Below are 230,686 nucleotides of genomic sequence, written 5' to 3'. Positions count from 1 at the left end.
GGCGGGACTCACGCCCGAGGCGCCGGTCCTTCGGCCCTTTCTACGTTGAGGACAACGGCTCTGGACGACATCCGGCGCCGATCCGAGGCGAGAAGGAGTGGACGCCATGCCGGTAGCGATCATCACGGGGGCTTCCAAGGGACTGGGCCGCGCGCTCGGCGGTGCGCTCGCACGGGACGGGTGGGACCTGGTGCTCGACGCCAGGACGGCGGGAACGCTCGCGGAGGCCGCGGACGAGATCCGGGCGCACGGGACACGGGTGACGGCGATCTCGGGGGACGTGACCGATCCCGTACACCGGGGGGAGCTGGTCGCGGCGGCGGCCGGGCTCGGCGGGCTCGATCTGCTGGTGAGCAACGCGAGCGCGCTGGGCGCCGAACCGCTCGTACGGCTGGACGCGCTGGCGCTGGACGGGCTGCGTGCCGCGCTGGAGACGAATGTGGTGGCGGCGCTCGGGCTGGTGCAGGAGGCGCTGCCGCTGCTGCGGGCGGGCGGCGCGGGCACGGTGATCGCCGTCAGTTCGGACGCGGCGGCGGAGGCGTACGAGACCTGGGGCGGGTACGGGGCGTCCAAGGCCGCGCTGGACCATCTGGCCGCCGTGCTCGCCGTGGAGGAGCCGGAGCTGCGGGTGTGGACCGTCGACCCGGGCGACATGCGGACGGATCTGTACGCGGCGGCCGTGCCGGACGACGGTGACGCGCGGCCGGATCCCCGGTCCGTGGTGCCGGGCTTCCTGCGGCTGCTGCGGGAGCGGCCGACGAGCGGCCGTTACTCGGCCACCTCGTTGCTGGGGGTGGCGTCATGACCGGGGCGGCTGTGGAGCGGCCGGGGCTGGAGGGGCTGCGGGTGCCCGACGGGCTCTCCGCGCGGGTGCCTGCCGAGCAGCGGGGCTCGGGGCGGGACGACGTACGGCTCCTGGTGACGCGGGGCACGGCGGTGTCGCACCACGTGTTCGGGGAGCTGGCGGGGCGGCTGCGGGCCGGGGACGTGCTCGTGGTGAACACCTCGCGGACGCTGCCGGCGGCGATCGACGGGCGGCTCGGCGCGGAGCGGCTGGTCGTCCACTTCTCCACGCGGGGGGACGACGGCCGGTGGGCGGTGGAGCTGCGGACACCGGGCGGGGGCGGGGGCGGGAGCGGGCGCAAGGGGGCGACGCTGGCGCGGCCCGGGGGTCCGGCCGGTGCGGTCGTACGGCTGCCGGGCGGCGGGCACCTCGTACTGGAGGAGCCGCTGGACCCGGCGGGCACCCGGCTGTGGTGGGCGCGGTTCGCCGGCGGGGACGTACCGGGGCTGCTGAGCCGCCACGGCCGTCCCATCCGCTACGGGTACACGGAGCGGGACCAGCCGCTCTCGGCGTACCAGACGGTCTTCGCGCTCCCCTCCCCCGACGGCTCGGGCTCGGCGGAGATGCCGAGCGCGGGCCGGCCGTTCACCGCGCGGCTGGTGGCGGAGCTGGTGAGCCGGGGGGTGCAGTTCGCGCCGATCAGGCTGGACACCGGGGTGGCGTCGGCGGAGGCGCACGAGCCGCCGTATCCGGAGCGCTTCGAGGTGCCGGAGACCACGGCGCGGCTGGTGAACGCGGCGCGGGCGGGTGGTGGGCGGATCATCGCCGTCGGGACGACGGCCGTACGCGCGCTGGAGTCGGCGGCCGACCCGGGCGGGGTCGTACGGGCGGCGTCGGGCTGGACGGATCTGGTGGTCACACCGCGGCGCGGGGTGCGCGTCGTGGACGGGCTGCTGACCGGGCTGCACGAGCCGGCGGCCTCGCATCTGCTGATGCTGGAGGCGATCGCCGGGCGGGCGGCGCTGGAGCGCGGTTATACGGCGGCGGTACGCCATCTCTACCTCTGGCATGAGTTCGGCGACGTCCACCTCGTCCTCCCGGATGAGACCGCTCACTCTCCGAGTTGCGCCAGCAACCTCCGGTAAGAACGGCACCTGCCCAATGTGACGCCGCACATAGGACCCAGATCACTTACGAAGGTATGTAGTGGACATAACGACTGGCATAAACGTGGCGTGAGTCGGTCCCGAGGTGTCTTATTTGCACCTCTTTCAACTACCACGGGTCGTACATCCCACCTTTGCCACATGTTTTTGCTGCCGCTAAGAATTGCAGCCGTCGCCGCCGAGAAAGGCATCTGGCCGACCGGCCTCCGCGACTCCCGCTATTCGAAGAGGTATGTCGTATGACCGCGTCCAGCACCCCTGGCAACCGTCTGAACAAGAGCCACAAGCTCTCGATCGCCGGCGTGACAGTCGTCGCCGCCGCGGCCGTTTCACTCTCCTTGATCCCGGGCAACGCATCCGCGGAGGCCGAGAGCAAGACCGCGGCCGGCTCAGTGTCCACCGCTCCGGTGGCCTGGAACACCACGGCCAACAACGGCCCCGCCGCCTTGCAGGAGAGCCTGACCAAGCAGAGCACCATCGCCGACCGCGCCGCCGAGATTCACGCGGCGCAGCAGTCGGCGAAGACCAAGGCCGACGCCAAGGAGAAGGCAGCGGCCAAGGAGAAGGCGGCCGCCGCGGCCAAGAAGCGCGCGGCCGAGAAGGCGAAGGCCAGCCGCGCCGCCGAGCGCAAGCCCACCTACGCCAACAACCTGAACGGATGGATCAAGGAAGCCCTGTCCATCATGAAGAAGGAGAAGATCCCCGGCACGTACGACGGGCTGCACCGCAACATCATCCGTGAGTCCAGCGGTGACCCGCGTGCGATCAACAACTGGGACATCAACGCCAAGAACGGCGTCCCGTCGATCGGCCTGCTCCAGGTGATCAAGCCGACCTTCGACACGTACCACGTCAAGGGCACGCCCAAGAGCCAGTACGACCCGGTCGCCAACATCGTGGCCGCGGCCAACTACGCCGCCGACCGCTACGGCACGATCGACAACGTCGACAGCGCCTACTGAGCCGCTGTACGACCCCGCGCAGCACGCACAGCACGCGCGACACGCACAGACGCCGGTGGGCGGCACCCCTTCGCGGGGTGCCGCCCACCGGCGGCTGCGTGTCGCGTACTCCCCGTTACTTCCGCATGACCTCCGGCTCATGGCGGCGCAGCAACCGCGCCACCACGAACCCGCACACGACGCCGATGAACAGCAGGACCCCGAGGTTGAAGCCCCACTGCGACACCGAGTGGTCCCAGAGCGGGTCCAGGTCGTTGGGGCTCTTGGGCTCCCACGGCGGCATCAGATGCGCCAGGTCGAGGGTCGATCCGGTGCCGGCGATCGCCCAGCGCGAGGGCATCAGCCAGGCGAACTGCTCCAGGCCGGGCGAACCGTAGACCTGGAAGAGCGTGCCCGTGAACACGACCTGGACGATCGCGAACATCACCAGCAGCGGCATGGTCTTCTCGGCGGTCTTGACCAGCGAGGAGATCACCAGACCGAACATCATCGACGTGAAGCCGAGCGCGATGATGACGATGCACATCTCGACGGCCGGCGGCATGAGCAGGCCCTCGTCGGGCAGCGCGCGGGGCGCGAAGCCGATGCCGCAGATGATGACGCCCTGGAAGGCCGTGATCACACCGAGCACGATGACCTTGGACATCAGATACGCGGAGCGGGAGAGCCCGGTGGCCCGTTCCCGTTCGTAGATCACCCGTTCCTTGATCAGTTCGCGTACGGAGTTGGCCGCGCCCGAGAAGCACATACCGACCGCGAGGATCAGCAGGATCGTCCCGGCCTTGCCGTTGAACTGGGACGGCGGCTCGGGCGGTCCCAGACCGAAATCGGCCGGGATCACGACGCTCACCACGCCGAGGACGGCGGGCAGTATCACCATCAGGCCGAGGAAGCCCCGGTCGGAGGCGATCACCGAGGAGTAGCGCCGGATCAGCGTCCAGAGCTGGGAGCCCCAGCTCTGCGGCTTCGGCGGGCGCATCTGCTGCGGCGTCGGCATATGGACGGGCTGCGCCGCGACGGCGTCGATGTCGGCCGCGTACATCTGGTAATGCTGCGAACCGCGCCAGCGGCCCGCCCAGTCGTAGTCGCGGTAGTTCTCGAACGCCGAGAAGACATCGGCCCAGGTGGTGTAGCCGAAGAAGTTGAGCGCTTCCTCCGGCGGTCCGAAGTACGCGACCGAGCCGCCGGGCGCCATGACCAGCAGTTTGTCGCAGATCGCCAGCTCGGCCACGGAGTGGGTGACGACCAGGACCGTACGGCCGTCGTCGGCGAGGCCGCGCAGGAGCTGCATGACGTCACGGTCCATCCCCGGGTCGAGACCCGAGGTCGGCTCGTCCAGGAAGATCAGCGACGGCTTGGTCAGCAGTTCGAGGGCGACCGACACGCGCTTGCGCTGGCCTCCGGAGAGCGAGGTGACCCGCTTCTCCTTGTGGATGTCGAGCTTGAGCTCGCGCAGCACCTCGTCTATCCGGGCCTCGCGCTCGGACTCGGCGGTGTCACCGGGGAAGCGGAGCTTGGCGGCGTACTTGAGCGCCTTCCGTACGGTCAGCTCCTTGTGCAGGATGTCGTCCTGCGGGACCAGACCGATGCGCTGGCGCAGCTCGGCGAACTGCTTGTACAGATTCCTGTTGTCGTAAAGGACATCGCCCTCGTTGGCGGGCCGGTAGCCGGTGAGCGCCTTGAGGAGCGTGGACTTGCCGGAGCCCGAGGGGCCGATGACCGCGATGAGCGACTTCTCGGGGACGCCGAAGGAGACGTCCTTGAGGATCTGCTTGCCGCCGTCGACCGTCACCGTGAGATGGCGGGCCGAGAAGGAGACCTCACCGGTGTCGACGAACTCTTCGAGCCGGTCGCCGACGAGGCGGAAGGTCGAGTGGCCGACGCCGACGATGTCGTTCGGGCCGATGAGCGCCGTACCGGACTTGGGGATCGGCTGACCGTTGACGTACGTGCCGTTGTGGGATCCGAGGTCGCGGATCTGGAACCGGCCGTCGGGCGTCGAGGTGAACTCGGCGTGCAGACGCGAGACCTGGAGGTCGGAGACGACCAGTTCGTTCTCCAGGGCACGGCCGATGCGCATCACCCGGCCGAGAGCCACCTGGTGGAAGGTGGTCGGGCTGCGGTCTCCGTACACCGATGGGGCCCCCGCCGCGCCACCGGTGCCGAGCCCGCCATGACCACCGGGACCGCCAGGACCGCCAGGACCGCCAGGACCGCCGGCGCTGCCCGGCCCTGCGTGCTGCGGCGGTACGTAGCCATGCTGAGGCGGCTGTTGCTGTTGTTGGTGCTGGGGTGGCTTCTGCTGCGGTGGCGGCCAGCCCTGCTGCTGAGGTGGCTGCTGCTGGGGCGCCCAGTTGGGAGCGCCCTGCGGCTGGGGCTGCACGGGCGCCTGCTGCGGCGGAGCGTGCTGCACCTGCGGTGCCTGAGCCTGCGGCGCCGCCTGGGCCTGTGGCGCCTGGGCCTGGGGCGTCGCGCTCTGCGGTGTGTACGCGCCCGCCGCCGCGCCGTTGAGATTCAGCCGCGGTCCGTCGGTCGCGTTACCGAGATGTACAGCGGTACCGGCACCGATTTCCATCTGGTGGATCCGCTGACCCCCCACATAGGTGCCGTTCGTGCTGCCGTGGTCCTCGATCACCCAACTACGGCCCCCCCAACTGATGGTGGCGTGGCGCCACGAGACCCGAGCGTCATCGATCACCAGGTCGCCCTGTGGATCACGTCCCAGGGTGTACGACCTGGACCGGTCGAGCGTCCAGGTCCTTCCGTTCAATTCAAGTACGAGTTCCGGCACTCCATGCCCCACTGGTTGTCCCCCGGGTTACTCCCCATCACGGGAAGTCTAGGGATGGCGAACATCGGGGGGAACTATTTCAGGCTCGCCCCCTTATCCGAAAGTCGGGCCTCGGGAAAGACCACAAAATCCCCATCGGGGCTCGGCGAAATGTCGGTGAACAGCCGCAAACCCCGCAAGAGGGACCCACGGCCCGCGGACCTGTCCGGTATATGCCGCAGGATGTCCCGCAAGCGTGTCCGGTTGGCGGGACCGTGTCCGATACGCGGGACGCCAGGTCGCCTCACGCGTCACTCCCGATACGGTGGAATCACCATGAGCGCATCGCAGCCCCGTCAGACCACTGACGCCGCCCCCACGCTTCTCGTCAAGATCTTCGGGAAAGACCGCCCGGGGATCACCGCCGGCCTCTTCGACACCCTCGCCGCCTATTCGCTCGACGTCATAGACATCGAGCAGGTCGTCACCCGTGGCCGTATCGTCCTGTGCGCGCTTGTCACCTCGCCCGCCGCCGACGGCGGCACCGAGGGCGAGCTGCGCGCGACCGTCCACAGTTGGGCGGAGTCCCTGAAGCTCCAGGCCGAGATCATCTCCGGGACCGGCGACAACCGCCCACGCGGCAGCGGCCGTTCCCATGTCACGGTGCTCGGACATCCGCTGTCCGCCGAGTCGACGGCGGCCATCGCCGCCCGCATCACCTCGACCGGCGGCAACATCGACCGTATCTTCCGGCTGGCGAAGTACCCGGTCACCGCCGTGGAGTTCGCGGTGTCGGGTACGGAGACCGAACCCCTGCGTACGGCGCTGGCGACCGAGGCCGCCGAGATCGGCGTGGACGTCGCCGTCGTCTCGGCCGGGCTGCACCACCGGGCGCAGCGGCTGGTCGTCATGGATGTCGACTCGACCCTCATCCAGGACGAGGTCATCGAGCTGTTCGCCGCGCACGCGGGCTGCGAGGAGCAGGTCGCCGAGGTGACGGCCAGGGCCATGGCCGGTGAGCTGGACTTCGAGCAGTCGCTGCACGCGCGCGTGGCGCTGCTCGCCGGACTCGACGCGTCGGTGGTGGAGAAGGTACGCACGGAGGTACGGCTCACGCCCGGCGCCCGCACCCTGATCCGTACGCTCAAGCGGCTCGGCTACCAAGTGGGCGTCGTGTCAGGCGGGTTCACGCAGGTGACGGACGCGCTGAAGGACCAGCTCGGGCTGGACTTCGCCGCGGCCAACACGCTGGAGATAGTGGACGGGAAGCTCACCGGTCGCGTCGTGGGCGAGATCGTCGACCGGGCGGGCAAGGCCAGGCTCCTGCGCAGGTTCGCCGCCGAGGCGGGGGTGCCGCTGTCGCAGACCGTGGCGATCGGCGACGGCGCGAACGATCTCGACATGCTGAACGCGGCGGGGCTGGGGGTCGCGTTCAACGCCAAGCCGGTGGTGCGCAGGGCCGCGCACACGGCGGTGAACGTGCCGTTCCTGGACACGGTTCTCTATCTGCTGGGGATCACACGCGAAGAGGTCGAAGAAGTGGAGGCGGCGGAGGCGGATCCGCCCGCCTGAGTCCGTCCGAACGAACCCGCCCGACACGAAGCCCCGGCACGCACACCGTGCCGGGGCTTCGTCGTCAAGGGAATTGAGGCGGTCGGGGAGAGCGAGCGCGCTGTCAGTCGTGCGGGGCCCAGTATTCGAGGAGCGTCCCCACATCGGGCTCCACGGTCTTCCACGAGCCGGTGAAGCCGATGACGGCGAACGCGGAGGTCGGGAACGCGCTCACGGACAGCCGCCCCAGGGCGTCACCCTCGGCGCGGGCCGAGAGCGCGTCGGCAAGGGCGTGCATACCGGGGTTGTGGCCGATCAGAAGGAGGTCGTTCACGTCGTCCGACGTCTCGGTGAGCAGCGCCAGGAGATCGCCGAGCGTGGCATCGTACAACCGGTCCTCGTAGACGGTCCTGGGGCGCTGCGGCAGCTCGTGCACCGCCAGTTTCCAGGTCTCGCGCGTACGGGCCGCGGTCGAACAGAGAGCCAGGTCGAAGGCGATACCGGTCTCCGCGAGCCGGCGGCCGGCCACCGGGGCGTCCGCGCGGCCTCGCTCGGCGAGCGGCCGCTCGTGGTCGGCCACCTCGGGCCAGTCGGCCTTCGCGTGCCGGAGTAGGACAATCCTGCGGGGTGTTTCGACGCTCATGCATCCCAGCTTCGCACGAAATGCGCCGTCAGGCGCGGGGTGTTGGAGCCCTCACCCACCATGGGCTACCGGGCGAGGGTCTGCTGTATCTGCTGCACCACCCGGCCGACGCCCGGGTCGCCCGCGGCGGCGTTGGCCTGCCCGGAACCGGTCATCAGCAGCAGCAGCGCGGCGAACGCGATCGCGGGCAGAGCGACAGCCCACCAGGGGAGACGGATCTCGACGGTGTCGGGGGACGGACGGTGGGACCGGGTGTGCGTAGGGGCCGACATGGCCGCCTCCGTAGGTCTGCGGTTGAGGTACCTCAAAGCTACGGATCAGCGGACCCCGCTCCCATCCGGAGACCCACCCACTTGACCCTGACCCTGGCCCCCTAAGGGAGGGTGGTGCCAGCACCACCCTCCCCATTCTTTTTTTCAGGGCTCGGTTCGCCTCCGGGGCGCTTTGAGTCGCTGTCGACGGTCGACCGTGCTCGGCCCCTCGTTCCTCGGGGCCTGCGCGCGCTCTCCCTTTCGACACCGACGCGCCCCTTCGGCTCACTCGCCGAGGTACTGAGGTATTGAGGTACTACGGGGAGGCGATCGAGGCGATGACGGCGATCACGACCATGATGCCGATGATCGTGCCGAACATCAGCAGCAGCTTCTTCTGGCCGTTCTGGGGACTCGGATCAAGGACTGGCATGCGCCCAGTTTCTCATCTCAGCACTCGTCCTCGATCGTCCGGTCCCGGCCCGCGATGACCCCCAGCACGATCTGCGGCACCATCAGCCCGCCCACGAACATGATCGGCAGCTCCCAGCCGCCGCTGTGCTGGTACAGCACGCCCACCAGCAGCGGCCCCGGAATGGAGAGCAGATAGCCCGTGCTCTGCGCGAAGGCGGACAGCCGTACGACTCCGGGCCCGGTCCTCGCGCGCATGCCGATCATCGTGAGCGCCAGCGGGAAGGCGCAGTTGGAGATGCCCAGCAGCACCGCCCACACCCAGGCCCCGGCGGCGGGCGCGAGGAAGAGGCCCGCGTATCCGATCAGACCGCAGGCCCCCAGGGCGATGACGATCGGGCCCTGGTTCTTCATCCGGGTGGCCAGTCGCGGGATCACGAAGGCGAGTGGGACGCCCATCACCATCGTGACGGCGAGCAGCAGGCCCGCCCGGCCGGCCGACACCCCCGCGTCGCGGAAGATCTGCGGCATCCAGCCCATGGTGATGTACGCGCCCGTGGCCTGGAGGCCGAAGAAACAGCCGAGCGCCCAGGCGGTGCGGCTGCGGGCGATACTCGGCGCCGGTGCCTGCGACGACTCCCGCGCCCGCGCCCGCCGCTCCGTATCGCCACCAGCCGCGCCGGCCGCCCTCGCCGCGCCGGCCGCGCTCTTGCGGTCGCTGACCAGGAGCGCGGCCCAGGGCAGTACGGCGACGGCGGCGACCACGGCCCACAGACCGAGGCCGAGGCGCCAACTGCCGCCCAGCGCACCGGTCATGGGGACGGTCGCGGCGGCGGCCACCGCCGTGCCGGCGGACAGCGACATCGAGTAGAGGCCGGTCATGGTGCCGACCCGGTCCGGGAAGTACCGCTTCACGATCACCGGCATCAGCACATTGCTGAGGGCTATGCCCATCAGCGCGAGCGCGCTCGCCGCGAGGAAAGCGGCCGTGCTGTTGGTGAAGGGGCGTATCAGCAGGCCGGCCGTGATGGCCACCATCCCGGCGCAGACGACCGCGCCGGGTCCGAAGCGGCGGGCCAGACGCGGGGCGGTGATACCGAAGACGGCGAAACACAGCGCCGGTACGGAGGTGAGGACCCCGGCGACGCTGCCGCTCATATGGAGTCCGACGCGGACGTCTTCGAGCAGCGCCCCGAGGCTGGTGATGGCGGGACGGAGGTTGACGGCGGCGAGGACGAGGCCCACGACGAGCAGCCGGGTCAGCCACACGGTCGTCCGGGGGGACGGGGACGGTGCGGGAGAATCGGCGGGCGCGGGCGCGATGTCCTCCCGGAGTGGGGTCGGGGTCGTGGTCTCGTCAAGCATGGAGCCATCATAGAATCATAGGATGATTGGTTGTCCAGTCGAGTCCAGACGAGTTTGGAGCATCATGGCCCTGACCTCCCCCCGGCGATCCGCGCTCTCCGATCAGGTGATCACCGAGCTGCGGAACCAGATCACGTCGGGCGAATGGCCGGTGGGCTCACGCATCCCCACCGAGCCCGAGCTGGTCGAGCAGTTGGGGGTGGCCCGTAACACCGTCCGCGAGGCGGTCCGCGCGCTGGCGCACAACGGGCTCCTGGACATCCGGCAGGGCTCGGGCACCTATGTCGTGGCCACCAGCGAGCTGGCCGGTGTGATGTACCGCCGGTTCGCCGACGCGGACGCCCGGCACATCGCGGAGGTGCGCTCCACCCTCGAAGCCTCGGCGGCGCGGCTGGCGGCGGAGCGGCGTACGGAGCGGGACATGCGGCAGTTGGAGACGCTGCTGGCGCGCCGCGAGGAGGCGTGGGCCGGTGGGGACGCCGATCTGTTCGTGGCCGCCGACGCGACCTTGCATCTGGCGGTGGTCGCGGCCTCCCACAACGAGGTGCTGACCGCGCTCTACGCGGACATGAGCCATCTGATGCGCGACGGGCTGCGCGCCGATGTGGGACCTGAGCTGCGGCCGGCGTTCCATCTGGACCACGCGAAGCTGGTGGCGGCGATCAGGGCCCAGGACGCGTCCACGGCGGGGGCGGAGGCGGCGAGCCACGCGTTCAGTTGTCTGCGGAAGACCGTCTGACCGGGAGAAAAGGCGACAGGCGGCAGAGGACCGGTCAGGGCGCGACGCGTGCGTGGCTGACCCAGGCCGATTCGACTTCCTTCCAGCAGCGTCCGGCGAGCCTGACATAGCCGGCGGGCCCGGCATCGGCGGGAGCGCTGTCCGAGTCGACGTCCCACCAGCGCGCGCACTCTATGTGCAGCCGTACGCGATCGGTGCCGGGGTACGGGTTGTGGCAGAACGCGGTCACGGACGAGCCCTCGATCGCCGTACGGCAGGAGGCCCCGAACGGGTCGCGCTCCCCCTCGTCGCGGTCACCACCGTCGTCACCGTCGTCCACCGCCACCGTCCCGGCACCGGTCATGTCCGCCACCGACGTCCTGACCGGCGGGAGCGGCGGATCGTCCCGTACGACGGCGGTGACGGCGAGGCCCGCGACGATCAGCACCGCCACGGTCAGCGAGGCAGCCACCTTGCGCGCTCTGCGGTACACAGCGACACCTCCTCCCCGATCAGTGTGCGGCCGGTCGTCGCTCTCAACGACTCGGACGACCACGGACGGTGAGCGGTGACGCTCCGCGACGCGAGGAAGCCGCGTGCCGCCCTCAGGCGGTCACGCGGCTTCCCGGACGTCGATCCGTAAGGTCAGGCACCCATCATGTGGACGCCGCCGTCGACGTGCAGGATCTCGCCCGTCGTCTTCGGGAAGAAGTCCGACAGCAGTCCGACGACACCGCGCCCCGCCGGGTCCGGGTCGGCCAGGTCCCAGCCGATCGGCGCGCGGTGGTTCCACACGTCGGCCAGCTCCTCGAAGCCCGGAATGGACTTGGCGGCCATCGACTTGACGGGGCCGGCCGACACGAGGTTGCAGCGGATGTTCCTGGGGCCCAGGTCACGCGCCAGATAGCGGTTCGTGGACTCGAGCGCCGCCTTGGCGACGCCCATCCAGTCGTACTTGGGCCAGGCGAACTGCGCGTCGAAGGTCATCCCGACGACCGAGCCGCCGCGCTCCATCAGCGGCAGACAGGCCATGGTCAGCGACTTGAGCGAGTACGCCGAGACGTGCAACGCCGTGCCGACGTCCTCCCACTCGGCCTCCAGGAAGTTGAAGACTCCCTGCGGGCCGAAGGCGATCGAGTGCACGACGCCGTCGAGGCTCGCGCCCTCCCCCTGGTGCTCACGGATGCGGTCGGCGAGGCCGTCCAGGTGCTCCTGGTTGGCGACGTCCACCTCGATGACGGGGGCGGGCTTGGGCAGCCGCTTGGCGATGCGCTCCACGAGCGACAGACGCCCGTAGCCGGTGAGGATGACGTCCGCGCCCTCCTCCTGCGCGATCTTGGCGGCGTGGAAGGCGATGGAGGACTCGGTGAGGACACCTGTGACGAGAATGCGCTTGCCGGCGAGGATTCCACTCATGTGATCAGTGACCCATGCCCAATCCGCCGTCAACGGGAATGACGGCTCCAGTGATGTACGCGGCGTCGTCCGAGGCGAGGAAGCGGACCGTGGCCGCGATCTCCTCGGGCTGTGCGTAACGGCCGAGGGGGACTTGGGCGACGATGTTCGCGCGCTGCTCGTCGGTGAGCACCTTGGTCATGTCGGTGTCCACGAAGCCGGGCGCGACGACGTTGAACGTGATGTTGCGCGAGCCGAGTTCACGGGCGAGCGAGCGGGCGAAGCCGACAAGCCCGGCCTTGGAGGCCGCGTAGTTCGCCTGGCCGGCCGAGCCCAGCAGGCCGACCACCGACGAGATGAGGACGACGCGTCCGCGCTTGGCGCGCAGCATGGCCCGGTTGGCGCGCTTGACGACGCGGAAGGTGCCGGTGAGGTTGGTGTCGAGGACGGACGTGAAGTCCTCCTCCGACATCCGCATCAGCAACTGGTCCTTTGTCACACCGGCGTTGGCGACCAGCACCTCCACCGGGCCGTGCGTCTCCTCGATCTCCTTGTATGCCTGCTCCACCTGCTCGGCGTCGGTGATGTCACACCGGACGGCCAGGACACCCGACTCGGTCAGGTCCTTGGGCGGTTCGCCCGTGCGGTAGGTGATGGCGACCTTGTCGCCGTTGCCGACGAAAGCCAGGGCAATGGCAAGGCCGATGCCCCGGTTTCCTCCGGTGACGAGAACCGAGCGGCTCAACGGAGCACCTTTCGTAGCTGTCTAGCTGTTGGTACCTGGAAAACCTATCGGTCGATCAGCCGCTCCGTGGACTCGGGCATTGACAGCGCCTCGGGACGGTCACTGTGGGGTCCCTACATAAACGCGGCGAAACTCCCTCTCGTACCGCATGATTCACTGCGGACACCTTTACCGAGGCGTGTGAAAGGGAGGCCGACGTGCCCCATGAGGTAGATCAGTCGTTTCTGGCACTGCCGCTGAGGGCGCTCGCCGACGCGGCGCTCGCCAGGGCGCGTGCCCTCGGTGCCGATCATGCCGACTTCCGGTTCGAGCGGGTACGCAGCGCGGCCTGGCGGCTGCGGGACGCCAGGCCCGCCGGGTCGTCGGACTCGACCGATGTCGGTTACGCGGTCCGTGTCGTGCACGGTGGCGCCTGGGGGTTCGCCTCCGGGGTCGATCTGACGATGGACGCGGCGGCCAGGGTCGCCGGACAGGCCGTGGCGATGGCCAAGTTGTCGGCGAAGGTGATCGCGGCGGCGGGTTCGGACGAGCGCGTGGAGCTGGCGGATGAGCCGGTGCACGCGGAGAAGACCTGGGTGTCGGCGTACGACATCGACCCGTTCGAGGTACCCGACGAGGACAAGAGTGGACTTCTCGCGGAGTGGAGCGCGCGACTGCTGCGCGGGGAGGGCGTCGCGCATGTGGACGCCTCGCTGCTGACCGTCCACGAGAACAAGTTCTACGCGGACACGGCGGGCACCGTCACCACGCAGCAGCGCGTGCGGCTGCACCCGCAGCTCTCGGCGGTCGCCGTGGACGGCGAGAGCGGCGAGTTCGACTCGATGCGCACGATCGCGCCGCCGGCCGGCCGGGGCTGGGAGTATCTGACGGGCACCGGCTGGGACTGGGACTCCGAGCTGGAGCGGATTCCGGCGCTGCTCGCCGAGAAGATGCGCGCGCCGAGCGTCGAGGCGGGGACGTACGACCTGGTGGTCGACCCGTCGAACCTCTGGCTGACGATCCACGAGTCGATCGGGCACGCGACGGAGCTGGACCGGGCGCTGGGGTACGAGGCGGCGTACGCGGGGACGTCCTTCGCGACCTTCGACCAGTTGGGGAAGCTGGCGTACGGCTCGTCGATCATGAATGTGACGGGTGACCGGACGGCGGAGCACGGTCTTGCGACGATCGGGTACGACGACGAGGGCGTCGAGGCCCAGTCGTGGGACCTCGTCAAGGACGGCACGCTCGTCGGCTACCAGTTGGACCGGCGGATCGCGAAGCTCACGGGCTTCGACCGCTCCAACGGCTGCGCGTACGGCGACTCGCCGGGCCATGTGCCGGTGCAGCGCATGGCGAACGTGTCGCTGAAGCCGGATCCGGGCGGGCTCGGCACCCAGGATCTGATCGGCGGTGTGGAGCGCGGGATCTATGTGGTCGGCGACCGTTCGTGGTCGATCGACATGCAGCGCTACAACTTCCAGTTCACCGGGCAGCGGTTCTTCCGGATCGAGAACGGCCAACTGGCCGGGCAGTTGCGCGATGTCGCCTATCAGGCGACGACGACGGACTTCTGGGGCTCGATGGAGGCGGTCGGCGGCCCGCAGACGTATGTACTCGGCGGCGCGTTCAACTGCGGCAAGGCCCAGCCGGGCCAGGTGGCGTCGGTCTCCCACGGCTGCCCGTCGGCCCTGTTCCGAGGTGTGAACATTCTCAACACGACGCAGGAGGCCGGACGATGACGGCGACCACGGGAATCGGCCGGGGGTCCGGGGGTTGCCCCCCGGGACAGCACAGCCTCAACACGACGCAGGAGGCCGGAAGTTGAGCACGAGCAGCAAGCCGCACGAGATCGTCGAGCGGGCCCTCGAACTGTCCACCGCCGACGGCTGCGTGGTCATCGCCGAGGAGAGTTCGACCGCCAATCTGCGCTGGGCGGGCAACGCGCTGACGACGAACGGGCTGACCCGGGGCCGTACGCTCACCGTCATCGCGACCGTCGACGGCAAGGAGGGCACCGCCTCCGGCGTGGTGTCGCGATCCGCCGTCACCGCCCACGAGTTGGAGCCGCTGGTCCGTGCCGCCGAGGCCGCCGCCCGGGGTGCGGGTCCGGCGGAGGACGCCCGGCCGCTCGTGGAGGCCGGTCCGGTGTCCGAGGACTTCACCGACGCGCCCGCCGAGACGACGTCCGCCGTCTTCGCCGACTTCGCGCCCGCGCTCGGCGAGTCCTTCGCGCGCGCCAGAGCCGGCGGCCGTGAGCTGTACGGCTTCGCGAACCATGAGCTGACGTCGACGTATCTGGGTACGTCCACGGGCGTACGGCTCCGTCATGACCAGCCCAACGGCACCCTGGAGCTGAACGCCAAGTCCCCCGACCGGTCGCGGTCGGCCTGGGCGGGGCGGGCGACGCGTGACTTCAAGGATGTCGATCCGGCGGCGCTCGACGCGGAGCTGGCGAAGCGGCTGGCCTGGGCGGAGCGCCGGATCGATCTGCCGGCGGGCCGGTACGAGACGCTGCTGCCGCCCACGGCGGTGGCCGATCTGCTGATCTACCAGTTGTGGTCGTCGTCCGCGCGGGACGCCGCCGAGGGCCGTACGGTCTTCTCCAAGCCCGGCGGTGGCACCCGCGTCGGCGACACCCTCGCCGAGCTGCCGCTGTCGCTGCGCAGCGACCCGGCCGAACCGGGCCTGGAATCCGCCCCGTTCGTGATCGCGCACGCGTCGGGCGACGACTCGTCGGTGTTCGACAACGGACTGCCGCTGACGGCGACCGACTGGATCCGGGACGGGAAGCTGGACCGGCTGGTCACCACCCGGCACAGCGCGGAGCTGACCGGGCTGCCGCTCGCGCCGGCCGTCGACAACCTGATCCTGGACGGCGGCGGTGAGCGTTCGCTTCAGGAGATGGTCGCCGATACCTCGCGCGGGCTGCTGCTGACCTGTCTGTGGTACATCCGCGAGGTCGATCCGGCGACGCTGCTGCTGACGGGGCTGACCCGCGACGGTGTCTACCTGGTCGAGGACGGCGAGGTCGTCGGCGAGGTGAACAACTTCCGCTTCAACGAGTCGCCGGTCGGTCTGCTCTCGCGGGCGTCGGAGGCGGGACGGACGCAGAAGACGCTGCCGCGTGAGTGGGGCGACTACTTCACTCGGGCGGCGATGCCCGCGCTGCGGGTGCCGGATTTCAATATGAGTTCGGTCAGCCAGGGCGTATAACCTCTTCAGGCGTTCGGCTGTCATGGACGCCGGACGGACCTGACTCATCGAAGGAGACACGAGAAACGTGACGGATATCGTCGAGGAGCTGCGGTGGCGCGGGCTGATCGCCCTGTCCACCGACGAGGACGCGTTGCGCAAGGCGTTCGCGGACGGCCCCGTCACGTTCTATTGCGGCTTCGACCCGACCGCACCCAGCCTGCATCTGGGGAATCTGGTCCAGATCCTCACCATGCGCCGGCTCCAGCAGGCGGGGAACCGCCCGCTGGGGCTGGTCGGCGGGGCGACGGGGCTGATCGGCGACCCCAAGCCGAACTCGGAGCGCACGCTGAACGCGCCCGAGGTCGTCGGCGAGTGGGTGGAACGGCTGCGCGGGCAGATCGAGCGGTACCTGGACTTCGACGGTCCGTACGCGGCGACCATGGTCAACAACCTGGACTGGACGTCGGGCATGTCGGCGATCAGCTTCCTGCGCGACGTCGGGAAGTACTTCCGGGTCAACAAGATGATCGCGAAGGAGGCGGTCGCACGGCGGCTGAACTCCGACGCGGGCATCAGCTACACCGAGTTCAGCTACCAGATCCTCCAGGGCATGGACTTCCTGGAGCTGTACCGGCGCTACAGCTGCACGCTCCAGACCGGCGGCAGTGACCAGTGGGGCAACCTCACGGCGGGTACGGACCTGATCCACCGGGTCGAGCCCGAGGCGTCGGTGCACGCCCTGGCGACCACGCTGATCACGAAGGCCGACGGTACGAAGTTCGGCAAGACGGAGTCCGGCACGGTCTGGCTGGACCCCGAGCGGACGACACCGTACGCGTTCTACCAGTTCTGGCTGAACGCGGACGACCGGGACGTCTCGAAGTTCCTGCGGATCTTCAGCTTCAAGTCCCGCGCGGAGATCGAGGAGCTGGAGAAGCTGACCGAGGAGCGCCCGCAGGCCCGCGCGGCGCAGCGCGCGCTGGCCGAGGAGCTGACGACGCTGGTCCACGGCGCCGATCAGTGCGCGGGTGTGGTCGCGGCGTCGAAGGCGTTGTTCGGGCAGGGTGAGCTGACGGGTCTCGACGCGGCGACGCTGGCGGCGGCGCTGTCGGAGGTGCCGCACGCGCGGGTGGCCGAGCTGGTGCCGATGGTGGATCTGCTGACGGAGGTCGGGCTGGCGCCGAGCAAGTCGGCGGCCCGGCGCACGGTGAAGGAGGGCGGGGCGTACGTGAACAACGTCAAGGTCACGGACGCCGAAGCCGTACCGGACGCCGGGGAGCTGCTGCACGGGCGCTGGCTGGTGCTGCGGCGCGGCAAGAAGAACCTCGCCGCGGTCGAGGTGACGGCGGACGCGGCCTCCTGACGGGAGGGCCGCCGGCGCGGTCGGCGGACGGCGTTGGTCGGTCGGCGGGCGTCGTAGGACAGTGTCACGGCCCGGTACGCCGCAACGCGTACCGGGCCGTCACACTGTCCGCCGCCGGGCCCGCTCGGGGCCGGTCGTCATCTGGGCGCTTTCGTCCGTCTCCTGGAGCCCCGGACCGACGCCCAGAGCATGTCGCCCACCCCCACGACGAGGATGGCGCCGACCAACTGGAGCACATGCCGTGTCCAGTCGATGCCCTTGGTGTCCTCGACTCCCAGCCAGCCCGCCGCCGCGTTTCCGAGGATGCTGCCCAGGATTCCGAACACGGTAGTCAGCCACAGTGGGATCCGCTGCTTGCCGGGGATGATCGCCTTGGCGATCAGACCCAGCACCAGACCCACGATGATTGCCCACAACCAACTCATGGTCGCCTCCTCGTGCGGCGCGCTCTGCGCGTGTGCGACCAAGTCTGGGTGTGTCCTTCGTACGTCGCATGCCGAACAGGGCCGTACGTGGCCGGGCGTGGGCGTGATGCGCCCGCGTCGAGCGGTCCCCCCTCTCGTAGGCGGCGCACTGCGGGCGTACCGTTGGGCGGGTCCGGCACGGGGAACGGCCGGCGAGGGAATCGGGTGGTGGGTCGTGATGCGGAAGCAGCGCAGCGCCGAGGTCTTTCAGATCACGGGTGCGAGGCGGGGGCTCGACGAGGACGTGCGCGGCAGACAGCGGCGCTATGTCATCTCCATGCTGGTGCGCACGCTGGGGATCATCCTGGCGGTGGTGCTGTGGAACGTGGAGCGTCATGTGGCGATCGCCGGGCTCGTGCTGGGCATTTTACTGCCCTACGCGGCCGTCGTGATCGCCAACGGGGGCCGGGAGAGGGCCCGTTCGCTGCCGTCCGGTCATATCGGCCCGCAGGCCCGGCCGATGATCGCTCCCGCCCCCGCGGCGGGCGGAGCGGAATCCGGTGCGCGGTCCGCGGAGTACGGACACCCCGCTCCCCCGCACGAGCGGGCATGAGCCTGCGGCTTGGGCCGGACTAATTCGAAGCTCAAGAAAAGCTCAGATCAATCATGAAGTTCCGGTGCACCTGACCCCAATAGCCGTGACATACTTTGTAGGCGCTCCGCATCCCCCGTCGGAGCGACGGACCGACGCCGGGCAGCTCCCCCCGTGGCTGCTCGGCGTCGCCTTTTTCGACAGCGTTTCCTCCCGTGATCGGGGCGTATGCCCCTGGGCCACCGGTTGAGGGACACCCCCTCGTCACCCCCTAGGCTTGAGGCCGTGGACCTCTTCGATTCTCCCGGCGCCGCTTCCGGTCCCGACGGACCTGTCTGTTCGGCCAAGGGCTGCCGCGCCGCCGCCGTGTGGGTGCTGGCGTGGAACAACCCCAAGCTGCATACGCCCGAGCGCCGTAAGACCTGGCTGGCCTGCGAGGAGCACCGCGAACACCTGTCGTCGTTCCTCGGTGTCCGCGGCTTCCTCAAGGACGTGGTCACTCTCGCCGAGTGGGAGCGGGAGCGCTCAGCCGCCGATGGCTGACATGGGCCGGTCGGGCTGGAGGAACGCCGGGTCGTCCAGGCCGGAGCCCGCCTTCTTGCCCCACATCGCCAGCTTCCAGAGCCTCGCGATGTCCTCGTCGGTGGCGTCCGAGCGCAGGGCCGCGCGCAGGTCGGTCTCCTCACGGGCGAACAGACAGTTGCGCACCTGACCGTCCGCGGTGAGTCTCGTACGGTCGCAGGCCGAGCAGAACGGGCGGGTGACGGAGGCGATGACGCCGACCCGGTGCGGTCCGCCGTCCACGATCCAGCGCTCGGCCGGGGCGGATCCGCGCTCCTCGCCGCCCTCCTCGGTGAGGGTGAAGCGGCTGCTCAGCGACTGGAGGATGTCGCCCGCGGTGATCATTCCGTCGCGCTTCCAGCCGTGCTGGGCGTCGAGGGGCATCTGTTCGATGAACCGCAGCTCGTAGCCGTGTCCGACGGCCCAGGCGAGCAGATCGGGGGCCTCGTCGCCGTTGAGCCCCGGCATCAGCACGGTGTTGACCTTGACGGGGGTCAGCCCCACCTCGCGCGCGGCGGCCAGACCGTCGAGCACGTCCTGATGGCGGTCGCGCCGGGTGAGGGTCTTGAAGACGTCGCGGCGCAGGGTGTCGAGCGAGACGTTGACGCGGTTGAGTCCGGCGGCCTTGAGCGCGGCGGCCGTACGCCCCAGCCCGATGCCGTTGGTCGTCAGCGACATCTTGGGGCGCGGGGCGAGGGCCGCGCACCGCTCGACTATCCCGACGAGACCGGGCCGCAGCAGCGGCTCGCCGCCGGTGAAGCGGACGTCGCGGATCCCCAGTCGGGTCACGGCCACGCGGACGAGTCTGACGATCTCGTCGTCGGTCAGCAGATCGGGCTTCGCGAGCCACTGAAGGCCCTCTTCCGGCATGCAGTACGTACACCGGAGATTGCACTTGTCGGTGAGCGAGACCCGCAGGTCGGTCGCGACGCGGCCGTAAGTGTCGATGAGCACGGTGAGCCCCCTTCCCTCGTGGTGCCGTGATGCCGTGGTGCCTCTTGTATACGTCCGGGGCGCCGGCTTCCCGGGTCCTCGGCGTGCCTGATCTTCCGAGCCTACGGCAGACCTGTGACAACGACAGGGGGCCGTTTGCCACGAGGAGCGGCGTGGCCGCGTCGTAGGACTGTACGACGCGGCCACGCCAAAAGCTCTCGTTCCGGTGAAGACGATCAGTGCGCTCCGGTGCCGGTGAGCGACTTGACCTCCAGTTCCGCGTACTTCTTGACGTCCGGCTCCTCCTTGGAGAGGACCGATCCCAGCCAGCCGAGCAGGAAGCCCAGCGGGATCGAGATCAGGCCCGGGTTCTCCAGCGGGAAGAAGGCGAAGTCCACGTCCGGGAACATCGAGCTGGGCTTGCTGGAGACGACCGGCGAGAACAGCACCAGCAGGACGGACGAGGCCAGACCGCCGTAGATCGACCAGAGCGCGCCCACCGTCGTGAACCTCTTCCAGAAGAGGCTGTAGAGGAGGGTCGGCAGGTTGGCGGAGGCGGCGACCGCGAAGGCGAGGGCCACCAGACCGGCGACGTTCAGATCGCGGGCGAGGGCGCCGAGCGCGATGGAGACGATGCCGATGGCGACGGTCGCGTAGCGCGCCGCGCGCACCTCCTCCTTCTCGGTGGCCTTGCCGCGGCGGATGACGTTGGCGTAGATGTCGTGCGCGAAGGACGACGAGGACGCCAGTGTCAGACCGGCCACGACCGCGAGGATGGTCGCGAAGGCGACCGCGGAGATGATGGCGAGCAGGATGGCGCCGCCGGTGGAGTCCCCGCCGCCGCCGATCTCCATGGCGAGCAGTGGCGCGGCCGTGTTGCCCGCCGGGTTGGAGTCGGTGATCTCCTTGGGAGTGAGCAGCGCCGCGGCGCCGAAGCCCAGGGCGATGGTCATCAGGTAGAAGCCGCCGATGATGCCGATGGCCCAGTTGACGGACTTACGGGCCGCCTTGGCCGTGGGCACGGTGTAGAAGCGGATCAGGATGTGCGGCAGTCCGGCGGTGCCCAGGACGAGCGCGATGCCCAGCGAGATGAAGTCGAGCTTCGAGGTCTCCGTGAGGCCGTACTTGAGTCCCGGCTCCAGGAAGGCCGAGCCCTTGCCGCTGTTGGAGGCGGCGGTGCCGAGCAGGTCGGAGACGTTGAAGTTGAACTTCAGCAGCACCAGGAAGGTGATGAGCAGGGTGCCCGCGATGAGCAGGACGGCCTTGACCATCTGGACCCAGGTGGTGCCCTTCATGCCGCCGATGGTGACGTACACGATCATCAGGATGCCGACGAGGGCGACGATGAGGATCTTGCCCGCGTCGCTGGTGATGCCGAGCAGCAGCGAGACGAGCACGCCCGCGCCGGCCATCTGGGCGAGCAGGTAGAAGATCGACACGACGATGGTGGAGGCGCCCGCCGCCGTACGGACGGGGCGCTGGCGCATCCGGTAGGCGAGGACGTCGCCCATCGTGTACCGGCCGGAGTTGCGCAGTGGTTCGGCGACGAGCAGCAGCGCGACGAGCCAGGCGACCAGGAAGCCGATGGAGTACAGGAACCCGTCGTATCCGAACAGGGCGATGGCGCCGGCGATACCGAGGAACGAGGCGGCGGACATGTAGTCGCCGGAGACCGCGAGTCCGTTCTGGAAGGCGGTGAACTGCCGTCCGCCCGCGTAGAAGTCGGCGGCGCTCTTGGTCTGCCGGCCGGCCCACACGGTGATGATCAGGGTCGCGACGACGAACAGGGCGAACAGCGTGATGATGAGCGGCCGGTGCTCACTGGCGTCGGTGTCGGCGGCCAGTTGGATTCCCACGGCGTCACTGAGATGGATGGTCGGGCTCACAGGTCGGCCTCCATACGGGACTTGATCGCCGCGCCCTTGGGGTCGAGCTTCCGCGATGCGAACTTCGAGTAGAACCAGGCGATGAGGAAGGTGGTGAGGAACTGACCGAGGCCGAAGACGAAGGCGACGTTGATGTTGCCGAACAGCTTGGTGCCCATGAACCCGCCGGCGTAGTTGGACAGCAGGACGTACAGGAGGTACCAGGCGATGAAGGCGACGGTCAGGGGGAAGGCGAAGGAGCGGTACGTACGGCGCAGTTCGCCGAACTCGGGGCTCTCCTGGACCTTGACGAACTGTGCTGTCGTGGGCTGGGCGGGCATGCTGGTGTCCGATTCGCCCTGGGGCGGCGGCGGTCCATCGGTAGCCACGGAATCTCCTCGTGACGCGGGTGCGGTAGGGGTGGGCTGTGGGGGCGCTGACTGCGGGGGAGGTTGGTTCACCCCCTGACAACGGCACGGAGAGCGGGCCGAAGCGGTTCAACACCCGCGTTTTTCTTCCCGAAGTCATTGATGAGCAGGGATGATCAGCGATAGCTTCACTCGTCATGTACCCGCCCATGCGCAGCGTGCGCAGGGGCGGCCTCACGGATGATGTGGAGAACCCATGGCTCATCTGAGATCCAGACGGCGGCGCGCACTGGCTCTGCCCGTCGGTCTGGCGCTCATCGCCTCGCTCGGCTTCCTGCCGGCCGGGTCGGCGTCGGCGGCGCCCGTCGACAACACCCCGGCCGCTGTCTCGGCGGACGGCCCGAAGCTGTCGTACGTCGTGAACACCAACGGCGGGCACTCCACCGTCAAATCGGTGAAGAAGGCCATCGCCAAGGCCGGCGGGACAGTGGTGATCGCCTATGACCAGATAGGTGTCATCGTCGTCCACTCGCAGAACCCGGAGTTCGGTAAGACGATCCGCGCGGTGCGGGGAGTCTCTTCGGCGGGCGCCACCCGTACGAAGCCGCTGGCGGCCCAGACCACCACGGACATCGAGGCCGAGCAGCCGCTGTCGGCCAAGGAGGCGAAGGCCGCCGAGGCGCAGGCGACCGGCGACCAGGACGCGCTGGAGCCCCTTCAGTGGGACCTGCCGGCCATCAAGGCCGACAAGGCGCACGAGAAGTCGCTCGGCAGCAGCAAGGTCACGGTCGCTGTGATCGACACGGGTGTCGACGACACCCACCCCGACCTCGCGCCGAACTTCGACCGGGCCGCCTCGGTCAACTGTGTGGGCGGTACGCCCAACACGGCGGACGGCGCCTGGCGTCCCGGCCCCGGGGAGAGTGACCACGGCACGCACGTCGCGGGCACGATCGCCGCGGCCAAGAACGGCACGGGTGTCACCGGTGTCGCTCCGGGCGTGAAGGTCTCCGGCATCAAGGTGTCGCAGCCCGACGGCTTCTTCTACACGGAGGCGGTCGTCTGCGGCTTCGTGTGGGCCGCCGAGCACGGCGTCGATGTGACGAACAACAGCTACTACACCGACCCGTGGCTGTTCAACTGCGAGGACGACCCGGACCAGAAGGCTCTGGCCGACGCCGTCACGCGGGCCACCCGGTACGCCGAGGGCAAGGGCGTCGTGAACGTCGCCGCCGCCGGCAACTCCGACATGGATCTGGCCGCCGACGAACTGACGGACGACTCCAGCCCGAACGACACCACTCCCGGCGAGCGCGTGATCGACCCCTCCGAGTGCCTGGACATCCCGTCCCAGGTGTCGGGTGTCGTCACGGTCTCGGCGACCGGTGCGAAGAACCTGAAGGCGTCGTACTCCAACTACGGCCTCGGCGTGATCGACGTCGCCGCTCCCGGCGGCGACCGGACGGCGTACCAGACGCCTCAGGCGCCCGCCGTCAACGGTCTGATCCTGAGCACGCTGCCCGGTGGTGGCTTCGGCTACAAGGGCGGTACATCGATGGCTTCCCCGCACGCGGCGGGTGTCGCGGCGCTGATCAAGTCGACCCACCCGTACGCCTCGCCGTGGCTGGTCAAGGCGTTGCTGACGGCCCAGGCCGACGCGACGGCGTGCACCAACCCGTACGACATCGACGGTGACGGCACCGTCGACGCGGTGTGCGAGGGCGGCAAGAACAAGAACGGCTTCTACGGAGCCGGCGTGATCGACGCGCTGGACGCCGTCCGCCGGTAACGCGATCGCTCGACCGGGTGAGCGGGCCGTCCGATGGGGCGGCCCGCTCACTCATGTCCGGCGCCGTTCCTCGTCGGCCGGGCGGGGCCCGAGCCCGTCGCCCAACGCCCTTGCGCGGGGCGCGAGTCGGGGGCCGGGCGGAGGCGCGTCACGGAGTGTCAGTCGCGGCCCGTATTCTCTGTGACCATGCTCGACGACCCTGCGACTTCAGCGATGTGGCCGGCCGCGTACCCCCGGGGATACGCGGTCGTCGACGTGGAGACCACCGGACTCGCCCGTGACGACCGGATAGTGTCCGCGGCGGTGTACCGACTGGACGCGCTGGGCAACGTCGAGGACCACTGGTACACGCTGGTCAACCCCGAGCGCGATCCGGGGCCCGTCTGGATCCATGGGCTGACGACCGATGTGCTGGCGGGCGCACCGCTGTTCAGGGACGTCGAGCGGGAGTTCTCACGGCGGCTGGCGGACCGGGTGCTCGTCGCGCACAACGCGTTCTTCGACTGGTCGATGATCTCGCGGGAGTACGCCCGCGCGAAGGCGGTCGCGCCCACGCGCCAGCGGCTGTGCACGATCGCGCTCGCCAAGGAGCTGCGACTGCCGCTGCCCAACCACAAGTTGGCCACGCTCGCCGAGCACTTCGGCGTCGCGCAGCAGCGCGCGCACCACGCGCTGGACGACGCGCGCGTGCTCGCGGAGGCGTTCCGGCCGAGTCTGCACGCGGCGGCGCGGGGCGGGGTGCGGCTGCCGCTGCTCGAGTGCCGGCCGCTCACGGAGTGGTCGGACAGCCCGGCGGCGCCGCTGATCGGCCATCAGCCGACGCACCGTCCGACGACCTGGCGGCCCTCGCGCCGGCTCCCGGCCTGCCCGTATCCGAACCCCGGGCGGTACGAGAGCGACAAGCCGCTCGCGCAGGGGATGCGGGTGGCCTTCTCGGGTGACACGTCGGTCGACCGTGAGCTGCTGGAGGACCGGACCATCGAGGCGGGGCTGCATGTGGCGACCAGCGTCTCGCGCAAGACGAGTGTGCTCGTGACGAACGACCCCGGGTCGGCGACGTCGAAGACGGTGAAGGCGGCGGAGTACGGCACGCCGGTCATCGACGAGGCGGCGTTCACGCACCTGCTGCGCGACGTGGCGCCCGCGCCGGGCGGCGTGGCCGACCGCGTACCGGCTCCCGCCCCTGTACCGGCCCCCGCCCCGGCAGACGGGTGATTGGCCACGACTCGCCTGCCCTCCGCTCGCACACCGCGCCACCGCGTCCCACCCTGTGGCGCATGGCACGTTGCGAAGTCTGCGGAAATGAGTACGGCATGTCGTTCGAGGTGCACGCGCAGGGCGCCGTGCATGTCTTCGACTGCTTCTCCTGCGCCATCCACCGCATGGCGCCCGTCTGTGAACACTGCCGGGTCCAGATCATCGGCCAGGGCGTCGAGGTCGACGGCCAGTGGTTCTGCGGCGCGCACTGCGCCCGCGCCGAGGGGAAGGTGGGCATCGTCGACCGGGTGTGAGGCCGGGCCTGCGACGAACCGGGGCGGCGGCCCGGTGGGCGGACCGGTGGGCGGACCCGCCGCCGGGGCCGCGGGCGGCGCCGGGTACCGTCAAAGGCGTGTACCGCTTCCTCTTGTCGCGGCAGTGGGTGATCCTCACCCTGCTCGCCCTCGTCCTCATCCCCGTGATGATCGAGCTGGGTTTCTGGCAGTTGCACCGCCACGAACGCCGGGTTGCGCAGAACACCCTGATCGCGGACAACCTCAAGGCGAAGCCGGTCCCGGTCACCGACCTCACCTCCCCCGGCCACACCGTCCCCCGCGCCGACTTCTGGCGCCGGGTCGAGGCCACCGGCAGATACGACACGGAGCACGAGGTCGTCGTACGCCGCCGGACCAACGCCGACGAAACGGTCGGCTTCCATGTCCTGACCCCGCTCGTCCTGGACGACGGCCGCGCCGTTCTCATCAACCGCGGCTGGATCCCCTTCGCCGACGACCAGCGTTCGTTCCCCGACATCCCGGCGGCGCCGAAGGGCGAGGTCACGGTCACCGGCCGGCTCAAGGCCGACGAGACGACCGGCACCAGCGGCATCAAGGAACTCAGCGACCTGCCGGACCGTCAGGTCATGCTGATCAACAGCGAGCAGCAGGCGGCTTCCCTCGGCCGGACCGTCCTCGGCGGCTACATCGAACAGACCGCCCCCGCCGCGCCGGGCAACAGCCCGCGGCAGATCCCGGAGCCCGACTCCAGCTCGATCGGCGCGCACATGGCGTACGCCGTGCAGTGGTGGCTGTTCACCGCCGGTGTGCCTGTCGGGTGGGTCATTCTCGTACGGCGCGAGAAGCGCGACCGCGCGACGGCCGCCGCCCGGGGCACTGTCGAGCGCGAGACGGCCGCCGCGTAACCGGCCGGGCAACTGGGCGACTTGCCGTGGCGGAGGAGGCAGGATAGGGCCATGGATCTTGGACTGAAGGACCGTGTCTACGTCGTCACCGGCGCGTCCCGGGGACTGGGACGCGCGTCCGCCGAGGCGCTGGCGGCGGACGGCGCGAAAGTGGTCGTCACCGGGCGCGACGAGAAGTCCGTCACCGAGGCCGCGGCCTCGATCGGCCCGAACGCGTACGGCGTCGCGGCCGACAACGCCGATCCCGCTGTCGCGCGACGCCTGATCGCCGTGGCGCGGGAGCGGTTCGGCGGCTTCGACGGGATCCTGATCAGCGTCGGCGGCCCGCCGCCGGGGCTCGCCCTGGACACCACGGACGAGCAGTGGCGCTCCGCGTTCGACTCGGTCTTCCTGGGCGCGGTACGGCTGGCGCGCACGGCGGCGGCGGAGCTGGGCGACGGCGGGGTGATCGGCCTCGTGCTGTCCGGCTCGGTCTACGAACCGATCCGCGGACTCACGATCTCCAACGGCCTGCGGCCGGGCCTCGCGGGCTTCGCGAAGTCACTGGCCGACGAGGTGGGCCCGCGCGGCATCCGCGTGATCGGCCTGCTGCCGGCCCGGATCGACACGGATCGCGTCCGCGAGCTGGACTCCCTGTCGGACGACCCGGCGGCGGCACGGGCGAGCCACGAGTCCCGCATCCCCCTGCGCCGCTACGGCACCCCGCAGGAGTTCGGCCGCACGGCGGCGTTCATGCTCTCCCCGGCGGCGTCCTACCTGACGGGCCTGATGCTCCCCATCGACGGCGGCACCCGCCACGGCTACTGACCCGCATTCCAGCCCCACCGGCACCACCAGCCCCGCCGTCGTTTGAGGCGCGGGGTCGGGCATCTTCAGCCTCGCCGGCGTTTGAGGCGCGGGGCCCGGGGCGGAGCCCCGAAACCCAGCCCGCCCGGCGTTTGAGGGCACGGCCGAAGGCCGTACGGGGCCCGGGGCGCAGCCCCGAAACCCAGCCCGCCCGGCGTTTGAGGGCACGACCGAAGGCCGTACGGGGCCCGGGGCGCAGCCCCGAAACCCAGCCCGCCCGGCGTTTGAGGGCACGACCGAAGGCCGTACGGGGTCCGGGGCGGAGCCCCGAAACCCAGCCCGCCCGGCGTTTGAGGGCACGACCGAAGGCCGTACGGGGTCCGGGGCGCAGCCCCGGTTGTGGGAAGGGGCGGGTAGGGGAACAGCCCCGCGCAGCGGCCCGGCACCCGCACCCGCACCCGCAAGGTCACGTCACCCGTCGCGCCCGATGCTTGGCGGCACGCAACCTCGCCTCCGTCGGCAACGCGTCCAGCCCCGCCGAATCCCGCGCATGCGCCACCGCCTCGCCCGTCAGCCCCTCCAGCGCCTCCCCCGGCGCCACGTGCGGCTCCAGCAGCAGCTTCACCCGCGCCTCCGGCGCGCTCCGCCGCCCCGTCAGCCGCACCCGCGCCCGGGACACGCCCTCCAGCGACTGCGCCTCGCTCTGAAGGACGTTCTCCAGCGCCCGCCCCCGCAGCAGCGCACCCTCGCCGTCGCCGCTCTCGACCAGCACCTCCGCCAGCCGTGCGCGCCGCAGTTGGGACAGCAGCCACCACAGCGTCAGCAGCACCAGGACCGCGAGCACCGCGATGACGACCGGCCACCACCAGCCCTGGTCGCTCCAGCGGTCGCGGTCGGCCTCGCTCAGCAGCACGTCCTTCTTGCCGGTGTACGGCCACCAGGACGGCACGGACACGCCCAGGCCCGTCGCGAGCACCCCGCCGCCCACGCACAGCAGCGCCAGCCCGACGAGGCCCAGCAGGACACGGTTGACGACCCGGAGCATCCCGTCATCCCTTCTTCGTCGGCCGACGGACATGCACGGAGAGCGCGGGCGGCTTGGCCAGGCCCAGCTCGCCGATGCCGGAGGCCAGCGCGGTGTCCAAATCGGCGCGTACGTCGTCGAGTTCGCGGAAGTGGGACACGGCCCGTACGCGGACTTTGGCGCGGCGGGCCCGGACCCGTACGGACCGTACGCCGGAGACCTCGAGCGCCCGGTCGCGCAGCATCAGCGCCGCCGCTTCCCGGTCGAGCCCGGCCCGTACCCGCTCCGGACCGCGCCGCATCGGCAGCACCTGGCGCAGTCCCGGAGTCAGGGCGAGAACGATCAGCCAGAGGCCGACGACCGCCGCGACACCCGAGCCGACCAGGACCCAGGTGTTGTCCAGCGGCTCGGTGGCGAACCGGCGGGCGAGCCACCGGCGCCAGTACATGGCCGGATGGTCGGCCCGTACGGCCGCGACGTCGTACAGCAGCAGCGCCGCCGCGCCGAGCAGGACGGCCGCGACCAGCGCGGCCGGGATCCGGCGCCAGGACCAGAAGCGGCCGGTCCTGCCGTCCCTGTCCCCGTCGCCCTCCCGCAGCGTTGGCCTCGGTTCGTACCGGGCGGCGGACGCGGACTGGTCCAGTTCGAGCACGTCCGCGCGGACGGCGCCCGGCACCGCCGGCGCGCCTGGCGCCCCCGGCGCGTGCTCGGTCCCGTCACCCACCGGTTCGCTCATTGGATCCTCCCCTGCGCCGCGCGCGACTGGGCGGAGTGGAGCCGTTCGACCCTGACGATCACTTCCGGCACCTCCATCCCCGCCAGAGCACTTACCCGCCGGACGACTTGGCGACGCACCGCGCCGCACTGGGCGCCGATGTCGGAGGGATAGTCCAGCTCGACACCGATCCGTACCCGCGCCACGTCGTGGTGGACCAGGACTCCCGCGTGCGGCGCCTCGCCCCCCTCCGGCACGCCGCCCAGCGCCTCCCGCGCCGCCTGCGCGGCGATCTTCGAGACGACACGGTCGGCGATCGTGGTCGCCCCGCGGTCCGCGGCCACCACCCGCTCACCGGCCATGGAGGGTCACCGCCGGCGTTCGTCGCGTTCGCGGCCTCGGAAGAGGTCGCCCGCTTCCAGATCGCCGTCGAGGAATCGGCCGGCCACGAACCCGACCGCGCCCAACGCGGCCACCAGCAGAAAGGCTCCGAAACCGCCGAAGTATCCGGCGAATGCCAGGGCCATACCGGCCAACAGGCCGACCACCGCCATGCTCATCGAGTGACTCCTCTTCGGTCTTGCGGAACTGGCCGTTACTGGAGCCGTGTCTCGGGCTCCTCGTCCTCCTCGTCGGGCAGCTTCACATCGCTGACGGCGATGTTGACCTCGACGACCTCCAGGCCCGTCATCCGTTCGACGGCGGAGATCACGTTCTCCCGTACGTCGCGGGCCACATCGCCGATCGACACGCCGTAGTCCACGACGATCTCCAGATCGAGCGCGGTCTGTACCTCCCCCACCTCGGCCTTCACACCGCGCGCGACGGACTTGGTGCCGCCGGGCACCCGGTCGCGTACGGCCCCGAAGGTGCGCGACATGCCGCTGCCCATCGCGTGGACACCGAGCACGTCGCGCGCGGCGAGGCCGGCGATCTTCTCGACCACTCCGTCGGCGATGGTGGTCCGCCCACGGACGGACGGGTCGCCGCTGCCCCTCTTGCCGGTGGAGGGCTTCCGCTGGTCGTCGTGGGAGGGCGCCTTGACGGACGGCTCGGACTGATTGCGCTGCGTGGTGTCGGACATGGGTACTCGCCCCTTCCCGGGCGCAGATGGACTCTTTGTCCACATTAAGGCGACTTGCCCGGTGTCGCGCCGGGAATGCGGCAGTCTGGGCCCATGACGACTGGTCATGGCGCGAATAGCGCGAACGGCGCGAACGGCGGGAACGGTGCGGCCGGCACGGACCGCGCGGACGGCTGGAGTACGGCGGTACGGGAACGGCTCGGCCTCGGCCGGCTGCTCCCGCTGGGCGACCCGGCGGACGGGGTATGGCTGGCCGAACGGGCGGCGACGACCGCGCTGCGACGTACGGCGGCGGAGGTGCCCGGCGCCACGCTGGGCCGGCTGAGGCTCTGTCTGGCCGACCCCGGATCGGCGGAGGTGCCCGCGGTGAAGCCGCCGCCCGGCGCGCTGCCGCCGGGGGTGCTGCGTATCGACGGGGACTTCGCGGCGCTCGCGGGCGAGCCGCTGCCCGACGTGGCCGAACGGCTGCGCACGGCGCTGTACACGCACGCGGTGGACGGGCTGGGGCTGCGGGTCACGGAGGTGGACCTGCGGGTGACGGCGCTGCTGGAGGAGCCGCCCGAGGAGCCGGATACAGACTCCTCGGGGGCGACTGCGCCAGTCGGGGCAGTCGCGGTCGCACCGAAGGGCACGGCGGCGGTCATCGCGGCGAAGGTCCCCGGCGTCGCCCATCTGTCCGGGTCGCTCGGCACGGCGGTGCTCGTCACCCGCGGCCATGTCCGCGTCGAGCTGGCGACGGCGGCGGGCCACCGTCCGTGGGAGGTGGCCCGCGGGGTGAGCCGCGCGGTCTCGGCGTCACTGCCGAGCCATCCGACGGTGGCGGTCCTGATCACATCGGTGGACGTCCGGTAAAAAAGCGTCTAGGTCCTGTCCGGCGGATCTTCGGGGATCAGGCCGGGGCGGCTGGTGCGGTGCATCGCAAGGCGGAGGATCATCCTCGTACTGGACGTACTTGGATGACTCCGACAACGCAGGGAGGTGCCGTGCCAGGCGTCCCGGACCCCCGAAGATCCGCCGGACAGGACCTAGTCGCCCAGGCCCGCCAGGTCCCGCAGTCTGCGCGCCTGGGCCGCGCGCTCCGCGGCGCGCTGCTCGTCGTACGTACGCGACGAGGCGCCTTGCAGCAGGGCCTTCGTCTCGACCGTCGCGTCGCGCGGCGCGGCCAGGATCGCGGCGGTGAGGTCCTGTACCGCCGCGTCGAGTTCGCCCGGCGGCACCACGAGATTGGCCAGGCCGGTGCGCTCGGCCTCGTCGGCCTGTACGAACCGGCCCGTCGCGCAGATCTCCAGCGCGCGGGCGTAGCCGACGAGCCCGACGAGGGCGTGCGTACCGCCCAGGTCGGGGACCAGCCCGAGGCTGGTCTCGCGCATGGCGAACTGCACGTCCGACGCGACGACGCGCAGGTCGCAGCCCAGCGCGAGCTGGAATCCGGCGCCGATGGCGTGTCCCTGGACGGCGGCGAGCGACACGATGTCGCTGCGGCGCCACCAGGTGAAGGCGGACTGGTACGCGGCGATGGCCGCGTCCAGTTCCGTGTCCGAACGGCGTGCGAGCTCGGGAAAGGACGGCTCACCGTCGAAGCCCTCGGGGCTGAACGCCTGCCGGTCGAGGCCCGCGGAGAAGGACTTGCCTTCGCCCCGCAGCACGACGACCCGCACACTGCCCGGCAGTGACTGCCCGGCTTCCGTCAACGCCCGCCACAGAGCGGGAGACTGAGCGTTGCGCTTGGCCGGGTTGGTCAAAGTCACCGTGGCAACCGCGTCCTCGACGGTGAGCCGTACGCCGTCCTTGTCGAGCACATGATCGAGCGAAGTCATGGGGCGCCTCCGGTTCGGTGCAGTCAGCACAGCTAGCTAAGTGACTGCACAGTAACCACCCGGTCGACCGCGACGACCGGCCGGGTGGTCACCGGCGGAACCGGTGGCCGGAGAAGCTGTACGCGGTCGTCAGGCCGTGGCCTTCTTGCCGCGTGTCGCTCCACCGCGTCCCCGGAGTGTGACTCCGGACTCGCTGAGCATCCGGTGGACGAATCCGTAGGACCGGCCCGTTTCCTCGGCCAGCGCACGGATACTCGCACCGGAGTCGTACTTCTTCTTCAGGTCTGCCGCGAGCTTGTCGCGCGCGGGGCCGGTTACCCGGCTGCCCTTCTTCAGAGTCTCGGCCACCCGTGCCTCCTCATGGAAGTGCGCTCTGGACTTCTCATGATCACCCCTCGGGGCGCTCCTGGCCACCCATTCAGCAAGGTTCGCCGGACAAGCTTCGGCGTAGCTCCGCGTTCGAACACGAACGGAATGGCACATTCCAGACCGGCTCGCGCACACAGATCGTCAGTCACGCGGAAGAAAGAGCAGGTCAGACAGTGTGCGCCGGAGCGCTGATCGAACTGGTACCGGAACGGCTTGATCGTCAGCACGCCACGCCAAAGTACGAGACACACTCACTCAGATGATGGATCACCACTGAGCCGAATGATCCAGACGCAGTGGATCACGCCCGCGTCGTCAGGCCAGCGCCACCAGATCCGCGTAGTCCGAGCCCCAGAGGTCCTCGACTCCGTCGGGCAGCAGGATGATCCGCTCCGGTTCGAGCGCCTGGACGGCGCCCTCGTCGTGCGTGACGAGGATGACCGCGCCCTTGTACGTGCGCAGCGCGCCCAGGATCTCCTCGCGGCTGGCCGGGTCGAGGTTGTTCGTGGGCTCGTCGAGGAGCAGCACGTTGGCCGACGACACCACCAGGGTCGCGAGGGCGAGCCGGGTCTTCTCGCCGCCGGACAGCACGCGGGCGGGCTTCTCGACGTCGTCTCCTGAGAAGAGGAAGGAGCCGAGGGTCTTGCGGACCTCGACCAGGTCGAGGTCCGGGGCCGACGAGCGCATGTTCTCCAGGACGGAGCGGTCGGGGTCGAGCGTTTCGTGCTCCTGCGCGTAGTAGCCGAGCTTGAGGCCGTGGCCCGGTGTCACCTCGCCGGTGTCGGGCTTCTCCACCCCGGCGAGCAGACGCAGCAGTGTGGTCTTGCCCGCGCCGTTGAGGCCGAGGATGACGACGCGGGAGCCCTTGTCGATGGCCAGGTCGACGTCCGTGAAGATCTCCAGGGAGCCGTACGACTTCGACAGGCCCTCGGCGGTCAGCGGCGTCTTGCCGCACGGCGCGGGGTCGGGGAAGCGCAGCTTGGCGACCTTGTCGGACTGGCGTACCGCCTCCAGACCCGACAGCAGGCGCTCGGCGCGGCGTGCCATGTTCTGCGCGGCGACGGTCTTGGTGGCCTTGGCGCGCATCTTGTCGGCCTGCGAGTTGAGCGTGGCGGCCTTCTTCTCCGCGTTGGCCCGCTCACGCTTGCGCCGCTTCTCGTCGGACTCGCGCTGCTGCTGGTAGAGCTTCCAGCCCATGTTGTAGACGTCGATCTGGGAGCGGTTGGCGTCCAGGTAGAAGACCTTGTTGACGACCGTCTCCACGAGGTCGACGTCGTGGGAGATGACGATGAAGCCGCCGCGGTAGGTCTTGAGGTAGTCCCTCAGCCAGACGATCGAGTCGGCGTCCAGGTGGTTCGTCGGCTCGTCCAGGAGCAGGGTGTCGGCGTCCGAGAACAGGATGCGGGCGAGTTCGACGCGGCGGCGCTGGCCGCCGGAGAGCGTATGCAGGGCCTGGCCGAGCACCCGGTCGGGCAGGCCGAGCGCGGCGGCGATGGTGGCGGCCTCGGACTCGGCGGCGTAACCGCCCTTGGTCAGGAACTCGGTCTCCAGGCGCTCGTACTTCTTCATCGCCTTCTCGCGGGTGGCGCCCTTGCCGTTCGCCATCCGCTCCTCGTTCTCGCGCATCTTCTTCAGGACGGAGTCGAGGTCGCGGGCCGAGAGGATGCGGTCGCGGGCGAGGGTGTCGAGGTCGCCGGTGCGCGGGTCCTGGGGCAGATAGCCGACGTCGCCGGAGCGGGTGATCGTGCCGGCGGCGGGGACGCCTTCACCCGCGAGGCACTTGGTGAGGGTGGTCTTGCCGGCTCCGTTGCGGCCGACGAGGCCGATGCGGTCGCCCTTGGCGATACGGAAGGAAGCGGACTCGATGAGGACGCGAGCGCCGGCGCGCAACTCGACGCCGGTGGCGGTGATCACGGAAAAACTCCAAGGCGGTATGGACGGCGGAAGGGCAGGCGGAGGGGGTTTCTTCGACGCCGGCTAATGCACAAGGAGAAATGCCATGACGCCGAGTCTACCGGGGCCGCACAACTGCTTTTCGCCCGGCGGGGTCCCGCCCGGGGGGCCTGCGGGGCGGCGTTGTCGGTGACCGGTGCCAGACTGGGAGAACTGAGACGCAAGTCACAACGGAACACGGAGATGGGTGATCAGCATGGCCGGTGTGCCGACTGTCTGTCCGACGCTCGTGTACGAGGACGCGAAGGCGGCCATCAGGACGCTGAAGGACGCCTTCGGCTTCACGGAGGTGAGTGTGTACGAGGGCGAGGACGGCAGCGTGCTCCATGCCGAACTGGCCCATGGGAGCGGCATGGTGATGCTGGGGTCCAGGAAGGGCGAGGGCGTCTTCGCCAGGGCGATGGCGGGTGGCGGGCCCGCCGGGATCTATGTGGTGGTCGAGGACGTCGACGCGCACCACGCGCGCGCCGTGGAGCGGGGCGTGGAGATCCTGATGCCGCCCACGGACCAGGACTACGGCTCACGGGACTACATGGCGCGCGACGCGGAGGGGAATGTGTGGAGCTTCGGGACGTACGCACCGGGGGCGGGCGGCTGAGCCTCCGGGCCGGGGGCGCGCTCCGGTGCGGGAGGCGGGTCCGGGGGGCGGCTTACGCGGGCGGTCCGGCCGGTGTGGACGGGTGCCGCCTGCGCGGGCCGGCCGGTCAGGCTCCCCCGGTGTGGACCTGGAACGCGGCCCGGCGTACGGCCTTCGCCAGGGCCGGGTCCGGGTGCGCGGCGGCCAGCGCGACCAGCACCTGCACGGTGCGGGGGTGGCCGACGGCCCTGATCTCGTCGAGCAGGGCGGGGACGGTGCCCTGGACTGCCGAGTCGAGGTGGCGGACCAGCAGCGCGGTCTCGCCGTGGTCGGCGACGGCCGCCGCGGTGTCGACCCAGAGCCAGGTGGACTCGTCACGGGTGAGGACGTCGGGGGCGTCCTCGGGGTCCGTGCCGTCGTACTCGGCGAGCCAGAGCAGGGCGTAGGGGCGCAGGGAGGGTTCGGCGGAGGCGGCGCGCACCTCGGGCTCGGCGGGGGCGCCGACGACGCGCAGCGCCTCGAAGGCCAGTCCGCGCAGGAGCGCGTCCTCGCCACGGGCCACGGCGAGGAGTTCGGTGACCGCGCTGCCGACGGTGCGGGCGGCGAGCCACGCGCGGTACTCGGCGCGGGCCGGTCCCGGGGTCAGCCGGGCGCAGCCGCGCAGCATGTTGTCGGCGGACTGCTCGATGTTGCCCGCCGGGCTCTGCGCGGCGACGCAGATCTGCTCCAGCTTGACCCACACCGCCCAGTTGCCGAGCGGGGTGAGGGTCGCCTGGCCCTCGCCGAGGGTCAGCGCGCCGACCGCGGCCAGGCCCTCCAGGGCCCAGTCCAGGAGCGGCGGCAGCGGGACGGCGGCCGTGGCCAGGGCGGTCTCCGGCTCCGGCTCCGGTGCGGACGCGGTCGGGGCCGCTGCGGGGCCGGACGCGGTCCGGGGGTCGTACGGGACCTCGCAGCGCTCGTCGCGCAGTTCCGCCACGCGCTGCTGGAGCAGGTCGAGAAGGGCCGGTACGAGCACGGGCCCGGCCGAGAGCTGGAGGAGGGAGAGCACCTGGGGGACGGCTTCGACGACCTCGGCGACCGTCGCGGGGGCGACGTCGTCGGGGGCGGAGTGGACGAGCGACCAGGCGTCGAAGAGGGCGACCCAGCCGCGCAGCACGGCGGAGTCGTCACGGTCCCAGGCGCGCAGGCGCCAGCCGGGGCGCGCTGTGCCGCCGTGCAGTTCGACAAGCCCGGCGAGCCTGGCGCGGTCCCAGCCGGCGCTCACCTGGTCCGGGGTCAATTCCAGTGCGGCGGCGGCCCGTTCGCGGGCCTTCGGGGCGAGCGGGCCCGCGCCGGGGTCCCGGTCGGCCGCGGCCCAGCGGGCGATCCGTACGGCGTCGGCGAGGACTGCCCGCGCCTGACGGGCCAGCTCCGCGGGCGGTGGTGTGCCCTGCGGCGGACGGGGCGCCGGACGTGTTCGTCCGGTGGTCACGGCCTGTCGGGCCGTGGTCAAAGCTCGCGGGCGGACGAGTCGGAGTCTGGAGTTGCGCGCCAATTGCTCATCAGGCTTTCGGGACGTCACGGGAGCAGTCTTCCCGCTGATTGCCCGAAAGCCCAAACGGAACCTCCGGCCCGGGTCTCCACCGGCCGGTCACACGCCGGGGAAGACACCGGAGCGGAGGGCGGCCGGGGGCGCCGGTGCCGCCTCCGTACGGATGTCGCGGCGTGCTGGGAGGCAGGGGCCGCGAGCCCGGCAAGATCCGAAAGACACGCCCTACATGAGGGGCGTGAGGAAGCGGCGGAGCGTTTCCTCGTAGCCGAGGGGGTCGGCGTTCCACATCGCGCCGTGCGGGGCGTCCGAGACCGTGTGCAGCTCGACCAGCTCGGGGCGCCGGGCGGCGAGTTCGCGGGAGGGGTACCAGGGCGAGAGGACGTCGTCGGGGCCGTGGAAGATCAGCGTCGGAACGTTGAGCCTCCCCGGATCGGCGACCACCGGGAGCCTGCCGCCGCGCAGTCCGGTCCGCCCCTGCGCCGCGCGGACGGCGAGCGGCAGAAGCGGGCCCGGGGTGCGGCGCGCGGTGGCCAGGGCGCGCAGGGTGGCCTCCCAGTCGAGCACCGGGCTGTCCAGGACGAGTCCGCTGATCCGGTCGCGCTGTCCGGATTTCTCGGCGGCGTGCAGGGCCATCGTGGCCCCGATGGACCAGCCGTACAGGACGACGTGTTCGGCGCCGCCCCGGACGGCGAAGCGGATCGCCGCGTCGAGGTCGCGCCATTCGGAGTCGCCGAGGTGTCCGAGGCCGTCCGGGGAGCGCGGGGCGCCCCGGTCGCCCCGGTAGGCCAGGTTCAGGACCGGGAACTGCTGGTCCACCAGGAACCCCATGACGTTCATGGGGTGCTCCGGGGTGGTGCCGAGGCCGTGCACCGTGATGACCCAGGTGTCCCGGCTGCCGGGTACGAACCAGCCGGGCAGCGGGCCGAGTTCGCCGGGGATCTCCACCTGGTCGTACTCGATGCCGAGCGCGGTGGCGGGGTCGCCTCGGTGCAGCAGCGGGGTGAGCCGGACACGGCTGCCCGCGCCGAGGGTGCCCAGGCCGACGCGTTCCAGTTGGCGGACGATCGTGTCCGCGCGGTGCGGTACGTCGTCGACGACCGGGCCGACGACCGCCTGGACGTTCGCGGACTCCAGGCCGTAGACGCCGGGGCGCAGGGAGGCCAGGCAGCGGGTGAGGGTGACGCGGCCGGCGGCCGTGGCGTGCACGGTGAGCCGTGGGTCGCCCGGCAGTGGCCGTCCGGGGGGCGCCTTGAGCGCGGCGTCGCTGGCGTACCGGCCGGCCGCCACAGCGGCCGTTCCGACACCGATCACTGTGGTGACGGCTGCTGCCGTCGCTCTGGCCGGGCGCATTTCCCCAGTGTCGGTACGGACGCCCGGTACGGCCAGTGGAGCGGGCGTCCGGGGTGATGGCGCCCGGACGTTCCGGTGGACGCTCCTGGGCGCTCCTGGACGTTCCGGTTCGCGTTCCGGGGGGGGGAGGACGCGGGTGCCGGGTCAGTCCCGCTGGCCGTAGCCCTTGAGCTGTTCCTCGACGTCCCGGACCTGCTGCCGTGAGAGCAGGGTCGGTGAGTGGCCGGGCACGGACGTGGCGGTGAGCCACAGGCGGCACATCCACTCCAGTTGGGCCGTGCGGTCGTACGCCTTGTCCAGGGTGTCCGCGTACGTGACGGTGCCGTGGTTCTGGAGCAGACAGCCCGTGCGCCCGCGCAGCGCGCGCACCATGTTCGTGGCCAGGGCGTCCGTGCCGTACATCGCGTACGGGGCGACGCGGACCGGCCCGCCGAAGTCCGCCGCCATGTAGTGGATCAGCGGGAGTTCGGGCACGAGGGTGGAGACGGCGGTGGCGTGGACGGCGTGGGTGTGGACCACGGCGCCGGCGGCGGAGTTGCGGTAGACCTCCAGATGCATCGGCAGCTCGCTGGTGGGCCTGAGACGGCCGGCGACCTGGCGGCCGTCCAGATCGACGGCGACGGTGTCCCCGGGCGTCAGACGGTCGTACGGCACCCCGCTCGGCGTGACCAGGACGAGGTCCCCGACGCGTACGGACACGTTGCCCGAGGTGCCGACGACCAGTCCGTCGGCCGCGCTCCGGCGGGCGGTGGCGACGAGGTCCCGCCAGGCTTGTTCGATCTCCGGCCCGTTCGGCCGCTCGTGCAGGTGTCCGGTTTCCGTCATGCGGCGATCCTGCCAGGCGTTCCAAGGGAGTTCGCGCGGTCCGTGAGTCCTGCGGTGGGTCCCTCGGTGAGGTGAATATCTCCTTGGCGCCGGGCCTCGCCGACGGACCGTGACGGGCGCCCGGAGGGGGACCGAAACAGGCCCGGGGCGGGGCGGAGGCGGGGCGCCGCACGGGTCGGGCCGACCACGGCGGCACCCCTGGCGCCGGGAGGCGACCTACCTCTTCACAAGCGGAGCGCCCATACTCTGTTCGGAGTCACCGCAACGCCTGCCTCAGTTCATCTTCCGTTCACTCAGCATCCCTACGTTCCTGAACGGCCACTGACGTCAAACGATTGCCTGGGTAAATGGAACACATCACGCTGCTGCTCGCGATCGTGATCGTGACGGCTCTCGTGTTCGATTTCACGAACGGTTTCCACGACACCGCCAACGCGATGGCGACGACCATCTCGACCGGCGCGCTGAAACCCAAGACGGCGGTGGCGATGTCCGCCGTGCTCAACCTCGTCGGCGCTTTCCTGTCCGTCGAGGTCGCCAAGACCATCTCCGGCGGGCTCATCAACGAACAGGGCATCCAGACCGAAGTGATCTTCGCGGCGCTCGTCGGCGCCATCCTGTGGAACCTGTTCACCTGGCTGCTCGGCCTTCCGTCGAGCTCGTCCCACGCGCTGTTCGGCGGTCTCATCGGCGCCACGCTGATGTCCGTCGGCACCTCGGGGGTCAACGGCGGAGTCGTCGTCACCAAGGTCCTGCTCCCGGCGCTCGCCGCGCCGCTGGTGGCCGGTCTCGCCGCGATGCTGGCCACCCGGCTGACGTACCGCATCGGCCGTAACACGGACGAGAAGGCCACCGCGAAGGGCTACCGCGCGGGACAGATCGCGTCGGCCGGCCTCGTGTCCCTCGCCCACGGCACCAACGACGCGCAGAAGACCATGGGTGTCATCACCCTCGCCCTGGTCACCGGCGGCGTCCTGGCCCCCGGCTCCAATCCCCCGCTGTGGGTGATCGTTTCCGCCGGTGTCGCGATCGCGCTCGGTACCTACCTCGGCGGCTGGCGCATCATCCGCACCATGGGCAAGGGCCTCACCGACCTCCGCCCGCAGCAGGGCTTCGCCGCGCAGACCAGCGCGGCCACCGTCATCCTCGCCTCGTCGCACCTTGGCTTCTCGCTCTCCACCACGCAGTCCTGCTCCGGTGCCGTGATGGGCGCCGGTCTCGGCCGCAAGGGCGGAGTCGTCCGCTGGTCGACCGCCACGCGGATGTTCATCGCCTGGGGGCTCACCCTGCCGGCCGCCGGTCTGGTCGCGGCGGGCGCCGAGTTCCTGACCGGTCAGGGTCCCTGGGGTGTCGCGGTCACGGCCGCGCTGCTCGTCGCGCTCTCGGCGGTCATCTGGATCGCCTCGCGCCGCCAGCCGGTCGACCACACCAACGTCAACGAGGCGGATGTCGACGAGGCGGACGAGCCCGAGGGTGTCGTCACCGCCGCCATCGCCGCTGTCACCCCGCCCCCCGTGGGCGGCCCGGCGTCGGAGATCGCCGCCACCATCCCGGCCCCGGATCCCGGGACCGGGCCCGGGGAACCCACCGCCGAACCCGCCCGGACCGCGACGGTCTGACCGGTCCGACCGGTCCGAAGAAGCGAAGGACACTTTCAGCATGAACATCGACTGGGCGGCGCTCGGCTCCGTCTTCGGCGTCAGTCTCGTGGCCACCGTGGCTCTGGTGGGCCTGTTCACCCTGGGCATCGTGGGGCTGTCGAAGGGCGCGGCACCGGCGGAGGGCTCGACGGCCACCGGCTCGACAGCGACCGGCTCCGTGGCGCTGGCCCGCACCGGCGCGTACGTCTGCTTCGCGCTGTGCCTGGCGGCCGTGTCGTACGGGATCTACATGATCGTCGCCTGACCCGATCAGGAGCGGTGGAGGGGGTGGCCCGTACGTACGGGCCACCCCCTCCGCCTTGTTCCGGTTCAGCTTCCACTTCCGCTTCCGCTTCCGCTTCCGCCTCAGCCGAGTTCGCGCACCGCGCGGTACGCCTCGTCGATCGCCGCGTGCGTGTAGGCGAACGCCTGCGCGTCGGAGTTGGCGATCGCGATCCGGCCGTGCGACCGCCTCGCGAGTACGTACGGCCGCTTCTCCTCCGGCTCGAACAGCGAAGGATCGTCGAGGGAGTTGTACTCGTACGCGTAACCGTGCGCCCACCGGTTGACGGTGATCGCGCTGATGTCGCGTCCGGGATCGAAGCCGTGGTCGCCCAGCGCCCGCGCCATGCTGTCCCTGATCTCCCGCTCGAACGTGGCGAATTGGGTCTTGACCAGTTCCACCCGGCCGGCCTTGTGCTGCTCTCTGGCCGACAGCCCCGCCCTCGGCTTGTTCGGTGTCTTGGACAGGCTCAGGACGGTCGGCAACGAGGGCTCGTGCGGCATCTCGAAGCGGCCGAGCCGGGTGGCCTGGGGCAGTCCGAAGCTGTTGAAGTACGACGTGGGGGTCGACACGCGGGAGACACCCGCGTCGGCCAGCGCCCGCCAGTCGCGCAGGGCGACCCGCGCGTAGAGCAGCGGGATCTTCACGCCGTAGCGCATCGCCTCGGCCTGCTCGGGCGGCAGTCCGCGCACGACATAGCTCGTGACGGAGTTCCAGCAGGCCATGACGACGTTCGCGGCGTGCACCCGGTAGCTGTTGCCGCCGCGTGAGTAGCTGACCTTGACGCCCCGGCCCGGACGCGACTCGCTGACGTGCCGGACGTCGTACGCCGTCGAGCCGAGCCGGACGCGCACGGGCGAGCGCTCCTCGTCGAGCCGGTCGTAGCGGGCCTTGGCCGTGACGATCCCGCTCATCGACTGCGCGCCGCCGAACACCCCGGGCACCAGATGGCTGACGAGCAGCCGGGCGACGGACGCGTTTCCGTCCGGGAAGTAGTAGTAGCCGTCGCCGTCGTCGGCGTCGAGATGCATCTGCGCGGTGCCGCTGATGCCGGGCCAGGTGGAGTGCTCCAGCGCGAGTCCGGCGAAGCCGGGCTGGCCGAGCGAGGCGGCGTCGGCGGCGGGCACGCCGTCCGCGTTGAGTCCGTAGAGCCCGTTGGTGGCGCGGGCGATGTGCGCGATGGCCTCGTCGCCGATGCCGACCTTTTCCCGCAGATAGGTCTCGTAGGAGATGCGCGCGAGGATTTCCTTCTTCCGCGCGTCGGAGAGACCGGGGTAGTAGTCGACGGTGGTGGTCTGGAGGGTGACCAGATCGGCCCGGCCCTTTTCGGACATGGGCATGCGCGCGGCGTAGGACTGCCAGCTCTCGCCCTTGCCCCGGACGACGAGCCGGTCGGTGCCCCAGGTCTCGGCGTCGAAGAAGGTGCCGGACGTCAGCGCGTACTTGTCGTAGGCGGTGTCGTCGACGCTGTCGCCGAGCCGCTTGAGGTCGATGCCGAGATCGCGGGTGATCAGTGAGTGGGCCTGCTTGGTCCAGGTGCTGGGGGTGTCGAGGTTGACCGTGCCTCCGTTGGAGAGCAGCGTGCGTCCGCGTACCTCGAACTCGTTGCGGCGCGCGTGGCCGCCGAAGTCGTCCAGCGCCTCCAGGATCAGGATGCGGGCGCGGCGTCCGTGCTGTTGACGGTAGTAGTAGGCGGCGGCGAGACCGCTGATGCCGCCGCCGACGACCACCAGGTCGTAGCGCTCGCCGCTGTCGCGGACCCGGCCCGGGTCGAAGTCGCCGTCGCGGACGGCGTGGCCGACGTCGTACGAGCCGGCGGGCTGGCCCTGGAGGCCGGTGTTGGTCGGCGGGTAGACGGGCGGACGGCCGTGGCCGCCGTGGCCGCCGTGGGCGGGGTGGGCGCCGTGCTTCGGGTCGCCGGAAGCCGCCGCCGCCGTTCCGCCGAGGCCGGGGAGCGCCGTGGCCGCCGCCGCGCCCGCCACCGCCACCGCCGCGCCGTCGAGGAAGTCCCGGCGGGTGATCTTGCTGCGCATTCCGAGTTCGTCGTCGCTGTATCTGGCCACGGACTACCTCCACTTGCTGGGCGGCCCGACCGGCCGTCGGGTTCGATAGCTGCGGATTCTTGGTTGGCGTCGAGGTTTCAGCAAGGGATTCGACAGAGAATCGGCCATGAACAACGCAATCAGTTGCATTTTGTAGATCGAACTGCGATATCCGCAGCACTCCGAGGCTGCCCGGGAGCGCGTTCCGTGTGGGTCTCAGCACACTGCCCCGCCGCAGGTCAAAGCCTGGTTGACGGGGATTCGCGGGCGTGGTGGACTGCCGAGGCCATTACGGCGACAGCGAGAGGAAGCCGGTGCGAATCCGGCGCGGTCCCGCCACTGTGACGGGAGACGGCCAAGTCTCCCGGAGCCAGGAACTCTTGTCGCCGCATCACGTCGAACCAGGGCGCGGACCCTGAGTGAGGACATATCGCCATGCCCGGCTGCGGTTCAGCTTGCGCGTCAAGTGCTGTGAGTACGAGACCCCCGAGAGCTTTCCGAGGTGTATCGGCGGGCTGAGCGATGCGTGCCGAGTATCCGGCGGGCCGCGAAGTACCGGCCCAGGGAAGCGTTTTCGCGTACGGTGCCGCCGCCGGTCTGCTCGCCGACCGGCTGTTCGGCGACCCTCGGCGCGGCCATCCCGTCGCCGGCTTCGGGCGGGCGGCGGGCGCCGTCGAGCGCCTGTTGTGGCATGACCACCGGGGCTGGGGCGCGCTGCACGCGGCTCTGTGCGCAGGGGGTACGGCGGGGGTGGCCGCACTCGTCGCGCGCGGTCTGCGCCGCCGTACCGCCGCGTCTGTCGTTCTGACTGCCGCCGTCACGTGGACAGTTGTGGGCGGTACGTCGCTGGGGCGCGAGGCGCGCGCTGTCGGCGGGGCGCTGGCGGCCGGGGACGTCGAGGCCGCGCGGGAGCGGCTGCCGCATCTGTGCGGGCGGGACCCGCAGGGCCTGGACGAGCGGCAGATCGCCCGCGCCGTCGTGGAGTCCGTCGCCGAGAACACCTCGGACGCCGTCGTGGGAGCCCTGGTCTGGGGCGCGTTCGGCGGGGTGCCGGGGCTGGTCGCGTTCCGCGCCGTCAACACGCTGGACGCGATGGTCGGACACCGTTCGCCGCGCCATCTGCGCTTCGGCTGGGCGTCGGCGAGGCTGGACGACGTCGCGGGCTGGCCGGGAGCCAGGCTGACGGCCGCGCTGGCGGCGGTGGGTGGCGGCGCGCCCGCGCGGGCCCTGCGCGCGGTACGGCGCGACGCGGGCCGCCACCCGAGCCCCAACGCGGGCCCCGTGGAAGCGGCGTTCGCGGGCGCGCTGGGCGTACGGCTCGGCGGCACCCTCGCCTACGGCGGACGGGTCGAGCACCGGCCGGTGCTGAACGGCGGCGGCCGGCCGGTCGAGGTGGCCGACATCGAGCGGGCGGTGCGGCTGTCGCGCCGCGTGGGCGCGCTCGCGCTCGGAGTGTGCGTGGCGGGGCGGCTGCTGGCCGACAACCTCCTTCTCAGTCTTAGGAGGACGGGCCGATGAGTGACGGACAACGGTTCGGGGGCGGGCGTCTCGGGGGCGGTCTGCTCGTCGCCGGCACCACCTCCGACGCCGGCAAGAGCGTCGTCACGGCGGGCATCTGCCGCTGGCTCGTACGCCGGGGCGTGAAGGTGGCGCCCTTCAAGGGGCAGAACATGTCGCTGAACTCGTTCGTGACGCGCGAGGGCGCCGAGATCGGCCGGGCGCAGGCGATGCAGGCACAGGCGGCGCGCGTCGAGCCGACGGCGCTGATGAATCCCGTCCTGCTCAAGCCGGGCGGCGACCGCAGCAGCCAAGTGGTGCTGATGGGGCGGCCGGTGGGGGAACTGAGCGCCCGTGGCTACCACGGGGACGGAACGGGACCCGGTCGCCAGGAGACCCTGCTGAGCACCGTCGTGGACTGTCTGGAGCAACTGCGGAGCACGTACGACGCGGTGATCTGCGAGGGCGCGGGCAGTCCGGCCGAGATCAATCTGCGGCGCAGCGACATCGTCAACATGGGCATCGCGCGGGCGGCCCGGCTGCCGGTCGTCGTGGTCGGTGACATCGACCGGGGCGGCGTCTTCGCGTCGTTCTTCGGTACGACGGCGCTGCTGAGCCCCGAGGACCAGGCCCTGATCGCCGGCTATCTCGTCAACAAGTTCCGCGGCGACGTGTCGTTGCTGGAGCCGGGTCTGGAGATGCTGCGCGGGTTGACCGGCCGTGCCACGTACGGCGTGCTGCCCTTCCGGCACGGACTGGGCATCGACGAGGAGGACGGTCTGCGGGTCTCGCTGCGCGGCGCCGTACGCGAGTCGGTGGTGGCGCCTCCGTACGGAGAAGAGGTCCTGCGGGTCGCCGTCTGCGCGGTCCCGCTGATGTCCAACTTCACCGACGTGGACGCGCTGGCGGCCGAACCGGGCGTCGTGGTGCGGTTCGTGGACCGCCCCGACGAGATCGCCGACGCGGATCTCGTCGTCGTCCCCGGTACGCGCGGCACGGTGCGGGCGCTGGCCTGGCTGCGCGAGCGCGGGCTGGCGGACGCGCTGCTGCGGCGCGCCGCCGAGGGCCGCCCCGTCCTCGGTATCTGCGGCGGCTACCAACTCCTCGGCGAGCACATCGAGGACGACGTCGAGTACCGCGCGGGCGCCGGTGGTGTCTGTGTGGACGGCCTCGGACTGCTGCCCGTACGCGTCGAGTTCGCCCGCGAGAAGACCCTGGCGCGGCCCGTCGGCGAGGCGCTGGGCGAGCGCGTCGAGGGGTACGAGATCCACCACGGCGTCGCCTCGGTAGAAGGCGGCGATCCGTTCCTCGTCGACAGCGGCGGCCGGCGCCTGGACGGATGCCGGTCGGGCCAGGTGTGGGGCACGCACTGGCACGGCTCACTGGAGAGCGACGGCTTCCGGCGCGCCTTCCTGCGCACCGTGGCCACGGCGGCGGGGCGCCGTTTCGTACCCGCCCCCGACACCTCGTTCGCCTCTCTGCGCGAGGAGCAGCTCGATCTCCTCGGCGATCTGATCGAAGAACACGCGGACACGGACGCGCTGCTGCGGCTGATCGAGTCGGGCGCCCCGTCAGGACTTCCCTTCATCGCACCTGGAGCGCCATGACCACGGCAAGCACGGTACTGCTGCTGTCCACCGCCGATACGGATCTGCTGGCCGCCCGCGCCTCCGGGGCGCCGTATCTGATCGGCAACCCGACCCGTACCGACGCCGCCGACGACCTGCCCGCGCTCATCGCGGGGGCACGGATCGCCGTCGTACGCCTGCTCGGCGGCAAGCGCGCCTGGGAGGACGGTCTCGCGGCCCTCGCCGCGTCCGGCATACCCACCGTGCTGCTGGGCGGGGAGTCCGTACCGGACGCGGAGCTGATGGCCGACTCGTCGGCGCCCGCCGGTGTGGTGGCCGAGGCGCTGCGCTATCTGGTCGAGGGCGGGCCGGAGAATCTGGCGGAGCTGGCGCGGTTCCTGTCCGACACGGTGCTGCTCACCGGCGAGGGGTTCGAGGCGCCGCGCGCGATGCCCGAGTGGGGCGTGCACGGCGAGCGCGCCTTCGTAGAAGGACGGCCGACGGTGGGGGTCCTCTTCTACCGCGCGCACCATCTCTCGGGGAACACCTCCTTCGTGGACGTGCTGTGCGACCGCGTCGAGGAGCGGGGCGCCAACGCCCTGCCCGTCTACTGCGGTTCACTGCGCGGCGCCGACCCCGCCCTGTACGAACGGCTCGGCTCGGCGGACGCGCTGATCGCGACCGTGCTCGCCGCCGGCGGCACGGTCGCGTCGGACGCGTCGGCGGGCGGCGACGACGAGGCGTGGGACATCGGGGCGCTGGCCGATCTCGACGTGCCCGTCCTGCAAGGGCTGTGTCTGACGTCGTCGCGGGCCGCGTGGGACGCGTCGGACGCCGCGCTGTCCCCCATGGACGCGGCGATGCAGGTGGCGATCCCGGAGTTCGACGGACGGCTGATCACGGTCCCGTTCTCCTTCAAGGAGGAGGGGCCCGACGGAGTGCCCGTGTACGTCGCCGACCCCGAGCGGGCCGGCCGGGTCGCCGGGATCGCGGTGCGGCACGCCCGGTTGGCGCACAAGCCGAACGCCGAGAAGAAGCTGGCCGTGGTCTTCACCGCGTACCCGACGAAGCACTCGCGGGTCGGCAACGCGGTCGGCCTCGACACGCCCGCGTCGGCGGTACGGGTGCTGGACGCCCTGCGCGACGCCGGTTACCTGGTGGGGGACGGCGCGGACGCGCACCCCGACAACGGTGACGAACTGATCCACCGGCTCATCAACGCCGGTGGCCACGACGTGGAGTGGCTGACGGAGGAGCAGTTGGCCGTCGCGCCCGCGCGGGTGCCGCTGGCCGACTACCGCGCCTGGTTCGACACGCTGGAGCCGGGGCTGCGCGCGAGCATGCTGGAGCACTGGGGCGAGCCCCCGGGCTCGCTGTACGTCGACGGTGACGACATCGTGCTGGCGTCGCTGCGGTTCGGCAACGTCGTGGTGATGATCCAGCCGCCGCGCGGCTTCGGCGAGAACCCGATCGCGATCTACCACGACCCGGACATGCCGCCGTCGCACCACTACATGGCGGCGTACCGGTGGCTGGAGACGGCGGCGGACGGGAACGGGTTCGGCGCGGAGGGTGGCTTCGGCGCGGAAGGTGGCTTCGGCGCGGAGGGTGGCTTCGGCGCGGACGCGATCATCCACATGGGCAAGCACGGCACGATGGAGTGGCTGCCCGGCAAGGGCCTCGGCCTGTCGGCGAACTGCGGCCCGGACGCGGTGCTCGGCGAACTGCCGCTGATCTACCCGTTCATCGTCAACGACCCCGGCGAGGGCACCCAGGCCAAGCGGCGCGGCCACGCCACCGTCGTGGACCATCTGGTGCCGCCGATGGCGCGCGCCGACACCTACGGCGACCTGGCCAAGCTGGAGCAACTGCTCGACGAGTACGCGCTCGTCAGCGATCTCGACCCGACGAAGGCGCCGACGGTGCGCGCCCAGATCTGGACGCTCGTCAAGGCCGCCGAGCTGCACCACGACCTGCATGTGGACGAGCAGCCGGACGACGACGACTTCGACTCGTTCGTCATGCATGTCGACGGCTACCTCTGCGAGATCAAGGACGTGCAGATCAGGGACGGTCTGCATATCCTCGGCGGCGGCCCCGAGGGCGAGGCCCGCGTCAACCTGGTGCTCGCCGTGCTGCGTGCCTCTCAGGTGTGGGGCGGCAAGGCGAACGCGCTGCCGGGTCTGCGGGCGGCGCTCGCCGAGCACTTCGGACTGGTCGAGAAGGACCTGCTGGGCGAGCCGGGTGCACCCGTGAAGGTGCCGGTGGAGCTGACGGACCTGGTCGCCGGTCCGGCGCGGTCGGCGGCGGACGCGATCGATCTGCTGGAGCAGTTGTGCCGGCGGCTCGCGGAGGGCATGGAGGAGCGGCAGTGGGAGCTGTCGGCGGCGGCGCCGCTGGTCAGTGAGGTGCTGGGGCACGAACTGCCGTCGGCGGTGGCCGTGTTGGGCTTCGCCTCTACTGAGGTCGTGCCGAGGCTGGCCCGTACGACGGACGAGATCGACAACATCCTGCGCGCGCTGGACGGCGGCTTCGTGCCGGCGGGCCCGTCCGGGTCGCCGACGCGCGGGCTGGTGAACGTCCTGCCGACGGGCCGCAACTTCTACTCCGTCGACCCCAAGGCCATTCCGTCGCGCCTTTCTTGGGAGGTCGGCCAGTCGCTCGCGGACTCGCTGGTCGCCCGGTATCTGGCCGACACGGGCGCCTATCCGGCGTCGGTGGGGCTCACCGTCTGGGGCACGTCCGCGATGCGCACCCAGGGCGACGACATCGCCGAGATCCTGGCGCTGCTGGGCTGCCGGCCGGTGTGGGACGACGCGTCGCGGCGGGTCAGCGGCTTCGAGATCGTGCCGGCGGCGGAGCTGGGCCGGCCCCGGATCGATGTGACGGTGCGGATCTCGGGCTTCTTCCGGGACGCCTTCCCGCATGTGGTGGGGCTGATCGACGACGCGGTGCGGGCGGTGGCCGAGCTGGACGAGCCGGCCGAGGCCAACTACGTACGGGCGCACGCGGATCAGGACACGGCGGAGCACGGTGACCGGCGCAGGGCGACGGCGCGGATCTTCGGGTCGAAGCCGGGTGCGTACGGGGCGGGTCTGCTGCCGCTGATCGACGCGCGGAACTGGCAGTCCGACGCCGACCTCGCCGAGGTGTACGCGGTGTGGGGCGGTTACGCGTACGGGCGCGGGCTCGACGGGCGGGCGGCGCGAGGCGACATGGAGACGGCGTTCCGGCGGATCAAGGTGGCGGCGAAGAATGTCGACACGAGGGAGCACGATCTGGTCGACGCGGACGACTACTTCCAGTACCACGGCGGCATGGTCGCGATGGTGCGGCATCTGACGGGTGAGTCGCCCGAGGCGTATGTGGGTGACAGCGCGACGCCGGACCAGGTGAAGACCAGGACGCTGGGCGAGGAGACGCACCGGGTGTTCCGGGCGCGGGTGGTCAATCCGCGCTGGATGGCGGCGATGCGGAGGCACGGCTACAAGGGCGCTTTCGAGATGGCGGCGACCGTCGACTACCTCTTCGGGTACGACGCGACGGCCGGGGTCGTGGACGACTGGATGTACGAGAAGTTGTCGGCGGAGTACGTCTTCGCGCCGGAGAACCGGGAGTTCATGCGGAAGTCCAACCCGTGGGCGCTGCGGGGCATCACGGAGCGGCTGCTGGAGGCGGCGGAGCGGGGGCTGTGGGCGGAGCCGGACGAGGAGACGCTGGAGCGGCTGCGGGCGACGTATCTGGAGCTCGAGGGCGATCTGGAGGGGGGCGGCGAGTGAGGGCTCGAACGCCGGATGTGCCGAACACGCCGACCCTGACCCATGCCATGGAGGCACTGTGAGTACGCCGTACCCCTTCACCGCGATCGTCGGGCAGGACGATCTGCGGCTCGCGCTGCTGCTCAACGCCGTCTCCCCCGCCGTAGGCGGTGTGCTGGTACGCGGCGAGAAGGGCACCGCGAAGAGCACGGCGGTGCGTGCCCTGTCCGTGCTGATACCGGAGGTGTCCGTCGTCGTCGGATGCCGGTTCTCGTGTGATCCGGGGGCTCCTGACCCGGCGTGTCCGGACGGGCCGCACGAGGCGGGCTCCGGCGTGTCGCGGCCCGCGCGGATGGTCGAACTGCCCGTCGGTGCCTCCGAGGACCGGCTGGTCGGCGCGCTCGACATCGAACGGGCGCTGGCCGAGGGCGTGAAAGCCTTCGAACCGGGGCTCCTCGCCGACGCTCACCGGGGATTGCTCTATGTCGATGAAGTCAACTTGCTCCACGACCACTTGGTGGACCTTCTGTTGGACGCCGCCGCGATGGGCGCCTCCTACGTAGAGCGTGAGGGCGTCTCCGTACGGCACGCCTCCCGCTTCCTGCTCGTCGGGACGATGAACCCCGAAGAGGGCGAGCTGCGGCCGCAGTTGCTCGACCGGTTCGGGCTGACCGTCGAGGTCGCCGCCTCGCGCGAGCCGGATCTGCGGGTGGAGGTCGTACGGCGGCGGCTCGCGTACGACGACGACCCCGCCGCCTTCGCCGCGCGGTGGGCCGACGAGGAGAACGCGCTGCGGGCGCGCATCGTGGCCGCGCGGGCGCTGCTGCCCGAGGTACGGCTCGGGGACGCCGCGCTGCGGCAGATCGCGGCGACGTGCGCCGCGTTCGAGGTCGACGGCATGCGCGCCGACATCGTGATGGCGCGGACGGCGACGACGCTCGCCGCGTGGGCCGGGCGCACGGTCGTGCTGGCCGAGGACGTACGGCAGGCGGCGCTGCTGGCGCTCCCCCACCGTCGCAGGCGCAATCCTTTCGACGCGCCGGGGCTGGACGAGGAGAAGCTGGACGACACGCTGGAGGAGTTCGGCGGCGGGGACGACGGCGACGGCGACGGCGACCGGGACGATTCTCCGGACGACGATCCCGACCCGGACGGGCCCGGGGGCGGCGGGCAGTCGCCTCAGGACGGGTCTCCTCAGGCCCCGCAGGACTCCCCCGCGCAGCCCGAGGAACCCGAGGGACCCGAGGAGGGGCGGGGCGGGCAGCCCGCCGGGGGCGGTGAGCAGTCCCCCGTACGGGCCGCCGAGCCCTTCCGTACGAAGGTGCTGAGCGTGCCGGGGATCGGGGAGGGTGCCGCCGGGCGGCGCTCCCGGGCGCGGACGGACCACGGGCGGACGACCGGATCGCGGCGGCCCCAAGGGGCGCTCACCAAGCTGCACTTGGCGGCCACCGTCCAGGCCGCCGCCCCGCACCAGCGGGCGCGCGGGCGTTCGGGGCGTGGGCTGGTGGTACGGCGCGACGATCTGCGGCAGGCGACCCGCGAGGGGCGTGAGGGCAATCTGGTGCTGTTCGTGGTGGACGCCTCCGGGTCGATGGCCGCGCGGCAGCGCATGTCGGCGGTGAAGGGCGCGGTGCTGTCGCTGCTCCTGGACGCGTACCAGCGGCGCGACAAGGTCGGTCTGATCACCTTCCGTGGGAAGGACGCCACGGTGGCGCTGCCGCCGACCTCGTCGGTCGACGCGGCGGCCGTACGGCTGGAGACGCTGCCCACGGGCGGGCGCACGCCGCTGTCCGCCGGGCTGTTGAAGGCGCACGACGTCCTGCGGGTGGAGCGGATGCGCGATCCCGCGCGGCGCCCGCTGCTCGTCGTGGTCACGGACGGGCGGGCGACGGGCGGGCGAGCGACAGGGGGGCCCGATCCGGTGGCGCTCGGCACGCGCGCGGCGCGACTGCACGCCGCCGAGGGCACGGCGTCGGTGGTCGTGGACTGTGAGTCGGGGCCGGTACGGCTCGGTCTGGCGGTCGCGCTCGCGGGCGAGTTGGGCGGCACGGCCGTCACGCTCGACGAGTTGCGCGCCGACAGCATCGCGGGACTGGTCAGGGACGTCCAGGGCGTACGCGGGAGGGCCGCCTGATGCCGCAGGGACAGCCGGCCGTCGTGCCGGACGACGGGCTCACCACCCGACAGCGCCGCAACCGCCCCCTGGTCGTGGTCCACACGGGCATCGGCAAGGGCAAGTCGACGGCGGCGTTCGGGCTCGCGCTGCGCGGCTGGACGCAGGGGTGGCCGATCGGGGTGTTCCAGTTCGTCAAGTCGGCGAAGTGGAAGGTCGGCGAGGAGCACGCGCTGAAGGTGCTGGGGGCGAGCGGCGAGGGCGGTTCGGTCGACTGGCACAAGATGGGCGAGGGCTGGTCCTGGGTCCAGCGCGACAGACAGCTTTCCAATGAGGACGCGGCGCGTGAGGGCTGGGAGCAGGTCAAGCGGGACCTGGCGGCGGAGACGTACCGGCTGTATGTGCTGGACGAGTTCGCGTATCCGATGCACTGGGGCTGGGTGGACACCGACGAGGTCGTGCGGGTGCTGCGGGAGCGGCCGGGCACCCAGCATGTCGTGATCACCGGGCGGAACGCGCCCGAGGCACTGGTCGAACTCGCCGATCTGGTCACCGACATGACGAAGGTCAAGCACCCGATGGACGCGGGGCAGAAGGGGCAGAAGGGCATCGAGTGGTGAACGCCGCCTCAAGGACAGATGTGGTGTCGGTACCACGCCTCGTCATCGCCGCGCCGGCCTCCGGCAGTGGCAAGACCACCGTCGCCACCGGGCTGATGGCACTGTTCGCCGCGCGCGGTCTCGCCGTGTCCCCGCACAAGGTCGGGCCCGACTACATCGACGCGGGCTATCACGCGCTGGCGACGGGGCGGCCCGGCCGCAACCTCGACGCGTACCTGTGCGGTACGGAGCTGATCGGCCCGCTGTTCGCGCACGGCGCGGCGGGCTGCGACGTCGCCGTGGTCGAGGGCGTGATGGGGCTGTACGACGGCGCCGCCGGGCAGGGCGAACTCGCGTCCACCGCCCAGGTGGCGAAGCTGCTGCGGGCGCCCGTGGTGCTCGTCGTGGACGCGTCGTCGCAGTCCCGGTCGGTGGCGGCCCTGGTGCACGGCTTCGCGTCGTGGGACCCGGAGGTGCGGATCGGCGGGGTGATCCTCAACAAGGTCGGGTCCGACCGGCACGAGGAGTTGCTGCGGGAGGCGCTGGACGAGTCGGGGGTGCCGGTGCTGGGTGCGCTGCGGCGTTCTACGGAGATCGAGACGCCGTCGCGGCATCTGGGGTTGGTGCCGGTGGCGGAGCGGCGGGGGGACGCGGTGGGGGTGGTGCGGGGGTTGGCGGAGCGGGTGCGGGTGGGGTGTGACGTGGAGGGGGTGCTCCGGCTGGCGCGCAGTGCGCCTTCTTTGGAGGTGGGGGTGTGGGATCCGGCGCGAGTGGTGCGGGAGGTGGGGGGCGCCTGCGGCGGGCCTGTTCCCCTACCCGCCCCTTCCCGAAACCGGGGCTGCGCCCCGGACCCCGTACGGCCTTCGGCCGTGCCCTCAAACGCCGGGCGGGCTGGGTTTCGGGGCTCCGCCCCGGACCCCGCGCCTCAAACGCCGGCGAGGCTGACGGTCGCCGTTGCCGGGGGCTCCGCCTTCACCTTCTCCTACACCGAGCACTCCGAGCTGCTGCGGGCCGCCGGCGCCGACGTCGTCGTCTTCGATCCTCTCCGGGACGAGCAACTGCCGCCCGGTACGGCGGGGTTGGTCATCGGGGGCGGCTTCCCCGAGGTGTACGCCGCCGAGTTGGGCGCCAACGAACCCCTCCGTAAGGCCGTCGCCGAACTCGCGCACTCCGGCGCCCCCGTGGCCGCCGAGTGCGCCGGGCTGCTCTATCTGGCGCGGTCGCTCGACGGGGCGCCGATGTGTGGCGTGCTCGACGCCGACGCGCGGATGTCGGAGCGGCTGACGCTCGGCTACCGGGAGGCAGTCGCTGTCGGGGACAGCGTCCTGGCGGCGGCCGGGACGCGGCTGCGCGGGCACGAGTTCCACCGGACGGTGCTCGAACCGGGCGCCGGTCCTGAGCCCGCGTGGGGGCTGGTGCGGCCCGAGCGCCGGGTGGAGGGCTTCGTACAGCGAGGCGTGCACGCCAGCTATCTGCATACGCACTGGGCGGCGGCGCCCGGTGTGGCACGGAGATTCGTCGAAAGGTGCATGGCATGAGCGGCAGACTCGTCGGGGTCGGCGTGGGACCCGGTGACCCCGAGCTGGTGACGGTGAAGGGCGTGCGGTGTCTGCGGGAGGCCGACGTCGTCGTCGTACCCGTCATGGCGGCGCCCGACGGCACGGACGGCGGGGAGCCCGGCCGCGCGGAGGCGACCGTGCTGCACTACGTCGGCGCCGAGCGCGTCGTACGGATCGTCTTCGCCCTCAACGAACGCGCGGACCGCGCCCGTCGCGAGGCCGCCTGGGACGCGGCGGGCGGGCGTGTCGCCGAGCTGCTGCGCGCGTATCCGTACGGAAGCGTGGCCTTCGCGACGATCGGCGACCCGAACGTCTACTCGACCTTCACCTATCTCGCGCAGACCATCGGAGAGTTGGTGCCGGGGACGGTCGTGGAGACCGTTCCGGGGATCACCGCCATGCAGGACCTCGCCGCGCGCGGAGAGGTCGTACTGGCCGAGGGGACCGAGCCGTTGACGCTGGTGCCGGTCACGGCGGGCGCCTCCGTACTGAAGGACGCGCTGGACGGGCCCGGCACGGTCGTGGCGTACAAGTTCGGGCGGCTGGCGGGCGAGGTCGCCACGGCGCTGCGGGAGACCGGCCGTACGCGGGGCGCGGTGTGGGGGTCGGCGCTCGGGCTGCCGGAGGAGTCGATCCGCCCCGCGTCCGAGCTGGAGCAGGGGCCGTTGCCGTATCTCTCGACGCTCATCGCGCCCGCGCGGCGCGACGGCGGGCGCGGGGGCAAGCTGTGAGCGCGTCGCCCACGGCTCGGTGCGCGTCAGCCGGCCAGCGCCACCACCAGCCAGATGAAGCCGACGCCGCCGACGGTGCACAGCAGCGTCGACAGCGCGGGGTGTTCGTGGTGCGCCTCGGGAAGGATCTCGGCGGCTGCCAGATACAGCAGCGCGCCGCCGAAGAAGCCGAGATAGCTGCCGAGAAGTTCCTCCGGAAGGGTGAACAGCAGGGTGGAGGCCGCGCCGACGACGGGCGCGAGCGCGTCCGCGAAGAGCATCGCGAAGGCTCTGCGGCGGTCGTTCCCGTAGAGGCTGGTGAGCGTGTAGGTGTTGAATCCGTCGGCGAAGTCGTGGGTGATCACGGCGAGCGCGACGGTCGCGCCCATGCCGCCGCCGACCTGGAACGCGGCGCCGAGCGCGACGCCGTCCATGAGGCTGTGCAGGACCATCGCCGACGCCGCCGTCAGGCCCACCTCGGGCGCGCGCTCCGGCCGTCCGGCGTCCCGGCCGTGGTGGTGCGGGTCGTCGGCGTCGGCGGCGCCGTGTGCGGCCCGGCGTACGGCCAGCAGGCGCTCCACGACGTGCGCGAAGAGGAATCCGCCGACGAACAGCAGGAGCGCCTGGTGTACGCCGAGGAAGTCCTCGCCGGCCGCCTTCATGGCCTCCGGCAGCAGTTCGAGGCCGACCACGCCGAGCATGAGCCCGCCGGCCAGGCCGAGTACGAGATGGCGGCGGTCGGTGACGCGCTGCGCCGTCCAGCCGCCGATGAGCGTCATGAGGAACGCGCCGAGCGCGACGAACACCGCCATGCGCCCTTGCTAGCCGATGGGACCCCCGGTCCGCACGTTCATGTTCACCCCTTCCGCTCCCCCACCCCGTTGACCCGCGAGGACCGCCGCTCATGACCGATACGACTACTGGAACCACGGTCGGCAAGGTGACCTTTGTCGGCGCGGGGCCCGGCGCCGCCGACCTGCTGACCTTCCGTGCCGCGCGCGCCATCGCCGCCGCCGACGTCGTCATCTGGGCGGCGAGCCTGGTGCAGGCCGATGTCCTTGACCACGCGCGCGAGGGCGCCGAGATCCTGGACTCGGCGGCGCTTTCTTTGGAGGACGTCGTCGCCGTGTACGAACGGGCGGTGCGCGACGGTCTGAAGGTCGCCCGGATCCATTCCGGCGACCCCGCCCTGTGGGGCGGTACGCAGGAACAGGTCGACCGCTGCGACGCGCTCGGTCTGGAGGTGGAGATCGTGCCGGGCGTCTCGTCGTTCTCGGCCGTCGCCGCCGTCGCGGGGCGGGAGTTGACGATTCCGGAGGTCGCGCAGTCGGTGATCCTGACCCGGCTGGGCGGCGGCAAGACGCCGATGCCGCCGGGTGAGGAGGTACGGGAGTTCGCCAGGCACGGCACGACGATGGCGGTGTTCCTGTCGGCCGCGCGGTCGGGACAGCTCACACAGGAGCTGCTGGAGGGCGGCTATCCGACGTCCACGCCGGTCGTCGTCGCCCATCAGGTGACCTGGCCCGAGGAGTTGGTCGTGAGCTGCACGCTCGGCACGCTGGAGGAGACCGTCAAGGAACACAAGCTCTGGAAGCACACGCTGTTCCTGGTGGGGCCCGCGCTGTCCGCGTCGGGGACCCGCTCGCACCTCTACCATCCCGGCCATTTCCACGGCTTCCGGCGGGCCGACCCGGCCGCCCGCAAGGCTCTGCGTGAGGAGCGTACGCGGGGCGCCGCGCGATGATCACCGTCATCGGTACGGGGACGGGGACACCGCTGTCCGCCGACTCCGTACGAGCCGTGGCCGAAGCGACGTTGGTCGTCGGCGGGCGCCGGCATCTTCAGGAGGCCGCGTCGGAGGCCGGACTGCCCGAGCGGGTCTCGCGGGTGGTGCTCGGGCCGCTGGCACCGGCGCTGGACGTGATCGCGCGGCACCGCGCCGACGACAGCGCCTGCCGCGTGGTCGTGCTGGCCTCCGGAGATCCGGGGCTGTTCGGGATCGTACGGGCGCTGGCGGGGCGCTTCGGGCCCGCAGCCCTGGACGTACGGCCCGCCGCCCCGTCCGTCGCGGTGGCGTTCGCCCGGATCGGGCTGCCGTGGGACGACGCGGTCGTCGTCAGCGCGCACGGCCGCGACCTCCGTACGGCGGTCAACGTCTGCCGCGCGCACCCCAAGGTGGCCGTACTCACCGGTCCGGGCGCGGGGCCGGCCGAGCTGGGCGCCGCGCTCGCGGGCACCGGGCTCCCGCGCACGCTCGTCGTCGCGTCGGCTCTGGGCGACCCGGACGGCGAGCGGGTCGAGCAGATGTCCCCCGCCGACGCGGCGGACCGCGACTGGCCGCAGCCACTGAGCGTGGTGCTGTGCCTGGACGACGTACGGGCGCGGGCGCACGCCCCGGTGCCGCGCACGCTGGCCGGTCGCGGGCCGGGGCCGGCGCGCTGGGCGCTGGGCGAGGAGGAGTTCGCGCACCGCGACTCGATGATCACCAAGTTCGAGGTACGCGCGCTGGCGCTGGCCAGGCTCGGGCCGAGGACGGGCGATCTGGTGTGGGACGTCGGCGCGGGCTCGGGGTCGGTGGCCGTGGAGTGCGCGCGGTTCGGTGCGGCGGCGATCGCGGTGGAGAAGTCGTCCGACGGCGTCGGGCGGGTCCGCGCCAACGCCCTCGCGCACGGCGTGGACGTCCAGACCGTGCACGGGTCCGCGCCGGCGGCGCTGGATCGACTGCCCGATCCGGACGCCGTGTTCGTCGGCGGCGGTGGCCGCGAACTGCCCGCCGTCGTGACGGCGTGCGCGCGGCGCGCGCGCCGGACGGTCGTGGTGTCGGTGGCGGCGCTGGACCGGGTACCGGCGGTGCGGGAAGCGCTGTCGGCGGCCGGGTTCGCCACCGGCGGCGTACTGCTGCACTCCTCGCGGCTCGCGCCGCTGCCGGGCGACGTGACCCGGCTCGCGGGCACGAATCCCGTCTTCCTGCTGTGGGGCGACCGCCCCGCTGATCTCCACCCTCTGCGAGGAGCGACCCTGTGATCGGCCTGATCTCCGCGACGGCGGCGGGCGCCTCGGCCCGCGACCGACTGGCCACGGCCTGGCCCGGCCGCACCCGCGTCTACGACGGCGCGGTGCGCGGGGCGGTGGAGCGCGCGTTCGCCGAGTGCGAGCAGTTGGTGTGCTTCCTGGCCACCGGGGCGGTGGTACGGCTGCTGGCCCCGCTGCTGGCCGACAAGACGTCGGACCCGGGCGTCGTGTGCGTGGACGAGGCGGGGCGGTACGCGGTGTCGCTGCTCGGCGGCCACGGCGGCGGCGCCAACTCCCTGGCTGTGGAGGTCGGTTCCGTCCTGGCCGCGACCCCGGTGATCACGACGGCGACGGACGCCACCGGCATCCCCGGCCTCGACACGCTGGGCCTCCCGACCGAGGGCGCGCTGCCGGCGGTGACGCGCGCGCTGCTCGACGGCGCCCCGGTGACGCTGCACGCGGACGCGGTATGGCCACTGCCCCCGCTGCCGCCGAACGTGCGGGCGGGGGCGGGGGCGGGGGCGCCGCCGCCGGGCGGGAGTGTGGTGGGCGCCGGGCCGCTGGGCGGATCCGACGGGTCCCTGCCCGCGGGACAGCCGGTGCACGGCCTGGGCGCGACCGCCGGGGCATCGGAGTCCGAAGCCCCGCGGGCCGCGACCTCGGAGGCGCCCGAAGGGCCTGTCCCTGCGCGGCAGGCGGTGGCCGGCCCGGTCACGGGCGCAGCGCAAACGGACCGCGCCCCGCACGACCCCACACACCGGCCGGCCGAAGCGACGATCGACCCGCCGGGCGGGGTCGGGGTCGGCAACACCCTCCCTACGGGACAGCCGGTGCACGGCCCGAGCGCGACCACAGCCTCCGCCAACGCCAACGCCACACCGGATGGCATCGTGCCGCGGCCGACTCCGACCGCCGGGACGCCCGAAGCCGGAACACCACAGGCCGCAGCCCCCGCGCACCGGCCGGGCGAAGGGACGGACGGCCCGCCGGGCGAGCCCGGAAGGACCCTCCCTACGGAGCAGGCGGTGCGCGGCCCGGTCACGGCCACAGTGCAGACGGACGGCGACCCGCATGACTCCCCACGCGCAGCCGCGCACCGACAGGCCGAAGCGCCGCAGGCCGCCGCGCCTGGCGGGCCCGTCCCTGCGGGACCGCCGGTGGCCGCCGGGACCGGGGACGTCGCGGCGTCCCTGCGGCCGGACACGGCCCCGCACACGCGGCAACCCATCTCTGAGGCGTCGGCGGACGACCCATCGCTCACGCCCGGTGGCACCGAACCGAGCCGCGCCGCACGGCTGTTCGTCACCGATCGGATCGTCGCCCTCGGGCCGGCGGACGTCGTCCTTCGGCCGCCGTCGCTCGTCGTCGGTGTCGGTGCCAGCCGGGGCGTAAGCGTCGAGGAGGTGTACGGGCTCGTGCAGGACGTCCTGCGGGGCGCCGGGCTCTCGGCGCTCAGCGTCGTGGAGTTGGCGACCGTCGACGCCAAGGCGGACGAGCCCGGCATCGTCGGGGCGGCCGGCCGGCTCGGGGTGCCCGTGCGGACGTATCCGGCCGGCGCGCTGGCCGCGATCGCCGTGCCCAATCCGTCGCACGCGCCGCTCGCGGCCGTCGGTACCCCGTCCGTCGCCGAGGCCGCCGCGCTCGCCGCCGGGCACGGCGGTCAACTCCTCGTACCGAAGCGGAAGTCCAGCCCCGAGGGCCGGCCCGCGATGGCCACCTGCGCCGTCGTGCGGCGCGCGCCGCGCGGGCGGCTCGCCGTCGTCGGGCTCGGCCCCGGCGCCCGGGATCTGCTGACGCCGCGCGCGACGGCGGAGCTGCGGCGCGCCTCCGTGGTCGTCGGCCTCGACCAGTACGTCGACCAGATCAGGGACCTGCTGCGGCCCGGTACGCGGGTGATCGAGTCGGGGCTCGGGCGCGAGGAGGAGCGGGCCCGTACGGCGGTGACCGAGGCCCAGGCGGGGCATGCCGTGGCGCTCATCGGCAGCGGCGACGCGGGCGTGTACGCCATGGCGTCGCCCGCGCTCGCCGAGGCGGCCGACGACATCGACGTGGTCGGCGTGCCGGGGGTGACGGCGGCGCTGGCCGCCGCCGCCATCCTCGGCGCCCCGCTCGGGCACGACCACGTCTCGATCAGCCTCAGCGATCTGCACACTCCGTGGGAGGTCATCGAACGCCGCGTCCGCGCGGCGGCCGAGGCGGACATCGTGGTGACCTTCTACAACCCCCGCAGCCGGGGCCGGGACTGGCAACTGCCCAAGGCGCTCGCCCTGCTGGCGGAGCACCGTACGGCGACGACCCCCGTCGGAGTCGTACGCAACGCCTCGCGCCCCGACGGCACCAGCCGCCTCACCACGCTCGCCCGGCTCGATCCGGCGACGGTGGACATGATGACGGTCGTGACGGTGGGCAACACGGCCACGCGTGAGATCGCGGGCCGCATGGTGACGCCACGGGGTTACCGGTGGCAGTCGGAGGGAGCCCGATGAACCGGCAGGACCGCCTCCGGGACCGCGTCGTCCATCCCATCGAGGAGGAGTCCTTCCGCAGGCTGCGCGCACGCGTCGACACCTCGCACTTCGCGCCGCTGACCCGCGCGGTCGTGGAGCGCGTCATCCACTCGGCGGCCGATCCGGCGTATGTGACCGATCTCGTCTGCGACGAGCCCACGTTGACCGCCGCGCACGGCGCGCTGCACGCGGGCGCGCCCGTCGTCGCCGACGTGGAGATGGTCGCCGCCGGGATCACCCGCCGCGCCGCGGTGTGCCGTCTTAAGGAGGCCGTGTCGGGGCCGGGGCTCACCCGCTCCGCGCACGCGGTACGGCTCGCGTACGAGCAGGTGGGCCCCGGCGCGATCTGGGTGATCGGCTGCGCCCCCACCGCACTTGAGGAACTGCTGCGCCTGGACGCCGCGCCCGCGCTCGTGATCGGGCTGCCGGTCGGTTTCGTCGGCGCCGTCGAGTCGAAGGCGGCGCTGCGCGAGAGCGGGCTGCCGGCCGTGTCCAACATCTCCGAGAAGGGCGGCTCCGCCGTGGCCGCCGCCGCACTGAACGCCCTGCTCTACCACCAGCTCGCCAAGGAGAACGCGTGACCACCCCCGGACCCACCGGACCCACCCGACCCGCACTTCTCATCGCCGGCCACGGCACCAGGGACGCGGGAGGTGCCGATGCCTTCCGCGAGTTCGTACGGGAGCTGGGCAGGCGCCACCCCGAACTGCCCGTCGCGGGCGGCTTCATCGAGCTGTCGGCGCCGCCCATCGGCGAGGCCGTGACCGAACTCGTCGAGCGGGGCGTCACGCGGTTCGCGGCGGTCCCGCTGATGCTGGTGTCCGCCGGGCACGCCAAGGGCGACATACCGGCCGCGCTGAAGCGCGAGAAGGAGCGCCACCCGGGCATCTCGTACACCTACGGCCGTCCGCTGGGTCCGCACCCGGCTCTGCTCACGGTCCTCGAACGGCGCCTGGACGAGGCGATGGCGAAACTGACGGGTTACGACGGCGACCGGTCGGACGTGACCGTCCTGCTCGTGGGGCGCGGCTCGACCGACCCCGACGCGAACGCGGAGGTGCTGAAGGGGGCGCGTCTTCTTTGGGAGGGGCGCGGTTACGCGGGCGTGGAGACGGCCTTCGTGTCGCTGGCCGCGCCGGACGTGCCGAGCGGGCTGGACCGCTGCGTACGGCTCGGGGCGCGCCGGATCGTGGTCCTGCCGTACTTCCTGTTCACCGGGATCCTGCCGGAGCGTGTGGGGCGGCAGACACGGGAGTGGGCGGCGGCGCATCCGGAGACCGACGTGGCGTCGGCCGATGTGGTGGGGCCCACCGAGGAGTTGCTGGATCTGGTCATGGAGCGCTACCGCGAGGCGGTCCGGGGCGATCTGCGGATGAACTGCGACTCCTGTGTGTACCGCGTCGCGCTGCCCGGTTTCGAGGACAAGGTGGGGGCGCCGCAGCAGCCGCACTTCCACCCGGACGACGACGGTCACGACCATGGCGGGCACGGGCATCACCATGGGCACAGCCATGGCAGTCATGCGCACGCGCACTGACGCCCACCGCGCGGCCCCGCACGACCTGCGTCACCACGGCGACGCCGAAGTGCGGGACGACGGCGCGGAGTTGACCGACCTCGCGGTCAACGTCCGTACAGGCACTCCCCCGCACTGGCTGCGCGAGCGGATCGCCGCGTCGCTCACCGGACTCGCGGCGTATCCGGACGGGCGTGCCGCGCGGGCCGCCGTCGCCGCGCGGCACGGACTGCCGGTGGAGCGCGTGCTGTTGACGGCGGGCGCCGCGGAGGCGTTCGTACTGCTCGCCCGCGCCCTGCCGGCGCGCCGCCCCGTCGTGGTGCATCCGCAGTTCACGGAGCCGGAAGCGGCACTGCTCGGCGCCGGGCACCGGGTGCGGCGGGTGCTGCTCGACGCGGGTGACGGCTTCCGGCTGGATCCGGCCGCCGTGCCCGAGGACGCGGATCTGGTGGTGGTCGGCAATCCGACGAACCCGACGTCCGTACTGCACCCGGCCGGCGCCCTCCTACAACTGGCGCGTCCGGGACGGACGCTGGTCGTGGACGAGGCGTTCATGGACGCGGTGCCCGGGGAGCCGGAGGCGCTGGCCGGACGGCGCGACGCGCCGGGCCTCGTGGTGCTGCGCAGCCTCACCAAGACGTGGGGGCTCGCGGGTCTGCGGATCGGCTACGTACTGGCGGATCCGGCGACGGTCGCGGCGCTCGCGGCGGCCCAGCCGCTCTGGCCGGTGTCCACGCCCGCGCTGGCCGCCGCCGAGGCGTGTATGACGCCCGCCGCGCTCGCGGAGGCCGCGGCGGCGGCGCGGCGTACGGCGGCGGAGCGGGCCCATCTGCTGGCCGGACTGGCCGAGTTCGACGGTGTGCGCGCCGTGGAGCCGGCCGCGGGGCCCTTCGTCCTCGTACGGATGGAGTCGGCCGCCGCCGTACGGGAGCGGCTGCGCGCGCTGGGCTTCGCGGCACGGCGCGGCGACACGTTCCCGGGGCTGGGGCCTCGGTGGCTGCGGCTCGCGGTGCGGGACCGGGCGACGACGGACCGGTTCCTGCGGGCGCTCGGCCAGGCGTTGTCGGCGGTCCGCCCCTGAAGGGACGGTTCACTCGCGAGCGCCGGACGGGCTCGGCGAGCCCGTCCGGCGCTCAAGGACACGCGCGACGCGTCAGCTCCTGCCGCGCGCCCGCACCAGCACCATCGCGCCGCCGCCCACGGCGAGCAGCAGCACGGCTCCCCCGGCCAGATACGGCGTCGTGGAACTGCCGCCCGTCTCGGCCAGGTTCTCGGCGGCCGGCTCGCCTGCGGTCTGCGGCACGACGCCCTCCTTCTCCGGCTCGGGCTGCTCGGGCTGCTCCTGCTTCGCCGGTGCGGCGGGCGCCTCGCAGGTCGCCCGGGCGAGGGTGACGGTGCCCTGGACGTCGGCGACGTTCAGCTTGAGCGGGTTCACCGCGACCCGCAGTTCGAGCGCGGTGGCGGCGGCCGTACGGGACGTGGTCCGCGTCTGTGACAGGTCGAGCGTCACCTCACCGACGCCCGGCACCTCGACCCGGGTCGGCCCGCCCGCGGAGAGCGTGACCTTCTTACCGAGGACGGTGACGGTGCCGAGCAGGTTGGACTCGGCGACCGGCTTCTCGCCCGATCGGCAGACCGCCTTGGAGGTGACTTCCTGCACCTCGATGAGCGAGAGCAGCGGCAGCCCCGGCACATGCACCTTGGCGTGGGCGATGTTGGCGTACCCCTCGGCCTTGTGCTCGTCGACGGTGGCCCGCGCGGTGGCGACGTCGGCGCGCAGCACGGTGAACGGCTTGCCCTGGTCGACCCCGTCCAACTCGACGGTCAGCGCGGTCTTGTCGGCGTCGGCCGGGGCCTGCACCTCGTTGAGGGCCGCCCGCAGCGGCACCTGGATCGACTTGTTGAGCAGGGACACGTCGAGGCCGGTCCGCAGAACGACCGCGCTCGCCTTGCCCTTTCCGGTGGCTCCGGTTCCTCCGGTGGCCTGCGCCGGGGCGGCGAGCACGACGGGCCCCGCGACCAGGGCGACGGCGGCTGCCAGTGCGGCGGAACGGCGCGCGGGCATGCGGAAGACATTGCTGTTCAAGATGGTGGAACCCCCACAGAGATATGACGTCGCCGACCCGCCGGCATGGGGACACATGGGCGGCTGTGGCGACCGAGACACCGGAATCTTTACGCACCGAGAGTGAATACGCGGACACCTGGGGTGAGTTCACTCCAAAGTGGGGTTTCCGTGTCCGCGTTCGAATTCTGCGGGTACGGGCGTTCTTTCCGGCCACCCGCACGGGGGGCGTGGGGGCGCGTACTGGCCGGTTTTGGCAGGCGTACGACAGACGCAGGGCCACGTACGACACGTACCGCGCCGTCAACGCGGCGCCCCGCCGCACCCCGCCGCGCCCCGAGAACCGCACCGCCGAAACCGCACCGCCCAACCGCCGGCCGCCCAACCTCAGCCCACGACCCGCCCGTTCAGCACGATCCGCCGCGGCGCCGCCAGCACCCGCACATCCACCCTCGGGTCCTCGTCGTACACCACCAGATCGGCCGGAGCGCCCTCCTCAAGGCCCGGACGGCCCAGCCAGGCCCTCGCCTTCCACACGGTCGCCGACAGGGCCTCCAGCGGCGGAATACCGGCTTTCACCAACTCCGCGACCTCGTCGGCCACCAGACCGTGCGCCAGGGAGCCGCCCGCGTCCGTGCCGACGAAGACCGGGATGCCCGCGTCGTACGCGTCGCGGACCGTGTCGTAACGGCGCTCGTGCAGCCGTCGCATATGGGCCGACCAGCGCGGGAACTTGCTCTCGCCGCCGGCCGCCAGCTCCGGGAAGGTCGCGATGTTGACCAGCGTCGGGACGATCGCGACGCCGCGCTCGGCGAAAAGCGGGATCAAGTCGTCGGTGAGGCCCGTCGCGTGCTCGATGCAGTCGATGCCGGCCTCGACCAGATCACGCAGCGCGACGTCGGCGAAGCAGTGCGCGGTGACGCGCGCCCCGAGCCGGTGCGCCTCGGCGATCGCCGCCTCGACCTCGCCGCGCGGCCAGCACGCGGTCAGATCCCCCGCCTCGCGGTCGATCCAGTCGCCGACGAGCTTGACCCAGCCGTCGCCGCGCCGGGCCTCCCGGGCGACGAAGGCGACGAGGTCGCCCGGCTCGATCTCGTGGGCGAAGTTACGGATGTAGCGGCGGGTGCGCGCGATGTGCCGGCCGGCCCTGATGATCTTCGGCAGATCGTCGCGGCCGTCGATCCAGCGGGTGTCGGACGGCGATCCGGCGTCGCGCAGGAGCAGCGTGCCCGCCTCCCGGTCGGCGACGGCCTGCTTCTCGCTCGTCGCCTCGTCCACCGGGCCGTGGGTGTCCAGACCGACATGGCAGTGGGCGTCGACCAGGCCGGGTACGGCCCAGCCGTGCACCGTACGGACGTCACGCGCGCCGGTGGGACGTTCATGGCTCGTTCGGCCGTCCACGATCCACAGCTCGTCCCTGACGTCGTCGGGGCCGACGAGCACCCGCCCCTTCACATGCAGCACCGCGCGATCACTCATGGGACTCATGGGCCGAACTTTACGAGGCGCTGAGTACCCTCGACGAGGGAGTGTCCGAACACCGTTCGAGCGGTGTCACCACCCCACCGACCACCCGCTACGACCGGCCCGCAGACCCACCAGCAGACCCACCAGCCACGACCGGCCCGCCGACCGACCGACCCGAAGAGAGCACTGCGCCGTGACCCACCCGCTGCTTGACCTCGCCCCCCTCACCCCCGCCCACTTCGCGGCCGTCGAGCGACGGGTCGCCGCGCTGCTCGACACCGAGCAGGACGTGGTGATCACACAGGGTGAGGCGCTGCTTCCGCTGGAGGGCTGCGTCCGCGGCGGTGCCCGCGCCGGTTCGACCGCGCTGAACGTCGTCACCGGTCCGTACGGCCAGACCTTCGGCGGCTGGCTCCGCGACTGCGGCGCCACCGTCGTGGACCTGGAGGTGCCCTTCCACGCCGCGGCGAGCGCCGAGCAGGTCGAGCGGGCCCTGGGCGCGCACCCGGAGATCGACTTCGTGTCGCTGGTCCACGCGGAGGCGGCCACGGGCAACACCAATCCCGTGGCCGAGATCGGCGAGGCCGTGCGCGCCCACGGGGCGCTGTTCATGCTGGACGCCGTCGCGTCCGTGGCGGCCGAGCCGCTGCTCCCCGACGCCTGGGGCGTCGACCTGTGCGTGATCGGCGCGCAGAAGGCCATGGGCGGCCCCGCCGGAGTCTCCGCCGTGTCGGTGAGCGCCCGCGCGTGGGAGCGGCTGGCCGCGAACCCGGGGGCGCCGCGCCGCTCGTACCTCTCGCTCCTGGACTGGAAGGAGCGCTGGATCGACGCCGGACGCACCGCCCTGCCGCACGCCCCCGCCCAGTTGGAGATGCTGGCCCTGGAAGCGTGTCTGGAGCGCATCGAGGCGCAGGGGCTTGTCACCCGGATGGCGGCCCACGCGTCGGCAGCCGCGGCGACCCGCGCGGGCGCGCTCGCACTCGGCGGCGGACTTGAGCCATTCGTGTACTCCGCGCGGGACGCGGCGCCGGTGGCCACCACACTGCGCACGCCCGGCGGGGTGGACGCCTCGGGGCTGGTCGCCAAGGCCCTGGCGGCCGATCCCTCGCTGCCGCTGATCGCCGGGGGCGGGGCGCTGTCCAAGGAGATGATCCGCGTCAACCACTACGGCTCCGACGCCACCCGCGACGCGGTGCGCTCCTCGCTCGCGGCCCTGGGTGCCGTGCTCGCCGGGGCGGGCGTGCCGGTGGATCTCGCGGCTGCCGGGCGGGCAGTGTCCGACAGTTGGCCCGCCGACGCATCCTGAAATCAAAGGCAGCATTAATTCGAGAATACGGGAATGCATTCCGCTGCGAACAGCTTCCCGTATTCGTCTGCCCGCTTTTTCTGATCCTAAACACTAAGATTTCAACAACGCCAACGGCGTGCCGGCGACACGCCCACGGCGTAATTCCAGCACGGGTCGAGAGCGTTACGCATATGTGACCGAGTACACAAGCGCGCCCGTCTTGCCCTGAATTTTCCGGCCAAACCCTCCCAGGTCGCCCTCGCGTCGCGATGGCGCACACGCCCGCGTGATAACACAGTCCGGGTCGTTGCCCAACCCCTGCCGACGATGCGATTTCAGAATTAGCTCGGTAAATTCAATAGACATGACTGCCGCCCAAGCAGACCTAGCAGGTGTCCGAAGCGAATTCACGCGATCCTTCCGGATCGACGCCCCACGAGTGGAGGACGGAGCCGCGATCTGGCGCATCGCCCGCGACTCCCAAGTACTCGACCTGAACTCCTCGTACAGCTACCTGCTGTGGTGTCGTGACTTCGCCGCGACCTCGGTCGTGGCCCGCGACACCACCTCGGGCCATCACGACGCCGCCCGCTCCGCCGCCGACGGGGCCCCCATCGCCTTCGTCACGGGCTACATCAGGCCCGAGCGCCCCGAGGCCCTGGTCGTCTGGCAGGTGGCCGTCGACCGCGCCCACCGCGGCAAGGGTCTCGCGGGCACCCTGCTCGACGCACTCACCCGGCGGGTCACCGAGGAGCAGGGGATCACCTCTGTCGAGACGACCGTCACGCCCGACAACGTCGCGTCGGACCGTATGTTCCAGGCCTACTCCGAGCGTCATGGCGCGACCCTCGAGCGCGAGGTCCTCTTCGACGGCGGGCTCTTTCCCGACACGGGACACCAGCCCGAGGTGCTGTACCGGATCGGCCCGCTCACACCCTGAGCGCCCCGCCCCACCCCGCCCCTCCTCCTCTCTCCCACACCCCTTCGGCAGGAGACCGCTGTGACCATCACCCCGCCCGCACTGAGCGTTTTCGAAACCCTCGAATCCGAAGTACGCAGCTACTGCCGCGGCTGGCCCGCCGTGTTCGACCGCGCGCAGGGCAGCCGGCTCACCGACGAGGACGGCCACAGCTACCTCGACTTCTTCGCCGGTGCCGGTTCACTGAACTACGGGCACAACAACCCCGTACTGAAACGCGCCCTGATCGACTACATCGAGCGCGACGGCATCACCCACGGCCTGGACATGGCCACCACCGCGAAACGCGCCTTCCTGGAGTCGTTCCAGAATGTGGTGCTGCGCCCGCGTGACCTGCCGTACAAGGTGATGTTCCCCGGCCCCACGGGCACCAACGCCGTCGAGTCGGCGCTCAAGCTGGCCCGCAAGGTGAAGAACCGCGAGGCGATCGTCTCCTTCACGAACGCCTTCCACGGCATGTCGCTGGGCTCGCTCGCCGTCACCGGCAACGCGTTCAAGCGGGCCGGAGCCGGTATCCCGCTGGTCCACGGCACCCCGATGCCGTTCGACAACTACTTCGACGGCCAGGTCCCGGACTTCCTGTGGTTCGAGCGGCTGCTCGGCGACCAGGGCTCCGGGCTCAACAAGCCCGCCGCCGTCATCGTCGAGACGGTGCAGGGCGAGGGCGGCATCAACGTCGCCCGCGCCGAGTGGCTGCGCGCGCTGGCCTCGCTGTGCGAGCGCCAGGACATGCTGCTGATCGTCGACGACATCCAGATGGGCTGCGGGCGCACCGGCGGGTTCTTCTCCTTCGAGGAGGCCGGCATCACCCCCGACATCGTCACGCTGTCGAAGTCCATCAGCGGTTACGGCCTGCCGATGGCGCTGACGCTGTTCAAGCCGGAGCTGGACATCTGGGAGCCCGGCGAGCACAACGGCACGTTCCGCGGCAACAACCCGGCGTTCGTGACGGCCGCCGCCGCGCTGAACACGTACTGGGCCGACGGCCAGATGGAGAAGCAGACGCTGGCGCGCGGTGAGCAGGTCGAGCGCGCGCTGCTGGCCATCATCGACGAGTGTGAGCCCGACAGTGTGAGCTTCCGGGGGCGCGGCCTGGTCTGGGGTATGGAGTTCAAGGACAAGCCGCGCGCGACCGCGATCTGCCGCCGCGCCTTCGAACTGGGTCTCCTGCTGGAGACCTCCGGCCCGGAGAGCGAGGTCGTGAAGCTGCTGCCCGCGCTGACCGTCACGCCCGAGGAGCTGGACGAGGGCCTGCGCACCCTGGCCCGCGCCGTACGCGAGACCGCCTGACCGTGGCGGTGCCCCCGGGGCACGGGTCCGCACCCGTGCCCCGGGGGCACCCCTGGGAAGGACAACACCGCACCACAGAAGGGTCCTACTCAAAGTGATCGTCCGATCGTTCAAGGACATCGAGAACACCGACCGCCACGTGAAATCCGCGTCGGGCACCTGGGAGAGCAAGCGCATCGTGCTCGCCAAGGAGCGGGTCGGGTTCTCCTTGCACGAGACCGTGCTCTACGCGGGTACGGAGACGTCGATGTGGTACGCGAACCACATCGAGGCCGTCCTGTGTGTGGAGGGCGAGGCCGAACTCACCAACGACGACACCGGCGAGACCCACTGGATCGAGCCGGGAACGATGTATCTGCTCAACGGCCACGAGAAGCACACGCTCAGGCCGAAGACCGACTTCCGCTGTGTATGCGTCTTCAACCCGCCGGTGACCGGGCGGGAGGACCATGACGAGAACGGCGTCTACCCGCTGCTGACCGAGGAGGGCTGAACCACCATGACCACTACCGCCCCTGCACGCACCGACCTGTACCCGACCCGTGGCGCGGGTGAGGTGACCACCCCGCGTCAGGACCCCGTCGTCTGGTCACCACCCGGCACCCCGGGTCCGGTCTCCCCGGCCGATCTCGAGGGCCTGGAGCGGGACGGTTTCCTCACCGTCGACCAGTTGATCGGTCCGGACGAGGTGACGCTCTACCGCGCCGAACTCGACCGGCTGATCAGCGACCCGGCGGTACGGGCCGACGAGCGCTCGATCATCGAGCCCAAGTCCCAGGACGTACGCTCGGTGTTCGAGGTCCACCGGCTCAGCGAGGTCTTCGCCGCCCTGGTGCGTGACGAGCGGGTGGTGGGGCGGGCCCGGCAGATCCTCGGCTCGGACGTGTACGTCCACCAGTCCCGTATCAACGTGAAGCCGGGCTTCGGCGCCTCGGGCTTCTACTGGCACTCGGACTTCGAGACCTGGCACGCGGAGGACGGCCTGCCGAACATGCGGGCCGTGTCCGTGTCGATCGCGCTGACCGAGAACTACGACACCAACGGCGGCCTGATGATCATGCCCGGGTCGCACAAGACCTTCCTGGGCTGCGCGGGCGAGACGCCGAAGGACAACTACAAGCAGTCGCTGAAGATGCAGGACGCGGGGACGCCGTCGGACGAGGCGCTCACCGGTTTCGCCGAGCAGCACGGCATCAAGCTGTTCACGGGCAAGGCCGGCGCGGCGACCTGGTTCGACTGCAACTGCATGCACGGCTCGGGTGACAACATCACCCCGTTCCCGCGCAGCAACGTCTTCATCGTGTTCAACAGCGTGGAGAACGCGGCGGTCGAGCCGTTCGCGGCGCCCGCCCCGCGGCCCTCGTTCATCGGCTCCAGGGACTTCACACCGGTCCGCTGAGAGCGCCGTACGGGACTTCCGTACCGTCCGTACCGTCCGTACGTTCCGTACGAGAACTCCGCAGGTGACGCCTTACGTAAGGAGGCGGGGCCGGTCTTCGGGACCGGCCCCGCCTCCTTACGTAGCTCTGTGCGCGGCGAGCGGCCCGGCGGCCGGGGGTCAGAGCTGACCGGGGGCCGCGTAGCGGTAGAAGAAGGGGCCGATCTGGCCGGCCAGAGCCCTGGTCAGGCCGGAGCTGTCCTCCAGCAGCCTGGCTCCGGGGGTCAGGTCGCCGATGAACAGCGGGGCGTAGCCCGCGTCACGGATGAGCTGTTCGGTGCCGGCCTTGGCGCCGGGTTCGGCGGCGTAGAGGTTGCTCGGGGTGACGCGCTGCTCGGCGATCCGGTCGTAGGCGGACGCGAAGACGGTGGAGAAGGACTTCGCGGTGGGTCCGCCGATGATCGACTTCACCTGGTGGGCCAGGGAGGGGAAGGCGTCGTCGCGGGCGGTGTACAGGTTGGTCGCGTCGATGGTCACCTGCCCGTCGAGTCCGGTGACCTTCGACAGCGCCTCGGCGATGGAGTGGCCGGGCACGGCGACCACCACGACGTCGGCGTTCGAGGCGTCGCCGCCGTCGCGGCCCAGGCCGGTGACCTGGTGGTCGGCTCCGGCCCACAGGCGGGCCAGACCGCCGCCGACGTTCCCTCGCCCGATCACGGTGATGTTCATACGAACCCCTCGACTCGAAGTCGTCGGCATGCGGGAATCCGGCGCGGAACGGCCGTACCCGCCGCCAATTGATTGACGCATCAATAAAACTAATGCAACGATGTTGTCACGTCAACAAATCGGGGAGCAATCGTCCGGTGCCCTCGAATCCCCTCAGGGAAGGACAACACCCCGCCATGACTCTGTGGAGTGCGGAGATCGATCGCCTTCGTCCCGTCATACGTGCCGAGGGACGCGCGATGGCACAGGCCATGTCCCCCGCGTTCAGCGCCCTGTTCCCCGGCGGCACGGCCCAGGCGTACGACGCCGAGGCCCTGGACGATCTGCGCCGGCAACTGTCCGCCTCCGGCGAGAATCAGGCCGTCGACCGGTACGTCGAGGGGCCGCACGGCCCGGTCAGGCTGCGCACCTTCACACCGGCCCGGCCCGCCCGCGCGGTGCTGCTGAACGTCCACGGTGGCGGCTTCATCATGGGCTCTCCCGAGATGAACGACGGTCTCAACGCCTTCCTCTGCCGGACACTGGACCTCGCGGTCGTCTCGGTCGACTACCGCCTCGCCCCCGAGCACCGTTATCCGGCGGCCCATGACGACTGCGAGACGGCCGCGTCCTGGCTGATCGAGCACGCCGGCCCGGAGTTCGGCGCGACACGGCTCCTGATCAGCGGGGACTCGGCGGGAGCCAACCTCGCGGCGGCCACCCTGCTGCGGCTACGGCGCCGGGGAACCGTGGGCCGATTCGCCGCCGCCGTCCTGGAGTTCGGTATCTACGACCTGTCGGGCACCCCCAGCACCCAGGAGGAGACGGACCACGACGTACTGAGCGCGGCGGTGCTGCGCGGCATGATGGACCTGGCCCACCCGGAACGGCCGCCCGTCCGGCGCCGCGACCAGGACCTGTCACCGCTCTACGCGGACCTGACGGGGCTGCCGCCCGTCCTGTTCGGGGTGGGCAGCGCGGACCACCTCGTGGACGACACCCTTTTCCTGGAACGGCGCTGGGACCTGGCCAACCGCAATACGACACTCCTGGTCTACCCCCACGCCCCGCACGGCGGCACCGGACTGCCGTCCGTACTGCCGCACTGGCAGTCCGCGCTGTTGGCGTTCCTGGACTCGCACCTGACCGACGGCGAGACGGCGGGTGACCGGAAAACGCGTACCTGACGCCCCCGGTGATGGGCCACGCCTGTCAGGCGCGGCCCTCCACCGCCGCCACGATCCGGGTCAGGAACTCTCCGAGCGTTTCCATCTCGTCCGCGTCCAGCGGGTCGAAGAACATCTGTCGCACGATCTCCACATGCCCGGGTGCGGCCGCTTCGATGGTCCGCCTGCCCTGTTCGGTCAGCCGCACCATCGAGCCACGGGCGTCGTCCTCGCACGCTTCCCGTACGACCAGTCCGCGTTTCTCCATCCGGCTGATCTGGTGGGACAGCCGACTGCGCTCCCAGCCGACCTCCGCGCCGAGTTCCCGGGCCCGCAGAACTCCGTCCGGCGTCTCCGACAGGGGAGCGAGAAGGGCGTAGTCGGCGGCCGAGATACTCGAATCCCGCTGCAACTGCTGGTCCTGGACACGCTGGAGTTCACGGCCCAGCTTGCGGTACGTAGCCCAGATCTCGGCCTCGCGCGGGGTGAGCCATCGCGGTTCAGACATACATCGACAGTAGCAGATTGTTGACGCGTCATGAAAAAGCGTCGCGGCGAGGAGGTGGGCTGCTACGTAATGGTTGCCGATGTCACGGCGGGGATCCAACTGGAAGGGTCGCCGGTGGCGGTCGCAGTCAAGGCCGCCGCCGCTACGACCACGGAGACGACATGGCAGCCAACGGCATCACCTACACCGGCCTCGGCGCACTTCTGGAGCCCTCGAAGTCGGTGCTGCTGCTGATCGACCACCAAGGCGCCCAGTTCGCGGGTATGCGCAGCATGGACGCCACCCTGGTGGTCAACAACGTCACCGCCCTGGCCAAGGGCGCCAAGCTGTTCGACGTACCCACCATCCTGACCACGGTGGTCGAGGAGCGCGGCGGTCACCTCATCCGCCAGCTCCAGGACGTCTTCCCCGAGCAGGCCCCCATAGACCGCACCACGATCAACACCTGGGAGGACCAGCGGGTCGTGGACGCGGTCGCCGCGACCGGCCGCAAGGACCTGATCATGGCCGGTCTGTGGACCGACATCTGCCTCGCCTGGCCCGCGATCCACGCCCTCGCCGACGGCTACCGGGTCTTCGCCGTCACGGACGCCTCCGGCTCCACGTCCGACGAGGCCCACGAACGGGGTGTCGAGCGCATGATCCAGGCCGGTGTCATCCCGACCTGCTCCGGCACCGTCGTCGCCGAGTGGCAGCGGGACTGGGCACGCGAGGAGACCGTGCCCGGCGTGACCGAGATCGTGCTCGAGCACGGCGGCGTCTTCGGCACCAGCCTGGCCTGGGAGCTTCAACTCCTCGGCCAGAACAAGGACTGAGGCGCCGGCCGGTCCGGTCCGGTCCGGTCCGGTCACCGAGGGTAGAGCCACCGGTGCAGCGTCCGGGTCAGTGCCGGCATCACCGCATACGACATCAGGCCGCTGAAGAAGAGGGCGATCAGGGCCGTGCGTATCAGCAACGGGACAGGTGACAGGGCCGGTTGGAGGACGGCGCCACTGAGCAGGGACACGGGGAAGATGCCGAGGGCCGCCGTCAGCGTCATCTTCCATCTGGCGGGCATCGCGGATGCGACCGCTCCCTCGGGCTCGGGCGAGTCCGTACCCGGCTCCGCGCCGGCCGGACCCTCGCCTCCCGGACCCGCGGTCCGGTCGCGCGGGGGGAACCAGCCCTCCAGGCCCGTGAGATGACGGCGCTCGATCTCCCGGTGGCCGGAGCCCGCGCGGCTGAACCAGTCCGCGCGCTCCGGGGAGTTCTGCCAGTCGGCGCACGCCTCGGCGTCCCGGAAACGGTGCACCAGGAACCACGGGCCGCCGGGGCGGGCCGGGCGGAACAGGCCGTAGCCGAGATGGCCCGGGAACGAGGTCGCGGTGTCGAGCACGCCGTGCGCCCACCGCTCGAACTCCTTCTCGTGGCCCGGGTCGACCTGGCGGGCGATGAGTACCCCGACCTCGCCGGTCGGCAGAGGGTCCGAGGTGGGTTCGCGCGGGAGTGCTGTCGTCAACTCGGCTCCAGGGGGTACGGAACGGGATGTCGTCACGAGGGCCACGCGCCGGTGCTGGGCAGCGGCGGGCGACAGCGCCGGTGCCGGCTCGGTGCTGGCTCAGTGCGCCGCTCAGTGCGCCGTCTGGCCGCCGTCCACGACGAAGACGCCGCCGGTGGTGAAGGAAGCGGCCGGAGAGGCGAGATGGAGCACCATGCCGACGATTTCCTCAGGATCGGCCGCCCGCCCCATCTGCGGTCCGGCCATGACGATGTCCCGCTTGACCGGGTCGTCCAGCCAGGGCTGGGTCATCGCGGTCCTGGTGAGGCCGGGAGCGAGCGCGTTGACGCGGATGCCGGACTTGGCGTAGTCGACGGCGGCGGCCCTGGTCAGTCCGATCACGCCGTGCTTGGCCGCGACGTACGGCGCCATGTCCGGGTCGCCGACAAGACCGGCGATCGAGGCGGTATTGACGATGGCGCCACCGCCCGCTGTGACCATGTGCGCGATCTCGTACTTGAGGGAGAGGAAGACACCCTTGAGGTCGACCGCGATCGCCTTGTCCCAGTCCTCCTCGGACTGCTCGGCCAGCGGCGCGGGGGGGCACGAAGACGCCCGCGTTGTTGAAGGCGATGTGCAGAGCGCCGTACGTGGCCACGGTCGTGGACACCAAGTGCTCCACATCGCTCGCGCGTGTGATGTCGGTCGGGACGAACAGCCCCGTGCCGCCCTCCTTCTCGATGAGGGCGACGGTCTCGCCGCTGCGCTCGTCGATGTCACCGATGACGACGGTGGCGCCCTGCCGGGCGAATCCGAGGGCGGCGGCGCGTCCGATGCCGCCGGCTCCCCCGGTGATGAGGACGATCCTGCCGGTGAAGTCGAGATACGGGTCCGTCACGGTGTTCAGCTCCTGAGAGAAAGGGCGCGGGAAAGGGCGCGGGAGAGGGCCGGGGTTGCCCGCGCGGGGCGGCCGGTGCGCCGGAAGGTCACGGCGTCAGAAAGTGACGGTGATCTTGCCCTTCACATGGCGGCCGGCGAAGTCGAGCAGGGCCTGACGGGCCTCGACGAAGGGGTAGTCGGCGTCGATCGGAATGCGCAGTTCACCCTTGACGGCCCTGTCGGCGAGCGACGCCAGCCGCCCTTCGGTCGCGCGCGTACCGCCGTACAGCGCGGTGACGTCGCGGTCGAAGACGGGCGGACCGCCGAGCGGGGAGACCAGACGGCCGCCGGGCCTCGCCGCCGCGGCGGTCGCGGTGAGGGCAGGACCCGCGTGGACCATGTCGAACACGACGTCGACCCCGCCGGGCACCAGGCGAGGGGTCTCCTCGGCGATGTCCACGGCCCGGTAGTCGATGACGTAATCGGCGCCGAGGCCGCGCAGGAACGCCTCGTCGCCGGCGCGGCCGGTGGCCAGCACGGTCAGCCCCGCCCGCCGGGCGAGTTGCACGGTGTACGAGCCGACGCCGCCCGTCGCACCGACGATCAGGGCGGTGGAGCCGCGCGGTGTGTCCGCGAGGTCGAGCAGCGCGGCGGCGGTGAGGGCGCCGGTGGGCAGGGCGGCTCCCTGCGCGGGCGTGAGTTCGGCAGGGCGTCGGGCGGCGGAGGGGGCGTCGGCGATCAGCACGCGCTCGGCGAGGGCGCCGGAGGCGACGCTGTTCCAGGCGATGACCGGGTCGCCGGGGGCGAACCGGGTGACGCCCTCCCCCACGGCTTCCACCGTGCCGCTCACGTCGACTCCGGGGACGAACGGGTGGGTCACCGCGATGGCGTCCCGCATGGCGCCGGTGACCAGCGTCTTGTCCACGGCGTTGAGGGCCGCGGCCTCCATACGGACAAGGAGTTGTCCGGGGCCGGGGACCGGTGTGGGCAGCTCCGCGATCTCAAGGTCTTCCAGTGGCCCGTAGGCCCGCGCGACCAGCGCCTTCATGCTCGCTCTCCTTCGCCGATCATTTGTTGATACATCAACAGTAGCCCATGTCATTGACGTGTCAACATCCGTGCGCCACCCCTGTTGTGACGTTTTCCGCGCAGCTAGAAGGAGGTACGGCCGGCGGCGTTGACGGCCGGTAGACGCTCCGTCTACGCGGCGTAGGCGTCGCCGGGCGACGATCGCCGACAGGAGCGTCGTGGGCGACCGGCCCGCCGCTCCGTGGAGCGGACCACCGTCGAGCTGGAGGATGCATGCAGGGAGCCGCGTCGGCACGTTCGGCACGCAGGGGGGAAGCGGAGGCGGCGGTCGCCAGGGTCGGGCTGTACGGCAGGGACGCTCAGATCGCCACGCTCGAGAAGCTGGTACGGAACACCCTGAGGGGCCACGGCGGATCGATCGTCCTGACCGGGGAGCACGGTGTCGGCAAGAGCGCCCTGCTGGAGCACATCGGCACCACGTCGCCCGGCCTGCGCATCGTGCGGGTTGCGGGCACCGGCGCCGAACGGCACCTTCCGTACGCGGCCCTCCAGCGCGTGTTCACCGCCTTGCGTGACCAGGTGCCCCAACTGCCGCCCCGGCAGCGGGAGACCGTGGAGGCGTTGACGGCGGCGGGGGCCACCGGGGCCGTGGTGCCCTGTCCGCGCCCGCGCGCCGGCCACCCCGACGCCCTGGAAGTCGGCCTGGCGCTCCTCCAGTTGCTGTCCACGGCCGCCGCCGAACAACCGCTGCTGTGCCTCCATGACGACGCCCACCTGTTGGACCGGCCGTCGCGGGAGGCCCTGGCCATCGTCGCGCGCCGGTGCGGCGACGCGCGGGTGGCCTGCCTCTTCACGCTCCCGCTGCCGGCGCCGTACTCCGACGACTGCCCCGAGCTGGGCTCGTTGCCCCGTATGCGCGTGTCCGGACTGACGGACCGGGACGCACTCGCGTTGCTGCGCGCCCACCTGCCCGTACCGCTCGATCCGTCCGTCTGCGAGCGGGTCGTCGCCGACGCCCACGGCAACCCGCGGGCGCTGCTGGCCGTACCGCACGCGCTCTCCCCGACGGAGATGGCATCCGTACGGCCGCCGGCGCGCGAGCCGGACGAGCGGCTGCTGCCGGACCGGATGCGCGAGACGCTGAACGGCCTGCCGGACTCGGCCCATCAGGTGCTGCTGGTGGCCGCGGCGGAACCGCTGGGGGACCCGGTGACCGTACTGCGGGCGACCGAGGCGCTCGGGCTCGGCGGTGCAGAGGTGAGCGAGGCGGAGTCGTCCGGGCTGATCGCGTTCGGGCCGGGCGTACGGTTCGCCCATCCCCTGCTGCGGACGTACGTCTACGCGCGCGCGTCCGTCACGCGGCGCCGGCGGGTCCATGGCGCGCTGGCGGAATCCTGTGACGTCCCGCGCCTTCCCGAACAGCACGCCTGGCACCTCGGACAGGCCGCCACCTCGTTCGACGAGCGCGTCGCGGCGCGGTTGCAGGCGGCGGCCGAACAGCGGCTGACCCGCCACGGGACGAGGACGGCCGCGGCCCTGCTGGAACTGGCGGCGCTGCTGACGGCCGATCGCAGGCGGCGGGCGTCGCGGCTGCTGGCCGCCGCCTCCGCCTGGCGGCGCTGCGGCGGACTGCGGCACGCGCTGGATCTGCTGGGTCACCTCCAACTCGCCGCGCTGCCGCGCGCGGAGCGGGCCGAGGCGACGTCCCTGCACGCGCGGACGCGGTACAGCGTGGACCGGGACGGGCCGGCCGCGCGGGCACTGCGCGGGGCGGCGGAGCACGCCCGCGCCCACGACGTACGGCAGGAGGGCATCGCCCTGCTGGAGGCGCTGTCGGCGGGCGTCCTCGCCGGTCGGACACTTCCGGCGCCGGTGCCGCGCGCAACTGCCGCGCGGGCGTGCGAGTTCTCCGCGAGTCGTACGGACCCGGAGACCTCCCTGGGCAGGGCCGGGGAGACCTCGCGGGAAACGGCCGCACGCCCCCACGAGGCGCTGCTGTCGGCCGTCGCCACCCGCGCCTCGCGGGGCTACGGTCCCGCCGTCGCGCCGATGCGCCGGGCGGTGGACGCCTATCTTCACGCTCCGGCGCACACCGACCTCGACGTCGTCGGCGGCTGGCTGGCCTGCCATGCCGCCGTCGACGTCTGGGACGGCGCCGCCTGGCGGGCGCTGGCCGACCGGCGGACCTCGGCGGCGCGCCGGCACGCCGCGGTGACGGCGCTCCCCTGGGGTCTGACGCACCAGGCGCTGGCGGACATCCATCACGGCGATCTGGCACAGGCGCGCGTCCGCGTCGCCGAGGCGTACCGGATCAGCGACGCCATCGGAGCCGTACCGCTGGACTACGCCGCGCTGGCACTGGCCGCCTGGAGCGGACGGCAAGACACCGTCGAGGCGTTGGCCGAGAGCGGCGCCAAGGACGCCGCGGTACGCGAGGAAGGGCGGCTGCTGACGGCGGCCGAGTGCGCGCGGGCCGTGCTGTACAACGCGCACGGGCGCTACGGCGAGGCGTTCGAGGTCTGCGTCGAGGCGGTGTCGCTGGACGAGTTGGCGTACCGGAACTGGCTGCTTCCCGAACTGGTCGAGGCGGCGGTACGCACCCGGCACCGGCCCAACGCACTGGCCGCCGCCGCCCAACTGGCCCAGTGCGCGCGGCTGACCGGGAGCGACTGGGCGCGGGGGCTTCATCTGCGGGCCCGCGCGCTGCTGTCGGACGGCGACGAGGCCGACGGGTTCTTCCGTGAGTCCGTCTACGCACTGAACGCCGCCGGGGCGGTCCTCCAGGCGGGCCGGAGCCATCTGCTGTGGGGCGAGTGGCTGCGCAGACGGGCGCGCGTGTCGGCCGCCCGGATTCCGCTGCGTACGGCGTACGGCATCTTCAGCCGCGCCGGCGCCCGGTCCTTCCGGGAGCGCTGCGCGGGCGAGCTGGCGGCGGCCGGTGCGCGGGCACCGCGTCCGGAGGGCGGTGAGCCGACCGTACTGACGGCTCAGGAGCAGCGCGTGGCGCGGCGTGTGGCGCGGGGCGACACGTCGAAGGAGGTCGCCGCGGAGCTGTATCTGTCCCGGCGGACCGTGGACACACATCTGCGCAGCATCTTCCGCAAGTTGGGAATCTCCTCGCGCCGGCAACTGCGTGATCACGCGGCCCCGGTCTCGTCGGACAGGCGTGCCCGGGAGGAGTTCTTCGTCCCGCCGGCGGAGATTCCGTAGCCGCGACGGCCTTGAGGGCGACTCCTCGCGATGCATTTAGTTGATGTGACAACATAAAGCGAATACGATGCCGCTGCCGGTTCCCTCACGGCGACGGTCGGCGGGGTGCGGGGTGACAGGGACAGCGAGGTATGACGATGACGGAGCAGACACAGCCGGAACTCACCTTCTTCCTTCTGGGGCGGATACGGGCCGAAAGACAGGGCATGGAGATCGTTCTGGGCTCGCCCCAGCAGCGAGCGGTACTCACCGCACTCGCGGTCAACCGCCGCCGGTCCGTGTCGATGAGCGATCTCGTGGACGCCCTGTGGGAACGCCCGCCCAGCTCACCCGCCGCGGTCATGCGCACGTACATCTGGCGTCTGCGGCAGGCCCTGGAAACCGCTCATGACCGGTCCCGGTCCTGGCGGGTGCTGCGGTCGGCCGACGGCGGCGGCTATCTGCTCGATGTCGACGACGACCACGTGGACTGGCCGGTGTTCGGACGGCGGGTCGGCCGGGCCAGAGCGCTGCGGGCCGCCGGAGACCCCGCGTCGGCCCTCCCCGTCTTCGACAGCGCGCTGGCGATGTGGCGCGACCAGCCGCTGACGGGCGTACCCGGTCCGCTGGCGGACCGGGAGAGAGACCTCATGCGGGCGCGCCACCTGGACGCCCTCGAAGCGCGCCTCCACACGCTCACCGAGGCGGGACGCTTCTCCGAGGCCGCCGCCGAGGCCACCGTCCTGGCCGGCGAACACCCCTTACGCGAAGACCTCCATGAGATTCTGGTGCGCTCCCTGCACCGCACGGGGCGCCGCGCCGACGCCCTCGCCGCCTACCGCAGGGCGGACCGGCTGCTCGGCGAGGAGCTGGGGGTCCGCCCGGGTCCGGCACTGCGCTCCCTGCGTGAACGCGTCCTGCACGGTGCCCCCGGTGACGCCGCCGCGCTCCCGGCCTCCGGTTCCCTCGCGGTCCGGGCCCACGACCTGGCCGACGACCTGCCCGACGCCACGGGCGCCAGGGCTTCGGCGGTGATCGGCGCCTCGCGCCGACGGCGCCCCGTACCCCGTCAAATCCCCCACGCGATCGCCGACTTCACCGGCCGGGCCGCCGAGACGCGACGTATCCGCGACACCCTCCTCGGCCACCACGTCGAAGCCATGCCCATCGTGCTCGTCACCGGCATGGGCGGCACCGGCAAGACCGCCCTGGTGATGCACAGCGTGCGTCCCTTGCTGGCCGCGTATCCCGACGGGCAGTTGTACGCCGATCTCCAGGCCGCGGACGGCACGCCCGCCGCCCCGGCCGCCGTCCTGTCCGCCTTCCTGCGCGCGCTGGGCGAGCCGGACGACTCCATCCCGCGCGACCTCACCGAACGCGCCGCGCTCTTTCGGACCGTCCTCGCCCAGCGCCGCGTGCTGCTCGTCCTCGACAACGCCGCCGGTCTCGAGCAGATCACCCCGCTGCTGCCCGGCTCCCCCACCTGCGCGACCGTCGTCACCAGCCGCGACAGCCTGGCGGCCCTGCCGGTCAGCCTGCGTGTCGTGCTGGACGTCCTGCCTCCGCGCGAGGCGCTTCACCTGTTCACCCGGCTCGTCGGCAGCCCCCGGGTCAGCGCCGAGCCCGAGTCCGCGCGCCGGGTCGTCGCCGCCTGCGGCGGGCTGCCGCTGGAACTGCGCATCATCGGCGCCCGGCTCACCAGCCGCCCCCGCTGGAAGATCGCCGACCTCTCCCGACGCCTCACGGACGAAGATCTGTGCCTCACCGAGCCGCGTGGCAACGCCGGCGGTGTCTAGGCTCCGCCCTAGCCCGCGAGGACGTCCAGCGCGCGGTCCACGTCCGCCGTCGAGTTGTACAGGTGGAAGGCGGCGCGCAGATTGCCCGCGCGGACCGCCACGGCCACCCCCGCCCGCGCGAGCGCGTCCTGCCGGTCGCCGAGCCCGGCGACGGCGACGATCGCCGATCCGTCCGCGTGCCCGGTGCCGGCCGGCTCGTGCCCGATCTCGCGCAGCCCCGCCCGGAAGCGCGCGGCGAGCGCGGTGTTGTGGGCGTGGATCGTGTCGATGCCGATCTCCTCCAGGAGCGGGAGGGAGCGCTCGGCACCGTGGTAGGAGAGGAAGGGCACCGGCTGGTCGAACCGCCGTGCGGACAGGGCCAGTTCCTCGACCGGGCCGTATGTACTGGCCCACATGTCCTCGCCCGCGACCCAGCCCGCGAGGATCGGCACCAGGCTCTCCTGCGCCTGTTCGCCCACGGTGAGGAACGAGGTCCCGCGCGGGGCGAGGAGGAACTTGTAGCCGCCGGTGACCGTGTAGTCGTACGCCCCCGCGTCGACCGGGAGCCAGCCCGCCGCCTGCGTGGCGTCGAGCAGCGTACGGGCGCCGTGCGCCGCCGCCGCTGCCCGTACCCCCGCGAGGTCGGCCGTGCGGCCGTCGTTCGACCGCACCGCGGAGAACGCCACCAGCGCGGTCCCGGGCCGTACTTCGGCGGCCAGCGACTCGAGGGGCACATACCGCGGCTCGAGATCCCCGCGCACCGTGAAGGGGGTGACGACCGAGCTGAACTCCCCCTCGGGCAGCAGGACTTCACTGCCCGGCGGCAAGGAGGCCGCGATCAGTCCGACGTGGACCGCCACGGCCGTACCGAGGGCGACCCGCTCGGCCGGGACCTGGACGAGGCGGGCGAACGAGGCGCGGACGGTCTCGAGTACGTCGAAATCGCCCGCCCCGTTCGGCTGCCCCGTCGCGCTGCTCACGGCCAGCGCCCGCACCGCTTCGACGGTGCGGCGCGGCAGCAGACCGCAGGTCGCGGTGTTCAGATACGTCGTCTCCGGCATGAATTCGGCGCCGCCCAAAGGGTCCATGCCCTCACCTTGGGACCCGCGCCCCTCATAGTCAATTGCGCATATTTTACTGATAAACCCAAGCGATCCTTATGAATGACCGCCGGCCTGCGGAATCTCGCAGGAGCCTTCGGTGTCGCAGGCGGCACCCCGTCCGTCCGCCGCGCCGCCCGCGTCCCCTCCGAGCGGCGTGATCGCGCGGCCCTGCCACGCCTGCTCCAGGGCCTGGGTGAAGACCTCGGCCGGCTGACCGCCCGAGACGCCGTAACGGCGGTCGAGTACGAAGAAGGGCACCCCGGTCGCGCCGAGTTCCGCCGCCTCCCGCTCGTCGGCCCGTACCTCCTCGGCATACGCCTGCGCGTCCGCGAGGACCGCACGCGACTCGGCCTCGTCCAGGCCCGCCTCCACCGCCAGCTCGACCAGCGTCCCGGTGTCGTAGACCGAGCGCTCCTCGGCGAAGTTCGCCCGGTAGGCGAGGCTCAGCAACTCGTCCTGCCGGCCGTGCTTCCCGGCCAGATGCAGCAGCCGGTGGATGTCGAAGGTACTGCCGTGATCCCGGTCGCCGACGCGGTAGCCGAGCCCTTCGGAACGCGCGTGCGAGGCGACCTGCTCCTCCATGGCGAGGGCTTCCTCCCGCGACCGCCCGAGCTTGGCGGCGAGCATGTCGACCACGGGTGCGACGTCGCCCTTGGCCCGCCCGGGGTCGAGCTCGAAGGACCGGTGCACCACCTCGACATCGTCCCGGTGCGCGAAGGACTCCAGCCCCTTCTCGAACCGGGCCTTGCCGATGTAGCACCAGGGGCAGGCGATGTCGCTCCAGATCTCCACGCGCATGTGACTGCTTCTCTCCAGGCAGGTCGGTCGCGGAGCCTTCCTCCGCTCCTGTCCGCAACCCTCGGGCGGAGCGTGCCATTCCCACCGGCCTTCCACCGGCCTCCCACACACCGGCCTCCCACCGGCCGCGAATCGCGGGCGCGGGCGGACCGACACGTTCCGGACTCCCTCCGGCGCCCCGCACGTTCTCTTCTCGCCACCGGGTGCGGACACGCTCCCTCAGTGCGGACCCCTGGCGACGAATCACACATACGCAAATACCGGCTGTTGGGGCTCACCGGTTCCGCGGCCGTGGCCCTCGGCGGCGCGAGTGCCGGTGCCCTGCCGGTCGGCGCGGCGCTCGCGCCGTCGTCGGAAGCGGCGGCGGTGGGCCTCTTCGGCGCCTACTTCGGGCTCGTGCTGCTCGTCGCGGCCTGGGCCCTGCTGGGCCGCGCCGTACACGGCCCACGGCCTCCCTCCACACGCGCCATGGTGATCACGCTCGTGATGTGGGCCGCACCGCTGGTGTTCGGCCCGCCGCTGTTCAGCCGCGACGTGTACAGCTATCTGGCACAGGGCGCGATGGTGGACGCGCGGATCGACGTGTACACCCACGGCCCCGACCGGCTCGGCGGTCCGCTCGCCGCGCAGGTCCCGCCCATCTGGCAGGACACCCCGACCCCGTACGGCCCGCTGTTCCTGTCCTTCGCCTCGCTCATCGCGCGCGTCTCGCGGGCGGAGCTGTCGGCCGGTGTGCTCGGCATGCGGCTGGTGGCGCTGCTCGGCGTGGGCCTGATGGTGCTGTCGCTGATACGGCTCGCCCGCCGCGGTGGCACCGCCCCCGCCGCCGCGCTGTGGCTGGGGGCGCTCAATCCGCTGCTTCTGCTGCATCTGGTGGCCGGCGCGCACAACGACGCCGTGATGCTGGGGCTGCTCGGCATGGCGCTGGTGGCCGCGAAGGGCCGCTTCCCGCTGCTGGGCGCGGTCCTGATGACTCTCGCCGCGCTGGTCAAGGCGCCCGCCGCGCTGGGCCTGCTGGCCGTCGCCGCGTTCTGGGCCGGTGGACTCACCGGCCGGTACCGTTGGCTCAGGGCGGCGTGCGCCGTCACCGGTGTCGCCCTGGCGACGACCGCCGCGGTGACAGCGGTCACCGGCACCGGCTACGGCTGGATCGGCGCCCTCAACACCCCGGTGTCGCGCCAGAATTGGGCCCTCACCTCGCTGCTGGGCCGGCTGACCGCCTCGGCGCTGCGCGGCGCGGGCAGCGACCTGGCGCCGTTCGCGCTGGATGCCTGGCGCGCCGTGGGCCTGGCGGCGACGGCTGTCGCCGTGCTGGTGGTGTGGCTGCGCCGCCCCCGGCACAGCCCGTTGTACGCGCTGGGCCTGAGCCTGATCGCGGTCGCCGTCCTGGGGCCGGCGATCCGCCCCTGGTACGTGCTGTGGGGCCTGTTCCCGCTGGCGGCGGCACCGCCGGGAGCGGCGCGCCGGGTGGTGGCCGTCGCCAGCGGGGTGCTCGCGCTGGCCCAACTGCCCAGCGGACTGGCCGCGGACGGCCTCCAGTTGGCGCTCGCGACATGCGGCGGACTGTTCGCGCTGGTCGCCCTGTGGTGGGCGCGCGAGATGTCGGGCGACGAAATGCCGGCGTCCGCGCGGGAACAGGGGAGGGCGGCATGACGGGGTGGAGCGTGCCGGCGCGGTGGCCCGCGTCGCGACGCCGCCGGGATCTGCTGCTGGGCGTGCTGTGCGCGGGCGTGACGGCTTTCGTCGCGACCGTGCCGTACCACCGCGACTGGTTCGACCTGTGGGTCTACTACGACGCGGTGAGCCACTGGACCGCCGCCCCGGGCGGGCTCAGCGGCGCCGGGCTCTACGACTACCGGGTGCCCGGCCAGGTGTACGGATTCACCTACCCGCCCTTCGCCGCCCTGTGCCTACTGCCGCTGTCGCTGCTGAGCCGGCCCGTCGCGCTCACCGTGGGCATCGCGGCGAACCTCGGCGCCCTGGCCCTGATCCTGCGCGGGCTCGCCGAACCGCTGATCCGCCGTCACGGCCTGCCCCGGTGGAGCTCGTACGCCCTGATCCTGTGTCTGCTCGCCCTGCTGGAACCGGTCTACGACAGCGTCAGCTTCGGCCAGGTCAACCTCCTCCTGCTGGCCCTCGTCCTCTCCGACGCCCGTCTGCTGTCCGGCGGCGGCCGGTGGGCGGGCGTCGGTATCGGACTCGCCGCGGCGGTCAAGCTCACCCCCGCGATCTTCATCGGCTACCTCGTCGTCACCCGGCGGTGGCGTGCCGCCGGCACGGCGGCGGCCGTCGCGGTGGGCGCGACCCTGTTCGCCGTGTGGCTCGCGCCGGGTGCCTCGCACGCGTACTGGACATCCGCCCTGTGGGACACGAGCCGTATCGGCGACCTGAGTTACGTCTCCAACCAGTCCTGGCAGGGCGTCCTCGCCCGGCTCCGGGCACCCGCCGAACCCGACCGGCTGTGGTGGGCCTGCGGCGCCGTCGCGATCGCCGGCGTCTGGGCGTACCGGGTCGACAAGGCCCGAGCGGTGGGCGACGTACGCGGCGGCATCGCGCTGACCGGCGCCGCCGCGTGTCTCGTCAGCCCGGTCACCTGGGTGCACCATTTGGTCTGGCTGCTCCCGGCGCTCGCCGTGCTCGCCGACCGGGCCCTCGAACCGCCGCGCCGTGGCCGCCCGTTGACCGCGGCGGTCGCGGTGTACGTGATCCTGTGCAGCTACGTCATATGGCTGTGGCGGTACGACGCGAGCGGCGTCGACGGCCTCATCGGCTCCAACACGTTCGTCTGGACGGCGCTCGCACTGCTTCTGTGGCTCCCCGTCCGGCCACCGCACCCGGCGCTCAGAGCACCTTCCGGCGGACCAGAACGGCCAGCACCAGAGCGCCGGGGAGCAGCGGCAGCCACACCGTGACGATACGGAATCCGAGGACCGCGGCGGTCGCCACGGAGACCGGGGAGCCCGCGCCGACGAGCGCGATGAGCAGCGCCGCTTCGACCGAGCCGATCCCGCCCGGGGTCGGCACGATTCCGGCGACGATGCTGGCGGCCAGGTAGGCGATCACGATGTCGACGGTGGGCACCGGCATGTGCAGCGCGCGGGCCACCGTGACCATGACGCCGGCCTGGCACGCGGGGAAGGCGAGTGCGCCCGTCCACAGGGCGATCACCCGGGCGGGCCTGGTGTGCAGGGCGCGCGCGTCGGTGAGCGCGGTCCGCAGAAAGTCACGGACGAAGCCGCGCAACGGCCGCACCGACCACAGCACCAGCGCCACCAGCGTGAGCCCGCCGACCAGCACGAGCAGTGCCGCCATGCCGTACTCCGCCGACAGCGGTCCGCCCAGCGGGATGGCGTGCGGGTAGACGGCCATGAGCGTGAGCAGCAGGGTGTACCGGCCGATCGGCTGGGCCAGCGAGTACAGGGCGAGCGCGGCGAAGGCCCGCGCGGTGGGTATCCCGCAGCCCTGGAGGAACCGCAGCGTCACCGCGTGCGCGCCGAGCCCGGCGGGCAGCAGATGGTTCGCCGATCCGGCCGCGACCTGGGCGGCGAACAGCCGCCCGGCGGGCAGCCGTTCCATGACGGTGCCCTGGCGCATCAGGCAGACCGGTACCCAGCAGGCCCCGGTCACGGCGACGGCGGCCAGCAGCCAGTCCCGGTCCGCACCGCGCAACTCGTCGACGCCCGCGAGGATCACCGACCAGTTCCCGGCCACCCAGACGGTCACGAGGACGAGCGGAACGAGACAGACCAACTGCCGCAGCGGCAGCCGCCGCAGAGCGGCGGGCAGGGTCATCGACACGGCGCAGCCGTCCTTCCATGACGCGCCTGGGCGCGGGCACGCGGGTGGAGGTTTCCCACGGGGGATCCCCGCTCCGCGCGACCTTCCGGTGTCGTGCGCCCGTCGACTTGCGGAACGGTCCGGTCCGTAGGCCCCCGTGAGCCGACTCCTACCGGGCCGCCGGGTCCGTGTCGTAGGCGTGGCGGGCCTGTTCGACCTTGTCCAGGTTGTCGGCCGCCCATTCGGCGAGGTGCGCGAACAGCGGGGCGAGGCCGCGGCCGAGGTCGCTGATCTCGTACTCGACCCGAGGGGGGACCTCCGGGTGGTACGTGCGTACGACCATGCCGTCGCGCTCCAGTTGCCTGAGCCGCTGGGTCAGCACCTTCGGCGTGATCTTGCCGATCCGCCGTTCCAGCTCGACGAACCGCTGCCGGCCGTGCGCGTGGAGGGCCCACAGGATCGGTGTGGTCCACCGGCTGAACACGATGTCCACCACCGGGCCGATGGGACAGGCGAGTTCGGGGTCGGTGTCGGTGCCGGCGGGTGGCGCCCACGTGCCGATGCTGGCCATGCGCATCCCCTCGGGATAGTCACTTTCCTTTAGGTACCTACTATATCGACGCTGTTAGCGTCCCCGTGTCGCTCGGAGAACAGCTCTCCGAGCGGCGGTCCCGCCCGCTCGGACGGTGACAACCACACTGAATCGACACGGGAGTTGTTCATGATCGCAGTGACGGGTGCGACCGGAAACGTCGGCCGATCGGTCGTACGGGCCCTGGCGGCGGCCGGTGAGCAGGTGACCGCGACGGCCCGGGGAATCTCGGACGCCGACGTGCCGGAGGGCGTCCGGCAGCGGCGGGCGGACCTGATCGATCCCGAGAGCCTTCGGCCCGTTCTCGACGGCGCCGGCGCGCTGTTCCTCCAGAGCGGTGGCGCCGGCGCGCATCTGCTGAGCCCGCGGGACATCCTCGACGTCGCCAAGGCAGGCGGCGTCGCACGGGTCGTCCTGCTGTCCTCCCAAGGAGTCGCGACCCGGCCGCGGTCCGCCTCCCACGGCGTCACCGGACGCGCCATCGAGGACGCCGTCCGGGAGTCCGGCATGGACTGGACGATCCTGCGGCCCGGTGGCTTCGACTCCAACGCCTTCGCCTGGGCCGAGTCGGTCCGCGCCCGGCGCGAGGTCACCGCGCCGTTCGCCGACATCGGCCTGCCGGCCGTCGACCCGGACGACATCGCGGAGGTCGCCGCCACGGCCCTGCGGGAGGACGGCCACGCCGGACAGATCTACGAGCTGACCGGACCCGCCCTCAGCACCCCCCGCGAGCGGGCCGGGTCGATCGCCGACGCGCTCGGCGAACCCGTCCGGTTCATCGAGCAGACACGGGACGAGGCCGCCGCGCAGATGCTGGCGTTCATGCCCGAGCCGGTGGTCGAGACCACGCTGGCCATCGTCGGCGAGCCCACCCCCGCCGAGCGGCGCGTCAGCCCCGACGTCGAGCGGGTCCTCGGCCGCGCGCCGCGCACCTTCGCCGAGTGGGCTCGGCGCAACGTCGCCGCCTTCCGATAGGGCGGCGGCCCCTCACCGCGCCGCCCCCGCCGCCCCCGCCGAGACCCGCCGCACCACGCTGAGCAGGTACTCCTTGCGGTTGAGCGGGTCGTGGTCGGTGCGCGAGCGGGTCGGGGGCGGGTCCTGGACCGGGCGGTGGTGGGCGAACGCCGACTCCAGGACGCCCTCGCCGCTGGTGAGCGTCGGCAGGAGCTGTTCGAGCGCGTGCGTCTCGGCCGCCGGGATCTCGCCCTCCACGACGTACGACGCCCCGCGCGCGGACGGCGTGTGCGGCACCGCGCGCAGCCGGGCCAGGGCCGGCAGGACGGCGCCGAAGGTGTCGGACGGTACGTCGAGCCGGAAGTGGTTCATCGGCTCGCACACGATCGTGCCCGCCCGCTTCAGCGCCTCCATCAGCACCAGCGGGGTCAGCAGCCGGAAGTCGGCGCCCGTGCTCGACATGCTCTTGTCGAACGTGGCGTGGGCATGGCTCTGCCGGGGCGCGTAACCGCTGTGCGTCAGGACGACGACGCAGTCCGGGATCGCCCATCCGTACAGCCCTTCGTGCAGGGTGGCCCGCACCGTGTCCTCGATGGCCTTCATGAACGCGTAGGGCATGGAGCCCAGTTCGACCTCCAGCCGGAAGTCCACGCCGCTGCCCGGCGGGGCCGGTTCGACCCGCAGGCCGACGGTCGCCAGGAACGGATTGGGCTCCTTGCCCATGATCTCGGCGGCACCGCCCGTACCGGCGACCCGTTCGACACAGATCGTCGTCGTCTCGCGGAAGGTGACGTCGACGCCGTACTCGTCGGCGAGTGTCGCCTGGATGACCTCCTTCTGCACCTCTCCGTAGAGCGACACGGAGATCTCCCGCCGGATCTCGTCCTGCCGCAGATTGATCAGCGGGTCCTGCTCGGCGAGTTGGGTGAGCGCGGCGTGCAGGGCGCCCTTTTCGGCGGCGTCACGGGGGACGACGACCGTGGCCAGGGTCGGCGGGGAGAAGTGGTGGCGGGCGGCGGCGCCGGCCGCGTCCGGGTCGCCGATCACGTCCCCGATCCGGACGCCGCCGAGCCCCCAGAGCTTGCCGATCCGGCCCGCGCCGACGCACGCGCGGCGCACGGCCGAACCGTCCTCGAAGACGCTGATCGCGGTGACCTTGCCCTCGGCGTCGGCACCGACCGGCAGCCGGTCGCGCACCCGCAGCGCCCCGGAGAACATCCGCACGTACGCGATCTTCTCGCCGGCCGTGCCGCGCTCGACCTTGAACACGGTGCCCGAGACCGGGCCCCGCTCGTCACCGGCCGTCGCGGGCAGCAGGTCCCTGATGCCGCTGATCAGTTCGGTCACACCGGCGCCGGACATGGCCGAGCCGAAGAAGACCGGGTGGGTGAGCGCCCGGCCGGTCTGCGCGGCCAGTTCCCGGCGGAGCCGGTCGTACGAGACGGGGGCCGCCGCCTCGCCGACGTACGCGGCCAGCAGCGCGTCGTCGTGCTCGGCCAGCCGCTCGGCGAGCGGGCCGGTGGCGGAGAAGGCCGGGTCGGTGGCGCCGTACGGGGTGAACTCGGCGCCGCGCGTGCCCAGTTCGCGTACGGATCCCATCGGGACGGTCGCGGCTGTCAGCTTCTCGGCCAGGTCGCGCAGCAACTCGTCGTGGCGGGCGCCGACCCGGTCGATCTTGTTGACGAAGACGAGCGTGGGGATGCGCAGCCTGCGCAGCGTCCGCATCAGGACGCGCGTCTGCGCCTGGACTCCCTCGACGGCGGAGACGACGAGTACGGCGCCGTCGAGGACGCTCAGCACTCGCTCCACCTCGGCGATGAAGTCCGGGTGTCCGGGGGTGTCGATGAGGTTGACGGTGATGTCGTCGATGGCGAACGACACCACGGCGGACTTGATGGTGATGCCGCGTTGGCGTTCGAGCGCCAGGGAGTCGGTCTGGGTGTTGCCGTCGTCGACGCGGCCGATCTCTTCGATGACTCCGGCGGCGTGCAGCAGCCGCTCGGTCAGGCTGGTCTTACCGGCGTCGACGTGCGCCAGAATGCCGAGGTTGAGCGTGGTCACTAAGCGTCAGGTCCCTTGAGTAGGAGGAGATTCCCTTCTTCTGGATGGACTCTGACGCTCGGCGCATGACGGCTCCTTTAATGCTTGGCTGTTCAGCCGCTCGGCTGACGTCGGGGAGTACAGCAAATCCCGACGCGCCGGGCAACCGATTTACCGGCTCAGCCGGTCCTCGCGCAGGGCGTCCACGAACGCCGCGAAGGCCGCGGGAGCGACGGCAAGGGCCGGGCCGGTGGGGTACTTGCTGTCGCGGACGGGGACGACGCCGCAGGTGGTGACGTGCGCAGGCGCCCACTCGACGCATGAGCCGCCGTCCCCGTTGCTGTAGCTGGACTTGACCCACCGCCGGTCCTCGCGCAGGGCGTCCACGAACGCCGCGAAGGCCGCGGGAGCGACGGCAAGGGTGGGGCCGGCGGGGTACTTGCTGTCGCGGACGGGTACAACGCCGGAGGTGATGACGTGGGCCGGCGCCCACTCGACGCAGTCGCCGCCGTCCCCGTTGCTGGACGTGGACTTGACCCACCGCACGTCGGATACATCCGGGGTAGTTGTCATGTGGGAAGCGCCTCCAAGGCTGTTCTGACTACCGGCTCAGCCGGTCCTCACGCAGAGCGTCCACGAACGCCGCGAAAGCCGCGGGAGCGACGGCAAGGGCAGGACCCGCAGGATTCTTGCTGTCACGGACCGGGACAACGCCGGAGGTGACGACGTGCGCAGGCGCCCACTCGACGCATGCGCCACCGTCCCCATTGCTGTACGTCGACTTGACCCACCGCGCGTCGGACAGATCCAGGGTGGTCGTCATGTGGGAAGCGCCTCCAAGGCTGTTCTGATGAGTGCCGCCGTGTCGCGCGGCGACAGGGCGTAGGCCCTCATCAGATCGTAATCCCGGCGCCTGGCCCTGACCATCTCATGGTCCTCCACCAAGGTGCCGGACGTCAGGCCCTCTTCGTAGAAGACGGCCGACTTGTCGTCCATCGTCATCAGCGTCAACATGCCGCCGTTCAGCAGGGCGTGCTCGCCGTGCGCGAACGGCAGGACCTGGATGGTCGTCGTGGGGGTGTCCACCAGATCGTGCAGACGGCCGAGTTGGGTGCGCATGACGGCCGGGCCGCCGATGGGACGCCGTATGACCGCCTCGTCCAGGATCACCGACAGGTCGGGCCCCGGCTCGGCGGCCAGCAGAGACTGACGGCTCAGCCGGGCCGCCACCTTCTCCTCGATCTCCTCCTTCGTCGCGCGGGGGTTGGTGACGCGAAAGAGCGCACGGGCGTACTCCTCCGTCTGGATCAGCCCTGGCACGACCTGACCCGCGTAGTCGTCGATGATCCTGGCGCGCGCCTCCAGCTCCATCCGGCGCCGGTACCGGTCCGGGTGGATCTCCTTGCGCGCCAGCGCGTACAGCTTCCGGAAGATCCCGCCCGTCCCGAACGCCGCGTCCAGCCGGTCCGGCAGATCGGGCGGCACCATCGTCTCGGCCGTTTCGAAGCGGGCCAGCGCACTCTTCGAGTATCTGACCACCGCCGCCAGGCTTTCCAGACTCATGCCCGCCGACTCGCGGTAGCGCCGCATCTCCGAGCCGAACAGATCACGGGCGGAACGGTCCGGCGACAGTTCGCGCGGTCGTGGTGCCATGGCGCAACCCCATATCCCCGAGGGCTTGTTGGGAAACGAAACGGCTGCCGATCCTATGCGGGATCGGCAGCCGTCGTGACACATACGGTGATATCAGGGTTACGGAAGGTCAGCTCTCCGCGCGGCCGTTCACCCGGCGCGGCAGCCCCGCCGGGTTGTCGTCGCGCAGCTCGGGCGGGAGCAGCGTCGCAGGGGTGGACTGGTAGGTGACGGGGCGCAGCCAGCGCTCGATCGCCGTGGCGCCGACCGACGTCGACGTGGAGGTTGACGCCGGGTAGGGGCCGCCGTGCTGCTGCGCGGGGGCGACGGCGACGCCGGTGGGCCAGCCGTTGACGAGGACGCGGCCCGCGAGCGGTGTCAGTTCGGCGAGCAGTCGCGCGGCGCCGGAGTCGGCGTCCTCGGCCTCGCCTTCGGCGAGGTGCAGCGTGGCGGTGAGATTGCCGGGCAGCCGGGCCAGGACGGCGCCGACCTCGGCGTCGGAGCCGTAGCGGGCGACGACCGTGACGGGTCCGAAGCACTCCTCCAGAAGAAGGTCGTGCGGTCCCTCGGCGGCGAGCCGCCGCGCGGGGACCGTCAGATAGCCCGCGCTGACGGTGTGGTCCCCGCCGGGACCGGGGGTGATCGGGGCTGCCACGTCGGGCAGTTCGGCCCGTTCCCGTACGCCCGCCACGAAAGCGTCGCGCATCCGGTGGTCGAGCATCACACCGGGCTCGGTCTGACTGACGGCCGTCGTCAGCGCCTCGAGCAGGCTGTCGCCCGCCTCGCCGGCCGGGACGAGTACGAAGCCGGGCTTGGTGCAGAACTGGCCCTCACCGAGGGTCATCGAGCCGGCCAGTCCGGCGCCAAGACCCTCGGGGCGTTCCGCCGCCGCGGCCTCGGTGATCACGACGGGGTTGAGCGAGCCGAGTTCGCCGTGGAAGGGGATCGGTGCGGGCCGGGCCGCCGCCGCGTCGAACAGGGCGCGTCCGCCCCGTACGGAACCGGTGAACCCGGCCCCGGCGACCAGTGGATGCTTCACCAGCTCCACACCGGCCTCGAAGCCGTGCACCAGGACGACCACGTCCTCGGGCAGACCGACCCGCTCCGCCGCCCTGCGCAGCGCGGAGGCGCAGATCTCGGAGGTGGCGGGGTGGTCGGGGTGCACCTTGACGACGACGGGGCAGCCCGCGGCGAGCGCGCTGGCCGTGTCACCGCCGGGGACGGAGAAGGCGAAGGGGAAGTTGCTCGCCGAGTAGACGGCGACGACGCCGAGCGGCACCTTCCAGCGCCGCAGGTCGGGCCAGGGCGGGGTGCGGCCGGCGTCGGCGTGGTCGATGCGTACGTCGAGGAAGGCGCCCTCGTCCACGACCTCGGCGAAAGCCCTCAACTGGGCGGTCGTGCGCGCGAGTTCGCCGGTGAGCCGGACCGGTCCCAGCGCGGTCTCGGCGTCCGCCGCCTCAATGACGTACGCGCCGGATTCATCGAGGAGGTCCGCCGCCGTGCGCAGAAGCGCCGCACGCGCGGTACGGTCGGCGAGCGCGGGCCGGGTGGCGTACGCGCGACGTACGTCGCGGTCGACCTCCTCGGCCGTGGCTTCGACCGCGACCTGCTCGCGCGGCTTCCCGGTTCGGGGGTCGACACTCCAGACTGGTGCTGCTGCCACCGCGGCTTCCTTCCGATTCCTGTGCCGTCCGCTGTCATCACCAAGGCGCTGTTCGGTATTCTGAACAAAGTTCCTGATGCTGAATCCAAGGGGACTCTATTTCCGTGCGTTCTGTGTGGTCAAGAGTGGTCAAGATAGGGGCGAGGGACAATGTCGGCTGCGGAAACGGGTGGGGCACAAGTCAAGTCCGCTGTGCGGACGGTGGAATTGCTGGAGTACTTCGCCGGACGTCCGGGCATGCACTCGCTCGCCGCGGTGCAGGAGGCGGTGGGCTACCCCAAGTCCAGTCTGTACATGCTGCTGCGGACCCTGGTCGAGCTGGGCTGGGTGGAGACCGACGCGACGGGCACGCGCTACGGCATCGGCGTACGGGCGCTGCTGGTCGGCACGTCGTACATCGACGGTGACGAGGTGGTGGCCGCCGCCCGCCCCACGCTGGACCGGCTCTCCGACGACACGACGGAGACGATCCACCTGGCGCGGCTCGACGGGACGAACGTCGTCTATCTCGCCACCCGTCAGTCGCAGCACTATCTGCGCCCCTTCACCCGCGTCGGCCGCCGGCTGCCCGCGCACTCCACCTCGCTCGGCAAGGCGCTGCTCGCGACGCACAGCGACGAGCAGGTACGCAAGATGCTCCCCGAGACGATGGCGCCGCTGACCGAGCACACGATCACCGACCGGGAACGGCTCATCGAGGAGCTGAACACGATCCGCGAGCAGGGGTACGCCGTGGACCGTGAGGAGAACACGCTGGGGCTGCGCTGCTTCGGCATCGCGATCCCGTACCGGACTCCGGCGCGCGACGCGATCAGTTGCTCGGTGCCGGTGGCGCGGCTCACCCCCGCGCACGAACAGATGATCAAGGACGCGCTGTTCGACGCCCGCGACCGCCTGACGCTGGCGACGCGCAGGCTCTGACCGCGTAGTCCGGCCGCCGATCCCCCTCCCCCGCGCGGCGGAGGGGGATCGTCATGGCGCAGGAGGTGCGGCGGGCCGCCGGCCGGGAGCGTGGGCGGCATGACGCAGACATCCGCCGCTTCCGCTCCTCCCTCCGCGCCAACTCCCACGCCGCCGCCCGCCGCGCCGCCACCCGGCCGTGGCTCACGAGCGCTGCGCGCCGTCGCGATCGTCTCGTGCCTCCCGTACATCACTCTCAAGATCCTCTGGATCGCCGGCAGCCGGGTCGGCATCCCGGACGGCAGCGCGCTGCTGGACAACCGGGTCGCGACGGCCGTCGCCAACAGCCTGTCCGTCGCCCTCGACGGCGCCGTGGTGGTCCTCGCGCTGCTGCTGACGCAGCCATGGGGGCGACGGGTCCCCGCCTGGCTGCTCGCCCTGCCGATGTGGGCCGCCACGGGGCTGCTCGCGCCGATCATGGCCGGCTATCCGCTCCAACTGGCGGTCACCACCCTCACCGGCTCCGGCACCCGGCCGCCTGCGGCCGACGAACCGTTCCTCCACGAGTGGGTCTTCGGCGTCGTCTATGGCGGATTCATCGTCCAGGGCCTCGCCCTGGGCGCGCTGTTCGTGCGGTACGCGCACCGGCGATGGGGGCATCTGTGGCAGGGCCCGCTCGGCGGGGACACCGCGACGGCCGGGACAGCCGGTTCGAGGCCCGCGTACGCCGGGCGCGTGGGGTCGGCACGGGCGACGGCCGTGGCCGGTTCGCTCCTCGCCGTCTTCCCCGCTGTGATGCATCTTCTCTGGGCCTGCGGATCGACCACCGGCCTCAGCGCGGACCGGCTCGCCGACCGTACGAGGGACTTCTACGTCCTGGAGGGCGTCAGCACCGGCTTCGCGGTCGTCGCCGTGGCGGCCACGCTGATGCTCGCGTTCCGCCGGGGCGGCAGGCTGCCCGTGAAGGTCGCCACGGCCGGCGCCTGGGTCGGGTCGGGTGCGGTCGGCTGCTGGGGCGGTTGGCTGCTGCTGGCGTCGCTCATGCCGGACGACGGGACGCGGCCGCATACGTCCACGATGGTGCTGACCTACGCTGTGTCGATGGTCGCCGGGTTGCTGCTGCTCAGTGCTGTCGTGTCCGTCCTGCGGCGCCGCGCCGCATGACAGTCGCGCTCCGGCGGTCGGCCGCCGCTGTTCTGCGCCCGCTCGTCGGCGGACGGGCGCGGCTGCGCTGGGCCCATCTGATCCTCGGCGGCGCGCTGTTGATGCCGTACTGGCTGCTGGGCACCGTGGTCGTGGGCCCGCTCGTCGACACCGAGACCATGTTCTCCGGCTCCCTCGCGCTCCAGTTCGGCGCGTACGCCGTCGCCCTGCCGATCGCCGCCGTGAGCGCGCTGTTCCCCGTCGTACGACCGCTGTCGGTGGCAGCGGCGCGCGCACTGTGCGGGATTCGGGCGGGCGCCCTGGCGGACGGTCCGGCCCGCTCGCACGCGGCCAGGGTGCGTACGGCGGGGTGGTTCACGCTGCATGTCGGTCTCGGCGGAATCATCAGCGGCATGTCGCTGGCGCTGCCGCCCTTCGCGGTGGCGCTGATGACACTGCCGCTGTGGTCGGCGCCGCGGGATTCGCGGCTCGGGCCGCTGGGATTCCTGGACCATGACTGGGCATTGGCTCTCGCGCCGCTCGCCGGGATCCTGTCGCTCGTGGCGCTCGCCGCCTGTGCGGCGGTCGCGAGCGCGCTGCTGGCCCGTCTGGCGCCCGTGCTGCTCGGTCCCACGCCGGCGGACAAGCTGGCCGCCGCCGAACGCCGCGCGGCGGATCTCGCCGTACGCAACAGGCTCGCCCGCGAGTTGCACGACTCGGTCGGCCACGCGCTGAGCGCGGTGACCCTCCAGGCGGGCGCGGCGCGGCGGGTCCTGGACAGCGACGCGCCGAAGGACATGGAGTTCGTACGGGAGGCGCTGGCCGCGATCGAGGAGACGACCCGGCGCACGGTGGGCGAACTGGACTCCGTGCTGGGCCTGTTGCGCCAGGGCGACGAGCGGGACGCGGACGGCGGGGGCGGGGGTGCCCCCTGCGGGCCGACGCTCGACGCGCTGGACGGGCTGCTGGCCCGCTGCGGCGTGCGCGTCGCGCCGACCGTCGATGGGGAGGTGGCGACGGTTCCGGAGCCGGTGTCGCGCGAGGCGTACCGCATCGTCCAGGAAGGTCTGAGCAACGCCCTGCGGCACGGCGGGGCGGCGCCCGTCGCCCTCCATGTCGCCCTGAGAGACGAGATGTTGGAGATCACGATGGAGAATCCGCTGCCAGGCGCCGGACCCGGCACGGCGCCGGCCGCCGATCCGGTCGTACGGCCCGGAGGCGGGCGCGGGCTGCGCGGCGTCGCCGAGCGGGCCACGCTGCTCGGCGGGCACGCCGAGGCGGGACCGGCCGGGCCGCTGTGGCGGCTGACCGTCAGCCTCCCGCTGCCCTCCCAAAGAGGAGGCGCCCGATGGACCCGGCGATGAACGCCGTCACCGTGGTGAACGACATCACCGTGGTGATCGCCGACGACGAGCGGATGGTCCGTACGGCGCTGCGCGTCATCCTGGAGGCCGAGCCGGACATGACGGTCGTCGGCGAGGCGTCGACCGGCGCGGAGGCGGTGTCCGTGGTGCGCGCGCGGCGCCCCGACATCGTGCTGATGGATGTGCGGATGCCGGAGATCGACGGCATCCGCGCGACCGAACAGATCCTCGGCTCCCCGGGCCCGGGGCCCGTCCCGCGCGTCGTCGTGGTGACGACCTTCGAGAACGACAGCTACGTGTACGACGCGCTGCGCGCCGGCGCCTCCGGGTTCCTGCTGAAGCGGGTGGCGGCGGAGGACCTGGTCCGGGCGGTGCGGCTGGTGGCGCGGAGCGATTCGCTGCTGTACCCGGCCGCGGTGCGGGGTCTCGCGGCGGAGTACACCCGCCGACATCCCCCGGCGCCGCGCTGGGCGAGCCGGCTCACCGAGCGCGAGGCGGACGTCCTGCGGCTGATGGCGACGGGTCTGACGAACGCGGAGATCGCGGGACGGCTCGGCGTCGGTCCCGCGACGGCGAAGTCGCATGTGGCGGCGGTGCTCGCGAAGACCGGTGCCAGGGACCGTACACAGGCGGTGATCGCGGCGTACGAGTCGGGGTTCATCAGCCCGCGATGACACCCGCCGTATCCAGGCCGTGTCCGGTATGAAGAGTTTCTGAGAAGAGGGGCGCGGCGGAACACCCGGTCCGGCCCCGTTCGTCCCCTGTGTGGGATGAACAAGACAATCAGGCGCACCGCCGTCGTCTGTCTGCTCATGGTGCTCGCCCTGCTGGTGCGGGTCACCTGGGTGCAGGCGTACCAGGGCAAGGCCCTCGCGGACAACGAACGCAACCGACGCACGCTCATCGACCAGTACGCCAACCCGATGGGCGACATCGTCGTGGCCGGTTCCCCCGTCACGGGCTCCGCCAGGACGCCCGCCAGCGACGACCTGAAGTACAAGCGGACGTATACGGAAGGCGAGCTGTACGCGGCGGTCACGGGCTACAGCTCGCAGGCGTACCGCTCCACGCAGCTCGAGGGCATCTACGCGGACGTCCTCGACGGCACGGACCCCCGGCTGAAGAACCCGCTGGACGCGCTCACCGGCGAGCACGCCGCGCCGGGCAGTGTCCTGACGACGATCGATCCGGCGGTGCAGAAGGCCGGCTTCGACGCGCTGGGCGACAAGAAGGGCGCGGCCGTCGCGATCGACCCGGCGACGGGCCAGATCCTCGGGATGGTCAGCACCCCGTCGTACGACCCGGCGACGATCAGCGGGACGACGGACGGCGACGCCTGGACCCGGCTGAACGACGACGCGGACAAACCGATGGTCAACCGGGCGCTGCGGCAACCCCTGCCGCCCGGTTCGACGTTCAAGCTGGTGGTGGCCGCGGCGGCGCTGGAGGACGGGCTGTACGGCTCGGTGGACACCCGGACCCAGAGCCCGGACCCGTTCACGCTGCCCAACACGAGCACCGTCCTTCAGAACGAGAACGCGTCGGCGCCCTGCGAGGACGCGACGATCCGCACGGCGCTCCAGTACTCGTGCAACAACGTGTTCGCCAAGATGGCCGCCGACCTCGGCCAGGACAAGGTGAGCGCGATGGCGTCGAAGCTCGGCTTCAACGACAGCGAGCAGGACGTGCCGGTGCGGGCGGCCGAGAGTGTCTATCCCTCCGGGATGGACGACGCGCAGACGGCGCTGACGGGCATCGGCCAGTTCGAGGTCACCGCCACGCCGCTCCAGATGGCGATGGTGTCGTCGGCGCTCGCCAACGACGGCGTCCTCGAATCGCCGCACATGGTGTCCAAGGTCGTGGACGCGAACGGCGACACGCTCACCTCTTACGAGGACGAGTCGTCGCGCCGGATCGTCTCGTCGTCCACGGCGGAGCAGTTGCGCAGCGCGATGGTGACGGTGGTCGACAAGGGCACTGGCTCGAACGCCCGCATCGACGGTGCCGAGGTCGGCGGCAAGACGGGCACGGCGCAGCACGGCGTGGACAACAGCCAGACGCCGTACGCCTGGTTCACCTCGTACGCGAAGGACTCGTCCACGGGCAAGGAGGTGGCGGTGGCCGTCCTGGTGGAGGACTCGGGCGCCGCGCGCTCGGAGGTCAGCGGCAACGGCCTGGCGGCGCCGATCGCCAAGAAGATGATGGAGGCGGCGCTGGCCTGACCCGGTCCGCGGCGAGGGCAGACACCCCTGTGGCCCCTGGGGCGCACATGCCAGGATGTGCGGATGGGGATGGGGAAGAACTGGGCGATAGGCACCGTCCTTCGGGACCGGAACGCCGGGCTGTATCTCTCCGGTGTGGTCGTGTCCGGTTTCGGCACCTCGGCCATGTGGCTCGTCGGCGGGATCTGGGTCAAGTCGCTCACCGGGTCGGACAGTCTGGCGGCTCTGACGGTCTTCGCCATGTGGGCGCCGACGCTGGTGGGGCCGGTGCTGGGGGCGATAGCCGACCGGTGGCGGCGCAGGCCGCTGCTGGTGTTCTGCAATCTGGTCATGGCCGCGCTGCTGCCGCTGCTGCTCGTGGTCGACTCGGCGAACCGGATCTGGATCCTGTTCGCCGTGCTGTTCGTGTACGGCATCAGCGGTGTCGTACAGGACGCCGCCGAGGCCGCCCTGGTCGCCACGGCGATCGACAAACGGCTGCTCGGTGACTTCAACGGGCTGCGGATGACGGCCAACGAGGGCATGAAGCTCCTGGCGCCGCTCGCGGGCGCCGGGCTGTACGCGGCGTACGGCGGCGGCACGGTGGCCCTGCTGGACACCGCGACGTTCGTACTGGCGGCCGGCCTCTTCGCGCTGATGCGGGTACGGGAGGACAAGCCCGTGCCGGACCGCACGGGCAGTTGGCTGTCCCGTACGGCGCAGGGCGCCCGGGTGCTGCGGGACTCGCCGGTCCTGCGTCCGCTCGTCCTGGCGGGGTCGCTCACGATGCTGCTCGCGGGGCTCAACGGCGCCGCGATCTACGCGGTGGTCGACAAGGGCCTCGGGCACGCTCCTACGTACGTAGGTCTGCTCTACGCGCTCCAGGGCGCCGGGTCGGTCGGTGTCGGGCTGCTGGCGGGCCCGCTGATGCGCAGGATGCCGGAGCGGGTGTTCGCGGCCGGTGGTATCGCGCTGTTCGCCGCCGCCGTGGGGCTGCGGGCGCTGCCGTACGACGCCGTGGTGCTGGCGAGTTCGGTGGCGGTCGGGATCGGTCTGCCGTGCGTGCTGATCGTGGCGCTGACGGCGGTGCAGCGCGAGACGCCGGACGCCGTGCTGGGGCGGACGGCCGCCACCGCCAACACCCTGATCTACGTGCCGAACGCGGTGTCCCTCGCGCTCGGCGCGGGACTGATCGCGTTCGTCGACATCACGGTGCTGCTCCCGCTCACCGCGGTGCTCGGCCTGCTGACGGCGGCCGGTCTCGCCTTCTACGGAGGACTGCCTGGGGTGAGGTCAGCGCAGGCGTGAGAGCCCGGCGGCGACGGCGGTCAGATCCGCGTCGGACGCCAGGCCCGCGTGGTACAGCCGCAGTTCACTCGCGCCGAGCGAGCGCGCGTGCGCCGCGTCGTCGGCGAGGGTGTCCGGGCTGCCGCCCATGCCTGCGACGACCGTGAAGTTCGCGGCCAGCACGGTGGATTCGCGGCGGTGCGCGGCGAACGGTGTGAGCATCGCCTGAGCCGCGCCGCCGGTGCACGGCAGGACGACCCCGTCGGCGGTGTCCAGGATGTGCGCGGGGTCGACCCCGGCGTTGGCCCCGGTGCGGTGGGCGTGGGGGTCGGCGTGGAGCAGCACCTGGAAGCCGGGTCCCGCCTGTGCCCGTACGGCGGCGACGGTGGCGTCCTGGAGCGTACGGGCCGTCCGCAGGCGCCAGTCGAGGGTGACGGCCGTGAGATCGGCGCCCAGCAGCTTCTCGACGGCCGCCAGGCCGGAGAGTCCGCCGGGGCCACGGGCGCCGCTCCAGACGGGCTCCAGGGCGCGTCTGACGGCGGTGCTCAGCTCGTCGGCGGCCAGGCCCAGCGACTGGTATCCGGCGCGGCACACGGAGCAGAAGCAGAGCGACATCAAGTACTGCGCGGCCTCGTCGAGCGGGACGCCGCCGGTCTTGTCGTGGGCGTGCAGGTGCCCGAGCCCGTACCAGCCGAGGGATTCCAGTTCGGTGCCGCCCGCGCCGGGCCGTACGGCTGCCTCCGCCGCGAGCGACATGACATAGGCACGGACGGCGGGTCGGGCGACGCACGGGGCCCAGGGGTAGCGGTCGCCGTAGGCGTTCACCACGTTGCTGCCCGGATTCTCCTCGCCCAGGCGGGAGTTGTGCGCGAGGACGACCCAGGTGTGCACGTCGAGTCCGGCGTCGGCGAGCGCGGCGGCGGCCTCGCCGTAGGCGTCGCCGGGCGCCCAGTCGCCCGCGGCGTACGGGCGCAGCTCGGCGTCCGCCCAGCGCTCCTCGTCCGGCGGGTAGAGCACGGCGGCGTGTTCGGCCGTGACGACGCGGTGGCGCGGGTGGCGCGGGGTGAGGGCGCGCGTGGAGTGGTAGGCGGAGGCGAGGGTGACCTGGCGGACGCCGAGGTCCACGACGCGGGCGGGCGCGTCGCGGTCGCCCACGACGTCCCACGGGTACAGGAAGGCGGAGGTCTTCACGCGCGCTCCCCCGGCTCCGCGCCGCCGCCACTGTCGCTGTCGCTGTCGGGGTCACCCACGAGCGCGTAACCGCGTTCGATGATCTCGGTGAGTTCCTTGATGTGCGCGGGCGACGGCTCGCTCAGTGGTGTGCGTACCTCGCCGACGTCGTAACCGCGCAGTCTGACGCCCGCCTTGACGAGCGAGACGGCGTATCCGCGCCCTTTGGCGCGCAGTTCGACCAGTGGCCGGTAGAAGCCGTCGATGAGTCTGTTCACGGTTGTGTCGTCGCCGGAGGTGAGGGCGCGGTGGAAGGCGAGGGCGATCTCGGGCGCGAAGGCGAACACGGCGGAGGAGTAGAGGGTGATGCCGATGCCCCGGTAGGCGAGGCCGGTGAGTTCGGCGGTGGGCAGGCCGTTGAAGTAGAGGAAGTCGCGGCCGGGTTCCTCGGTACGTACGGCGCTGAGGACGCGCTGCATCAGGTCGAGGTCGCCGTGCCCGTCCTTGAGGCCGATGATGCCGTCGACCCTGGAGAGCCGGACGACGGTCTCGGGGGTGAACAGGGCGTTGTCGCGCTGGTAGACGATGGTCTCGAGGCGGGTCGCTGCGGCCAGCGCCGAGTAGTGGCGCAGCAGGCCCTCCTGGTCGGCGACGACCAGGTAGGGCGGCATCGCGAGCAGTCCGTCGGCGCCGGCCCTCTCGGCGATCTCCGCGTATCTGACGGCTATCGCCGTGCCGTAGCCGGCTGCGGCCACGACGGGGACCGCTCCGGCGGTCTCCTCGACGGCCGCCCGGACGCAGTCCCCGAACTCCTCCGGAGTGAGGGCGTGGAACTCGCCGGTGCCGCAGCAGGCGAAGACCGCGGCGGCTCCCGCGTCGACGCCGCTTCTGATGTGCGCGCGGAACGCGTCGAGATCGAGGGCACCGTCCGGACCGTACGCGGTGACGGGGAAGAACAGCGGCCCGGCGACGCGGTCGAGGCGGGCGGCGAGCGGGGCTGGGGTCACTGGCGCTCCCTGGGCCGTGCGGCGAGCACTCACGCTCGTGCACAATTCTGATCGGCGTCCACGTTTCTGAACAGCGCCACGCTAGGGCAGCCGCCGGGCGCCGGTCAAGACGGAAACCCGCAACCCAGGAGCGGATCGGCCACCTCCGCGCGACACTTGACGGTGACCGTAAGGCTCCTTAGCGTGTCCATGGATGTGAATTCTATCCATGAGTCTGAGTCCGGCTGAGTTCATCCGAGGAGATCGCACCCATGTCCCGACCGCGAACCGTCCTGCTCACCGGCGCGGCAGGCGGCCTCGGCACCCTGATGCGCGGCCTGCTGCCCGCGTACGGGTACGAACTGCGGCTGTTCGACGCCACTCCCATAGAGGGCGTGCCGGACGCGATCACGGCCGACCTGGGCGACAAGCACGCCCTGCGCGAAGCCGTCCAGGGCGTCGACGCGATCATCCATCTCGCCGGCATCTCGCTGGAGGCGTCGTTCGACAAGATCCTGCGGGCCAACATCGAGGGGACGTACAACCTCTACGAGGCGGCGCGCGAGGCGGGCACCGCGCGGATCGTCTTCGCGTCCAGCAACCACGCCGTGGGGTTCACACCACGGCCGCGCGGCACCTACCCGCTCGACTCGCAGGCACTGATCCCGATCGACACCCCGCGCCGCCCCGACACGTTCTACGGCCTCTCCAAGTGCTTCGGCGAGGATCTGGCGCAGCTCTACTGGGACTTGCACGGGCTTCAGACCGTCTCCGTACGGATCGGGTCCTGCTTCATGGAGCCGACCTCCGTACGGATGCTGTCGGTCTGGATGAGCCCCGGCGACGGCGCGCGCCTGTTCCACGCCGCGCTCACGGCCGAGGACGTCGGGCACTGCGTCGTCTACGGCTCGTCCGCCAACACCCGCCTGTGGTGGGACCTTTCGTCAGCGCGGGCGCTCGGGTACGAACCCCAGGACGACTCCGAGCAGTACGCGGACAGACTCGTCGCCGAACAGGGCGAACTGGACCCGGTGAACCCCGACCACGCCAACCTGGGCGGCCACTTCTGCACACACCCGCCCCAGTGGCCGTACTGATCCGCCCGCCGGACCGAGAGCCCACCGGGCCACCCCGCCGACCCCACCCCGCTGACCCGTCCGGGCGAGGGTCGCGAAAGTAAGGGAACGGCAAAGAGGAGTCGTTCGTTACGTGGGGCATGACAGCTATGACCCCCGGCTCGAACATCCCTCTCTCCGCCACCCGCGTGGCGGTGGACGTCGCCGCCCCGGTGCGGCTCGACGTATCGGGCCTGCTGCTCACCGCCGACGGCAAGGTGCGCTCCGACGACGACTTCATCTTCTACAACCAGCCGACGGGCCCCGGTGTGACCTACCGGTCCGGCGGCGGTACGGCTCCGGACGCGATCGTGGTGGACACGTCCGCCGTACCCGCCGGTATCGAGAAGATCGTCGTCACGGCCAGCCCGGACGCGGCGGGACAGAGCTTCCAGGGCATCGAGCCCACAGCGACCATCCGCAACGCCGACGACGGCAGCGCGCTCGCCACCTTCACCCCGCCGAATCTGGGTGCGGAGACCGCCCTGGTGGTCGTGGAGGTCTATCTGCGCAACGGCGCCTGGAAGGTCCGCGCGGTCGGCCAGGGGTACGCGAACGGGCTGTCGGGCATCGCCACCGACTTCGGCGTCTCCGTCGAGGAGCCCGCCGCGCCCGCCGCCGCCCCGCAGGCACCGCAGGCCCCCGTGGCCCCGATGGCACCGGGACCGCCCTCGGCGCCCGTCCCGCCGCCCGCGATGGCCGACCCCCGGATCGCGTCCGCCCCCGTCGCTCCCGCGCCCCCCGTCCCGCCGGCGCCCCCGAGCCCCCCGCAGGCCACCGGGAAGATCAACCTGGACAAGGGCCGCGTCAATCTCCAGAAGAACCAGACGGTGTCACTCGTCAAGGGCGGCGCCCCGCTGCTGACCCAGGTCAAGATGGGCCTCGGCTGGGAGCCCGCCTTCCGCGGCAAGGACATCGACCTCGACGCCTCCGTGATCGCCTACGGACCGAACCGCAACCACCTGGATAGCTGCTACTTCGGCAAGCTGACCATCCTGGGCGGCTCGGTCAAGCACTCCGGCGACAACCTCACCGGTGAGGGCGCCGGGGACGACGAGACGATCGTGGTCGACCTCGGCCGGCTGCCGGCCGAGGCCACGGGCCTGGTCTTCACCGTCAACTCGTTCACCGGCCAGAAGTTCAACGAGGTCGCCAAGGCCTACTGCCGGCTGCTCGACGCGCGGACCGGCGAAGAGTTGGTCCGCTTCGACCTGACCGGCGCCGAGCCGCAGACCGGCGTGATCATGGCCAAGTTGATCAAGCAGTTCACCGGCGAGTGGGAGATGACGGCCGTCGGCGAGTTCGTGAAGTCCCGCACGGTCCGCGGCATGGTCAAGCCCGCGGCCAAGTCCCTCTGAGTACGGCTCCGGACCCGCCTCGCGGTCCGGACATGCCTTTACGGGCCGCCGCGGTCACGGGGATCGCGGCGGCCCGGGGGCCTGGGTCTTCAGAGCTTGGTCAGTTTGGAGAAGGGGCTCAGGATCCGACCCTGGCGGCCCGAGAAATCGATGAGCACGGCGTTCTCGCCCTCGACTCCGATGACTCTGCCCAACCCGAACTGATCATGGGAGACACGGTCTCCCACGTCGAAGTGCTCGGGCGGAGGTGAGGCCGGGCCTTGGCGGTTGAAGGGACTGGACGGCAGGTGGCGCCGGGAACCGGCTGACTTTGTCATTACCTGGAGTATGCGCCCAACGGCCCCCGACGCGCCATGCCCGACCGCCGACGGGCCGCGGGATCACTCGTTCCCCGGCGACCCCACGACCCTCATCGGAACCCCGCCGCGGCGCTCAGACCTCCCACGGCCAGTGAGCGTCCCGACCCGCCTCCAGCAGCGGAACCACCCGGAACGCGGCATCGGTGAGACCACCGAACGTGTGCCGGTACGGCGTCCCCGACGGACCCTGCCCGGCCCGGTATCCGGCCAGATTCCAGGTGTAGACGGGAACACGGTCCGGAACGTGCTGGGTCGGGTCGCCGTAGTGGCTGTACGACGCCTGCTCGTCCGTGACGATCAGCACCCGGTCATGGCCCCGGTAGTGCTCCCGTACCGCCCGCGTCGTGTCCGTACCCCCCAGGTCGCCGAAGCGCTCCAGGGTCTTCAGCACGGACTCGCCCGCGCGGTACTTGACCTTGGCACTGGTCGAACCGAACTGGACCAGGTCCGCGCCGGCCGCCCGCATCGCCACCGCCGTCCCGAAGATCGCCGCGGCGTCCGCCCGGTCGAGCTGGGAGCGGTCCGACAGCGGCGACCACATCGAGCCGGAGCGGTCGACCAGGATCAGCGTCCGGCCCGGCAGTGCGGGCACATTGGCCAGCGAGTGGCCGAGCGCCCGCTCCAGCGGGTAGGACCAGCGCAACGACGGCGCGTGCTGGTACGCCGCGAGATAGCGGAACGGGAACTGCCGCGACCGGGCGACCACCGCCGGATCCGACAATTCGGCGGCGACCCGGGCGGCGACCTCGTCGCTCACCCCCGCCTCGTCGAAGTTCCGCAGATTACGCAGCAGCGCCATCGGTCCCATGGACGGGATGACGGCCTCCCACGCCGCCGCGTCCATCGGACCCTGGAGCCAGCCCGCCAGCATCTCCCAGGTCATGCCCGCCCGTGCCAGCCGCTCGGCGCCGTCCGCGGCGGTGATCGCCGCGCGCCGCTCGGCGACGGGCAGCGCCATCAGCTCACGGTGCGCGGTCAGGGTGTGGTTCGACTCGGGCGCGACGGCGGTGTCCGGGTGGTGCCGGCGGTCCAGCGCGTAACGGAACAGCTCGCCCTGCCACGCCTTCGCCGGGTCGGGCGAGGCGTGCACGAGATTGAGGATGTCCCCGAAGCGATAACCCTTCGACGCCGTGTCGTACTTCAACAGCGACTTTCCGCTGTAAAGCCGCTGAACGGCGTCGGCCGTGCCCCGCTTGACGGGCTTGGGAATCCGGCGTCCGTAACGGGACGTCCAGTAACCGAGCATTTCACCGGGCTCGTCGGCACGCAGCAGTACGGAATCGATGACCCGGCGGTTCGACGGGCCGGTGCCGGCGCCCGGTTCGAGGCGCGCCTTCACATATTCGGCGGCGCCGACAATGGCGGCGGTCCGCATGTTCCCGTCGCGGCGCAGCCAGGCCAGCAGGCCCGCCGTCCACCGGGGGTCCTCGACGGCCAGCTCGCGCACGAGGGTGGCGAAGCGGTTGTCGCGGTCGTCCCCGGACTCGTAAAATGTCTGCTGGGAAACGAAGTTGGCGACGGCGAGCAGGAACAGCTCGGACTTGGCGTCGCGCAGATGTCCGGTGCCGCCCTGGTGCGTCCCGGCGGTACGGCCGGTCGACCGTACGGGCGACGTACCGGGAACCGCCGAAAGACGCTTGTTGAAACGTGCCATGGGAATTCCCCCGAATTCGATGAAAAGTCCAGAGATCAAGGCCGGCGGAACCGACAAAGGTGCTCTGCCAACTGAGCTACATCGGCTCGAAAGCCGATGACAGGACTCGAACCTGCGACCGCCCCATTAAAAGTGGAAGTAGGTCCCGCCTTCGCACCTGGACGAATATGACTGTAGGAGAGCGGACGACGGACTGCCATGGGTTTTCCCGCCGGCCCCGCAACCTTGGGATGCTCTGCGGGCGTCGCAGTGATCAGCCGGGTACGGGACGGCGGGGCGGGGCGGGGGCGGGTCCGGAGGGGGAGCCAGGGGTGGAACAACTCGGCGGGTACCAACTGGTGGCGCCGCTCGGTGAGGGCGGCATGGGCCGGGTCCATCTCGGCAGGTCGGCGTCCGGCCGGCTGGTGGCCGTGAAGACGGTCCACGCGCATCTCGCGGCCGAACCGCACTTCCGCGAGCGGTTCCGGCGCGAGGCCGCCGCCGCCCGCGCCGTGACGGGGGCGCACACGGCGGCGGTGCTCGCCGCCGATCCCGCCTCCCCCGTGCCGTGGCTGGCCACCGCCTATCTGCCGGGGGTCACGCTGCGGCGCGCGGTCGCCGCCGCCGGGCCGCTGGCCGCCCCGGTCGTACGGTCGCTGGGGGCCGCGCTCGCCGAGGCGCTGACGAGCATCCACGGCGCGGGACTCGTGCACCGTGACCTCAAGCCGTCCAACGTCCTGGTCACGGCCGACGGGCCGCGTGTCATCGATTTCGGGATCGCGCGGGCGCTCGGCGACCACGGGATGACCGCGGCCGGGGACGTCGTCGGGACGCCCGGGTTCATCGCGCCCGAACAGATCACCGGCGGCGCGCCGGTGACGGCGGCGGCCGACGTGTTCGCGCTGGGCGCGGTCCTCGCCTTCGCCGCCACCGGCCGCAACCCCTTCGGGGACGGCACGGTGGCGATCCTGCTCTACCGGGCCGTGCACGAGGAGCCCGACCTGGCCGACGTGCCCGCGCGGATACGGGGGCTGGTGGCCGGCTGTCTCGACAAGGAGCCGGGGCAACGGCCTTCGGTCGGCGCCGTGCTGGAGCGGACGGCCGATCCCGAGGCGCCGCTGTGGTGGCGCGAGGAGCCGCTGCGGGGTCTGGTCCGGGGTGACGAGGAGGACCGGGCGCGCGAGCAGACGGCCGTACTTCCTACGAAGGAGGTGACGGCGCGGACGGCCCCGTCGCCGCGCCACGCCCCGGCCCCTCACCGCGACGCGGAGCGGGCGGAGCGGGCCGAGCGTGTCGAGCGGCGCCGTCGACTGGCGCGCCGGGGCGTGCTGGTGGCCGGTGCCTCCACCCTGACGGGGCTGCTCGGCGTCTCCGTCGTACGAGGCTGGGAGATCCCCGGTCCGGGCGGCGTCACGAAGGGCGCCCAACTCGCCCTGAAGAAGGGCTCGGCGAAGCCGGGCGCGCTCCGCTGGAGCCTCACCGCCGAGTCGGGCGGCGTCGACGCGCTGCTGCTCTCCGGCGCCACTGTGCTGCTCCACGGCGCGCTCTCCTTGGGAGGTACCGGCTACGTCCGTGCCTGCGCCGCCTTCGACGGAGCCCGCCGCTGGGAGCTGGAGGCGTCGACGGGCACGCCGAACGCGTGGGGCGTGGCGGACGGGTCTCTCGTGGCCCCCGACGTAGGGCTGCCGATCGTCGACGCCGGCTCGGGAAAGGAGCGCGTCACGGCTGATCCGGTTCAGCGGCTGCCACCCGTGTGGGTCGCCGTCGCGGACGGCGCGGCGATCTCGTCGTACGACGGGACGGACGACGCGAAGGAGCTGGAGGCCGTCGATCTGCGCACGGGGGTGAGCCGTTGGGCACGGGAAGAGGTCGGCGGACGGCAGCCCCCGGCGGTCCTGGGCCGCACGATGCTGCTGGCGGCCGAACTCGGCTGGCGGGTGCTCGGCGTCGACACCGCGTCCGCCAAGACCCTGTGGACGTATGACGGGTTGAGGGACGACGAGGATCAGACGCTCGCCGCCGCGCTGCCGGACGCGGGGAGTTTCGCGCTGCTCACCACGGCGGGCAAGCTGCACATCGTCCGCGCACGGAGCGGGGAGCGCGTCGCCGTAAGGGCGGACGCGTACCCGGTGACGCCGGGCGCCACGGCTGTCGGCGCGGTCGGCGGCACGGGTCTGCTGGCGACGGCGGGCAGGCTGCACGGCTTCGATCCGGACAGCGCGAAGCGGCGCTGGCCGTCACTGCCCACGCTCGGCGTCGAGACGAGCTGGCAGCGGCGGCCGGGCGGACAGCGCCGTCCGGTCTCGGCGGGCGGTCTGGTGCTGCACTGGGCGAAGGCGGACACGCTCCAGGCCGTCGACGCCGCGACGGGCGAGGCCCGTTGGACACGGCGCCTGACGGGGGTCGCGAAGGTGCCGCCGGTCGTCGCGGGCGCCACGGTGTACGCCGCCTGCGGCGAGAGCTGCACCGCGCTACGGCTCGCCGACGGCGCGCTGCGGCGCGACTGGTCGCTGCCTGGGATCATCGACGGGCTCGTGGCCGACGCGTCGGGCTGGTACGGCCTGATCGGCACGTCGGCGGTACGCGCGTACAACGGCGTGGACGGCTGACGGCCGACCTCTGACCGCTGACGGCTGACGGCCATCCGGACTGACGGCCACCCGCTTCCCGCTCGCTCCGACCCGCCCGCCCCCGCTCCTCGTACGAAAGGACCCCGCCTCCATGAACCTCCCACAGAGCGGCCGTCGCGTCCTGGTCACCGGTGCCTCGCGAGGTCTCGGCCGCGCCGTCACCCGCGCCTTCGCCGCCAACGGCGACCGCGTCGCCGTCCACTACGGCACCCGCGAGGACGACGCGCGCCGCACCCTGGACTCGCTCGACGGTACGGGCCACGCGCTGCTGGGCGGCGATCTGTCGGACCCCGAGGGCGCGGCGCGGATCGCCGACGCGGCGCAGGGGGCGCTGGGCGGCATCGACGTGCTCGTGAACAACGCGGCGGTCAACGAACCTCATCCGCTCCCCACCACCTCCTACGAAGACTGGGCCGCGGCATGGCAGCGCCATCTGTCGGTGAATGTCCTCGGCACGGCGCTGCTCAGCCATCGCGCGGCACGGTCCATGATCGACAGCGGCACGGGCGGCCGGATCGTCAACATCGGTTCGCGCGGCGCGTTCCGCGGTGAGCCCGACCATCCCGCGTACGGCGCCACGAAGGCGGCGGTGCACGCGCTGGGCCAGTCGCTGGCGGTGTCGCTCGCGCCGTACGGCATCGGCGTCGCCTCCGTGGCGCCGGGCTTCTTCGAGACGGAGCGGGTGGCGGACCGACTGGCCGGGGCGGGGGGCGAGGCGATCCGGGCGCAGAGTCCGTTCGGCCGGGTGGCGAGCGCGCGGGAGATCGCGGCGGCCGTGCTGTGGCTGGCCTCGCCCGAGGCTCAGTGGTCGTCGGGCGCGGTCCTGGACCTCAACGGCGCGTCATACCTGCGGACTTGAGGGAGGGCCGCCCAAGGCACAACCGGCCGCCCCGGCGCCCGCCCCTCAACTCCCGGTGCGCGACCGGGCCTTGAACGCCGCCTTGCGGGCTTCCTTCGCCGCCTTGCGGTCCCGGTGCAGCCGGCCCATCGCCTCCAGCACGTCCGCCGTCGCCGGATGGTCCACCCGCCACGCCGCGTCGAAGAAGCCGCTGTGCCGGCCCACCAGCCCCTCCACCAGCTCCTGGAGCTCCAGCGGCTCGCCCTCCGCGTCGAGTTGGGCCGCGATCGTGTCGACCGCCAGCCAGAAGATCATCGACTCGGGCGGCGGCGGCACATCGGCGGCCCCCAGCTCGGCGAGCCACACGCGGGCGAGCCCGCCCAGCTCCGCGTCGTCCAGGACCTCGCGCACCGCGGGCTCGGCCTCGCCGCCGACGAGCGCGAGTGACTGCTGGCAGTGCAGCCGGCGCAGCGGGGCGCCGGGGTCGGATCCCTTGGCGGCGACGAGGAGTTCACGTGCCGCCTCGGCGGGTTCGCGGCGGGCCAGCCACTGTTCGGTCTCCGCGCGCGCGGCCGGCTCGGGGAAGTGCGCGACGCCGTCGAGCAGCGCGTCGGCGCCCTTGTCGGCGAGATCGCCGACGACGGGTGCCTCGACGCCCGCGTCGCGCATCCGGGACCTGATCCCGTGCAGACCGAGCGGGGTCAGCGTGACCACGCCGTACCGGGACACGTCCTCGTCGTCGCCGGACGCCAGGGCGTCGGAGCCGGCCTCGGCGTCCTCGACCATCAGGGCCTCGTCCACGGGTACGTACGTGACGAGCCCGATCGGCTCCAGCAGGGCGAACTGGTCGTCCAGCCGCATCATCGCGTCCGACACCTGCTCCAGCACGTCGTCGGTGGGCTCGCCCATGTCGTCGGGCACGATCATCGACGCGGCGAGGACGGGCAGCGGTACGGGGACGGGGTCCGTCCCGCCTTCGCCGACCGTGAGCAGATAGAGGTTCCCGAGGACGCCCTCCAGGAACGCGGCCTCCACCTCCGGGTCCCAGTCCAGCGCGTCGAGGTCGATCTCACCGTCGTCGCCGATGGCGCCGGCCAGATCCTCCAGGACGGGCGCGGTCGCGTCGGCGAAGACGACGTCCAGGGCGTCCAGCCACAGGGAGAGGATGTCCTGCGGGCTGCCGGACGCGATGAGTTCGAGCGCGGCTCCGGCGCTCACGGTGCCGTCGGACTCACCGCCGTCCGCGCCGTCGCCTCCTTTGGAGGAGTCGTCGGAGGAGTCGTCGGAGGCGTCGTCGGAGGCGTCAAAGGCATCGGAGGCGTCCTCGTCGGCGGGCTCCTCGACCTCGACCAGCCCGGTGTCGACGGCCACCCGCCACGCCTCGCTCGCCTCGGCCTCCGCGTCCGCCCGTGCCTGCGCCGCCAGCGCCTCGTCGCTCTCGGTCGGTTCGGGGCTCTCGGTCCCGAGCAGTCCCAGCGCCTCGGCCGCCGCGGCCAGTTGCTCCTCGACGAGCTCACCACCCGCGCCGACGCGTGTCCCTGGCCCCGCCCAGCGGGCGAGACGCACGGCCCTGGCGAGCAGCGGTACGGCGAGCGCGTCCCGCGCCAGCTCCGCGTCCGAGGGCAGCCGCACCGGCGGCAGAGTGGGGCGGTCTGCGGACATCTGGTGATTCTCCTTGCGACTTACGGGGTCCAAGGCGCCCAAGCGTAGACGTATTTCACCCCATCCCACCCGGTTCACTTGGCCGACAACGGGTGTACACCCGGACACCCTTGACAACACATGTGCCCACGCAAGAGATTGACGCGCGTAGATCTACGCATGGAACTACGTCTCCACACCCTCTCTTCACCTCACTTCCGGAGTCCCGTAATGCCTTCATCCGTACCGAGAACGGCCGCTGTTTCGGCCCTCGTCGCCGCCGCGCTGGCGGCCGGTCTGCTCGCCGGATCCTCCTCCGCCTCCGCCGCCGAGGTCAGGATCCACGGCATCCAGGGCAGTGGCCGGATATCGCCGCTCGTAGGCACCCCCGTGGCGGACGTGCCCGGCATCGTCACCGGTGTGCGGACCTACGGCTCCCGGGGCTTCTGGTTCCAGGACCCCAACCCCGACAAGGACGCCGCGACGAGCGAGGGCATCTTCGTCTTCACCAACGCCGTGCCGACCGTCGCCGTGGGCGACTCGATCAAGGTGTCCGGCACGGTCACCGAGTACATCCCCGGCGGCGCCGCCTCCGGGAACCAGTCCCTCAGCCAGATCTCGTCGCCGAAGATCACGGTCGTCTCCTCGGGCAACCAACTGCCCGCGCCGGTGACCATCTCGGCGAAGTCCGTCCCGTCCGCCTACGCGCCGAAGGGCACGGCGGCGACGGGCAACAGCATCAACGGCCTTACGCTCAAGCCCCGCAGCTACGCGCTGGACTACTACGAGTCGCTGGAGGGCATGAACGTCCGCGTCGGCACCTCGCGCGTGGTCGGCGCCACCGACCCGTACTCGGAGCTGTGGGTGACGGTCAAGCCGACCGAGAACGACAACCGCCGCGGCGGCACGGTCTACAGCTCGTACGACGACCAGAACACCGGCCGGATCCAGATCCAGCAGTTGGCCCCGACCGCGCAGCAGCCGTTCCCGAAGGCCGACGTGGGCGACGTGCTGTCCGGCAGCACCGAAGGCCCGCTGGACTTCAACCAGTTCGGCGGCTACACCCTGACGGCCCGCACGCTCGGCGAGGTCGCCGGCAGTGGCGCGAAGCCCGAGACGACTCGTGCGCAGAAGAGCGACGAGCTGGCCGTGGCGACGTACAACGTCGAGAACCTGGACCCGGCCGACCCGCAGGAGAAGTTCGACGCGCTCGCCGGCGCCGTCGTGAACAACCTGTCGTCGCCCGACATCCTGGCCCTGGAGGAGATCCAGGACGACAACGGCGCGAAGGACGACGGCACCGTCTCGGCCGACGCGACGATCGCCAAGTTCACGGCGGCGATCGTGGCGGCCGGCGGCCCCACGTACGAGGCGCGCACCGTCGACCCGCAGAACAAGACCGACGGCGGCGAGCCCGGCGGCAACATCCGCCAGGTCTTCCTCTTCAACCCCGAGCGCGTCTCGTTCACCGACCGCGCGGGCGGCGACGCGACGACGGCGACCGAGGCCGTACGCACGGACGGCAAGGCCGCGCTGAGCCTGTCCCCCGGCCGGATCGACCCGGCGAACACCGCCTGGAAGGACAGCCGCAAGCCGCTGGCCGGTGAGTTCAGCTTCCGCGGGAAGCCCGTCATCGTGATCGCCAACCACCTCACGTCCAAGGGCGGTGACGAGAGCCTGGTCTCGCACCACCAGCCGCCGAGCCGTAGCTCCGAGGCGCAGCGCAACCTCCAGGCGAAGGCCGTCAACACCTTCGTGAAGGACCTCCTGAAGATCCAGAAGAACGCCGACGTGCTGGTCGTGGGCGACATCAACGACTTCGAGTTCTCCGCCACGACGAAGGCGCTCACCGCCGACGGCGCGCTGTACCCGGCGATCAAGTCCCTGCCGGTGTCCGAGCGTTACTCGTACGTCTTCCAGGGCAACAGCCAGGTTCTCGACCAGATCCTGACGAGCCCGTCGGTCGACGACTTCGACTACGACAGCGTCCACATCAACGCCGAGTTCGCCGACCAGAACAGCGACCACGACCCGCAGGTGCTGCGCTTCCGCCCGTGACCGCGCCCCCGTGACCGCGCCCCCGTCCCCCGGAACGGCGGTGGCCCGGCCGTACCCCACATACGGCCGGACCACCGCTCCCCCGCTCAGCCCGCTCAGCCCGCTCAGCCCGCCGAGAGGCTGAAAGCGGGCGTGTACCGCTTCACGGAGCCGCCCGCGAGACCGGGGTAGTTCTGCACCTTCTCCCACAGCTCCGTACCCGAACCGACGCCGTCCCCCGGGGAGTTGAGCGCCGCGATGTGGCTCTCCGCGGTCTCCCACTCGGCGTAGTTGAGTACCCGCGTCCCGTCCGTGCTCGCGTGGAAGTGCGCGGAGATCCCGCCCGGCCGCCCGTACGGGTCGTTGTCGATCGCCGCGAAGACGGCGTCCGTCCACGCCCGCTGGCGCGCCGGGTCGGGTCCCTCGAACTCGACGTCCACGATCACCACACAGCCCGGCACCCGGGTGTCGCCCTCGGCCGGCTCCCCGCTGCGGTACAGCTCGTACGAGCCGAGCCCGAGCCGTTCGAGCCCCGGCACGGCCGCGTCGATCTCCGCGTTGCGCTCGTCGCGGCCCGTGCGGGCGAAGTCCTCGTAAGCCGCGTCGTCGCGCCACTGCGAGTAGTGCAGCAGCTTCTCGCCGTCCTCGCCGACCATGACGCTGTACGACAGGAGGCCGGCGTCCGGCCAGTCCCGGCTGCGCCACGCCCCGCTGATGGCGTCCACCGTCGCGCGCTGCCGTTCGGGCGTACCGGCCTGCCAGGTGCTGACCTTGACGACGCCCACTCCTGGACGGGTGATCCGGGGGACGGTGCTGACGCGCACGGACATGGTGATCCCTCCTCGTCGCCGTACCACCGTGGTGCGGCGTCGCTCACCATGCTCAAATATGAAGTGCGGTTGAAGTCAACGCGGCAACGCGGCAACGCGGTCAACGCCATCAACGCGATTTCGACCAGCGCGCCACCCAGTCGGCGAAACCGGGCTCCTCCTCGGCGGGCGCGGCGCCCACATCGCTGACCGCCCATATCCGCCCGCGCTGCGCGCCGGTGACGACCAGATGCCAGTACAGCCCGCAGCCGTCCGTGCCCAGCACGACGGTGCCGTCGTTGGCCACCTCGTCGATCAGCGGCTCTATCTCCTCGTACGGCCGGGGGTCGTCCTCCCACACCCATGCCTCGGTGAGCGGGAACGGCTTCGCGGGCGCGCGCTGCCCGTCGTCGGGCCCCCAGTCGGCGGGCAGGGACCTCAGCGGGATCAGCCCGTCGACGTCCGGGGGTCCCTCACCGCTGCCGTCGCAGATCTCGGCGACCAGCGTGCGGTACGGCTCCGGCAGCACGACGCCTTGCTCCCGCTCGAAGGCGTGGACGGCGTCCCAGCCGAGCGGGGGTCTGCGCAGTGGGGGCGGGAAGGCGGCGCGCAGCGCGTCGAGGTCGGCCCGATCGGCACATTCGGTGTTCATACGGTCCATTGGATCACCGGCCACTGACAGGGTCGGCCGCCCAGGAGGTCACTTCCAGGGTGCCGTCCGAGCCGAGGTCGATGCCGAGGGGCAGCGAGATCGGTTCCTCGTCCGGGGCGGGCGTGACGAGGATGTGGGCGCCCGGGGCGGGGGCTCCGTCCAGGGAGGTGACGCGGTTGTTCCAGTGCAGGACCGCACTCGCCGTGCCGTTGGGCTCCAGTGTCAGTCGCACGGGGCGGTCGTCGCGCCGGCCGGTGTAGGTGTAGTCGCTCTCGTGGGAGATCTTGACATCGACCGGTTCGCGGGCCCCGTCAAGGAGTTCGATGCCCGGGTACCCCTTGAGGCGGTAGGGCTTGTCGCCGCAGTTCCAGAGCTTGAGGGTGACCACGCGATGCCCCATGGCCGCGTCCTCGCCGCCGATCACGACGTCGAGGCCGGACGGCGGGCAGCCGGGCGCCTTCGTCCCGGCGGACGGGGACGGGTCCGGGGACGGGGATCCGTACTGCTGGTAGGACGGCGAGAGCGAGTCGGGGGACACGGGCCGGGACGGGGCGCCACCACCACCCCGCTCCGCGTCGATCTCACCCTTCAGGTCCGAACATCCCGCCGCCGTCAGCAGCAGGACGAACGCCCCCGCGAGCAGCGCGGCACGGCGGTGTCGCCTCGTCATCGGATCCCCGTCCCCCTCGGTACGCACACTGACGCGTCGTCAGTTGTGGCTGTGCAGTACGTCGTTGAGCCCGCCCCAGACCGCGTTGTTCGGGCGCGCCTCGACCTTCCCGGTGACCGAGTTGCGGCGGAAGAGGATGTTCGAGGCGCCGGCCAGGCCACGGGCCTTGACGATCTCCCCGTCGGGCAGCGTCACCCGCGTACCGGCGGTGATGTAGAGCCCCGCCTCGACCACGCACTCGTCGCCGAGCGGGATACCGACGCCCGCCTCGGCACCGATGAGGCAGCGCTCACCGATGACGATGCGCTCGGTGCCACCGCCGGAGAGGGTGCCCATGGTGGAGGCCCCGCCGCCGATGTCCGAGCCGTCGCCGACGACGACGCCCGCCGAGATGCGGCCCTCGACCATGGAGGTGCCGAGCGTTCCGGCGTTGAAGTTGACGAAGCCCTCGTGCATCACGGTGGTGCCCTCGGCGAGGTGCGCGCCGAGGCGGACGCGGTCGGCGTCGGCGATCCGGACGCCCTTGGGGGCGACGTAGTCCGTCATGCGCGGGAACTTGTCGACCGAGGTGACCTGGAGATGCAGGCCCTGCGCGCGAGCGTTGAGACGTACCGTCTCCAGCGCGTCGACGGCGACCGGACCGAGCGAGGTCCAGGCGACGTTGGCGAGCAGACCGAACAGCCCGTCGAGGCTCTGGCCGTGCGGCTTCACCAGTCGGTGGCTGAGCAGGTGCAGCCGCAGATACGCGTCGTGCGCGTCCAGCGGCTTGTCCTCGAGGGAGGCGATGACCGTACGCACGGCGACGACCTCGACCGCGCGGCGCGGATCGGGTCCCACGGCCTTCCGCGCGGCGTCGCCGAGCAGTTCGGCCGCGCGGTCGGCGGTCAGCCGCTCGGTGCCGGCGGGGCCCGGCTCGTCGCTGAGCACGGGGGCGGGGTACCAGGTGTCGAGGACGGTGCCGTCCTCGGTGACGGTGGCGAGCCCGGCGGCGACGGCGCCGGTGGTGCGAGTAGCAGTCGTGTCGGTCATGAGCGAAACCTAACGGGCGCCCGTACGCCGAGGCCAACCGGTCTCGGCGTACGGGCGCCCGTCCCCCATGGTTCGGGAGGGTCGTGCTCGGGAGCGCTCGTGGCTCAGGGGCGCTGACGATCCTTGTCGACCAGGGCCGACTCCAGCATGAGGTCCTCCATAGTGACGTCCCCCTTCTTCCAGGTGGCCCCCGGTACGGCCGCACCGCTCGATCCGTCGGCGTTCAGGCGACTCGTCATGGCCGAGGCGTCCTCGCCCGCCGTCAACCGCCCTCCGAGCGACAGACCCGTGGCCGGATCCAGCAGGTACTCACTGCCCGCACCGTCCTTCAGGCCGATGGCGAGGGCCTCCCGGCCGGCGCTGTCGGTGACCCAGCTCGCCTTGATGCCGGGCATCTCCGCCATCGCGCGGTACACCTTCGCCAGCCCCTTGGGATGAACGATCGGCTCGGTGAGGAACAGCCCGAGGGCCCGGAACGCGTGCTGCTCGGGCGTCTCCGAACCCGCGGAGTCGGACGGATAGAACTTCAGGACCTTGTCGAGCACCTTGTCCGGGTCGTCGGGCAGGTCGCTGAGGAATGCGAAGATCTCGCGGTGCGAGTAGTCGTCGTCGTCCTTCCCCTTCTCCAAAGCCGGATCGGCGAACGGAGTCCACGCCTCTATCTCGTGCGGCCCCGGGCCGGTCAGGACCACGGCCCTCCCGGTGCCCGGCACCTGCGTCGGTGACAGCCCCGCCGGAGGCTCCTCCCCGGGAGGGAGTTCGACCACGATGCCGGAGTCCCCGTCCATGGACACGTTGTAGGAGGTCGTGCGCGTGTAGATCCACTGCTTGGCCCCGGGGCTCGGCACCGGATCGTCCTCGACCAGCGCGGCGGCGTCCAGCAGCACGTCCTTCGGGTTGCCGACCACCTGGCCCGCGCCGCTCGGCGGCGGCGCGGACGCCGTGTCCTGCCCGCCGCCGCCCACCAGCAGGGTCGCCGTCACCGCCGCCACCGCGATCGCGGCCACGGCGCCGACCGCCGCCGTACGCCAGTCGGAGCGCAGCTTGCGGACCCGGCCGCCGGACACGGCGGAGTCGAGCAGCCGTTGTCTGCCCGGTGCCAGCCTGGCGCGGTCGGGCAGCGGTGCGTCGGCGCGCAGTTCGCCGACCATTGTCGTCTCATCCATGGCTCGTCGCCTCCGCTACGTCTGTCACTCGGGTGGGGTCGGCGCCACCCAGCGCCGTACTGACCTTGCGCCGGGCCCTGTTGAGCCGGGACCGGACCGTGCCGATGGGTATGGACAGCGCGTCGGCCACCTCTTGATAGGTGAAGTCCGCCCAGGCGACCAGCAGCAGGACATGCCGGTCCCCGCCGGACAGACCGGCGACGGCCCCGGCGAGCGCCGCCTGCGCCCCCTCGGCGGTGACCCGGCTGTCGGCGCGCTCGACCCAGGACTCGGCTACGGGGTCGCGGCCGGTACGGGCGAGGGCGCGCAGTCCCCGTACCTCCGTACGGCGCTGCTTGCCGATCAGGTTGGCCGCGATGCCGTACAGCCAGGGCCGCGCACTCTGACGTCCGGTGTCGAACCGGGCGCGGATACGGAACGCCGTCAGGAACGTGTCAGCGGTGATGTCGTCGGCCGCGCCGTCGCCGAGCCGGCGGGCGGCGTAGCGGTGGATGTCCGGGGCGTACCGGTCGTAGAGGAGCGCGAAGGCTTCCGGGCGCTCCAGGGACTGTCGGACGACGGCCCCGTCGTCGTCTTGGTCGTCGTCCGGTGGTCTTCCGGTCACGAGCCCTCCGTATGCGGCGTGTTCAGGTGTGCTTCCACTCCCTGTTTCCCGATGCGCCGCAACGGGTTCACGCGGTGTGCCGCAAGGGCGGCCACGGGGCGGTCACGGGCCCGCGTCGACCGCGCGTCTCAGCTCAGCCGGTTGTGGTTGTCGTCGGGGTGGCCCGCCGCGCGGCCGGTGTCGTCCTCGGCGCGCGGCAGGGTCCGGTGCCCCTCGGAGTGGTGGTTCACCCAGCCGCAGACTCCGCAGCTATAGCGCCCGTCGAGCCCGGCGATCAGCGTGCCGCACCGGCGGCACTCCGCGTTCGTGATCTCAGGGCTCATCCGGTCAATCTACCGGGGCCGCCGCGCGCCGGCCGAGAGCCGTGTACCGGCGGGCGCCGACGATCGCGGCGCCGGGGCGAGGACCCTCCCCAGCATCTCGCGTGTGTAGTCGGCGTCGTACTCGCCGCCGGTGAGCAGCACTTGGAGGCAGATGCCGTCGAGCAGCGCGACCACCGCGCAGGCGGTCACCGGGTCGACGCGGTCCGCGAGGGCTTGCGTGACTCCCTCGCACCACTCGGCGGCCACGGGGCGCAGCGCGGGGCGGCGCAGGGCGGCGAGGTACAGCTCGTACTCCAGCTCGGCGCCGGTGCGGTCCGCCGTCAGCCATCGCGCGGTGATACGGGCCAGTTCGTCGGCGATGTCGCACCGCGGGTCGGCGAGGGCGCCGCTGTCCCTGATGGCCGAGGCGAAGCCCTCGTTGGCCTGGCGCAGCGCGGCGACCAACAGCTCGTCCAGGGAGGCGAAGTGGTACGTCGTGGAGCCGAGCGGCACATCCGCCTCGGCGGCGACGGTGCGATGGCTCAGCCCGGCGATCCCGCCGCGTCCGACGACCCGGATCGCCGCGTCGATGATGCGCTGCCGCCGCTCGGGGTCGTAACGCCGGACCATCAGTGGGCCCCGCCGACGTTCAGGAGCACGACTCCGGCGATGACGAGCGTGATGCCGGCGAGCTTCGCCGGGGTGGCCGCCTCGCTCAGGAACAGCATGCCGATGGCGGCGACGGCGGCGGTGCCGACGCCGGCCCAGATCGCGTAAGCGGTACCGACGGAGAGGGTCTTCAACGTCTGGGCGAGCAGTGTGAAGGCGAGGACGTAACCGACCACGGCCCCCAGTGAGGGCCAGAGCCGGGTGAAGCCCTCGCTGTACTTCATGGCCGTCGTCCCGGCCACCTCCGCCGCGATCGCGACGGCGAGCATTCCGTATCCAAGTCCCATGTGTACGAGGGTACGCATGGTTGTGTACGCGCGTACACAGAATCGCTGGAGTCCGGGTGGAGCCGCTACGGTGTCCCGGCCGGAGTCGGCGACACACATCGGAGCTGAGCAGTGACGCAGGACGCAGGGTGGGGCGGCGGCGCGGGGGACGGCGCACAGCCAGGCGGACAGCCAGGCGGACACGGGCCGTACGACGGCGGTGGTCCCCCTCCGTACGGAGGAGGTCAGCCCCCGCCCCACTGGAGCCCGCCTCCGTACGGAGGACCACCGCCCCACTGGGGCGGCTGGTCGCGCCCGAAGGGGCCGAAGCCCGGCGTGATACCGCTGAGCCCGCTCGATGTCGGCGAGATACTGGGCGGCGCGTTCGCCACCCTGGGCCGCTACTGGCAGCAACTGCTGGGCATAGCCGTGGCGGTGTACGGCGCCGCGTTCCTGCTGGCCGGCGGGGCGCTGGCCGTCGCGTACGCCGCCGTGGGCGACCATCTGTCCGCCGTCGTGGACACGCCGCGCAGCTCCACACCCGCCTGGACCGACGTACAGCCGCTGATCGTCGCCTTCGCCGTCGTCTGGATCGTGCTGACGGCGGTGCTGCTGCTGGCCACCGCGATGATGCAGACCTGCTGCCCGGTGATCGTCCAGGAGGCGGTGCTCGGCCGGCGGGTCAAGGTCGGCACGATCCTGCTACGGGCGCTGTCCCGTGTACCGGCCGTCGTCGGAACGGTCTTCCTGAGCGGGCTGATCATGCTGATCCCGCTCCTGCTGTTCATCACCGGGGTGGTGTCCACCATGGCCACCGTCATCGCCACGGGCGGCTGGGACCCGGCCGGCCGGCTGATCCCGCTGGGCTTCGCCGGCAGCCTGGTGCTGGCGCCCCTGGCGGTATGGCTGTGGGTGCTGTTCTCTCTCGCCCCGGCGGTCGTCGTCATCGAGACGCAGGGCCCCGTCGGCGCGCTGCGCCGCTCGGCGGAGCTGGTCCGCGGCTCCTGGTGGCGGATCTGCGGCATCTCGCTGCTGGCGTTCGTGATCGCCTCGATCGCGGGCATGGTGCTCCAGCAGTTGTTCAACCTGGCGGGGGCCTTCCCCGGCGCGTTCGACGCGGGAGAGTTCAGTTACGAGCCGACCGTGGGCGAGATCTTCGTCGCGGTGAGCGGCTATCTGGTCCTGGCGATGATCGGCCAGTTGGTCAGCCAGGTCTTCGCCACGACCTTCCCCCAGCTCGTGCTCAATCTCCTCTACATCGATCAGCGCATCCGTAAGGAGGAGCTGGCCCCGGCCCTGATCGCGGCGGCGGGCACACCGACCGCGTTCAGCCCGCCCGGCCGGCACCGCTGACGACCGCGCGGACACCGAATTTCGTGGCGGCCCTACGTCGGGTAGCTGCCGGTGGCCGCGTCGATGGCGAGCAGTCGGGCCGCCGTGGCCACGTACACCAGGCGGTCGTGGACGAAGGGGTAGTTGCCGTCCGCGGTGAGCCCCACGCGCTCGGTGGCCGGGCAGCTCCACACCTCGGAGCCGTCCTTGGCGTCCAGCGCCACGACGGTGGGAAAGAACTCTTCGCGGTTGGCGACATAGACCCGGCCGCCGGCGACGGCCGGGATGGTCGCCTGCCCGTCGCCGGCGGCCCACTTCCGCTTGCCGTCGGCCGCGTTCAGCGCGAACACCAGCCGGTCCGCCCCGCCGACGTAGACCGTGTCACCGGCCAGAACGGCCGGTGACGGGCTGTCCAGCCCGCCCTTGTCCCGGATCGGGGAGGTCCACCTCACCTTGCCGTCGGTCTTGCCGATGGCCATGGCGTTGGCCTGGTCGGCGAAGTACAGGAGGTTCTTGGACGGGTCCACGGCGGGCGGTCCGGGCGGGAAGCTGTCCGTGGGACGTGTCCACCGCTGTTCGCCGTCCTTCAGGCGGAGCGCGTACAGCTTGTCGTCCGAGCTGCCAAGGTAGGCGGTGTCGGCGGTCACCGTCAGCGTGTGGTCCAGCCACCCCCCTTCGGACTCCCACCTCTTGGCCCCGGTGGCGGCGTCCAGGCAGTACAGGACATCGTCGGTGAGGAGACAGACCGACTTGCCCTGTGCCCGGACCCTGGTGCTGCCGACGCTGTCCGAGCGGAAGTTCCACCGGGGCCTCGCGCCACCGTCGAAGGCGTATACCGTCCCGTCGTCGCATCCCACGAACACCTGTGAGCCGTACGCCGCCAGGGAACCGGCCTGTTCGAGTGACCCGGTCCACAGCTTCTTGCCGCTGGCGGGCTCCACGGCGTGCAGCCCGTCGAGGTCGATCACATACAGCACGCCGCCGGCCACCAACGGAGCGGTGGGGATGACCGAGTTGAGCCCGATCGTCCATCCCCGGTCGGCGGCCGGGGAACCGGAGCCGGTGGGGGAAGCGCCGGGCCCGCTCCCGCCGCTTCCCGATTCGTCCCCGGAACGCATCAGCGCGGCAACGCCCGTGCCCACGGCGGCCAGAGCCCCGGCCGCGAGCCACAGGGCCTGGCGGCGGGTGGGTGCTGGAGGCGTCCCCTGGCCGGGGGCGGCCGGCGGCCGGTCGCCCGGGGGCGGGGTGGCCGTCCGGGTGGGCAGGGCGTGCACGTCGCTGTCGGCAGGCGGCTCGGCGGGGCCGGCCTGGCGGGCCGACCGGGGCGGGTCCACGACGGTGGGTGTGGGGATCGCGGTGTGCGCAAGTGTGCGGAGGATGTCGTGGACTTCGGCGGCGGTGGCGGGGCGGTCGGCGGGATCCTTGGCCAGGAGTCGCAGTACGAGGTCGTCGACGACGGTGGGGATGCCGGAGCGGTGGTGGCTGGGTGGTTCGGGGGGCGTGGTGAGGTGAGCGGTCATCATGGCGACGGGCCCGGTGGGCCGGAACGGCGTGTGCCCGGTGAGGAGTTCATGCAGGACGCAGCCCAGCGCGTACAGGTCGGAGCGGGCGTCACCCGGGTGTTCGTCGAAACGTTCCGGTGGCATGTAGGCGAGGGTGCCCATGACCTGGCTGGATTTGGTGGTGGCGGCCATGAAGCGGGCGATGCCGAAGTCGAGGACTTTGATCTCGTTCTCGGTGGTGAGCATGAGGTTGCCGGGTTTGAGGTCCCGGTGGACGACATCGGCGGCATGGGCGGCGGCCAGAGCGGCGGCGGTCTGTGCGGCCCAGTCCACCGCGCGGTGGATGGACGGTGGGCCCTCGCGTCGCAGGAGAGCGGCGAGGTCGTGTCCGGTGACGTACTCCATGACGAGGTAGAGGGTTCCGTCGAGCGGGTCTTCACCCATGTCGAAGACGGTCACCACGCCTCGGTGGTTGAGCCGGCCGGCCGTGCGCGCTTCGCGGAAGAAGAGTTCGGCGCCGCCACTTCCGTCCTGGCTTCCGTCTTGCTGGTGGGAGAGGAGCTTGACCGCGACGCGGCGCCCGATGACATCGTCGCGGCCTTCCCAGACCTCGCCCATGCCGCCCCGGCCCACGAGCGACACCAGCTCGTATCGGCCCGCAAGTACCCGACCGGTCACTCTTCCCCCGCCGCCCTCGTCCGTGGTCGCACGCCCGGAAATCTTGATCCCACCATTGAACCGCAGCCCGCTCACGGCGTATCGGCCACGGGCCACGGGGCTACGGCTGCGACGGTGACCGGGCAGGCGCGGGTGCCCCGCCCGAGGCCGGATGACGCACGGCCGGCCCGGACCGGCCGCCCCTGTTGGACGCCACGGCACAGACCGCGAAGGTCACCCCGAGCAGCCCGAAGATGATCGCCATATTGCCCCTCGCCTCGACGTCCGCCTGCCGCCCCGCGACCTCGCTGGACCAGGACGCCGCATCCTGCTGGACGGCAGACTCGTACGCGAAGAGGCAGTCCATGAAGGGCTGATCGGACGGCGCATCCCTCTCGGGCTCGCAATTGGCCTCGTTGAAGCGGACGCTCTCGCTGTTGAACTCGTCCAGCGACCCTCCGGACACCTGAGAGCTCGCGGTCAGTGCGACCGCCGACAGGGTCACCGCGGTGACCATGCTGATCATCGCCAACACGATGCAGAAAACGCTTGCGGCACTACGCCCTTGAGATGACATGGCGGGGAGATTAGCGGTACGCGTGAACCACCGTCAGCCCGCCCGCGCCCGCTGACCAGTTCGCCGCGTTTGCCCTGGTGCGGCTTGCGCGGTACATCGCCGACGGCATGTCAGTGCGTCAGGAAGCGAAAGGGTCCACGCGAGTTGACTGGCCGCTCAGGTGGGTGCTCGCTGTCCAGAGGGCCGCTCCGGTGGGCCGGTCGGTCATATGGGCCTGCGGTGTTTCGAGGTGGGGTTTGCCGCTGAGGCCGAGCCTGCCGGGACCCCATAGCTGGCCGCCTCGGACGTCCGGATCCAGGGTGGCGCGGACGGCGGGCCAGGCGCCGGCGTCCTTGCCCTGGACGAGGAGTCTCGCCGGCAGGCTGAGCAGATGCCGGGATCCGGACCGCCGGTGGATGCCGGGACGGGGCGGGGTGAGGGCGTCCAGGGCGCCGCCGGGGTGGGCGATCACGCTCATGCAGGTGCTGCCGGAGGCGCGCAGCCGGCGGTCGAGTTCGAAGGCGAAGGTCATCTGGGCGAGTTTGGAGCGTCCGTAGGCGCGTTTGGGGTCGTAGTCGCGTACGGATTGCGGGTCGTCGAGGTCGAGGCGCTCGGAGCGGGCGGCGAAGCTGCCCATGGTGACGATCCGGGCTGCCGGGGCCGCGTTGAGCCAGGGCGCCAGCCGGTGCACCAGGGCGAAGTGGCCGAGGTGGTTGGTGGCGAACATCAGTTCGTGGCCGCGGTGGTTCTGCTCGCGGGGCGGGGCATCCAGCGCTATACCCGCGTTGAGGACGACGGCGTCGAGTGCGTCGGTGTCCAGGTGGCTGACTGATGCCTTCAGGGAGTCGAGGTCGGCCAGGTCCAGGGGTATGTGCCGCACCTGGCTCCCGGGGACGCGGGCGGTGATGGCATCCACGGCGGCGGTGGCCTTTCTCGGGCTGCGGCTGCCGATGATGACGGTCGCTCCGGCGGCGGCAAGCTGCTCGGCGGTGAAGTAGCCGATACCGGCGTTGCCGCCGGTCACCAGCACGGTGGTGCCGTCGGCGCGCGGGGGCTTGTGAACGTTCCAGGCCACGAGGGCTCCTTGCGGGGGGTCGCGGGTGGGGGGCCCAGGGGGGTGATCAGAGTTCGGGCCAGGCCAGCCGGAGACGGCGGAACGCCTCGGCGAGGGCGGCCTTCCGGTCGGGGCGGCTCGATGCCAGGTCGGGGGTTTCCAGCACGTAGCGGGCCAGGAGGTGGTGGGATTCGTCGGGCTCGCTCCGGCCGGCGGCCTCGGCGAACAGGCGGGCGAGCGGTTCCTGACAGGCCACCCAGACCTTCCGCGCGTAGGGCCACAGCGCCGGAGTGTCCATCACCAGTTGTGACGCGCGCCGGTAGCGCTCGGGCAGGTCGCGTTCGTCGGCGAAGGGCGCCCGGCCGGCGAAGAAGGCGTGCAGGGCCTCCAGGGCCGAGCCGCCTTCGGGCCGCTCGCGGACCGCCTGGACGAGAGCCGCTTCCCGCTCCCCGCTGTCGTCGAGGATCAGCGCTTCCTTGCCCGCCGGGAAATGCGCGAACAGGGTCGTGGTCGCGGTGTCCGCGGCCTCGGCGATCTGAGCGATCGTCACCTTCTCGTAGCCGTGCTCCAGGAAGAGTTCCAGGGCCGCGTCGGCCAGGGCCTTACGGGTGGCCGCCTTCTTGCGTTCGCGCCTGCCGGGCGCGGCTCCAGTGGTCGCCATACCTGAAAAATAGCACCACACAATTCAAAACACTACTCATTGCAGTTTTGGGTGATGTCGCGTTCCACGTCGAGTAGGAAATCCCATGCTGTACGGGCTTGGGGGCCGACGGCACGACAAAGGCGTGGCGCGCCCCCGCGAAGGGGGAGCACACCACGCCTACGTGAAGCGGCCGGGCAGCCGGCTCAGACGTTGAAGCCCAGCGCCCGCAACTGCTCGCGGCCGTCGTCCGTGATCTTGTCCGGGCCCCACGGCGGCATCCAGACCCAGTTGATCTTCAGCTCGTTGACGATGCCCTCCGTCGCCGACTTCGCCTGGTCCTCGATCACATCGGTCAGCGGACAGGCCGCCGACGTCAGGGTCATGTCGAGGGTGGCGACGTTCGACTCGTCGATGTGGACGCCGTAGATCAGGCCCAGATTGACGACGTCGATCCCCAGCTCGGGGTCCACTACGTCGTACAGCGCCTCACGGACCTCCTCCTCGGAGGCGGGCTTCATCATCACGGTCTCGTTCTCGCTCATGCCGTCTCCTTCTGCGTGGTGTCGCCCAGTGCCTTGGCCGTCGCGTCCTTCCACGCCATCCAGCTCAGCAGCGCGCACTTCACCCGGGCGGGGTACTTGGAGACGCCGGCGAACGCCACGGCGTCCTCCAGCACCTCCTCCATCGCCTCGTCCGGTTCGATCTTGCCCTTGGACTGCATCAGCTCCAGGAAGGTGCTCTGGATCTTCTGCGCGTCCGCCAGTTCCTTGCCGACGAGCAGGTCGTTCAGCACGGACGCGCTGGCCTGGCTGATGGAGCAGCCCTGGCCCTCGTACGACACGTCGGCGACGCGCGAGCCGTCGTACCTCACGCGGAGCGTGATCTCGTCACCGCACGTCGGATTGACGTGGTGCACCTCCGCGTCGCCGTCCCGCAGACCGCGCCCGTGGGGGTGCTTGTAGTGATCCAGGATGACTTCCTGGTACATGGAATCCAGCTTCACCGGTCAATCCCTCATCCGAAGAAATTACGGACGTGCTCCAGCCCGTCGACCAGGGCGTCGACCTCGGACCGCGTGGAGTACAGATAGAACGACGCTCGCGTGGTCGCCGGAATTCCGTACCTCAGGCAGACCGGCCGTGCGCAGTGGTGACCGACCCGGACGGCGATGCCCTGTTCGTCCAGCACCTGACCCACGTCGTGCGGGTGGATGTCTCCGAGTGTGAAGGAGATCGTCGCACCGCGCTCCTCGGCCGTGGACGGGCCGATGATCCGCAGGCCGGGGACGTCGAGCAGCCGCTTCACCGCGTACTCGGTGATGGCGTGCTCGTGCGCGGCGATCTTGTCCATGCCGATCGCGCTCAGATAGTCCACGGCCGCGCCGAGGCCGACGGCCTGGGCGATCGGGGGCGTACCCGCCTCGAACTTGTGCGGGGCGGGGGCGTACGTCGAGGAGTGCATCGACACGGTCTCGATCATCTCGCCGCCACCGAGGAACGGCGGAAGGTCCTCCAGCAGCTCCTGGCGGCCCCACAGGACGCCGATACCGGTCGGGCCGCACATCTTGTGACCCGTGAAGGCCACGAAGTCGGCCTGGAGCGCCTGTACGTCGACCGCGACGTGCGGGGCCGCCTGCGAGGCGTCGATCAGCACCAGCGCGCCGACCTCCTGCGCGCGGCGGACGATCGCCTCGACGGGGTTGACCGTGCCCAGGATGTTCGAGATCAGCACGAACGAGACGATCTTCGTCTTCTCGGTGATGACCTCGTTGATGTCCGACAGGTCGAGCCGGCCGTCGTCCGTGAGGCCGAACCACTTCAGCTTCGCGCCGGTGCGCTGCGAGAGCAACTGCCACGGCACGATGTTGGAGTGGTGCTCCATCTCCGTGATGACGATCTCGGTCTCGTGATCCACCCGGTAGGGCTCGTCGGCCCAACCCAGCATGTTCGCCACGAGGTTGAGCGATTCCGAGGCGTTCTTGGTGAATATCACCTCGTCGCGGCTCGGCGCGTTGATGAAGGCGGCCACCTTGTCGCGGGCGCCTTCGTAGAGCGCCGTGGCCTCCTCGGCGAGCACATGGACGCCGCGGTGCACGTTGGCGTTGTGCTGCTCGTAGTACTCGCTCAGGGCGTCGAGCACCTGGCGCGGTTTCTGGGACGTCGCCGCGTTGTCCAGGTAGACGATCTTCTTCCCGTCGTGGACCAGCCGGTCCAGCAGGGGGAAGTCCTTACGGACCGCCTCGTCGAGCAGTCGGCCCGGCCCGGTGAGGAGACCTGACGGCTGTGTCACGCGGATACGCCACCCTTCGCGTACGCCTCGTAGCCCTCGTTCTCCAGCTTGTCGGCCAGCTCCGCGCCGCCGGACTCGGCGATACGGCCCTGCGCGAAGACATGCACGAAGTCGGGCTTGATGTAGCGCAGGATCCGGGTGTAGTGCGTGATCAGCAGGGTGCCGACCTCGCCGCTCTCCCGGACGCGGTTGACGCCCTCGGAGACGACCCGCAGCGCGTCGACGTCCAGACCGGAGTCGGTCTCGTCGAGGATCGCGATCTTGGGCTTGAGCAGTTCGAGCTGAAGGATCTCGTGGCGCTTCTTCTCGCCGCCGGAGAAGCCTTCGTTGACGTTGCGCTCCGCGAACGCCGGGTCCATCTGGAGCTGTTCCATCGCGCTCCGGACCTCCTTGACCCACGTACGCAGCTTGGGTGCCTCGCCGCGGATGGCGGTGGCGGAGGTGCGCAGGAAGTTGGAGACGGAGACTCCGGGGACCTCGACGGGGTACTGCATCGCGAGGAAGAGGCCGGCGCGGGCGCGCTCGTCGACGGTCATCTCCAGGACGTCCTCGCCGTCCAGCGTCACGCTGCCACCGGTGATCGTGTACTTGGGGTGGCCCGCGACGGAGTACGCGAGGGTCGACTTGCCGGAGCCGTTGGGGCCCATGATGGCGTGCGTCTCGCCCTGCTTGACGGTCAGGTCGACGCCCTTGAGGATCTCGCGGGCGCCGCCCTCCGCCTCGACGGTGACGTGCAGGTCGTTGATTTCAAGCGTTGCCATGGGGACTCAGGACTCCTGGGTGACGGAGACGAGCACATCGTCCCCTTGGATCTGTACGGGGTATACGGGCACGGGGCGCGTCGCGGGAAGGCCGTTCGGCTTGCCGGTACGCAGGTCGAAGCTGGATCCGTGCAGCCAGCACTCGATCGAGCAGTCCTCGACCTCACCCTCCGAGAGGGAGACGTTCGCGTGCGAGCAGATGTCGTTGATCGCGAACACCTCGCCCTCGGTACGGATGACGGAGACCGGTATGCCGTCGAGCTCCACCCGCTTGGGGGTGCCGTCCTCCAGCTCGGTCAGTGCGCAGACTCGGACGAAGGCCATCAGACCGATGCCTCCAGCTCCGCCTCGATCTTGGCGAGGAGACGTTCCTCGACGTCGGGCAGTCCGATCTGCTGGACCAGCTCGGCGAAGAAGCCGCGGATGACGAGGCGGCGGGCCTCGACCTGCGGGATACCGCGCGACATCAGATAGAAAAGCTGCTCGTCGTCGAACCGGCCGGTGGCCGAGGCGTGACCGGCGCCGGCGATCTCGCCGGTCTCGATCTCCAGGTTCGGTACGGAGTCGACCCGGGCGCCGTCCGTGAGGACCAGGTTCCGGTTCATCTCGTAGGTGTCGGTGCCCTCGGCGACGGCGCGGATGAGCACGTCGCCGATCCAGACGGCGTGCGCCTCGTCGCCCTGGAGCGCGCCCTTGTAGACGGCGTTGGACTTGCAGTGCGGGGCGTTGTGGTCGACCAGCAGCCGGTGCTCCTGGTGCTGGCCCTTGTCGGTGAAGTACAGACCGAACAGCTCGGCCTCGCCGCCGGGGCCCGCGTAGGCCACGCGCGGGTGGAGCCGTACGACGTCGCCGCCGAAGGTCACCACGATCGACTTGAACGAGGCGTCCCGGCCGACCAGCGCATTGTGCTGGGAGACATGGACGGCCTTGGCGTCCCAGTCCTGTACGGACACGACGGTCAGCTTGGCGCCGTCGCCGACGAGGAAGTCGACGTTGGCGGCGACCACCGCGTCACCGGTGTGGTCGATGACCACGACCGCCTCGGCGAAGGCGCCCAGTTCGATCACCTGGTGCGTGAACGCGGTACCGCCCTGGCCGTGCACGGTGATCCGGATCGGCTCGGTGAGCACCGTCTCCTTGGGAACGGAGACGACCGACGCCTTCTCGAACGAGGTGAACGCCTGCGCGGCCACCCGGTCCACCGGCGTACCGGCCCTGCCCACGCGCGGGTCGTCGCGGCCCACGGTCTCCTGGACGACGCCCGCGGGGGCGGACACCTCCGTACGGATACGGCCGTCGGCGACGGCCGTACCGTCCTGGAGACCGCGCAGCCGCTCCAGCGGCGTGAACCGCCACTCCTCCTCGCGGCCGTGCGGAACGGGGAAGTCCGCGACGTCGAAGGACGGCGGCGCGCTCATGCGCGTGGCGACGGTCGACTCGGCGGCCACCGCGATCGAACCGGCGGTGGTGGAACCCACCGGAATGTTCTGAGCCTCAGCCATGGCTGTCGTCGTGCTCTCTCTCTGCCTCTTGGGGATTCGGTCGCTGCTGCCGGCTGCCTCTTTCAGGAGGCGTCAGCCGACGGAGCCTTCCATCTGGAGCTCGATGAGCCGGTTCAGCTCCAGGGCGTACTCCATGGGCAGCTCCTTGGCGATCGGCTCCACGAAGCCGCGCACGATCATCGCCATGGCCTCGAACTCGGTCATACCGCGGCTCATCAGGTAGAAGAGCTGGTCCTCGGAGACCTTGGAGACCGTCGCCTCGTGCCCCATCGACACGTCGTCCTCGCGGACGTCCACGTACGGATAGGTGTCGGAGCGCGAGATGGTGTCGACCAGCAGCGCGTCACAGAGCACGTTGGACTTCGATCCGGGCGCGCCCTCACCGATCTCGATGAGACCTCGGTAGGAGGTACGGCCGCCGCCTCGCGCCACCGACTTGGAGACGATGTTGGACGAGGTGTTCGGAGCCATGTGGACCATCTTGGCGCCGGCGTCCTGGTGCTGGCCCTCGCCCGCGAAGGCGATGGACAGGGTCTCGCCCTTGGCGTGCTCGCCCATCAGATAGACGGCCGGGTACTTCATGGTGACCTTGGAGCCGATGTTGCCGTCGACCCACTCCATGGTCGCGCCCTCGTAGGCCACGGCGCGCTTGGTGACGAGGTTGTAGACGTTGTTCGACCAGTTCTGGATGGTCGTGTAACGGCAGCGGCCACCCTTCTTGACGATGATCTCGACCACGGCGCTGTGCAGCGAGTCCGAGGAATAGATCGGCGCCGTGCAGCCCTCGACGTAGTGGACGTAGGCGTCCTCGTCGACGATGATCAGCGTCCGCTCGAACTGGCCCATGTTCTCCGTGTTGATACGGAAGTAGGCCTGGAGCGGGATCTCGACGTGCACGCCCTTCGGCACGTAGATGAACGAACCGCCGGACCACACGGCCGAGTTCAGCGAGGCGAACTTGTTGTCGCCGACCGGGATGACCGTGCCGAAGTACTCCTGGAACAGCTCCGGGTTCTCCCGCAGCGCGGTGTCCGTGTCCTTGAAGATGACGCCCTGCTCCTCCAGGTCCTCGCGGATCTGGTGGTAGACGACCTCGGACTCGTACTGGGCCGCGACACCGGCGACGAGGCGCTGCTTCTCCGCCTCGGGGATGCCGAGCTTGTCGTAGGTGTTCTTGATGTCCTCGGGCAGGTCCTCCCAGGACTCCGCCTGCTTCTCCGTCGACCGGACGAAGTACTTGATGTTGTCGAAGTCGATGCCCGACAGGTCGGAGCCCCAGCTCGGCATGGGCTTCTTGCCGAACAGCTTCAGTCCCTTGAGACGGAGCTTGAGCATCCACTCCGGCTCGTTCTTCTTCGCCGAGATGTCGCGGACGACCTCTTCGGAGAGACCGCGCTTCGCGGTGGCGCCTGCCGTGTCGGAGTCGGCCCAGCCGTATTCGTACTTGCCCAGTCCGTCGAGCTCAGGATGGGCGGTCTCCGTGGGGAGCGTCATGCGGGGTTCCTCCCGGCCGTGCTTTCGGATGCGTGGTGTTCGGTCTGCAGGCTGATCCGCGGTGGTTCGGTCCCCGGATCAGTCGTCTGTGGAGTGCCGCCGGCCTGCGAGGTACCCGGTGGCGCGCCGTGTCCGGCGCTGTGCGGGATGAACGTCGTGCACACCCCGTCGCCGTGGGCGATGGTCGCCAGCCGCTGCACATGGGTGCCCAGCAACTCGGAGAAGAACTCCGTCTCCGCCTCGCACAACTGCGGATACTTCTCGGCCACATGGGCCACCGGGCAGTGGTGCTGGCAAAGCTGCTCGCCCTGCTGGTTCGGGGCGCCACGAGCCGTAGCAGCGTACCCGTCGGCGCTCAGCGCCCTGGCAAGCGCCTCCGTGCGCCTGTCGGGGGCGGCGGCTTCGACCGCTTCGCGGTACGCCCCCGCCTGGGTGGCGATCCGGTCGCGCGCGAAGGCGCTGACGGCCGCGTCACCACGGGCGCCGCCGCCGGCGCCGCGGGCGATCCAGTCGATGGCGTCGGCGGCGAGCTTGTCGTACGACTGGTCGAAGGCGTCCCGGCCGCAGTCGGTCAGGGCGAACACCTTGGCGGGCCTGCCACGCCCTCGTGAGCCGTAGACTCGCTGGTCGCGCGGCTCCACGACGGCGTCGGCGGCGAGCGCGTCGAGATGGCGGCGCACGGCGGCCTGGGTGAGCTTCAGCCGCCCGGCGAGGTCGGAGACGGTGGACGGGCCGTGGTCCAGGATGGAGCGCGCGACCCGGTTGCGCGTGGAGCGCTCACCGGTCGCGAGTTCCTCCTGCGGAGCCTCGCCAACGTATTTCACAACGCCATTGTTGCGTAATTCCTTCGGGAGTGACAACAGCCGTCCGGTACGACGAGTGGTGCCCTACGTCACTTAGGGTCACCTAAGAACAGCGGGGACCCGCCCCCGGACCCGGGGCCGCCGCGACCGGCTCCTAGAATCACGGCATGCGCAGCGTCGTCTCAGACCCGGTGGTCCATATCCGGGGCCTGGTCAAGCGGTACGGGGCCAGGACCGCGGTGAACGGCCTGGATCTGGCGTTCCGGGCGGGCACGGTGTCCGCCCTTCTCGGCCCCAACGGAGCCGGCAAGACCACCACGATCGAGACCTGCGAGGGCTATCGCAGACCGGACGCGGGCACGGTACGCGTCCTCGGACTCGATCCCGTGGCCGACGCGGCGCGACTGCGCCCCCGGATCGGGGTGATGCTCCAGTCCGGTGGCGTCTACTCCGGCGCCCGCGCGCCGGAGATGCTGCGCCACATGGCCGCCCTGCACGCGAACCCGCTGGACGTGACCGAGCTGATCGAGCGTCTGGGGCTCGGCGACTGCGGCCGTACGGCCTACCGGCGGCTGTCCGGCGGCCAGCAGCAGCGGCTCTCGCTCGCCATGGCGGTCGTCGGCCGGCCCGAGCTGGTGTTCCTGGACGAGCCGACCGCCGGACTCGACCCACAGGCTCGCCGGTCCACCTGGGACCTGATACGCGAGCTGCGCGCCGACGGGGTGACCACCGTCCTCACCACGCACTTCATGGACGAGGCCGAGGAGCTGGCCGACGACGTCGCCATCGTCGACGCCGGCCGGGTCGTGGCGCACGGCACCACCGAGGAGCTGTGCCGGGGCGGCGCCGAGAACACCCTGCGCTTCACCGGCCGCCCCGGTCTCGACCTCGGCTCGCTGCTCAAGGCGCTGCCCGACGGATCGGCCGCCGCCGAGCTGACGCCGGGCGCCTACCGGATCGGCGGCACGATCGATCCGCAGCTCCTGGCGACGGTGACGTCCTGGTGCGCGCAGCACGGGGTGATGCCGGACAGGATCTCCGTCGAGCGGCACACGCTGGAGGACGTCTTCCTCGAACTGACCGGCAAGGAGCTGCGGCCATGAGCGCCGGTACGGAAGCGGGTACGGGCACGGGCGCCGCCGGCGATGGCATGCGCGAGAACGTGGGCGTCGGCAGATACGCGCCCGCCCCGGGCGCGGCGCCGCTGTCGCGGATGATCGCCGCGCAGACGGCCTTCGAGACGAAGATGCTCCTGCGCAACGGCGAGCAACTGCTGCTGACCGTGATCATCCCGAGCCTGCTGCTGGTGCTGTTCTCGACGGTCGACATCATCGACACGGGCTCGGGCGCGTCGGTCGACTTCCTGACCCCCGGTGTCCTCGCGCTGGCCGTGATGTCGACCGCCTTCACCGGACAGGCCATCGCGACGGGGTTCGAGCGGCGTTACGGGGTACTGAAGCGGCTCGGCGCCTCGCCGCTGCCGCGCTGGGCGCTGATGACCGCCAAGACGCTGTCCGTCCTGGTCACCGAAGTGCTCCAGATCGTGCTGCTGACGGTCATCGCGTTCGCGCTCGGCTGGTCGCCGGACGGCAATCCCTTCGCCGTACTCCTGCTGCTCGTCCTCGGTACGGCGGCGTTCTCCGGGCTCGGGCTGCTGATGGCGGGCACGCTCAAGGCCGAGGCGACGCTGGCCGCGGCGAATCTGGTGTTCGTGCTGCTGCTGGTGGGCGGGGGCGTGATCGTCCCGCTGGACGAGTTCCCCGAGGTGGCTCGGACGCTGCTCGGTCTGCTGCCCATCTCGGCGCTCTCCGAGGGGTTGCGGGACGTGCTCCAGCACGGTGCGGGGATGCCCTGGGGCGACCTCGGGGTGCTGGCCGTCTGGGCGGTGCTCGGGCTCGGGGCGGCGGCCCGTCTCTTCCGCTGGGAGTAGCACCGGCGCACCCGGGGGACCCCTCGTGACCGCGTTCACAAGCACCCGCCTACCATGGTTGCCGTGTGGAACCCCCTCGACTACATCGCCCAGCGCTGGACACCCTCCCCCCGTACCCTCCGCCGCGCCGCGCTGTCCGCCGTCGTGATGACCGTCGTCATCATCGTCACCGGCGGCGCCGTGCGGCTCACGGGCTCCGGGCTCGGCTGCGACACCTGGCCGAAGTGCACCGACGACAGCCTGTTCGCGACGTCCGAGCAGGGTCTGCACGGCGCGATCGAGTTCGGCAACCGCATGCTGACCTACGTCCTGTCGGCGGCCGTCGGCTGGGCGATCATCGCGGCCCGGTCCGTCAAGCCCCGGCGGCACGGCCTCACCCGGCTCGCGTGGAGCATGTTCTGGGTCGTGATGCTGAACGCCGTGATGGGCGGCATCACGGTCCACATGGAGCTGAACCCCTGGACCGTGGCCGTCCACTTCCTGCTCGCCAACGCCCTGCTCACCGTCACCGTGATCGTCTGGGAGCGCACCCGCGAGGGCGACACGACGCCCCGGCCGAGGGTCCCGCGGCCCGTACGGAAGCTGTCCTGGGCGCTGCTCGCTATGACGGCGCTGCTGGTCACCCTGGGGACGACGGTGACCGGCTCCGGCAAGCACGCGGGCGACAGCAGCGAGGTGCCGCGCATGCCGTGGGACTGGATCGACGCGGCGCACGTGCACGCGACGGCGGCCTGGGTGGTCTGCGCGCTGGCGATCGCGATGTGGCTGGTGCTGCGCATCGTGGACGCCCCGGACGACATCCGCGCGCGGGCGCGTGACCTGCTGCTCGTGCTGCTCGCGCAGGGCGGTATCGGTTACGTCCAGTTCTTCACCGACGTGCCCGAGATCCTGGTCGGGGTCCATATGCTCGGCTCCGCGCTGACCTGGATCGCGGTGCTGCGCCTCGCGCTGAGCCTGCGTGAGCGGCCCGTGGCGGACCCGGAGATCCCGGCGCAGGCGGACCCGGCCGACCCGGCGCTGTCCACGGCCTGATCCTCGGGAAGCCTGTCCGTCTGTCGACAGATCGCCAGGTCTCGCCACACCGTCAGATGTCGTCCAGGCCGTAGACCCGGCGGGCGTTGCCCGAGGCGATCATCTCCGCGACGCGACGCGCGTCGGCGAGCGCCCATGAACCGTCCGCCACCCAACCGCCGAGCACCCGCGCCAGCGACTGGCTGAACACCCTGGCGCCCACGACGTGCAGTTCGGGCAGTCCCCGCGCGCCGCTGGAGTAGAGCAGCTTCCCGAACGGCGCCAGTTCCAGCACCTGCGCCAGTACGTCCGCCGCGCGGGCCCCGGTGTGCGCGAGGGCCGGGCCGAGATCCGCGTACACATGCGGATAGGCCCCGGCGAGCCGCGCGGCGTGCCGGTGGTACGGCGGGCCGTGCAGCAGCACCAGGTCGGTGCCGAGCCCGGCCGTGGCCGCCGCGAAGCCCGCGATCCGCGCCGGACCGCCGTCGCAGCAGTCCACGCGGCACCCACACCCCTCGCCGCCGCCGCCCGCGTGCAGTTGGAGCGGCCGGCCGGTGGCGACGGCGGTCCAGAGCAGATGCCGCAGCAGTACGGGATCGGTGACCCTGCCGCCCACCCGCCGGCGGGCCAGCCAGCGTCCCGCGGCGGCCCGTACCTCTGCGGGGCCGGGCGGGTCGGACGCCGGGGCGGGGCCGTGGCGCAGGGCGGCGACGGACACGAAGGCGACGGCCGAGCCGGCCGCCGTGTGCACGGCGTGGGCGAGATTGGCGAGCAGCGAGTCGACGGTGCCCGAGGTGTCGGCCACCTGCTGGGCGAGGAGATCGAGCCGTACGATCTCGCGGGCCTCGGCGGCGCCGGCCGCCGCGATCTCCTCGGGGCCGGTCAGATCGCCGGGCAGCCCGGTGTCGACCAGATACGTGGTGATGCCGGTGCCCCGCAGCAGCCGCCGCCCGGCCTCCATGACGCCGAGTTCCCGGCGCCGGGCGAGATAGGCGGCGGGTGAGGTGTGGGGCTGGAGTCCGAGGAGCGGCGGGCACCAGCGCCGTACGGCGAATCCGGTCTGGGTGTCGAAGAAGGTGGTGCCCGCGGCCGGCGGTCCCGCCGTCCTGCCGAGTTGGGCCTCGAAGGTGCCGAGGCCCAACTCCGTACGGAGGACGCCGTGGCAGTTCTGGTCCACCAGAGTCGTTGTCTCGATCATGGCGCTCCCGTCGTGGACCGTATCCCTACAGTCCTAACGGGCAAGACGCGCACGAGTGTTGGCCGCCCCGTACATCGAGCCGGTCCGACGACGCGGAACGGACAGGATCTAGGGGTTGGCGGGGCCGCCGAGCTGGATGCCCGCCATGCGCGTCCATTCGTACGGACCGGTGCGCACCCGCCCGGCGAACTCGCCGTCGAAGGACTCGTGCACCGTGATCCCGGCCTTCTCCACCGCTTTCAGCGCCACGTCGTGCGACGGAGCCACCAGGTCGCCCCAGACGCCGTCCCGCGCCACCAGCACGATGCGGGTGCCCGCCTGGCCCAGATACGCGAGCTGGCCCTCCGCGGAGCCGCCGTGCCGTCGCGCGAACGCGCCGATCTGCTTGGCCAGTCGGGCCGCGCGGCGTTCGTCCCGTACGGCCTGCCGGCTCGCACGCGCGCCGTCGCCGGTCTGCTCGTCAACCTCGGTCTCTGCCATGGCCGACATGCTACCGACGGGTAGCCGTTCTGGCGAAGGGGCTATCGGAGGAAGGGGTCCACCGCGACGGCCACGAACAGCAGCGAGACGTAGGTGATCGACCAGTGGAACAGCCGCATCTCCTTCAGCTTGCCGCCCGTCGCACCGGACTTGGCGCGCGACTGGAGCCCGTGCGCCTCCCAGAGCCACCAGCCGCCGGCCACCAGGGCCACCGCCGTGTAGAACCAGCCGGTGTAGCCGAGCGGTGTCAGCAGCAGCGACACCGCCACCATCACCCAGCTGTAGAGGACGATCTGGCGGGCCACGGTCTGGTTCGACGCGACGACGGGGAGCATGGGCACGCCCACGCGCGCGTAGTCCTCGCGCACCTTCATCGACAGCGGCCAGTAGTGCGGCGGCGTCCAGAAGAACATGACGAGGAAGAGGATGACGGCGGCCCACGACAGCGAGTTGGTGACCGCCGACCAGCCGATGAAGACCGGCATACAGCCGGCGATGCCGCCCCAGACGATGTTCTGCGAAGTGCGCCGCTTGAGGATCATCGTGTAGACGACGACGTAGAACAGCAGCGCGCCCAGCGCCAGCGCCGCGGACAGCCAGTTGACCAGCAGGCCGAACCAGAGCGTCGAGATCACCGCCAAGGAGAGCCCGAAGACGAGCCCTTCACGGGGCGACACCATGCCGGTGACCAGCGGGCGCTGCGACGTACGGTCCATCAACGCGTCGATGTCGCGGTCGATGAACATGTTCAGCGCGTTGGCGCCACCGGCGGACAGATAACCGCCGACGCAGGTGACGAGCACCAGCCACATGTCCGGAACGCCCTGCTCGGCCAGGAACATCACCGGAACGGTGGTGATGAGCAGCAGCTCGATGATCCGTGGTTTCGTCAGCGCCACGAACGCTTTGACGCGGGCGCCGAACGGCCGATGGCCCCCCGGGCTCGGAGTCAGGACGACCCCAGCGGGTCGGGACTCGACGGCCGTCACGCACACCCCAGACAGAGAAATCCCAGCAAGCTCCGGGCGCGAGGGCCCGGTAAAGACTTGCGCGTACCACGCCACTCTAGACGTTGCCCATACGCCGTTCTTATCGGGGGTGGGCTCGTGTTGACGCCTGGTGGGGGCCTCGGGCGAGGGGGCGTACGCCGCCGCGCGGTCGTCCCCGGGAGGCGTGCGCGACATCCCACCGGCACCCCGACGACGTCTCTTCTTTACGGAGGACTTCACAGGCGACTTCGCGGGGAACGCCGCGGACGAGTTCGCAGGCGACGGTGTCCCTCCTCTGTCTCTTCTCCTTCCCTTCTTCGCTATTTGGACGGGAATGGTCGCGCGGCGCCGCGAGGGTAGGCTCGGCACCGAACCGGTGCGCCCTCAGACACCGGGATTCGACATGTGGAGAGGAGCCCTGACTCAGGGTGAGCACCAAGCCGACCACCACAGATCTCGAAGAGTGGACCGACCTGGACCGTCGGGCGGTCGATACCGTCCGAGTCCTGGCCATGGATGCCGTACAGAAGGTCGGCAACGGCCATCCCGGTACGGCGATGAGCCTGGCCCCCGCGGCCTATGTGCTCTTCCAGAAGCTGATGCGGCACGATCCGGCCGACGCGCAGTGGACCGGCCGCGACCGTTTCGTACTCTCCGCGGGCCACTCGTCGCTGACTCTCTACATCCAGCTCTATCTCGCGGGCTACGGCCTGGAGCTGGACGACCTGAAGGCGTTCCGCACCTGGGGTTCGAAGACCCCGGGGCACCCGGAGTACGGCCACACGGTCGGCGTCGAGACGACCACCGGACCGCTCGGCCAGGGTGTCGCCAACGCCGTGGGCATGGCGATGGCCTCCCGTTACGAGCGCGGTCTCTACGACCCGGACGCGGCTGAGGGCACCTCTCCGTTCGACCACACCATCTGGGTGATCGCGGGTGACGGCTGCCTCCAGGAGGGCGTCTCCGGCGAGGCGTCCTCGCTGGCCGGCCACCAGAAGCTGGGCAATCTCGTCCTGCTCTGGGACGACAATCACATCTCCATCGAGGGTGACACCGAGACGGCCGTCTCCGAGGACACCCTCAAGCGGTACGAGGCGTACGGCTGGCACGTCCAGCGCGTCGAGCAACTGCCCGACGGAGACCTCGATCCGGCGGGTCTGGCGCGCGCGCTGAAGGCGGCGCAGGACGAGACCGAGCGCCCCTCGTTCATCGCCGCCCGCTCGATCATCGCCTGGCCCGCCCCGCACGCCCAGAACACCGAGGCCGCGCACGGCTCGGCGCTGGGCGACGAGGAAGTGGCCGCCACCAAGCGGGTGCTGGGCTTCGACCCCGCTCAGACCTTCGAGGTCGGCGACGAGGTCCTGGCGCACACACGTCAGGCGCTCGACCGCGGCCGTGAGGTACGCGCCGAGTGGGAGAAGACCTTCGCCGCGTGGCGTACGGCCAACCCGGAGCGCGCCGCGACGTTCGACCGGATCCGCGCGGGCGAACTGCCCGACAACTGGGAGCAGAAGCTGCCGGTCTTCGAGACCGGCAAGGCTGTCGCCACCCGCGCCGCGTCCGGCAAGGTGCTCCAGGCGCTCGGTGCGGTCATTCCCGAGCTGTGGGGCGGCTCGGCCGACCTCGCGGGGTCCAACAACACCACGATCGACAAGACGTCGTCGTTCCTCCCGGCGGGCAATCCTCTTCCGGAGGCCGATCCTTACGGCCGCACGGTGCACTACGGCATCCGTGAGCACGCCATGGGTTCGACGATGAACGGCATCGCGCTGCACGGCAACACCCGTATCTACGGCGGCACTTTCCTGGTGTTCTCCGACTACATGCGCCCGGCCGTGCGGCTGGCGGCGCTGATGCGGGTGCCCGTCACGTACGTGTGGACGCACGACTCGATCGGTCTGGGCGAGGACGGTCCGACGCACCAGCCCGTGGAGCACCTGTCCGTACTGCGGGCCATTCCCGGGCTGAACATCGTGCGGCCCGCCGACGCCAACGAGACGGCGATCGCCTGGCGCGAGATCCTGAAGCGGCACGCCAAGGGCGCGCCGCACGGACTGGCGCTCACCCGTCAGGGTGTGCCGACGTACGAGGCCGACGAGGGCGCCGCCAAGGGCGGTTACGTCCTGCTCGAGGCCGAGGGCGGTGAGCCCCAGGTGGTGCTGATCGGTACGGGCTCCGAGGTGCAGTTGGCCGTCGAGGCGCGCGAGCGGCTTCAGGCCGAGGGCATCGCGACGCGCGTGGTGTCGATGCCGTCGGTCGAGTGGTTCGAGGAGCAGGACCAGGCGTACCGGGACAGTGTCCTGCCGCCCTCCGTGAAGGCGCGGGTGGCGGTCGAGGCCGGTATCGGGCTCACGTGGCACCGTTTCGTGGGCGATGCCGGCCGCGTCGTCTCGCTGGAGCACTTCGGCGCTTCGGCCGACGGCAAGGTCCTTTTCCAGGAGTTCGGATTCACCGCGGACGCGGTCGCGTCCGCGGCTCGGGAATCTCTGGCCGCCGTAGCGCGCTGACGCAGGTATACGACTAGTAGGAGATGCAATTCTCATGACAGACGCACTCAAGCGCCTCTCCGACGAAGGCGTCGCGATCTGGCTCGACGACCTGTCGCGCAAGCGCATCACATCCGGCAATCTCGCCGAACTGATGGACCAGCAGCACGTCGTGGGCGTGACGACCAATCCCTCGATCTTCCAGAAGGCGATCTCCGGGGGCGACGGTTACGAGGCCCAGCTCACCGATCTCGCGACGCGCGGGGTGACCGTCGAGGAAGCCGTCCGCATGATCACGACGGCGGACGTGCGGGACGCCGCCGACATCCTGCGGCCGGTCTTCGACGAGACGCAGGGCCAGGACGGCCGTGTGTCCATCGAGGTCGACCCCCGGCTGGCGCACAAGACGGCGGCGACCGTCGCCGAGGCCAAGCAGCTCGCCTGGCTGGTGGACCGCCCGAACACCTTCATCAAGATCCCGGCCACCAAGGCGGGCCTCCCGGCGATCACCGAGACGATTGCCCGGGGCATCAGTGTCAATGTGACGCTGATCTTCTCGCTGGAGCGCTACCGCGCGGTCATGGACGCCTATCTGTCCGGTCTGGAGCAGGCGAAGGCCGCGGGCCTCGACCTCTCCAAGATCTACTCGGTGGCGTCCTTCTTCGTGTCCCGCGTGGACACCGAGATCGACAAGCGGCTCGACGCGCTGGGCACGGACGAGGCGAAGGCCGCGCGCGGCAAGGCGGCCGTCGCCAACGCCCGGCTGGCCTACGAGGCGTACGAAGAGGTTTTCGGCACCGACCGCTGGGCGGCGCTGGACCGTGTCCAGGCCAACAAGCAGCGTCCGCTGTGGGCCTCGACGGGCGTCAAGGACCCCGCGTACCGGGACACGATGTACGTCGACGACCTGATCGCCCCGCACACGGTGAACACCATGCCGGAGGCCACTCTGGACGCGGTCGCCGAGCACGGAGCGGTCACCGGTGACACCGTGAGGGGTACGTACGACCAGGCGCGCGCCGATCTCGAAGCCGTCGAGAAGCTGGGCATCTCCTACGACGACGTCGTCCAGGTGCTCGAGGACGAGGGTGTCGAGAAGTTCGCGACGGCCTGGACCGACCTGCTCAAGTCGACCGAGGCGGAACTCAAGCGCCTCACCCCTTCGGAGGACTGAACCCTTGACCGCAACCCACGGAGCGAATCCGCTTCGTGACGCCGCGGACCGACGGCTCCCGCGTATCGCGGGGCCGTCGGGCCTGGTCATCTTTGGCGTCACGGGCGATTTGTCCCGTAAGAAGTTGATGCCTGCTGTCTATGACCTCGCCAACCGGGGCCTGCTGCCGCCGGGCTTCTCGCTCGTCGGCTACGCCCGGCGCGAGTGGCAGGACGAGGATTTCGCCCAGGAGGTCCACGACGCCGTCAAGGCACACGCCCGTACGCCGTTCCGGGAGGAGGTCTGGCAGCAGCTCATCCAGGGGATGCGCTTCGTCCAGGGCGACTTCGACGACGACCAGGCGTTCGAGAATCTGAAGGCCACGATCCACGACCTGGACAAGGTGCAGGGCACGGGCGGCAACTTCGCCTTCTATCTGTCCGTACCGCCGAAGTTCTTCCCCAAGGTCGTCAAGCAGCTCAAGAAGCACGGGCTGGCCGACCAGAAGGAGGGCTCCTGGCGGCGCGCCGTCATCGAGAAGCCGTTCGGTCACGACCTGGTCTCCGCCCAGGAGCTGAACAAGGTCGTGCACGAGGTCTTCCCGTCCAACGAGGTCTTCCGGATCGACCACTATCTGGGCAAGGAGACCGTCCAGAACATTCTGGCGCTGCGCTTCGCGAACACCCTCTTCGAGCCGATCTGGAACCGGTCGTACGTCGACCATGTCCAGATCACCATGGCCGAGGACATCGGCATCGGCGGCCGGGCCGGCTACTACGACGGCATCGGCGCCGCGCGGGACGTCATCCAGAACCACCTCCTCCAGCTTCTGGCGCTGACCGCGATGGAGGAGCCCTCCTCCTTCGACGCGGACGCGCTGGCCGCCGAGAAGACCAAGGTGCTCGGCGCCGTACGGCTGCCGCGCGAGCTGGGCAAGGACACGGTGCGCGGGCAGTACGCCGCCGGCTGGCAGGGCGGCGAGAAGGCCGTCGGCTATCTGGAGGAAGACGGCATCGACCCCAAGTCGAAGACCGACACCTACGCGGCGGTGAAGGTGGAGATCGACAACCGCCGCTGGGCGGGTGTCCCGTTCTACCTGCGTACCGGCAAGCGGCTCGGCCGCCGGGTCACCGAGATCGCGGTCGTGTTCCAGCGGGCCCCGCACTCACCCTTCGACCACACGGCCACCGAGGAGCTGGGGCAGAACGCCCTGGTCATCCGGGTGCAGCCGGACGAGGGCGTGACCATGCGGTTCGGTTCGAAGGTGCCCGGCACCGCGATGGAGGTACGGGACGTCTCGATGGACTTCGCCTACGGCGAGTCCTTCACGGAGTCGAGCCCCGAGGCGTACGAGCGGCTGCTGCTCGACGTGCTGCTCGGCGACTCCAACCTCTTCCCTCGTACGGAGGAGGTCGAGCTGTCCTGGAAGATCCTCGACCCGATCGAGCAGTACTGGGACAAGCACGGCAAGCCCGCGCAGTACGAGTCCGGGACCTGGGGTCCGGTCGAGGCGGACGAAATGCTCGCACGACACGGACGGAGCTGGCGTCGGCCATGAAGATCGACCTTACGGACACCACGTCCAGCAAGATCAACAAGGCGCTGGTCGAGGGGCGCCGGGCGATCGGCACCCCGGCCGTCGGCATGGTCCTCACCCTGGTCCTGGTCACCGACGAGGAGAACGCGTACGACGCGCTCAAAGCCGCCGACGAGGCGTCCCGCGAGCACCCGTCGCGCAAGCTGGTCGTCGTCAAGCGGTTCTCCCGCTCGGCGCGCGACCGGTCCAAGGCGCGACTGGACGCCGAGGTGCGGGTGGGTGTGGAGGCCGGCACCGGAGAGACGGTCGTCCTGCGGCTGTACGGCGAGGTCATCGACCACGCCCAGTCGGTCGTCCTGCCGCTGCTGCTGCCCGACGCGCCCGTCGTGGTGTGGTGGGCCGCCAACGCGCCGGCGAACCCGGCGAAGGACCCGCTGGGCACGCTGGCCCAGCGCCGGGTGACGGACACCTACGCCGCCGAGAACCCGATCGAGGAGCTGAAGGCCCGCGCCGCCGTCTACACACCCGGCGACACGGACCTGGCCTGGAGCCGGATCACCCCGTGGCGGTCGATGCTGGCCGCCGCGCTGGACCAGGTCGACTGCAAGGTCACCGCGGTCCGGGTGGAGGGCGAGGAGCTGAACGCGAGCTGCGAACTGCTCGGCATGTGGCTCGCCGAGCGGCTGCACGTCCCGGTCACCCGCTCGGTCTCGGCCGGACCCGGTCTCACCTCCGTACGGATGGAGACCGACTGCGGGCCGATCGAGCTGCGCCGTACGGACGGCTCGCTGGCGACGCTGGCCATCGACGGCCAGCCGGACCGCGCGGTGGCGCTCAACCGGAGGGAGACCTCGGAGCTGATCGCCGAGGAGCTGCGCAGGCTGGACCCGGACGACACGTACGCGGCGACGCTGCGGTTCGGCGTGGACCGGCTGGAGCCGGTAGCGGCGGACGACGCCGCCCCGGCGGGGAAGAAGGCGGCTCCCGCGCGTGCGTCGGCCGCGTCGGCCGCCAAGAAGGCGGCGTCGAAGTGAGTGTCCCGCAACTCGTCGTGCACCGTGACAAGGAGCTGATGGCGCGAGCCGCGGCGGCCCGGCTGATCACGAAGATCGTGGACGCCCAGGCCGCGCGCGGTTCCGCGTCGATCGTCCTGACCGGCGGGCGCAACGGCAACGGCCTGCTGACCGCGCTGTCCGAGGCGCCCGCGCGCGACGCGGTCGACTGGACCCGGCTCGATCTGTGGTGGGGCGACGAGCGCTTCCTGCCCGGTGGCGACCCGGAGCGCAACGACACGCAGGCCAGGGCGGCGCTGCTCAACTCGGTGCCGCTGGACCCCACGCGGGTGCACGCGATGCCGGCGTCGGACGGCGCGTACGGCTCCGACATCGAGGCGGCGGCAGCGGCGTACGCGACCGAACTGGCCGCGGCGGCACGGCCGGAGGACCACGCGCGGGTCCCGTCCTTCGACGTGCTGATGCTCGGCGTGGGACCGGACACGCACGTCGCGTCCCTCTTCCCCGAGCTGCCGGGCGTCCGGGAGACCGAGAGCACGGTGGTCGCGGTGCACGGCGCGCCGAAGCCGCCGCCGCTGCGGATCTCGCTGACGCTGCCGGCGATCCGGGCGGCACACGAGGTGTGGCTGCTGGCGGCGGGCGAGGACAAGGCGCAGGCCGCGGAGATCGCGCTCAGCGGCGCGGGCGAGATCCAGGCCCCGGCGGCGGGTGCGTACGGTCGTGCGCGGACGCTGTGGCTGCTGGACGAGCCGGCGGCGTCGAAACTCCCACCCGAGCTGTACGCGAGGGCGTCGGCCTGAACGTGAAGTCCTCGCCGTGCCGGGCGTCTTCAGCCCCTCCGGCGCCCTCTCCAGCCTCGCCGGCGTTTGAGGCGCGGGGTCCGGGGCGGAGCCCCGAAACCCAGCCCGCCCGGCGTTTGAGGGCACGGCCGAAGGCCGTACGGGGCCCGGGGCGCAGCCCCGGTTTCGGGAAGGGGCGGGTAGGGGAACAGGCCCGCCGCAGGCGCCCCACGCCACCGCTACAACGGCCCGGTTCGTCCACACGAACCGGGCCGCCGTGCGTACCGCCCCACCCCCGACGCCCTGACCCGACGGACTGTCAGTGCCCCCCGGTAGCGTTCCTCCCCTACCGCAGTGCGGGGTCGATTCCCCTGCGGGATTCATGACGCGTAAACGGGGAGAGGTGCGTGCTCAATGGGCTGGCTGTCGGCGGGCGACGGATACGAAGTCACCTTGGTGGAAGGCCGGGTGACCGCCCGGTCCACATCGGGGAGAGCCGCGGGGCGGCAGTTGAAGACGCTGCCCAAAGGGGTGAAGGCACACCGCGAGGTGGACCGGCTGCGCAAGCTCGCCGAGTGGCTGGACCGGCACACACAGGACTGCGTGGCGCGGGTGGACAACTGGATGGTGTCGTCCCTGCCCGTTCCCACCGGGCTGCTGGCCCGGGTGTGGCCCGACGAGGCGTGGCAGGCGGGCCTGCGCGACCTGGTGGTGATGGGCGAGAGCCCGGACGAGGTGGGCTTCCTGCGGGACGCCACCGACTCGGGTGAGCTGCGGCTGGTCGATCCGGACGGCGAGACCATTCGGCTCTCCCCGGCGACGGTGACACTGCCGCACCCCGTTCTGCTGCCCGATCTGGACGATCTGCGGGAGTTCGCCGCCGAGTTGGGCCTGACCCAGGGCGTGCAGCAGATCCACCGCGCCACCTGGCGGAAACCGGCGGATCTCGCCGAGAAGGCCACCTCGGTGTCGGACTTCGCGGGCGGCGCCTACGAATCGCGGTTCGGTCTGGCGGCGCGGGCGACCTCGCTCGGCTATCGGGTGTCGGGCGGATACGCCACCTGCCGGATACGGGAGGGCGGGACGCTCACCGAGGCGTCCGTATGGATCGGGGAGCCGTACTGGGACGGGGATTCCGAGACCGGCGACCTGTCCTGGAGCGTGCTCGACGGACGCTCGCTGCGACTGCGGGAGGTCGGACCGGTCGCCTGGTCCGAGGGGATGCGGATGGCCGCGGCGCTGTACGCGGGCCGCACGGTCAGTGAGGGGCAGAACGCGTGAGTGACACGGGGGTAACGGTGCGGACGCAGACAGAGGCCGGGGCGCTTTCGGGCACGAAAGTGGGGCCCACGGCCGAGCAGTTGCTGCGGGCCGGAGCGGTGCTGCCGCCCGGTACGGGCGACGCAGGCGAGGGCGTGGTGCCGCTGACCACCCGCGCCTACCGGCATCCGGTTCTCGACGACCGGGTCGTGGTGCGGCTGGTGGCCGGGGAACTGGGAGCGGCGGAGGATCTGGCCGCCGGCTTTCTCGGTCTGGAGCCGGACGGCGAGCCGGCCGAGGTCGGGCTGGCGCTGCGGCAGTCGCTGAGCTTCCCGGAGTGGGTGCTGGTGCACCACCCGCAAGACGGCCGTCAGGCGCTCGGGCTCATGCCGGAGCTGGACCGGATCGCCCGGCAGGCGAAGACCAAAGCGAAGGTGGCGCTGGCCGCGTACCAGCAGATCGCGGGGCGGCTGGCCGACTCCGTACCGCACTTCCTGCCGACCTTCTTCGAGCGGGCCGGGCGGATGTTCCTCGAGGTGGAGAATCCGGGGTTCGCCGGGCAGATGTTCCTGCGGGCCCGCGACGCCGAGCGGCAGTACGGCCTGGCGGTCGACGAGGACCGGCTGCACGCGGTGTTCCTGGAGTTCGCGCTGGCCGGGGCGCTGCCGGTGAAGGCGTTGACCGGGCACGCGAGGGGGCTCACGGGCCGGATGCCCGCCGACGAGGCGTACCGCCGGTTCCGCGAGGTGTGTGTACGGCGTACGGCCGCCGGATTCGAGCCGTCGATCCAGATGTCCACCGATCTGCGCAAGCTGGCCAAGGCCGCCGGGATGGACGTGCCGGTGGCGGAGGGCGCGTATCTGACCGATCTGCTCGCCCTTCCGGCCACGCGGCGGGCGACGCCCAACTGGTGGAAGGCGCAGCGCTCAGCCCTTGTCGCGCTGGCCCGGCGGGAAGCGTCGACGCGCGGGACCCTGCTGAATCTGCTGCCCGAGGACGACGAATGTGCGGAGTTCTGGCTGGAGTTGCTGGCGGATTGCGGGGCCGACGCGGGGCTCTGTGACGGCGCCGTGCCGGCCGAGCAGCGGCCCGAGGACGGTACGGTCGGCTGGTATCTGCGGTTCACGAAGTACCGGCCCTCCGCACGGCGGACGGCCTCCGCGATGCCGGCGCTGCTCGCGCTCGTGGAGCGGACGGCCGGGCAACTGCGGGCGGAGCTGGCGGAAGTTGATGCCGGGGCGGGGGCCCGGGCCGATGCCGTGAAGGCCGTACCCATTCCGTACCAAGACGTGGATCTGCTCGACCTGCTGCTGTCCCTGGACGTACCGGTCGCGGATCCCAAGAAGGAGGAGCTCCGGTACCGGCGTCTGGATCTGGAGAGGTGGGCCGTCGACGAGGACGCGGACCGGCGCGATCTGCTCGCGCTGGCGGCCGACGAGCGTTTCCGGCCCTTGTTCGGGGCGGGGATGGACGACCTCGGCGGCCAGACCGCGCCCTACCGGATGCTGGCCGACTCCCCCGGCGGGCGCCCGATGCTCACACGGTGGATGAAGGCGACCGCGCGGGCCTTCTCCGTCGACGCCCTGCCCGGCCTGCCCGGCGGTCTGGACCGACTGCGCCGGATTCCCGGGATGGCCCTGGCGCTCGCCGAGGAGGAGGTACGGGCCGTCGCCGCCACCGATCTGGTGCCACTGCTGGTGAGGACGTTGCGGGCCGGGATCTTCGACGAGCTGGGTTGGCCCGCCTGGGAGGAGGCGATCGAGGCATTCGCTCCGAAGGCGGAGGACCGGGGCAAGATCGTCCTCGCCGACGCCTGGCCGCATCTGGTCGTGGCGGGCGCCTCGCAGGCACGGGTCCTCGATGCCGACGGTGTCGTACTGACACATGACCTGCGCATTCCCGACCGGGATCTCTACTGGCGCGAGCGTCCCGGATTCCACTACGTCGACGGCCAGTTGCTCGTTCACTGGCGGTCGCAGGCCGACAACGCCCAGATGCACGGGTACTGGCACACGGCCGCCGACCGGCCGGGGCCCCTCGTGACCACCACCCGCGTCCATGGCGTCCAGGTCGATCGGCTTGGCAACGGGCTGGGGGCGTTCACCCTGCCCAGGCCGGGCGGTGGACGGTTCACGGGCGGCGGTGTGCTGTACGCCGGGGACACGGCGCTGCCCGCCGTCGAGGCGAGTGTGCACACGGACGGGACGCGGTTCTGGACGATGGCCGAGGACGCCGAAGGCGTCGTACGGCCGCACGAGCTGGACCCGGAGTCGGGTACACCCGGCGCCGTGGGCCGGCCCGCCTTCTTCACGGAGGCGACACGCGACGCGCCGGAGGGCAGCACCTTGGCCGGAGGCACGCTGCTGCCCGCTCCGTCGTACGAGACCGGTCCCGGCGCGCATCCCGTGGGCGGGCTGCTGGGCTGGCGGGTGGTGCGGCTGCCCGACGGTTCGCGACGCTGCGAGGACCTGGCCGGGAACACCATCACGCTGACTCGGGAAGCCGGTTGGCCGGCCCGTCTGCTGCTGTTCCCCGGCGATGACCGGCCCCGAGGCGTCGGGGGCGCGAACTCCGAGATCCGCCTGATCGACCCGGAGGGCGCGGTCACGGCGTACGCCCGGGTGGACAGCGTGCCGGGGCTGTTCGCGGCAGGTACCACGCTGCTGCCGCCGGAGAACTACTGGCACTGTCTCAGGGCCAGGGACCCACGAGGCTCGGCGGCACTGCGCGGCATCGACCGTGACACGGCGGCGGCGCTGCTGGCGGCCGCCGTGGCGCAGGCCGAGAAGCTGCGGGAGAAGCTGCGGGAGAAGACGCCGGCGGGGACGGAGCCACCGACGGACGAACTTCCGCCCCTGGTACGCGAGTTGCTGCCATCGGTCAGCCACGACGCACTGGTGGCGGGCATCGCCGGAGTGGTGCGGTTCGCCGCCGGGCAGCAGGCCGAGCTGGACACGATCGTGGCGCGCCTTGAGCAGAAGGCACCGGTCGAGCGGCCGAAGACGCAGGCTGTCGGCCCGGAGAACGAACTGCTCGGCGAGGCTCTGAACGGACTCGCGGACGACTGCTCACTCACGTCGTCCTACGGAAACGCCCCGCTCAGCGCCTTCGGTCAACTCAATGTGCTGAGCGGAGTGTTGGCGGGCACGCTCCAGCTCGAGCCCGTGACCGCGGCCGTGCCTCTGCACCTCGACGGGTCGCCACTGCCTTCGGACAGGACCGACTGGGAGAGGCTTCTCGACTCCCCGGCCGCCGCGCTCGCCTACCGGCGCGCCGCGGTGACCACGGAGCCGGAGCACCGCGAGGCGCTGGACGAGCTGCTGGCAGAGCTGAACACGCTCGGCCTCACCACGACGGCGGGCGCCGACCGCTGGCGGGTCTGCCGGCTCCACCTCCACGAGAGCAAGCTGGTCAACGCGGACGGCACCACGCGGCAGGGCAACTGGTCGAGCGTGCTGCCACTGGGCGACGGCGCGTTTCTCGCCTTCATCCGCGCGGGGTACTGGGACGGGTCCCGTCGCGAGTTCACCGCGCTGTTCCACGATCCGACGGGCCGCTTCGAGGTTCCCGCGCCGTACACCGTGAAGTCCGCGCCGCGCGGGATCGGCGCCGGCGGTGGCCGGGAGGGCGACTGGTTCGGTGTCTTCCGCGCGGAGTTGGCCGAGCGCGGGCCCGCGCCCTGGTTCCCCGCCGCCGCCGAGGAGTTCGCCCGGCTCACCGGCGTCACCCGGTCCATGGCCACGCTGGTCGTGGCCGGCCTGCCCCATGTGGGCACGCACGGGCAGGACTTCCTGCCCACGGACGTACGGAACACGCTCGGGCTGAAGACCCCGAACGCCGCTCTCGCCAGGGACGAACTGCGCCGCGTGGACATAGGCGTCCGGCGGGCCGTCGTGGCGGCGCTGCTGCCCACCGAGCCGGCCCGACTGTGGACGGAGGGACCCGATGTGGCCGCCGCCGCCGAGGTCTGGAACAGCGCGCTGGGCCGGCGAACGCCCGTCCCGGAGGAATCGCTGCTGCTCATGGCGAAAGCCGTCCGGGCCGTGCGGTCCAACTGGACACCGGATCAGACCCTGCGAGCGCTCCTCGACCCGTCCGGCGAACCGCGGTTGACGACCGACGCGGTCTGGCGGGTCTACGAAGACGGCATCGCGCCCGTCGGGACGGACACCGCCGCGTTCGATTCGAACACGTTGACGGCTTTGACCGCGACGGCCGCGCGGCTGGCCCACCAACTCCCGGTCGGCCACCCGCTCCGGGACCTGCTTCCGGGCCTGCTGAGCGCCGTCCGGGAACGGCTGGCCAACCCCGAGCTGATGCTCCGCCTGAGCGGGTACTTGAACCTGCCCGCGTTCCGTACGGCGGCCGGTGCTCCCACCGAGACCTGCGAAGGCTATGAACGGTACGGCGCGCTGATCATGAGCACGCACGACCAACGGCCATATCCAGCCGTCCGCCCGGCGCTGCTGGACGAGGCCGGCGACGACCCCTACCTGCCGGTCCTGCGAGGCATCGGCGACGGCTACGGCTACGGGGCCGCCCAGCCCCACGACACCCAGAAGCTGTTTCCCGTCGAGCTGGGTCTGCGCCTCGCCCGCGATCCGCGCTTCGCGGCGCTCCTCGGCGACCCGGGTGACCCGGTGGCCGGCGAGCGGGACAAGGACGGCACCTGGTACCCGCAGGATCCGGGCCGCTCCGTCCCTGATCTGGTCGTGGAGGTCGCCAAGGAGTGCGGCATCGGTGAGGACGCCGCCGTGCTCTATCTGATGCTGCTGGCGATGCCCGATCCGACCGACACCAATGTCGCCACGTGGACGGGCTGGAAGCGGCGGCGCGGTGGAGCCGCCCGTATCGAGGCGGCCCGCGAGGAACTGGCGGCCACCGACCTGGTGGTCAGGGCGACCCGCACCGGGGCCCGGCGCTCGCTCTTCCTGCCGGGCGGCTGGACGGCCATGGATCCGGCCGCCCTGTCGCTGGAGAGGTGGAAGCTGCCGCTGTTCGCTCTGATCAGCTCGGGAAGCGCGCCGCTGGAGGTGATCGCGCCCACGGAACCGGTGGCCGACCTCTACCGCCGGGCCTGGCAGCGGATCAGGGAGGGCGACGCTCCTCGCTTCGACGAGCTGAAGACCGGGCGGAGCGGGCGGGGCTGACCGCGCGCGGTCGGCGGGGGTGCGGTGACCGGCACCTCACCCCCGCCGACCGCCGACCGCCGGCCGCCGGCCCCGTACGACGACACCGCCCGAGCCGAATCCACCACCCCCTACCGCTTGCACCGCAGCCGCACCGAACCGAACGAGGACTGACTGAGCATGACGACGATCCGGACAGACACCCTGACAGACAGCGGGGAGACCGCCCCCGCGCCCCGGCAGTCGCTGCCGGCCGAGGAGCGGTACGCCACCGAACTCGCCTTTCTCGCCGCGTACGACGACGGCCCCCGCCCACCCAACTGGGCGCTGACCCCACGCGCGGTGGTCACCTTCATCTGCGGCAGCGGCGGCGAAGCCCTGCGGCTTCCGGGGACCCATGCCGGGCTGCCCGCCCGGCTGACCATCACCGCCAAGTTCATCGGCGAACGCGCCTTGGTGGAACGGTGCGTGGTCACCCTCGTCGGCGAACGCGGTCTGCTGCTCGTCGGCGAGCCCGGCACCGCGAAGTCGATGCTCTCCGAGCTGCTGGCCGCCGCCGTCAGCGGCACCAGCGCCCTCACCGTGCAGGGCACCGCCGGCACGACCGAGGACGCGTTCCGCTACGGCTGGAACTACGCGCTGCTGCTCGCCCAGGGCCCCACACCGCAGGCGCTGGTCGCCTCCCCGGTACTCACGGCCATGCGGACCGGCCGGGTCGCCCGGGTCGAGGAGATCACCCGCTGTCTGCCGGAGGTGCAGGACGCGCTCGTGTCGATCCTGTCCGACCGCCGGCTCAGTGTGCCCGAACTCGCGGGCACGGACGACGCGCAGGCGGCGGCCGTCCCCGGCTTCAGCGTGATCGCCACGGCCAACCTCCGGGACCGGGGCGTCTCGGAGATGTCGGCCGCGCTCAAGCGGCGCTTCAACTTCGAGACGATCCATCCCATCGCCGACGCGGACGCGGAGACCGCACTCGTACGGGGCCAGGCCACGGCGGCCGTGGAGCGCGCGGGCACGGCGTACGCGGTGGACGACGCCGTACTGGACGTGCTGGTGACCGTCTTCCGCGATCTGCGCAGCGGTCGCTCGGCCGAAGGCTGGGACGTGGAGCGGCCGGGCACGGTGATGTCCACCGCCGAGGCCGTGCAGGTCGCCGCCTCGCTCGGGGTGGCGGCGGCCTATCTGCCCGCCGGGAATCCGCTGGACCTGGTGCCCGGCCATCTGCTCGGCGTGGTCCTCAAGGACGACCAGGCCGACCACGGGCGGCTGTTGGGCTACTGGGACGGTCCGGTAAGGCGCCGCGCCGAGGACGGCGCCGAGATGTGGCGCCGCCTGTGGGACCTCAGGGAGAACCTGCGTTGAGCGGCGCCCCGGCGGTGGACACCACCGCAGACGACAGCGCCGTACACGACAGTGCCGCCGACGGCTCCGGCGACGATCCCCGGGACGCGGTGGACAGGCTCGCGGCCCTCCTGGAGCCGTATCTGCTCGGGATACGGCACCACAGCCCCGCGCTGGCGGCCGCGATGCCCGCGCTGCTGGACGCCTCGGGAGCCGACGTGGTCTGCGTCGAGTTGCCGGCCGACTTCCAGCCGTGGCTGACCCATCTCGCCGACCCGGGCACGCTCGCGCCGGTGGCGCTCGCCGGCGCCGACACGGACGGGCGGCTCGGCTTCTACCCGTTCGCCGACTTCTCACCGGAACTCATGGCCGTCCGCTGGGCCAGGGACAACGGCGTCGAAGTGCGCTGCTGCGACCTGCCGTTGTCCGATCCGGGCTGGACGGCGACGACCGGGCCGGGGCCGGACGCCGGTCCCGAAGAGGAGCCGCCCGGACCGGCCTTCGCCGCCGCGCTCGGCTCGTCCGGCACCGGCCGCGAGGGGGACGACCTGTGGGACCGGACGGTCGAGGTCCGCGCCCCCGGCTGCCCACCGGAGGCCGTACGGCGCGCCGCGCTCGGCGTGGGCTGGGCGTTGCGCCGCGACGCGGCGGTACGCGGTGGAGTGGCTTCGTCGGACCTCGCCCGGGAGGCGCACATGCGCCGCGTGATCGCCGAGGCGTCGGGCGGCACCCGCCGGGTGGCGGCGGTCGTCGGCGCCTTCCACGCACCGGCACTCGCGACACCGCGCACGGAGACCGCCGGAAACAACGACGCGCCGGACGCCCCCGCCTCGACGGACCCGACCGGCACAACCGTCCAGGCCGACGCGACCACCTCAACCGCCGCGACCGGCACGACAGGCGCGACCATCGCGGGCGACCCGACCGGCGCGACGAGCACGACCGCCGCGACCGACCCGACGGCCTTGACCAGCGCGACCGCCGTAAACGGCACGACAGGCGCCGCCGGCCCGACCGGCAGCACCGCCGAGCCCACCCCCGCAGTCGGTGCCAAGCAGGTCTCCGTGCCCGGTCCGGCCGGCGGCGCCGGTCGTGGTGACACGGGTGCCCCGTCAGCCGGGGCCGCCGACGCCGGCACCGCGCCCGTCACCTCACTCGTGCCGTACACCTTCGCCCTGCTCGACTCCCGTTCCGGCTACCCCGCCGGGATCCGCGATCCGCGCTGGCAGCAGGCCGTCTTCGCGGCCGGTGGCGTGCCCGAGCGGGTCCGTGACGCCGCCGCCACCGCCATCACCGGGCTGTGCCGCGCGATGCGGTCGGCCGGGCACACCGCGGGCACCGGCGAGGCCGTCGAGACCCTGCGGCTCGCCGACGACCTCGCGCGCCTGAGGTCGCTGCCCGCACCGGGACGCGGCGAACTGCTCGAGGCGGTGACCACCGTTCTCGGCCAGGGAGAACCCCTGGGCCGGGGCCGGGCCCTGGCGCGGGCCCTCGAAACGGTCCTGGTCGGCACCGACCGGGGCCGCGTCGCGCCCGGCACACCACGTTCCGGGCTCGGCCCGGCCGTCGAGGCCGAGCTCTCCGTACTGCGGCTCCCGGGCCCCCAGAGCCCCGAGGCCCGCGAGGTACGTCTCGACCCGCTCCGGTCGGAGCTGGACGGGCGCCGCGAAATCCTGCTGAACCGCCTGGAGGTCTGCGACGTCGGCTACTGCACCTCCGGTGAGGTGGCTCGTACGGGCGATTCCGCCGGTCTGAGCACCCGGTGGCAGGCGTCATGGACACCCGCCGTCCCGGCCCGGCTCGATCTCATGGGCGTGCGCGGTGTCACCGCGGCCGTCGCCGCGGCCGGAAAGCTGCGCGAGACCGCATACGCGTGGTCGGCGGAGGGCGGGCCCACCGCCGCCCAGACGCTCACCGGGCTGCGTGACGCGGCGCGGTGCGATCTGCCGGAGCTGGTCGCCGACCGCCTCGCCGAGGCCGCCGACGCGCTGCCGTCGTCGGCCGCCCTGCCCGAACTCCTCGACGCCCTGGACCTGTTGCACTCCCTGCGGCAGGGACATCTGCCGGGCACCACCACGGACACCCGGCGCGCGGCCTCCGAACTCGCCGTGGTCCTGCTGGAGGCCGCCGTACGCGGACTCCCCGGGCTCGCGGGCAGTGACGACCCGCAGGACGCCGTCGCCCTGGTCGCTCTCGCCACCCGGGCCGGCGAGCACCGCCTCGGTCTGCGGATGGACGACGCGCTGAGCACACTCGCGACGACCGGTTCACCGGTCATCCAGGGAGCCGCCGCCGCGACCCGGGTCCTGCTCGACCTCGACGCGCCGCAGGCCATGGGCGACCGGGTCGCGAGCTGGATCGACAGGGCCACCGGCCCTGACGAACGGCGCCGCCTCTCCGGGTCGCTCACGGGCGTGCTGACGGCCGCCGGACCGCTCCTCCAGTCGGCCGAGGCCGCTCTCACCCCGCTTCTGGACCGGATCGACGCCCTGCCCGACCAGGGCTTCCTCCAGCGGCTTCCGGCGCTGCGCGGTGGGTTCGACGTCCTTACGCCCGCCGACCGGGGCCGGCTGCTGCGGACGGTCACCGAACGCCTCGGCGACCGCCCGGACCTGACGCTGAGCGCGCCACCGGAACTGGTCGCGCTGTGGACGGCGGCGGACGCCGCCGGTCTCGCCGCGCTGACCGCGCTGGGCCTGCCCGCACTCGGCCTGCCCGAGCCGGGGCTGCCCGACCGGGTGCCGCCGGCGGGCGCCGGGGCCGACGACGTACCGAAGGACACTCCCGGTTCGCGAAGTGCCGGGAACAGCACCCGTACGCGCCCTGTGGACGACTCCCGACGCCTCGCGCCCGCCGACCGCTGGCGACTCCTCCTGGGCCGGGAGAGCGACCAACTCCCGGACGACGCCCGCCGTTACGCGTACGCGCTGGACGAGCTGTACGGCGCTGGGCGCGGCGAAGGCTCCGCCGACCTCGCGCAGGGCCCACCCGGCGCGTCCGGCGACGCGGGCGGTCGGGGCAGGTCCTTCCCCACCGCCCGCGAATGGGCGCGGGAACTCGACGCACTGTTCGCGGCGGACGTCCGCGAGGAAGTTCTCGCCAGGGCGGCGCACGCCGGCCGTACAGAGGTCATCGCCGAACTCGACCCCGCGCATGTCAGACCCTCGATCGAACTGCTGACATCCGTCCTCTCGCTGGCCGGAGGCATGCCCGAGCAGCAGCTCGCACAACTGCGGCCACTCGTGCGCCGACTCGTGGACGAGCTGGCACGGGAGCTGGCCACCCGGCTTCGCCCCACCCTCACCGGCCTCGCGCATCCCCGCCCGAGCCGCCGCCCCGGCGGCAAGCTCGATCTGCCGCGCACCCTGCGGGCCAACCTGGCCCACACGCGCCGCCTCGACGACGGACGCACCGTCGTCGTCCCGGAGCATCCGGTGTTCAGCACCCGCACGAGCCACCAGTCGGACTGGCGGCTGATCCTCGTGGTCGACGTGTCCGGATCGATGGAGGCATCGGTCATCTGGTCCGCGCTCACGGCCGCCGTCCTGGGCGGCGTCCCCACCCTGTCCACCCACTTCCTCACCTTCTCCACCGAGGTGATCGACCTGACGGACCGGGTCGCCGATCCGCTGTCGCTGCTCCTTGAGGTACGCGTCGGCGGCGGCACGCACATCGCCGCGGGACTCGCCCACGCCCGTTCCCTGGTGACCGTGCCGACCCGCACCCTTGTCGTGGTCGTCAGCGACTTCGAGGAGGGTTACGGACTGGGCGGCCTGCTCGGTGAGGTGCGTTCCCTCGCCGCGTCCGGCGTCCATCTCATGGGCTGCGCGGCCCTGGACGACACCGGCGCACCGCGCTACTCGGTGCCTGTCGCGCAGCAGCTCGTGGCGGCCGGTATGCCGGTCGCGGCACTCAGCCCTCTCGCCCTCGCCCGCTGGGTGGGCGACCGTCTCCGCGGGGAGAACCGATGACATCGCCCGACCAGACCGTCCCGCTGCCACCGGTCGCCGCGCAGGTGGTCGCCGACGCGGTGGAGAGTCTGACCTCCCGGCTGCGCAAGAAGCTCGACGGGGCGATCGAGCGGTACGGCGCCGTACCGGCGACCAGGGCCGCCCCCGGCAGCGCGGACGACGGCGGCGCGGGAGCTGGCGGCATCAGTGTGAGGTGCGGCGAGGACGCGGTGGTCACCCTCTCCCCCGGCCCGTCCGGCACGGTCACCGACCCGGACCAGGCGCGGTGCACCTGCCTGCTCGCGCCGCGCTGTCTGCACCGGGCGGCCGTCCTCGGGGCGTGCCCGGTGGCCGACCCCGAAAGCGCCTCCGAAAGCGCCTCCGAACCGGCCGCCGAAGACGTCGAAGACGTCACAGCCGCCCCCGAAGCCGTGCCGGACGACGCTCCGGCACCCACCTCGCCCGGCGCGCCCACCCCGCCCCCCGCCCCTCTCAGCCCTGTCCGGGTCGCCGCCGCGTCCGGGCTGTGGTCCGCCGCCACGGCCGTGCTCGCGGCCGGTGTGCCCGCCGCCGGCGCGATAGCGCAGGCGGAGCTGTTGCGCGCCGCCCACACCGCCCGGCTGGCCGGACTGCACCGGGCCGAGGCCGCCGCCCTGCGCGTGGTGCGCGGTCTGCGCGACGCCCGCGCGGGCCACGCGGGCCACCGGTCGGCCGACCTGGTCGCGGCGCTGCGTGAACTCCTGCTCACCACCGGTCTGTTGGCGGCCGGCAACGGCGCCCCCGAACTGATCGGCATCGCCCGGCGCGGCTACCGGCCCGGGGGTGCGCTGCGCGTCTACGGCGTCTGCCGGGAGCCGGTGATCAGCGCCACCGGATACGGGGGCGTGGTGACCCATCTCGTCACCGACGACCACCGCTGGTTCTCCGTGGCCGACGTCAGACCCGGTGGTTCGGCACGCGCGCGGGGCGCGGCGACAGCCCCCGTCACCGTCGGCGCGACGGTCCTCGACCACGCCCAGCTCTCCCGCGGTGGCCTGTTGATCAACGGTGCGACCATCTCTGCCGACGGCCGGCTCGGCTCCGGCAAGGGTGTGCGGTCCAGCCCGGTCGCCGGCCTGCCCTGGTCCTCGGGACCGATCGCCGCCCTGTTCGCCCGCCGACCGGCCGAAACCGTGGCCGGGCTGCTTTCCTCCGAGCCCGGCCCGGGGGAGGAACCGAGCGCGCGGATCGGCGAACCGATCGGCTGCGACCTGGTGATCACCGGCGCCGTGGGCGATCAGTTGCTCGCCCGTGAACTGCCGCAGCCGGACGCCGATCTGCCGACCGGGCCACTGATCCGGCTGATGGCCGCCCACCCTCATCCGGACCTCGCCCACACGGCCAATCTGCGGCGCCTCGCCACCCGCCCCGGCCTGCGGGTCCGGGTGGTGGGCCGGATCGACCCCGAGCGCGCCGCCACGCTGCGTCCGCTGGCTGTCGGACCGGTGCCGGGCACCGAGGCGAGCCTGCGGCTGCCCGCGGAGTGGCTGGACCGTGCCGACCTCGGCTACGACCGTCTCCAGGGGGCGCATCTGCCGCCGCCCGAGGTCTGTCCACCGACCGCGCCCGAGCGCACCGGGCCCGACATGCTGGCCGACTCCCCCGTCTGGCGGGTACGCCGCCTGACCGACCTCGCGGTGACCGGTGGGCGCCGGGCGGTCGCGGAGTCGGCCCGTAACGGCGGCTCTCGCGGGAACGGCGCCGCGCTCCGGGCCACCGGGTTCCACACCGCCGCCGAACTGACCGGCGCGCTCGGCTTCGAGGCGGACCGCCGCACCCGCGACGCCTTCGGCCGGATCCATGACGAGACGGACCGCTACGCGTCGGCCTGGCTCGCCGCGGCCTTCCATCTCGCCAGCACGGAAAGGGCGTTGGTCCAGGCGAGCTGGGCACCGTCCGGCCTCGCCGGCGTGTGAGACGTGGGGTGCGGGGAGTAGCCCCGCACCCGTCACTTCTCCCGAATCGGCTCCGGGAACGGCTCCTGAATCGGCTCCGGGAACGGCTCCAGGAACGGCTCCAGCAACCCCGGTACCGCCTCCGCCGCGAACGCCAGCCCCTCCCCCTGCGCCGCGTCGTGGACGGAGTACGCCCCCTCCCCCGCCGCCGTCGTCGCGGTGAGCGTCAGCAGCCCCGCCCGGCGCTGGAAGTACGACCGCTTGACCGTCCAGCCGATGACACCGCCCCGCTGGAGCGCGACCGTGGTCCGGCGGACGGTGCCCGAGCGGGCGATCAGATACCCGCCGCTGAGGCCGTGCCCGAGATTGCGGTACGCGTCGAGCGCGAGCAGCACCGCGACGGGCAGCAGCACCACCGCGCAGACGGCGGCGACGCTCAGCAGTACGTCGCTGACGAGCAGACCGAGGATCAGCAGCACCACCACCGGCATCAGCGCGGAGCCCACCGCCCAGCGCAGCCGCCTGCCGCGCGCGGCGGGCGGGTGGGGGGTGAGTGCGGCCGTTCTCGTCGGGGACGACGTCTCCCGCAGGACCTGGGCGGCCACCTCGTGCGCGGCGGCCCTCGGCGCCACCGGCAGCAGTGTCTTGAGGTCGGTGTGTTTGTCGTCGTCGTCCTGGGCGAGCCCGGTGGCGACGGCGTCGACCCGAGCGGCGCCCACCAGCCGTACGCCCAGCGGCTCCACCAGTTCGACGCCCCGCAGCCTGCGCTCCTCTATGGACACGGACCGGGAGGTGAACAGTCCGCGCCGCACCCGCAGCGTGCCGCCGGGCTCGCGTTCCAGTCGGTAGTTCCACCACATCTCGACCCACAGGCCGAGCGAGCCGACTATGCCGGCGAGGAGAGCCGCGACCACGAGGACCAGGATGATCACGAGAACGGACGTGTCCCGGAACCGGTCGCCGATCCAGTTCAGCACCTCGTGCTGGACCCCGAACCACTCGCTGACCTGCATCACACCGCCCGCCGCCGCCCCGCCCAGCAGGGGCGCGACGAAGGAGACGGGCGCGTACCGGATCCAGCGGGGGTCGAGGGCGGCCAGCGGGCCGTCCCGGTGCGCCCCGGCGGTGTCGGAGGGGGTGCGGTCCAGCAGTTCCGTACGAAGGCGCTCGCCCTCCGCGCGGGTGACCGGGTCGAGTTCGAGGGTGGACTCGCCGCCGGTGTGCTCGCCCGTACCGATCCGGACCTTCACCAGGCCGAGGACGCGCAGCAGGAGATTGGCCGTCAGATCGACGCTTCTGATCCGTTCGCGGGCCAGTGAGCGGCGTTTGACCACGAGCAGTCCGGTGTGCAACTCGGCCCGGTCGGGGCCGGTGCGGTAGCGGGTCCGGCGCCAGCGGACGTAGTCGCCGCCGGTGCCGCAGCCGATCAGCAGCAGGGCCGCGGGCAGCACCCAGGCGAGCGCGCGGCCCACTCCCATGCCGCCGGACAGAGCGACGGCGGTGGGCACTGCGGCCCCCGTCGCGACGCCGGTCATGACGGCGGCGGTGACCAGCAGGGTGCGTTTGTCGAGCTTGCGCCACTCCTCCCCGGGCGCGGGGACGGCGGCCGTGCTCACGTCGCGTCCCCGGGCGTCGCCTGGGTGATGTGGGTCAGCCGCTCGGCCAGCTCGGCGGCCAGCTCATGGCCGAGCCCTTCGATCCGTATCGCTCCTTTGGAGGAGGCGGTGGTCACGACGACGGTGGAGAGTTTGAACAACTGCTCCAGCGGCCCCCGTACGGTGTCCACGGTCTGGATCCGGGACATCGGCGCGATCCGCCACTCCTGCCAGAAGTAGCCGGTACGGATGTAGACCGCCTCGTCCGTCACTTCCCAGCGGTGCACCCGGAACCAGACCATCGGCATGACCACCGTGCAGGCCGCCCCGGCCACCGCCACGGCGGCGGCGGGCACCAGCAGCCAGATGCGAGCCGGGGCTATGAGCGCGCCCAGCACCGCGAGGACGGTCACCGGCACCAGGGTGAGCAGCAGCCACTGCGTACGCCACCAGGTGACCGCCCTCTCGTTCAGCGTGTTGCCGGGCGGTCTGAGCCGCCGCTCTCCCTGCGTCATCGGCTCAACGCCCCCGCAGCGCCCGGTACTTCTTGACCAGCTCCGCGGTGGAGGCGTCCAGCGGCTTGTCGGCCGAGCTGTCGCGCCCGCCGTCGATCTGGGTGAGGATCGGCTCGATCTCCTTGGCGAGGACCTTGCCCAGCTCGACGCCCCACTGGTCGAAGGAGTCGATGTTCCACACGGCGCCCTGGACGAAGACCTTGTGCTCGTAGAGCGCGATGAGCTGGCCCAGTACGGAGGGGGTCAGCGACTCGGCGAGGATGGTGGTGGTCGGGTGGTTGCCCTGGAACGTCTTGTGCGCCACCAGGTCGGCGGGGACGCCCTCGGCCCGGACCTCGTCGGGTGTCTTGCCGAAGGCCAGCGCCTGGGTCTGGGCGAAGAAGTTGGCCATCAACAGGTCGTGCTGGGCGACAAGTTGGTGCGGCAGGTCGTCGACCGGCTGGGCGAAGCCGATGAAGTCGGCGGGGATGACCTTCGTACCCTGGTGGATCAACTGGTAGTACGCGTGCTGGCCGTTGGTGCCCGGGGTGCCCCAGACGACCGGTCCCGTCTGCCACTGAACCGGCTCGCCGTCGCGGTCCACGGACTTGCCGTTGGACTCCATGTCGAGCTGCTGGAGATACGCGGTGAACCGGGACAGGTAGTGGCTGTAGGGCAGGACGGCGTGCGACTGGGCGTCGAAGAACTCCCCGTACCAGATCCCCAGCAGGCCCAGCAGCAGCGGTGCGTTGGACTCGGCGGGCGCGGTGCGGAAGTGCTCGTCCACGAGGTGGAAGCCGTCGAGCATCTCGCGGAAGCGGTCGGGGCCGATGGCGACCATCAGGGAGAGACCGATGGCGGAGTCGAACGAGTACCGGCCGCCGACCCAGTCCCAGAACTCGAACATGTTCGTGGTGTCGATGCCGAAGTCGGCGACCTTCTCGCCGTTCGTGGACAGCGCCACGAAGTGCTTGGCCACGGCCTCCTGACCGCTCTGGAGCTCGGTCAGGAGCCAGTTGCGGGCCGAGTGGGCGTTGGTGATGGTCTCGATGGTGGTGAAGGTCTTGGACGCGATGACGAACAGCGTCTCGGCGGCGTCCAGATCGCGCACGGCCTCGTGCAGGTCTGCGCCGTCGACGTTCGACACGAAACGGACTGTCAGGTCGCGGTCGGTGAACGACTTCAGCGCCTCGTAGGCCATCGCCGGGCCGAGGTCGGAGCCGCCGATGCCGATGTTGACGACGTTACGGACGGGCCGGCCCGTGTGGCCGAGCCATTCGCCCGCCCTGACCCTCTCGGCGAAAGCGGCCATCTTGTCGAGGACGGCGTGCACGCCCGGCACGACGTTCTCCCCGTCGACCTCGATCACCGCGTCGCGCGGGGCGCGCAGCGCGGTGTGCAGCACCGCCCGGTCCTCGGTGGTGTTGATCTTCTCGCCGCGGAACATCGCGTCCCGCAGCTCGGCGACACCGGTGGCCGCCGCCAGATCACGCAGCAGGGTGAGCGTCCGGTCCGTCACCAGATGCTTGGAGTAGTCCAGGTAGAGGTCACCGACCTGGAGGGTGTAGCGGGTACCGCGCGCCGGGTCGTCGGCGAACAGCTCCCGCAGACGCGTCTGCCCCAACTGCTCGCGATGCTTCTCCAGCGCGCTCCACTGGGGCGTCCGGTTGAGCCTGGCGCGGCCTTCTGCCTTGTTCTCGGACATCTTGCTTCAGCCCACTTCTTCTCGTACGTGACTGTCTGCGTGAGTGCGGTGCCCCAACTGCCCCACCAACCTAATTGATCAGGCCGCCAAGGGCTGTCCCGTAGTCCCTGGTGGATCGGCGCACGGCGTCAGATGCGGTGCATCGCAAGGCGGAGGGGCGTCCTCATACCGGGCGTATTCGGACGGTCCGACAACGCAGCGAGGTGCCGTAACTGTCGTCGTGCGCCCGCCAGGGATTACGGGACAGCCCTGAGCGACGCGACAGCGAGCGTGAACGTACCGGCCGCCAGAAGCGCGGGCGTGTTGAGCCCCCAGGCCCCCGCGACCAGGCCGCCGAGCAGCGCGCCGAGCGGTGCCCCGCCGATGGCGAGCGTACGGAAGGCGGAGCTGATCCGGCCCAGCATCTCGGCGGGGCTCCGCTCCTGGACCAGCGTCGCCTGGTTCACGTTCCAGACCATGCCCATGACCCCGAACACCGCCATGACGGCGATCGCCGCCCACAGTTCACGGACGGTCCCCAGCACGAGAAGCGCGCAGGTCTGGACGGTCCCGGCGACGAAGACACTGCGTATTCGCCCGATCCGCACCGCGAGCCGCGGTGCCACCGGTCCGCCGGCGACACTGCCGACGCCGTACGCCGTGATGGCCGCCGCGAACCCGCCGTTGCCCGCGTCGAGCCAGCCGGTGACGTGCAGGACCAGGGTCGCGATCAGGGCGCCCATGCCGACGTTCGTCAGGGCGGTCGCCACGGCCAGGCCCCGCAGCGCGCTGTCGCGCCACAAGGCACGTATCCCGTCGGCCATCTCGGCGCGCAGAGTGCTGCCGGGCGCCTTCGGGGCCTTGGCGGGTGCGTCGGTGCGCAGGGAGGCGATGAACAGCGCGCCGACGACATAGGTGGCGGCGTTGACCGCGAACGGCGCGGCGGCGCCCATGATCAGCAGCGCGGGCACCAGCGGCGCCGCCAGGAAGCTGCCCGCGACCTGCTGTCCGGTCATGAGGCGGGCGTTGGCGCCGGCCAGCGCGTCACGGGGGACCACGGAGGGCAGCAGGGCCGTGGCCGCGTTGTCGAAAAGCGTCTGGAAGGTGGTCAGCAGGAAGGCGAGCGCGAGCAGCAGCGCGATCGTGCCGTGGCCCAGCGCGACCGCGAGCGCGAAGCCCGCCATCAGCACACCGCGCGCCACGTCGACGGCCCACATCGCCCGCCGCTGGTCCACCCGGTCGGCGACGGCGCCGCCGAGGAGTCCGAACAGCAGCCAGGGCAGATAACCGCAGGCGGTCACGGACGCGATCAGCAGCGGGTCGTCGGTCAACGAGGCGGCGAGCAGCGGCAGCGCGGCGTTACGCAGCGAGTCCCCGAACCGTGAGACGACGGCCGCGCTCCACAGCCGCCCGAACCCCCCGCGCCACGCGGGCACCCGCGCCCGCGCCGCGGTCTCCTCGGCCGAGCCGGCCGCCGCTTCGGCCCCCGCTTCGACCGCCGCTTCGACCGTCGGCCCGCTCGCCGTCGCCGTCTCGTCCGTCGTCACAACTCTCCCTTTCGATGTCCGTGTTCGGACCGTAAGGGATGCCACTGACAATCGGCCGCGGGCGAAAACGGCTCCGGCCGGGCCCCTTTGGGTGCCCGGCCGGATCAATGTCTAGATCTCGCCCCGCAGTTTGGCGAGGGCTTCGGCGAGAATCGCCTCGCCGTCCGCGTCGCTGCGCCGTTCGCGTACGTAGGCGAGGTGTGTCTTGTACGGCTCGGTGCGCGGTGGGTCCGGCGGATTGTCCCGGTCCTGGCCGGCCGGGAATCCGCAGCGTGGGCAGTCCCACGTGTCCGGAACCTGCGCGTCATGGGCGAAGCTCGGCTGCGTCTCGTGCCCGTTGGAGCACCAGAAGGAGATGCGCAGGCGTGGCGCGGACTCGCCACGCTCGGCCTCACCCATCGGCCCCGCTCCGACCCGGCTTCCCCGGATCGCGTTGCCACTTGCCACGGTCGTAACTCCCTGCGTGAATGGTGCCGCAAGCATCAAGCGTCGAGAGGCAGCTCCGCTGTCGAGCGCCCCAGTCTACGTATGGCCCAACGCGCGTCCAGTGAGTGGAGTTACACCCCCACCGCCGGGACGCAGGGCCTCATGATAGGCCGCGTCCCCGGCGCCGTACCGTACGACTGGTCAGTTGTCCAGCTTCATCAGCAGACCAAGCACGACAATGCAGGCAAACCATGACATACCAACGACCACGGTGATGCGGTCGAGGTTGCGCTCGGCGACCGAGGAGCCACCGACGGACGACTGCATGCCACCGCCGAACATGTCGGAGAGGCCGCCGCCCTTCCCCTTGTGCATCAGCACCAGCAGCATCAGCAGCAGGCTGAAGACGATCAGGGCGATCGAGAACCCCATAATCACGGCTGGACCCTACTTTCCGGAATTCTCTCGGACTGAATTTGATTCGGTATTGAACGGTATTGAAACGGGACTGAACAGGACCGCAATGGACAACGGGGGCCGGCGGCATGTGTGAGATGCCGACTCGGCCCCCGTCAGGGTACGACGGATCCGCGCCGTCGCATACTTACTGGTCGCGGAACCTGACGATCTTGACGAACTCCTCGGCGTCCAGCGCCGCACCGCCGACAAGGGCGCCGTCCACGTCCGGCTGCGCCATGATCGCGGCCACATTCCCGGACTTCACCGAGCCGCCGTACTGAATACGGACCTTCTCGGCCAGCTCCGGCGAGTACAGCTCCGCGAGCCGTGCGCGGATCGCCCCGCACACCTCCTGCGCGTCCTCGGGGGTGGCGACCTCGCCGGTGCCGATGGCCCACACCGGCTCGTAGGCGATCACCACGGACTCGGCCTGGTCGGCCGGGATGTCCTTGAGGCCGCCGTCGAGCTGCGCGAGCGTGTACGGGACCTGCTCGCCGGCCTTGCGGACGTCCAGACCCTCGCCGATGCACAGGATCGGGGTCAGCCCGTGCTTGTAGGCGGCCCGCACCTTCTCGTTGCACAGCTCGTCGGTCTCGTTGTGGTACTGACGGCGCTCGCTGTGGCCGACGGCCACGTACGTGCACTTCAGCTTGGCCAGCATCGGCCCGGAGACCTCGCCGGTGTACGCACCGGAGTCGTGCGAGGAGATGTCCTGGGCACCGTACTTGATCTTGAGCTTGTCGCCGTCGACCAGCGTCTGCACGGAGCGCAGATCGGTGAACGGCACCAGGACGGCCGTCTCGACCGCGTCGTGGTCCTTCTCGGTCAGGGCGAAGGCGAGCTTCTGGACGTGCGCGATGGCCTCGAGGTGGTTGAGGTTCATCTTCCAGTTGCCCGCCATCAGCGGGGTACGGCCGGTCTTCTCGGTCGGGGTTGTAGCTGCCATCGGTAGGTCAGTCCTCCAGTGCGGCGAGGCCGGGAAGCGTCTTGCCCTCGAGGTACTCGAGGCTGGCGCCGCCACCGGTCGAAATATGGCCGAATGCTTTTTCGTCGAATCCGAGGATCCGGACGGCGGCGGCGGAGTCGCCACCACCGACGACCGTGAAGGCGTCGGAGTCGATCAGTGCCTGGGCGACGGCCCGGGTGCCCTCGGCGTAGTCGGGGTGCTCGAAGACCCCCATGGGGCCGTTCCAGAAGACGGTCGTCGCGTCGGCGAGCTTGGACGCGTACAGCCGGTAGGTCTCCGGGCCGCTGTCCAGCCCCATCCCGTCGGCGGGGATGGCGTCGACGGAGACGGTCGCCGGATGGGCCGGCGCCTTCGTCTTCAGGTCCGGGAAGGAGGACGCGACGAGCACGTCCACCGGCAGGACGAACTCCACGCCCCGCTCGTCGGCGCGCTTCAGATACTCCTGGACGGCCGGGATCTGGTCCTCCTGGAGCAGCGAGGCGCCGACCTCATGGCCCTGGGCCTTGAGGAAGGTGTACGCCATGCCGCCGCCGATCAGGATGCGGTCGGCCTTCTCCAGGAGATGGTCGATGACCCCGAGCTTGTCGGAGACCTTGGCACCGCCGAGGACGACCACGTACGGCCGCTCGACGTCCTCGGTGAGCTTCTTGAGTACGCCGACCTCGGTGGCGATCAGATAGCCCGCCGCGTGTGGCAGCCGGGCCGGCAGGTCGAAGACCGAGGCGTGCTTGCGGTGTACGGCTCCGAAGCCGTCGCCCACGTAGAGGTCGGCCAGCTCGGCGAGCCGGTCGGCGAAGGCGCCGCGCTCGGCGTCGTCCTTCGAGGTCTCACCGGCGTTGAAGCGCAGGTTCTCGACGACGGCGACCTGTCCGTCGCCCAGCGCGGCGACGACGGCCTTCGCGGAGTCGCCCACGGTGTCGGTCGCGAACGCGACGTCGGCGCCCAGGAGTTCACCCATACGAGCGGCGGCCGGAGCCAGCGAGAAGGCGGGGTCGGGCGCGCCCTTCGGGCGGCCGAGGTGGGACGCCACGATCACCCGGGCACCGGCCTCGGCGAGTCGGGCGACGGTCGGCAGCACGGCGCGGATCCGGCCGTCGTCGGTGATCCTGGCGGTCCCGGTGCCCTGTTCGAGCGGCACGTTGAGGTCGGCCCGGACGAAGACACGCTTGCCGGCGACCCCTTCGTCGAGAAGTTCGTCGATCGTCTTCATGTATCAGTGACTCCTTGAGAGCGGCTCCACGTCCCGCGACGTCGCGAGCACACAGAGGAGCGAGCACACACAGCACACAGCACACGGACGACAGGGCCCGGTCAGCGCCACGTCGCGCCGCACGAGCCCTGTCGTTCACATCGGGAGTTGCCTACCGGACCGGGGTCAGAGCCGGCCGCCGACGAAGGTGGTCAGGTCGACCAGTCGGTTCGAGTAGCCCCACTCGTTGTCGTACCAGCCGATGATCTTCACGCTCTTGCCCTGGACCAGGGTCAGGGAGGCGTCGAAGGTGCAGGACGCCGGCCAGTTGACGATGTCCGAGGAGACGATCGGGTCCTCGGTGTAGTCGAGGAGGCCCTTGAGCTGGCCCTCGGCGGCCTTCTGGAACGCGGCGTTGACCTCGTCCTTGGTCACCTCGCGCTCCAGCTCGACAACCAGGTCGGTGACGGAGCCCGTCGGGACCGGGACGCGCATCGCGATGCCGTCGAGCTTGCCCTCGAGCTCCGGGATCACCAGGGCGGTCGCCTTGGCGGCGCCGGTGGTGGTCGGGATGATGTTCTCGGCGGCGGCACGGGCGCGGCGCAGGTCCTTGTGCGGGAAGTCCAGGATGCGCTGGTCGTTGGTGTACGCGTGGACCGTCGTCATCAGGCCCTTGACGATGCCGAAGTTCTCCAGGAGGACCTTGGCCATCGGCGCCACACAGTTGGTGGTGCAGGAGGCGTTGGAGATGACGTTGTGGCGCGCCGGGTCGTACTTGTCCTGGTTGACGCCCATCACGATGGTGATGTCCTCGTCCTTGGCCGGAGCCGAGATGAGGACCTTCTTGGCGCCGCCCGCGATGTGCTTCTCGGCGTCGGCCTTCTTGGTGAAGATGCCGGTCGACTCGACGACGATGTCGACGCCCAGCTCACCCCAGGGGATGTCGGCCGGGTTCCGCTCGGAGAGCACCTTGAACGTCTTGCCGTCGACCGTGATCGTGTCGGCGGTGTGGCTCACCTCTGCCTTGAGGCGGCCCATGATGGTGTCGTACTTCAGCAGATGAGCGGTGGTCGCGGTGTCACCCAGGTCATTGACAGCCACGATCTCGATGTCCGCACCCTGCTCGAGCAGCGCGCGGAAATAGCTACGACCGATGCGGCCAAAGCCGTTGATGCCTACGCGGATCGTCACGAACCGATCTCCTCGTTGGTACGCCGGGTTTCGACGCCGGCGAGTGCGTATGGGATGTCCCCGACCACTTATGACCCTACCTCCCCCCAGGCGGCTCGGTGACACCGAGTGGACGGTACGGGCGCGGCCGACCGCGCCCGTACCGCCGGCGCGATCAGCCGCGCAGGGCCCGCAGCGCCTTCCCGAGCAGCGCCGCGCGCGCCTGCGCGTCCGTGATCTGTTCCAGCCCGAAGCCGAGCAGGACGGTGTCCTTCGTGGTGACCGCCGCCGCGCCGGTCCCGGTGTCGTACGTCCCCGCCGCCGCGCTGGTGAACCGCGGGAAGAGGTCCGGGGCCAGGACGGAGGAGGTGACGGTGTACGTACCGGCCTGGTCGAGCGGGTTGCCGACCGCCGCGCCGAGCGGTCCCGACGTCCCCAGGAGCGCGCCGGCCCCGGTGAAGGCGGTGGCGCCGGCCGTGGAGGCCCGGCCGTACGCGCCGAGGTAGTACTGGCTGAAGTCGTTCGTCCGGGTGCGGCCGACCTGCGCGTTGCCGCCGGTCTGCTCGCCCGCCTCGATCAGTTTGCCTCCCTCGTTGAGGAAGTCGCGGACGGCCAGTTGCGTATCGCCGCCGGGAGCCACCGCGCCGGTGTGGTGGACGACGGTGGAGAAGTGGCTCAGGACGCCCAGGGGGTGCGGTGCGCCCTGGGTGGCGACGTCCCAGACGGTGGCGGTACGGCCGTTGGCCCGCAGCGCGTCGACGTACGCGGTCGCGTACTGGGCGGGTGCGCCCTCCTCGGCGACGACGAGGGTGTCGGCCCGGGGGCGCTCGGCGACGGTGTAGGTGAAGCGCTCACTGGTGGTGCGCTTGCCGTTCTTCGTACGGCCGGTGAACCAGACCTCGACGCGGTCGCCCGGGTCGGCGTCCTCGACCTCGGCGCGGTACTCGTCGAAGTGGAGGTTGTCCTCGCCGCCGTAGGTCTCGCCGCCCTTCCAGGCGCGCAGCTCCTCGTCCTGCGTACGGCCGCCGTTGATCCGGTAGTTCAGCTCTTTGTCGCGCAGCGACTTGCGGGCGGTGACGGCGACCTCCTGGTCGGCGCCGCGTCCGTAGGAGGTGGTGAAGGTGTCGGGGGTGAAGTCGGGGGCGCTCAGGCCGACCGAGGACGACGGCTGGTCGGGGTGGGCGGCGGTCTCGGCGACGGATAGCGCGAAGGGGATGTTCTTGGCGAACTCCGCCTGGATCAGCTTCTCGTCGTCGGGGAAGTTGAAGCCGGACCGGCAGTCCTTCGCCTCCCAGGCGTCGTCGGGGATGCTGTTGGAGACCGTCGCACAGGTGGTCATCTCCGGGGTGAACATCATGATCCCGTTGACGTTGGCGCCGTGTCCGTCGGCCTCGCCGTTGGTGGTGTACAGCTCGGAGGAGACCTGCGGGTAGTAGCCGGGGACGGCGGAGTTCTCGGGGGTGCCGGCGAGCGACCGGTAGAGGATGTCGTCGGGGGTCGGGGTGGCGACCTGCCAGCCCACGCCGTAGAGGAGCAGTTCGGCGGCGGAGTGGTAGTTGACGGCGTAGTCGAACCCGACGCGCTTTTGGAAGCTGTCGATGGCCTGGGTCTCGGGCTCGGAGCCGGGCGAGGCGCCCCGGTAGGTCTCACTGGTGGACAGCGGGGACGAACCCTCGTTGTCGTAGCCCCACTTGTAGCTGAAGTTCCGGTTCAGGTCGATGCCGTCACCGCGGCTGATGACACCGTCGCCGTTGACGTCGCGCAGGTTCTTGCGCCAGAGGCGGTTGGCGTCGGAGGCGTGGGTCCAGTCGTAGCCGTCGGGGTTGGCCGACAGGACGAACCACAGCTCGGTGGAGTCGACGATCTTGGTGATCCTCGGATCCTTGCCGTAGTTGTCCAGATAGTGGTGCATCAGCCGCCGTGTCATCTCGGGAGTGATCCACTCCCTGGCGTGCTGGTTGGACATGTAGAGCACGGAGGGCTTGGAGCCGTCCTTGCTCTTGGCCGCGCCCTTGGTGAGCTTGAGGGCGAGGATGTCCTTGCCCTGGACCGTCTTGCCGATGGAGACGACCTTGGTGAGTCCGGGGTGGGCCGCGCCGGTCTCCTTGATCTCCTCCTGGAGATTGCCCGGACCGCTGTACGGGCGGTAGACACCGTCCCCGGCCGCCGCCAGGCGGGATTCCGTTTGCGGCGAGATCGTCCGCTCGGTGACGTCGACGCCCTGGCTCTCCAAATCGTCGGCCTGGTCGTCGGTGAGGAACAGTTCGACCTTCGCCGTACCGCCCTGCGGCACGGATTCGCCCAGTTCGTGGGCGTCCTGGCCGGCCGCGAGGAGCAGTGGCACCTGCTCGGCGGTGACCTCGGCGTCGAAGACCTTCAGGGTGTCCGCGGCCGGGGCCGTGGATCTCTCGGTGGCGGTCTCGGCCTGGGCGCCGGGTATCGCCGTTATTCCGCTCAGCAACAGTGCGCCCGCCGCAACGATGGATCTCGCTCCGCGTCTCATGTGCCCCCCTTGCTGTGGTCCGCCACAGGTGTGACGGGACGCCGTCAGGCTCGCCAAGCTTCATGATCATGTCAATAGCGCGTAAACGGTCATGCAAAATGCCGCTGTCGGCCCCCGTGGGGTACCGGCAGCGGCACATTGGCGTACTGCGGTGCGTGCTCCGTACAGAGGATCACTCGGCGCGGGAGGTCAGGGTCACTCGGGGTCACTCAGCCGACGAGGCCGTCCGCCATCTCCTCCGACAGCGTCGACTCGGTCCCCGGAATGCCCAGGTCCTGCGCCTTCTTGTCCGCCATGGCCAGCAGCCTGCGGATCCGGCCGGCCACCGCGTCCTTGGTGAGCGCCGGGTCGGCGAGCGCGCCCAGCTCCTCCAGCGACGCCTGCTTGTGCTCCATCCGCAGGCGGCCGGCGGCGGCAAGGTGCTCGGGCACCTCCTCGCCCAGGATCTCCAGCGCCCGCTGCACCCGGGCCCCGGCCGCCACGGCCGCGCGGGCCGAGCGGCGCAGGTTCGCGTCGTCGAAGTTGGCGAGCCGGTTGGCCGTCGCGCGGACCTCGCGGCGCATCCGCCGCTCCTCCCACGCCAGCACCGACTCGTGCGCACCGAGCCGCGTCAGCAGCGCCCCGATCGCGTCCCCGTCCCGTACGACGACCCGGTCCACACCGCGTACCTCGCGCGCCTTGGACGGGATCTGGAGTCTGCGGGCGGCGCCGACGAGCGCGAGGGCCGCCTCCGGCCCCGGGCAGGTCACCTCCAGCGAGGAGGAGCGCCCCGGCTCGGTGAGCGAGCCGTGCGCGAGGAACGCGCCCCGCCAGGCCGCCTCGGCGTCGCAGGTCGCGCCGGAGACCACCTGGGGAGGCAGTCCGCGGATCGGCCGGCCACGGCCGTCGACCAGACCGGTCTGACGGGCCAACTGGTCACCGCCGGTAATCACCCGTACGACGTAGCGGCTGCCGCGGCGGAGTCCGCCGGGAGCCATCACCACCAGTTCGGAGTTGTGCCCGAAGATCTCCAGGATGTCCTTGCGGAGCCGGCGCGCGGCGATGCTGGTGTCCAGCTCCGCCTCGATCACAATGCGTCCGCTCACGAGGTGGAGGCCACCCGCGAACCGGAGAATCGCCGAGACTTCCGCTTTCCTGCAGCACGTACGGGTGACGGGAAGCCGGGCGATCTCGTCCTTCACCGCTGCCGTCATCGCCATGGGCCGATCCTTCCATGCATCCGAAAAATACGGTCGTACGCGGCGGCCAACAGCTCCGGGTCATGCTTCGGAAGTCCATCGGGTCGGGCCACGGGAGCCAGCTCGACCGCGGCACCGAGCCGCTTCGCGGCATCGGAGAGTGATTCGCTGTCGGGCACGGCGGCCTCGTCGGCCAGCACCACGTCCAGGGCGAGTTTAGGGGCGTGTCGTCCCAAAACCTCCAAATGACGCTGCGGTGAGAAGCCATCGGTTTCACCGGGTTGCGGCGCGAGGTTCAGCGAGAGGACCCGCCGGGCCTTCGTCTCGACGAGCGCGTCGAGCAGCTCGGGCACGAGCAGATGGGGAATCACGGACGAGAACCAGGAGCCAGGACCGAGCACCACCCAGTCGGCGTCGAGGACGGCGGCGACGGCCTCGGGGACCGCCGGCGGGTCGTTCGGCACGAGATGCACGGACTGCACCTCGCCACGGGTCAGGGCGACCGTGGCCTGTCCCCGTACGGTCTGCGTCTCGTCCGGGCGGGCCGGGTCATGGCCCCGTACGAGCGCCTGGAGCTCCAGCGGCACCGCGGACATCGGCAGCACCCTGCCGTGCGCGCCGAGGAGCTTGCCGACCAGGTCCAGGGCCAGGACATGGTCGCCGAGCTGTTCCCACAGGGCGACGATCAGCAGATTGCCGACCGCGTGCTCGTGCAGGTCGCCCTTGGACTGGAAGCGGTGCTGGATGACCCGGGCCCAGGTCTGGCCCCAGTCGTCGTCGCCGCACAGCGCGGCGAGCGCCTTGCGCAGATCACCGGGCGGCAGCACGCCCAGCTCCTCACGGAGCCGGCCGCTGGAGCCGCCGTCGTCGGCGACCGTGACGACCGCCGTGAGGTCGCCGGTGATCCGGCGCAGCGCCGTCAGGGAGGCGGACAGCCCCATGCCGCCGCCGAGCGCGACGACCTTGGGCTGGGCACCGCGCCGCCCCGCCGGCGCCGGTGTGGCCCTGCGCAGCCGCCGCAGCCGGAAGTTGCGTCCCGTCACTCGCGCCCCATGTCCCGGTGGACGACCACGGTCTCCATGCCGTCGGCGGCCAGCCGGGCGCCCAGCTTCTCCGACATGGCGACGGAGCGGTGCTTGCCGCCGGTGCAGCCGACGGCGATGGTCACATAGCGCTTGCCCTCACGGCGGTAGCCGGTGGCGATCAGCTCCAGCAGCTCCGTATAGCGGTCCAGGAACTCCTTGGCGCCCGGCTGGTTGAAGACATAGCCGGACACCTCCTCGTTGAGACCGGTGAAGGGGCGCAGCTCGGGGACCCAGTGCGGATTCGGCAGGAAGCGGCAGTCGACCACGAGGTCGGCGTCGACCGGCAGGCCGTACTTGTAGCCGAACGACATGACGGTGGCCCGCAGCTCCGGCTCCTCGTCGCCGGCGAACTGGGCGTCCATCTTGGCGCGCAGCTCATGGACGTTGAGGCTGGAGGTGTCGATCACCAGGTCGGCGTCGCCGCGCAGCTCGCGCAGCAGGTCGCGCTCGGCCTCGATGCCGTCGACGATCCGGCCGTCGCCCTGGAGGGGGTGCGGACGGCGTACGGACTCGAAACGGCGGACCAGGGCCTCGTCGGAGGACTCCAGGAACACGATGCGCCGGGTGACCTGTTTGGCGTCGAGGTCGGCCAGGGACTCGCGGAGATTGTCGAAGAAGCGCCGGCCCCGGACGTCCACGACCACGGCGATCCGCGCCACGTTGCCCTGTGAGCGGGCGCCCAGCTCCACCATGGTGGGGATCAGCGCGGGCGGCAGGTTGTCCACGACGAACCAGCCGAGGTCCTCCAGGCACTTGGCGGCCGTACTGCGGCCCGCTCCCGACATGCCGGAGATGATCACCAGCTCGGGAATGGCGGGCTCGGCGGCGGTCTCCTCGGGGATGTCCTGGTCGCCGGCCGCGCCGGTCCCTTCGGCGGGCTCCCCGGCGGTCGCCCCGGTGGTCCGCGCTCCGGCTTCCTCGGCCGCCACCTCGGCGGCCTTCTTGGGCTCACCCGTACTCACGTCTGCCACTCCGTCCCGGTCTTGCTCAGTCATGCGGTCTGCCCCCGTCGTCTTCCATGATCTCTCCTGTCGCCGTGTTCACAGCGGGCGCGGCCGGTGCCGCCTGGGCGAGGGCCACGGCCACGGACTCGGCCGTCTTGCGGCCGAGCCCCGGCACCTCACAGATCTGCTCGATTGTGGCCTGCCGGAGCTTCTTCACCGAGCCGAAATGCTTGATGAGTGCCTGCTTGCGTGTCTCGCCCAGGCCGGGGACGTCGTCCAGGGGGCTGGTGCGGATGCGCTTGGCCCGCTTGGCCCGCTGATAGGTGATGGCGAAGCGGTGGGCCTCGTCACGTACGCGCTGGAGAAGGTACAGCCCTTCGCTGGAGCGGGGCAGCACCACGGGGTCGTCGTCATCGGGCACCCAGACCTCTTCGAGGCGCTTGGCGAGACCGCAGACCGCGACGTCGTCGATGCCCAGCTCGTCCATGGCCCGCTTGGCGGCGGCGACCTGGGGCTGCCCGCCGTCGACCACGACCAGTTGGGGCGGGTAGGCGAAGCGCTTGGGCCTGCCGTCGTCGTCCTTGAGGGACGGCCCGGGGACGCCGTCCTGGGGGTCCCGGCCGTTCTGGTCGGTCCGGTCGGTGGAGGTGGTCGGGTCGGTGGAGGTGGTCGGGTCGGTGGGGTCGTCGGGGGCGGTGGGGTCCTGGTCGGCGGGGCCCTCTTCCTCCTCCGTCCACTCCCCCGTGCGCTCCTTCTCGGCGAGGTAGCGCTTGAAGCGGCGGCCGATCACCTCGTGCATCGAGCGGACGTCGTCCTGGCCCTCGAAGCCCTTGATCTGGAAACGGCGGTACTCACTCTTACGGGCCAGACCGTCCTCGAAGACCACCATCGAGGCGACGACGTCGTCACCCTGGAGGTGCGAGATGTCGAAGCACTCGATACGCAGCGGCACACTGTCCAGCCCGAGCGCCCGAGCGATCTCCTCCAGGGCGCGGGAGCGGGTGGTGAGGTCGCTCGCCCGCTTCGTCTTGTGCAGGACGAGCGACTGCTGGGCGTTGCGCCCCACCGTCACCATCAGGTCCTTCTTGTCACCGCGCTGCGGGATGCGCAGCGACACATGGGAGCCCCGGCGGTCGCTCAGCCACTGGCCGAGCGCGTCGGTCTGCACCGGGTCCTCGGGCAGCGCCGGGACAAGGACCTCCTTGGGAACCGAGTCGCCGATCTCCTCTCCGTACAACTGCTGGAGCGCGTGCTCCACGAGGCCCGCCGTGTCGACCGCCTCGACCTTGTCGGTGACCCAGCCGCGCTGGCCGCGCACACGTCCGCCACGGACGTGGAAGATCTGTACGGCCGCCTCCAGCTCGTCCTCGGCGACGGCGATCAGATCGGCGTCGGTGGCGTCGGCGAGGACGACGGCGCTTTTCTCCATCGCCCGGCGCAGCGCCCCTATGTCGTCGCGCAGCCGGCCCGCCTTCTCGTACTCCATGTCCTCGGCGGCGATCGCCATCCGCTGCTCCAGACGACGGATGTACGCGCCGGTGCGCCCGGCCATGAAGTCGCAGAACTCCTCGGCCAGTTGGCGGTGCTCGTCGGGGGTGACGCGGCCGACGCAGGGCGCCGAGCACTTGCCGATGTACCCGAGGAGACAGGGGCGTCCGGTGCGCTCCGCGTTCTTGAACACCCCCGCGGAGCAGGTACGGACGGGAAACACCCGGAGCATCAGGTCGACGGTCTCGCGGATGGCCCACGCGTGTCCGTACGGACCGAAGTAGCGCACGCCCTTCTTCTTGGCGCCGCGCATCACCTGCACACGCGGGAACTCCTCGTTCAACGTGACCGCGAGATACGGATAGCTCTTGTCGTCGCGGTACTTGACGTTGAACCGGGGGTCGTACTCCTTGATCCAGGAGTACTCCAGTTGAAGCGCCTCGACCTCGGTGGAGACGACGGTCCACTCGACGGAGGCGGCCGTGGTGACCATCGTGCGGGTGCGCGGGTGGAGATTCGCCAGATCCTGGAAGTAGCTGGAGAGCCGGGGGCGCAGGCTCTTGGCCTTCCCGACGTAGATCACCCGGCGGTGATCGTCGCGGAATCTGTAGACCCCCGGGGAGTCGGGGATCTGTCCCGGCTTGGGGCGGTAGCTGGAGGGGTCGGCCATGGACTCCACCCTACTTGTGGCCACCGACAGCGGGGCCGCGCACGGTGGGACCGAGGGGGGTGTCGTACGGCTGTGCCCGAGGTGTCTCGTGGGGCGCCGGGCGGGAGCTAAGCCGGGCCCGCGACGAGCCTGCCGTCCTTCGCGCTGATCGGCACCGGAGGCAGCGGCACCGTCGCCGGACCCTTCGTCGGCTCGCCCGTCGTGACGTCGAACCTGCTTCCGTGGCAGGGGCAGTTGCCCTCGTTGCCCTCCACCTTGTCGAGCACACAGCCCGCGTGGGTGCACTGCGCGCTGAACGCCTTGTACTGGCCTTCGGCGGAACAGCTCACCACCAGGCGCTCCTCGCGGAAGAGCTTGACGCCGCCGACCGGCACCGCGTCGACGGCGCCGAGGTCGACCGGGGCTGTCGGGGTCGGCTCCTCGGCGTGACCCAGCTCCGACTCGGTGGAACAGGCGGCCAGACCGGCACCGGCCGCGCCGGCGAGTGCGACCCCCTTCAGGACGGTGCGACGGGGGGTGGGCCGGGCGGGCATGGTGTCTCCACTGGTCAGAAGGCTGGCGCTGCGTTCGACCCTACCGGGGGCGATTCCGGCGCCGTCACCGGGCGGCGGCACGGGGCACATCACCGGCGTCGGGCGGCCCCGGCCGGCTCGCGCGTCTCCACGGAGCCTCCTTACGAGGCCGAGGTGTCATAGATGGCGGGAGCGGTGCGGGGGACGGCCGGTGGCGGGAGGAATCCCGTGCGGGTGAAGTACTCCACGTATGTACGGAAGAGGTCTTCGTCGACGTCGCGGCAGACGATCCCGGTGCCCTCCAGCGCACCCCGGGTGTCCCGCGCGTCGAACAGCGCGGTGCCCTCCGAGCCCCCTCCGCGCGTCTCGGCCGCCATCGCGGCGAGCAGCGGGAAGGCGGCGTTGGCGGGATCCGCCTCCGTGGCGGCGAGCCAGTCGGCGGCCGGGACGTCCGTGACGGCGTGGCCGAGCGCGCGCAGCCGCGCCACCGCGGTGTCCATGCGCAGCGGGCGCTCCCCCGCGATGTGGAACGTCTGCCCTGCGCACCGGGGCTGGCGGGAGAGCGCCACCACGGCGGCGCTGACGTAGTCCACCGGCACGAGGTCGAAGGCCGTGGCGACGTCCGCCGGGGCCACGCCCGCCTGGACGCAGCCCTTGAGCAGCAGCCACATGAAGTCGCCCGTCTGGCAGACGCCGGTGGTCGACTCGCCGGTGATCCGGGTCGGCCGGTAGACGCTGACGGGCAGCCCCCGGGCGCGCGCGGCCTCGGCCAGGCGCTCCGCGGCCCATTTGCTCTGCGTGTAGCCGTGCTCCAGCGCGGCGGGCGGTCCGGTCGGGTCCTGAGGCCGTACGGCCCGTACGGGGCGGCCGGGCCCGTCCTCGGTGCCGTACGGGCCACTGGCGCCGCCTGCGTACACACCCACGGTCGACACGTGGTGGACGGGCACGGTGCGGTGAAGGGCGGCCAGCCGCAGGATCTCCTGCGTGCCGTACACGTTCGCGTCCCTCAACTGCTCGTAGGAGAAGACCAGGTTGACCGCGGCTCCGGCGTGGTAGACGGCGTCGACGGTGCGGGCGAACCGGTCGAAGTCGGCCGCCGACAGACCGAGTCGGGGCCGGGCGAGATCGCCCGTGACGACGGTGACGCGGTGCTCGGTGGCCGGGTCGGTGAGGCCGTACGACTCACGGGCCGAGCGCAGCCGCCTCTCGGCGTTCAACTGGTCGCTGCCGCGCACCAGGCAGTGGACGGTGGCGTCGGTCTGTCGTAGCAGCTCCCTCAGTAGGAAGGCGCCGAGGAAACCGGTGGCGCCGGTGAGAAGGACCTGTTCCGGGTCGGGGACGACGGTGCGGACATCGTCGGCGGCAACGATGTCGGGGGCGAGCCGGATGTCGCTGTCGAGATCGGGGACGGCTTCCGTACGGGGCCGAGGACGCCCTCCTACGGAGGAGGCGTCCACGAGTGCGGCGAGGCCCGCGACGGTCGGTGAGGTGAAGACCGAACGGAGCGGGACCTGTACGCCCAACTCCTCGCGCAGCGCGAGGACGAGCCGGGTCGCCAGCAGGGAATCGCCGCCGAGCGTGAAGAAGTCGTCGTGCACGCCGATGAGGCCGGGGACGGGGCCGAGCAGCGCCGACCACAGGTGCGCGATCCGCTCCTGGGTGGCGGTACGTGGCGGGGTGACGGCCCGCGCGGTGTCGCCCACGCCCGCCCCGTCGCCGCGGTCGGTCCTCCTGGCGAGTGCCGCGCGGTCGACCTTGCCGGTCCCCGTGAGCGGAAAGCGGTCGACCGGCACACAGCGGGCCGGGACCAGCGGGGCGGGCAGCCGGGCGCGCAGCTCCCGCCGTATCTCCTCGGGACCGGGCGGGCGTTCGTCACCGGCGATGTAGTAGGCGAGGAGCCGCTTCCCGGCTCCCGGACCGAGGTCCTGGGCCACGACAGCCGCGTCGGCCACGCCGGGCTGGGCGCGTACGGCGGCCTCCACCTCGCCCGTCTCCACCCGGTGGCCCCGGATCTTGACCTGGCCGTCGCCGCGGCCGAGGAACTGGATCCGGCCGTCGGGCAGCAACCGGGCGAGGTCGCCGGTGCGGTAGAACCGGCTCCCTGTGTCCGTCCCCGCCCCCGCGCCTGCGCCCGTGCCCGCGCCTGCGTCCGTGCCCGGAATGTTGCCCGGTACGAACTTCTCGGCGGTCAGCTCGGGGCGTCCCACATAGCCGCGCGCGACCACCGGTCCGCCCACACAGATCTCCCCCACGGCGCCCGCCGGCACCGGCCGCAGCCGTTCGTCCAGCAGCACGACCGTGGCCCCGTCGACGGGCCGTCCGATGCTCGGCAGATCGGGCCAGGCGGCCGGATCGGGGCCCAGGCGCTCCGCCGTCACGACATGGGTCTCGGAGGGGCCGTACTGGTTCTCCAGCGTCGCCGAGGTGAGCGAGCCGAAGAACCGCCGCAGCGCGGGGGTGACCTGAAGCTGTTCGCCCGCCGTAAGGACCTCGGTGAGAGTGTCGCAGCGCCGGTTGGCGGCGCACGCGTACTCGACCAGTTGTTGCAGCGCCACGAACGGCAGGAACAACCGCTCGATCCGCTCCGACCCGATCAGGTCCAGCAGTTGGTGCGGATCTCTGCGGACCTGTTCGTCCACGACGACGAGCGCGCCGCCCGCCGCCCAGGTGGCGAAGATCTCCTGGAACGCGACGTCGAAACCGAGGGGCGCGAACTGAAGCGTGCGCGCCCCCACACGGGTGTCCGGGCCGGTGGCCGACCGGCCGCGCTGCCACTCGACCAGATTGGCGAACGGGCCGTGCTCCATGGCGACGCCCTTGGGCTCCCCCGTGGAGCCCGAGGTGTAGATGACGTACACGAGGTCGTCGGGGCCCACCGGAACAACAGGGGCGACGGGGGCAACGGTGGGGACGGAGGTCGGCATCTCCGGCAGGTCGTCCAGGAGCAACGCCTCGACGCCCGCAGGCAGTTCGGCCGGCCGGCAGCGGCGCTGGGTGAGCAGGACGCCGATCCCGCTGTCCCGCGCGGTGAACGCGATGCGCTCCGCCGGATGGCCCGGGTCGATCGGCACACAGCTCCCGCCCGCCTTCAGCACCCCGAGGACCGCCACCGGCAGATCCGCCGTCCGCTCCACACAGATGCCGACCGGGCGGCGTCCGGCGCCCCGCGCGACGAGCAGCGCGGCGACCCGGTCGGCGGCGGCGTCCAGCTCCCCGTACGACAGGGTCCGCCCCTGCGCGATGACGGCGGGCGCCTCCGGTGCCAGGCGCGCCGAGCGCGCGAACGCCTCGTGCACGAGCGGCACTTCGGGCGGCGGCGGCGCGCCGTGGGCCCACTCGGTCAGTACCCGTCGTTCCTCGTCGGCCGGCATGACCGCCAGGTCCTTCAGCGCGGTCTCCGGGCGGGCGACGGCGTCGGCGACGAGCGTACGGAACCGGGCCGCCAGGCCCTCGACCGTCGCGTGGTCGAAGAGGTCGGCGGAGTACTCCCACAGTCCCCGGTACCCGTCGCCGTCGGGCATCAGGTGCAGGAACACGTCGTACTTGGCCGTCCCGCCGTGCACCTGGAAGCGCTCGGCCTCGACGCCGGGCAGCGACAGCGCCGACGGGGGCGCGTCGTCGACCGCGAACACCACCTGGAACAGCGGGAAGCGGCTGAGCGTGCGCTCGACGCCCAGCTCACGCACCAGATGGCTGTACGGCACGTCCTTGTGCCGGACGGCCGATCTGACCCGCTGTCTCATCTCCACGACCAGGTCCGTGAACGACCGGTCGTGGCGCGGGCGTCCGCGCAGCGGCAGCACATCGGTGAGACAGGCGATCAGGTCCTCGGTCTCCGGCTCGTCGCGACGCGACACGGGGGTGCCGATGACCAGGTCGTCCTGGCCGGTGTGCCGGCCGATCAGCGCGGTCAGCGCGGCGGCCAGCACCACGAACCGCGTCGTCCGCAGTCGGGCGGCGAGGGCGCGGATCCGCGCTCCCGTGGCGGCGTCGACGGCGAACTCGACCTGGCCGCCGTGGTGGCTCAGGGCCGGCGGGCGGGGACGGTCGGCCGGGAAGGACGACTCGTCGGGCGCGCCCGCCAGTTCGGCCCGCCAGTGCTCGACCAGTTGTGCGCGCCGTGCGCCGCCGGTGCTCCGCTGGCGCCGCGCGTACGGCCCCGACTGGACGGGCAGTTCGGGCAGTCGGGGTGCCCTGTGCTCCACCTCGGCGCGGTACAGCTCGCTGAACTCCCGGTCGAGGAGGCTGAAACACCAGCCGTCGATCACGGCGTGGTGGATCGCGACCGCGAGCACGGACTCATCGCCGGTGGCTGCGCTGTCGGTGCTGTCCGCCGTCACCAGCAGTGTGGCCTTCAGCAGCGGCGGTTCGGCGAGGTCCGTCCGCCGGGTGACCGCGTCCCGAAGCGCCGTCTCCCGCTCGTCCGGCGTGATCCGCCGTACGTCGACAGGGACCCGCATCGGCGGTACGACGATCTGCCGGGGGCTGCCGTCCACCAGCACCAGTTGGCTGCGCAGCGCCTCGTGGCGGGCCACGATGCCGGTCAGCGCGGCTTCGACGGCAACGATGTCGAGGGGCCCGCGCAGACGGTGGACCCATGACTCCAGATAGCGGGAAGTGCCCTGCTGATACTGGTCGTTGAGCCAGATCGACTCCTGCTCGAACGACATCGGATAGGTACGCGGTTCCATCGCTTCTCGCTTCGTGGTGCGAACGACTGGGACGGACCTGTGGGGCGCGGACGACGCCGGTGCGGCGGTATTCGGACACCGTCCGACACCGATCATGCGTCGCTCAGCCCGGCGGGTCCAACAAAGCGGCGATGTCGATCTTGCCGTTGGGTGTCCGGGGGAAGGAAACGATCCGCCGGACCTCGTCCGGCACCTGGGCGCGTGGCAGTACGGCCGAGAGCGCTTTCCGCACGGCGTCCGGCTCCGCGCCGGCGCCGTCCGTCCCGTTCCCCGCCTCTGTTCCGCCCAGCGGTTCCTCGGTGTAGAACATCGCGAGACGTTCGTACGCACCGCTCTCACCGGCCATGGGCAGCACGGCGCACTCCCGTATCCCGGCCAGCCGCAGGGCCGCAGCCTCGGTCTCGGCCGGTTCGACGCGGTGACCGGAGATCTTGATCTGCCGGTCGGCGCGGCCGTGGAAGTGCAGCAGCCCGTCGCTGTCCAGCCGCCCGAGATCGCCGGTGCGGTAGATCCTCCGGGGGCCGGTGCCGGGGTCGAATGTGGCGAAACTCTCCGCCGTGGCAAGCTCGTTGCCGAGGTATCCGTCGGCCAGGCCCTCCCCCGAGACGCAGATCTCGCCGAGCGCGCCGGGCGGGACCTCGCTGCCTGCGTCGCTGTCGAGGATGTGGATCGCGGTGCCGGGGACCGCCGTGCCGAGCGGGATGCCGTACTCGGCCTCGCAGTCGGCCGGTCGGATCCGGTGGGTGGTGACGAAGACGCAGCACTCGACCGGGCCGTAACCGTTGAGCAGTGTGATGCCCGGGTGGCGGGCGAGGAAGGACCGGATGTGCGGGGCGGACAGCCGCTCACCGCCGGTGAAGACCTGGCGCAGGCCGGTGAAGCAGTCGGGGTCCTCGTCCACGAAGAGGTTGAAGAGGGCGGCGGTCAGCCAGATGGTGTCCAGGCCGGTGGACGCGACGAGTTCGGCCAGGTCGTCGGGGAGGAAGTAGTCGCCGTCGATGAGCACGACCGTGCCGCCGGTGGTCAGCATGCTCCACAGTTCGAGGGTGAACGCGTCCCAGGAGACGGGGGCGGCCTGGGGCATCACACGGCCGGGGCCGAAGTCGGCGAAGCCGTCCGGGCCGAACAGCCGGGTGGTGGCGCGGTGCGGCGAGAGCACGCCCTTGGGGGTGCCGGTGGTGCCGGAGGTGAAGAACACGGTGGCAGGTGCGGTCCCGTCCACAGCCTGCGCTGTGTCCGGGTCCGGGTCCGGTTCCGGGTCCGGTTCCGGCGCGCGTACGGCCGCTTCGCTCAACTCCTCGTCGGGCGGCGTCCATACGGCGTGAGCGTCGACGTCCGTGCCCGGCGACGAACCCGCCGGCAGCGACCGGCCCACCACGACCGGTGGCGCCAGCATGCCGAGCACGGTCCGCAGGCGGTCGGCGGGCAGTTTCGGATCCAGCGCCGCGTAGGCGGCACCGCGTTTGAGTACGGCGAGGACCACGGCCACCAGTTGCGGCGAGCGGGGCAGCAGCACGGGCACCCGTTGTCCGGGGCCCACACCGAGGCGGCCCAGCTCCACGGCGTACGCCTCCGCCGCCAGGTCGAGCGTCCGATAGCTGACGGGCCGGCCCGCGAAGACGAGCGCCGTGGCGTCCGGCCGGATCCTGGCCTGCGACGCGACGGCCTCATGGATGAGCCGCGTGCCGGGCGTGCGGGACGGGCCGAACGAGTGGGACATGCGCGACATGAGAAGTCGGTCCCCGTCCCCGTCAGACGGCTTCGCCGCTGGCGATCACGGCGGCACTGAAATCGGCGACCGTGTCGCTGTCGAAGACTGTGTCGGGAGAGACCCGTATGCCCAGCTCTCTCTTGACCCGCGTACATATGCGTACCGCTTGGAGGGATGTGCCGCCGAAGTCGTAGAAGCTGTCGGAGGGCTTCAACTCATCGGCTCCGAGGACATCTGCCATGATCCGGACGACGGAAGCGCTGTCGCCGCGCTGCTGCTCGGACACCTTCATCTCGCATCCTGCCGATTGATGGAAGGTGCCCATTCTGACCCAGATCCCGCGCATACGTTCGGTCGAGGTATCCGAGAGCGACGCGCCGGTCCGGCCGAGGCGCCGCGCGGCGACGCCTCGGCCTGCCGGGGTCAGGACTTACGGGACCGGGCGGCCGTCTTCTTGGCCGCCGCCGTCCTCGTCGCCGACTTCGCACCGGTCGTCACCGCGGCCTTTTTCGCGGCCGTCTTCCGGGCCGGTGACTTCGTACGCCCCGAGGGAGCCGCGTCGCTGATCCGCTCCGCGTCCAGGATCTCCCGGAGGAATTTGCCGGTGTGGCTGGTCGAGACTCCGGCCACCTGCTCCGGTGTGCCCTCGGCGACGACGAGCCCGCCGCCGTTGCCCCCCTCGGGACCCATGTCGACCACCCAGTCCGCCGTCTTGATGACGTCCAGGTTGTGCTCGATGACGATCACCGTGTTGCCCTTGTCGACCAGCCCCGACAGCACGGTGATCAACTTGCTGATGTCGTCGAAGTGCAGACCGGTGGTGGGCTCGTCCAGCACGTACACCGTGCGGCCCGTGGACCGCTTCTGGAGTTCGCTGGCCAGCTTCACACGCTGCGCCTCGCCGCCCGAGAGGGTCGGCGCGGACTGTCCGAGCCGCACATAGCCCAGGCCCACCTCGTTGAGCGTCTTGAGATGGCGCGAGATCGTCGGGACGGCCTCGAAGAAGTCCAGCCCTTCCTCGATGGGCATGTCCAGCACCTCGGCGATGGACTTGCCCTTGTAGTGGACCTCCAGGGTCTCCCGGTTGTAGCGCGCGCCGTGGCAGACCTCGCACGGGACGTACACATCCGGCAGGAAGTTCATCTCGATCTTGATCGTGCCGTCGCCCGCGCAGTTCTCACAGCGCCCGCCCTTGACGTTGAAGGAGAAGCGCCCCGGCAGATAGCCGCGGACCTTCGCCTCCATCGTCTCGGCGAACAGCTTGCGCACATGGTCGAAGACCCCGGTGTACGTGGCCGGGTTGGACCGGGGCGTACGGCCGATGGGCGACTGGTCGACATGCACGACCTTGTCGACCAGGTCGTCCCCGTCGACCCGGGTGTGGCGCCCCGGCACCGACTTGGCGCCGTTCAGCTCACGGGCCAGATGCATATAGAGGATGTCGTTGACGAGGGTCGACTTGCCCGATCCGGAGACACCCGTGACGGCGGTGAACAGGCCGAGCGGGAACGACACGTCGATGTCCCGCAGGTTGTTCTCCCGCGCGCCGTGCACGGTGAGCCCGCGTCCGGGGTCTTTCGGCCTGCGCACGTCGGGCGTCGGGATGACCTTCTTGCCGGCCAGATAACGCCCGGTGATCGACTCCTCGTTGTCCAGAAGCTCCTTCAGGGAACCGGAGTGGACGACCTTGCCGCCGTGCTCGCCCGCGCCGGGGCCGATGTCGACGATCCAGTCGGCCACCTTGATGGTGTCCTCGTCGTGCTCCACGACGATCAGGGTGTTGCCCATGTCGCGCAGCCGGATGAGGGTTTCGATCAGCCGGTGGTTGTCGCGCTGGTGGAGGCCGATGGACGGCTCGTCCAGGACGTACAGGACGCCGACCAGACCGGAGCCGATCTGCGTGGCGAGCCGGATGCGCTGCGCCTCGCCGCCGGACAGGGTGCCGGCCGCGCGGTTGAGCGAGAGATAGTCCAGACCGACGTCGACCAGGAACCGCAGCCGTTCGTTGACCTCCTTGAGGACCCGCTCGGCGATCTGCTTGTCCCTGGCGTTCAGCGTCATCTTGCCGAGGAAGTCGGCGCACTCGCTGATCGACATCGCGGAGATGTCGGCGATGGACCTGTCCATGACCGTGACCGCGAGGACGAGCGGCTTGAGGCGGGTGCCGTGGCATGTCGGGCAGGGCACCTCGCGCATATAGCCCTCGAAGCGCTCCCTGCTGGTGTCGCTCTCCGCGTCCGCGTGCCGCCGCTTGACGAAGGAGACGGCGCCCTCGAACGACGGGCTCGTGTATCCGCGCTCGCGGCCGTACCTGTTCCTGAACCGCACCTCGACCTGGGTCTTGTGGCCGTACAGCAGGGCCTTCCTGGCGCGCTGCGGCAGCCCGGCCCACGGGATGTCCGTACGGAAGCCGAGGGCCTGCGCCAGACCGCCGATCATCCGGCCGAAATACTCCTTCGTATGGCCGTGCGACCAGGGGTGGATCGCGCCCTCGTCCAGCGACTTCTCCTCGTCGGGGACGATCAGCTCCGGGTCGACCTCCATGCGGGTGCCGATGCCCGTGCAGTCCGGGCAGGCGCCGAAGGGCGAGTTGAAGGAGAAGGAGCGGGGCTCCAGCTCCTCGAAGGACAGGTCGTCGTACGGGCAGTACAGATGCTCCGAGTACATCCGCTCGCGCTCGGGGTCGTCCTCCGGGAGGTCCACGAAGTCGAGGACGATCATGCCGCCGGAGAGCCCGAGCGCGGTCTCGACCGAGTCGGTCAGCCGGCGCTTGGCGCTGCCCTTCACCGTGAGGCGGTCGACCACCACCTCGATGGTGTGCTTCTCCTGCTTCTTGAGCTTCGGCGGCTCGCTGAGCTGGATGGTCTGCCCGTCGACGCGCGCCCGGCTGTACCCCTTGGTCTGGAGGTCCGAGAACAGGTCGACGAACTCGCCCTTGCGCTCCCGGATCAGCGGCGACAGCACCTGGAAGCGGCTGCCCTCGGGCAGCTCCAGGACCTTGTCGACAATGGCCTGCGGCGACTGGCGGGTGATCGGCCGGCCGCACTCGGGGCAGTGCGGCTTGCCGATACGGGCGAAGAGCAGCCGGAGATAGTCGTAGACCTCGGTGATCGTGCCGACCGTCGATCGGGGGTTGCGGGACGTGGACTTCTGGTCGATGGAGACGGCCGGCGAGAGACCTTCGATGAAGTCGACATCCGGCTTGTCCATCTGGCCGAGGAACTGCCGGGCGTAGGAGGACAGCGATTCGACATAGCGGCGCTGCCCCTCGGCGAAGATCGTGTCGAACGCGAGGGAGGACTTGCCCGACCCGGAGAGCCCGGTGAAGACGATCAGGGAGTCACGAGGGAGGTCGAGCGAGACGTTCTTGAGATTGTGTTCGCGAGCGCCACGGACGATGAGACGGTCGGCCACGCCGGTCCGCACCTTTCTAGAGAGAAGCAGGGGCGGAGCCCCCGTCCCAGAGTAATGGGGGTCGCCAGAGCGATGGACTGCCAATGGGAATGACCCGGGTCACTGGGGCACCGGGCTGCGAGGGCTCCTTTCCAGGATGCCTCCGACGAGCCTATAGCACGCACATTCGATTTACGGCGGCTAGTCGTCGCCTTCACCCGAAGGAGTGGTGCGGCTATCGTCGGCCCCATGCTCGATCATGCGCGCGACCTGGAATCCCTACGTGAAGCGACGGAGCGGCTCCTCACCGCAGCCGCCCGTCTGGACAACGCGTCCGCCGCCGCGGCGTCACGGCTGCCGGGGTGGAGCCGTGGTCATGTACTGGCCCACCTGGCCAGGAACGCCGACGCGCTCGTCAATGTGCTCGAAGGCCGGCCGATGTACCCGGACGCGGCCACCCGCGACGCCGACATCGAGCGCGACGGCCCCCGGCCCCTCGACGCGCAGATCGAAGACGTCCGCGCCACGGCCGACCACTTCCAGCGGGTGGCCGCCGTCCCCGCCGACTGGGCCCGCACGGTCGCGCTGCGCAACGGCGTGACGGACGTGGCCGCCCGGGTCCCGTTCCGCAGGCTCGTAGAAGTCTCGCTGCACCATGTCGACCTGGGCATCGGCCTGGAGCTGGAAGACCTCTCCGACGACTTCACCGCCCGCGAGATCGACTTCCTGACCGAGCGCTTCGCCGGGCACGCGGACGTACCGCCGCTGGCCCTGGCCACGCCCGACGGGCATACCTGGCGCACCGGCCGCGCGGACGGCACCGCGGCCACCGTCACCGGCCCCCCGGCCGACCTCATGGGCTGGCTCGCCGGCCGCCGTACCGGGTCCGCGCTCAAGACGTCGAACCCCGCACTGCCCGTGCTGCCCCCGCTATAGGCTGGGCCGTATGACTTACAGCGGAGCCGTGAAGGTCGGCGGGCCGGCCGATGTGCACGAGCTGACCGACCTGATGATCTCCAAGGTCGCCGTCGGCGCGATGAACAACAACGCCTATCTGCTGCGCTGCCGCGCCAGCGGGGAGCAGTTGCTGATCGACGCGGCGAACGACGCGGCCACGCTGCTGACGCTGATCGGTGACGACGGCATCGCGTCCGTCGTCACCACGCACCGGCACGGCGACCACTGGCAGGCGCTGGCCGAGGTCGTGGCCGCCACCGGCGCCGTGACGTACGCCGGACGGTACGACGCGGAGGGGATCCCCGTCCCGACCGACGTCCTGGTCGAGGACGGCGACACGATCCGGGTCGGACGGATCGAGGTGACCGCCCGCCATCTCGTCGGTCACACGCCGGGCTCGGTCGCCCTGGTCTACGACGACCCGCACGGCCATCCGCACCTGTTCACCGGCGACTGTCTCTTCCCCGGCGGTGTGGGCAACACGTTCCAGGACCCGGCCGCCTTCGCCAGTCTGGTCAACGACGTCGAGACGAAGCTTTTCGACCAACTGCCGGACGAGACCTGGGTCTATCCGGGACACGGCGACGACACCACACTCGGCGCCGAGCGTCCGCAACTGCCGGCTTGGCGCGAGCGCGGCTGGTAGGCGTACCGCGGCTTGGGGTGCTGACGGTGCCGGTGGTTCTGGTGGTTCTGGTGGTCGACCGCGGTCCGCGCCGGAAAACCGGCTGCCGGGGGCATGGGCCCCTCGTTACGCTCCGGTCTCATGCAGCCGCTCACGTATCCCGCCAAGCCCGGCCCCGGCGACCGGATCGCCGTGCTCTCCCCGTCGTCCGGCCTTCCGGGCCTGCTCCCGCTCCCGTACGAACTGGGCCTGACCCGGCTGGAGAATGACTTCGGCCTGGTGCCCGTCGAGTATCCGACGACACGGAAGATGGGCTCGACGCCGCGCGAGCGGGCCGACGACATCCACGCCGCCTTCGCCGATCCGACGGTCAAGGCCATCATCACGAGCATCGGCGGCGACGACCAGATCACCGTACTGCCGCTGCTGGACCGCGAGTTGATCCGCGCCTGCCCCAAGCCGTTCTTCGGCTGGAGCGACAACACCAATCTGCTGGCCTTCCTCTGGAACACCGGGATCGTCGCCTTCCACGGCGGCAGCGTGATGTGCGAGCTGGGCCGGCCCGGCGCGATGGATCCTCTTACAGAGGCGTCGCTGCGCGCCGCCCTCTTCACCTCGGGACCCTTCGAGCTGACCCCCGCCGCGCGCTTCCGCGACACCGACCACGACTGGGCCGACCCGGCGACCTTCCTCGCCGAGCCCGAGACCCGGCCGGGCGGCGGATGGACCGTACACGGCCCCGAGCGGGTGGTGGAGGGCCGGAGCTGGGGCGGCAATCTGGAGACCCTGGGCGCGCTGCTGATGGCGGACCGGGAGATCCGGGACGACCTCGACGCGTACGACGGCCATGTGCTGCTGCTGGAGACCTCGGAGGAGCTGCCGGGCGCCGAGGAGGTCTTCCGGGTCCTGCGGAACATGGGCGAACGCGGGCTGCTGCGGCGCTTCCCCGCGCTCCTGATGGCACGGCCCAAGACCTGGTCGCTGGAGCGGCGGAACAGCCCTCAGGAGGCCGCGCGGTACGCCCGGGAGCAGCGCGCGGCGGTGGTACGGGCGCTGGACACGTACGCCCCCGGCACGATGACCGTCTTCGACGTGGACTTCGGGCACTCGGATCCGCAGTTGGTCATTCCGTACGGCGGCACGGTCCGCGTCGACGGGCCCGCCCGGCGGATCACCGTCACGTACTGAGCGCACACACGACCGGGGCGAGCGGCTGCTGCCACTCGCCCCGGTCGGTGCGTCCCGTACGTCGTGTCTCGTACGTCGCGCGTCGCGCGGTCAGGCTTCGATGTCCGCCTTGCCCTTGCGGACCTCGCCGTCCCCGTCCCCGTCGTCCTTGCCCTCGACCGCCTCACGCTCCGTCTGCTTCTTGGAGGCGATCAGGCTGGTGATCGTGGTGACGATCAGCACACCGCAGATGACGGCGAGCGAGAACGAGATGGAGATCTCGGGGACATGCACCCCGTTCTCGTGCAGTGCGTGCAGCACCAGCTTGACGCCGATGAAGCCGAGGATGACCGACAGGCCGTAACTGAGGTGGACCAGCTTCTTGAGCAGGCCACCGATCAGGAAGTACAACTGCCGCAGACCCATCAGCGCGAAGGCGTTGGCGGTGAAGACGATGTACGGGTCCTGGGTCAGACCGAAGATCGCGGGGATCGAGTCCAGCGCGAACAGCACATCGGTGGTGCCGATGGCCAGCATGACCACCATGAGCGGGGTCAGGACGCGCTTCCCGTTGTTCCGGATGAACAGCTTCGTGCCGTGGTACTTGTCGGCGACGCCGAAGCGCTTCTGGACGGACTTCAGGAGGCGGTTGTCCTCGATCCCTTCCTCTTCCTCACCGGAGCGCGCCTCCTGGATGAGCTTCCAGGCGGTGTAGATCAGGAACGCGCCGAAGATGTAGAAGACCCACGAGAAGCTGCCGATGATCGCCGCGCCCGCCGCGATGAAGATGGCGCGCAGGACGAGGGCGATGAGCACACCGATGAGCAGCACCCGCTGCTGGAGGTGTGAGGGCACCGAGAACTTCGCCATGATCAGGACGAAGACGAAGAGATTATCGACACTGAGCGATTTCTCGGTGATGAATCCGGCGAAGAACTCGCCCGATGCCTGGCTGGTGCCGAACACCATCAGGCCGATTCCGAACAGTGCGGCCAGGACGATCCAGACGACCGTCCAGATTCCGGCTTCCTTGATCGACACGTCATGGGGCTTGCGCCCGATGAGGAAGTCGACCGCGATCAGGGCGGACAGACCAAGAATGGTCAGCACCCACAAAGTAAATGAAACGTCCACTGCGCCTCCGGCGTCGTACGGCAACTGATCAGCGTCGTCGCTGCCGGAGGTCTCTTCCACCCGGGCGTCTGTCTGCGCCGGCGGGCCGACGCCCCGGGACCGATGGCGGTCCGTATTGACGGGTACGTCGCGGTGTGGGAGTACTCCCCTCCGTTCAAAGAAGAGTACAGGAAATGCCAAGGAAAGGTAAAGTAAAGGGCCAAGCAGACGCCAAAGCCGCAGGTCAGGCGCTGTTCAGACGCTACGCGGATCAGGTGACCGCAGGGCGGGCGGCCGTGCGTCAGCGGCGCCAGGCGCGGCGTGCCTCAGAGACCTGTTCGAGCACCTGTCGCAGTATCTGGCTGCCCGGCGGCATCGTCAGCGGCTCGAACGTCCACGCGTGCCCGACCCAGGGGTCGGCGAGGTGGTCGTCGGCGACCGGCGTGATCCGCAGCAGCGAGCGCCAGAGCGGGTCGAGCACGGGGCCGTACGCGCTGGCGTCCTCCCGGTCGGCGACCATCATCAGATGGACGCCGACGGCCGGGCCCTCGTCGGCGAGATAGCGCAGTTGTGTGACCGCGCGGTCGTCGAACCCGTGCGGGAAGTCGTTGACGATCAGCAGTTGCTCGGCGGTGTCGAGACCGGGCGGCAGCGAGTCCGCCGCGCCGCCCCTGATGGCCATCTGCACCAGGTCGACGCGCTGGGTGAGCTTCGCGAGGACGGCGGAGACGCCCCCGGCGCCCGTCGCCGGCGGCTGGTTCAGCACGCCAGCGCCGACCAGCGGGGCCAGCGACATGGCGGCCGAGCCCGCCGCGTCGATCACATGGACGGTGAACTCGCCCGGCGGATACGCCGCGAGGAGGCGCGCGGCGTACCCGACCGCGTTGTCCATCGCGAGCCGGCGCAACTGCCCCTCGTCCAGCATCAGCGCGGCCTCCGAGCCGGACCGGCCGCTGTCGATCCACAGGCCGCGCTCCAGCGGGAGCCTGACCAGCATGGGGATGCGCAGGTCGGTGCGCTCGGGGAGATACAGATCGCCCAGGCGCAGCGCCATCGGGTTGTCCATCGGGACGCGGTAGGCGTGCCAGACGGGGTTGTCCCAGCGGGCGTACGCGGGCGGCAGGGCGGGCTCGACGACCGCGGACTCGGCGGCCAGTTGACCGAGGTCCCGGTCGAGGGCTTCGCGCGCCTGGTCGGTGAGCCGGTCGCGCTTGGCGCGGGCGACCTCGCGGGCCGCGTCGCCGGTACCGCCTATCCGGCTGCGCGGGTCGGACAGGACACGGTCGAGCTCCTGGTCCATCCGGGACTCGGCGAAGTCGACGGCGCTGCGGTAGGCGGCGGTGGCGCGGGCCAGGTCCTCGAACATGCCCCACACCTGGTTGTACAGGCGCTCCTCCATGGACCAGCCGGTCGCGTCGCCCGCGACCGGGCGCGGCGCCTGACCGGGCTGGGCCGGCACCGAGGCGGGCGGCGGGGTGGGCGGAGCCGTCTGGCGGCGCGGGTGCGTGTAGTTGACCCGTCCGCCCGCGGTGGTGTGGGAGGCGGCGGCCGGCTGCTGGCCCTGGCCGTCCGCCGGGCCGCCCGGCTGCTGGCCGGGGGTGCCGGGCAGTTGGTGCGGGGTGGCGCCGGGGCCGGGGGGCACGCCCGCGCCCGACGAGGCTCCCGCGCCCGCGGCGCTCTGGCCGGGCTGAGCGGGCCGGGTGGCCGCGGCGGATCCGTCCGCGCGCACCCGTACGCCGTCCGGCGTGCCGGTACGGGGGGCCTGGATGGCGCTGGCCATGTGCCGGGCCACCGCTTCCTGGATCCCGGCGGCGAACTCGCGGGCCCCCGGCACGCCTTGGTCGCCGAAGAGTTCGGCCAGCCCGCCCGCGTACCCCTGGCCGACTGCACGGACCTTCCAGGCACCCTGCCTGCGGTAGAGCTCCAGGGCGATGACGGCGGACTCCGCCTCGAGGCCGGTGATGGTGAAGCTGGCGATCTCGGTGCCGTCGGTGGCGGTGACGGCGGCGAACGGGGCCGCGGTCGTGCCGAACCTGGCCGGTCCGCCGACCCCTTCGGGGAGCGCGAGCAGTACGTGCACGAGATGCGCGCGGTCGGGCACGGCCTCCAGGTCGACATGGAAGCGCAGCCCGGCGGCTGCCTGCCGGGACACCTCGATGCCGGGGAGGGTGGGCGAGCCGGGATGGGCGATCCACTCGACGCCGAGGACCGTGCCCCGGTCGTCGCCGAGGGTGGCGCACGCCAGGACCGGTGCTCCGGCCGTCACCCGGATCTCCAGTCGGCTGTGGGGCAAGAGATGGTTCTGCCCCCGGACCAGCTCGGCCGTCATCGCCTCTGTCCCCTCGTCGGTCACGCGTCGGTGGCCCGTAGTGATGTCGTTCGGTGGTGCCGCGTCCGAACCGCCCGGTGAGACGGTTCGCTCGGTGCTCGGTGTGACTGTCTGCCGATACCGCTCGGCAAGCGGTGCAGCTCCCGGCGGCCTTGCCTCCGGGAGCTGCGCGTACGCCGGCGGGAGCCGTGCCTACAGGTGCGGCAGGATCGCCGGCATCAGGTCCTGGAACGTACGGCCGTTGGCCGGGTTGCCCAGGGCCGTCATCTGCCAGCCGGCGCCGGCGCGGTGCACCTTCGCCATGATCTGCGCGGTGTACTGACCGCCGCCGTCGAGTGTGTAGCGGGCGAGCTCGTCGCCGTTGGTCTCGTCCACGATGCGGCAGAAGGCGTTCTGCACCTCCTGGAACGTCTGGCCGGTGAACGAGTTCACCGTGAAGACGATCTGGTCGATGTGCACCGGAACCCGCTGGAGATCGACCAGGATCGCCTCGTCGTCGCCGCCCTGTCCGGCGCCGCCGACCAGGTTGTCACCGGTGTGCCGTACGGAGCCGTCGTCGCTGACGAGGTGGCGGAAGAAGACGACGTCGACCGGCTGCTTGTCGGCGAAGAGCACGGCCGAGGCGTCCAGGTCGATCTCGCGGGTGCGGGACCCGAACAGGCCACGGCGCGGGGCGGCTTGCCAGCCGAGCCCCATGCGCACCGCGGTCAGCGTGCCGCCGCCCCTCTTCTCCAGGCTGATGGCCTGACCCTTGGTCAGGTTGACCCCAGGGCCCCCGGGCGCACTGCCCTTGGATACGTCCACCACGCGCTGTCCCCTCTCAGAATTTCCCCGCAACCGTCCATGTGTGCGGTTGCCCTGCACCCTACGCAGTCACTCGGACAGCGCAGGAGACTTCGGCCGTTTTTGTGTCGGTCTTGCAACACACCCGGTGCCGCCGCGTCAGGCGAGCCCCGCCTCCCTCATCTGCCGCAGCTCCTTCTTCAGTTCACCGACCTCGTCACGCAGCCGCGCCGCCACCTCGAATTGCAGATCGGCGGCTGCCGCGCGCATGCGATCGGTCATCTCCTCGATGATCCCGGCCAGTTCGGCCGCGGGCCGGTCGGTGACCACCGCGCCCGCCTTACCCGCCTTGCCCGCCCGGCCCGAGAGCGTCGGCACCGGGGTCTTCGCCTGCTTGCCGTCCTTGCCCTGGCGGTAGCCCGTACCGAGCAGTTCCTCGGTGTCGACCTCTTCGCGCGCGATGGTCGCGACGATGTCGTTGATCTTCTTGCGCAGCGGCTGCGGGTCGAGACCGCGCTCGGTGTTGTACGCGATCTGCTTCGCGCGGCGGCGGTTGGTCTCGTCGATGGCCTGCTCCATCGCCGGGGTGATCTTGTCCGCGTACATATGGACCTGGCCCGAGACGTTGCGCGCCGCGCGGCCGATCGTCTGGATCAGCGACGTCCCCGAGCGCAGGAAGCCCTGTTTGTCGGCGTCGAGGATGGCCACCAGCGAGACCTCGGGGAGGTCCAGGCCCTCACGCAGGAGGTTGATGCCGACGAGGACGTCGTACTCCCCCGCGCGCAGCTCGCGCAGCAGCTCGATACGGCGCAGTGTGTCCACGTCGCTGTGCAGATAGCGGACCTGCACGCCCAGCTCGAGGAAGTAGTCGGTCAGGTCCTCGGCCATCTTCTTGGTGAGGGTGGTGACCAGGACGCGCTCGTCCTTCTCGGTGCGGGCGCGGATCTCGTGCACCAGGTCGTCGATCTGGCCCTCGGTGGGCTTGACGACGACCTCCGGGTCGATGAGCCCGGTGGGGCGGATGATCTGCTCCACATAGCCGTCGCCGCGGGAGAGTTCGTACTTGCCGGGGGTGGCCGACAGATAGACGCTCTGGCCGACGCGCTCCTGGAACTCCTCCCATTTCAGCGGGCGGTTGTCCAGCGCGGAGGGCAGCCGGAAGCCGTGGTCCACCAGGGTGCGCTTACGGGACGCGTCGCCCTCGTACATCGCGCCGATCTGCGGCACCGTGACGTGCGACTCGTCGATGACCAGCAGGAAGTCCTCGGGGAAGTAGTCGAGGAGGGTGTTGGGCGCGGTGCCGGGCGAGCGGTCGTCGAAGTGCATCGAGTAGTTCTCGATACCGGAGCAGGAGCCGATCTGGCGCATCATCTCGATGTCGTACGTGGTGCGCATGCGCAGCCGCTGGGACTCCAGGAGCTTGCCCTGCCTGTCCAGCTCGGCCAGGCGCTCCTCCAGCTCACGCTCGATGCCGTTGACGGCCTTCTCCATGCGCTCCGGACCCGCCACGTAGTGGCTGGCGGGGAAGACGTAGAGCTTCTCGTCCTCACTGATGATCTCGCCCGTGAGGGGGTGCAGGGTGGACAGGGCCTCGATCTCGTCACCGAACATCTCGATGCGGACGGCCAGCTCCTCGTAGACCGGGAAGATCTCGATGGTGTCGCCGCGCACGCGGAAGGTGCCGCGCGTGAACGCCATGTCGTTGCGGGTGTACTGCATGTCGACGAAGCGGCGCAGCAACTGGTCCCGGTCGTACTCCGCGCCGACCTCCAGGCCGACCATGCGGTCCACGTACTCCTGGGGCGTACCCAGGCCGTAGATGCAGGAGACGGAAGCCACCACGATCACGTCACGGCGGGTGAGCAGCGAATTCGTCGCCGAATGGCGCAGCCGCTCCACCTCGTCGTTGATCGAGGAGTCCTTCTCGATGTACGTGTCCGACTGGGGGACGTACGCCTCGGGCTGGAAGTAGTCGTAGTACGAGACGAAGTACTCGACGGCGTTGTTGGGCAGCAGCTCGCGGAACTCGTTCGCCAACTGGGCCGCCAGCGTCTTGTTCGGGGCCATCACCAGGGTGGGGCGCTGAAGCTTCTCGATCATCCAGGCCGTGGTGGCCGACTTGCCGGTGCCCGTCGCACCGAGCAGGACGACATCCCGCTCACCCGCGCGGATGCGGCGCTCCAGGTCCGCGATGGCGGTCGGCTGGTCGCCGCTGGGGACGTAGGAGCTGATGACCTCAAAAGGCGCCGAAGTACGTTCGATCTTGGAGACTGGCCGCATGCATCCACCGTACGACCCCCCACTGACAGTCGGGTGTGGATCACCAGTCGTGGACGCCTCGCGAGCCGCCCCCGGAGGGCCCGGAGACCGCTTCGCCGGCGCCCTCTCCGTACGTGGGCTCCCGCCGGTCCCGCTGGTCCGGTACGCCGGGCAGGGCGCGCTCCTGGCGGTCCCGGCCCCACCGCCGGTCCCTGAGCACCGGTCCCGGCCGCCGGCCGCCCGTGACCATCAGCGGGTCGAAGATCACGACGACGGCCGCGAGGAGCAGGAAGACGCCGGGTCCCACCAGCATGGGCCCGAGCAGTGTCACCGCCGATTCGCCGTTGTCGGCTCCCTGGGCTCCTTGGGCTCCCCCGGCGGGGCCGTACGGCGTCCACAGATGGACGTGGACGGCGGCCATGCCCATGTAGTGCATCCCGGTGACGGCGATGCCCATCGCCAGGCTGGCGGCGAGACTCATCAGCAGCCCGTGGACGGACGCGGCGGCCCACAGGGCCGTGGTCGCCGCCACGACGGCGATCGCGACGGAGCCGCCGACGGTCACCGTGTCGTACTCGACACGGCCCTCCAGTCGGATTCCGGCCATTCCCAGGTAATGCATGCTCGCGATGCCGAGACCGGTGACGGTGCCGCCGGTGACCAGGGCCATCGTGGTCGTCCCCCGGTATCCCACGATGAAGATGCCGACGCCCACCATGACGATCGCGAGGGCGAGGCTGGCGAAGGTCGTGGCCCGGTCGTAGGCGACGGGGGTCTCCGCCACGGCGAAGCCCATCATGGCGATGAAGTGCATCGTCCACACGCCCGAGCCGATCGAGGTGGCGGCGAGCACGAGCCAGCCGGCCTTGCGCCCCCGTTCCGGCGTGTGCAGGGAGCGCATGGCGCAGCGCAGGCCCAGAGCGCCGCCGAGGCAGGCCATGAGGAAGGCCGCCACGGGGGTGATCAGGCCGTAGCTGAATCCGTCGGTGGTGCCCTGCATGCGGTACGCCCTTCGCTCCTGGGAGCCGTCTGCGGAAGCGTTGGTTCGGGGGCGAGGGTATGACCAGCGGCACGGCAAGCAAACATCAGGTCACCGTTTTGTCGACTTGGAGACCGCTTCCCGGCTCGGCTCGGGCGCATTCCGTTCACGTTGTGGCCAACCTTCGCCTGTCGCGTGTTGGCTGCCGACTGTCACTCTCGGCCCGTCTGTGATCGATCGACGCAAGGAGTCCACGTGTACGCACGCACCTCTGTGACCGCGACCGTCGCGCTGCTGGGAGCCGCCGCGCTGGTTCTGCCGGGGACCACGTCGGCCGCCGCGCCGCGGACCGATGCCCCGCAGACGTCCGCCGCGTCCGCCCGGCACGCCGCCGATCCCCTGGTCATCGCGCACCGCGGCGCCTCCGCCTACGCGCCGGAGAACACCCTCGCCGCCGTCGACAAGGCCGAGGACCTGGGCATCGACTGGGTGGAGAACGACGTCCAGCGTACGAAGGACGGACAGTTGGTCGTCCTGCACGACACCAACCTCAAGCGCACCACCGACGTCGAGGAGGTGTTCCCCGACCGCGCTCCGTGGAATGTGAAGGACTTCACCGCCGCCGAGATCGCGCGACTGGACGCGGGCAGTTGGTTCGGCGCCGAGTGGGCGGGCGCGCGGGTGCCGACGCTCAAGCAGTATCTGGACACCGTCGAGGACAACCGGCAGAAGCTTCTTCTGGAGATCAAGGCGCCCGAGCTGTACCCGGGCATCGAGAAGGACATCCTGGGTGTGCTCCGCGCGGAGGGCTGGCTGGACCGCGCGCATGTGCGGAGCAAGCTCGTCATCCAGAGCTTCGGCGTGGACAGCGTGAAGGCCGTGCACGAGCAGCGGCCCGACGTGACCACCGGGTTCCTCGGTACGCCGGCGGTGGCCGACCTGCCGTCGTACGCGGCGTTCACCGACCAGATCAACCCCACGCACTCCTCGCTCACCGCCGAGTACGTGGCTGCCGTGCACCGGCTGAAGGGCGCGCACGGCAAGCGGCTCCAGGTCAGCACCTGGACGGTCAACGACGCGGCGGGCGCGCAGCGCGTGGCCGGGTTCGGGGTGGACGGCATCATCACCAACAACCCCGATGTGGTGGAGGACGCGGTGGGCTGACCGCCGGGCGGAGCGGAGCGGGGCGGGCCGACGGCCGGTCGCGCGGCCGGTCGTGCGGCCGGTCGGGGCCGGTCGTGCGGCCGGTCGGGGCCGGTCGAGAGGCCGGTCGAGGGCCGTTGTCAGACCCTGGCCGTAGCGTTGTCGGCATGAACAGCAACGCGCAGTCGGTGGAGTGGGCCGTTGTCGGAAGCGACATCGGCCCACTGCTGCTGGCCGCCACCGGTGAAGGACTTGTGACGGTTGTCTTCCACGCCACGACCGGGCGGCGGGACATGACACTTCGACAGTTGAAGGGCCGGCTCGGCGCCGAGCCCGTCGAGGACCCGGCGGGCCGGCTGGCCGAGCCGATACGGCAGTTGGCGGCCTTCTTCGAGGGCACGCTGCGGGAGTTCGAGCTGCCGCTGGACTGGTCGCTGTCGGGGGGCTTCAACCGGCAGGTGCTGCGCGAGCTGGCGGCCGGTGTGCCGTACGGCTCGGTCGTCGGCTACGGCGATCTGGCCGACCGGGTGGGCAGTCCGGGCGCGGCGCAGGCGGTCGGCGCCGCGATGGGGTCCAACCCGCTGCCGATCGTGGTGCCGTGCCACCGGGTGGTGGAGAGCGGTGGCGGACTGGGCGGCTTCGGGGGCGGCCTGGAGACCAAGCGTCAACTGCTGGCGCTGGAAGGCGTACTGCCCGCGCCGCTGTTCTGACGCACTCCGTCCGCGCTCTGTCGTCCGGCCGCCGTCCCCCGCGTCCCGCGCCCTGTTCGTGTGTTCTCCCGGCTCTTGGACCGGCCGCCGACGTTTGCGGGGCCTCGCCGCGTGCCAGGGATGGGGACATGCCTGACACGACACTGCTGCTCTCCCCCGAGGTGCGGGAAGCGCTCGACGCGCGCCGGCCTGTCGTCGCCCTGGAGTCGACGATCATCGCGCACGGTCTGCCGCGACCGCGCAATCTGGCCGTCGCCGAGGAGCTGGAAGGGCTGGTACGGTCCGGCGGCGCGGTCCCCGCCACCGTCGCCGTGCTGGACGGCCGGGCCCATGTGGGCCTGGACAAGGACCAGTTGGAGCGGGTCGCGGGAGATCCGTCCGTCCGGAAGCTGGGTCACCGCGATCTCGCGCCCGCGCTGGCCACGGGAGCCAGTGGCGCGACGACGGTGTCCGCCACGGCGTTCCTCGCCGCGCGCGCCGGGATCCGGGTCTTCGCGACCGGCGGCCTGGGCGGTGTCCACCGCGACTGGACCCGGGCGCAGGACGAGTCGGCGGACCTGCGGCTGCTCGCCGAGACCCGGATCACGGTGGTCTGCGCGGGCGTGAAGTCGATCCTCGACGTACCGGCGACCTTGCAGCGCCTGGAGACCCTGGGCGTCGGGATTCTCGGGTACGGCACGGAGTACTTCCCGGGCTTCTACCTGACGTCGTCCGGGGAGCGCGTCGACTGGACCGTACACGGTCCGCGGGAGGTCGCGGCGGTGATGGCCGCCCAGGACGCGCTCGGCGGGCCACAGGCCGCGCTGATCGTCGCCAATCCGGTTCCGGAGTCGGAACAGCTCGATCCGCTGTTGCACGACCGGGTGCTCGCCGAGGCGCTGTCGGAGTGCCGGGAGCGGGGCATCGAGGGGCAGGCGGTCACCCCGTTCCTGCTGGGCGAGCTGATGCGGCGTACCGACGGCGCGTCCCTGGAGGCGAATCTGGCGGCCGTGCGCGGCAACGTACGACTGGCGGCGCTGATCGCGGCGGCACGGTGAGCGGTCCGGGCCCCGCGGACAGCGGTCCGGGGCCTGTGGACGAGGACCGAGCCGCCGGTGCCCGCCGCCCCACCCGAGACTCCGGAGCGGGCTCGGGCTCGGGCGCCGGCGGGCTGCTGATCGTCGGGGACGTCGTCACCGACGTGGTGGCCCGGCACCGTACGCCGCTCACGCACGGCACGGACACCGCCGCCGAGATCCGCACCCTGCCGGGCGGCGCCGGGGCCAACGCGGCGTGCTGGGCCGCGTCCACGGGGTGCGCGGACGTCCGGCTCCTGGGCAGGGTCGGCGCGGACGCCGCGGTGTGGCACGAGGCCCGGCTGAGGGCGGCGGGTGTCCGGCCGCTTCTCGTCGTGGACGACGACGCGCCGACCGCGACCGTCGTCTCGCTGGTCGACGCCGCCGCCGAACGCACGTTCCTGACCGACAGCGGGGCCGTCCTGCGTCTGTGTGCCGCCGACTGGTCGGCCTCGTTGCTCGACGGGGTGGGCCGGCTGCATGTCTCCGGCTACCTCTTCTTCGCCGCGACGAGCCGTCAAGTGGTGCGGGCGGCCGTGGAGTCGGCGGTGGCGCGTGGCGTCCCGGTGAGCGTGGACCCGGCGTCGGCGGGTTTCATCGCGGACCTCGGCGCCGAGCGGTTCCTGGCGGCGGCCGACGGTGTCGGCGTACTCCTGCCGAACGCGGACGAGGCCCGGCTCCTGACCGGAGCGCCGGATCCCGAGAAGGCGGCGGCCGAACTGAGCCGCCGCTTCCCGCTCGTCGTGGTGACGCTGGGACCGGACGGCGCGCTGGTGGCGTCGGACGGAGCCGTAACGGCGCGTGTTCCGCCCCGTCCCGCGCGGGCCGTGGACTCCACCGGGGCGGGCGACGCGTTCAACGGAGCCTTTCTCGCGACCCTGTTGACCGGCGCCGACCCGGTGACGGCCGCGGCGGCGGGCTGCCGCGCCAGCGCCTTGGCGGTCGCGCTGCCGGGCGGGCGGCCACCAGTGCCGTAGGGCGTAACTCCCGCTGGGCACCGCTCAGCTCCGCCGCGGCGCCCAGGCGGGGTGGCGCGGGTCGTCCGCCGTCACGAGGACATCGGCGGCCTCGGCCGGGCCGACCTCCCGCTCGTACCGCTCGAAGGCGGGCAGCGTCCACCGCTCGCCCGCGTCGGTACGGCGGCGGAGCGCGGCCGGCGACAGCCGCAGATGCACCGTGAGGTCGAACGGGAACCAGTGCCCGAACAGCAGCGGTCCATGCACCAACAGCACGCCGCCCGGCGGGAGTTCGACGCGCCGGCTGCGCGTCGCGCGGTCGGTCGCCGGATCCCACAGATCGGGCAGCACCCGGCCGGTCCCGCCCGCTTCCACCGGCCCGAACACCTCGCGCCACAAGGCGCCCGTGTCGAACCAGCCGTCGTAGTACGAGTCGGGGTCGTGCCGCCCGTACTCGTACCGCAGCGACGCCGGCCGCAGGAAGCCGCCCGCCGCGACGACGAGCACCGAGCGGCCCCGGAGCCGCAGGGCGTCCGCGAGCGCTTCGGCCGGTACGCCGGGGTGCGCGGCGGGCGCGCCGTCCACGGCGATACGCAGCCAGGGACCGCCGTCGCCGGCCTTGGTCTCCAGGGCACGCTCGGCCAGCGCGTCGGTCAGCCGCTCCCAGGTGATCGCTTCGAGTCTCACCGTTCCATCATGGTCCAGGGGGTCCAGCGGCGGGCGCGTGCACGTGCGGCGCCTCCCCCGCGCCACATGCGGCGCGCCTACGCCGGGCTACGCCGGGTCGTAGTCCTGGATGCGGCGGCCGTGGCCGCGATACGTCAACGCCGGTAGCCGCCCCGGTCAGTTCCTCGACGATCCCCGGTACGTCGAGCGTCAGCAGCCTGCGGTCGCGCATCAGCACCTTCCCGTCGACGATCGTGGTCAGCACATCGGCGGAGCGGGCGCTGTACACGAGCGTCGCGGCGTGATCGTGGACGGGCCGGGTGTTCGGTCCCCTCAGGTCCACCAGGATCAGATCGGCACGCCGTCCCGGAGCGAGGGCGCCCACCTGGTCGCCGAGGCCGACCGCGCGGGCGCTGTGAGCGGTGGCGTGGTCAAGTGCCTGACGGGCCGTCAGCCGGTGGGGATCGCGCTCCGTCGACTTCTGGATCAGCGCGGTGAGCGTCATGCTCTCCCACACGTCAAGGGTGTTGTTCGACGCCGCCCCGTCCGTCGCCGAACCGACAGGCACCCCGATCGAGGCCAGCTCGCGCAGCGGTGCCGGGTCCCAGCCGAACTTGAGCCAGCCATTGGGCGCGGTGGCGAACGCGACGCGCCCCGTGCCGCGCCGGAGTACGGCGAGGTCGCCCTCGGCCAGACCGGTGCCGTGGGCGACGAGCACGTCGACGTCGAGCAGTCCGGCACGGTGCAGGGTCTCGACGGGCGTACGGCCGGTCGCGGCAACGGCCGCGCAGCCGCAGCGCGAAGTCGAGCGACCGCTCCCGGCCGGCCGCGCCGTCGCTGGAGAAGTAGGCCCAGCCGAGGTTGGCCCGCAGCCCACTCGCCTCGGTGGCGGCGGCGACCTTGTCCATGGCGAAGTAGTTGTCGGCGAAGGTGGTGACACCACCACGGATCATCTCGGCACAGGCGAGCAGGGCGCCGAGTTCGACGTCGCGGTCGGTGAGATTGGTTTCGATGGGCCAGATCCAGTCGTTGAACCACTCCTCGATCGGCATGTCCTCGGCGATGCCGCGCAGGGCCACCATCGGTGTGTGCGTATGGCAGTTGATCAGTCCGGGCATGGCGAGCAGCCCACGCGCGTCGATGCGTTCGACCGCGGGCAGGCCGGCGACGGCCTCAGGGGTGGTGACCGACTCGATGAGACCGTCGCGTACGACGATCGCGCTGTTGTCGAGGAAATCGATGGCGGCGTCGTCGGCATCGTCCGTGTGACCGGTGTGGCTGGTTTGACCAGTTTTGCCAGCGTGGCCGGCGTGGCCGTGGGTCAGCGTGGTGCAGCCTGTGACGACGAGATCGGCGGGCCGACTCTCAGGAGCGGTGGTCGTCGCAGCAACGCACCGCGTCGCGGGAGGAGCGGCGGTCATGCGCTCGTGCGGGTGGTTTCCGGGCGGGGCCCGTGTTCCGGCGGAGTCGGGTGGCGGGTGCTTGCGAGAGTGAATCCGCACGTGCCGCCGCTGCGTGCGAACCGCCCCAGAGAGAGCGCCCTCCCCATGCCGATCGCCCAGCAGACACCCCAACTCCCCCTCTGCCCGCGCGCCCCACGCTCCCGCGGGCAGCGCGCATGGGTCGCCGTCGCCGGTGCCGCAGTCGCCGTACTGGCGGTCGGCGCGCCCGCCGCGTACGCGACCCTCGACAGCGAACAGCGGCCCAACCAGACCCAGACCCAGACGCGCCGCGGTGCGGACTACGTCGAGACGCGGCTCTTCTTCGGTACGGAACGGCCGGACGGCGGAGCGGATGTGACGGATCGTCAATTCATGGCGTTCATCGACCGGTATGTCACACCGGACTTCCCGTCCGGCCTCACGATCCAGGAGGGCCGCGGCCAGTGGCGGGACTCCAACGGCGTGATCGAACGTGAGCGTTCCTACGAGCTGATCCTGCTGTACCCGGCCTCTGAGGCGACGACGCGTGACGCGCGCATCGAGCGGATCCGCAAGGCGTACGAACGCGCGCACGCCCAGGACTCCGTGGCGAGGCTGGACGAGCGGACGCGCGCCGACTTCTGAGCGCGGACGGGCGCGGGAGCGCGCGGCAGGCCCCGGGGGTCGTAAACGGCCCCCGGGGCGGGCATTTCTCCCCTATGACGACTCACCCGCGCCCCCTGCTGCTCCTCGACGTCGACGGCCCCCTCAACCCGTACGCCGCACGGCTGCCCCGGCCGCCCGGGTACACGACGCACCGTCTGCACCCGGCGAACTGGCTCGCCCGCCAGACACCGGGATCCCGGCGCCACAGACGTGGCCTGCGGGTACGGCTCAACCCGGCCCACGGTCCGGTACTCACCGCGCTGCCCTTCGAACTCGCCTGGGCCACCACCTGGATGCACGAGGCCAACAGCATGATCGCGCCGGCCGTCGGACTGCCGACCGATCTGCCGGTGATCGAGTGGCCGGAACTCTTCGCGACGGACCCGGACGGCCTCTACTGGAAGACGCGCCCGCTGCTGGAGTGGGCGGACGGCAGACCCTTCGCCTGGGTCGACGACATGATCACCGACCTGGACACCACGTATGTCGCGACCCATCACGACGGCCCCGCGCTGCTGTTGCGCATCCACCCACGACGGGGGCTGCGGGAGAGCGACTTCGCGACGCTCACGCGGTGGGCGGAACTGCTCTGACCCGGACGGGCTGCCCGTGCGCCACCTGTCGAGCGCGAAGGACACCGTGAATCGCTCCAGCCGTTGAGAGCCGTTGAGACGCGTTGAGAGGCATTCACCGCTTGACGCTCGCAACGCTGTAAACGGCTTCGGCCAAAGGGCGTTGGGCTGCTCGCGCACCACCACGCACGCCCACCGGAAGGCACGCTTCCGCCGAACCCGAATCCGTCCCGACCAGGCGAATCGAGCCATGCGGGAATTCCGTACGACCATTGGCATGGACCTGCCCATGATCCTTGGATACGCTCCGGCCGGGCGGATGAGAGCGCTCTCACTTGCCCGCTGTCCCACTGTTCCATCCCCACGATCGCTGGAACAACCGAAGGGCGAATGCCTTGAGACGCAAGACAGTTGTACGCACCGGTCTGTCCGCACTCCTCCTCGTCGGCACCTGGGCCACGGCCGGACTCGCACCGGCATCGGCCGCCGCACCCGACTCCGCGTCGGCCTCGACATCGACATCGGCCTCGACATCGATGTCACCCTCGAAGACGCAAGCCGCGTCCGACGGCGTGATCACCGGCATGCAGAAGGAATTCGGTCTGACGAAGAGTCAGGCCGTCGCCCGCCTCGCCGCCGAGAGGACGGCGACCGCCATCGAGACCAAGGCGGAGCGCGCGGCGGGAGCCTCGTACGGCGGCTCCTGGTTCGACGCGGCCGACAACACCCTGACTGTCGCCCTCACCGATGCCAAGAAGGCCACCGCCGTACGCGCGACAGGCGCCACGGTCAAGCTCGTGAAGCACAGCGAGCGGGCACTCGACGCGACGATGAAGCGGATCGACGCGCTCTCCGCGCCGGCCGGCGTGAGCAGTTGGCGCGTCGACCCGAAGACCAACCGGGTCGTGGTGAACGTCCTGGCCTCGGAGCGCACCGACAAGGCCGTCGCCGGATTCGTCGCCAAGGCCGAGAAGACCGGTCCGGTGACGGTGGTGGAGACCACCGAGGCCCCCACCACCGTCGCCGCCGGTACGGTCGGCGGGGACCCGTACTACACGGGCAACGTCCGCTGTTCCATCGGCTTCTCCGTATACGGCGGCTTCGTCACCGCCGGTCACTGCGGCCCGCAGGGCCAGTCGGTGCGCGGCTGGGACAACTCCGCCATCGGCGACTTCCAGGGATCGTCCTTCCCCGGCAACGACTACGCGTGGGTGAACGTCGCCAACGGCTGGTGGACCGTACCCGTCGTCCTCGGCTGGGGCACCGTGTCCGACCAGTTGGTACGCGGCTCGAACGAGGCCCCTGTCGGCGCCTCCATCTGCCGCTCCGGCTCCACGACGCACTGGCGCTGCGGCAACCTGCTGGCCAAGAACGTGACGGTCAACTACGCACAGGGCGCCGTCTACCAGATGGTCCAGACGAGTGCCTGCGCGGAGGGCGGCGACTCGGGCGGCTCGTTCATCAGCGGTGACCAGGCACAGGGCGTGACGTCCGGCGCCTCGGGCAACTGCACCAGCGGCGGGCAGAGTTTCTACCAGCCGATCAACGAAATCCTCAGCACGTACGGGCTGACGCTCCACACAGCCTGAGCCGGCGCCACAAGGTGAAGCCCGCCGCGCCGAGGGAACCGTCCACCTCATACAGAGGGCCGCGTCTCACTCGACGCGACGGGCTTCACCGTTCTGATTTCCCTCTCGGGCCTCGGTGGTGCCGCGCGAAGTGCGCACGGGTGCGCACGGCTCCCTGTGGGCTGAGGCCCCCGCGTCAGGCCGGGTCGCCGCCGCCCGCGCCGCGTGAGCCGCCACCGCCCTGGTTCATGTTGCCCATCGATCCGATCTGGATGACCGGGCCGTGCGTCACGCTGCCGCTCATGGTGTTGTTGTAGACGACGGTGGTCGGCCGTGGTTCGGGCGCCGGCGGTGTCAACTCGTCCAGCAGGGCGCGGAGTTCGGCAGCCGCCGCCGGGTCGGCGGCGAGGGTACGGCGAAGGCGGGTGCGCCATTCGGTCTGGACGTCGGCCGCCAGATCGTCGTCCTCGTCCCGCCGGGCCGCGACCAGTTCGGCCTGTGCGGTGTCCAGCTCCTCCTCGACCGCGGCAGGGGTGGCCGGGCCCCGGCCCGTGAAGAAGGCCACCATCCGGTCGCGTGCCGCCGTCCAGCCGTCCGTTGCCATCTGCTGTACGAGGGCGGTCGCCCCCGCCGCCGCCAAAGCCACCAATTCGGCTTCCACCGGGCCCCCTTGGTCCATGGTTGGTTACTGATACGAGCCTACCGGTCACCGACCGAGAAGGGCCGTGAGCGCACCGACCGGGTCGGTGTCCGGGGTGCCCCGGGGCCACCAGTCCTCGCGGTCGCGGTCCGACTCGTAGCCGTACCAGAGTCCGTCGCGGCCGAAACGGAGTTGGAGCGACGGCTCCGAGAGGCGGTTGCGCCAGGGGCGGAAGTGCGGAAAGTCGGCCGCGACGAGCGCGGGGCGGGCACGGTCGAACGGACCGGCGGGCGGATCCCATGCCTCTTCCAGGACGGCCAGCCCCGCCAGGCCGCCCTGGCGCCAGGCGGCGACGGCGCGCGCCAGGTCCGTGGGGCTGTGGTCGGTGCCCGCCGACAGGTCGCGGTAGAGCGCGCGGGTCGAGGCGGTGAGCCCGGAGCCGGGGTGGGCGGCGGCCAGGCGGACGGCGTCCTGCCAGGGGGTGAGGCCGGCAACGGGGTCGATGCCGGTCGCGAGGAAGGTGTGCGCGCGGGCGGCGGCCTCGGTGGCGAGCAGGTCGAGCGCCAGCGGGTCGGGGGCGCCGGGTGTGTGCGGATAGACCGGCGGGCGGCCGGGGTTGGCGGGCAGCGGGAACGGGGGCGGCAGGGTCCGCGGCGGGTGGGATGTCACCGCCGTGGCCGCGTCGACGGTGGGCATCGGCGGTGCGGCCGTGGTGCGTTCGGCGGCGGAGCGGGTGGCGTTGCGGCGGGTCAGGTCGGCCAGGATCTCGTGCTCGCCTCGTCCGCGCATCAGGAACAGCACGAACGGGTCCTCGTCGAGCAGCCGCGCGGTCTGGTAGCAGAGCGCCGCCGCGTGCTTGCAGGGGTAACCGTCGTCGGGGCAGGAGCAGTCGGGCGTCAGATCACCGGCTGTGGGCAGCAGGTCCGCCGAGGCGGCGAGCGCGTGCGGCATCTCCTTGTCGAGGAGGGCGGCGATGTGGTCGGGGCGGGCCGCCGCCGCGTCGAGGAGATCTTCCCAGTCGCCGTCGCCGAGGGTGCGCAGCCGGATCTCCGTACGGTACGGGCGGGGCCGGGACCCGTGCACGTACGCCATGACCCGGCCCGGAGTGACCGTGATCGCGTCCACGTGGCCACCGGCCGCGTAGGCGCGCCCGCGTCCCAGCCGGGCGGGGTCGAGCGCCGAGTCCTCCATGGACTCCACCCAGGCGTTGCCCCACCAACTGGTGGCGAAGTCCGCGTCGCCCGTCGGGCCGGGCCGGGGCGCCACGGCGGGGAACGTACGGCGGCGGTCGTCGTGCCGAGAGGCGCGCGGTGCGCTCATGACGGCCTCCGCAGCGAGACGAGATCGGCCAGTTCACGGTCGGTCAGCTCGGTCAGGGCTCCTTCGCCCGAGCCGAGCACGGCGTCGGCCAGGGCGCGCTTGGCGGCCAGCATCTCGGCGATCCGGTCCTCGACAGTGCCCTCCGTGATCAGCCGGTGGACCTGCACGGGCTGCGTCTGGCCGATGCGGTAGGCGCGGTCCGTCGCCTGCTCCTCGACGGCCGGATTCCACCAGCGGTCGTAGTGCACGACATGGCCGGCCCGGGTGAGGTTGAGACCGGTGCCGGCGGCCTTGAGGGACAGCAGGAAGACGGGGGTCTGTCCTGACTGGAAGCGGTCCACCATCCGTTCGCGCTCGGCGACGGGCGTGCCGCCGTGCAGGAGTTGGGACGGGATCGCGCGGGAGGTGAGGTGCGCGGACAGGAGCCGCGCCATCGACACGTACTGCGTGAAGACCAGGACGGAGCCGTCCTCCGTCAGGATCGTGTCGAGCAGTTCGTCGAGCAGGGCGAGCTTCCCGGACCGGCCGGTGAGCCTGGCCTGCTCCTCCTTCAGATACTGCGCCGGGTGGTTGCAGATCTGTTTGAGGGCGGTGAGCAGCTTCATGACCAGTCCGCGCCGGGCGATACCTTCCGCGCTCTCGATGGCGGCCATCGTCTCGCGCACGACGGCCTCGTACAGAGACGCCTGTTCGCGGGTGAGCGGCACCGGGTGGTCGCTCTCCGTCTTCGGCGGCAGCTCGGGCACGATCCCCGGGTCGGACTTCTTACGGCGCAGCAGGAAGGGGCGGACCAGCCGGGAGAGCCGTTCCACGGCCTCGTCGCTCGCGGTGGTGCCGGCCGACCCCGCGTGTTCCACGTTCTCCACGAGGCGCGCGTGGCGGGCGCGGAAGGATTTGAGCGGGCCCAGGAGCCCGGGGGTCGTCCAGTCGAGGAGCGCCCACAGCTCGGAGAGGTTGTTCTCCACGGGGGTGCCGGTCAGGGCGACGCGGGCGGGCGACGGGATCGTGCGCAGGGCCTTGGCGGTGGAGGAGAACGGGTTCTTGACGTGCTGGGCCTCGTCGGCGACGACCATCCCCCAGGTGTGGGCGGCCAGTTCGGGCGCGCTGCCGCGCATCGTGCCGTACGTGGTGAGGACGAACCCGTCCGTCACCCCCTCCAGGGTGCGGCCCGAGCCGTGGAATCGGTGGACCGGGACGCCGGGCGCGAAGCGGGTGATCTCCCGCTGCCAGTTGCCCAGGAGGGAGGCGGGGCAGACGACGAGCGTCGGGACGGGGCGGGCGCGGTGCAGATGGAGCGCGATGACCGTGATCGTCTTGCCGAGGCCCATGTCGTCGGCGAGGCAGCCGCCGAGGCCGAGTGAGGTCATCAGGTCGAGCCAGGCGAGGCCGCGCAGTTGGTAGTCCCGCAGGGTGGCGTCCAGGGCGGCGGGCTGCGGGACGGCCGCCGGGCCGTGGACGAGCCGGTCGCGCAGGACCGCCAGCGCCCCGGTGGGGACCGCCTCGACCGTCTCGCCGTCGACCTCGGCCGAGCCGGTGAGGGCGACGGCCAGCGCGTCGACCGGGTCGAGCAGGCCCAGCTCCCGCTTGCGCGCCTTCCGTACGAGGGCGGGGTCGACCACCACCCACTGGTCGCGCAGCCGCACGATGGGCCGGTGCGACTCGGCGAGCGCGTCCATCTCGGCCTCGCTGAGCGGATCGCCGTCGAGCGCCAACTGCCAGTTGAACTTGAGCAGTTCGGTGCTGTCGAAGAAGGGCGTGCCGTCCGTGGCGGAGCCGGGCGCGGGGCGTACGACGGCCGCGGCCGAAAGTGAACGGGCCAGCTCCCTCGGCCAGTGGACGGCCACCCCGGCGGCGGCCAGCCGCGCGGCTCCCGGACCGAGCAGTTCGTACAGCTCGTCCTCGGAGAGCGGCAGCGCGGCGGGGACGTCGTACTCCAGCAGCCGGGCGAGCGGCGGCCACACGCGGGCGGCGCGGCGCAGCGCGAGCAGGGCGTCGATCCGGGCGCGCGGTCCGAAGACGTCGTCGCCGTCGCCCGCCCAGAGCCGGGCCGCGTCCATGACGAGCGTCGGGTCGGCGAGGCTGTGGATCTGGACGAGCGCGGCCCCGGCGCGCCGCTCGTCCCCCGCCTCCTCCGGGGTCTCCTGCGCGGACGAGGAGTCGAACAGCTCGTACGCGGACAGGTCGAGGCGCAGCGACACGCGCACCCCGGCGTCCATCCCGGCCGCCGCTTCGGCCGCCCACGAGCGGGCGCGGGGCAGATGCTGCGCCTCGTGCGCGGCGAAGGGCGCGCCCGCGGCGAACGCGGCGGCGGGCGTACGGGGCAGGGCGTCGGCGATCGCGTCGAGGAAGGCGCGCACCAGCGCTTCCGGCTCGGGAAGCCGGAGCGGGAGCAGATCGGGGAGGGGCGCGGCGTGCGCCTCGTACGGCATGGCGGCGGCGATGGCCCGCATCTGGGCGATGTCGTCCGCGTCGAGCGGGCCGGCCCGCCAGGCGTCGTGGTCGCAGGCGGTGAGACCGGGCAGCAGCCGGCCCCGCGCGGACAGGTGCAGGGCGTGCAGGGCGGCGGCGCCCCAGCAGGTGGCCGAGGGGTGGGCGAAGGCGTCGGTGCGGGCGCGGACCAGCAGGGGCACGGCCTCGGCGACGGGCATGAGCACGGCCCGTACGACACGGGTGCGGACACCCGCGCCGGGGCCGGTCGCCCCCTGCTGTTCGGTGGAGTCGGTGGAGTCGGTTGAGCCCGCAGGGGCGGCCGGGTCGGCTGGAGCCACGACCGTGAGGTCACTCGTGGGGAAGTCGCTCCCGGCGGGCGGCTCCCCCTCGGGGGCCCAGAACGCGACGCGCCCTTCACGGGGCAGACCGGCGGGAAGGAAGACCGCGGCGCAGTGGGCCAGCGGTGTGGGGGCGGCGGGCACACGCGCCGTCGCGGGCGCGCGCCTCGGCGCACCGTTCGCCAGGTGGGCCGCTGTGTGGTTCAGCGCGTGGTTCAGCGCCTCCCGCGTCATCGTCACCCACTCCCTCCACCTCGGTCGCACACGTCAAGATCTCGTTACTTCGCGAGTCTAGGCGGGGGGTCTGACAGTGCCCTCGGCCTTGGACCGGACGCGGCGGCGCAGCAGGACGACGAGGTCCACGGTCGTCGGCGCGCAGGTGGTCGTAGCCTCGGACCCTGGGGGCCCCTCCGTGATGCGCGGTGTCGCTTTCAGGGAGGTGCGCACCCGCCGGACCGCCGGATCTCCTGTCGGCCCGTTTCGGAGCCCGCGCCCCGTGGATCAGGGGTGCGGACCGGGTACATCACTTATAGGAGGTGCGATGCCATGCGCACCGGAAATGAACCCGTCACCGCCCGCAGTGCGCTGCGGATGCGCTGGTGGCTGAGTCTGTGGGGCCTGATCTGGACGGGCTTCGGCACGGCCGCCTTCGCGATCGCCGGCCGGCCGGGCTGGGCGATCGGCTGTGGGGTGCTGCTGCTGATCGTCGCCACGGACTTCGTGGTGGTCCTCCACCATAAGCGGCAGGGTTCGCGCTACCAGCCCGGCCCTGACGTCCCGCCGTACGAAGATCACAGCCACGATCACAGCCACCGGAACGCCGGCACCGACAGCGACTCCGATACCGGCACCGGCACCGGCACCGGTGACCAGAACGGCAGCGACGCGAGCGACGTCAGCCGTCGGAGTCGAAGCGCGCGGCTTTGAGGTACTCGGGCTTGGGATCGAGCGCCGCCGCCAGCCTGAAGTGCTTCGTGGCCTGCTCGGGCCGCCCCGCCCGCTCGTAGGTGCGCGCCAGCGCGAAGTGCGCGAAGGCGTTGTCCGGCTCGCGCTCCAGGACCAGCTCGAACTCCAGCTCGGCGGGCCGCAGTTGGGCGGCGGCGAAGAACGCGCGGGCGCGCAGGAGCCGCGCGGCCGTGTTCTCGGGATGCGCCGCGATCACCGAGTCCAGCAGCTTGACCGCACCGCGCGGATCGCGCGCGGCCAGCAGTTGCTCCGCCGCGCGGTAGTCGATGACGTGGGTCTCCGGGCTCTCGGGCACGGTCGAATCCTTCCCCTCGGTCCGCGCGTTCAACGTCGCACGGATTAGCGGTATATCAGAGCGGGCCGCCGGCGCGCGTCACCGGTGGGCGGCGGCCCGCTCGACCAGTCGCTCCCACACGTCCCTGACCTGCGGCTCCAGCTTCTCCAACGGCCCGTCGTTGTCGATGACCAGATCCGCGGCGGCATTGCGCCGCTCGCGGGTGGCCTGCGCGGCCATCCGGGACCTGGCCTCGGACTCGGCCATGCCCCGCACCCGTACAAGCCGGTCGAGCCGAGTCCGGGAGGACGCGTCCACGACGACGACCACCTCGTAGAGCCCGGTCAGCCCGCTCTCCACGAGGAGCGGCACGTCGTGGACGACGATGTCGCTCTCCCCGGCCGCTTCCTCCAGCTCCGCCGAGCGTGCCCTGACCAGGGGATGGACGATGGCGTTCAAGGTGGCGAGCTTGTCGCTGTCGGAGAAGACGAGCGAGCCGAGCTTCGGCCGGTCGAGCCTCCCGTCGGCGGTGAGGACGCCGGGCCCGAAGGCGTCGACAACGGCGTCGAGCCCGGGAGTCCCGGGCTCGACGACCTCTCTGGCGATCTTGTCCGCGTCCACCAGCACCGCGCCGTACGAGACCAGCAGTCGGGAGACTTCACTCTTTCCGGCACCGATCCCGCCGGTCAGGCCCACTTTCAGCATGCCTGGCAGCTTAAGCCGTGTCCGGCGGGAGTGGACCTACGCGTCGCCCTCCCGCTCGGCGAGGAACTTCTCGAACTCGCGCCCGATCTCGTCCGCCGACGGAAGCTCCACCGGCTCGGCCACCAGGTTGCCCCTGCTCTCGGCGCCGGCCACCGCGTCGTACTGATGCTCCAGGCCCTGCACCATCGTCACCAGCTCCTCGTCCCCCTCGCCGAGCTGGCGCTCGATCTCGGTCTGGGTGCGCTGCGCCTCCGTACGGAGGGCGTGCGCGACGCCCGGCAGGACGAGTCCCGTCGCGGCGGTGATCGCCTCCAGGGCGGTCAGCGCCGCGTCCGGGTACGAGGACCGCGCCACGTAGTGCGGGACGTGGGCGGCCACGCCGAGCACGTCGTGCCCGGCCTCCATCAGCCGGTACTCCACCAGCGCCTCGGCGCTGCCGGGCACCTGCGCCTCGTCGAAGGGGCTGCGATGGCCCGGCATCAGGTCCGTGCGGTTGCCGTGCGGTGTGATGCCGACCGGGCGCGTGTGCGGGACGCCCATCGGAATGCCGTGGAAGTTGACGGCCAGCCGTACGCCCAGGCGCTCCACGACCTGCCCCACGGCCGCAGCGAAACGCTCCCACTCGACGTCGGGCTCAGGCCCCGACAGCAGCAGGAACGGGGCGCCCGTGGCGTCCTGGACGAGCCGCACCTCCAGCGTCGGTGTCTCGTAGCTCGACCAGCGGTCGCGCCGGAACGTGAGCAACGGGCGGCGGGCCCGGTAGTCGACCAGTCTGTCGTGGTCGAAGCGCGCCACCACCTGGTTCGGCAGTGACTCCAGCAGGTTCTCGACGATCTGGTCGCCGGTCTCACCCGCGTCGATGTAGCCCTCGAAGTGGTACAGCATGACGAGACCCGCGGACTCCTGCGCGAGCGCCATGTCGACGACTGCCAGGCCCTTGGGCTCCCACTCGTACAAATCCTGCGGATCAAGCACGATTACCGGTCCTCCTCGTGTTCCTCAGGAAGAACGCGCCTCCGGGCGTGAGCATTCCCCCCGTGTGCGCCCCTCATCCGGCCGGCGGGGGGTGGAGCGCGAACCCGTACCACCGGCGCTATCAGGACGGGCGCCGGTGCTACGCGAGACAAGTGGCCGACCCCGTACGGTACTTGGCGCCGCGCGCGGCGCCCGCCCCTGTGCGAGCCCCCGTGGGGCACGCGTAAGGCCCGCTCCCCAGGGGGAACGGGCCTTACATCGAGCTGTCTACCGGCTACGGGGTCGGAGCGTCAGCTCTGGCCACCGGCCAGCTTCTCGCGCAGCGCGGCCAAGGCCTCGTCCGACGCCAGGGCGCCGGAGTTGTCCTGGGACTCCGAGGAGTACGAACCGCCGCCGCCACCGCCACCGCTGCCACCCGAGGCGGCGGGAGCAGCGCCCGCCGGGGCGGCAGCGCCCTCGGCAGCCGCGGCCTCGTCGGCCTCGCGGGACTTGATGACCTGAGCCTGGTGCTGCTCGAAGCGGGTCTGCGCCTCGGCGTACTGGGTCTCCCACACCTCGCGCTGAGCCTCGAAGCCCTCGAGCCAGTCGTTGGTCTCGGGGTCGAAGCCCTCGGGGTAGATGTAGTTGCCCTGGTCGTCGTACGAGGCAGCCATGCCGTACAGCGTCGGGTCGAACTCGACCGAGGCCGGGTCGCCGCCGAACGCCTCGTTGGCCTGCTTCAGCGAGAGGCTGATGCGACGGCGCTCGAGGTCGATGTCGATGACCTTGACGAAGATCTCGTCGTTGACCTGGACGACCTGCTCCGGGATCTCCACGTGGCGCTCGGCCAGCTCGGAGATGTGGACCAGACCCTCGATGCCCTCGTCGACGCGGACGAACGCGCCGAACGGAACGAGCTTGGTGACCTTGCCGGGAACGACCTGGCCGATCTGGTGCGTCCGGGCGAACTGCTGCCACGGGTCTTCCTGCGTCGCCTTGAGCGACAGGGAGACACGCTCGCGGTCCATGTCCACGTCGAGAACCTCGACGGTGACTTCCTGGCCGACCTCGACAACCTCGGAGGGGTGGTCGATGTGCTTCCAGGAGAGCTCGGAGACGTGCACGAGACCGTCGACACCGCCGAGGTCCACGAACGCGCCGAAGTTGACGATCGAGGAAACGACGCCGGAGCGGACCTGGCCCTTCTGCAGGGTCGTGAGGAAGGTCTGGCGAACCTCGCTCTGGGTCTGCTCGAGCCAGGCACGGCGGGACAGGACCACGTTGTTGCGGTTCTTGTCCAGCTCGATGATCTTGGCTTCGAGCTCCTTGCCCACGTAGGGCTGGAGGTCGCGGACGCGGCGCATCTCGACGAGAGAGGCCGGCAGGAAGCCACGGAGGCCGATGTCGAGGATGAGTCCACCCTTGACGACCTCGATGACGGTGCCGGTGACGATGCCGTCTTCTTCCTTGATCTTTTCGATCGTGCCCCAGGCGCGCTCGTACTGCGCACGCTTCTTGGACAGGATGAGCCGGCCTTCCTTGTCCTCCTTCTGGAGAACAAGGGCCTCGATCTCATCGCCCACGGCGACGACCTCGTTGGGGTCGACGTCGTGCTTGATCGAAAGCTCGCGGGACGGGATGACGCCTTCGGTCTTGTAACCGATGTCGAGCAGGACCTCGTCCCGGTCGACCTTCACGATGACGCCGTCGACGATGTCGCCGTCGTTGAAGTACTTGATCGTCTCGTCGATCGCGGCGAGGAATGCTTCCTCGTTACCGATGTCGTTGACCGCAACCTGCGGGGTGGTGGCGGTGGTCTCGGTGCTGCTCGTCATGTGGGTAAAGGCTCCGGTACGGACATTGAGTCGTAGGTACTGCCACGCCGAGAGCCCGTATCGCCATCTGCCGGAAGCCGCGCAGCCGAGGGAGCGCCATTCCTGATGAGAGGAAGGCGCCTCGACAGCCGAGGGGACCTACAACAGATGCGAGCGCGGCCTGCTACGTCTGAGGCGCGCAAGCCCGCAGCGCAACCTTTAGCATACGGGGGCAGCCGGACACGGTCAATGCGCGAAGGCGCACACCCGGGGCGGAACGCCCCATACCCGGCACAACAAGCGTTTCATGAGGCCACGCCGGCCGCACCGTAGCCCGAGCCGCAGTCGGCCGGCCACGGGGCGGCACAGGAACGCGGACGCCTCTGGGCACACTACGACGACGGACACGATGAGCCAAGAGCAGGCAGAGCGGTACGAGCCGGAAGCCACCCGGCGCGACAGCGACGGCACCGAGAGCAGCCGCGCCAACCGGGGCTGGTGGAACCGGAACGCGGACGACTACCAGATCGAGCACGGCACCTTCCTCGGCGACGACCGGTTCGTCTGGGGACCGGAGGGTCTGGACGAGGTGGAGGCGGAGCTGCTGGGGCCGCCGGAGTCGCTGAAGGGGCTCGACGTCCTGGAGATCGGGGCGGGCGCGGCGCAGTGTTCGCGCTGGCTGACGAGGCAGGGCGCGCGCCCGGTGGCGCTCGACCTCTCCCACCGGCAGCTCCAGCACGCGCTGCGCATCGGGGACGACGTGCCTCTTGTGGAGGCGGACGCGGCGGCGCTGCCGTTCCGGGACGGCTCCTTCGACCTGGCGTGTTCCGCGTACGGCGCGATCCCCTTCGTCGCCGATCCGGTGCGGGTGTTCCGCGAGGTACGGCGGGTGCTGCGGCCCGGCGGGCGCTGGGTCTTCTCGGTCACGCACCCGATCCGCTGGGCGTTCCCGGACGAGCCGGGGCCCGAGGGCCTGTCGGTGGCCTCGTCGTACTTCGACCGCACGCCGTACGTGGAACAGGACGAGCAGGGGCGCGCGATGTACGTGGAACACCACCGGACGGTGGGTGACCGGGTACGGGACGTGGTGGCGGGCGGTTTCCGGCTGGTCGATCTGGTGGAGCCCGAGTGGCCGGCCTGGAACACCCAGGTGTGGGGCGGCTGGTCGCCGTTGCGCGGGAATCTGATCCCGGGGTCGGCGATCTTTGTCTGCGAACGGGACTGACGTACGACACTCAGGGGTGTGATCCGCGACGACGTCCTCGGCAGCCTGCCCGTCCGTACCGCTCTGCCCGCGCTGGAGGCGGCCCTCGACGGGCCTGGGTGCGCCGTGCTGTGCGCGCCGCCCGGCACGGGCAAGACGACGCTGGTGCCGCTGGTTCTGGCGGGGCTGGTCGGGCTCGTACGACCCGGGGGTGCCGCGCCAGGGCCACCGCGGCGGGTGATCGTCGCCGAGCCGCGCCGGATCGCCGCGCGCGCGGCGGCCCGGCGCATGGCGTGGCTGCTGGGCGAACGGGTCGGCGGCAGCGTCGGTTTCACGGTGCGCGGGGAACGTGTGGTGGGACGCGACACGGTGGTGGAGGTGGTGACCACCGGCGTACTGCTCCAGCGGCTCCAGCGCGACCAGGAACTCGGCGGCGTCGACGTGGTGATCATCGACGAGTGCCACGAACGGCACCTGGACGCGGACACGGTGGCGGCGTTCCTGCTGGACGTACGGGCCACGCTCCGTCCCGAACTGCGGCTGGTGGCCGCCTCCGCGACGACCGACGCCGAGGGATGGGCACGGCTGCTCGGGGACGCGCCCGTAGTAGAGGCGCGAGGAGTGACACATCCTTTGGAGGTCGTGTGGGCGCCGCCCGCGCGGCCGGTGCGTCCGCCGCACGGGATGCGGGTCGATCCGGCGCTGCTGACGCATGTGGCCTCCGTAGTACGCAGGGCGCTGGCCGAGCGCGCGGGCGACGTGCTGGTGTTCCTGCCGGGCGTCGGCGAGATCGGGCGCGTGGCGGGCCAGTTGGGCGGCCCGGACGAACTCGGCGCCGAGGTGCTTCAGGTGCACGGCCGGGCGCCCACGGAGGTGCAGGACGCGGTACTCGCGGGGTCGGGGGACGGCAACCGCCGCGTCGTACTGGCGACTTCGGTGGCCGAGTCGAGTCTGACGGTGCCGGGTGTGCGGGTGGTGGTGGACTCGGGGCTGGCGCGTGAGCCGCGCACGGACCACGCGCGGGGGCTGAGCGCGCTCACCACGGTGCGCGCCTCACAGGCGGCGTCACGGCAGCGCGCGGGGCGTGCGGGGCGTGAGGCGCCGGGCGCGGTGTACCGGTGCTGGGACCAGGCCGAGGACGCGCGGCTCGCGCGGTTCCCCGCGCCGGAGATCAAGGTCGCCGACCTGGCGGCGTTCGCCTTGCAGGCGGCGTGCTGGGGCGACCCGGACGCCTCGGGCCTCGCCCTGCTCGACGCACCGCCGGCGGGGGCGCTGGCCGCCGCGCGGGCGGTCCTGACGGCGATCGGCGCGGTGAACGCGCAGGGCCGGGTGACCGACCGAGGCATCCACATGTCCCGGCTCGGCCTGCACCCACGCCTGGCCCGCGCCCTGCTCGACGGCGCACGGGAGGTCGGCCCGCGCCGCGCGGCCGAGGTGGTGGCGCTGCTGAGCGAGGAACCGCCGAGGGCGTACGGGGACGACCTGGCGGCGGCATGGCGCACGGCGAAACGCGGCGGCGACGGCTACGCGGCACGCTGGCGCCAGGAGTCCCGCCGACTGGCATCGGCCCTGCCGAGAACGCGGGACGGGGCGGGACGGGGCGGCGCGCGTGAGGCCGGCGGCGACGGTGGGCTCGACGGGGGCGGCACCGTCGCTCGTACCGGCCGGGACGAACGCGTACGCGCGGGTGGCGAAGCCGCGAAAGACCGCCATGCCGGGCGGAAACACGACACCGGCGGAACGCGCCGTAACGAGCGGGGCGACGGGGCCGTCCAGGGCCGGAGCGATCGCGCGGCGCGCGCCGTCGGCGCGGGCGAACCTACCGGCGATGGAGACCCTGGGCGGAGTCGGTCCGGGGAGCGCGGGGGGCTGGGTGACGATGTCGTCGTCGGGATCGTGGCCGCGTTCGCGTTTCCCGAGCGGGTCGCGCGGGCGCGTGGCGCCGGGGCGTTCCTCATGGTGTCCGGGACCGGCGCGGAGTTGGCCGACGGGTCCGCGCTGCGCAGCGCGCCGTGGCTGGCCGTCGCCGTCGCGGACCGGCCCGCGACGGCCGCGTCCGCGCGGGTGCGCCTGGCCGCCGTCATCGACAAGGACACGGCCCGTACCGCCGCCGCGCATCTGCTGGTCTCCGGCGAAGAGGTGCACTGGGAGGACGGTGACGTCGTCGCCAGGGACGTGACGCGGCTCGGCGCGGTCGAACTGTCCGCACGCCCGCCGCGCAAGCCCGACCCGGCACGGGTCCGGGCGGCGCTGCTGGACGGTCTGCGCCGCGAGGGCCCCGGCGCGCTGCTGCGCTGGACGCGTGACGCGCAAGCCCTGCGGGAGCGACTGGGCTTTCTGCACCGGGCGTTGGGCGCTCCGTGGCCGGACGTCTCGGACACCGCGCTGCTCGAGCGCGCGGACGACTGGCTGGAGCCCGAGCTGTCGAAGGCCCGGCGCCGCGCGGATCTGGCCCGGATCGAGGCGGGCCAGGCGCTGCGGCGGCTGCTGCCGTGGGCGTCGGGCCAGGCGGGGCGGCTGGACGAGTTGGCGCCCGAGCGCGTCCTGGTGCCCAGCGGATCGCGCGTTCGCGTCGACTACGGCGGGGAGCAGCCCGTACTGGCGGTGAAACTCCAGGAGTTGTTCGGTCTGACGGCGACGCCCACCGTCGCGGGGGTGCCGGTGCTGGTCCACCTGCTCTCCCCCGCCGGACGCCCCGCGGCGGTCACGGCGGACCTGGCGTCGTTCTGGCGGGACGGCTACCGCGCCGTACGCGCGGAGCTGCGCGGGCGCTACCCGCGCCACCCGTGGCCGGAGGATCCGACGCAGGCGGTGGCGACGCGCGGGCTGAAGGACCGGCGGTGAGCCGGGACCGCTCGATGTCCGGACGGGCAGCGGGTGCAGGTGCGGGTGCAGGTGCGGCCCGTCCGGACAAGGTCTAGGCGGGGGCCGCGACCTTCAGTTCGATCGTGACCTTCGCTCCGCCCGCCGTCTCGATACGGAGCAGGAACGTGCCTGTCGCGTCGTCCGCGAAGATCTTCGGGAGTACGAGCAGACCCTGGTCGTTCGTCTTCAGACCCGTCAGCGCACGCAGCGGCTGACCGTCCGCGCCCTTGAAGTGCGGGCCCTTGTCCGCCGTTGACGCGTCGTCCGCGGACTTGATCATGGTGGCCTTGACCGCCACACCCGCGGCGACCGCACCGTCGTTGGTGGCCTTGACCTCCACCGTGTCGGCGAACTCCGCGCCCGGCGCCGCCGTCAGTTCCTTGTCGCCGGTCCTGACGACCGAGTCCGCCTGGCGCTCGGTGACCGTCGCCGTGAAGTCGACGCCCGGGACCGTACGGCTCACGACACTCGCCCGCACCGTGAACTCACCGGTCGTCTCGCCCGCCTGGAGCGCGGGCGCCGTCGCCGTGCCGTCGCTGCCGCTCGTGACGACGGCCTGCTTCCCGCCGCCGGCGAATTTCGTGTCCGTGTCCCCGACGATCAGGAACTGCACGGCCACCTTGCCCACCGCCTTGCCCTTGGCGTCCTCGCCGCGCACCGTGACGCGCTCCGCGAACGCCGCGCCGGCCGTGGCGGAGAGCTTGCCGGTGCCCGCGTTCTCCAGTCGCTCGACGGTCGGCGCCGGGGTGGTGGGCGGCGGCGTCGTTGTCGGGGGCTTCGGCGGCTTGGGGGGCTTCGGCGGCTCGGGCGACGGCGACTCGTTCGGGTCCGAGGGGCCCGGAGTCGGCGTCGAACCCGGTGAGCCGTCGGGGTCCGAGGCGGGCGAGTCGCCGGGACCGTCCGGGTCCAGCGGGCCGGGGTTCGTCGGCAGCACGCCCGTGCCGTCCGGCACCTCGTGGCTGCCGCGCTTGTAGTACTCCAGCCAGGACAGAACCGTCGCCAGATACTCCTGCGAGCGGTTGTAACTGAGGATCGCCTGGTCGAGATTGGCCTTCACCGACAGGTCGCGGTTGTTGGCGCAAAGATAGCGGCCCGCGGCGAGCGCGGCGTCGAAGATGTTGTTGGGGTCCTTGCGGCCGTCGCTGTTGGCGTCCTGGCCCCAGGTCGCCCAGGTGGACGGGATGAACTGCATCGGGCCCACGGCACGGTCATGGGTCTTGTCGCCGTCGTACGCGCCGTTGTCGGTGTCGGAGATGTTGGCGAAGCCGACACCGTTGAGCACCGGGCCGAGGATCGGCGAGAGCGTCGTGCCGTTGTCGTCGACCCGGCCGCCGCGCGCCTGGCCCGACTCGACCTTGCCGATCGCGGCGAGAAGCTGCCACGGCAGATTGCAGCCCGGATTGCTGCTCGCGATGGTCTGTTCGGCCTGCTTGTACGCGTCAAGCACCGAAGCGGGTATACCCGCCTCCGCTTCGGTCGTGCCCGGCAGGTCGATCGAAGTGCCGGGCTTGTCGGGGGTGTTCAGCGGCGGGAGGTCTGTGTGGTACGACGAGTCCCCGGAGGCCGAGTCGCTGTCCGGCGCGCTCGATCCGGACGCCTGCTTTCCGCTGTCACCGCCGCCGGAAACGATGGCCGGGGCCTGCGATGCGGAGAGTGCGGCGACCGCGAGCGCGGCGACCGCTGTGGTGGTCGCCCCTCTACGGAGCCGACGGCCGAATTGCGCTGCCATACGTCTGGTCCCTCCTGGTGAACGGCTGTTCGCGCCCCCCAGCGCGAGGACTCAGGCGACCCTACGGCAACTCCCTGTGCGCGCACACGGGTCGGTGACCGCTTTTCACCGTTTCGCCATCTCCCGGTTTCCCGTTGGGCGACCCGGTGGCCGAACCGTTGGCCGAGAACGGACGTCCTTCATACTGAGCGGCTACTGACTCCGTGCCAAGTGGGCGTGGTCTCCACCTGATCTCCGACCGAGGAGACCGCCCGCACGCCCCAGGGAGAGTGTCTTGCCTTTCACGCTGAGCCATGCCGCAGCGGTACTGCCCGGCATCAGGAGGGACGGCACCTCGCGCGGGCCGCTGCTCGCCTCGGCGCTTGTCGCGGGCTCGATGGCACCCGACACGACGTACTTCGCCGCGACCGCCGTGCCGGACGCCATGGAGTTCGGCGACGTGACGCACGGCGTGGTGGGTCTGTTCACCGTCGACGTCGTCATCGCCGCCGCCCTGGTGGGCGTCTGGCTGATGCTGCGTGAGCCGCTGCTCGCGCTGCTGCCCGCCAACTGGCGGGGGCGGGCGCACGCCTTCGTACGCGGACCCGACCGGCGCCGCGGCCGGCCGGCGGCGCTCGCCGCGCGCTTCTACCTCTCGGCGGTGCTCGGCGCGTCGACCCATGTGGTGTGGGACGCGTTCACGCACTTCGACCGGTGGGGCACACGGATCGTGCCCGCGCTGCGCGACGACATCGCGGGCTTCCCCCTGTACACGTATACCCAGTACGGCAGTTCGGCCCTGGCGCTGGTGGCGCTCGGCTGGTTCACGGTCACCGCGGTGCGCCGGCTGCCCCACACGTCCGCGCCGGTCTCGGTGCCCGTGCTCGTACGGCGCGAGCGCGCCCTCGCGTACGCCCTGCTCGCGGGGTGTGTCCTGCTCGGCATGGCACACCGTGTCGCCCGCTGGTACGCCTACCACGGGCGGGTGACGACGCCGTTGGACGTCATCCCCACCCTGTGCTTCGGCGCCGGGGCGGGGCTGGCGGCGGGACTTGTGCTGTACGGCGCGGCGATGCGGCTGCGTCGTCCCCGCAGCGCCGACCGCGCCGCGCGGCCCGTCGACCACGCTCGTCCTCACTAGGGCCTGTCCGGACCAGGGCCTGTCCGGCGGACAGGCCCTGCCTGAACTGGCCCGTCAGTGCGCGGCCGAGTCCCAGTCCGGGCCCACTCCCACCGAGATGTCCAGCGGCGCCCGCAGTTCGGTCGCCGCGGCCATCTCGCGGATCACCAGCTCCTCCACCCGCTCCCGCTCGCCGGGGGCGATTTCCAGCACGATTTCGTCGTGGACCTGGAGGAGCATGCGTGACGTCAGCCCCGCCTCGGTCAGCGCGTTGTCGACGCGGAGCATCGCGACCTTGACGATGTCCGCGGCGGTGCCCTGGATCGGGGCGTTCAGCGCCATCCGCTCGGCCATCTCGCGGCGCTGGCGGTTATCGCTGTTGAGGTCGGGGAGATAGCGGCGGCGGCCCAGCATCGTCTCCGTGTAGCCCGTGGCCCTGGCCTCCTCGACCGCTCGCTGGAGATAGTCCCGTACGCCGCCGAAGCGCTCGAAGAACGTGTCCATCAGGCCGCGCGCCTCGGCCGCCTCGATGTTCAACTGCTGGGAGAGGCCGAACGCCGAGAGGCCGTACGCCAGTCCGTACGACATCGCCTTGATCTTGCGGCGCATGTCGGGGGTGACGGCCGCGCGCTCGACGCCGAACACCTGGGAGGCGACGGTGGTGTGCAGGTCCTCGCCGGAGGCGAACGCCTCGATCAGGCCCGCGTCCTCGGACAGATGCGCCATGACCCGGAGCTCGATCTGGCTGTAGTCGGCGGTCATCAGCGACTCGTAGCCCTTGCCGACGACGAAACCGCGGCGGATCGCGCGGCCCTCGTCGGTGCGCACCGGCACGTTCTGGAGATTGGGGTCGGTGGACGAGAGCCGGCCGGTGGCCGCCACCGTCTGGCTGAACGTGGTGTGGATACGGCCGTCGGCCGCGATCATCTTGACCAGGCCCTCGACGGTGACGCGGAGCCTGGCCTGCTCGCGGTGGCGCAGCATCAGCACGGGCAGTTCGTGCTCGGTCTGCGCGGCGAGCCAGGCCAACGCGTCGGCGTCCGTCGTATAACCGGTCTTGGTCTTCTTCGTCTTGGGCAGACCCAGCTCACCGAAGAGGACTTCCTGGAGCTGCTTGGGCGAGCCGAGGTTGAACTCGTGCCCCACGGCGGCGTGCGCCTCCTTCACCGCCTGCTGCACGGCGGCGGCGAACTGCTCCTCCAGGCTGACCAGATGGGGCTCGTCGGCCGAGATGCCGTTGCGCTCCAGCTTGGCCAGGAGCGCGGAGGTGGGCAGCTCGATGTCCTGGAGCAGTCCGGTGGCGCCGACCTCCTCGAGCCGCCCGGTGAACGCCTCGCCGAGGTCGAGGACGGCGCGCGCCTGCGTCATCAGGGCGTCCGCCTCGGCCTGGTCGTCGCTGCCGAAGGCGAGCTGTCCGTCGGCCGCGGCGGCCGGGGCGAGTTCACGTCCGAGGTATTCGACGGCCAGGGCGTCGAGCGCGAAGGAACGGCGGCCGGGCTTGACCAGATACGCGGCGAGCGCGGTGTCCATCGTCACGCCGCCGACCTGCCAGTGGTGCTCGGGGGCGACCCGCATGGCGCTTTTCGCGTTGTGCAGCACCTTGGGGCGGTCCGCCGCCGCGAGCCAGGTACTGAACGCCTTCTCGTCGGCCTCGTCGAGCTGTGTGGTGTCGAACCAGGCGGCGGAGCCGTCCGCGGCGGCCAGCGCGACCTCGCTGATGGCGCCCGTGCCGAGCGCCCACGTGTCGACCAGGGCGACGCCCAGCGGCTCGTCCCCGTGCTCCGCCAGCCAGGGCGCCAGCTCGCCGGAGGCGAGGACCTTGCCGTCCAGCTCGATGCCCGCCTCGGGGGCCGGGGCCTCGTCCTCGACGGCGCCCGGATCGACGGCGAGCAGCCGCTCGCGCAGGCTCGGATTGCGGATCTCCAGCACTTCGAGGAATCCGGTGAGGGCCGTGCGGTCGTACGCGGCGCGCTCCAGCTCCTGCGGGGTCTTCGTCAGCTCGACGTCACGCACCAGCTCGGTGAGATGGCGGTTCAGCTCGACCGAGGGCAGGTGCTCGCGCAGACTCTCGCCGACCTTGCCCTTGACCTCGTCGGCGCGCTCCACCAGGTCGGCGAGGGAACCGAACTGATTGATCCACTTCGCGGCCGTCTTCTCGCCGACCTTGGGGATGCTGGGGAGATTGTCCGACGGGTCGCCGCGCAGGGCGGCGAAGTCCGGATACTGCGCGGGGGTGAGCCCGTACTTCTCCTGGACCTTCTCAGGGGTGAAGCGGGTCAGCTCGGAGACGCCCTTGGTGGGATACAGCACCGTGGTGTGCTCGGTGATGAGCTGGAAGGAGTCCCGGTCGCCGGTGACGATGAGGACGTCGAAGCCGGCTTCCTCGGCCTGGGTGGCGAGGGTGGCGATGACGTCGTCCGCCTCGAAGCCCTCGATCGCGAACCGGTGCGCGTGCATCGCGTCCAGCAGCTCGCCGATCAGCTCGACCTGGCCCTTGAACTCGTCGGGCGTCTTGGAGCGGTTCGCCTTGTACTCGGGGAACCGCTCGGAGCGCCAGGTCTTGCGCGAGACGTCGAAGGCCACCGCGAAGTGCGTGGGCGCCTCGTCACGCAGGGTGTTCGCCAGCATCGACGCGAAGCCGTAGACGGCGTTGGTCGGCTGGCCCGAGCTGGTGGTGAAATTCTCCGCGGGCAGCGCGAAGAACGCCCGGTACGCCATGGAGTGCCCGTCCATGAGGAGCAGGCGAGGACGGTTTTCTGCGGTCTTCTTCGATGCTGTCTCAGCCACGTACCCGATCCTGCCACGCCCCACTGACAATCCTGACCCGCGCACCACGCCGCGAGGGGCTGTCGGCGGTGCGTGACAGGATCGAGGGGCAGGACGAAGGACAGCACGAGGCGCCGGACAGGCACCGGACAGGCACCGGATCACGGGACGGGGAACGAGTCCCGACGTACGTAGCAGGGAGAGCGAGATGGCCAGCAAGCCGCCCTCGGGCGACCCGGTCCAGGACGCGCCGCGGGTCACCGGCCCCCGGCACAGCGCCGCCGGACTGCCCGCCGTGGCGCATTCGCTGCGGGTCGCCCAGCAGCAGATGGGTGTCGCCCGCGCGACGCGGACGCTGCTCAAGGTCAACCAGAAGGACGGCTTCGACTGTCCGGGCTGCGCCTGGCCGGAGGGTGAGCACCGGCACACGGCGGAGTTCTGCGAGAACGGCGCGAAGGCGGTCGCCGAGGAGGCGACGCTGCGCCGGGTGACGCCCGACTTCTTCGCCGCGCACCCGGTGGCCGATCTGGCGACCCGCAGCGGCTACTGGCTGGGCCAGCAGGGCCGGATCACCCAGCCGATGCTCCTGGAGCGCGGCGCGGGCGGCAGCGGCAGCAGCGACGCGGACGGCGGCGACGGCAGCGGCGACCGGTACGAACCGGTGAGCTGGGAGCGGGCGTTCGCGATCATCGCCGAGGAGCTGACGGCGCTGGACTCACCCGACGAGGCGGTGTTCTACACCTCGGGCCGTACGAGCAACGAGGCGGCCTTCCTGCTCCAGTTGTTCGCCCGCGAGTTCGGCACGAACAATCTGCCGGACTGCTCCAACATGTGCCACGAGTCGTCCGGTTCGGCGCTCGCCGAGACCCTGGGCGTCGGCAAGGGCAGCGTGTCCCTTCAGGACATCCACCAGGCCGACCTGATCATCGTGGCCGGGCAGAACCCGGGGACCAACCACCCCCGGATGCTCTCCGCCCTGGAGAAGGCCAAATCGGCGGGCGCGAAGATCATCTCGGTGAATCCGCTGCCCGAGGCCGGTCTGGAGCGGTTCAAGAACCCACAGACCCCGCAGGGCATGGTCAAGGGCGCGGAGCTCAACGACCTCTTCCTCCAGATCCGCATCGGCGGCGACCAGGCCCTGTTCCGGCTGCTCAACAAGTTGATCCTCGACGCGGCGCGCACCGACCCGACGGCGGTCGACGAGGCGTTCGTGGCCGAACACACCCACGGATTCGAGGAGTTCGCCGCCGCCGCGCGCGCCGCCGACTGGGACGAGACCCTGACCGCGACGGGCCTCGACCGCGCCGGCATCGAGCGGGCGCTGGCCATGGTGCTGGCGTCCCGGCGCACCATCGTGTGCTGGGCGATGGGCCTGACCCAGCACAAGCACTCCGTCGCGACCATCCGCGAGGTCGTCAACTTCCTTCTGCTGCGCGGCAACATCGGCCGGCCGGGCGCCGGGGTGTGTCCCGTACGCGGACACTCCAACGTCCAGGGCGACCGCACCATGGGCATCTTCGAGCGGCCCGCGCCCGCCTTCCTCGACGCCCTGGACCGGGAGTTCGGCATCACCTCGCCGCGCCACCACGGCTACGACGTCGTACGCGCCATCCGCGCCCTGCGCGACGGCGAGGCGAAGGTCTTCTTCGCCATGGGCGGCAACTTCGTCGCGGCGTCGCCGGACACCGAGGTGACCGAAGCGGCGATGCGCACCGCGCGGCTGACCGTGCACGTGTCGACCAAGCTCAACCGTTCGCACGCGGTGACCGGCGCGCGCGCCCTGATCCTGCCCACCCTGGGCCGTACCGACAAGGACGTACAGGCGGGCGGCAGGCAGATCGTGACCGTGGAGGACTCGATGGGCATGGTGCACGCCTCGCGCGGCAACCTCGCCCCCGCGAGCCCGCATCTGCTGTCCGAGCCGGCGATAGTCACCCGACTGGCGCGGGCCGTCCTCGGTCCGGCGTCGCTGACTCCCTGGGAGGAGTTCGAGAAGGACTACGGGGCGGTCCGTGACCGTATCTCGCGCGTCGTCCCCGGCTTCGAGGACTTCAACGAACGCGTCACCAGGCCCGGCGGGTTCCAGCTCCCGCACGCCCCGCGCGACGAGCGGCGCTTCCCCACCCGCACCGGCAAGGCCAACTTCACGGCGGCGCCCGTCGAGTTTCCCAAGCTGCCGGCGGGCCGGCTGCTGCTCCAGACGCTGCGCTCGCACGACCAGTACAACACCACGATCTACGGTCTGGACGACCGCTACCGGGGCATCAAGGGCGGTCGTCGCGTCGTCCTGGTGAACGCGGACGACGCACGCGAACTGGGCCTGGCCGACGGGTCGTACACGGATCTGGTCGGTGAGTGGCAGGACGGCGTCGAGCGCCGGGCCCGCGGTTTCCGGGTGGTGCACTACCCCACGGCGCGCGGTTGCGCCGCCGCCTACTACCCGGAGACGAATGTGCTGGTGCCGCTGGACTCGACGGCCGACACGAGCAACACCCCGGCGAGCAAGTCCGTCGTGGTGCGCTTCGAGCACCGCTGACGGAACAGACCCGTCCCGCCTAAGCGTGCGCTCAGTCATCTGATAGGACGGTGCGGACCAGCGCGCCGAAACGAACGCGCGCCGAAGCACGCGCACCGAAGCACGTGGACAGAACCACGTGCGTTGAACACGTATCGCATCACGCAGCCGATCGGAGCCGGACCCCATGGGTGAGCAGTCCACAGCCAACGAGCAGACAGCGGCGACGTTCCCGCAGGAGGTCATCGACGAGTACGCGCCGTACGACATGGACCTGACGTCGTTCTTCTCCGCCGGGAGCCTCGGCACCCGAATGGGCCTGGTGGTCACCGAGGCGTCCGCCGACCGCGTCGTCGCCACCATGCCCGTGGCAGGCAACACCCAGCCCTACGGGCTGCTGCACGGCGGCGCGTCGGCCGTACTCGCCGAGACCCTGGGCTCCATCGGCGCGATGCTGCACGGCGGCCGCAACAAGATCGCCGTGGGCGTGGACCTCAACTGCACCCACCACCGTGCCGTACGCGACGGATCGGTGACCGGAGTCGCCACCCCGATCCACCGCGGCCGGTCCACCGCGACGTACGAGATCGTCATCACCGACGAGCGGGAGAAGCGGGTGTGCACGGCCCGGCTGACCTGTCTGCTCCAAAGCGGCGACGGCACCTCCTTCATCCAGAAAAATCAGACTTGAGGTCCCCTTGAGGACCGAACCTCAAGGGGACCTCAAGCGGGCCGGGGAAGGCTTCGAACGGGCACACCCCGGCCCGGGGTGACCAACAGGTGAGACGGTCGACGGCCGGCGGACCGCCGCGAAACACCGCGTTAACCAAGGCCCGCCGAGACCCTCGCGACGCGCCGCCGGCCCGCCGGGCCCGGTACAGGAGAGCCAGGTGAGACCCCCCGAGGTGACATTGCGTAACGCCCTGCGGTGCGATCCATTGTCGTGGCGCCCGATGCCCACTAGCTTCGGCACATGAGCGGTATCGGCCCCGTCGAACCGGGCGAGGACACCTATCACCACCCTCAGACCCTGCTCACCGGCGCGACGCCCGTCCGCGTCCGCCTCACCGTGCCCGCGCGCCACCGCCGCAAGGCTCTGCTGGCCGTCGCCGCGGCCCTCACCACAGGCGTGTGCGTCTACGCACTCAACGCCCCCCAGCCGCCGCCCGCGCCGCCACCACCCTGGCCGTCGCAGGTGGTTGGCTTCGACTACGCGGGAGCCTCGGCCGACGCCGACCGGACGGGCGCGTTCACCTTCGACATCAACGTCTCGACCGAGCCCGGCCGGCGCGTGACGATCGACGCCATCACCCAGCCGTCGGCCGCGCTGGCCGTGTCGACACAGCCGTCCGCGCCGTTCACAGTGCCCCCCGGAGGACACCGCGAGGTGCTGGTCACCGTCTATGTGCTCGACTGCGCGGAAGTCCCGCGCAACGCCGGGCTCCCCTTCCTGGATGTCACCCTGCGTAACGAACGAGCCGTCCAGAAACAGAGCCGCATCCTCGGCGACGGCTACCCCGAAGACCTCGGCGCGGCCATCGAGAAAGCCTGCACCCGTCCCGCTCCGTAATCGGCCGATTACCGTTACGGTCCTGCTGTTTCTCAGTATGTGGACATACGAACGCTGTCAAATGACTCGCCCTTCCCCTCTCGACCGGGCTTCACCGCGCCCCCGTCATAACAAGAGCGTCACAGCATGGGCCGCACCTCTGCACCACCCCCACCAGCGCGCTTAGAGTCACGGCCAGTCACCGCGCCACCGGATTACTTTCAGTTCGGTTCCAGCGCTCGACCCGGCTTCTCAATCAGGGACAGCCGTGCCAGGGGAAAGGACTGATCGTGCGTCACCGTTCCTTGTTCATAGTCACCACTGCGGTCACCGTAGGAGCCCTCACGCTTTCCGCATGCGGCTCCCGCGACGACAGCAGTGACGGAGGTAGCGGCGACGGCGGAAAGACGACCGTCGTCATCGGCCTCGACGCGCCGCTGACCGGAGACCTCTCCGCGCTCGGCCAGGGCATCAAGAACTCCGCCGACCTCGCCGTCAAGACGGCCAACAAGAACAAAGAAGTCGAAGGCGTCACCTTCGAGCTGGAGTCCCTGGACGACGTCGCCCAAGCCGCGACCGGCCAGCAGAACGCCACCAAGCTCGTCGGCAACGAAGACGTCATGGGCGTGGTCGGCCCCCTGAACTCCGACGTCGGCCAGGCCATGCAGAAGGTCTTCGCCAACGACAACCTGGTCCAGGTCTCGCCCGCCAACACCAACCCCGAGATGACTCAGGGCAAGGACTGGCAGAGCGGCAAGAAGGTCCGCGACTTCGACACCTACTTCCGCACGGCCACCACGGACGCCATCCAGGGCCCGTACGCCGCGCAGTTCATGTTCAACGAGAAGAAGCTCAAGAACGTCTACGTCATCGACGACAAGAAGACGTACGGAGCCGGTCTCGCCGCCACCTTCTCCACCGAGTTCAAGAAGCTCGGCGGCAAGGTCGTCGGCACCGACCACATCAACCCGGACGACAAGGACTTCTCGGCCGTGGCGAGCAAGGTCGCCCAGACCGACGCCGACTTCGTCTACTACGGCGGCGAGTACCCGGCCGGCGCCCCGCTGGCCAGCCAGATCAAGAACGCCGGCGCCAAGATCCCCACGGTCGGCGGCGACGCTCTGTTCAGCGCCGAGTACATCAAGCTCGGCAAGAAGAACTCCGAAGGCGACTTCGCCAGCTCCGTCGGCGCGCCCCTGGAGACCCTGGACACCGCCAAGAAGTTCATCGCGGACTACGCCGCCGGCGGCTACGACGGCGCGTTCGAGGCATACGGCGGCTACGCCTACGACTCCACCTGGGCCATCATCCAGGCGGTCAAGGCCGTCGTCGAGAAGAACGACGGCAAACTGCCCGGCGACGTCAAGGACGCACGCAAGCAGATCACCGCGGCCATGCAGGACGTCAAGTTCGACGGAGTCACCGGCACGGTCGGTTTCGACGAGTTCGGCGACACCGTGAACAAGCAGCTCTCCCTCTACGAGGTGCAGGACGGCAAGCACGTCCCCGTCAAGACGGGCGAGTTCGAGGGCTGACCGGGCCCACCGGCCCACCCTCCATATAAGGACCTACCACCGCGCGGGGGCGCCACAGCGCCCCCGCGCGGCCGTATCTGACCCCACTCATTCGGAGGCCCCGCGGTGAACGATCTGCCGCAGCAACTTGCCAACGGCCTGCTACTCGGCGCGCTGTACGGACTCATCGCAATCGGCTACACGATGGTCTATGGCATAGTCCAGCTCATCAATTTCGCCCATGGCGAGATATTCATGATCGGCGGCTTCGGTGCGCTGACCGCATTCCTCTGGCTGCCCAGCGGTACCAGCCTGCTCCTCGCACTGCCCCTCATGATCCTCATGGCGATGGCCTGTTCCGTGCTCGTCGCCGTAGGAGCCGAACGCTTCGCCTACCGGCCCCTGCGCGACGCCCCCAGGCTCGCACCACTGATCACCGCGATCGGCCTCTCCATCGCACTCCAGCAAGCCATCTGGGCCTTCTACCCCGACGCCACCAAGTCCCGCCCCTTCCCCGAATTCGAAGGCGGCAGGCTCGACTTCGGCGCGTTCGCCATCAGCCGCGGCGACCTCTTCCTGCTCATCGCCGCACCCCTGTGCATGATCACGCTCGGCGTGTTCGTCTCCAAGACCCGCACCGGACGCGCCATGCAGGCCACGTCGCAGGACCCGGACACGGCCAAGCTGATGGGCATCAACACCGACCGCATCATCGTCACCGCCTTCGCCATCGGCGCCGCCTTCGCCGCCATCGCGGCCGTCGCCCACGGCCTCAAATACGGCGAAGTCAACTTCAAAATGGGCTTCATCGCCGGACTCAAGGCATTCACCGCCGCCGTCCTCGGCGGAATCGGCAACATCTACGGCGCCATGATCGGCGGCCTCGTCCTCGGCCTCGCCGAATCCATGGCCAC

At 71.4% G+C, this 230,686-nt stretch carries 192 protein-coding genes, 3 pseudogenes and 1 riboswitch (1 of these 196 only partly in view); of the genes and pseudogenes, 89 read left to right on the top strand and 106 right to left on the bottom strand.

The genetic code is table 11. From position 1 onward, the window contains the following. The first annotated feature begins 106 nt into the window (after positions 1–106). The 3 genes from OG329_RS33870 to OG329_RS33860 all read left to right on the top strand — a co-directional run bounded on the left by OG329_RS33870 (position 107) and on the right by OG329_RS33860 (position 2,912). Positions 107–805, top strand: coding sequence for an SDR family NAD(P)-dependent oxidoreductase (locus OG329_RS33870; protein WP_405800297.1), 699 nt, complete (start codon positions 107–109; stop codon positions 803–805). After that, positions 802–1,929 carry an S-adenosylmethionine:tRNA ribosyltransferase-isomerase gene (locus OG329_RS33865; RefSeq protein WP_405800296.1) on the top strand — a complete coding sequence of 376 codons (1,128 nt, stop codon included), beginning with the start codon at positions 802–804 and terminating at the stop codon, positions 1,927–1,929. Before OG329_RS33870 ends, OG329_RS33865 begins: the two co-directional genes overlap by 4 nt. A 260-nt stretch (positions 1,930–2,189) precedes the next feature. Then, the gene (locus tag OG329_RS33860) at positions 2,190–2,912 is read left to right on the top strand and encodes a transglycosylase SLT domain-containing protein (RefSeq protein WP_405800294.1); all 723 of its coding nucleotides are present in this window, start codon (positions 2,190–2,192) and stop codon (positions 2,910–2,912) included. A 115-nt stretch (positions 2,913–3,027) separates the two neighbouring features. Here the strand turns inward: OG329_RS33860 and OG329_RS33855 are convergent, their stop codons facing one another. Further along, complete coding sequence (locus OG329_RS33855) at positions 3,028–5,715, bottom strand: FHA domain-containing protein (protein WP_405800292.1); 2,688 nt, start codon at positions 5,713–5,715, stop codon at positions 3,028–3,030. 303 nt (positions 5,716–6,018) lie between these two features. On the opposite strand from OG329_RS33855, the gene serB reads away from it, so the two are divergent. Further along, entirely contained in the window at positions 6,019–7,254 is a 1,236-nt protein-coding gene (gene serB / locus OG329_RS33850) for a phosphoserine phosphatase SerB (RefSeq protein WP_405800291.1), read from the top strand. 103 nt (positions 7,255–7,357) lie between these two features. On the opposite strand, the gene OG329_RS33845 is transcribed toward serB, so the two are convergent. From OG329_RS33845 to OG329_RS33830, 4 genes are all read right to left on the bottom strand, one after another. Continuing rightward, the gene (locus OG329_RS33845; RefSeq protein WP_405800290.1) at positions 7,358–7,876 is read right to left on the bottom strand and encodes a SixA phosphatase family protein; all 519 of its coding nucleotides are present in this window, start codon (positions 7,874–7,876) and stop codon (positions 7,358–7,360) included. Between the two features lie 65 nt (positions 7,877–7,941). Continuing rightward, a complete protein-coding gene (locus OG329_RS33840; RefSeq protein ID WP_405800289.1) occupies positions 7,942–8,148 on the bottom strand; it encodes a hypothetical protein in 207 nt (68 codons plus the stop codon). Between the two features lie 295 nt (positions 8,149–8,443). Further along, on the bottom strand, positions 8,444–8,560 hold the full coding sequence (locus OG329_RS33835; protein ID WP_405800288.1) for an SGM_5486 family transporter-associated protein: 117 nt from the start codon (positions 8,558–8,560) through the stop codon (positions 8,444–8,446). 17 nt (positions 8,561–8,577) lie between these two features. Further along, complete coding sequence (locus OG329_RS33830) at positions 8,578–9,903, bottom strand: CynX/NimT family MFS transporter (RefSeq protein WP_405800287.1); 1,326 nt, start codon at positions 9,901–9,903, stop codon at positions 8,578–8,580. 64 nt (positions 9,904–9,967) lie between these two features. On the opposite strand from OG329_RS33830, the gene OG329_RS33825 reads away from it, so the two are divergent. Then, positions 9,968–10,642, top strand: coding sequence for a FadR/GntR family transcriptional regulator (locus OG329_RS33825; protein WP_405800286.1), 675 nt, complete (start codon positions 9,968–9,970; stop codon positions 10,640–10,642). A gap of 34 nt (positions 10,643–10,676) precedes the next feature. Here the strand turns inward: OG329_RS33825 and OG329_RS33820 are convergent, their stop codons facing one another. The 3 genes from OG329_RS33820 to fabG form a co-directional block, all read right to left on the bottom strand. Then, positions 10,677–11,114, bottom strand: a complete 438-nt coding sequence (locus OG329_RS33820; protein WP_405800285.1) for a hypothetical protein — start codon at positions 11,112–11,114, stop codon at positions 10,677–10,679. Between the two features lie 152 nt (positions 11,115–11,266). Continuing rightward, positions 11,267–12,037 carry an enoyl-ACP reductase FabI gene (gene fabI / locus OG329_RS33815; RefSeq protein WP_405800284.1) on the bottom strand — a complete coding sequence of 257 codons (771 nt, stop codon included), beginning with the start codon at positions 12,035–12,037 and terminating at the stop codon, positions 11,267–11,269. A gap of 4 nt (positions 12,038–12,041) precedes the next feature. Further along, positions 12,042–12,761, bottom strand: a complete 720-nt coding sequence (gene fabG, locus OG329_RS33810) for a 3-oxoacyl-[acyl-carrier-protein] reductase (protein ID WP_405800283.1) — start codon at positions 12,759–12,761, stop codon at positions 12,042–12,044. 197 nt (positions 12,762–12,958) lie between these two features. On the opposite strand from fabG, the gene OG329_RS33805 reads away from it, so the two are divergent. From OG329_RS33805 to tyrS, 3 genes are all read left to right on the top strand, one after another. Beyond that, positions 12,959–14,482 (top strand): TldD/PmbA family protein, encoded by a 1,524-nt coding sequence (locus OG329_RS33805; protein ID WP_405800282.1) that lies wholly within the window; start codon positions 12,959–12,961, stop codon positions 14,480–14,482. An 82-nt stretch (positions 14,483–14,564) separates the two neighbouring features. Beyond that, a complete protein-coding gene (locus OG329_RS33800) occupies positions 14,565–15,956 on the top strand; it encodes a metallopeptidase TldD-related protein (RefSeq protein ID WP_405800281.1) in 1,392 nt (463 codons plus the stop codon). Between the two features lie 67 nt (positions 15,957–16,023). Next, the gene (gene tyrS / locus OG329_RS33795) at positions 16,024–17,301 is read left to right on the top strand and encodes a tyrosine--tRNA ligase (protein ID WP_405800280.1); all 1,278 of its coding nucleotides are present in this window, start codon (positions 16,024–16,026) and stop codon (positions 17,299–17,301) included. Between the two features lie 137 nt (positions 17,302–17,438). Here tyrS and OG329_RS33790 read toward each other — a convergent pair whose 3' ends face one another. Beyond that, a complete protein-coding gene (locus tag OG329_RS33790) occupies positions 17,439–17,726 on the bottom strand; it encodes a GlsB/YeaQ/YmgE family stress response membrane protein (RefSeq protein WP_405800279.1) in 288 nt (95 codons plus the stop codon). A gap of 217 nt (positions 17,727–17,943) precedes the next feature. On the opposite strand from OG329_RS33790, the gene OG329_RS33785 reads away from it, so the two are divergent. Continuing rightward, the gene (locus tag OG329_RS33785) at positions 17,944–18,318 is read left to right on the top strand and encodes a DUF3099 domain-containing protein (RefSeq protein WP_405800278.1); all 375 of its coding nucleotides are present in this window, start codon (positions 17,944–17,946) and stop codon (positions 18,316–18,318) included. 264 nt (positions 18,319–18,582) lie between these two features. After that, positions 18,583–18,840 (top strand): hypothetical protein, encoded by a 258-nt coding sequence (locus tag OG329_RS33780; RefSeq protein WP_405800277.1) that lies wholly within the window; start codon positions 18,583–18,585, stop codon positions 18,838–18,840. Here the strand turns inward: OG329_RS33780 and moaA are convergent. The 3 genes from moaA to OG329_RS33765 form a co-directional block, all read right to left on the bottom strand. Continuing rightward, the gene (gene moaA, locus OG329_RS33775) at positions 18,823–19,812 is read right to left on the bottom strand and encodes a GTP 3',8-cyclase MoaA (protein ID WP_405800276.1); all 990 of its coding nucleotides are present in this window, start codon (positions 19,810–19,812) and stop codon (positions 18,823–18,825) included. The two genes, OG329_RS33780 and moaA, sit on opposite strands and share 18 nt — an antisense overlap. A 215-nt stretch (positions 19,813–20,027) precedes the next feature. Next, positions 20,028–21,677: a cation acetate symporter gene (locus OG329_RS33770; RefSeq protein WP_405800275.1), complete on the bottom strand. Its 1,650-nt coding sequence runs from the start codon at positions 21,675–21,677 to the stop codon at positions 20,028–20,030. Continuing rightward, positions 21,674–22,045, bottom strand: a complete 372-nt coding sequence (locus OG329_RS33765; protein ID WP_405800274.1) for a DUF485 domain-containing protein — start codon at positions 22,043–22,045, stop codon at positions 21,674–21,676. The genes OG329_RS33770 and OG329_RS33765 overlap by 4 nt, the downstream gene beginning before the upstream one ends. Before the next feature lie 235 nt (positions 22,046–22,280). Here OG329_RS33765 and OG329_RS33760 point away from each other — a divergent pair, with 235 nt between their 5' ends. The 5 genes from OG329_RS33760 (at position 22,281) to OG329_RS33740 (ending at position 27,018) form a co-directional block, all read left to right on the top strand. Then, a complete protein-coding gene (locus OG329_RS33760) occupies positions 22,281–23,813 on the top strand; it encodes a S8 family peptidase (protein WP_405800273.1) in 1,533 nt (510 codons plus the stop codon). Positions 23,814–23,993: 180 nt separating this feature from the next. Next, a complete protein-coding gene (locus tag OG329_RS33755) occupies positions 23,994–25,028 on the top strand; it encodes a DEDDh family exonuclease (RefSeq protein WP_405800272.1) in 1,035 nt (344 codons plus the stop codon). 62 nt (positions 25,029–25,090) lie between these two features. Next, the gene (locus OG329_RS33750) at positions 25,091–25,324 is read left to right on the top strand and encodes a hypothetical protein (protein WP_354606005.1); all 234 of its coding nucleotides are present in this window, start codon (positions 25,091–25,093) and stop codon (positions 25,322–25,324) included. A 98-nt stretch (positions 25,325–25,422) separates the two neighbouring features. Next, positions 25,423–26,211 (top strand): SURF1 family protein, encoded by a 789-nt coding sequence (locus OG329_RS33745; protein WP_405800271.1) that lies wholly within the window; start codon positions 25,423–25,425, stop codon positions 26,209–26,211. A 51-nt stretch (positions 26,212–26,262) separates the two neighbouring features. Next, positions 26,263–27,018 carry an SDR family oxidoreductase gene (locus tag OG329_RS33740; RefSeq protein ID WP_405800270.1) on the top strand — a complete coding sequence of 252 codons (756 nt, stop codon included), beginning with the start codon at positions 26,263–26,265 and terminating at the stop codon, positions 27,016–27,018. Between the two features lie 445 nt (positions 27,019–27,463). Here OG329_RS33740 and amaP read toward each other — a convergent pair whose 3' ends face one another. The 5 genes from amaP to OG329_RS33715 are packed head-to-tail and all read right to left on the bottom strand — an operon-like array spanning position 27,464 to position 29,820. Further along, a complete protein-coding gene (gene amaP / locus OG329_RS33735; RefSeq protein ID WP_405800269.1) occupies positions 27,464–28,042 on the bottom strand; it encodes an alkaline shock response membrane anchor protein AmaP in 579 nt (192 codons plus the stop codon). A 4-nt stretch (positions 28,043–28,046) separates the two neighbouring features. After that, positions 28,047–28,757, bottom strand: coding sequence for a DUF6286 domain-containing protein (locus OG329_RS33730; protein ID WP_405800268.1), 711 nt, complete (start codon positions 28,755–28,757; stop codon positions 28,047–28,049). Further along, positions 28,754–29,098: a hypothetical protein gene (locus OG329_RS33725; RefSeq protein WP_405800267.1), complete on the bottom strand. Its 345-nt coding sequence runs from the start codon at positions 29,096–29,098 to the stop codon at positions 28,754–28,756. Before OG329_RS33725 ends, OG329_RS33730 begins: the two co-directional genes overlap by 4 nt. A 6-nt stretch (positions 29,099–29,104) precedes the next feature. Next, positions 29,105–29,296: a hypothetical protein gene (locus tag OG329_RS33720; RefSeq protein WP_405800266.1), complete on the bottom strand. Its 192-nt coding sequence runs from the start codon at positions 29,294–29,296 to the stop codon at positions 29,105–29,107. Positions 29,297–29,331: 35 nt separating this feature from the next. Next, entirely contained in the window at positions 29,332–29,820 is a 489-nt protein-coding gene (locus OG329_RS33715) for an Asp23/Gls24 family envelope stress response protein (protein WP_405800265.1), read from the bottom strand. A gap of 93 nt (positions 29,821–29,913) precedes the next feature. Here OG329_RS33715 and OG329_RS33710 point away from each other — a divergent pair, with 93 nt between their 5' ends. Then, positions 29,914–30,672 (top strand): nucleopolyhedrovirus P10 family protein, encoded by a 759-nt coding sequence (locus tag OG329_RS33710; protein ID WP_405800264.1) that lies wholly within the window; start codon positions 29,914–29,916, stop codon positions 30,670–30,672. Positions 30,673–30,845: 173 nt separating this feature from the next. On the opposite strand, the gene OG329_RS33705 is transcribed toward OG329_RS33710, so the two are convergent. The 3 genes from OG329_RS33705 to OG329_RS33695 all read right to left on the bottom strand — a co-directional run bounded on the left by OG329_RS33705 (position 30,846) and on the right by OG329_RS33695 (position 33,920). After that, positions 30,846–31,637, bottom strand: coding sequence for an enoyl-CoA hydratase/isomerase family protein (locus OG329_RS33705; protein ID WP_405800263.1), 792 nt, complete (start codon positions 31,635–31,637; stop codon positions 30,846–30,848). 129 nt (positions 31,638–31,766) lie between these two features. Further along, positions 31,767–31,985, bottom strand: a complete 219-nt coding sequence (locus OG329_RS33700) for a helix-turn-helix domain-containing protein (RefSeq protein ID WP_356586120.1) — start codon at positions 31,983–31,985, stop codon at positions 31,767–31,769. A 336-nt stretch (positions 31,986–32,321) separates the two neighbouring features. Further along, complete coding sequence (locus OG329_RS33695) at positions 32,322–33,920, bottom strand: ABC-F family ATP-binding cassette domain-containing protein (RefSeq protein WP_405800262.1); 1,599 nt, start codon at positions 33,918–33,920, stop codon at positions 32,322–32,324. 235 nt (positions 33,921–34,155) lie between these two features. Here OG329_RS33695 and OG329_RS33690 point away from each other — a divergent pair, with 235 nt between their 5' ends. Then, positions 34,156–34,557, top strand: a complete 402-nt coding sequence (locus OG329_RS33690) for a VOC family protein (RefSeq protein WP_405802164.1) — start codon at positions 34,156–34,158, stop codon at positions 34,555–34,557. A 106-nt stretch (positions 34,558–34,663) separates the two neighbouring features. Here the strand turns inward: OG329_RS33690 and OG329_RS33685 are convergent, their stop codons facing one another. The 3 genes from OG329_RS33685 to OG329_RS33675 all read right to left on the bottom strand — a co-directional run bounded on the left by OG329_RS33685 (position 34,664) and on the right by OG329_RS33675 (position 38,242). Then, entirely contained in the window at positions 34,664–36,097 is a 1,434-nt protein-coding gene (locus OG329_RS33685) for a hypothetical protein (RefSeq protein ID WP_405800261.1), read from the bottom strand. 192 nt (positions 36,098–36,289) lie between these two features. After that, positions 36,290–37,417 (bottom strand): alpha/beta hydrolase, encoded by a 1,128-nt coding sequence (locus OG329_RS33680; protein ID WP_405800260.1) that lies wholly within the window; start codon positions 37,415–37,417, stop codon positions 36,290–36,292. Positions 37,418–37,561: 144 nt separating this feature from the next. Continuing rightward, positions 37,562–38,242 (bottom strand): class II aldolase/adducin family protein, encoded by a 681-nt coding sequence (locus OG329_RS33675; protein ID WP_405800259.1) that lies wholly within the window; start codon positions 38,240–38,242, stop codon positions 37,562–37,564. A gap of 347 nt (positions 38,243–38,589) precedes the next feature. Here OG329_RS33675 and OG329_RS33670 point away from each other — a divergent pair, with 347 nt between their 5' ends. Beyond that, positions 38,590–39,861 (top strand): anion permease, encoded by a 1,272-nt coding sequence (locus OG329_RS33670; protein WP_405800258.1) that lies wholly within the window; start codon positions 38,590–38,592, stop codon positions 39,859–39,861. 40 nt (positions 39,862–39,901) lie between these two features. Then, positions 39,902–40,147, top strand: coding sequence for a hypothetical protein (locus tag OG329_RS33665; RefSeq protein ID WP_405800257.1), 246 nt, complete (start codon positions 39,902–39,904; stop codon positions 40,145–40,147). Positions 40,148–40,248: 101 nt separating this feature from the next. Here the strand turns inward: OG329_RS33665 and OG329_RS33660 are convergent, their stop codons facing one another. Further along, positions 40,249–42,228, bottom strand: a complete 1,980-nt coding sequence (locus tag OG329_RS33660; protein ID WP_405800256.1) for an NAD(P)-binding protein — start codon at positions 42,226–42,228, stop codon at positions 40,249–40,251. Positions 42,229–42,510: 282 nt separating this feature from the next. Then, positions 42,511–42,587, top strand: a riboswitch (cobalamin riboswitch). A 142-nt stretch (positions 42,588–42,729) separates the two neighbouring features. Here OG329_RS33660 and OG329_RS33655 point away from each other — a divergent pair. The 7 genes from OG329_RS33655 to cobI are packed head-to-tail and all read left to right on the top strand — an operon-like array spanning position 42,730 to position 54,032. Beyond that, positions 42,730–43,725: a cobalamin biosynthesis protein gene (locus tag OG329_RS33655; protein WP_405800255.1), complete on the top strand. Its 996-nt coding sequence runs from the start codon at positions 42,730–42,732 to the stop codon at positions 43,723–43,725. Then, on the top strand, positions 43,722–45,311 hold the full coding sequence (locus OG329_RS33650) for a cobyric acid synthase (RefSeq protein ID WP_405800254.1): 1,590 nt from the start codon (positions 43,722–43,724) through the stop codon (positions 45,309–45,311). Before OG329_RS33655 ends, OG329_RS33650 begins: the two co-directional genes overlap by 4 nt. Then, a complete protein-coding gene (cobN, locus tag OG329_RS33645; protein ID WP_405800253.1) occupies positions 45,308–49,051 on the top strand; it encodes a cobaltochelatase subunit CobN in 3,744 nt (1,247 codons plus the stop codon). The genes OG329_RS33650 and cobN overlap by 4 nt, the downstream gene beginning before the upstream one ends. A 58-nt stretch (positions 49,052–49,109) precedes the next feature. Further along, entirely contained in the window at positions 49,110–51,164 is a 2,055-nt protein-coding gene (locus OG329_RS33640) for a putative cobaltochelatase (protein WP_405800251.1), read from the top strand. Next, entirely contained in the window at positions 51,164–51,763 is a 600-nt protein-coding gene (cobO, locus tag OG329_RS33635; protein ID WP_405800250.1) for a cob(I)yrinic acid a,c-diamide adenosyltransferase, read from the top strand. Before OG329_RS33640 ends, cobO begins: the two co-directional genes overlap by 1 nt. Before the next feature lie 20 nt (positions 51,764–51,783). Then, positions 51,784–53,280, top strand: coding sequence for a cobyrinate a,c-diamide synthase (locus tag OG329_RS33630; RefSeq protein ID WP_405800249.1), 1,497 nt, complete (start codon positions 51,784–51,786; stop codon positions 53,278–53,280). Then, the gene (cobI, locus tag OG329_RS33625) at positions 53,277–54,032 is read left to right on the top strand and encodes a precorrin-2 C(20)-methyltransferase (protein WP_405800248.1); all 756 of its coding nucleotides are present in this window, start codon (positions 53,277–53,279) and stop codon (positions 54,030–54,032) included. The genes OG329_RS33630 and cobI overlap by 4 nt, the downstream gene beginning before the upstream one ends. Positions 54,033–54,058: 26 nt before the next feature. Here cobI and OG329_RS33620 read toward each other — a convergent pair whose 3' ends face one another. Continuing rightward, positions 54,059–54,823, bottom strand: coding sequence for a ZIP family metal transporter (locus tag OG329_RS33620; RefSeq protein ID WP_405800247.1), 765 nt, complete (start codon positions 54,821–54,823; stop codon positions 54,059–54,061). 92 nt (positions 54,824–54,915) lie between these two features. Here OG329_RS33620 and cobM point away from each other — a divergent pair, with 92 nt between their 5' ends. The 6 genes from cobM to cobC are packed head-to-tail and all read left to right on the top strand — an operon-like array spanning position 54,916 to position 62,127. Further along, entirely contained in the window at positions 54,916–55,755 is an 840-nt protein-coding gene (gene cobM, locus OG329_RS33615; protein ID WP_405800246.1) for a precorrin-4 C(11)-methyltransferase, read from the top strand. Then, a complete protein-coding gene (gene cbiE, locus OG329_RS33610) occupies positions 55,752–57,035 on the top strand; it encodes a precorrin-6y C5,15-methyltransferase (decarboxylating) subunit CbiE (protein ID WP_405800245.1) in 1,284 nt (427 codons plus the stop codon). Before cobM ends, cbiE begins: the two co-directional genes overlap by 4 nt. Beyond that, positions 57,032–59,509, top strand: coding sequence for a precorrin-3B C(17)-methyltransferase (cobJ, locus tag OG329_RS33605; RefSeq protein ID WP_405800243.1), 2,478 nt, complete (start codon positions 57,032–57,034; stop codon positions 59,507–59,509). The genes cbiE and cobJ overlap by 4 nt, the downstream gene beginning before the upstream one ends. Beyond that, complete coding sequence (locus tag OG329_RS33600) at positions 59,506–60,111, top strand: precorrin-8X methylmutase (protein WP_405800241.1); 606 nt, start codon at positions 59,506–59,508, stop codon at positions 60,109–60,111. Before cobJ ends, OG329_RS33600 begins: the two co-directional genes overlap by 4 nt. Then, on the top strand, positions 60,108–61,067 hold the full coding sequence (locus tag OG329_RS33595; RefSeq protein WP_405800240.1) for a sirohydrochlorin chelatase: 960 nt from the start codon (positions 60,108–60,110) through the stop codon (positions 61,065–61,067). The genes OG329_RS33600 and OG329_RS33595 overlap by 4 nt, the downstream gene beginning before the upstream one ends. Next, positions 61,051–62,127 carry an Rv2231c family pyridoxal phosphate-dependent protein CobC gene (gene cobC, locus OG329_RS33590; RefSeq protein ID WP_405800238.1) on the top strand — a complete coding sequence of 359 codons (1,077 nt, stop codon included), beginning with the start codon at positions 61,051–61,053 and terminating at the stop codon, positions 62,125–62,127. The genes OG329_RS33595 and cobC overlap by 17 nt, the downstream gene beginning before the upstream one ends. A 72-nt stretch (positions 62,128–62,199) precedes the next feature. Here the strand turns inward: cobC and OG329_RS33585 are convergent, their stop codons facing one another. Together OG329_RS33585 and OG329_RS33580 are read right to left on the bottom strand one after the other, a co-directional pair. Further along, on the bottom strand, positions 62,200–63,111 hold the full coding sequence (locus OG329_RS33585; RefSeq protein ID WP_405800237.1) for an SCO1860 family LAETG-anchored protein: 912 nt from the start codon (positions 63,109–63,111) through the stop codon (positions 62,200–62,202). Positions 63,112–63,498: 387 nt separating this feature from the next. Beyond that, complete coding sequence (locus tag OG329_RS33580; RefSeq protein ID WP_405802162.1) at positions 63,499–64,590, bottom strand: amidohydrolase family protein; 1,092 nt, start codon at positions 64,588–64,590, stop codon at positions 63,499–63,501. Between the two features lie 181 nt (positions 64,591–64,771). Between OG329_RS33580 and OG329_RS33575 the strand changes: the two genes are divergently transcribed. The 5 genes from OG329_RS33575 (at position 64,772) to thpD (ending at position 69,534) form a co-directional block, all read left to right on the top strand. Next, the gene (locus OG329_RS33575) at positions 64,772–65,884 is read left to right on the top strand and encodes an aminotransferase class V-fold PLP-dependent enzyme (RefSeq protein ID WP_405800236.1); all 1,113 of its coding nucleotides are present in this window, start codon (positions 64,772–64,774) and stop codon (positions 65,882–65,884) included. Between the two features lie 346 nt (positions 65,885–66,230). Next, a complete protein-coding gene (ectA, locus tag OG329_RS33570) occupies positions 66,231–66,806 on the top strand; it encodes a diaminobutyrate acetyltransferase (RefSeq protein WP_405800235.1) in 576 nt (191 codons plus the stop codon). A 60-nt stretch (positions 66,807–66,866) separates the two neighbouring features. Then, positions 66,867–68,135 (top strand): diaminobutyrate--2-oxoglutarate transaminase, encoded by a 1,269-nt coding sequence (gene ectB / locus OG329_RS33565; protein WP_405800233.1) that lies wholly within the window; start codon positions 66,867–66,869, stop codon positions 68,133–68,135. A gap of 94 nt (positions 68,136–68,229) precedes the next feature. Then, positions 68,230–68,628 carry an ectoine synthase gene (locus OG329_RS33560; RefSeq protein WP_405800231.1) on the top strand — a complete coding sequence of 133 codons (399 nt, stop codon included), beginning with the start codon at positions 68,230–68,232 and terminating at the stop codon, positions 68,626–68,628. Positions 68,629–68,634: 6 nt separating this feature from the next. Continuing rightward, positions 68,635–69,534: an ectoine hydroxylase gene (thpD, locus tag OG329_RS33555; RefSeq protein ID WP_405800230.1), complete on the top strand. Its 900-nt coding sequence runs from the start codon at positions 68,635–68,637 to the stop codon at positions 69,532–69,534. 159 nt (positions 69,535–69,693) lie between these two features. Here the strand turns inward: thpD and OG329_RS33550 are convergent, their stop codons facing one another. Continuing rightward, positions 69,694–70,242: a dinucleotide-binding protein gene (locus tag OG329_RS33550; protein WP_405800229.1), complete on the bottom strand. Its 549-nt coding sequence runs from the start codon at positions 70,240–70,242 to the stop codon at positions 69,694–69,696. A 239-nt stretch (positions 70,243–70,481) separates the two neighbouring features. On the opposite strand from OG329_RS33550, the gene OG329_RS33545 reads away from it, so the two are divergent. Beyond that, complete coding sequence (locus tag OG329_RS33545; protein ID WP_405800228.1) at positions 70,482–71,408, top strand: alpha/beta hydrolase; 927 nt, start codon at positions 70,482–70,484, stop codon at positions 71,406–71,408. 25 nt (positions 71,409–71,433) lie between these two features. Here OG329_RS33545 and OG329_RS33540 read toward each other — a convergent pair whose 3' ends face one another. Further along, complete coding sequence (locus tag OG329_RS33540) at positions 71,434–71,895, bottom strand: MarR family winged helix-turn-helix transcriptional regulator (protein ID WP_405800226.1); 462 nt, start codon at positions 71,893–71,895, stop codon at positions 71,434–71,436. A 161-nt stretch (positions 71,896–72,056) separates the two neighbouring features. Here OG329_RS33540 and OG329_RS33535 point away from each other — a divergent pair, with 161 nt between their 5' ends. Further along, complete coding sequence (locus OG329_RS33535) at positions 72,057–72,710, top strand: hydrolase (protein WP_405800225.1); 654 nt, start codon at positions 72,057–72,059, stop codon at positions 72,708–72,710. 32 nt (positions 72,711–72,742) lie between these two features. Here OG329_RS33535 and OG329_RS33530 read toward each other — a convergent pair whose 3' ends face one another. The 4 genes and pseudogenes from OG329_RS33530 to OG329_RS33515 all read right to left on the bottom strand — a co-directional run bounded on the left by OG329_RS33530 (position 72,743) and on the right by OG329_RS33515 (position 75,299). Beyond that, on the bottom strand, positions 72,743–73,393 hold the full coding sequence (locus tag OG329_RS33530) for an antibiotic biosynthesis monooxygenase (RefSeq protein ID WP_405800223.1): 651 nt from the start codon (positions 73,391–73,393) through the stop codon (positions 72,743–72,745). Positions 73,394–73,504: 111 nt separating this feature from the next. Beyond that, positions 73,505–74,056 (bottom strand): SDR family NAD(P)-dependent oxidoreductase, encoded by a 552-nt coding sequence (locus OG329_RS33525; protein WP_405800222.1) that lies wholly within the window; start codon positions 74,054–74,056, stop codon positions 73,505–73,507. Next, a pseudogene (locus OG329_RS33520) lies at positions 74,037–74,270 on the bottom strand (SDR family NAD(P)-dependent oxidoreductase); the annotation flags it as partial. The gene OG329_RS33525 and the pseudogene OG329_RS33520, both read right to left, overlap by 20 nt. Before the next feature lie 96 nt (positions 74,271–74,366). Further along, complete coding sequence (locus OG329_RS33515; RefSeq protein WP_405800221.1) at positions 74,367–75,299, bottom strand: NADP-dependent oxidoreductase; 933 nt, start codon at positions 75,297–75,299, stop codon at positions 74,367–74,369. 254 nt (positions 75,300–75,553) lie between these two features. Between OG329_RS33515 and OG329_RS33510 the strand changes: the two genes are divergently transcribed. After that, positions 75,554–78,490, top strand: a complete 2,937-nt coding sequence (locus OG329_RS33510) for an AAA family ATPase (RefSeq protein ID WP_405800220.1) — start codon at positions 75,554–75,556, stop codon at positions 78,488–78,490. Between the two features lie 137 nt (positions 78,491–78,627). Continuing rightward, positions 78,628–80,265 (top strand): BTAD domain-containing putative transcriptional regulator, encoded by a 1,638-nt coding sequence (locus OG329_RS33505; RefSeq protein WP_405800218.1) that lies wholly within the window; start codon positions 78,628–78,630, stop codon positions 80,263–80,265. Between the two features lie 8 nt (positions 80,266–80,273). On the opposite strand, the gene OG329_RS33500 is transcribed toward OG329_RS33505, so the two are convergent. Continuing rightward, the gene (locus tag OG329_RS33500) at positions 80,274–81,332 is read right to left on the bottom strand and encodes an aminotransferase class V-fold PLP-dependent enzyme (RefSeq protein ID WP_405800216.1); all 1,059 of its coding nucleotides are present in this window, start codon (positions 81,330–81,332) and stop codon (positions 80,274–80,276) included. A gap of 69 nt (positions 81,333–81,401) precedes the next feature. Then, a complete protein-coding gene (locus OG329_RS33495) occupies positions 81,402–82,145 on the bottom strand; it encodes a DsbA family oxidoreductase (protein WP_405800214.1) in 744 nt (247 codons plus the stop codon). Positions 82,146–82,367: 222 nt separating this feature from the next. Here OG329_RS33495 and mptB point away from each other — a divergent pair, with 222 nt between their 5' ends. Beyond that, the gene (mptB, locus tag OG329_RS33490) at positions 82,368–83,798 is read left to right on the top strand and encodes a polyprenol phosphomannose-dependent alpha 1,6 mannosyltransferase MptB (RefSeq protein WP_405800213.1); all 1,431 of its coding nucleotides are present in this window, start codon (positions 82,368–82,370) and stop codon (positions 83,796–83,798) included. Then, a complete protein-coding gene (locus OG329_RS33485; RefSeq protein WP_405800211.1) occupies positions 83,795–85,057 on the top strand; it encodes a glycosyltransferase 87 family protein in 1,263 nt (420 codons plus the stop codon). Before mptB ends, OG329_RS33485 begins: the two co-directional genes overlap by 4 nt. On the opposite strand, the gene OG329_RS33480 is transcribed toward OG329_RS33485, so the two are convergent. Both OG329_RS33480 and OG329_RS33475 read right to left on the bottom strand, forming a co-directional pair. Next, positions 84,987–85,937 (bottom strand): YbhN family protein, encoded by a 951-nt coding sequence (locus OG329_RS33480; protein WP_405802161.1) that lies wholly within the window; start codon positions 85,935–85,937, stop codon positions 84,987–84,989. The genes OG329_RS33485 and OG329_RS33480 overlap by 71 nt on opposite strands. 154 nt (positions 85,938–86,091) lie before the next feature. Beyond that, the gene (locus OG329_RS33475) at positions 86,092–86,493 is read right to left on the bottom strand and encodes a winged helix-turn-helix transcriptional regulator (RefSeq protein WP_405800209.1); all 402 of its coding nucleotides are present in this window, start codon (positions 86,491–86,493) and stop codon (positions 86,092–86,094) included. Between the two features lie 150 nt (positions 86,494–86,643). Here OG329_RS33475 and OG329_RS33470 point away from each other — a divergent pair, with 150 nt between their 5' ends. Further along, positions 86,644–87,489 carry an NAD(P)H-binding protein gene (locus OG329_RS33470; RefSeq protein ID WP_405800207.1) on the top strand — a complete coding sequence of 282 codons (846 nt, stop codon included), beginning with the start codon at positions 86,644–86,646 and terminating at the stop codon, positions 87,487–87,489. A 12-nt stretch (positions 87,490–87,501) separates the two neighbouring features. On the opposite strand, the gene OG329_RS33465 is transcribed toward OG329_RS33470, so the two are convergent. The 5 genes from OG329_RS33465 to OG329_RS33445 form a co-directional block, all read right to left on the bottom strand. Next, positions 87,502–89,529, bottom strand: coding sequence for a GTP-binding protein (locus OG329_RS33465; RefSeq protein ID WP_405800206.1), 2,028 nt, complete (start codon positions 89,527–89,529; stop codon positions 87,502–87,504). Positions 89,530–89,679: 150 nt separating this feature from the next. Next, positions 89,680–90,081: a DUF397 domain-containing protein gene (locus OG329_RS33460; RefSeq protein ID WP_405800204.1), complete on the bottom strand. Its 402-nt coding sequence runs from the start codon at positions 90,079–90,081 to the stop codon at positions 89,680–89,682. A gap of 28 nt (positions 90,082–90,109) precedes the next feature. Next, positions 90,110–90,331, bottom strand: coding sequence for a DUF397 domain-containing protein (locus OG329_RS33455; protein ID WP_405800203.1), 222 nt, complete (start codon positions 90,329–90,331; stop codon positions 90,110–90,112). Further along, positions 90,328–91,161 (bottom strand): Scr1 family TA system antitoxin-like transcriptional regulator, encoded by an 834-nt coding sequence (locus tag OG329_RS33450; RefSeq protein WP_405800201.1) that lies wholly within the window; start codon positions 91,159–91,161, stop codon positions 90,328–90,330. Before OG329_RS33450 ends, OG329_RS33455 begins: the two co-directional genes overlap by 4 nt. A 109-nt stretch (positions 91,162–91,270) precedes the next feature. Beyond that, positions 91,271–92,803 (bottom strand): aldehyde dehydrogenase (NADP(+)), encoded by a 1,533-nt coding sequence (locus tag OG329_RS33445; RefSeq protein ID WP_405800199.1) that lies wholly within the window; start codon positions 92,801–92,803, stop codon positions 91,271–91,273. Between the two features lie 150 nt (positions 92,804–92,953). Here OG329_RS33445 and OG329_RS33440 point away from each other — a divergent pair, with 150 nt between their 5' ends. The 6 genes from OG329_RS33440 to OG329_RS33415 all read left to right on the top strand — a co-directional run bounded on the left by OG329_RS33440 (position 92,954) and on the right by OG329_RS33415 (position 99,719). Next, the gene (locus OG329_RS33440; protein ID WP_405800197.1) at positions 92,954–93,724 is read left to right on the top strand and encodes an IclR family transcriptional regulator; all 771 of its coding nucleotides are present in this window, start codon (positions 92,954–92,956) and stop codon (positions 93,722–93,724) included. A gap of 99 nt (positions 93,725–93,823) precedes the next feature. After that, positions 93,824–94,867 carry a hypothetical protein gene (locus OG329_RS33435; RefSeq protein WP_405800195.1) on the top strand — a complete coding sequence of 348 codons (1,044 nt, stop codon included), beginning with the start codon at positions 93,824–93,826 and terminating at the stop codon, positions 94,865–94,867. Then, positions 94,864–96,210 carry a sensor histidine kinase gene (locus tag OG329_RS33430; RefSeq protein ID WP_405800193.1) on the top strand — a complete coding sequence of 449 codons (1,347 nt, stop codon included), beginning with the start codon at positions 94,864–94,866 and terminating at the stop codon, positions 96,208–96,210. The genes OG329_RS33435 and OG329_RS33430 overlap by 4 nt, the downstream gene beginning before the upstream one ends. Further along, positions 96,195–96,884 carry a response regulator gene (locus tag OG329_RS33425; RefSeq protein WP_405800192.1) on the top strand — a complete coding sequence of 230 codons (690 nt, stop codon included), beginning with the start codon at positions 96,195–96,197 and terminating at the stop codon, positions 96,882–96,884. The genes OG329_RS33430 and OG329_RS33425 overlap by 16 nt, the downstream gene beginning before the upstream one ends. Before the next feature lie 96 nt (positions 96,885–96,980). After that, positions 96,981–98,432, top strand: a complete 1,452-nt coding sequence (locus tag OG329_RS33420) for a peptidoglycan D,D-transpeptidase FtsI family protein (RefSeq protein ID WP_405800191.1) — start codon at positions 96,981–96,983, stop codon at positions 98,430–98,432. 69 nt (positions 98,433–98,501) lie between these two features. Beyond that, the gene (locus OG329_RS33415) at positions 98,502–99,719 is read left to right on the top strand and encodes an MFS transporter (RefSeq protein ID WP_405802159.1); all 1,218 of its coding nucleotides are present in this window, start codon (positions 98,502–98,504) and stop codon (positions 99,717–99,719) included. On the opposite strand, the gene OG329_RS33410 is transcribed toward OG329_RS33415, so the two are convergent. Both OG329_RS33410 and OG329_RS33405 read right to left on the bottom strand, forming a co-directional pair. Further along, on the bottom strand, positions 99,705–100,889 hold the full coding sequence (locus tag OG329_RS33410; protein ID WP_405800190.1) for a hypothetical protein: 1,185 nt from the start codon (positions 100,887–100,889) through the stop codon (positions 99,705–99,707). The two genes, OG329_RS33415 and OG329_RS33410, sit on opposite strands and share 15 nt — an antisense overlap. After that, on the bottom strand, positions 100,886–101,875 hold the full coding sequence (locus OG329_RS33405; RefSeq protein ID WP_405800189.1) for a 5-dehydro-4-deoxyglucarate dehydratase: 990 nt from the start codon (positions 101,873–101,875) through the stop codon (positions 100,886–100,888). The genes OG329_RS33410 and OG329_RS33405 overlap by 4 nt, the downstream gene beginning before the upstream one ends. Positions 101,876–102,126: 251 nt before the next feature. Between OG329_RS33405 and OG329_RS33400 the strand changes: the two genes are divergently transcribed. Then, positions 102,127–102,951, top strand: coding sequence for an NAD-dependent epimerase/dehydratase family protein (locus tag OG329_RS33400; protein ID WP_405800187.1), 825 nt, complete (start codon positions 102,127–102,129; stop codon positions 102,949–102,951). A gap of 119 nt (positions 102,952–103,070) precedes the next feature. Then, positions 103,071–104,327, top strand: coding sequence for a TerD family protein (locus OG329_RS33395; RefSeq protein ID WP_405800185.1), 1,257 nt, complete (start codon positions 103,071–103,073; stop codon positions 104,325–104,327). Positions 104,328–104,416: 89 nt separating this feature from the next. On the opposite strand, the gene OG329_RS33390 is transcribed toward OG329_RS33395, so the two are convergent. Continuing rightward, positions 104,417–104,644: a hypothetical protein gene (locus OG329_RS33390; protein WP_037784015.1), complete on the bottom strand. Its 228-nt coding sequence runs from the start codon at positions 104,642–104,644 to the stop codon at positions 104,417–104,419. Positions 104,645–104,759: 115 nt separating this feature from the next. Then, entirely contained in the window at positions 104,760–106,340 is a 1,581-nt protein-coding gene (locus tag OG329_RS33385) for a TROVE domain-containing protein (RefSeq protein ID WP_405800183.1), read from the bottom strand. 311 nt (positions 106,341–106,651) lie between these two features. Here OG329_RS33385 and OG329_RS33380 point away from each other — a divergent pair, with 311 nt between their 5' ends. Next, positions 106,652–108,928 carry a protein kinase domain-containing protein gene (locus tag OG329_RS33380; protein WP_405800182.1) on the top strand — a complete coding sequence of 759 codons (2,277 nt, stop codon included), beginning with the start codon at positions 106,652–106,654 and terminating at the stop codon, positions 108,926–108,928. Between the two features lie 112 nt (positions 108,929–109,040). Next, a complete protein-coding gene (locus OG329_RS33375) occupies positions 109,041–109,808 on the top strand; it encodes an SDR family NAD(P)-dependent oxidoreductase (RefSeq protein ID WP_405800180.1) in 768 nt (255 codons plus the stop codon). Positions 109,809–109,853: 45 nt separating this feature from the next. Here the strand turns inward: OG329_RS33375 and OG329_RS33370 are convergent, their stop codons facing one another. Further along, entirely contained in the window at positions 109,854–111,449 is a 1,596-nt protein-coding gene (locus OG329_RS33370; protein ID WP_405800178.1) for a hypothetical protein, read from the bottom strand. A gap of 210 nt (positions 111,450–111,659) precedes the next feature. On the opposite strand from OG329_RS33370, the gene OG329_RS33365 reads away from it, so the two are divergent. After that, complete coding sequence (locus tag OG329_RS33365) at positions 111,660–113,486, top strand: endonuclease/exonuclease/phosphatase family protein (protein WP_405800176.1); 1,827 nt, start codon at positions 111,660–111,662, stop codon at positions 113,484–113,486. A 104-nt stretch (positions 113,487–113,590) separates the two neighbouring features. Here the strand turns inward: OG329_RS33365 and OG329_RS33360 are convergent, their stop codons facing one another. The 9 genes from OG329_RS33360 to OG329_RS33320 all read right to left on the bottom strand — a co-directional run bounded on the left by OG329_RS33360 (position 113,591) and on the right by OG329_RS33320 (position 119,653). Next, positions 113,591–114,295, bottom strand: coding sequence for an antibiotic biosynthesis monooxygenase (locus OG329_RS33360; protein WP_405800174.1), 705 nt, complete (start codon positions 114,293–114,295; stop codon positions 113,591–113,593). Between the two features lie 109 nt (positions 114,296–114,404). After that, positions 114,405–114,926, bottom strand: coding sequence for an SMI1/KNR4 family protein (locus OG329_RS33355; protein WP_405800172.1), 522 nt, complete (start codon positions 114,924–114,926; stop codon positions 114,405–114,407). 13 nt (positions 114,927–114,939) lie between these two features. Beyond that, a complete protein-coding gene (locus OG329_RS33350; RefSeq protein ID WP_405800170.1) occupies positions 114,940–115,596 on the bottom strand; it encodes a DUF4232 domain-containing protein in 657 nt (218 codons plus the stop codon). Between the two features lie 39 nt (positions 115,597–115,635). Then, a complete protein-coding gene (gene dapD / locus OG329_RS33345) occupies positions 115,636–116,625 on the bottom strand; it encodes a 2,3,4,5-tetrahydropyridine-2,6-dicarboxylate N-succinyltransferase (protein WP_405800168.1) in 990 nt (329 codons plus the stop codon). 104 nt (positions 116,626–116,729) lie between these two features. Next, the gene (locus OG329_RS33340) at positions 116,730–117,791 is read right to left on the bottom strand and encodes a CU044_5270 family protein (RefSeq protein WP_405800166.1); all 1,062 of its coding nucleotides are present in this window, start codon (positions 117,789–117,791) and stop codon (positions 116,730–116,732) included. Further along, positions 117,784–118,395, bottom strand: coding sequence for an RNA polymerase sigma factor (locus tag OG329_RS33335; RefSeq protein WP_405800164.1), 612 nt, complete (start codon positions 118,393–118,395; stop codon positions 117,784–117,786). The genes OG329_RS33340 and OG329_RS33335 overlap by 8 nt, the downstream gene beginning before the upstream one ends. Positions 118,396–118,523: 128 nt before the next feature. Next, positions 118,524–118,718, bottom strand: a complete 195-nt coding sequence (locus tag OG329_RS33330; protein WP_405800163.1) for a hypothetical protein — start codon at positions 118,716–118,718, stop codon at positions 118,524–118,526. Positions 118,719–118,727: 9 nt separating this feature from the next. Next, positions 118,728–119,327 carry a TetR/AcrR family transcriptional regulator gene (locus OG329_RS33325; protein ID WP_405800161.1) on the bottom strand — a complete coding sequence of 200 codons (600 nt, stop codon included), beginning with the start codon at positions 119,325–119,327 and terminating at the stop codon, positions 118,728–118,730. After that, positions 119,327–119,653 (bottom strand): DMT family transporter, encoded by a 327-nt coding sequence (locus OG329_RS33320; protein ID WP_405800160.1) that lies wholly within the window; start codon positions 119,651–119,653, stop codon positions 119,327–119,329. Before OG329_RS33320 ends, OG329_RS33325 begins: the two co-directional genes overlap by 1 nt. A 315-nt stretch (positions 119,654–119,968) precedes the next feature. Here OG329_RS33320 and OG329_RS33315 point away from each other — a divergent pair, with 315 nt between their 5' ends. Further along, positions 119,969–120,985, top strand: coding sequence for an oxidoreductase (locus OG329_RS33315; protein WP_405800158.1), 1,017 nt, complete (start codon positions 119,969–119,971; stop codon positions 120,983–120,985). Positions 120,986–121,017: 32 nt separating this feature from the next. Here OG329_RS33315 and OG329_RS33310 read toward each other — a convergent pair whose 3' ends face one another. From OG329_RS33310 to OG329_RS33255, 12 genes are all read right to left on the bottom strand, one after another. Further along, positions 121,018–123,144 (bottom strand): PQQ-binding-like beta-propeller repeat protein, encoded by a 2,127-nt coding sequence (locus OG329_RS33310; protein WP_405800156.1) that lies wholly within the window; start codon positions 123,142–123,144, stop codon positions 121,018–121,020. 100 nt (positions 123,145–123,244) lie between these two features. Next, positions 123,245–123,649: a hypothetical protein gene (locus OG329_RS33305; RefSeq protein WP_405800155.1), complete on the bottom strand. Its 405-nt coding sequence runs from the start codon at positions 123,647–123,649 to the stop codon at positions 123,245–123,247. Positions 123,650–123,818: 169 nt separating this feature from the next. Then, a complete protein-coding gene (locus OG329_RS33300; protein WP_405800153.1) occupies positions 123,819–124,754 on the bottom strand; it encodes an SDR family NAD(P)-dependent oxidoreductase in 936 nt (311 codons plus the stop codon). Between the two features lie 46 nt (positions 124,755–124,800). After that, complete coding sequence (locus tag OG329_RS33295; protein WP_405800151.1) at positions 124,801–125,394, bottom strand: TetR/AcrR family transcriptional regulator; 594 nt, start codon at positions 125,392–125,394, stop codon at positions 124,801–124,803. 185 nt (positions 125,395–125,579) lie between these two features. Beyond that, on the bottom strand, positions 125,580–125,918 hold the full coding sequence (locus tag OG329_RS33290) for a metal-sulfur cluster assembly factor (RefSeq protein ID WP_023542537.1): 339 nt from the start codon (positions 125,916–125,918) through the stop codon (positions 125,580–125,582). Continuing rightward, complete coding sequence (sufU, locus tag OG329_RS33285; protein WP_405800150.1) at positions 125,915–126,379, bottom strand: Fe-S cluster assembly sulfur transfer protein SufU; 465 nt, start codon at positions 126,377–126,379, stop codon at positions 125,915–125,917. Before sufU ends, OG329_RS33290 begins: the two co-directional genes overlap by 4 nt. 11 nt (positions 126,380–126,390) lie before the next feature. Further along, positions 126,391–127,665: a cysteine desulfurase gene (locus OG329_RS33280; protein ID WP_405800148.1), complete on the bottom strand. Its 1,275-nt coding sequence runs from the start codon at positions 127,663–127,665 to the stop codon at positions 126,391–126,393. Beyond that, complete coding sequence (sufC, locus tag OG329_RS33275) at positions 127,662–128,426, bottom strand: Fe-S cluster assembly ATPase SufC (RefSeq protein ID WP_405800147.1); 765 nt, start codon at positions 128,424–128,426, stop codon at positions 127,662–127,664. Before sufC ends, OG329_RS33280 begins: the two co-directional genes overlap by 4 nt. A gap of 6 nt (positions 128,427–128,432) precedes the next feature. After that, positions 128,433–128,750 carry a bifunctional 3-phenylpropionate/cinnamic acid dioxygenase ferredoxin subunit gene (locus OG329_RS33270; protein ID WP_405800145.1) on the bottom strand — a complete coding sequence of 106 codons (318 nt, stop codon included), beginning with the start codon at positions 128,748–128,750 and terminating at the stop codon, positions 128,433–128,435. Next, a complete protein-coding gene (gene sufD, locus OG329_RS33265; protein ID WP_405800143.1) occupies positions 128,750–129,928 on the bottom strand; it encodes a Fe-S cluster assembly protein SufD in 1,179 nt (392 codons plus the stop codon). The genes OG329_RS33270 and sufD overlap by 1 nt, the downstream gene beginning before the upstream one ends. A 72-nt stretch (positions 129,929–130,000) precedes the next feature. Beyond that, the gene (gene sufB, locus OG329_RS33260; RefSeq protein ID WP_405800141.1) at positions 130,001–131,422 is read right to left on the bottom strand and encodes a Fe-S cluster assembly protein SufB; all 1,422 of its coding nucleotides are present in this window, start codon (positions 131,420–131,422) and stop codon (positions 130,001–130,003) included. Beyond that, positions 131,419–132,246 (bottom strand): helix-turn-helix transcriptional regulator, encoded by an 828-nt coding sequence (locus OG329_RS33255; RefSeq protein ID WP_405800140.1) that lies wholly within the window; start codon positions 132,244–132,246, stop codon positions 131,419–131,421. The genes sufB and OG329_RS33255 overlap by 4 nt, the downstream gene beginning before the upstream one ends. Before the next feature lie 146 nt (positions 132,247–132,392). Between OG329_RS33255 and OG329_RS33250 the strand changes: the two genes are divergently transcribed. The 3 genes from OG329_RS33250 to OG329_RS33240 are packed head-to-tail and all read left to right on the top strand — an operon-like array spanning position 132,393 to position 135,187. Beyond that, positions 132,393–133,328: an ABC transporter ATP-binding protein gene (locus tag OG329_RS33250; protein WP_405800138.1), complete on the top strand. Its 936-nt coding sequence runs from the start codon at positions 132,393–132,395 to the stop codon at positions 133,326–133,328. Between the two features lie 47 nt (positions 133,329–133,375). Next, positions 133,376–134,155, top strand: a complete 780-nt coding sequence (locus tag OG329_RS33245) for an ABC transporter permease (protein WP_405802158.1) — start codon at positions 133,376–133,378, stop codon at positions 134,153–134,155. 54 nt (positions 134,156–134,209) lie between these two features. Next, entirely contained in the window at positions 134,210–135,187 is a 978-nt protein-coding gene (locus OG329_RS33240; RefSeq protein WP_405800137.1) for a COX15/CtaA family protein, read from the top strand. 52 nt (positions 135,188–135,239) lie between these two features. On the opposite strand, the gene OG329_RS33235 is transcribed toward OG329_RS33240, so the two are convergent. From OG329_RS33235 to OG329_RS33225, 3 genes are all read right to left on the bottom strand, one after another. Continuing rightward, entirely contained in the window at positions 135,240–136,364 is a 1,125-nt protein-coding gene (locus tag OG329_RS33235) for an amidohydrolase family protein (protein WP_405800136.1), read from the bottom strand. Between the two features lie 108 nt (positions 136,365–136,472). Then, complete coding sequence (locus OG329_RS33230) at positions 136,473–136,844, bottom strand: hypothetical protein (RefSeq protein ID WP_405800134.1); 372 nt, start codon at positions 136,842–136,844, stop codon at positions 136,473–136,475. 41 nt (positions 136,845–136,885) lie between these two features. After that, positions 136,886–137,833: a heme o synthase gene (locus OG329_RS33225; protein WP_405800132.1), complete on the bottom strand. Its 948-nt coding sequence runs from the start codon at positions 137,831–137,833 to the stop codon at positions 136,886–136,888. Between the two features lie 428 nt (positions 137,834–138,261). Here OG329_RS33225 and tkt point away from each other — a divergent pair, with 428 nt between their 5' ends. The 11 genes from tkt to OG329_RS33170 all read left to right on the top strand — a co-directional run bounded on the left by tkt (position 138,262) and on the right by OG329_RS33170 (position 158,436). Further along, a complete protein-coding gene (gene tkt, locus OG329_RS33220) occupies positions 138,262–140,340 on the top strand; it encodes a transketolase (RefSeq protein ID WP_405800131.1) in 2,079 nt (692 codons plus the stop codon). Positions 140,341–140,374: 34 nt separating this feature from the next. After that, a complete protein-coding gene (gene tal, locus OG329_RS33215) occupies positions 140,375–141,493 on the top strand; it encodes a transaldolase (RefSeq protein WP_405800130.1) in 1,119 nt (372 codons plus the stop codon). A 4-nt stretch (positions 141,494–141,497) separates the two neighbouring features. After that, on the top strand, positions 141,498–143,030 hold the full coding sequence (gene zwf / locus OG329_RS33210) for a glucose-6-phosphate dehydrogenase (protein WP_405800128.1): 1,533 nt from the start codon (positions 141,498–141,500) through the stop codon (positions 143,028–143,030). Beyond that, positions 143,027–144,043, top strand: a complete 1,017-nt coding sequence (gene opcA, locus OG329_RS33205; protein ID WP_405800127.1) for a glucose-6-phosphate dehydrogenase assembly protein OpcA — start codon at positions 143,027–143,029, stop codon at positions 144,041–144,043. The genes zwf and opcA overlap by 4 nt, the downstream gene beginning before the upstream one ends. Beyond that, positions 144,040–144,822 (top strand): 6-phosphogluconolactonase, encoded by a 783-nt coding sequence (pgl, locus tag OG329_RS33200; protein ID WP_405800125.1) that lies wholly within the window; start codon positions 144,040–144,042, stop codon positions 144,820–144,822. The genes opcA and pgl overlap by 4 nt, the downstream gene beginning before the upstream one ends. Before the next feature lie 393 nt (positions 144,823–145,215). Further along, positions 145,216–146,082: a DUF4132 domain-containing protein gene (locus OG329_RS33195; RefSeq protein ID WP_405800123.1), complete on the top strand. Its 867-nt coding sequence runs from the start codon at positions 145,216–145,218 to the stop codon at positions 146,080–146,082. Between the two features lie 17 nt (positions 146,083–146,099). After that, positions 146,100–151,211, top strand: coding sequence for a DNA-binding protein (locus tag OG329_RS33190; protein WP_405800121.1), 5,112 nt, complete (start codon positions 146,100–146,102; stop codon positions 151,209–151,211). Positions 151,212–151,235: 24 nt separating this feature from the next. Further along, positions 151,236–151,364 carry a hypothetical protein gene (locus tag OG329_RS33185; RefSeq protein WP_405800120.1) on the top strand — a complete coding sequence of 43 codons (129 nt, stop codon included), beginning with the start codon at positions 151,236–151,238 and terminating at the stop codon, positions 151,362–151,364. Between the two features lie 6 nt (positions 151,365–151,370). Continuing rightward, positions 151,371–152,552, top strand: a complete 1,182-nt coding sequence (locus tag OG329_RS33180) for an AAA family ATPase (RefSeq protein ID WP_405800118.1) — start codon at positions 151,371–151,373, stop codon at positions 152,550–152,552. A gap of 14 nt (positions 152,553–152,566) precedes the next feature. Beyond that, positions 152,567–156,502, top strand: a complete 3,936-nt coding sequence (locus OG329_RS33175; RefSeq protein WP_405802157.1) for a DUF5682 family protein — start codon at positions 152,567–152,569, stop codon at positions 156,500–156,502. Further along, positions 156,499–158,436, top strand: a complete 1,938-nt coding sequence (locus OG329_RS33170; RefSeq protein WP_405800117.1) for a hypothetical protein — start codon at positions 156,499–156,501, stop codon at positions 158,434–158,436. The genes OG329_RS33175 and OG329_RS33170 overlap by 4 nt, the downstream gene beginning before the upstream one ends. Positions 158,437–158,468: 32 nt before the next feature. Here OG329_RS33170 and OG329_RS33165 read toward each other — a convergent pair whose 3' ends face one another. The 19 genes and pseudogenes from OG329_RS33165 to uvrA form a co-directional block, all read right to left on the bottom strand. Then, positions 158,469–160,031 carry a PH domain-containing protein gene (locus tag OG329_RS33165; protein WP_405800115.1) on the bottom strand — a complete coding sequence of 521 codons (1,563 nt, stop codon included), beginning with the start codon at positions 160,029–160,031 and terminating at the stop codon, positions 158,469–158,471. Then, positions 160,028–160,525: a PH domain-containing protein gene (locus OG329_RS33160; protein WP_405800113.1), complete on the bottom strand. Its 498-nt coding sequence runs from the start codon at positions 160,523–160,525 to the stop codon at positions 160,028–160,030. The genes OG329_RS33165 and OG329_RS33160 overlap by 4 nt, the downstream gene beginning before the upstream one ends. 4 nt (positions 160,526–160,529) lie before the next feature. Then, complete coding sequence (pgi, locus tag OG329_RS33155) at positions 160,530–162,209, bottom strand: glucose-6-phosphate isomerase (protein ID WP_405800111.1); 1,680 nt, start codon at positions 162,207–162,209, stop codon at positions 160,530–160,532. A 236-nt stretch (positions 162,210–162,445) separates the two neighbouring features. Further along, on the bottom strand, positions 162,446–163,624 hold the full coding sequence (locus OG329_RS33150) for an MFS transporter (protein WP_405802156.1): 1,179 nt from the start codon (positions 163,622–163,624) through the stop codon (positions 162,446–162,448). A 222-nt stretch (positions 163,625–163,846) separates the two neighbouring features. Next, positions 163,847–164,182, bottom strand: coding sequence for an RNA polymerase-binding protein RbpA (locus tag OG329_RS33145; RefSeq protein WP_405619263.1), 336 nt, complete (start codon positions 164,180–164,182; stop codon positions 163,847–163,849). 180 nt (positions 164,183–164,362) lie between these two features. Further along, positions 164,363–164,599, bottom strand: a complete 237-nt coding sequence (gene secG / locus OG329_RS33140; protein ID WP_354607055.1) for a preprotein translocase subunit SecG — start codon at positions 164,597–164,599, stop codon at positions 164,363–164,365. 166 nt (positions 164,600–164,765) lie between these two features. Further along, entirely contained in the window at positions 164,766–165,566 is an 801-nt protein-coding gene (gene tpiA / locus OG329_RS33135) for a triose-phosphate isomerase (protein WP_405800109.1), read from the bottom strand. Positions 165,567–165,573: 7 nt separating this feature from the next. Beyond that, positions 165,574–166,797, bottom strand: coding sequence for a phosphoglycerate kinase (locus OG329_RS33130; RefSeq protein WP_405800108.1), 1,224 nt, complete (start codon positions 166,795–166,797; stop codon positions 165,574–165,576). A 165-nt stretch (positions 166,798–166,962) separates the two neighbouring features. Beyond that, positions 166,963–167,967 carry a type I glyceraldehyde-3-phosphate dehydrogenase gene (gap, locus tag OG329_RS33125; RefSeq protein WP_405800107.1) on the bottom strand — a complete coding sequence of 335 codons (1,005 nt, stop codon included), beginning with the start codon at positions 167,965–167,967 and terminating at the stop codon, positions 166,963–166,965. A gap of 286 nt (positions 167,968–168,253) precedes the next feature. After that, a pseudogene (locus OG329_RS33120) lies at positions 168,254–170,449 on the bottom strand (M14 family metallopeptidase); the annotation flags it as partial. A gap of 209 nt (positions 170,450–170,658) precedes the next feature. Continuing rightward, entirely contained in the window at positions 170,659–171,648 is a 990-nt protein-coding gene (gene whiA, locus OG329_RS33115; RefSeq protein ID WP_023542507.1) for a DNA-binding protein WhiA, read from the bottom strand. After that, positions 171,639–172,670 carry a uridine diphosphate-N-acetylglucosamine-binding protein YvcK gene (yvcK, locus tag OG329_RS33110; RefSeq protein ID WP_405800106.1) on the bottom strand — a complete coding sequence of 344 codons (1,032 nt, stop codon included), beginning with the start codon at positions 172,668–172,670 and terminating at the stop codon, positions 171,639–171,641. Before yvcK ends, whiA begins: the two co-directional genes overlap by 10 nt. Further along, the gene (rapZ, locus tag OG329_RS33105; protein ID WP_405800105.1) at positions 172,667–173,707 is read right to left on the bottom strand and encodes an RNase adapter RapZ; all 1,041 of its coding nucleotides are present in this window, start codon (positions 173,705–173,707) and stop codon (positions 172,667–172,669) included. Before rapZ ends, yvcK begins: the two co-directional genes overlap by 4 nt. After that, positions 173,700–175,814, bottom strand: a complete 2,115-nt coding sequence (uvrC, locus tag OG329_RS33100) for an excinuclease ABC subunit UvrC (RefSeq protein WP_405800103.1) — start codon at positions 175,812–175,814, stop codon at positions 173,700–173,702. The genes rapZ and uvrC overlap by 8 nt, the downstream gene beginning before the upstream one ends. 107 nt (positions 175,815–175,921) lie before the next feature. Further along, entirely contained in the window at positions 175,922–176,347 is a 426-nt protein-coding gene (locus tag OG329_RS33095) for a Rieske (2Fe-2S) protein (RefSeq protein WP_405800101.1), read from the bottom strand. A 140-nt stretch (positions 176,348–176,487) separates the two neighbouring features. Beyond that, entirely contained in the window at positions 176,488–181,017 is a 4,530-nt protein-coding gene (locus OG329_RS33090; RefSeq protein WP_405800100.1) for an amino acid adenylation domain-containing protein, read from the bottom strand. 103 nt (positions 181,018–181,120) lie between these two features. Further along, complete coding sequence (locus OG329_RS33085) at positions 181,121–182,737, bottom strand: amino acid adenylation domain-containing protein (protein ID WP_405800098.1); 1,617 nt, start codon at positions 182,735–182,737, stop codon at positions 181,121–181,123. A gap of 31 nt (positions 182,738–182,768) precedes the next feature. After that, a complete protein-coding gene (locus OG329_RS33080) occupies positions 182,769–183,020 on the bottom strand; it encodes an acyl carrier protein (protein ID WP_405800096.1) in 252 nt (83 codons plus the stop codon). A 131-nt stretch (positions 183,021–183,151) separates the two neighbouring features. Continuing rightward, a complete protein-coding gene (gene uvrA / locus OG329_RS33075) occupies positions 183,152–186,142 on the bottom strand; it encodes an excinuclease ABC subunit UvrA (protein ID WP_405800094.1) in 2,991 nt (996 codons plus the stop codon). Between the two features lie 228 nt (positions 186,143–186,370). On the opposite strand from uvrA, the gene OG329_RS33070 reads away from it, so the two are divergent. The 3 genes from OG329_RS33070 to OG329_RS33060 all read left to right on the top strand — a co-directional run bounded on the left by OG329_RS33070 (position 186,371) and on the right by OG329_RS33060 (position 188,891). Beyond that, the gene (locus OG329_RS33070) at positions 186,371–187,057 is read left to right on the top strand and encodes a maleylpyruvate isomerase family mycothiol-dependent enzyme (protein WP_405800093.1); all 687 of its coding nucleotides are present in this window, start codon (positions 186,371–186,373) and stop codon (positions 187,055–187,057) included. A 10-nt stretch (positions 187,058–187,067) separates the two neighbouring features. Next, positions 187,068–187,724, top strand: coding sequence for an MBL fold metallo-hydrolase (locus OG329_RS33065; protein WP_405800091.1), 657 nt, complete (start codon positions 187,068–187,070; stop codon positions 187,722–187,724). A 120-nt stretch (positions 187,725–187,844) separates the two neighbouring features. Continuing rightward, entirely contained in the window at positions 187,845–188,891 is a 1,047-nt protein-coding gene (locus OG329_RS33060; protein ID WP_405800089.1) for a S66 peptidase family protein, read from the top strand. A gap of 90 nt (positions 188,892–188,981) precedes the next feature. On the opposite strand, the gene OG329_RS33055 is transcribed toward OG329_RS33060, so the two are convergent. From OG329_RS33055 to OG329_RS33035, 5 genes are all read right to left on the bottom strand, one after another. Continuing rightward, the gene (locus OG329_RS33055; RefSeq protein WP_405802154.1) at positions 188,982–190,004 is read right to left on the bottom strand and encodes a TerC family protein; all 1,023 of its coding nucleotides are present in this window, start codon (positions 190,002–190,004) and stop codon (positions 188,982–188,984) included. Positions 190,005–190,284: 280 nt separating this feature from the next. Continuing rightward, positions 190,285–192,312, bottom strand: a complete 2,028-nt coding sequence (locus OG329_RS33050; RefSeq protein WP_405800087.1) for a TerD family protein — start codon at positions 192,310–192,312, stop codon at positions 190,285–190,287. Positions 192,313–192,504: 192 nt separating this feature from the next. Beyond that, positions 192,505–193,071: a TerD family protein gene (locus OG329_RS33045; protein ID WP_031231966.1), complete on the bottom strand. Its 567-nt coding sequence runs from the start codon at positions 193,069–193,071 to the stop codon at positions 192,505–192,507. 183 nt (positions 193,072–193,254) lie between these two features. After that, positions 193,255–195,375, bottom strand: coding sequence for an excinuclease ABC subunit UvrB (uvrB, locus tag OG329_RS33040; RefSeq protein WP_405800086.1), 2,121 nt, complete (start codon positions 195,373–195,375; stop codon positions 193,255–193,257). A gap of 40 nt (positions 195,376–195,415) precedes the next feature. Beyond that, complete coding sequence (locus OG329_RS33035) at positions 195,416–196,354, bottom strand: MHYT domain-containing protein (RefSeq protein ID WP_405800084.1); 939 nt, start codon at positions 196,352–196,354, stop codon at positions 195,416–195,418. 234 nt (positions 196,355–196,588) lie between these two features. On the opposite strand from OG329_RS33035, the gene OG329_RS33030 reads away from it, so the two are divergent. From OG329_RS33030 to OG329_RS33015, 4 genes are all read left to right on the top strand, one after another. Beyond that, positions 196,589–197,497 carry a glycerophosphodiester phosphodiesterase gene (locus tag OG329_RS33030; protein ID WP_405800083.1) on the top strand — a complete coding sequence of 303 codons (909 nt, stop codon included), beginning with the start codon at positions 196,589–196,591 and terminating at the stop codon, positions 197,495–197,497. 146 nt (positions 197,498–197,643) lie between these two features. Beyond that, on the top strand, positions 197,644–198,186 hold the full coding sequence (locus OG329_RS33025) for a methylated-DNA--[protein]-cysteine S-methyltransferase (RefSeq protein WP_405800082.1): 543 nt from the start codon (positions 197,644–197,646) through the stop codon (positions 198,184–198,186). Between the two features lie 128 nt (positions 198,187–198,314). Further along, entirely contained in the window at positions 198,315–199,223 is a 909-nt protein-coding gene (locus OG329_RS33020; protein WP_405800080.1) for a pseudouridine-5'-phosphate glycosidase, read from the top strand. A 35-nt stretch (positions 199,224–199,258) separates the two neighbouring features. Next, the gene (locus tag OG329_RS33015; protein ID WP_405800079.1) at positions 199,259–200,218 is read left to right on the top strand and encodes a carbohydrate kinase family protein; all 960 of its coding nucleotides are present in this window, start codon (positions 199,259–199,261) and stop codon (positions 200,216–200,218) included. A gap of 24 nt (positions 200,219–200,242) precedes the next feature. Here the strand turns inward: OG329_RS33015 and OG329_RS33010 are convergent, their stop codons facing one another. Together OG329_RS33010 and OG329_RS33005 are read right to left on the bottom strand one after the other, a co-directional pair. Beyond that, the gene (locus OG329_RS33010; RefSeq protein ID WP_405800078.1) at positions 200,243–200,884 is read right to left on the bottom strand and encodes a uridine kinase; all 642 of its coding nucleotides are present in this window, start codon (positions 200,882–200,884) and stop codon (positions 200,243–200,245) included. Between the two features lie 87 nt (positions 200,885–200,971). Beyond that, positions 200,972–202,284: pseudogene (locus OG329_RS33005) on the bottom strand (amidohydrolase family protein). A 126-nt stretch (positions 202,285–202,410) separates the two neighbouring features. Between OG329_RS33005 and OG329_RS33000 the strand changes: the two are divergent. The 3 genes from OG329_RS33000 to OG329_RS32990 all read left to right on the top strand — a co-directional run bounded on the left by OG329_RS33000 (position 202,411) and on the right by OG329_RS32990 (position 205,111). Then, positions 202,411–202,929 (top strand): DUF3574 domain-containing protein, encoded by a 519-nt coding sequence (locus OG329_RS33000; protein WP_405800076.1) that lies wholly within the window; start codon positions 202,411–202,413, stop codon positions 202,927–202,929. 74 nt (positions 202,930–203,003) lie between these two features. After that, positions 203,004–203,543: a hypothetical protein gene (locus OG329_RS32995; RefSeq protein WP_405800075.1), complete on the top strand. Its 540-nt coding sequence runs from the start codon at positions 203,004–203,006 to the stop codon at positions 203,541–203,543. 374 nt (positions 203,544–203,917) lie between these two features. Beyond that, complete coding sequence (locus tag OG329_RS32990; RefSeq protein WP_405800073.1) at positions 203,918–205,111, top strand: S1 family peptidase; 1,194 nt, start codon at positions 203,918–203,920, stop codon at positions 205,109–205,111. A gap of 175 nt (positions 205,112–205,286) precedes the next feature. On the opposite strand, the gene OG329_RS32985 is transcribed toward OG329_RS32990, so the two are convergent. Genes OG329_RS32985 through OG329_RS32975 form a run of 3 tightly spaced genes read right to left on the bottom strand, consistent with a single transcriptional unit; the run spans position 205,287 to position 209,962 of the window. Then, entirely contained in the window at positions 205,287–205,751 is a 465-nt protein-coding gene (locus tag OG329_RS32985; protein WP_405800072.1) for a hypothetical protein, read from the bottom strand. 45 nt (positions 205,752–205,796) lie between these two features. Next, a complete protein-coding gene (locus tag OG329_RS32980) occupies positions 205,797–207,050 on the bottom strand; it encodes an SWIM zinc finger family protein (protein WP_405800071.1) in 1,254 nt (417 codons plus the stop codon). Beyond that, positions 207,047–209,962, bottom strand: coding sequence for a DEAD/DEAH box helicase (locus tag OG329_RS32975; protein WP_405802152.1), 2,916 nt, complete (start codon positions 209,960–209,962; stop codon positions 207,047–207,049). Before OG329_RS32975 ends, OG329_RS32980 begins: the two co-directional genes overlap by 4 nt. A gap of 402 nt (positions 209,963–210,364) precedes the next feature. Between OG329_RS32975 and OG329_RS32970 the strand changes: the two genes are divergently transcribed. Next, positions 210,365–210,745 carry a DUF6343 family protein gene (locus OG329_RS32970; RefSeq protein WP_405800070.1) on the top strand — a complete coding sequence of 127 codons (381 nt, stop codon included), beginning with the start codon at positions 210,365–210,367 and terminating at the stop codon, positions 210,743–210,745. Here the strand turns inward: OG329_RS32970 and OG329_RS32965 are convergent. The 4 genes from OG329_RS32965 to rpsA all read right to left on the bottom strand — a co-directional run bounded on the left by OG329_RS32965 (position 210,714) and on the right by rpsA (position 214,552). Continuing rightward, positions 210,714–211,079: a tetratricopeptide repeat protein gene (locus OG329_RS32965; protein WP_405800069.1), complete on the bottom strand. Its 366-nt coding sequence runs from the start codon at positions 211,077–211,079 to the stop codon at positions 210,714–210,716. The two genes, OG329_RS32970 and OG329_RS32965, sit on opposite strands and share 32 nt — an antisense overlap. A gap of 78 nt (positions 211,080–211,157) precedes the next feature. Next, on the bottom strand, positions 211,158–211,763 hold the full coding sequence (coaE, locus tag OG329_RS32960) for a dephospho-CoA kinase (RefSeq protein ID WP_405800068.1): 606 nt from the start codon (positions 211,761–211,763) through the stop codon (positions 211,158–211,160). A 36-nt stretch (positions 211,764–211,799) separates the two neighbouring features. Continuing rightward, entirely contained in the window at positions 211,800–212,738 is a 939-nt protein-coding gene (locus tag OG329_RS32955) for a PAC2 family protein (RefSeq protein ID WP_405800067.1), read from the bottom strand. A gap of 290 nt (positions 212,739–213,028) precedes the next feature. Then, complete coding sequence (gene rpsA / locus OG329_RS32950) at positions 213,029–214,552, bottom strand: 30S ribosomal protein S1 (protein WP_023542473.1); 1,524 nt, start codon at positions 214,550–214,552, stop codon at positions 213,029–213,031. A gap of 388 nt (positions 214,553–214,940) precedes the next feature. Here rpsA and OG329_RS32945 point away from each other — a divergent pair, with 388 nt between their 5' ends. Both OG329_RS32945 and OG329_RS32940 read left to right on the top strand, forming a co-directional pair. Further along, complete coding sequence (locus tag OG329_RS32945; protein WP_405800065.1) at positions 214,941–215,756, top strand: class I SAM-dependent methyltransferase; 816 nt, start codon at positions 214,941–214,943, stop codon at positions 215,754–215,756. Between the two features lie 18 nt (positions 215,757–215,774). After that, positions 215,775–218,579: an ATP-dependent helicase C-terminal domain-containing protein gene (locus tag OG329_RS32940; RefSeq protein WP_405800063.1), complete on the top strand. Its 2,805-nt coding sequence runs from the start codon at positions 215,775–215,777 to the stop codon at positions 218,577–218,579. 73 nt (positions 218,580–218,652) lie between these two features. Here OG329_RS32940 and OG329_RS32935 read toward each other — a convergent pair whose 3' ends face one another. Next, positions 218,653–220,329, bottom strand: coding sequence for a lytic transglycosylase domain-containing protein (locus OG329_RS32935; RefSeq protein WP_405800061.1), 1,677 nt, complete (start codon positions 220,327–220,329; stop codon positions 218,653–218,655). A gap of 274 nt (positions 220,330–220,603) precedes the next feature. Between OG329_RS32935 and OG329_RS32930 the strand changes: the two genes are divergently transcribed. Next, complete coding sequence (locus tag OG329_RS32930) at positions 220,604–221,449, top strand: DUF4184 family protein (RefSeq protein WP_405800059.1); 846 nt, start codon at positions 220,604–220,606, stop codon at positions 221,447–221,449. 54 nt (positions 221,450–221,503) lie between these two features. Here the strand turns inward: OG329_RS32930 and polA are convergent, their stop codons facing one another. Next, entirely contained in the window at positions 221,504–224,215 is a 2,712-nt protein-coding gene (gene polA, locus OG329_RS32925) for a DNA polymerase I (protein ID WP_405800058.1), read from the bottom strand. Between the two features lie 187 nt (positions 224,216–224,402). Between polA and OG329_RS32920 the strand changes: the two genes are divergently transcribed. The 5 genes from OG329_RS32920 to OG329_RS32900 all read left to right on the top strand — a co-directional run. Beyond that, positions 224,403–226,730: an FdhF/YdeP family oxidoreductase gene (locus tag OG329_RS32920; RefSeq protein WP_405800056.1), complete on the top strand. Its 2,328-nt coding sequence runs from the start codon at positions 224,403–224,405 to the stop codon at positions 226,728–226,730. A 166-nt stretch (positions 226,731–226,896) separates the two neighbouring features. After that, entirely contained in the window at positions 226,897–227,400 is a 504-nt protein-coding gene (locus tag OG329_RS32915) for a PaaI family thioesterase (protein ID WP_405800055.1), read from the top strand. Positions 227,401–227,682: 282 nt separating this feature from the next. Continuing rightward, the gene (locus tag OG329_RS32910; protein ID WP_405800053.1) at positions 227,683–228,279 is read left to right on the top strand and encodes a Tat pathway signal sequence domain protein; all 597 of its coding nucleotides are present in this window, start codon (positions 227,683–227,685) and stop codon (positions 228,277–228,279) included. Between the two features lie 269 nt (positions 228,280–228,548). Further along, a complete protein-coding gene (locus OG329_RS32905; protein ID WP_405800052.1) occupies positions 228,549–229,793 on the top strand; it encodes a branched-chain amino acid ABC transporter substrate-binding protein in 1,245 nt (414 codons plus the stop codon). A 105-nt stretch (positions 229,794–229,898) separates the two neighbouring features. Further along, positions 229,899–230,686, top strand: partial view of a branched-chain amino acid ABC transporter permease gene (locus OG329_RS32900; RefSeq protein WP_405800051.1) — the 5' portion only. Its footprint extends 142 nt past the window's final position; the window shows 788 of its 930 coding nt (coding positions 1–788); its start codon is at positions 229,899–229,901; its stop codon lies beyond the right edge, outside the window.

The organism is Streptomyces sp. NBC_01506 (genome assembly GCF_045040295.1).
Lineage (GTDB): Bacteria > Actinomycetota > Actinomycetes > Streptomycetales > Streptomycetaceae > Streptomyces.
The sequence above is the reverse complement of the archived record's forward strand: the minus strand, read 5'-3'. Positions and strand labels throughout refer to the sequence as shown.

Bases quoted from the DNA above. Each gene is read 5' to 3' on its own strand.
- OG329_RS33020 (WP_405800080.1), top strand. From the start codon at position 198,315: ATGCCTGACACGACACTGCTGCTCTCCCCCGAGGTGCGGGAAGCGCTC.
- OG329_RS33240 (WP_405800137.1), top strand. From the start codon at position 134,210: ATGGTTGCCGTGTGGAACCCCCTCGACTACATCGCCCAGCGCTGGACA.
- OG329_RS33835 (WP_405800288.1), bottom strand. From the start codon at position 8,560: ATGCCAGTCCTTGATCCGAGTCCCCAGAACGGCCAGAAGAAGCTGCTG.
- OG329_RS33435 (WP_405800195.1), top strand. From the start codon at position 93,824: ATGACGCAGACATCCGCCGCTTCCGCTCCTCCCTCCGCGCCAACTCCC.
- OG329_RS33750 (WP_354606005.1), top strand. From the start codon at position 25,091: ATGGCACGTTGCGAAGTCTGCGGAAATGAGTACGGCATGTCGTTCGAG.
- pgi (WP_405800111.1), bottom strand. From the start codon at position 162,209: ATGTCCGAGAACAAGGCAGAAGGCCGCGCCAGGCTCAACCGGACGCCC.
- OG329_RS32935 (WP_405800061.1), bottom strand. From the start codon at position 220,329: ATGGCAGCGCAATTCGGCCGTCGGCTCCGTAGAGGGGCGACCACCACA.
- OG329_RS33060 (WP_405800089.1), top strand. From the start codon at position 187,845: ATGCAGCCGCTCACGTATCCCGCCAAGCCCGGCCCCGGCGACCGGATC.
- OG329_RS33270 (WP_405800145.1), bottom strand. From the start codon at position 128,750: ATGGCCTTCGTCCGAGTCTGCGCACTGACCGAGCTGGAGGACGGCACC.
- OG329_RS33330 (WP_405800163.1), bottom strand. From the start codon at position 118,718: ATGAGCCCTGAGATCACGAACGCGGAGTGCCGCCGGTGCGGCACGCTG.
- OG329_RS33585 (WP_405800237.1), bottom strand. From the start codon at position 63,111: ATGCCCGCGCGCCGTTCCGCCGCACTGGCAGCCGCCGTCGCCCTGGTC.
- OG329_RS33430 (WP_405800193.1), top strand. From the start codon at position 94,864: ATGACAGTCGCGCTCCGGCGGTCGGCCGCCGCTGTTCTGCGCCCGCTC.
- OG329_RS33675 (WP_405800259.1), bottom strand. From the start codon at position 38,242: ATGACGGAAACCGGACACCTGCACGAGCGGCCGAACGGGCCGGAGATC.
- OG329_RS33230 (WP_405800134.1), bottom strand. From the start codon at position 136,844: ATGGCAGAGACCGAGGTTGACGAGCAGACCGGCGACGGCGCGCGTGCG.
- OG329_RS33710 (WP_405800264.1), top strand. From the start codon at position 29,914: ATGACGACTGGTCATGGCGCGAATAGCGCGAACGGCGCGAACGGCGGG.
- rapZ (WP_405800105.1), bottom strand. From the start codon at position 173,707: ATGACTGAGCAAGACCGGGACGGAGTGGCAGACGTGAGTACGGGTGAG.
- amaP (WP_405800269.1), bottom strand. From the start codon at position 28,042: ATGCTCCGGGTCGTCAACCGTGTCCTGCTGGGCCTCGTCGGGCTGGCG.
- OG329_RS33390 (WP_037784015.1), bottom strand. From the start codon at position 104,644: ATGACAAAGTCAGCCGGTTCCCGGCGCCACCTGCCGTCCAGTCCCTTC.
- OG329_RS33320 (WP_405800160.1), bottom strand. From the start codon at position 119,653: ATGGGACTTGGATACGGAATGCTCGCCGTCGCGATCGCGGCGGAGGTG.
- OG329_RS33050 (WP_405800087.1), bottom strand. From the start codon at position 192,312: ATGACGGCCGAGCTGGTCCGGGGGCAGAACCATCTCTTGCCCCACAGC.
- fabI (WP_405800284.1), bottom strand. From the start codon at position 12,037: ATGAGTGGAATCCTCGCCGGCAAGCGCATTCTCGTCACAGGTGTCCTC.
- OG329_RS32945 (WP_405800065.1), top strand. From the start codon at position 214,941: ATGAGCCAAGAGCAGGCAGAGCGGTACGAGCCGGAAGCCACCCGGCGC.
- ectA (WP_405800235.1), top strand. From the start codon at position 66,231: ATGACTGCCGCCCAAGCAGACCTAGCAGGTGTCCGAAGCGAATTCACG.
- OG329_RS33620 (WP_405800247.1), bottom strand. From the start codon at position 54,823: ATGGCGGTGTTCGTCGCGCTCGGCGCGTTCCTCATGACGCTCATCGGC.
- OG329_RS33000 (WP_405800076.1), top strand. From the start codon at position 202,411: ATGCCGATCGCCCAGCAGACACCCCAACTCCCCCTCTGCCCGCGCGCC.
- OG329_RS33245 (WP_405802158.1), top strand. From the start codon at position 133,376: ATGCGCGAGAACGTGGGCGTCGGCAGATACGCGCCCGCCCCGGGCGCG.
- OG329_RS33510 (WP_405800220.1), top strand. From the start codon at position 75,554: ATGCAGGGAGCCGCGTCGGCACGTTCGGCACGCAGGGGGGAAGCGGAG.
- OG329_RS33325 (WP_405800161.1), bottom strand. From the start codon at position 119,327: ATGGTCCGGCGTTACGACCCCGAGCGGCGGCAGCGCATCATCGACGCG.
- OG329_RS33760 (WP_405800273.1), top strand. From the start codon at position 22,281: ATGGCTCATCTGAGATCCAGACGGCGGCGCGCACTGGCTCTGCCCGTC.
- OG329_RS33500 (WP_405800216.1), bottom strand. From the start codon at position 81,332: ATGGACCCTTTGGGCGGCGCCGAATTCATGCCGGAGACGACGTATCTG.
- OG329_RS33480 (WP_405802161.1), bottom strand. From the start codon at position 85,937: ATGACCCTGCCCGCCGCTCTGCGGCGGCTGCCGCTGCGGCAGTTGGTC.
- whiA (WP_023542507.1), bottom strand. From the start codon at position 171,648: ATGGCGATGACGGCAGCGGTGAAGGACGAGATCGCCCGGCTTCCCGTC.
- cobN (WP_405800253.1), top strand. From the start codon at position 45,308: ATGACCACGGCAAGCACGGTACTGCTGCTGTCCACCGCCGATACGGAT.
- OG329_RS33290 (WP_023542537.1), bottom strand. From the start codon at position 125,918: ATGAGCGAGAACGAGACCGTGATGATGAAGCCCGCCTCCGAGGAGGAG.
- OG329_RS33830 (WP_405800287.1), bottom strand. From the start codon at position 9,903: ATGCTTGACGAGACCACGACCCCGACCCCACTCCGGGAGGACATCGCG.
- OG329_RS33130 (WP_405800108.1), bottom strand. From the start codon at position 166,797: ATGAAGACGATCGACGAACTTCTCGACGAAGGGGTCGCCGGCAAGCGT.
- OG329_RS33665 (WP_405800257.1), top strand. From the start codon at position 39,902: ATGAACATCGACTGGGCGGCGCTCGGCTCCGTCTTCGGCGTCAGTCTC.
- thpD (WP_405800230.1), top strand. From the start codon at position 68,635: ATGACCACTACCGCCCCTGCACGCACCGACCTGTACCCGACCCGTGGC.
- OG329_RS33600 (WP_405800241.1), top strand. From the start codon at position 59,506: ATGAACCGGCAGGACCGCCTCCGGGACCGCGTCGTCCATCCCATCGAG.
- OG329_RS33065 (WP_405800091.1), top strand. From the start codon at position 187,068: ATGACTTACAGCGGAGCCGTGAAGGTCGGCGGGCCGGCCGATGTGCAC.
- OG329_RS33385 (WP_405800183.1), bottom strand. From the start codon at position 106,340: ATGGCACGTTTCAACAAGCGTCTTTCGGCGGTTCCCGGTACGTCGCCC.
- OG329_RS33840 (WP_405800289.1), bottom strand. From the start codon at position 8,148: ATGTCGGCCCCTACGCACACCCGGTCCCACCGTCCGTCCCCCGACACC.
- tal (WP_405800130.1), top strand. From the start codon at position 140,375: ATGACAGACGCACTCAAGCGCCTCTCCGACGAAGGCGTCGCGATCTGG.
- OG329_RS33825 (WP_405800286.1), top strand. From the start codon at position 9,968: ATGGCCCTGACCTCCCCCCGGCGATCCGCGCTCTCCGATCAGGTGATC.
- OG329_RS33865 (WP_405800296.1), top strand. From the start codon at position 802: ATGACCGGGGCGGCTGTGGAGCGGCCGGGGCTGGAGGGGCTGCGGGTG.
- OG329_RS33460 (WP_405800204.1), bottom strand. From the start codon at position 90,081: ATGACAACTACCCCGGATGTATCCGACGTGCGGTGGGTCAAGTCCACG.
- OG329_RS32920 (WP_405800056.1), top strand. From the start codon at position 224,403: ATGGCCAGCAAGCCGCCCTCGGGCGACCCGGTCCAGGACGCGCCGCGG.
- OG329_RS32910 (WP_405800053.1), top strand. From the start codon at position 227,683: ATGAGCGGTATCGGCCCCGTCGAACCGGGCGAGGACACCTATCACCAC.
- OG329_RS33425 (WP_405800192.1), top strand. From the start codon at position 96,195: ATGGACCCGGCGATGAACGCCGTCACCGTGGTGAACGACATCACCGTG.
- OG329_RS33790 (WP_405800279.1), bottom strand. From the start codon at position 17,726: ATGAGTTGGTTGTGGGCAATCATCGTGGGTCTGGTGCTGGGTCTGATC.
- OG329_RS33495 (WP_405800214.1), bottom strand. From the start codon at position 82,145: ATGCGCGTGGAGATCTGGAGCGACATCGCCTGCCCCTGGTGCTACATC.
- OG329_RS33195 (WP_405800123.1), top strand. From the start codon at position 145,216: ATGGGCTGGCTGTCGGCGGGCGACGGATACGAAGTCACCTTGGTGGAA.
- OG329_RS33070 (WP_405800093.1), top strand. From the start codon at position 186,371: ATGCTCGATCATGCGCGCGACCTGGAATCCCTACGTGAAGCGACGGAG.
- cbiE (WP_405800245.1), top strand. From the start codon at position 55,752: ATGATCACCGTCATCGGTACGGGGACGGGGACACCGCTGTCCGCCGAC.
- cobC (WP_405800238.1), top strand. From the start codon at position 61,051: ATGCGCACGCGCACTGACGCCCACCGCGCGGCCCCGCACGACCTGCGT.
- OG329_RS32995 (WP_405800075.1), top strand. From the start codon at position 203,004: ATGACGACTCACCCGCGCCCCCTGCTGCTCCTCGACGTCGACGGCCCC.
- OG329_RS33095 (WP_405800101.1), bottom strand. From the start codon at position 176,347: ATGCCCGCCCGGCCCACCCCCCGTCGCACCGTCCTGAAGGGGGTCGCA.
- OG329_RS33720 (WP_405800266.1), bottom strand. From the start codon at position 29,296: ATGAGCATGGCGGTGGTCGGCCTGTTGGCCGGTATGGCCCTGGCATTC.
- OG329_RS33785 (WP_405800278.1), top strand. From the start codon at position 17,944: ATGCGGAAGCAGCGCAGCGCCGAGGTCTTTCAGATCACGGGTGCGAGG.
- OG329_RS33375 (WP_405800180.1), top strand. From the start codon at position 109,041: ATGAACCTCCCACAGAGCGGCCGTCGCGTCCTGGTCACCGGTGCCTCG.
- OG329_RS33870 (WP_405800297.1), top strand. From the start codon at position 107: ATGCCGGTAGCGATCATCACGGGGGCTTCCAAGGGACTGGGCCGCGCG.
- OG329_RS33080 (WP_405800096.1), bottom strand. From the start codon at position 183,020: ATGAAGGTGTCCGAGCAGCAGCGCGGCGACAGCGCTTCCGTCGTCCGG.
- OG329_RS33160 (WP_405800113.1), bottom strand. From the start codon at position 160,525: ATGACGCAGGGAGAGCGGCGGCTCAGACCGCCCGGCAACACGCTGAAC.
- uvrB (WP_405800086.1), bottom strand. From the start codon at position 195,375: ATGCGGCCAGTCTCCAAGATCGAACGTACTTCGGCGCCTTTTGAGGTC.
- OG329_RS33730 (WP_405800268.1), bottom strand. From the start codon at position 28,757: ATGAGCGAACCGGTGGGTGACGGGACCGAGCACGCGCCGGGGGCGCCA.
- OG329_RS33725 (WP_405800267.1), bottom strand. From the start codon at position 29,098: ATGGCCGGTGAGCGGGTGGTGGCCGCGGACCGCGGGGCGACCACGATC.
- rpsA (WP_023542473.1), bottom strand. From the start codon at position 214,552: ATGACGAGCAGCACCGAGACCACCGCCACCACCCCGCAGGTTGCGGTC.
- dapD (WP_405800168.1), bottom strand. From the start codon at position 116,625: ATGACCGACACGACTGCTACTCGCACCACCGGCGCCGTCGCCGCCGGG.
- OG329_RS33470 (WP_405800207.1), top strand. From the start codon at position 86,644: ATGATCGCAGTGACGGGTGCGACCGGAAACGTCGGCCGATCGGTCGTA.
- OG329_RS33305 (WP_405800155.1), bottom strand. From the start codon at position 123,649: ATGATCAGCATGGTCACCGCGGTGACCCTGTCGGCGGTCGCACTGACC.
- OG329_RS33545 (WP_405800228.1), top strand. From the start codon at position 70,482: ATGGCACAGGCCATGTCCCCCGCGTTCAGCGCCCTGTTCCCCGGCGGC.
- OG329_RS33455 (WP_405800203.1), bottom strand. From the start codon at position 90,331: ATGACGACCACCCTGGATCTGTCCGACGCGCGGTGGGTCAAGTCGACG.
- OG329_RS33580 (WP_405802162.1), bottom strand. From the start codon at position 64,590: ATGAGTGATCGCGCGGTGCTGCATGTGAAGGGGCGGGTGCTCGTCGGC.
- OG329_RS33485 (WP_405800211.1), top strand. From the start codon at position 83,795: ATGACGGGGTGGAGCGTGCCGGCGCGGTGGCCCGCGTCGCGACGCCGC.
- OG329_RS33170 (WP_405800117.1), top strand. From the start codon at position 156,499: ATGACATCGCCCGACCAGACCGTCCCGCTGCCACCGGTCGCCGCGCAG.
- OG329_RS33360 (WP_405800174.1), bottom strand. From the start codon at position 114,295: ATGTCCGTGCGCGTCAGCACCGTCCCCCGGATCACCCGTCCAGGAGTG.
- OG329_RS33025 (WP_405800082.1), top strand. From the start codon at position 197,644: ATGAACAGCAACGCGCAGTCGGTGGAGTGGGCCGTTGTCGGAAGCGAC.
- OG329_RS33440 (WP_405800197.1), top strand. From the start codon at position 92,954: ATGTCGGCTGCGGAAACGGGTGGGGCACAAGTCAAGTCCGCTGTGCGG.
- OG329_RS33450 (WP_405800201.1), bottom strand. From the start codon at position 91,161: ATGGCACCACGACCGCGCGAACTGTCGCCGGACCGTTCCGCCCGTGAT.
- OG329_RS33655 (WP_405800255.1), top strand. From the start codon at position 42,730: ATGCGTGCCGAGTATCCGGCGGGCCGCGAAGTACCGGCCCAGGGAAGC.
- OG329_RS33670 (WP_405800258.1), top strand. From the start codon at position 38,590: ATGGAACACATCACGCTGCTGCTCGCGATCGTGATCGTGACGGCTCTC.
- OG329_RS33845 (WP_405800290.1), bottom strand. From the start codon at position 7,876: ATGAGCGTCGAAACACCCCGCAGGATTGTCCTACTCCGGCACGCGAAG.
- tpiA (WP_405800109.1), bottom strand. From the start codon at position 165,566: ATGGCAGCTACAACCCCGACCGAGAAGACCGGCCGTACCCCGCTGATG.
- OG329_RS33355 (WP_405800172.1), bottom strand. From the start codon at position 114,926: ATGAACACCGAATGTGCCGATCGGGCCGACCTCGACGCGCTGCGCGCC.
- OG329_RS33370 (WP_405800178.1), bottom strand. From the start codon at position 111,449: ATGTCCGCAGACCGCCCCACTCTGCCGCCGGTGCGGCTGCCCTCGGAC.
- OG329_RS33395 (WP_405800185.1), top strand. From the start codon at position 103,071: ATGACAGCTATGACCCCCGGCTCGAACATCCCTCTCTCCGCCACCCGC.
- OG329_RS33515 (WP_405800221.1), bottom strand. From the start codon at position 75,299: ATGAAGGCGCTGGTCGCGCGGGCCTACGGGCCACTGGAAGACCTTGAG.
- OG329_RS33035 (WP_405800084.1), bottom strand. From the start codon at position 196,354: ATGCAGGGCACCACCGACGGATTCAGCTACGGCCTGATCACCCCCGTG.
- opcA (WP_405800127.1), top strand. From the start codon at position 143,027: ATGAAGATCGACCTTACGGACACCACGTCCAGCAAGATCAACAAGGCG.
- sufD (WP_405800143.1), bottom strand. From the start codon at position 129,928: ATGGCTGAGGCTCAGAACATTCCGGTGGGTTCCACCACCGCCGGTTCG.
- OG329_RS33340 (WP_405800166.1), bottom strand. From the start codon at position 117,791: ATGGATGAGACGACAATGGTCGGCGAACTGCGCGCCGACGCACCGCTG.
- OG329_RS33740 (WP_405800270.1), top strand. From the start codon at position 26,263: ATGGATCTTGGACTGAAGGACCGTGTCTACGTCGTCACCGGCGCGTCC.
- OG329_RS32915 (WP_405800055.1), top strand. From the start codon at position 226,897: ATGGGTGAGCAGTCCACAGCCAACGAGCAGACAGCGGCGACGTTCCCG.
- cobI (WP_405800248.1), top strand. From the start codon at position 53,277: ATGAGCGGCAGACTCGTCGGGGTCGGCGTGGGACCCGGTGACCCCGAG.
- serB (WP_405800291.1), top strand. From the start codon at position 6,019: ATGAGCGCATCGCAGCCCCGTCAGACCACTGACGCCGCCCCCACGCTT.
- sufC (WP_405800147.1), bottom strand. From the start codon at position 128,426: ATGGCAACGCTTGAAATCAACGACCTGCACGTCACCGTCGAGGCGGAG.
- cobO (WP_405800250.1), top strand. From the start codon at position 51,164: ATGCCGCAGGGACAGCCGGCCGTCGTGCCGGACGACGGGCTCACCACC.
- OG329_RS33415 (WP_405802159.1), top strand. From the start codon at position 98,502: ATGGGGAAGAACTGGGCGATAGGCACCGTCCTTCGGGACCGGAACGCC.
- OG329_RS33650 (WP_405800254.1), top strand. From the start codon at position 43,722: ATGAGTGACGGACAACGGTTCGGGGGCGGGCGTCTCGGGGGCGGTCTG.
- OG329_RS33475 (WP_405800209.1), bottom strand. From the start codon at position 86,493: ATGGCCAGCATCGGCACGTGGGCGCCACCCGCCGGCACCGACACCGAC.
- OG329_RS33680 (WP_405800260.1), bottom strand. From the start codon at position 37,417: ATGCGCCCGGCCAGAGCGACGGCAGCAGCCGTCACCACAGTGATCGGT.
- OG329_RS32970 (WP_405800070.1), top strand. From the start codon at position 210,365: ATGCGCACCGGAAATGAACCCGTCACCGCCCGCAGTGCGCTGCGGATG.
- OG329_RS33090 (WP_405800100.1), bottom strand. From the start codon at position 181,017: ATGGAACCGCGTACCTATCCGATGTCGTTCGAGCAGGAGTCGATCTGG.
- OG329_RS33860 (WP_405800294.1), top strand. From the start codon at position 2,190: ATGACCGCGTCCAGCACCCCTGGCAACCGTCTGAACAAGAGCCACAAG.
- OG329_RS33250 (WP_405800138.1), top strand. From the start codon at position 132,393: ATGCGCAGCGTCGTCTCAGACCCGGTGGTCCATATCCGGGGCCTGGTC.
- OG329_RS33365 (WP_405800176.1), top strand. From the start codon at position 111,660: ATGCCTTCATCCGTACCGAGAACGGCCGCTGTTTCGGCCCTCGTCGCC.
- OG329_RS33540 (WP_405800226.1), bottom strand. From the start codon at position 71,895: ATGTCTGAACCGCGATGGCTCACCCCGCGCGAGGCCGAGATCTGGGCT.
- OG329_RS33180 (WP_405800118.1), top strand. From the start codon at position 151,371: ATGACGACGATCCGGACAGACACCCTGACAGACAGCGGGGAGACCGCC.
- OG329_RS33295 (WP_405800151.1), bottom strand. From the start codon at position 125,394: ATGGCGACCACTGGAGCCGCGCCCGGCAGGCGCGAACGCAAGAAGGCG.
- OG329_RS33705 (WP_405800263.1), bottom strand. From the start codon at position 31,637: ATGACTTCGCTCGATCATGTGCTCGACAAGGACGGCGTACGGCTCACC.
- OG329_RS33550 (WP_405800229.1), bottom strand. From the start codon at position 70,242: ATGAACATCACCGTGATCGGGCGAGGGAACGTCGGCGGCGGTCTGGCC.
- OG329_RS33235 (WP_405800136.1), bottom strand. From the start codon at position 136,364: ATGATCGAGACAACGACTCTGGTGGACCAGAACTGCCACGGCGTCCTC.
- uvrC (WP_405800103.1), bottom strand. From the start codon at position 175,814: ATGGCCGACCCCTCCAGCTACCGCCCCAAGCCGGGACAGATCCCCGAC.
- OG329_RS33420 (WP_405800191.1), top strand. From the start codon at position 96,981: ATGAACAAGACAATCAGGCGCACCGCCGTCGTCTGTCTGCTCATGGTG.
- OG329_RS33400 (WP_405800187.1), top strand. From the start codon at position 102,127: ATGTCCCGACCGCGAACCGTCCTGCTCACCGGCGCGGCAGGCGGCCTC.
- OG329_RS32980 (WP_405800071.1), bottom strand. From the start codon at position 207,050: ATGAGCGCACCGCGCGCCTCTCGGCACGACGACCGCCGCCGTACGTTC.
- OG329_RS33525 (WP_405800222.1), bottom strand. From the start codon at position 74,056: ATGTGGAGCACTTGGTGTCCACGACCGTGGCCACGTACGGCGCTCTGC.
- OG329_RS33690 (WP_405802164.1), top strand. From the start codon at position 34,156: ATGGCCGGTGTGCCGACTGTCTGTCCGACGCTCGTGTACGAGGACGCG.
- sufB (WP_405800141.1), bottom strand. From the start codon at position 131,422: ATGACGCTCCCCACGGAGACCGCCCATCCTGAGCTCGACGGACTGGGC.
- OG329_RS33505 (WP_405800218.1), top strand. From the start codon at position 78,628: ATGACGGAGCAGACACAGCCGGAACTCACCTTCTTCCTTCTGGGGCGG.
- OG329_RS33715 (WP_405800265.1), bottom strand. From the start codon at position 29,820: ATGTCCGACACCACGCAGCGCAATCAGTCCGAGCCGTCCGTCAAGGCG.
- OG329_RS33535 (WP_405800225.1), top strand. From the start codon at position 72,057: ATGGCAGCCAACGGCATCACCTACACCGGCCTCGGCGCACTTCTGGAG.
- OG329_RS33350 (WP_405800170.1), bottom strand. From the start codon at position 115,596: ATGACGAGGCGACACCGCCGTGCCGCGCTGCTCGCGGGGGCGTTCGTC.
- cobM (WP_405800246.1), top strand. From the start codon at position 54,916: ATGACCGATACGACTACTGGAACCACGGTCGGCAAGGTGACCTTTGTC.
- OG329_RS33085 (WP_405800098.1), bottom strand. From the start codon at position 182,737: ATGTCCCACTCGTTCGGCCCGTCCCGCACGCCCGGCACGCGGCTCATC.
- coaE (WP_405800068.1), bottom strand. From the start codon at position 211,763: ATGCTGAAAGTGGGCCTGACCGGCGGGATCGGTGCCGGAAAGAGTGAA.